Annotated in this window: 152 protein-coding genes and 1 pseudogene (2 of these 153 only partly in view); 89 read left to right on the plus strand and 64 right to left on the minus strand. The window is 39.7% G+C overall.

Going from position 1 to position 230,686, the window contains the following annotated elements; translation table 11 throughout:
* Window positions 1-578, minus strand: the beginning of a protein-coding gene (locus QZL88_RS18625; RefSeq protein ID WP_296943821.1) for a TonB-dependent receptor. The gene continues 1,744 nt to the left of window position 1, outside the view; only the first 578 of its 2,322 coding nucleotides appear in the window; its start codon is at window positions 576-578; the stop codon falls past the left edge of the window.
* Between the two features lie 242 nt (window positions 579-820).
* Here QZL88_RS18625 and rnpA point away from each other — a divergent pair, with 242 nt between their 5' ends.
* Window positions 821-1,240, plus strand: a complete 420-nt coding sequence (gene rnpA, locus QZL88_RS18630) for a ribonuclease P protein component (RefSeq protein WP_296943824.1) — start codon at window positions 821-823, stop codon at window positions 1,238-1,240.
* A complete protein-coding gene (gene yidD, locus QZL88_RS18635) occupies window positions 1,237-1,458 on the plus strand; it encodes a membrane protein insertion efficiency factor YidD (protein ID WP_296943826.1) in 222 nt (73 codons plus the stop codon). The genes rnpA and yidD overlap by 4 nt, the downstream gene beginning before the upstream one ends.
* 77 nt (window positions 1,459-1,535) lie before the next feature.
* Here the strand turns inward: yidD and QZL88_RS18640 are convergent, their stop codons facing one another.
* The 6 genes from QZL88_RS18640 to mutA all read right to left on the minus strand — a co-directional run bounded on the left by QZL88_RS18640 (window position 1,536) and on the right by mutA (window position 9,444).
* Complete coding sequence (locus QZL88_RS18640; RefSeq protein WP_296943829.1) at window positions 1,536-1,964, minus strand: DUF2147 domain-containing protein; 429 nt, start codon at window positions 1,962-1,964, stop codon at window positions 1,536-1,538.
* 138 nt (window positions 1,965-2,102) lie between these two features.
* Complete coding sequence (locus QZL88_RS18645) at window positions 2,103-2,741, minus strand: HAD family phosphatase (protein WP_296943832.1); 639 nt, start codon at window positions 2,739-2,741, stop codon at window positions 2,103-2,105.
* 247 nt (window positions 2,742-2,988) lie between these two features.
* Window positions 2,989-3,849 (minus strand): helix-turn-helix domain-containing protein, encoded by an 861-nt coding sequence (locus tag QZL88_RS18650; RefSeq protein ID WP_296943836.1) that lies wholly within the window; start codon window positions 3,847-3,849, stop codon window positions 2,989-2,991.
* Window positions 3,850-4,065: 216 nt separating this feature from the next.
* Window positions 4,066-5,253: an AbiH family protein gene (locus QZL88_RS18655; protein ID WP_296943838.1), complete on the minus strand. Its 1,188-nt coding sequence runs from the start codon at window positions 5,251-5,253 to the stop codon at window positions 4,066-4,068.
* A 133-nt stretch (window positions 5,254-5,386) separates the two neighbouring features.
* Window positions 5,387-7,534, minus strand: coding sequence for a methylmalonyl-CoA mutase (gene scpA / locus QZL88_RS18660; protein ID WP_296943841.1), 2,148 nt, complete (start codon window positions 7,532-7,534; stop codon window positions 5,387-5,389).
* Window positions 7,535-7,557: 23 nt separating this feature from the next.
* Window positions 7,558-9,444, minus strand: a complete 1,887-nt coding sequence (gene mutA / locus QZL88_RS18665) for a methylmalonyl-CoA mutase small subunit (protein WP_296943845.1) — start codon at window positions 9,442-9,444, stop codon at window positions 7,558-7,560.
* Window positions 9,445-10,666: 1,222 nt separating this feature from the next.
* On the opposite strand from mutA, the gene QZL88_RS18670 reads away from it, so the two are divergent.
* From QZL88_RS18670 to QZL88_RS18680, 3 genes are read left to right on the plus strand one after another with little or no spacing between them, the layout of a single operon-like run.
* Complete coding sequence (locus QZL88_RS18670; RefSeq protein ID WP_296943848.1) at window positions 10,667-11,356, plus strand: hypothetical protein; 690 nt, start codon at window positions 10,667-10,669, stop codon at window positions 11,354-11,356.
* 31 nt (window positions 11,357-11,387) lie between these two features.
* Window positions 11,388-11,933: a hypothetical protein gene (locus QZL88_RS18675; RefSeq protein WP_296943850.1), complete on the plus strand. Its 546-nt coding sequence runs from the start codon at window positions 11,388-11,390 to the stop codon at window positions 11,931-11,933.
* Window positions 11,930-14,839 carry a hypothetical protein gene (locus QZL88_RS18680; protein ID WP_296943853.1) on the plus strand — a complete coding sequence of 970 codons (2,910 nt, stop codon included), beginning with the start codon at window positions 11,930-11,932 and terminating at the stop codon, window positions 14,837-14,839. Before QZL88_RS18675 ends, QZL88_RS18680 begins: the two co-directional genes overlap by 4 nt.
* A 91-nt stretch (window positions 14,840-14,930) precedes the next feature.
* Here QZL88_RS18680 and QZL88_RS18685 read toward each other — a convergent pair whose 3' ends face one another.
* Window positions 14,931-15,155 (minus strand): winged helix-turn-helix domain-containing protein, encoded by a 225-nt coding sequence (locus QZL88_RS18685; RefSeq protein ID WP_296943854.1) that lies wholly within the window; start codon window positions 15,153-15,155, stop codon window positions 14,931-14,933.
* A gap of 444 nt (window positions 15,156-15,599) precedes the next feature.
* Between QZL88_RS18685 and QZL88_RS18690 the strand changes: the two genes are divergently transcribed.
* Both QZL88_RS18690 and QZL88_RS18695 read left to right on the plus strand, forming a co-directional pair.
* The gene (locus QZL88_RS18690; RefSeq protein WP_296943856.1) at window positions 15,600-16,769 is read left to right on the plus strand and encodes a terminase large subunit; all 1,170 of its coding nucleotides are present in this window, start codon (window positions 15,600-15,602) and stop codon (window positions 16,767-16,769) included.
* Between the two features lie 153 nt (window positions 16,770-16,922).
* Entirely contained in the window at window positions 16,923-19,595 is a 2,673-nt protein-coding gene (locus tag QZL88_RS18695) for a hypothetical protein (protein WP_296943858.1), read from the plus strand.
* Window positions 19,596-19,649: 54 nt separating this feature from the next.
* Here QZL88_RS18695 and QZL88_RS18700 read toward each other — a convergent pair whose 3' ends face one another.
* Window positions 19,650-20,084: a hypothetical protein gene (locus QZL88_RS18700; protein ID WP_296943860.1), complete on the minus strand. Its 435-nt coding sequence runs from the start codon at window positions 20,082-20,084 to the stop codon at window positions 19,650-19,652.
* 486 nt (window positions 20,085-20,570) lie between these two features.
* Here QZL88_RS18700 and QZL88_RS18705 point away from each other — a divergent pair, with 486 nt between their 5' ends.
* Both QZL88_RS18705 and QZL88_RS18710 read left to right on the plus strand, forming a co-directional pair.
* Window positions 20,571-21,536 carry a hypothetical protein gene (locus QZL88_RS18705; protein WP_296943863.1) on the plus strand — a complete coding sequence of 322 codons (966 nt, stop codon included), beginning with the start codon at window positions 20,571-20,573 and terminating at the stop codon, window positions 21,534-21,536.
* Between the two features lie 75 nt (window positions 21,537-21,611).
* A complete protein-coding gene (locus tag QZL88_RS18710) occupies window positions 21,612-22,085 on the plus strand; it encodes a hypothetical protein (protein ID WP_296943866.1) in 474 nt (157 codons plus the stop codon).
* Between the two features lie 723 nt (window positions 22,086-22,808).
* On the opposite strand, the gene QZL88_RS18715 is transcribed toward QZL88_RS18710, so the two are convergent.
* On the minus strand, window positions 22,809-23,324 hold the full coding sequence (locus QZL88_RS18715; RefSeq protein WP_296943869.1) for a hypothetical protein: 516 nt from the start codon (window positions 23,322-23,324) through the stop codon (window positions 22,809-22,811).
* Window positions 23,325-23,485: 161 nt separating this feature from the next.
* Here QZL88_RS18715 and QZL88_RS18720 point away from each other — a divergent pair, with 161 nt between their 5' ends.
* Complete coding sequence (locus tag QZL88_RS18720; RefSeq protein ID WP_296943871.1) at window positions 23,486-24,358, plus strand: pyridoxamine kinase; 873 nt, start codon at window positions 23,486-23,488, stop codon at window positions 24,356-24,358.
* Window positions 24,359-24,370: 12 nt separating this feature from the next.
* Window positions 24,371-25,114, plus strand: coding sequence for a CPBP family intramembrane glutamic endopeptidase (locus tag QZL88_RS18725; RefSeq protein WP_296943873.1), 744 nt, complete (start codon window positions 24,371-24,373; stop codon window positions 25,112-25,114).
* Between the two features lies 1 nt (window position 25,115).
* Here QZL88_RS18725 and QZL88_RS18730 read toward each other — a convergent pair whose 3' ends face one another.
* Together QZL88_RS18730 and QZL88_RS18735 are read right to left on the minus strand one after the other, a co-directional pair.
* Window positions 25,116-25,697: a DNA-3-methyladenine glycosylase I gene (locus QZL88_RS18730; RefSeq protein WP_296943875.1), complete on the minus strand. Its 582-nt coding sequence runs from the start codon at window positions 25,695-25,697 to the stop codon at window positions 25,116-25,118.
* 13 nt (window positions 25,698-25,710) lie between these two features.
* Window positions 25,711-26,241 carry a GNAT family N-acetyltransferase gene (locus QZL88_RS18735; RefSeq protein ID WP_296943877.1) on the minus strand — a complete coding sequence of 177 codons (531 nt, stop codon included), beginning with the start codon at window positions 26,239-26,241 and terminating at the stop codon, window positions 25,711-25,713.
* Between the two features lie 108 nt (window positions 26,242-26,349).
* Here QZL88_RS18735 and QZL88_RS18740 point away from each other — a divergent pair, with 108 nt between their 5' ends.
* Window positions 26,350-26,865, plus strand: coding sequence for a DUF2867 domain-containing protein (locus QZL88_RS18740; protein ID WP_296943879.1), 516 nt, complete (start codon window positions 26,350-26,352; stop codon window positions 26,863-26,865).
* 707 nt (window positions 26,866-27,572) lie between these two features.
* Here the strand turns inward: QZL88_RS18740 and QZL88_RS18745 are convergent.
* The 5 genes from QZL88_RS18745 to lpdA all read right to left on the minus strand — a co-directional run bounded on the left by QZL88_RS18745 (window position 27,573) and on the right by lpdA (window position 33,910).
* On the minus strand, window positions 27,573-28,079 hold the full coding sequence (locus tag QZL88_RS18745; protein ID WP_296943882.1) for a flavodoxin: 507 nt from the start codon (window positions 28,077-28,079) through the stop codon (window positions 27,573-27,575).
* A gap of 122 nt (window positions 28,080-28,201) precedes the next feature.
* A complete protein-coding gene (locus tag QZL88_RS18750) occupies window positions 28,202-30,235 on the minus strand; it encodes an alpha-ketoacid dehydrogenase subunit alpha/beta (protein WP_296943885.1) in 2,034 nt (677 codons plus the stop codon).
* 89 nt (window positions 30,236-30,324) lie between these two features.
* Window positions 30,325-31,680 (minus strand): dihydrolipoamide acetyltransferase family protein, encoded by a 1,356-nt coding sequence (locus tag QZL88_RS18755; protein ID WP_296943888.1) that lies wholly within the window; start codon window positions 31,678-31,680, stop codon window positions 30,325-30,327.
* Between the two features lie 26 nt (window positions 31,681-31,706).
* Entirely contained in the window at window positions 31,707-32,468 is a 762-nt protein-coding gene (locus QZL88_RS18760; protein WP_296943891.1) for a lipoate--protein ligase family protein, read from the minus strand.
* A 92-nt stretch (window positions 32,469-32,560) separates the two neighbouring features.
* A complete protein-coding gene (lpdA, locus tag QZL88_RS18765) occupies window positions 32,561-33,910 on the minus strand; it encodes a dihydrolipoyl dehydrogenase (RefSeq protein ID WP_296943894.1) in 1,350 nt (449 codons plus the stop codon).
* Window positions 33,911-34,197: 287 nt separating this feature from the next.
* On the opposite strand from lpdA, the gene QZL88_RS18770 reads away from it, so the two are divergent.
* The 11 genes from QZL88_RS18770 (at window position 34,198) to QZL88_RS18820 (ending at window position 46,684) form a co-directional block, all read left to right on the plus strand.
* Entirely contained in the window at window positions 34,198-35,289 is a 1,092-nt protein-coding gene (locus QZL88_RS18770) for an isochorismate synthase (protein ID WP_296943897.1), read from the plus strand.
* A gap of 73 nt (window positions 35,290-35,362) precedes the next feature.
* Window positions 35,363-37,039: a 2-succinyl-5-enolpyruvyl-6-hydroxy-3-cyclohexene-1-carboxylic-acid synthase gene (gene menD / locus QZL88_RS18775; RefSeq protein WP_296943900.1), complete on the plus strand. Its 1,677-nt coding sequence runs from the start codon at window positions 35,363-35,365 to the stop codon at window positions 37,037-37,039.
* A gap of 68 nt (window positions 37,040-37,107) precedes the next feature.
* A complete protein-coding gene (menB, locus tag QZL88_RS18780) occupies window positions 37,108-37,929 on the plus strand; it encodes a 1,4-dihydroxy-2-naphthoyl-CoA synthase (RefSeq protein ID WP_296943902.1) in 822 nt (273 codons plus the stop codon).
* A 101-nt stretch (window positions 37,930-38,030) separates the two neighbouring features.
* On the plus strand, window positions 38,031-39,095 hold the full coding sequence (locus QZL88_RS18785; RefSeq protein WP_296943904.1) for an o-succinylbenzoate synthase: 1,065 nt from the start codon (window positions 38,031-38,033) through the stop codon (window positions 39,093-39,095).
* A 26-nt stretch (window positions 39,096-39,121) separates the two neighbouring features.
* A complete protein-coding gene (locus QZL88_RS18790; RefSeq protein ID WP_296943907.1) occupies window positions 39,122-40,195 on the plus strand; it encodes an AMP-binding protein in 1,074 nt (357 codons plus the stop codon).
* Window positions 40,196-40,331: 136 nt separating this feature from the next.
* A complete protein-coding gene (locus QZL88_RS18795) occupies window positions 40,332-41,096 on the plus strand; it encodes an amidohydrolase (protein WP_296943910.1) in 765 nt (254 codons plus the stop codon).
* Window positions 41,097-42,686 (plus strand): thiamine pyrophosphate-dependent enzyme, encoded by a 1,590-nt coding sequence (locus QZL88_RS18800; protein WP_296943913.1) that lies wholly within the window; start codon window positions 41,097-41,099, stop codon window positions 42,684-42,686.
* A gap of 51 nt (window positions 42,687-42,737) precedes the next feature.
* Window positions 42,738-43,382 carry an indolepyruvate oxidoreductase subunit beta gene (locus QZL88_RS18805; protein WP_296943916.1) on the plus strand — a complete coding sequence of 215 codons (645 nt, stop codon included), beginning with the start codon at window positions 42,738-42,740 and terminating at the stop codon, window positions 43,380-43,382.
* Between the two features lie 225 nt (window positions 43,383-43,607).
* Window positions 43,608-44,918 (plus strand): pyridoxal phosphate-dependent aminotransferase, encoded by a 1,311-nt coding sequence (locus QZL88_RS18810; RefSeq protein ID WP_296943919.1) that lies wholly within the window; start codon window positions 43,608-43,610, stop codon window positions 44,916-44,918.
* 31 nt (window positions 44,919-44,949) lie between these two features.
* Complete coding sequence (locus tag QZL88_RS18815) at window positions 44,950-46,251, plus strand: phenylacetate--CoA ligase (protein ID WP_296943921.1); 1,302 nt, start codon at window positions 44,950-44,952, stop codon at window positions 46,249-46,251.
* A gap of 7 nt (window positions 46,252-46,258) precedes the next feature.
* Window positions 46,259-46,684 (plus strand): amino acid-binding protein, encoded by a 426-nt coding sequence (locus tag QZL88_RS18820; RefSeq protein ID WP_296943924.1) that lies wholly within the window; start codon window positions 46,259-46,261, stop codon window positions 46,682-46,684.
* Window positions 46,685-46,747: 63 nt separating this feature from the next.
* On the opposite strand, the gene QZL88_RS18825 is transcribed toward QZL88_RS18820, so the two are convergent.
* From QZL88_RS18825 to QZL88_RS18870, 10 genes are all read right to left on the minus strand, one after another.
* Window positions 46,748-47,572, minus strand: coding sequence for an ROK family protein (locus QZL88_RS18825; RefSeq protein ID WP_296943926.1), 825 nt, complete (start codon window positions 47,570-47,572; stop codon window positions 46,748-46,750).
* A complete protein-coding gene (locus QZL88_RS18830) occupies window positions 47,569-49,188 on the minus strand; it encodes a trehalase family glycosidase (RefSeq protein WP_296943928.1) in 1,620 nt (539 codons plus the stop codon). Before QZL88_RS18830 ends, QZL88_RS18825 begins: the two co-directional genes overlap by 4 nt.
* Window positions 49,189-49,196: 8 nt before the next feature.
* Complete coding sequence (locus QZL88_RS18835) at window positions 49,197-50,654, minus strand: metallophosphoesterase (RefSeq protein WP_296943930.1); 1,458 nt, start codon at window positions 50,652-50,654, stop codon at window positions 49,197-49,199.
* A 32-nt stretch (window positions 50,655-50,686) separates the two neighbouring features.
* A complete protein-coding gene (locus tag QZL88_RS18840) occupies window positions 50,687-52,651 on the minus strand; it encodes an alkaline phosphatase (RefSeq protein ID WP_296943932.1) in 1,965 nt (654 codons plus the stop codon).
* A 21-nt stretch (window positions 52,652-52,672) separates the two neighbouring features.
* On the minus strand, window positions 52,673-53,530 hold the full coding sequence (locus QZL88_RS18845) for an endonuclease/exonuclease/phosphatase family protein (RefSeq protein ID WP_296943935.1): 858 nt from the start codon (window positions 53,528-53,530) through the stop codon (window positions 52,673-52,675).
* Between the two features lie 14 nt (window positions 53,531-53,544).
* Window positions 53,545-56,472, minus strand: a complete 2,928-nt coding sequence (locus tag QZL88_RS18850) for a GH92 family glycosyl hydrolase (protein WP_296943937.1) — start codon at window positions 56,470-56,472, stop codon at window positions 53,545-53,547.
* A 100-nt stretch (window positions 56,473-56,572) separates the two neighbouring features.
* On the minus strand, window positions 56,573-58,180 hold the full coding sequence (locus QZL88_RS18855) for a RagB/SusD family nutrient uptake outer membrane protein (protein WP_296943939.1): 1,608 nt from the start codon (window positions 58,178-58,180) through the stop codon (window positions 56,573-56,575).
* A gap of 19 nt (window positions 58,181-58,199) precedes the next feature.
* The gene (locus QZL88_RS18860; RefSeq protein ID WP_296943941.1) at window positions 58,200-61,613 is read right to left on the minus strand and encodes a TonB-dependent receptor; all 3,414 of its coding nucleotides are present in this window, start codon (window positions 61,611-61,613) and stop codon (window positions 58,200-58,202) included.
* A gap of 182 nt (window positions 61,614-61,795) precedes the next feature.
* The gene (locus QZL88_RS18865; RefSeq protein WP_296943943.1) at window positions 61,796-62,812 is read right to left on the minus strand and encodes a FecR family protein; all 1,017 of its coding nucleotides are present in this window, start codon (window positions 62,810-62,812) and stop codon (window positions 61,796-61,798) included.
* 77 nt (window positions 62,813-62,889) lie between these two features.
* A complete protein-coding gene (locus QZL88_RS18870) occupies window positions 62,890-63,480 on the minus strand; it encodes an RNA polymerase sigma-70 factor (protein ID WP_296943947.1) in 591 nt (196 codons plus the stop codon).
* Window positions 63,481-64,462: 982 nt separating this feature from the next.
* On the opposite strand from QZL88_RS18870, the gene QZL88_RS18875 reads away from it, so the two are divergent.
* From QZL88_RS18875 to QZL88_RS18890, 4 genes are all read left to right on the plus strand, one after another.
* Window positions 64,463-64,897: a MarR family transcriptional regulator gene (locus QZL88_RS18875; protein ID WP_296943950.1), complete on the plus strand. Its 435-nt coding sequence runs from the start codon at window positions 64,463-64,465 to the stop codon at window positions 64,895-64,897.
* 26 nt (window positions 64,898-64,923) lie between these two features.
* Window positions 64,924-65,559: an NAD(P)H-dependent oxidoreductase gene (locus tag QZL88_RS18880; protein WP_296943952.1), complete on the plus strand. Its 636-nt coding sequence runs from the start codon at window positions 64,924-64,926 to the stop codon at window positions 65,557-65,559.
* Between the two features lie 71 nt (window positions 65,560-65,630).
* Window positions 65,631-66,134 (plus strand): thiol peroxidase, encoded by a 504-nt coding sequence (gene tpx / locus QZL88_RS18885; protein ID WP_296943954.1) that lies wholly within the window; start codon window positions 65,631-65,633, stop codon window positions 66,132-66,134.
* Between the two features lie 168 nt (window positions 66,135-66,302).
* Complete coding sequence (locus tag QZL88_RS18890) at window positions 66,303-66,530, plus strand: hypothetical protein (protein WP_296943957.1); 228 nt, start codon at window positions 66,303-66,305, stop codon at window positions 66,528-66,530.
* Window positions 66,531-66,744: 214 nt separating this feature from the next.
* Here QZL88_RS18890 and QZL88_RS18895 read toward each other — a convergent pair whose 3' ends face one another.
* Window positions 66,745-67,956: an ROK family transcriptional regulator gene (locus QZL88_RS18895; protein WP_296943960.1), complete on the minus strand. Its 1,212-nt coding sequence runs from the start codon at window positions 67,954-67,956 to the stop codon at window positions 66,745-66,747.
* Between the two features lie 1,060 nt (window positions 67,957-69,016).
* On the opposite strand from QZL88_RS18895, the gene QZL88_RS18900 reads away from it, so the two are divergent.
* The 15 genes from QZL88_RS18900 to QZL88_RS18970 all read left to right on the plus strand — a co-directional run bounded on the left by QZL88_RS18900 (window position 69,017) and on the right by QZL88_RS18970 (window position 92,153).
* On the plus strand, window positions 69,017-70,120 hold the full coding sequence (locus QZL88_RS18900; RefSeq protein ID WP_296943962.1) for a DUF4434 domain-containing protein: 1,104 nt from the start codon (window positions 69,017-69,019) through the stop codon (window positions 70,118-70,120).
* Between the two features lie 10 nt (window positions 70,121-70,130).
* Window positions 70,131-71,531, plus strand: coding sequence for a sugar porter family MFS transporter (locus QZL88_RS18905; protein ID WP_296943964.1), 1,401 nt, complete (start codon window positions 70,131-70,133; stop codon window positions 71,529-71,531).
* Between the two features lie 32 nt (window positions 71,532-71,563).
* A complete protein-coding gene (locus QZL88_RS18910; protein WP_296943966.1) occupies window positions 71,564-72,778 on the plus strand; it encodes an AGE family epimerase/isomerase in 1,215 nt (404 codons plus the stop codon).
* A gap of 164 nt (window positions 72,779-72,942) precedes the next feature.
* Window positions 72,943-76,065: a TonB-dependent receptor gene (locus tag QZL88_RS18915; protein WP_296945139.1), complete on the plus strand. Its 3,123-nt coding sequence runs from the start codon at window positions 72,943-72,945 to the stop codon at window positions 76,063-76,065.
* Between the two features lie 18 nt (window positions 76,066-76,083).
* The gene (locus QZL88_RS18920) at window positions 76,084-77,715 is read left to right on the plus strand and encodes a RagB/SusD family nutrient uptake outer membrane protein (RefSeq protein WP_296943969.1); all 1,632 of its coding nucleotides are present in this window, start codon (window positions 76,084-76,086) and stop codon (window positions 77,713-77,715) included.
* A gap of 20 nt (window positions 77,716-77,735) precedes the next feature.
* Window positions 77,736-79,418, plus strand: a complete 1,683-nt coding sequence (locus QZL88_RS18925) for a DUF5018 domain-containing protein (RefSeq protein WP_296943971.1) — start codon at window positions 77,736-77,738, stop codon at window positions 79,416-79,418.
* A 63-nt stretch (window positions 79,419-79,481) separates the two neighbouring features.
* Window positions 79,482-80,615, plus strand: coding sequence for a cellulase family glycosylhydrolase (locus QZL88_RS18930; protein WP_296943972.1), 1,134 nt, complete (start codon window positions 79,482-79,484; stop codon window positions 80,613-80,615).
* Window positions 80,616-80,679: 64 nt separating this feature from the next.
* Window positions 80,680-82,071, plus strand: coding sequence for an alpha amylase family protein (locus QZL88_RS18935; protein WP_296943975.1), 1,392 nt, complete (start codon window positions 80,680-80,682; stop codon window positions 82,069-82,071).
* Window positions 82,072-82,076: 5 nt separating this feature from the next.
* Window positions 82,077-83,516: a calcineurin-like phosphoesterase family protein gene (locus QZL88_RS18940; RefSeq protein ID WP_296943977.1), complete on the plus strand. Its 1,440-nt coding sequence runs from the start codon at window positions 82,077-82,079 to the stop codon at window positions 83,514-83,516.
* A gap of 11 nt (window positions 83,517-83,527) precedes the next feature.
* On the plus strand, window positions 83,528-84,589 hold the full coding sequence (locus QZL88_RS18945) for a DUF4434 domain-containing protein (protein WP_296943979.1): 1,062 nt from the start codon (window positions 83,528-83,530) through the stop codon (window positions 84,587-84,589).
* An 11-nt stretch (window positions 84,590-84,600) separates the two neighbouring features.
* Window positions 84,601-85,530 (plus strand): two-component regulator propeller domain-containing protein, encoded by a 930-nt coding sequence (locus QZL88_RS18950; RefSeq protein ID WP_296943982.1) that lies wholly within the window; start codon window positions 84,601-84,603, stop codon window positions 85,528-85,530.
* Window positions 85,531-85,624: 94 nt separating this feature from the next.
* Window positions 85,625-87,943, plus strand: coding sequence for a family 20 glycosylhydrolase (locus QZL88_RS18955; protein WP_296943984.1), 2,319 nt, complete (start codon window positions 85,625-85,627; stop codon window positions 87,941-87,943).
* Window positions 87,944-87,958: 15 nt separating this feature from the next.
* Window positions 87,959-89,374 carry a sialate O-acetylesterase gene (locus QZL88_RS18960; protein WP_296943986.1) on the plus strand — a complete coding sequence of 472 codons (1,416 nt, stop codon included), beginning with the start codon at window positions 87,959-87,961 and terminating at the stop codon, window positions 89,372-89,374.
* A gap of 7 nt (window positions 89,375-89,381) precedes the next feature.
* Window positions 89,382-90,731, plus strand: coding sequence for an alpha amylase family protein (locus QZL88_RS18965; RefSeq protein WP_296943989.1), 1,350 nt, complete (start codon window positions 89,382-89,384; stop codon window positions 90,729-90,731).
* A 12-nt stretch (window positions 90,732-90,743) separates the two neighbouring features.
* Window positions 90,744-92,153 (plus strand): DUF5009 domain-containing protein, encoded by a 1,410-nt coding sequence (locus QZL88_RS18970; RefSeq protein ID WP_296943992.1) that lies wholly within the window; start codon window positions 90,744-90,746, stop codon window positions 92,151-92,153.
* 95 nt (window positions 92,154-92,248) lie between these two features.
* Here the strand turns inward: QZL88_RS18970 and QZL88_RS18975 are convergent, their stop codons facing one another.
* The 6 genes from QZL88_RS18975 to QZL88_RS19000 all read right to left on the minus strand — a co-directional run bounded on the left by QZL88_RS18975 (window position 92,249) and on the right by QZL88_RS19000 (window position 105,979).
* The gene (locus QZL88_RS18975) at window positions 92,249-94,750 is read right to left on the minus strand and encodes a glycoside hydrolase family 2 TIM barrel-domain containing protein (RefSeq protein ID WP_296943995.1); all 2,502 of its coding nucleotides are present in this window, start codon (window positions 94,748-94,750) and stop codon (window positions 92,249-92,251) included.
* Window positions 94,751-94,885: 135 nt separating this feature from the next.
* Complete coding sequence (locus QZL88_RS18980) at window positions 94,886-96,358, minus strand: cellulase family glycosylhydrolase (RefSeq protein ID WP_296943997.1); 1,473 nt, start codon at window positions 96,356-96,358, stop codon at window positions 94,886-94,888.
* Between the two features lie 87 nt (window positions 96,359-96,445).
* A complete protein-coding gene (locus QZL88_RS18985) occupies window positions 96,446-98,257 on the minus strand; it encodes a hypothetical protein (protein ID WP_296944000.1) in 1,812 nt (603 codons plus the stop codon).
* A gap of 56 nt (window positions 98,258-98,313) precedes the next feature.
* Entirely contained in the window at window positions 98,314-99,957 is a 1,644-nt protein-coding gene (locus QZL88_RS18990) for a RagB/SusD family nutrient uptake outer membrane protein (protein ID WP_296944003.1), read from the minus strand.
* A 12-nt stretch (window positions 99,958-99,969) separates the two neighbouring features.
* The gene (locus QZL88_RS18995; RefSeq protein ID WP_296944006.1) at window positions 99,970-103,089 is read right to left on the minus strand and encodes a TonB-dependent receptor; all 3,120 of its coding nucleotides are present in this window, start codon (window positions 103,087-103,089) and stop codon (window positions 99,970-99,972) included.
* Between the two features lie 55 nt (window positions 103,090-103,144).
* Window positions 103,145-105,979, minus strand: a complete 2,835-nt coding sequence (locus QZL88_RS19000) for a TIM-barrel domain-containing protein (protein ID WP_296944009.1) — start codon at window positions 105,977-105,979, stop codon at window positions 103,145-103,147.
* Between the two features lie 210 nt (window positions 105,980-106,189).
* On the opposite strand from QZL88_RS19000, the gene QZL88_RS19005 reads away from it, so the two are divergent.
* From QZL88_RS19005 to QZL88_RS19020, 4 genes are all read left to right on the plus strand, one after another.
* Window positions 106,190-110,305 (plus strand): two-component regulator propeller domain-containing protein, encoded by a 4,116-nt coding sequence (locus QZL88_RS19005; protein ID WP_296944012.1) that lies wholly within the window; start codon window positions 106,190-106,192, stop codon window positions 110,303-110,305.
* A gap of 148 nt (window positions 110,306-110,453) precedes the next feature.
* Complete coding sequence (locus tag QZL88_RS19010; protein ID WP_296944014.1) at window positions 110,454-112,814, plus strand: glycoside hydrolase family 95 protein; 2,361 nt, start codon at window positions 110,454-110,456, stop codon at window positions 112,812-112,814.
* A gap of 694 nt (window positions 112,815-113,508) precedes the next feature.
* Window positions 113,509-115,713 (plus strand): glycoside hydrolase family 3 C-terminal domain-containing protein, encoded by a 2,205-nt coding sequence (locus QZL88_RS19015; protein WP_296944017.1) that lies wholly within the window; start codon window positions 113,509-113,511, stop codon window positions 115,711-115,713.
* Window positions 115,714-115,861: 148 nt separating this feature from the next.
* Complete coding sequence (locus QZL88_RS19020) at window positions 115,862-117,454, plus strand: glycoside hydrolase family 43 protein (protein ID WP_296945141.1); 1,593 nt, start codon at window positions 115,862-115,864, stop codon at window positions 117,452-117,454.
* Window positions 117,455-117,568: 114 nt separating this feature from the next.
* On the opposite strand, the gene QZL88_RS19025 is transcribed toward QZL88_RS19020, so the two are convergent.
* The gene (locus tag QZL88_RS19025; protein ID WP_296944018.1) at window positions 117,569-118,330 is read right to left on the minus strand and encodes a GDSL-type esterase/lipase family protein; all 762 of its coding nucleotides are present in this window, start codon (window positions 118,328-118,330) and stop codon (window positions 117,569-117,571) included.
* Between the two features lie 166 nt (window positions 118,331-118,496).
* Window positions 118,497-118,772: a hypothetical protein gene (locus QZL88_RS19030; protein WP_296944021.1), complete on the minus strand. Its 276-nt coding sequence runs from the start codon at window positions 118,770-118,772 to the stop codon at window positions 118,497-118,499.
* A gap of 543 nt (window positions 118,773-119,315) precedes the next feature.
* Between QZL88_RS19030 and ilvD the strand changes: the two genes are divergently transcribed.
* From ilvD to ilvC, 7 genes are all read left to right on the plus strand, one after another.
* Window positions 119,316-121,148, plus strand: coding sequence for a dihydroxy-acid dehydratase (ilvD, locus tag QZL88_RS19035; protein WP_296944023.1), 1,833 nt, complete (start codon window positions 119,316-119,318; stop codon window positions 121,146-121,148).
* A gap of 16 nt (window positions 121,149-121,164) precedes the next feature.
* Entirely contained in the window at window positions 121,165-121,692 is a 528-nt protein-coding gene (locus QZL88_RS19040; protein ID WP_296944026.1) for a DUF2628 domain-containing protein, read from the plus strand.
* 11 nt (window positions 121,693-121,703) lie between these two features.
* On the plus strand, window positions 121,704-122,693 hold the full coding sequence (locus QZL88_RS19045) for a zinc-binding dehydrogenase (protein WP_296944029.1): 990 nt from the start codon (window positions 121,704-121,706) through the stop codon (window positions 122,691-122,693).
* A 15-nt stretch (window positions 122,694-122,708) separates the two neighbouring features.
* A complete protein-coding gene (ilvB, locus tag QZL88_RS19050; RefSeq protein WP_296944030.1) occupies window positions 122,709-124,409 on the plus strand; it encodes a biosynthetic-type acetolactate synthase large subunit in 1,701 nt (566 codons plus the stop codon).
* Between the two features lie 61 nt (window positions 124,410-124,470).
* Window positions 124,471-125,022: an acetolactate synthase small subunit gene (gene ilvN, locus QZL88_RS19055; RefSeq protein ID WP_006797813.1), complete on the plus strand. Its 552-nt coding sequence runs from the start codon at window positions 124,471-124,473 to the stop codon at window positions 125,020-125,022.
* 70 nt (window positions 125,023-125,092) lie between these two features.
* Window positions 125,093-125,827 (plus strand): acyl-ACP thioesterase domain-containing protein, encoded by a 735-nt coding sequence (locus tag QZL88_RS19060; RefSeq protein ID WP_296944034.1) that lies wholly within the window; start codon window positions 125,093-125,095, stop codon window positions 125,825-125,827.
* Between the two features lie 56 nt (window positions 125,828-125,883).
* Entirely contained in the window at window positions 125,884-126,930 is a 1,047-nt protein-coding gene (gene ilvC / locus QZL88_RS19065) for a ketol-acid reductoisomerase (protein WP_296944037.1), read from the plus strand.
* Between the two features lie 73 nt (window positions 126,931-127,003).
* Here the strand turns inward: ilvC and QZL88_RS19070 are convergent, their stop codons facing one another.
* Both QZL88_RS19070 and mdh read right to left on the minus strand, forming a co-directional pair.
* Window positions 127,004-127,576 carry a hypothetical protein gene (locus QZL88_RS19070; RefSeq protein WP_296944040.1) on the minus strand — a complete coding sequence of 191 codons (573 nt, stop codon included), beginning with the start codon at window positions 127,574-127,576 and terminating at the stop codon, window positions 127,004-127,006.
* A 395-nt stretch (window positions 127,577-127,971) separates the two neighbouring features.
* On the minus strand, window positions 127,972-128,913 hold the full coding sequence (gene mdh, locus QZL88_RS19075) for a malate dehydrogenase (RefSeq protein ID WP_296944042.1): 942 nt from the start codon (window positions 128,911-128,913) through the stop codon (window positions 127,972-127,974).
* A gap of 242 nt (window positions 128,914-129,155) precedes the next feature.
* On the opposite strand from mdh, the gene QZL88_RS19080 reads away from it, so the two are divergent.
* The 3 genes from QZL88_RS19080 (at window position 129,156) to QZL88_RS19090 (ending at window position 133,293) form a co-directional block, all read left to right on the plus strand.
* A complete protein-coding gene (locus QZL88_RS19080; RefSeq protein ID WP_296944044.1) occupies window positions 129,156-130,046 on the plus strand; it encodes a hypothetical protein in 891 nt (296 codons plus the stop codon).
* Window positions 130,046-130,540: a GNAT family N-acetyltransferase gene (locus QZL88_RS19085; protein ID WP_296944047.1), complete on the plus strand. Its 495-nt coding sequence runs from the start codon at window positions 130,046-130,048 to the stop codon at window positions 130,538-130,540. The genes QZL88_RS19080 and QZL88_RS19085 overlap by 1 nt, the downstream gene beginning before the upstream one ends.
* A 398-nt stretch (window positions 130,541-130,938) precedes the next feature.
* Window positions 130,939-133,293: a sodium-translocating pyrophosphatase gene (locus QZL88_RS19090; protein ID WP_296944049.1), complete on the plus strand. Its 2,355-nt coding sequence runs from the start codon at window positions 130,939-130,941 to the stop codon at window positions 133,291-133,293.
* Window positions 133,294-133,433: 140 nt separating this feature from the next.
* Here the strand turns inward: QZL88_RS19090 and QZL88_RS19095 are convergent, their stop codons facing one another.
* The 14 genes and pseudogenes from QZL88_RS19095 to QZL88_RS19160 all read right to left on the minus strand — a co-directional run bounded on the left by QZL88_RS19095 (window position 133,434) and on the right by QZL88_RS19160 (window position 158,405).
* On the minus strand, window positions 133,434-135,809 hold the full coding sequence (locus QZL88_RS19095) for a glycoside hydrolase family 127 protein (protein ID WP_296944051.1): 2,376 nt from the start codon (window positions 135,807-135,809) through the stop codon (window positions 133,434-133,436).
* A 22-nt stretch (window positions 135,810-135,831) separates the two neighbouring features.
* Entirely contained in the window at window positions 135,832-136,686 is an 855-nt protein-coding gene (locus QZL88_RS19100) for an alpha/beta hydrolase family protein (RefSeq protein ID WP_296944053.1), read from the minus strand.
* 529 nt (window positions 136,687-137,215) lie between these two features.
* On the minus strand, window positions 137,216-139,798 hold the full coding sequence (locus QZL88_RS19105) for an alpha-L-arabinofuranosidase C-terminal domain-containing protein (RefSeq protein ID WP_296944055.1): 2,583 nt from the start codon (window positions 139,796-139,798) through the stop codon (window positions 137,216-137,218).
* Window positions 139,799-139,956: 158 nt separating this feature from the next.
* The gene (locus QZL88_RS19110) at window positions 139,957-141,345 is read right to left on the minus strand and encodes a family 43 glycosylhydrolase (protein WP_296944058.1); all 1,389 of its coding nucleotides are present in this window, start codon (window positions 141,343-141,345) and stop codon (window positions 139,957-139,959) included.
* Between the two features lie 81 nt (window positions 141,346-141,426).
* A pseudogene (locus QZL88_RS19115) lies at window positions 141,427-142,404 on the minus strand (glycoside hydrolase family 43 protein); the annotation flags it as partial.
* 74 nt (window positions 142,405-142,478) lie between these two features.
* Window positions 142,479-144,893, minus strand: a complete 2,415-nt coding sequence (locus QZL88_RS19120) for a TIM-barrel domain-containing protein (protein WP_296944061.1) — start codon at window positions 144,891-144,893, stop codon at window positions 142,479-142,481.
* Between the two features lie 37 nt (window positions 144,894-144,930).
* Window positions 144,931-145,491: a hypothetical protein gene (locus QZL88_RS19125; RefSeq protein WP_296944064.1), complete on the minus strand. Its 561-nt coding sequence runs from the start codon at window positions 145,489-145,491 to the stop codon at window positions 144,931-144,933.
* A gap of 7 nt (window positions 145,492-145,498) precedes the next feature.
* On the minus strand, window positions 145,499-147,040 hold the full coding sequence (locus QZL88_RS19130; RefSeq protein ID WP_296944067.1) for an alpha-L-arabinofuranosidase C-terminal domain-containing protein: 1,542 nt from the start codon (window positions 147,038-147,040) through the stop codon (window positions 145,499-145,501).
* Between the two features lie 161 nt (window positions 147,041-147,201).
* Window positions 147,202-148,839: a RagB/SusD family nutrient uptake outer membrane protein gene (locus QZL88_RS19135; RefSeq protein ID WP_296944069.1), complete on the minus strand. Its 1,638-nt coding sequence runs from the start codon at window positions 148,837-148,839 to the stop codon at window positions 147,202-147,204.
* 19 nt (window positions 148,840-148,858) lie between these two features.
* Window positions 148,859-152,128, minus strand: coding sequence for a TonB-dependent receptor (locus tag QZL88_RS19140; protein ID WP_296944072.1), 3,270 nt, complete (start codon window positions 152,126-152,128; stop codon window positions 148,859-148,861).
* A gap of 190 nt (window positions 152,129-152,318) precedes the next feature.
* Window positions 152,319-153,329, minus strand: coding sequence for a FecR family protein (locus QZL88_RS19145; RefSeq protein WP_296944074.1), 1,011 nt, complete (start codon window positions 153,327-153,329; stop codon window positions 152,319-152,321).
* An 87-nt stretch (window positions 153,330-153,416) separates the two neighbouring features.
* Window positions 153,417-154,013, minus strand: a complete 597-nt coding sequence (locus QZL88_RS19150; RefSeq protein ID WP_296944076.1) for an RNA polymerase sigma-70 factor — start codon at window positions 154,011-154,013, stop codon at window positions 153,417-153,419.
* 172 nt (window positions 154,014-154,185) lie between these two features.
* Window positions 154,186-155,040 carry a neutral zinc metallopeptidase gene (locus QZL88_RS19155; RefSeq protein ID WP_296944078.1) on the minus strand — a complete coding sequence of 285 codons (855 nt, stop codon included), beginning with the start codon at window positions 155,038-155,040 and terminating at the stop codon, window positions 154,186-154,188.
* Between the two features lie 179 nt (window positions 155,041-155,219).
* A complete protein-coding gene (locus tag QZL88_RS19160) occupies window positions 155,220-158,405 on the minus strand; it encodes a GH92 family glycosyl hydrolase (RefSeq protein ID WP_296944079.1) in 3,186 nt (1,061 codons plus the stop codon).
* 876 nt (window positions 158,406-159,281) lie between these two features.
* On the opposite strand from QZL88_RS19160, the gene QZL88_RS19165 reads away from it, so the two are divergent.
* From QZL88_RS19165 to QZL88_RS19185, 5 genes are all read left to right on the plus strand, one after another.
* Complete coding sequence (locus QZL88_RS19165; RefSeq protein ID WP_296944081.1) at window positions 159,282-162,767, plus strand: glycoside hydrolase family 38 C-terminal domain-containing protein; 3,486 nt, start codon at window positions 159,282-159,284, stop codon at window positions 162,765-162,767.
* 21 nt (window positions 162,768-162,788) lie between these two features.
* Window positions 162,789-165,137, plus strand: a complete 2,349-nt coding sequence (locus QZL88_RS19170) for a GH92 family glycosyl hydrolase (protein WP_296944083.1) — start codon at window positions 162,789-162,791, stop codon at window positions 165,135-165,137.
* A 131-nt stretch (window positions 165,138-165,268) separates the two neighbouring features.
* A complete protein-coding gene (locus QZL88_RS19175; RefSeq protein ID WP_296944085.1) occupies window positions 165,269-168,439 on the plus strand; it encodes a TonB-dependent receptor in 3,171 nt (1,056 codons plus the stop codon).
* Between the two features lie 11 nt (window positions 168,440-168,450).
* Window positions 168,451-170,418, plus strand: a complete 1,968-nt coding sequence (locus QZL88_RS19180) for a RagB/SusD family nutrient uptake outer membrane protein (RefSeq protein ID WP_296944087.1) — start codon at window positions 168,451-168,453, stop codon at window positions 170,416-170,418.
* 19 nt (window positions 170,419-170,437) lie between these two features.
* Window positions 170,438-171,199 carry a DUF3823 domain-containing protein gene (locus QZL88_RS19185; RefSeq protein WP_296944090.1) on the plus strand — a complete coding sequence of 254 codons (762 nt, stop codon included), beginning with the start codon at window positions 170,438-170,440 and terminating at the stop codon, window positions 171,197-171,199.
* A 73-nt stretch (window positions 171,200-171,272) separates the two neighbouring features.
* On the opposite strand, the gene QZL88_RS19190 is transcribed toward QZL88_RS19185, so the two are convergent.
* Both QZL88_RS19190 and QZL88_RS19195 read right to left on the minus strand, forming a co-directional pair.
* Complete coding sequence (locus QZL88_RS19190) at window positions 171,273-172,844, minus strand: sulfatase (protein ID WP_296944092.1); 1,572 nt, start codon at window positions 172,842-172,844, stop codon at window positions 171,273-171,275.
* Between the two features lie 149 nt (window positions 172,845-172,993).
* The gene (locus QZL88_RS19195; protein WP_006797843.1) at window positions 172,994-173,722 is read right to left on the minus strand and encodes a GntR family transcriptional regulator; all 729 of its coding nucleotides are present in this window, start codon (window positions 173,720-173,722) and stop codon (window positions 172,994-172,996) included.
* Window positions 173,723-173,869: 147 nt separating this feature from the next.
* On the opposite strand from QZL88_RS19195, the gene QZL88_RS19200 reads away from it, so the two are divergent.
* From QZL88_RS19200 to QZL88_RS19230, 7 genes are all read left to right on the plus strand, one after another.
* Window positions 173,870-175,600 (plus strand): class I mannose-6-phosphate isomerase, encoded by a 1,731-nt coding sequence (locus QZL88_RS19200; RefSeq protein WP_296944096.1) that lies wholly within the window; start codon window positions 173,870-173,872, stop codon window positions 175,598-175,600.
* Window positions 175,601-175,618: 18 nt separating this feature from the next.
* Window positions 175,619-176,779, plus strand: a complete 1,161-nt coding sequence (locus QZL88_RS19205; RefSeq protein ID WP_296944099.1) for an MFS transporter — start codon at window positions 175,619-175,621, stop codon at window positions 176,777-176,779.
* Between the two features lie 2 nt (window positions 176,780-176,781).
* Window positions 176,782-177,879: an ROK family protein gene (locus QZL88_RS19210; RefSeq protein WP_296944101.1), complete on the plus strand. Its 1,098-nt coding sequence runs from the start codon at window positions 176,782-176,784 to the stop codon at window positions 177,877-177,879.
* Window positions 177,880-178,273: 394 nt separating this feature from the next.
* Window positions 178,274-178,981 carry a helix-turn-helix domain-containing protein gene (locus tag QZL88_RS19215; RefSeq protein ID WP_296944104.1) on the plus strand — a complete coding sequence of 236 codons (708 nt, stop codon included), beginning with the start codon at window positions 178,274-178,276 and terminating at the stop codon, window positions 178,979-178,981.
* Window positions 178,982-179,184: 203 nt separating this feature from the next.
* Window positions 179,185-181,533, plus strand: a complete 2,349-nt coding sequence (locus QZL88_RS19220) for a TonB-dependent receptor (RefSeq protein WP_296944106.1) — start codon at window positions 179,185-179,187, stop codon at window positions 181,531-181,533.
* Window positions 181,534-181,552: 19 nt separating this feature from the next.
* A complete protein-coding gene (locus tag QZL88_RS19225; protein WP_296944109.1) occupies window positions 181,553-182,362 on the plus strand; it encodes a DUF4249 domain-containing protein in 810 nt (269 codons plus the stop codon).
* A 98-nt stretch (window positions 182,363-182,460) separates the two neighbouring features.
* Window positions 182,461-183,057 (plus strand): nitroreductase family protein, encoded by a 597-nt coding sequence (locus tag QZL88_RS19230; protein ID WP_296944111.1) that lies wholly within the window; start codon window positions 182,461-182,463, stop codon window positions 183,055-183,057.
* Window positions 183,058-183,134: 77 nt separating this feature from the next.
* Here the strand turns inward: QZL88_RS19230 and QZL88_RS19235 are convergent, their stop codons facing one another.
* From QZL88_RS19235 to QZL88_RS19275, 9 genes are all read right to left on the minus strand, one after another.
* Window positions 183,135-185,414: a hypothetical protein gene (locus QZL88_RS19235; protein ID WP_296944114.1), complete on the minus strand. Its 2,280-nt coding sequence runs from the start codon at window positions 185,412-185,414 to the stop codon at window positions 183,135-183,137.
* A gap of 12 nt (window positions 185,415-185,426) precedes the next feature.
* Window positions 185,427-186,002 carry a DUF3575 domain-containing protein gene (locus QZL88_RS19240; protein WP_296944117.1) on the minus strand — a complete coding sequence of 192 codons (576 nt, stop codon included), beginning with the start codon at window positions 186,000-186,002 and terminating at the stop codon, window positions 185,427-185,429.
* Window positions 186,003-186,059: 57 nt separating this feature from the next.
* Complete coding sequence (locus tag QZL88_RS19245; RefSeq protein ID WP_296944119.1) at window positions 186,060-187,184, minus strand: clostripain-related cysteine peptidase; 1,125 nt, start codon at window positions 187,182-187,184, stop codon at window positions 186,060-186,062.
* 155 nt (window positions 187,185-187,339) lie between these two features.
* Window positions 187,340-188,263 (minus strand): thioredoxin family protein, encoded by a 924-nt coding sequence (locus tag QZL88_RS19250; RefSeq protein ID WP_296944122.1) that lies wholly within the window; start codon window positions 188,261-188,263, stop codon window positions 187,340-187,342.
* 9 nt (window positions 188,264-188,272) lie between these two features.
* Window positions 188,273-190,429, minus strand: coding sequence for a hypothetical protein (locus QZL88_RS19255; protein ID WP_296944124.1), 2,157 nt, complete (start codon window positions 190,427-190,429; stop codon window positions 188,273-188,275).
* Between the two features lie 42 nt (window positions 190,430-190,471).
* On the minus strand, window positions 190,472-192,385 hold the full coding sequence (locus tag QZL88_RS19260; RefSeq protein ID WP_296944127.1) for an FISUMP domain-containing protein: 1,914 nt from the start codon (window positions 192,383-192,385) through the stop codon (window positions 190,472-190,474).
* Between the two features lie 12 nt (window positions 192,386-192,397).
* Window positions 192,398-193,288: a FimB/Mfa2 family fimbrial subunit gene (locus QZL88_RS19265; protein WP_296944129.1), complete on the minus strand. Its 891-nt coding sequence runs from the start codon at window positions 193,286-193,288 to the stop codon at window positions 192,398-192,400.
* 101 nt (window positions 193,289-193,389) lie between these two features.
* Complete coding sequence (locus tag QZL88_RS19270) at window positions 193,390-194,499, minus strand: hypothetical protein (protein ID WP_296944132.1); 1,110 nt, start codon at window positions 194,497-194,499, stop codon at window positions 193,390-193,392.
* A 234-nt stretch (window positions 194,500-194,733) separates the two neighbouring features.
* Window positions 194,734-195,090 (minus strand): DUF3868 domain-containing protein, encoded by a 357-nt coding sequence (locus tag QZL88_RS19275; protein ID WP_296944135.1) that lies wholly within the window; start codon window positions 195,088-195,090, stop codon window positions 194,734-194,736.
* A gap of 869 nt (window positions 195,091-195,959) precedes the next feature.
* On the opposite strand from QZL88_RS19275, the gene QZL88_RS19280 reads away from it, so the two are divergent.
* The 18 genes from QZL88_RS19280 (at window position 195,960) to QZL88_RS19365 (ending at window position 224,124) form a co-directional block, all read left to right on the plus strand.
* Window positions 195,960-196,667, plus strand: coding sequence for a helix-turn-helix domain-containing protein (locus QZL88_RS19280; RefSeq protein WP_296944138.1), 708 nt, complete (start codon window positions 195,960-195,962; stop codon window positions 196,665-196,667).
* A gap of 477 nt (window positions 196,668-197,144) precedes the next feature.
* Window positions 197,145-198,392 (plus strand): FimB/Mfa2 family fimbrial subunit, encoded by a 1,248-nt coding sequence (locus tag QZL88_RS19285; protein WP_296944141.1) that lies wholly within the window; start codon window positions 197,145-197,147, stop codon window positions 198,390-198,392.
* Between the two features lie 137 nt (window positions 198,393-198,529).
* Window positions 198,530-199,537 carry a hypothetical protein gene (locus tag QZL88_RS19290; protein ID WP_296944144.1) on the plus strand — a complete coding sequence of 336 codons (1,008 nt, stop codon included), beginning with the start codon at window positions 198,530-198,532 and terminating at the stop codon, window positions 199,535-199,537.
* 37 nt (window positions 199,538-199,574) lie between these two features.
* Window positions 199,575-200,174 carry a DUF3575 domain-containing protein gene (locus QZL88_RS19295; RefSeq protein ID WP_296944146.1) on the plus strand — a complete coding sequence of 200 codons (600 nt, stop codon included), beginning with the start codon at window positions 199,575-199,577 and terminating at the stop codon, window positions 200,172-200,174.
* Window positions 200,175-200,205: 31 nt separating this feature from the next.
* Window positions 200,206-202,065 (plus strand): OmpA family protein, encoded by a 1,860-nt coding sequence (locus QZL88_RS19300; RefSeq protein ID WP_296944148.1) that lies wholly within the window; start codon window positions 200,206-200,208, stop codon window positions 202,063-202,065.
* A 16-nt stretch (window positions 202,066-202,081) separates the two neighbouring features.
* On the plus strand, window positions 202,082-204,544 hold the full coding sequence (locus QZL88_RS19305) for a Calx-beta domain-containing protein (protein ID WP_296944150.1): 2,463 nt from the start codon (window positions 202,082-202,084) through the stop codon (window positions 204,542-204,544).
* 75 nt (window positions 204,545-204,619) lie between these two features.
* Window positions 204,620-205,120 carry a hypothetical protein gene (locus QZL88_RS19310; protein WP_296944153.1) on the plus strand — a complete coding sequence of 167 codons (501 nt, stop codon included), beginning with the start codon at window positions 204,620-204,622 and terminating at the stop codon, window positions 205,118-205,120.
* 80 nt (window positions 205,121-205,200) lie between these two features.
* Window positions 205,201-206,589 (plus strand): fimbrial protein, encoded by a 1,389-nt coding sequence (locus tag QZL88_RS19315; RefSeq protein ID WP_296944156.1) that lies wholly within the window; start codon window positions 205,201-205,203, stop codon window positions 206,587-206,589.
* Between the two features lie 15 nt (window positions 206,590-206,604).
* Complete coding sequence (locus QZL88_RS19320) at window positions 206,605-207,636, plus strand: FimB/Mfa2 family fimbrial subunit (protein WP_296944158.1); 1,032 nt, start codon at window positions 206,605-206,607, stop codon at window positions 207,634-207,636.
* Between the two features lie 219 nt (window positions 207,637-207,855).
* Window positions 207,856-212,982: a choice-of-anchor L domain-containing protein gene (locus QZL88_RS19325; RefSeq protein ID WP_296944160.1), complete on the plus strand. Its 5,127-nt coding sequence runs from the start codon at window positions 207,856-207,858 to the stop codon at window positions 212,980-212,982.
* Window positions 212,983-213,010: 28 nt separating this feature from the next.
* Window positions 213,011-213,400, plus strand: a complete 390-nt coding sequence (locus QZL88_RS19330) for a hypothetical protein (RefSeq protein ID WP_296944162.1) — start codon at window positions 213,011-213,013, stop codon at window positions 213,398-213,400.
* A gap of 79 nt (window positions 213,401-213,479) precedes the next feature.
* Window positions 213,480-213,902, plus strand: coding sequence for a polymer-forming cytoskeletal protein (locus tag QZL88_RS19335; RefSeq protein WP_296944165.1), 423 nt, complete (start codon window positions 213,480-213,482; stop codon window positions 213,900-213,902).
* 300 nt (window positions 213,903-214,202) lie between these two features.
* Complete coding sequence (locus QZL88_RS19340; protein WP_296944168.1) at window positions 214,203-216,503, plus strand: TonB-dependent receptor; 2,301 nt, start codon at window positions 214,203-214,205, stop codon at window positions 216,501-216,503.
* A gap of 20 nt (window positions 216,504-216,523) precedes the next feature.
* Window positions 216,524-217,924 (plus strand): HmuY family protein, encoded by a 1,401-nt coding sequence (locus QZL88_RS19345; protein WP_296944170.1) that lies wholly within the window; start codon window positions 216,524-216,526, stop codon window positions 217,922-217,924.
* A 105-nt stretch (window positions 217,925-218,029) separates the two neighbouring features.
* Window positions 218,030-222,247: a cobaltochelatase subunit CobN gene (locus tag QZL88_RS19350; protein ID WP_296944172.1), complete on the plus strand. Its 4,218-nt coding sequence runs from the start codon at window positions 218,030-218,032 to the stop codon at window positions 222,245-222,247.
* Window positions 222,248-222,460: 213 nt separating this feature from the next.
* Complete coding sequence (locus QZL88_RS19355; RefSeq protein WP_296944174.1) at window positions 222,461-223,177, plus strand: hypothetical protein; 717 nt, start codon at window positions 222,461-222,463, stop codon at window positions 223,175-223,177.
* A 9-nt stretch (window positions 223,178-223,186) separates the two neighbouring features.
* Window positions 223,187-223,789 (plus strand): MotA/TolQ/ExbB proton channel family protein, encoded by a 603-nt coding sequence (locus QZL88_RS19360; RefSeq protein ID WP_296944176.1) that lies wholly within the window; start codon window positions 223,187-223,189, stop codon window positions 223,787-223,789.
* Window positions 223,786-224,124 carry a DUF2149 domain-containing protein gene (locus QZL88_RS19365; RefSeq protein ID WP_296944179.1) on the plus strand — a complete coding sequence of 113 codons (339 nt, stop codon included), beginning with the start codon at window positions 223,786-223,788 and terminating at the stop codon, window positions 224,122-224,124. Before QZL88_RS19360 ends, QZL88_RS19365 begins: the two co-directional genes overlap by 4 nt.
* A gap of 204 nt (window positions 224,125-224,328) precedes the next feature.
* Here QZL88_RS19365 and QZL88_RS19370 read toward each other — a convergent pair whose 3' ends face one another.
* On the minus strand, window positions 224,329-226,485 hold the full coding sequence (locus QZL88_RS19370) for an FISUMP domain-containing protein (RefSeq protein WP_296944181.1): 2,157 nt from the start codon (window positions 226,483-226,485) through the stop codon (window positions 224,329-224,331).
* Window positions 226,486-227,159: 674 nt separating this feature from the next.
* Here QZL88_RS19370 and QZL88_RS19375 point away from each other — a divergent pair.
* The 3 genes from QZL88_RS19375 to QZL88_RS19385 form a co-directional block, all read left to right on the plus strand.
* Window positions 227,160-227,348 (plus strand): hypothetical protein, encoded by a 189-nt coding sequence (locus QZL88_RS19375; protein WP_296944185.1) that lies wholly within the window; start codon window positions 227,160-227,162, stop codon window positions 227,346-227,348.
* 25 nt (window positions 227,349-227,373) lie between these two features.
* Window positions 227,374-229,719 (plus strand): carboxypeptidase-like regulatory domain-containing protein, encoded by a 2,346-nt coding sequence (locus tag QZL88_RS19380; RefSeq protein ID WP_296944189.1) that lies wholly within the window; start codon window positions 227,374-227,376, stop codon window positions 229,717-229,719.
* Window positions 229,720-230,184: 465 nt separating this feature from the next.
* Window positions 230,185-230,686, plus strand: partial view of a histidine kinase gene (locus QZL88_RS19385; RefSeq protein WP_296944191.1) — the 5' portion only. It continues 182 nt past the right edge of the window; only the first 502 of its 684 coding nucleotides appear in the window; it begins with the start codon at window positions 230,185-230,187; its stop codon lies off the right edge, out of view.

Consider the following 230,686-nt stretch of genomic DNA (forward strand, 5'->3'; position numbering starts at 1 on the left):
ATATCTGCGGGCTGAAGCGCAACCACTTCGGCAATAGTAACCTCAACGCCATTGATTCGTAGTTGTACGGCGTCTCCTCCGGGTACGGTTACTGTATTATTTATCGGGTTGATGATGATACGTGATAGTTGCAGGTTGCGGAGAAGAGTGACACCACTGTTGGATGCCCTTATCTGAGCATCGGAAGGTACGATGATTTTCCTGTCAGCCTTTTGAATAACGGCATTTGCGGTAACAGTCACATCTTTGAGTGCTATATCCGAGGCCTCTAACGGAATGCTGCCTATATCTGTATTTTTATTGACGTCGTTAACGGGGATATATGCTTTTCTATAACCTACAAATGCTGCGGATAGTATATAATTTCCGGTTGGTATATTATTGAAGGCAAAAAGTCCTTTTGTATCAGATGATGCTCCGGCTACAAACGTTGAATCCTGATTGAGCAAGGCGATATTTACAAACTCCAAAGCATCGTGAGTATCAGTGTCTACTATCGTACCCGATATTTTGATTTGTGCTGTTGATATGGATGTTATGATAGCAAAAAGAGTGAGAAGGGTTAATAAACGTTTCATAATATCATTGTTTTACTTATTTTACTAATATTGATTTTGTTTATTGATATGACGGATATGGATGGGAAAAGGTTACAGATAAAAATGAATTAATTTGAAATTAATTTGTAAGATTTTATATATGAAATGTTTATGTGCTCGTTAAAAGAGGGACGGATACCAACATGTTTAAATAAGTCTGTTAAAAATCCGGATTAAGAGGGAAATCTTCATACCTTTGTGTTCTGATTTTAGATATATAAATGAATACGGAAGTCTCTCCTAAGAAGAATACTTTGGCTAAAGAAGAAAGATTGTGCAGTACAAAATCCATAGACAAGCTTTTTTCTTCGGGAGAGTCGTTTGTTGCTTATCCTCTGCGGGTAGTGTATCTGATAGAAGATGATACAGAAAGTGAAAAGCAAATTGCTTCTATTCTGGTCAGTGTATCTAAGAAGAAATTTAAAAGAGCTGTAAAACGTAATCGGGTAAAACGTTTGGTGAAAGAGGCTTTCAGATTGAATAAAGGAGCATATCAGGATTTATTACGCTCTGGAGATAAGCGGATGGACATTGCCTTTCTATATCTTAAAAATGAACTGCCTGTGTATACTGAAATAGAGAAAGCGATATTGAAGACAATAACTGTATTATCTGAAAGGTTGAAAGGAGGTAAGCAATGAAAAAAATGCTATCATGGATTCTCCTGTTTCCGGTCTATTTCTACAAATACAGCATATCCCCGATGCTTCCACCGTCGTGCCGTTATACGCCTACCTGCTCAGAGTATGCTATACAGGCTATAAAGAAATACGGGCCCCTCAAAGGGTTTTGGTTGGCTGTAAAGCGAATTGCACGATGCAATCCCTGGGGTGGTCATGGTTATGACCCTGTACCCTAAATATGAGAAGAGAACGAATAAACATCCGTCCTCTTTCTAATATTTGTTTATGATAATGATTTATTTCTTACGGCTTACTACTTTACCCTTACCCAGTTTTGTGTACGTCCGAAAGCCGAAATACCCACATAGCCACGAACTTTTAGCTTATCGTTTCCATCAAGAGAGACAATACATTTATAAAGCTTTCCATTCGACGGATCAAGAATCTTTCCATCACTGTATTCCTTTCCGTCTTTCGATAAACCTTTCAGGATTTCCAGACCTAAAACGGGCTTATCCTTATCGGTTCCGGAGCAGTTTGTACATTTTATATTCTTCTTTGCAGGGTTGAGTATTTCAATTACTTTACCGTATATTTTACCGTCCCGCTCAGTTATTTCAACTATCGATTTTGCTTCTTTGGTTTCGTCATCGAATGTTTTCCATTTGCCTGTAACACTTTGTGCGTTGGCTGATAGTATGGAGATAAATAGCCCGGCTAATAATATAAATTTCAATTTCATCTTTTTATTTATTTAAAGTTGTTATTCGGTCACGAAAGTAATGAAAATAATATAAATAGTTTCTTTTGAAACTATTAAAATTCAAATTCTTTATAGAATATAAGAATTCAAAATTTATTATTGTTGATAGCCAGTTGTTTATAGCTTCCTTAGTTCTTCTAAGGAGATTTCAGTGAAATCAGAGATAATCTTTATCGTAGTATGTAATAATGCCTCTTTAGGGAGAGTACCTTTCAGGGCTATCACTTTCATGCCATTCAGATGAGCTGTCTCTATAGCACTTAATGAACTCTCAAATACGAAACAATCTTTTGGCTCAAAACCTAATTCCTTGGCGGCCAACTCAAAGCCGGATATTGAAGATTTGAATTTGGATAGGTTTTCGATAGAAACAATTGTATCCATTGTACTATTCAGATCGGTTTGCTTAAATACATTATCTAATTTAGTCTGGCTGGAGTTCGTTACCAGCCCCATTTTAATGCCATTCTTTTTCAGGTCTTCAATGAAGTGTTTGAGACCTTTTATCTCGTGAACTCTCAAATTGGCTTCGTGTGCTTTCAGTTCATTTACCAACTTGTGCTTCTCTTCTTCGGAAAGGTGAGAGAAGTATTTAGAAAGAATATCATGCAGGCTTTTCCCATTTACCGCTTGTTCCATATTTGCCGTTTCCGAGCCGTATTTATCGGCGATGTATTTCCATATGATTTTATTTTGGGATTCGCTGTCTATCAGTACTCCATCAAGTCCGAATAATACACAAAATTGATCTTTCATCTGGTTATGATTTATGGGTAAATACTATTATAATAGAACAGATTACTGATTCAGTAAGTTTATTGACTGATTTAATATTTTCAGACGATTGGTTTGAAACCTATTGATGGATATAAGAAAAACCCTGCGAATCTCACGACTCACAGGATCTATTTTTACACAAACTTTACAAAACTACACTTCCAACCTGATCTGGTTGTATATATTGGGATGTTTTCTCAACTATCTTATCAGCATAAATAATCTTTTATAATTCCTGCCTGCCTGCCCGGTATGCGGAAGGGGTCATTCCGGTATGCTGTTTGAAGAATCTGCCCAGCGAAGCCTGATTGGAAAATCTGGTTTCGGATGCTATCTGCTGGATATTTAGTGTTGAATTTTTTAAATATGACTTTATATCCAATACCACGTATTCCGAGATCCAATCCTTAGCCGGCCTGCCACTTACATCTTTTATTACCGATGTGAGATATTTGGGTGTAATACAAAGCTTTTCGGCATAGAATGCCACATCTTTATATTCTTTATAATGTTTCATTACCAGCATGAAATAGTCGTACGCCAGTTCTTCTTTTCTGGCATCCATCTTTGAAATACCCGACAGTAAATCTGTCTTATAATTATTGTATAAGTCGAGATAAAGCAGCCTCAACAGACTAATTATGTATTCCCTGCGAAATAGAAAATCTTTTGACTCGGCTCTTTTATAAAGTACATTGAAATACTCCATAAATTTATCTATTTCTGCTCCCTTTAGTTCATAATGAAGTTTATTTCTCATATAAATGAAAAATAGGGGAGAGAAGCGGCAGATTCCACTTAATGTGTCATTGAAAAGCGCCTGTGAAATAATGAAATAATTTACTGTAAAATCTTTGCTTATTTCATTAATAGCCACTAACTGACAAGGTAAGAGTATAACAAGCTCATTCTCTGCCAGACGATACTTCTTTGTATATACTGTTATCTCCGCACTTCCTTTAGTACAAAAAGCAACAATTCCAAACTGAATGGAAGATTGATGAGAAGTGACAGGCATATGCCCGGCATCTCTGAATATTTTAAAATCTGCTTCTAAAGACGGAATATTCTCTATTACATCCTTCATTGTCTATGTCTATTGTCTTTTCTGCGTGCAAATATATAATATCATTTTTTATATTACCGGATTTGTGGATATTTGGTGTAATATTGCGGAAATCTGGTATCATAATGAGTAAACACAGATGAAAGCCAACTTGTTTAGAGGAAGATGGAAGGATGGTGGTTTTGATTTTAATTATTTGTAAATGAGTATATTATTCTTCTTTGGGTAGAAGGGTATTTAGGTTAGTGGTTCACAATAGGTTTTGTTTACTACACGTTCGCGCATAGCGGCTTTGTTGGTGAAGTTGCGGGAGATGTTTTGGACTATTTCATTGTAATTATCTGTGCCGTCTTCACGAAGATGATAAAAAGGTTTTATTGATACGCAGTTTTCATGCTCGAATAAGGTATTTAATAATGTCCTGTCTGAATTTCCGCACGAATGTCCCATAACAAATATCTGATATGGTTCAGATTCTATAAAACTTAGCATCTTTCTGTAATTATCTGTTTCGAGGTAACGGATAGACTTTACGTTTTTGAGATATTCGTTATCATTCAGGTTTTCTATTTGCTTATAGTCTTCGGCGAGCTCGTCTCCGTAGCCGAAGATTATGGGGTTTTTAGGGTTGTTGAGTTCGCCGTGAATGTGGATATGATTTTCAAACATTGGTGCGTGATATAGATTGGGCGTTTGTGTGTAATTGAAATTTAAAAATAGAGTTTTTTTGATTTTTATATTATTTAAGTACTTATTATTTTCTTTCACATATCTTTTCACCAGTATATTTGGATGATTAGTGCTTAGCAATGATGCCGCATAAATCTCCCTAATTAACATCTCTTTCTTTGAAAATGCTATTTCATTATTTATCGGAGGTTGCATAATGGCATCCTTGATAGATTGATTCATTTTAACGTCCTGTTTACAGACCTTTGTTAAATATTCCTCAAGTAATCTCTCTATTTGCTTTAGTTCTTTATTTAAAACCTCAGCCTCTTTATGATTTTTGCATTTTCTTAGTCTTTCATAATATTCATGTTCAATACCCGCCCAATTTATATCAGCCACATGCTCGGATATTTGTTCAAAGAATTTATTTATACAAGATATGCTAATATCTAAACTATAATAATCATCGGTCATATCATAGAATTCAGCAATTAGTGATTTGATATCCTGATATGAATCTAGTTTCTCTCCTTCTTCTAAATAAATAACAGGTTCTTTGTCTCCTGTTCCAGTATTATATTGATAACCTTTAGCATCAAATTTGACTAATCCATCTTCATATGATTCGAAAATCGCATCATTATATACTTTCGATATAAAGTCTCTCCAATAATCATCAATAAAATCCCTATAACTTGTCTTCAATCCATGAGCCAAGTCAAATCCATTACCAATAAGAATTATTCTATTCATAACGTGTTCTTCTGTTTTAACAAAAATACCTCTTTCTTTTTCTTATTATCAGTTCTAATACAAAAAGTTATAAACAAAAAACTCCCGCTCAAATATGAGCAGGAGTTTTTGATACTATCTTTTCCGACTGGAATTACTCAGCCAGCAATATCTCCATTATCTGCACAGCAGCCTTAGTTACCGAAGTACCAGGGCCAAAGATGGCAGCAACACCCGATTTGTATAAAAAGTCATAATCTTGAGCTGGTATTACACCACCTGCAATGACGATGATATCCTCACGGCCAAGTTTTTTCAACTCAGCTATAACCTGAGGCACAAGTGTTTTGTGACCGGCAGCAAGAGAAGAAACTCCAAGTACGTTCACGTCGTTTTCCACAGCCTGACGGGCAGCTTCTTCCGGAGTCTGGAACAATGGCCCCATATCCACATCGAATCCACAGTCGGCATAACCTGTTGCTACAACTTTAGCACCACGGTCGTGTCCGTCCTGTCCCATCTTGGCAACCATAATACGAGGTTGACGACCTTCTTTCTTAGAAAACTCTTCCACAAGCTTCTGAGCTTCGTGGAAAGTAGGGTCTTTTTTACTTTCTGATGAATACACGCCTGAAATTGTTCTGATTATTGCTTTATAGCGGCCTACCACTTCTTCACAAGCATCGGATATTTCTCCCAATGTTGCACGAAGACGAGCAGCTTCAACTGCAAGTTCCAATAGGTTGCCTTTCTTTGTTTTTACACATTCAGTGATTGCAGCAAGAGCTTTCTTAACCGCTTCATTGTCTCGTTTCGCTTTCAGATCGTTCAAACGCTCGATTTGCTGACGGCGAACCTCTGTATTGTCCACATCAAGAATATCGATTGGGTCTTCTTTCTCCAAACGGTATTTATTGATACCGATGATAGTCTGGCTACCTGAGTCGATTCTTGCCTGAGTACGGGCTGCAGCTTCTTCGATACGCATTTTAGGAAGGCCTGTTTCGATAGCTTTAGCCATACCTCCAAGTTTTTGTACTTCCTGAATCAGATCCCAAGCTTTGTGTACAAGTTCGTTAGTAAGTGTTTCCACATAATAAGAACCAGCCCAAGGGTCGATTTCCTTAGTGATATATGTTTCTTCCTGAATATATATCTGAGTATTACGCGCGATACGTGCAGAGAAGTCAGTTGGTAATGCAATGGCTTCATCCAGCGCATTGGTATGTAATGACTGAGTGTGACCAAGAGCAGAAGCCATAGCCTCGATACATGTACGGCCTACGTTGTTGAAAGGGTCTTGTTCTGTCAGCGACCATCCCGATGTTTGGGAGTGGGTACGAAGTGCAAGTGATTTCGGGTTCTTAGCACCGAAGCTCTTCACTATTTTTGCCCACAACAGACGTCCGGCACGCATCTTAGCTATTTCCATGAAGTGATTCATTCCGATAGCCCAGAAGAATGATAAACGTGGAGCAAATGCGTCTACATCGATACCTGCTTCGATACCTGCTTTCAGGTATTCCATACCGTCGGCCAGTGTATAAGCCAACTCGATATCTGCTGTTGCCCCGGCTTCCTGCATGTGGTAACCCGAGATTGAGATTGAGTTGAACTTAGGCATCTTCTGTGATGTATATTCGAAGATATCAGCAATGATTTTCATTGAGAATTCAGGTGGATAGATATATGTATTACGCACCATAAATTCTTTTAGGATATCATTCTGGATTGTTCCGGCCATTTCTTCCAGTTTAGCGCCTTGTTCAAGACCTGCATTGATATAGAATGCAAGTACAGGAAGCACGGCACCGTTCATTGTCATCGAAACGGACATCTGGTTCAATGGAATACCATCGAACAGTACTTTCATATCTTCTACCGAACAGATAGATACACCGGCTTTACCCACGTCACCAACTACACGAGGGTGGTCGGCATCGTATCCACGGTGAGTAGCAAGGTCAAATGCTACGGACAGACCTTTCTGGCCTGATGCAAGGTTACGACGGTAAAATGCATTCGATTCGGCAGCAGTAGAGAATCCTGCGTACTGACGGATTGTCCAGGGACGCATAGCGTACATACCGGAGTATGGTCCACGTAGGAATGGAGGAAGTCCCGAAGCATAGTTGAGATGCTCCATGCCTTCAAGGTCTTCTTTTGTATAAACAGGCTTAACCGGGATTAACTCAGGAGTCATCCAGTTAGCTTCTATACCATTATCTGCAGCCCATTTTGTAGCATCTGTAGCTGCAAAACCTGCTTTGTTAATGTTTATATCTTTAAAATTTGGTTTCATTTTTTTTAATTTTAGCTACTTACTTAATTGATTCCCAGTTTAGCATTGAACATTCTTAGTGTTTCAAGGACGTTGCTCTTCACGTTAACGAAGTGTTCTATTCCCTGAGCTTTCAGTTCATCCATGCAAGCAGGAGCTCCTGCTACTACGAAATGCTCTTTACCTGCAATTAGCTTATGAGCTTCAGGTGCAAGTGTTGCATATTCGTCATCACTGGAACAAAGTACGATAATGTCGGCTTTCTTTTCGCGAGCGGCTTTTACTCCGGCTTCAACAGTTTCGAAACCTAAGTTGTCAATTACCTTGTAACCGGCACAAGCGAAGAAGTTACTGGAGAACTGAGCACGTGCAAGGCGCATACCCAGATTACCGATAGTAAGCATAAACACAGTAGGTGCGCCATGTTTTTCGGTAGCTAAACGCATACTTTCAAAAGCAGTTGCCAGACGATCGGTAGGCAATGCCAGATATGGAGCGTCTTTAGAGCAACCGCAGTCGTGGCTTTCTTTTTCCACAATTTTGCTCTCTGCTTTTTCTGTGAAATTAGGGAACTGGTTGGTTCCCAATAGTATCTCACGACGGGTAGCCAAACCTTTGAAGCGAGCATCGGCTGATGCTTTCACCGCAGTTTGTACTGTTCCGGCCTTCAATGCTTCATAGAATCCTTTTTCGTCTGTTTCAAGGAATAGTTTCCAAGCCTGTTCTGCGATAGACTTAGTAAGGTTTTCTATATAATATGAACCTGAAGACGGATCAGTGATTTTATCAAAGTGGCATTCTTCTTTCAATAATAACTGTTGATTGCGGGCAATTCTTTCAGAGAAATCATCCGATGTTTTATATGTTTCATCGAATGGACGTACTGTGAGTGAATTAACCCCTGCAATAGTCGCAGACATAGCTTCTGTTTGCGTACGAAGCAGGTTTACATGCGCATCATATACTGTCTTGTTGAAAGTAGATGTTTGTGCATGTGCATATATTTTTGCAGCACAGCGACAAGTACCATCTTCCGCTTTGTTAGGGCAGTCATGGTTGCATATAGGTTTGTAAGCATCAACTATTTCTGCCCACAACCAGCGTGCAGCACGGAATTTTGCTATTTCCATGAAATAGTTTCCTCCGATACCGAAGTTGAATTTAATCTTCTTCGCTACTAATGTAGCATCCAAGCCAGCCTCAACAAGAGCGCTTAAGATTTGGTTACCATTAGCCAATGCATATCCGAGTTCCTGATAGATGTATGCACCACCATCATTTGTAGCATGTGCATTTACGGCTAATACACGGAAACGAGGGAGTGAGGCAGCAACTTTTACTATTTCAGCAGCTTTTTCGACCCATCCTTCAGCATCACGACCTTTTTTCAAAAGTGGTTTGAATGGATCGTAATTTACCGAACCAAAACATTTCAGTAGATCTGCGCCCGATTCTTTGTAGTATTCTACAAGAATTTTAGTCAATTCGAGCGATTTACGATAACATGTACTGAAATTAAGTTCTACAGCTTCGGGTAAGATGTCTTTCAAAAGAGTCTTGATGTTTTCAGCACTTACATCATCCCCATCGATAGAGAAGCCTAGTGATGTAATACCTTTGTTTAATACGTCAAGAGCTTTTGCATTGGCAGCCTTGAAATCATTAACGCAGATATCCTGACGTGTATACCAGTCATTGTCTTTCTTGGTACCACGTACATATGGAAACTCACCCGGAAGAGAATCGGTTGTTTCCAAGCCTACTGTATTCTCACTTCTGTAGAACGGGTTTACGTTGAACCCTTCATTTGTTCTCCAAACAAGTTTTTTCTCAAAGTCGGCCCCTTTCAGGTCAGCCGTAATCTTAGCCATCCACTCTTCGGTAGATACCGGTGGAAAGTCTGAGAAAAGCTTTTCTTTTTGATTAGCCATGATTAATTTTTATTGTTTAAATGTATATAGGTTTTATTGTAATCGTGTTGATTCTTAGTTGATTATATGTTGCTTATCTATGTTCGTATAAATAATATTTATATGTGCTTACATTCAAATAGTTATACTTTTTAAAAATGCAGTACAAAAGTAAAGTATTTTGTTTGGTTAGTAAAGTTTTAAAGGCTAAAAAATCTAACGAGCAATGTATAAATTGGTGTAATTGGTTAAAAGAGGTGTTAAAGTGTCAATGCTAGATTAGATTGGCTTCGTTTCAGGATGCAATAAATGAGAAAGTTAAACGAGTATGTAGTGAACTTTATTATAGAATAATCAAAGAAATGTGATACTAATAGATTGCTTTGGGAAAAATATGATCTTGTCCTGATTTAAATACTTTAGCCTGTATGAGAATGTCATAAAAAGTTTTATTTATGCAGTGTTGGATATTTATCGTTGTCTTTTTTTTATGATTGGTAAAAAGTGTGTCATATTTTGTATATACCATTGGGCTTTGTGATATTAGTGCTGCCAATAATATTTTGCTTATGACACAAATGTATACATTAGTTTTGCTATAGAGCACATATCTTTGCTAAGAGATAAATAAGATAAATAGACAAATTCATTTTACGACCCTTTGGGTATGTTCAAACTTCATTTAGCACACATTAGCTTTATAAATAAACTCAGTTTATTTAGTATTTTTTCTTCTAATAATTTGGGAGTTACACCTATTTTATTAGAGAGAGAGAGAGAGAGAGAGAGAGAGAGAGAGAGAGAGAGAGAGAGAGAGAGAGAGAGAGAGAGAGAGAGATGAAACACGCATATCTTTAAACTTCCTCAATTCATTTTATATTACTTACCAATTATTACAATCTGGCAGGTATTATACGTCTTCTTATGCGCATTTATCCCGTCTCAATATAACCAACAAAATTTATATTTACAAATCCGTCCTACTTTTAATGACAAGTTTTTATTTTTCAAAAATATATCAATTAATCCGGTGTGGAAAGAGATTTTTTGTAGATGCATTTTATAGCATTTACTATCAATGGTCTATGTCTTTAAATATATTGTCTTCGCTGCATTCCACGTTGCTTGTGAAAGTAGCTGGTGCAAGGTCTTTACCACTTGATATTCTTACTGCACCGGGTTTTTTTACAAATAAATATTTATAAGAGATACATTAGATACTATATCGTAAACATAACACAAAATGAAACAAATAACTATTTTTATGAAGAAAGGTACAACTTTAAACAGACTGCTATTACTGTGTCTAGTAATATGTTTTTGCCAAATTACACAAGCTCAGGTTACAATTGGTTCGGGAGAAATACCTAATGCAGACGCTTTATTGGATCTTACAGAAACCAGCACAGGAACATCCAGTAAGGGACTTTTATTGCCTCGTGTATCGCTGTCCTCAACAGCATTGGCTAGCCCATTATCTGCTCATGTGGCTGGTATGACTGTTTATAATACTGCTACAGCTGGCGATGTGACCCCCGGCCATTATTATAATGACGGAAATAAATGGGTAAAACTCTTTCCGGAAGTATCATCCGTGACACCTAAGTTTTTTTATATGCCTTCGATTGTCCTGCCTACAGATACGGCAGATCCCTCTTATAACTCAGGAACACAGGAATTCACTGTTAATTTGCATGAACTTTATATAGAGCAGTTTGGACTGACAAAGTCGACATCCTCTGTCAAAGGCGTAGGAGCAACTACTTTGCCTGTATTGACGAGCGATGCTTTGGAATACTTCATTACCTATTATGATAATACGGTTTTTCAAAATGTTACATTGAGCAATGTCGGAGTTTTGAAATATAAATTGTTCACACAATTTACTTATTCCGAAAAAACGTTTATGAACATTGTTTTTAAAGTTAAATGACAACTGTTTGTAATAATAAAGATTAGTAATTATGAGAATATTTTATATCGCAATATTTTGTTTGTGTACAATTTCTGCATATACACAAACCACTGTGGCTAAGAATGCTAAGCAGGAAACAAACGGAAGCTATTCTTTCCGTAGTGCCGCAATAAGTGTTCGCAACCATGAAACAAAAGCAGAGGTGTTTACCCGTGCTTTTAATGATACTGTTTCCCTGAGGGATATGAATGGATTATCATACCCTGTTCAGCCTGTATTTTTGTCGGCATATATACAATCGGGACAATTGACTGCTTGCACTTTATGGAACAATCTTAAAGAATATAATGTAATAGATGAGGGCAGATTGCTATTGCCAGCCAAAGAATCTGACGGAGATGTGAATGGGAAGCCCGAAGAAGATATATTCTCGATGTCATATTCTTTGTCTCCCCAGTACACTTTGACTATAGAAGGTAATACTGCCACATTTATTTTCCCTGAAATATATGGTAATAGTCGGTATAATTTCACACTGGAGGGTACATTCACTATTATTTTAGTTAGAGACGAACCTTATAAAGACACATTATGACGAAACAAACTATTTATATATTCTCCTGTTTGTGTATAAGTTTACTCTTATCTCTGCAAACCGGAGCACAGACTTGCAATACTAATTTCACAGTAAGCACCCAGATCAAGAATTCCACATGTCTGTCCAATGGAGAAATTACGGTGACATTAGGAGGAGATCTTACCAATATATTTAATGTACAATACGGACTAAGTTCCGAAGGGGGATTCTCTATCAATCCCCAAAGTGACAATGTATTAAGGAATATACCTCCTGGCACATATGAATTGACAGTACGGGCTTTCTGTACAGTAGACAGCGAATACAGTACCGTTAAGAGTATTTCCAATCTGGTTGTCGGAGGTACTTATAAGGTGCCGGAAGTATCACTGAACTCTGATGTTTCCCGAAAATCATATCAGGAATGTAATACCGGTATTATAGCCCTGAATGTTACTAATGGTAGCGGGACTTTTACATTTACTGTTACCTCTGCGCCGGCAGGTGTAACAACGCCTTTGGTCGTTACCCCGACAAAGAGTGGAAATGTTTACACTTTTCCTAATCAAAACTATCCAGCAGGGGATTATACCGTACAGGTAAGTGACGGATGTTATACATCGGTTAGGGATTTTACGCTGGGAGCTATTTCCGGATTTCCTGCTTTTACCAACCAAACTCAGACTTCTTTTCGTCCGGATCTAGATAATACTCAAGGTTCATGTGGTTATGTAAAATGGACTGCATCTTCAACTGAAGTTTCTACCAACCCGGACTATAAAAGATATTACAACGATGCGATGTATGAAATAGGTGCTGCTCCTGCCGGACAGACACCAACTTCCTGGACGAACTGGAACAGTACCAATGCCGGAGGAACATTATTAAATATATCTCCTAATACTATAGCTAATTTTTATGCATCAAACAGTCTTGCAATTTATATACGTTTGAAAGGTTGTGATGACGTTATCAAGAGTTTTACTACTAATATAAAAAAACCAACCTATTTTACTTCTACTATGCGTGATCGCAATTGCGATAATTATACATATACCGTGAGAGCATGGACTGATTATGATGGCTTGTTTTGTTATCCATTAAATTTTGTAGTGAAAAAAACAACAGGGGGAGACGTAGTTTATAGTAATCCCAACTGGTTATATAATGTCAACTCTAATGACATAATGACTTTGGAATACGATACTCAGTATACTGTAACATGTACAGACCAGAATGGTACCGTAGTTACTAGTTCCATTTCTGCTTTAACCCGAAATATTACATTTACCACCAATAGGCTTAATTGCGACAATTATCAGTTGGCTTATTATTTGCCAAGCGGAACCCATAAATGTATACCAGTCGAGGTGACTATTACCGACCCTAATAATGCAGTAGTGTGTACGCAGACTCTGACCAATACTACAACTACTTATTCCTGTCCTTTGGAATATGGCAAGACGTATACATTCACCGCAGTATATGCCGATGGTTTCACTTATACTACAACCCGTAATGTAGCATCCACATTACCGACAACCTATACCTTGACCACATCTAGCTCGTATGACGATAAATGTTCCGTTGATAGAGGCGGCCTATATATATCGGCAAATGCGAGTTGGCCGATAGGAACAACTTTGACTGTAACGGGACCTGCAGGATATGTTTCCCAAACGGTAACAACAACATCAACTTCTTCCTCTTATTATATGGGTACAACTAATTTACCTCCGGGTGTTTATACCCTTACAGCTAATCACGGTTGTGGAAATCCTGTTATTGCGACCCTCAATAACCCGGGTATATATAGCTACAAAGATCTTGGTTATAATGAGCAATTGACTTGTTCCGGAATGAAGATAACTCCGACCGGTAGTATAACATATAAAGGCAATCCAACCACTACGTATTACCGCTTGACCAGTGGTCCTACCGGATATGATAAGACTGTAATTGCCCCGGGAGGATCTTTTACTTTCTCCGGACCGGGAACGTATGTGTTAGGTATATTGACAGACAATAGTTCTACGGCTTGTGTCATTGGCAGTACTACAATTGTATATACAGCTCCTCCTTTAGACCTCGATCCTAATGCCACTTCAGCATATGTCTGTGTAGGAGGTACAACCGGTAATATTTCGGTAAAAGCTATGAACGGAGTTGCACCATATACATATCAGTTGTGGAATGCAGATAATACAGTGAAAATACCGGGTGTCACAGATATTACGACCAGCGGTATTGCTCATTTCACCTATGGACTTGCAGATGAAACTTATACTGTTCGTATCAGCGACCAGTGTGGAAATGCATTTAAGCAGGAGATAACTATATCTAATCTTGAAACGGCAAAAATAGTATATGCGAGTACTAACCCTGTTTGTACTGGTGGTACAATACAACTCAAATGTATAACTCTGGGAAATACTGATTATTTTTGGACAGGACCCGCCGGGTTTACATCCGATGTACAAAATCCGACTATAAGTAATGTACAGACTACTATGACGGGCTGGTACAAAGTATCGGTTACACCGGAGTTTTGTGGTACAGCAAAACTTGATAGTGTATATGTTACAGTAACGCCTCCTTTGGTGCCGACTCCGAATACAGAAAACCAGACGGTAGAGGTATGTGTACGTGAGCAAACAACCTTAACGGCAGATGTGACAGGTGGGGATGGTTTTTATACTTACCAATGGCAGTCAAGTACCAACGGTACATCGTGGTCTAATATCGCGGGGGCGACGAGTTCTTCTTATGTGCCTACTGTTCAGATAAGATCGGGGACGTATTATTATAGGCGAATGACCTCGGATACTACCTGCGGTACAACTTACAATTTGGTGACCTTAAATGTAAAGGCCTGTTATATCCTTGTGAATCCGAATATCAGGGCAAGGGCGGCGAAAAAGTAATGAATATATGCCTCTATGATAAAGAGGAAAGAGGAGTGCTTTTGTAAAAGCACTCCTCTTTTGTTATTTATCGACAGGGTACAACGTACTATTAATAATAATTTTCAGGATATACAGCACTAAGTTCAATATATATAGATCCGTTTCTGTCACTGATGTGAACCTTGTTTTCCCTGGATAGCCATCCGATAGCAAGGAGTATCAACGAATCTTTGTAATGAGTATAATCTCCGATTTGTCTTACAGAAAGACTACCTTTTGTGGACAGGAGACGCCAGATGTTGCCGGCGTTTGCTCCAATAGCATTATCCGTCATAGCTATAATTTTTAAATGGTTAAAAAAGAAATCGAAAAAGCTCTATATTGAAATAGAGTAGTGAGTAATATTCCGGACAACAATCCGTCACAGGGCCTTTTAATACAAATTTAAGAATTTATCCACTACCGGTTAATCGGCATTCTGGACATGCGCATTTCTTCTAACGCTAAAGTTAAGAACAATTTTCAATAATTCAAATAAAGCTAATTGAATTTTATAGATAATTTATTGAATTTTATGCCATTCCATATTTTTTAGTACAGTGAATAGCGATAAATGGAACTATTTTGTCATATACCGTTATTAAATTCCAAAAACTTTATCTATAAGTAAAAACCAATTTTGCTTATATGAAAACGAGCATGAATCACAATTCACCAAAGTACATGATAATTTTGCCATGCGAGTTTCCATACATTCATTAAAAATAAAATTACCCGTATGAAAACGACTTCCGTATTTAAGCGTAACCTTCAGGGAATAAATGAAAGGAACCGCTATATCGTAAACAAAGGCTCTACCCGCTCGTCGAAGACTTACAGTATCCTGCAATTGCTACATGCGATAGCTTCGCATTCCGAAGTGCCGAGGGTTATCTCGGTGGTTTCCGAATCTATGCCTCATCTGAAAAGAGGATGTATCCGTGATTTTATGGATATGCTTCAGCGGGAAGGTATGTGGGAACAGAAAAACTGGAATGCTACTGATAAAATTTACCGTGTGAATAATTCGATAATCGAATTTTTTTCTGCTGATAATCCCGGAAAGGTACATGGTCCTTCTCGCAATATCCTTTACATCAACGAGTGTATCAATATTGACTATGAGGTATACCGCCAACTGGCAATTCGTACGACTGAATATATAATTCTCGACTGCAATCCTTGTTTCGAGTTCTGGCTCGATGAAAAAGTGTTGGTCATGCCCGAAGCCAAGCTGATACATTCTACTTACCGCGACAACGAGTTCCTGTCGGGTGCTCAGGTCAGGGAAATAGAATCGAACCGCGGCGACGAAGACTGGTGGCAGGTCTACGGTGAAGGGTTGACGGGTACGAGACAGGGCGTGATTGTCCGCAACTGGGACATTGTGCAGGCTATGCCCGAAGTGTATAAAAAGCGTTGGCTGGGTATTGATTTCGGTTTCACCAATGATCCTACGGCGATAGTGGATATACGCCTTGCGAACGGAGAGCTCTGGATAGATGAACTATTGTATGCCAAAGGCTACGATAACCTGATGATTGCCGAATCTATGCGCGTATCGGGTATCCCCCGCGATACACCCGTTATTGCCGATAGTGCCGAGCCTAAAAGCATCAAGGAGATAAGTGCGAAAGGCTGGAAAGTGGAAGCAGCACAAAAGGGGAAAGACAGTATCAATTCGGGTATTTCCGTCCTGAACAGGTACAGGAAGCATGTATCTGCCCGAAGTGCGAATATCATTAACGAATACCGCAACTATTGCTGGAAAACAGACGAATTCGGCAATGTGACGAATACACCTATAGACAAGTATAACCATTCTATCGATGCTCAGCGTTATGTATGCCTGAATAAGCTATGGGAGAAGGGTGGGGAATTGAGTTATTCGGTGATAAGGGGGAAATAGTTTTAATGTGCCAATGTGATAATGTGCCGATGTGCCAATAGAATTCACAAATAAGATGATTTTCAAATTATTCCATTGGCATATTAAATAGTCGACATATTAAAGAATTGGCACATTGGCTCATTAATTTATTAGCACATTAAATAAAACATTATGGCAAGTTTAGAACTTTACATCAACAATCAATTATGTGAGATAGAAGATCCGGAGAATTTCTCGGTTTATCTCAAGCGTCAATTACTGAATCCGGCGGAACTGAGCACAAAAGACGCACAACGCTCATACGACATCAGCCTACCCGCCACAGCAACCAACAACGCCATCTTCGGTTATACGAACACAGAGGAGGTGAAAGGCAAATTCTCGCAATTGTACAATGCACAGTTGCTGGTGAATGGGATAAAGATTTTCGACGGAAAGTTTAAGGTCAGTGAGATAGGAAAGGATTATTATAAGGGTAATCTGGGTATTCCGGCAGCGAAGACGGTGAAGGATATTTTCGGGGAGATGAAGATGAATCAGGCGGGGAAGTGGCTGATACCATTTAAAGGAACAGAGGATATCACCAATTATAATACAGGGCAGTATGATGAAAATCTATTTAAGGAGGGAGCGCCTTGCATATTTCCTCTTGTGTTATATGGCTTATTTCCCAGAGATGAAAATATTGATAAGTCTCCAGACAGGCTTCAGTTTGATAAAAATGTAAAACTAACCAAAGATGATATTCCGCCATCTGTCAACTGTCTGCAAATGCTAAAACGTATATTCGCCAATGCAAACTACAAGCTGACAGGAACAGCTATGAATGATGAACGACTAAAGAATTTATATGTAAGCTATAAAAATAAGGAAGATTATAAGATGCCTTGGAGTGTGTCTCCAATGAGTATAAAGGGGCAGTGGAACAATTATATTTCAAGTGCAAGTGACCTAGATTGGGACATTCATGGTGAGTTTCCATTAAATGAAAGTCTATTCACAGCAAAAGTAAATCTTTTTGGTTGTTACAATATCTCTATATTAGAATATATGGACGAAGAAGGTAATATAAACGTTATAAAACCCGAAAATAGCAATTCTAAAAGAACAAATGTAAAATTCAAGATTCCACGCAATGGCTTATATAAAGTAGAATTTGATGCTACACTAACTATGGGAAATGGATATTTCAGAGATACTAACAGTTGGTTAGGTATAAATAGTGGTTCTTTATTTGATGGAAAATATGAATTAAAACTTGTACGAAATTATATGTCTGATGATGATTATAAATATGATAAATTTGATAATGTATTTTATAAGGATAATATAGAGCAAGAACGAGGTAAAGGCAATTCTACTGATTTTATTTTTCCTCAAGGAGAGAACGTAAACTTTATCGACCCAAAACAAAATCCTAAATTTATCTGTGGTTTTTCGTGGGGGAAATATGATAAAGATGCTATGGCCGATTATTATAATCCTTATAATCTTAATGGAATTCGCGCCAATTCAATGGCTATTAGTGGGGGAGAATCCTGGGAAAAAGAAACTAGAAATCGTTTTTATTCAGCAGCTAAAAGCCCAGGATATAGAAATGCAAATGGAACTGTCTCAAGATTTAAGGTAGATATAGATAATATACCATATCCTAAAATGGAATATTTTCCTTCAAGTTCTGATCTTACTACAGATAAGGCAACAGGAAAGATATCACAAATAATATGGCTTGAAGAAGGGGATAGTCTCTCTATTGTAGATTTATCACATGCGTACAAAAGTAGCTACGATGGCCGACCAGTCTTTATATGGCCTAACCATTACATTGATTTTTCACTTTCTGTAACTCCGTTTCAGGAAAGTTGGCAATGGCTTACCATAGATGAATCAGGTGCAAGTGATCCGGGCAAGTCAATAATGGATTGGAATGCCAATTCAACTATTTCTGAAAACGAAATAGACCTGATGAAATACCTGCCTGCTGATGTAAAAGTGAATGACTGGGTAGATAACTTTTGTAAAGCATTTAACTTGAAAATGATAAATGCTGGAGACAATAATTTTGAATTGAACGTGAAGCCAAATGAGATAGTCCGAAATACCCTAAATGTAATAGACCTAGACAAGCGGGCTAATGTTAGGCAAGGAGCAAATGAATCGTTAAAACTGCCCAATACCTACGAACTCGGATTTACGGTAGAAACCAGTGAGGAAGGTTATTATGATTCTATTACGGAATATGTAGTAAATGAATTCGGTTATCTTACAGATGAAAAAGTGCTTACAGCAGGAGATAACGGTGGTGGAAGACATTCTACCGGCAGTTATGAAACTACAATAATAAATCAAATATCTAATTTTTCATATAACTGGTTTAAGGAAATAAAAAATGAAGAAAGTAAAACAATATTATTATTACCCGTTATCACAAACAAAGAAGTATGGGAAAGGGGATATAATTATTATGAGATGGCAAACAAGAATTATACTAACCTCGCTCAACGTTTTTGGTTTCAATCAGGTTCATTTGTCACCGATACGTTGGAAAGTAAAGGCAGTGTAGCACTGGCCACTGTATCGGAAAAGTATGATGGTGAGAAGAAACTAATATTGAACTATAAAGATGAACCGGAATCTATTGCACATAACTATTTCCTTCTGATGACAAATAATGAAAATAATTATACTGTAGCTAATTGTCATCTTACCCCATCTGAATATGCCAATATAGATAAATGCTTAGTAAAGCTTAACGGAGACCTATATAATGTCGCTGAAGTAGATGGATATGACCCTTTAGAGAAGAAACAATGCAAATTGAAACTTATAAGGGTAATATATTAAAAAAGAAAAAAGGAGTATAAAAATACTCCTTTACCTTTATTCTATTTTTACAATTTATTTATTAAATCTTGTATATCCTCTCCATTTTTGCTCATCCCCTTCTTTGAATACTAATTTAATTGATAATACGTTATTTTCAATTTTATATAGTTGAGTCATGAAGCCTTCCGGTCCATATCTAAATGCTTTATTATTTATCTCATATTTTCCTAAGTGCATTGCAGTTTCGTAGTTGCCATTTGGTTTAAGTGTCAGGCTGTACATCATCCTATCACTTGAAAATCTTAAGATATCTGATGCATCATCAATATTTTTCCAATCCCCCTCTATCGGATTATATTTTCCCTGATATTTTTCATAATGCGAGTCATTGGGGTCGTTCCAATCCCCGCCCCAAACAAAATTTTCTGGGTTATCATCATCCCCACCGCAAGCAGCAAAGCCCACACATAAACTGCAAATAAATATGAAGTACAGGAATTTTTTCATCGCCTTTTGGGTTATAGTTTTGTTAAAAACAAAGATAGGGGAAATAATTAAGATTTAACAATTAAAAATGAAGAATTAGAGAATATGGTTGCTTTATTTTATCTATACATTGAAAGAAATACATCTTTCTTTGAAGAGGATAGGCGATATAAGAAACTGAAAAAATGACAGATGAAATAAAAGTGTAAAAAGTGTCAATTTTGTCAAGTTTTGGAATTACGGGGTGTTGCTACGAATGAGTATGCAACCTGTAACATTTGTTCCTTTTACTGAGTGGTAAATCCTAGTATATCAGTTATGCTTTAGTGAATAAAAGTGTTACTTTATTCTAAAATTGGTTCGGTAAAAGAACATTTTATTAGTTATTTTTTGCACTGTGGTTAACAGTTGCTATATTCATAAACTTTTAAATACATGATTAACACTAAATCGAATCTGGACTTAAATGTTTAGATCTTAAGACAACAAACGGAATTGCACCAGATCATGAAAAAAAATACAATACACGACAATTTACTCGAGGCAATTAAGAATAAGGTTCCACAGGGTACTAATATAGCAAAATTGTTAATGGATATTTTGCTTATCGGCAAGGAAGCCGTGTATCGCCGTTTGCGGGGAGAAGTGCCATTTACGATGGAAGAATCTGCTATGATATCCAAAGTTTTAGGTATATCCTTAGATATTGTGGTAAATGAGAATACACCAAAGAGCCGGTCATTTCAACTGAAGCTGACTGATTTTGTTAATCCGGCAGAAGAGGATTATGGGCAGATGGAGGAATTCTTAGGAGTCTTAAATGCATCGCGTAACCACCCTTATACAGAAGTAGGCTCGGCAGCCAATGCATTTCCTCAGGCACTTTTCTTGAGATATAAGTCTTTGTCTAAGTTTTATATGTTTAAGTGGCTGTATCAGTGGGATGGGGTAGGAGATGTGAAGTCGTTGGATGATATAAAAATATCGCAGCGTCAGGAGGATATACAAAAACGTTATCTGGAGGAATCTATGTGTATATCACATACTTATTATGTGTGGGATAATCTTATATTTCACTATCTGGTGAATGAAATTAAATATTTTGCTAACATTCGTTTTATTACGCATGAAGATGTGTTGGCTATAAAAGAAGATTTACATTGTTTTGTGAATGATCTGGAATCATTGGCAACAAAAGGAAGGTATGAAACCGGGAATAAAATCCAGTTTTATTTGTCCGGTATCAATTTTGAGTCTACATACAGCTATCTACATACCGAGGATATTAATCTCAGTCATATAAAACTTTTTACCCTTAGCGCTGTAGTATCACTGGATATAAAGACTTTCGAGAAGGTCAAAAACTGGGTTCAGTCGGTTAAGAGGTTGTCAACTCTTATTTCGGAGAGTGGCGAAATGCAGCGTGTACAGTTCTTTAAAAAGCAGCGGACATTGATTAACTCACTTGTATAATATTGAAAGGGTGCACCTGATTACTAAACGAAAATTTGTAACTTGCATCTCTAAATTTCAAATCAACACATAAGTATGGGACTATTTGATTTCTTCAGAAAGAAAAAACAAGTGATAGAAGTGACAGATGAAGATCGCAGACAGTTTGCTGAGGATATGCAGGCAAATGCAAATGCTCTGGTGGGTCAATTTAAGAATGTTGCTCAACTCGATTTTAGTGTGGATAGCCTTCAGTTACTCGATGAGATAATGGAAGAGAATACTCCGTTTTATAAACAGGGTAATGATGAGACGAAGCGAATAATGATAATAAAGATAGGTGCTTATATATTTGAAGTTGCCCGTCAGAATTTCGGGGGCCAGTATTATTGGTACGATAAACTGGATCAGCCTGTATTAGTTACCGGACAGCCCGAATTTGAGATGTCATTGCTTGCATATGAGAAAGTGAAAGGTCGTTTCGAGAATGGCCCTGAAGACAATATTCCGTTTTTCTTTGCCGGATATGTTGAGGGAGTGAAGAACAGAAAGAACGCTATGATAGTGTAGGATTTTGACAAGTGTATAAATATAACTCTTATTCACAGGTTATGAGTATTTTAACTTAAGATAAAAACACAAATACCTACTTAGATTTACTATGAAAATCCTCTTAAAAAGAAACTGAAATTATCTTGTTTTTCTTCTGTTTTTTCTCACTTTAGAGAGAATAATTTGATTTTCGAAATTATTTTGTTGTTTATTAGTATGTTATGTTGATTACCGATACTCGTGGATTCGTTAACATTGTACTAATTGAAATCTTTCTATTTTTCCGATTATCAAAACTTATTTTGATTTGTTTATCTAAAAACGATAAATTAACACTTTCAAATTTTTAATATTCCAAGATTCGAAATGAATAATGGTTTCATCTGTTAAATAAGAAACAACCGAATCTTAAAATACTCACAAATAGAACTACTTTTCCCATCGGGTTATACTACTTTTACCTATGTAAAATGAACGATGTTTATAACAGGTTGAAATAACGGTCTGAATATAGAGTCCATTTTATATAGAACAAATATACTGATTTATACGAGTATATCTTTTTGATGGAGTCTAAATGCCCAATATAAAAATAGTTTTATAAATTATTTAATAGCACTAGTTTAGATTTTTTTTAATAGTTAAGGAAGAACCGCAAGTTTTGTGTAGTTTGTGAAGTGTGAAGCCATGTGAGCTGTGAAGTTCGCATGGTTTTGTTTTGTATCAAACTTCGTAGATTAATCAGTCATTTTGCAATATAATCTTTTTTTGTTGGGCAAAAGTAATTACATCGGGGGGAATACTATATGCGGTAAGATCGATTAATATCGAATCTTTACCTTCCACAGAGATATCACAATTGTCGATAGTGGCATATTCTTTCATTACCATTTCCATATTCTTATTGTAGAATGCTGTAACCGAACTGAATAGACTGTCACTACCCATAGCAACCTTTACCTGAAAGGCAAAAGTATATTCATTCTCATCAAAATAATAGACAAACGTAGTATCGCTGCTTGTATTATTCCGCGTATAGGTTTCCGATACTTTCATCAGGCTTTTAGACTTATCTTGATACAACTGGTAATAGCAATTTATATCCTGATTCTGATTCAGTACAGCCACCGAGTGAGAAGCGCATGTGCCATTCGCTATATTACTGTCTATTGTTTGTTTTCTGTTTTTTAGCCTGGAGGCTATTTCAGGGTCGGAGAATGAACATGATGAAAAGGTGCTTGTTATAAAAACAGCCATTAAAAAAAGGATATTAGTAACTCTCATTCTTGTAAGTTTTCTTGTATGTGTTTGTAACAAAGGTATGATTCTTTTTACAAATAAAGAAGTAATTCCCCGACTCAATGAGTTATATTTGTACTTTCCTTATCATGTTACTAACAGAGTTAATCATATGATTTATGTATTTCAGTAAAACAAAAGAAATAGTCGCCATACATGACCTTTCGGGCATAGGGAGGGTATCACTCACTGTAGTCATCCCTATACTTACATCTATGGGATTTCATGTCAGTCCCTTGCCTACAGCAATTCTTTCCAGCCATACACAGTATCCTCATTTTTCATTTCTCGATCTGACAGACGAGATGCGTAAGATTATAGCCGAATGGAAGACGCTGAATGTAGGATTTGATACATTCTATTCCGGATATCTGGGGTCTCCCGAACAGGTGCAGATAGTCAAAGATTTTATTCAGGAGTTTCGCAAAGAGAATAACCTAGTTGTTGTCGATCCTGTGCTGGGAGACAATGGAAGGTTATATGCAGGTTTCGATCTCACTATTGTAGAGGAGATGAGGAGATTGATAACCGTGGCCGATATAGTAACACCTAATCTGACCGAACTCTTTTATCTGCTGGATATACCTTACGAAAAAGAATATACCGACGAGAAATTGAAGCAATACTTATTGGCTCTCTCCGATAAAGGCCCTTCCATAGTTATCATTACCAGTGTACCTGTGGCAGATGACCCGCATCAGACATCCGTATATGCTTATAACCGCAATGGCGGCCGTTTCTGGAAAGTGACTTGTCCATATTTGCCGGCGCATTATCCCGGTGTGGGTGATACATTCACCAGCGTTATCACCGGAGCGATGATGCAGGGCGATAGTCTGCCGATGGCTTTGGATAGGGCTACTCAGTTTTGTTATCAGGGTATACGGGCTACATTCGGCTATGAATACGATTCGCGCGAAGGTATCCTGCTCGAGAAGGTCTTGCATAACTTGCACATTCCGATTCAGGTAAGCACATATGAATTAATATAATACTTTTAAAAAATGGAATCATTACGTAAACTATGGCTACGCTTTTTCAGGTATAATTGGAAATTTGGTCTTTTCCTGATTTTACTATTTGGTATTCCCCGTTTTATATTAGTGCTTCAGGCGAATGTATCAGGAGGATATAGCACTGCCTTTATTATTTTTATGCTGATGTGGTTTACACCATTTATATTCCTTACAAAGCAGGGGCGAAAAGATATGGGGATGAAGCGTCCGAACCATTATCTGCGTTTGCTGTATTCATTTGTTTTAGGAGTACTTTCCTGTGCCATTGTATTTGGTGTATTTCTCCTTATATTCGAAAAAACGGATGGAAATGCATTCGTATATATTTCAAAGGCAGGAGCAATGCCTGCCGATATTCCGCCCTCCGACAAATTGATTTACTTCATTATAGCTGCCATCCCAAGTATGATATTCAGCCCTATCGGCGAGGAATTTCTTTACAGGGGAGTTATTCACGGGAGTTTTGTGAGTAAATTTGGAGAAATCAAGGCTTCTGTATTCGATAGTCTGGCTTTTGCCTTTACTCACCTCGCGCATTTCGGTATTATTTATATTGCCGGAAACTGGAGCTTTCTGCCAGTCCCGGCATTACTATGGATTGTAAGTATGTTTTTCGTCAGTCAGATCTTTTTTCGTTGTAAGCTGATGTGCGATTCTATTTTCGGGGCTGTCTTTTCACATGCTGGCTTCAATTTTGCCATGATGTATTTTACTTTCTATCACCTTCTATAATTTATTTCTTGCCTGTCCTGCATATACAGTTTGTCAAGTGGTCGTTGATGTAGCCTACGGCTTGCAGATGTGCATAACAAATTGTAGTGCCGAAAAACTTAAATCCCCGTTTTTTCATATCCTTACTGATGGCATCGGACAGTGGCGTTGACGCAGGTACTTCAGCTAATGTTTTCCAATGATTGATAATTGGTTTACCTTCAGGTAGGAATGATTTCATATAGTTACAGAAACTACCGAATTCTTTTTGTACATCAAGGAAAAGTTGGGCATTGGATATTGTAGCTTTTACTTTCAGCTTGTTACGGACAATACCCTCATCCTTTATCAGTCGTTCCACATCTTTGTCTGTAAACTTCGCAACCTTTTCTGCATCGAATCCGGCAAAGGCCTTTTTGTAACCCTCCCGTTTTCTGAGGATGGTTATCCAGCTTAGCCCGGCTTGAGCACTTTCGAGAACAAGGAATTCAAACATTGTTTTGTCATCAGTCACTTCTGTACCCCATTCGTCGTCGTGGTACTTTATATATAAAGGATCATTTCCAACCCACCCGCAGCGGATTACTTCAGCATTGTTACTCATAGAATTTACTGTTTTATTGTATATCTTTTAATTGCAATTTCATCATAATATCTGTCTGTTCGTCATCACCTAGTCTGAAAATATGTTTATCAAACTCGACAAAACCATTCTTCTTATAAAAACTTATCGCTCTCGGATTCTCTTCCCATACACCTAGCCATACGGAATCGACACCTGTCTCCTGTGCTCTTTGTATAGCTTTCCGATAGAGCAATTGTCCCACACTTTTTCCGTGAAATTCTTTCAATACATAAATTCGCTCTATTTCAAGTGATTTAATATCATTGAGTTCTGTCTGCGATTGCCCTGAATTAAGTTTCAGGTAACCAATTACCTCTCCTCCGGATATAGCAAAATAAAACTCTGAATCTTTATTGTTTAGCTCAATAGACAGGGTTTCAACTGAGAATTTCTCTGCCAGGTATTTAGACATGTTGTCTTCAGTATTCACTTCCGAAAATGTTTCATAGAAAGTTTGCCTGCTGATTTTTTGTAATTGATCAATTTCATCGAATGTCACTCTTTTTGTTTCTATTTCTTTCATACAATATTAAATACGCTATTATAGTTTAAAAATACAACATAAATTATGATTAAGAACTAATTTGAAAATTAAAATCTTTAACTTTATCGTGAAATAGTAAAGAACAAAATGATCGTAACACAAAAAAAGAATATTCCTCAAAAGGCATTAGTAAACAAATATCTTCCGGTCAACTACAAAGACATTTTCGAATGCATCATAGAGAATACTCCTATGATCACTGCCGACGATATTCAGGTTGCCTTCTGGACTATAAATCCTAAGTGGCTCGAAAATCTTTTCCGCATTCGCAACACGTTGGTTAAGCCATTCGGACTCAAAGGAGATGAAAACCGGAATACAGAAGAAATTGAACGTTGTATACGTCAGGGTGGTAATTATGGGCTTATGTCTGTTCCTGACAAATCAGAAAATGAAACGGTGCTCTGCCTCAGCGACAAGCATTTGTCAGCGCATTTGTCTGTCTGTATAGAATATGAGGGAAACAAACAGACTATAAGTGTTATTACATTGGTCGAGTTTCATAACTGGCTTGGATATGCTTATTTCTATGCTATTTGCCCTTTTCATCATATTGTGGTAAGGAAAATGCTGAAGCATGCTATTAGGACTTGCACAGACTAGGCCAAACTTGGAATTGACAACTATAATTGCCAACTGTTTTATACATTAATTAACTATATATTGTTAAAACTTGACATATCTGACATATATTCAGCTTTTAGCTGATAGCTTTGGCTGTCGTATAAGTGAGTTTTTCAGTGAACAGTTAACAATGTCTTTCTCGTAACAGTCCAGAGGACGCAATAATTCGCAACTATTTCAAAAAGGTAACAAAGGTTACACATATTTCAGCTTTTAGCTGATAGCTCTTTGAGAATTCTTATATCCTGTCATGCTAAGAAGAGCGAAGCATCTCGTCAGTTAACAGTCATCAGTTTATAATTTGTAACTGAAAAAAGTAACAAAAGTAACAACATTCTCAGTCATCAGTCAACACTTATCAGTTTAACAATTAAAACCCGTTCAACTTATTACTCAATACTTACTTCTTACTAAAAGGTAACAAAGGTAACACTTTTTCTACCTATTACTTTTACCCTCTTTGTAGCCTTCCCTTGGGGAGGTTGGAGGGGCCGATCAATATTTCAAAGATCTACAAATCAATAGTTAAAGGCTGTGGGCTCTAATTGTATAGATAAACTTTTTCAAAAAAAGTAAATTTGTAACTCGATTTATAATATCAATAGAATATCAACAACTATTTCAGATAAACAGAAACGGGACCTTTCAGTTGAAAGATCCCGGTCCTATATACCTCTGTGGGCAAATCAATCAAATTCCTTCTTTAATTGCTCCACCCATTCTTTAACTCTTTTGTCTGTCTTGCTATGCTGGTTTTCGAAATCGATAGCCAGTCCTGTAAACTTTCCATCTCGTATGGCACGTGAGTGTTCGAATGTATAGCCCTCTGTAGAAGTAAGCCCAACAAGAGTAGCTCCGATAGCCTCGAATGTTTCAGCAAGGATACCTATCCCGTCCACGAAGTTTTCGGGATACTTCACCTGATCGCCCAGTCCGAAGATAGCAATCTTTTTCCCTTTCATCTTCAATGTTTCCAGTTCAGGTTTTACTTCGTCCCAATAAGTAGGCAGTTCTCCATCGAACCAAGTGGAAACACCGATGATAATGTTGGTATAGCTTTCAAAATCTTTAGTCCATGCATCTTCTACGGGAATGAGATCAATCTTGTCCTCACCGAATGCAGCCTTTACTTTTTTTGCTATTGCCGCGGTTTTGGTTGTGCTTGTTCCGTAAAACAATCCTATTTTTTTCATATCTGTTAAGTTATAGTCCCCCTGACCTCCCTCGAGGGGGAGGGACTCTGAGAGTCAAAGGGTGTATCAATATTTTTATTTCTGGGTTTACAAAAGTCCCCCGTGGGGGATTTAGGGGGCTGCTAATATTCTAATAACTTCTTAGCTGCCTCATATATCCGATCTTCTCCCGGCAATACAGCCTTTTCCAATATAGGATTGAAACCTACCGGAGTAAATGTAGAGCCTACACGCTGCACAGGAGCATCCAGATAGCGGAACATTTCAGTTCCTATCATGGCTGCTATTTCTGCACCAAATCCGGAGAATACTTTATCTTCATGTACAACAAGTACTTTGCTGGTTTTCTTCACCGATTCGAAAATTGCGTCTTTGTCGAGAGGTACAAGCGAGCGGATATCGATTACTTCCACATCCCAACCGCCTTCTTTGGCTAGACGTTCCGCTGCATTGAGGCTGAATAGGGTTGTGTTGCCGTATGTGATAAGGCTCAAATCTTTACCCGGACGGCGGATACGTGCCTTTCCGAAAGGTACTTCAAAGTCGTCAGGGATGACGGTTGAGGCTTCTACTGAGTTGTATAATGCTTTCGGTTCAAGGAATACGGTAAATCCTTCGGAACGCATACTAGTACGTAGCAATCCCGCAGCATCATCTGCAAATGACGGGTAAACAATGCGTGCACCCGGAAGCGTTGTTAATGTTCCTTCCAGATTTTGCGAGTGATACATACCGCCACCGATAAATCCGCCCGAAGCCAACCTTAAGGTAATATTCGGTGAAAATTTACCATTGCTGCGCCAGTAGTCGTGCGTGCATTCCACATATTGTTCCATGGCTGGCCAGAAGTAATCGGCAAACTCGGCACCTTCGACTACGATACGGATTTTTTTGTCAAATCGGCTCATACCATTGGCTGTGGCCACGATGTAGTCTTCGGCAATAGGTGCATTAAAAACACGTTCTTCGCCAAATTCCTGCTGCATACCTTTCGATACGTTAAACACACCTCCTTTGTCCTTATTGGCTACGTCCTGTCCCCAAAGGAAAGTATCCGGATTGTGCCGGAATTCAGCTTTTAATGTTTCGTTCAATGCAGTAACGAGATTTTTCTTTTCTCCTTCTTCCTTATGCGTACCGTCAACATATTTCTGAGGGTGATATGGTTCAGGGTTTACAAAGTCAAATATCGAAGCAGGATCAGGATCGGGTGCAGCTAAAGCTTTTTTGTTAGCGGCACTCAATTCTTTCTTTGCATTGGCTTCTATTTCTTTCAACTCCTCTTCTGTGAGGCGTTTGTAGCGCAACAGCATACGGCGAAACTTCATCAGAGGATCGGCTTCTTTTACATATTTCAATTCGTTTTCGTCACGATAAAGCGTATGTTTATCCGAGTTGGAGTGCGAGCCTATACGTACGCAATTGGCGTGTACAATTACCGGAGTGCGATTTTCGATAGCGAATTCGCGGGCTTCGGTCATAGCGTTCATCGAATCGAATACATCTTTACCATTACAATGTATGATGCGCAGGTTTTTAATTCCACTGAAATTTTCAGAGGCCTTACGGTTAGCTGTCTGGTCTTTTTTAGGAACGGATATACCATAACCATTGTCCTGAACAACAAGGATAAATGGCAGGCGTTCTTTCGATGCTCCATTGATTGCTTCGTATACATAACCTTCCGATGTAGATGAATCTCCGTGCGAAGCTATTGCCACCCCTTTGTGCTTATAGTAAACCATAGCGCGGGCAGTACCTACAGCCTGAGAGTCGTGATTGGCAGTTGCCGACGATACATTCTGTATTCCCCATTCAGGCTTGGCAAAGTGATTCGACATATGGCGTCCGCCACTGGCAGGGTCGGTAGCTTTTGATATACCGTTCAGAATAAGCTCTTCGGCGGTTAGTCCTGCCGATAGTACGGTGAGCATATCTCTGTAGTAGGGAAACATAAAATCTTCGCCCCTTTTAAATACTTGTCCCATTGCCAGTTGTATGCCGTCATGCCCCGCATAAGGTGCATGATACGACCAACCCAGCGATTGCAGGAGATAAGCAGGAGCTTTCTCGTCGATAGCACGCCCCAATGTCATCAGGTGATACCATTTTTTGAGCGTTTCTTTGTCTGTGGTTTTTATATCGTATTTTTTCATTCTTATTTTTTGTTAGTTGACAAGTAGACGAGATACGAGATACAAGTTAGAGGCTCGTTTACTTGTACCTTGTCTACTTATATCTGAGTTTATTCATTCCAGTTTTCCAGATACTCTGCTATGCGGTGCAAGAAGTTACCTCCCAGCATACCGTCTATCACACGGTGATCATACGACAATGACAGATACATCTTGTGACGGATAGCTATTACATCTCCTTCAGGAGTTTCTACTATAGAAGGTTTCTTTTCGATAATACCTACACCCAGAATTGCAACTTCCGGCTGATTGATGATCGGAGTACCGAACAAGCTCTTGAATGATCCGAAATTGGTGATAGTAAATGTACCGCCTTGTATCTCGTCCGGCATCAGTTTGTTTGCGCGTGCCTTGTTAGCAAGTGAGTTTACAGATGCGGCTATTCCGCTAATACTTAGTTTGTCGGCATCTTTTACTACAGGTACAATCAGGTTACCATCGTTCAGCGATACGGCAACACCCACATTGATACGTTTCTTCTCTATAATATTATATCCATCTACCGATGAATTTACACGAGGGAAATCTTTCAAAGCCTTAGCTGTCGCCTCTACGATTGGAGACATATATGTAAGACTGATACCTTCGCGTTTCTTGAATGTATCTTTGTTCTCTTCACGCCATTTCACCAGTTTGGTTACATCTACTTCGATCACGTTGGTTACATGCGGAGAAATCTTCTTGGATGAAGTCATCCGGTCAGCAATGATCTTGCGTATAGGATCCATTGCAATGACTGTATCGCCATCGGCTACAGCCACAGGAACGGCAGGCTTCGGCGCATCGTTGGTTTGTGAATGTGAAGCCGTTGCAGCAGCAGGCTTTTCTGCAGCTACTGGTTTTGGTTTTGTTTCCGCAGTAGTAATTCCTTTTTTCTTATTGTCTATATATTTTTCTATATCGCGTTTACTCAAACGGCCTTCGTATCCGGAGCCGGGAATAGCATCGAGTTCTTCTTTATCGATTTTAGCATCGCGGGCTTTGCCTAGAACAACAGGCGAATACCATCTGTCGCCACTGTTTTTTGTAGCGGGTGCACTTACTGTCGGTTCGGCAGGTGTAGCAGCCGGAGCGGCTTTTTCTTCTGCTCTTGCCGGAGTCGTAGGTTCTTCTTTCTTTTCAGCAGCCGGGGCCGGAGCAGCTTCTTCGCTCTCGCCTTCTTCATCTTCGAGTTGTACGACAGCGACCACTGTGCCCACCGCAACAGTATCTCCTTCCTTAAACAGTATTTCAAGTACCTTACCAGCAACAGGCGACGGGATTTCCGCACTTACCTTTGCTGTATTCACTTCGAACAATACATCATCTTCGTTGATGGTGTCACCTACTTTTATCGACCACGAAATGATTGTCCCTTCTGTAATACTTTCGCCCAGTTTGGGCATTTTTATTTCAAATTTTGACATGGTTAATTATATATTTTGGTTTATTCTTATACATATAAATAATTATTGCTTACTGGCCTGTTGCCATGAAAGTTCCACTCTTCGGTAGTATATTTCAATGCCGATAGTGTTTCTACAGCGGAAATATCTTCTTTCGAAAATTTATACATCTTGTTTTCCTTGTCCTTATTGAGAAAATAATCGAGTATGTATTTCTTGAAAAACTTTATATCCAAAGGCTTATCCAGGTGTTGCAGAATATTGGTAACAGGGCTTTTTACCGATTTTACATAAATACGGTTGTCTGTCTTGTTTTCCAGTTGCTTAGGGTCGCTCTCCAATGTGGAGACAAGGCTGCTGAGGTCAGACGAAAAAAGCAGGGTAGCATGATACATTACCCTGTCTTTGTGTACACATTGCGCACTTCCCGATATCTTCAGTCCGTCAATATTTATCGCCCTGCGTTCGTCCGATTGGGCATGTATACCGATTTCGGAGAGTAGGGCGATAATCTGTTTTGTGAACTTGTCGAAGTTTACATTATTATTTTTCTCGATGAATGTGAGGTTGAGGTTGCCGAGGTCGTGAAACACTGTACCTCCGCCCGAAAAGCGCCTGACGACTTTTATCCGGTTACGTTTGACGAAGTCGAGATTTATCTCAGCCAGTACATTCTGATATTTGCCAACAATGACCGACGGTTCGTTTTGCCATAGCATAAAAATATCTTCACTGAAATTTTTCAGAAGATATTCTTCGCTTGCCAGATTGAAATAAGCGTCGGTATGAGTATTGTTGATACAAAGCATAATTATTAGTTTTATTTCAAGATTTCAAGATTCGGAATTTATTTTTCTTTTTAATTTTGAAATCTGATATTTTTTAATCTTGAAATTATAATTCATGAGAATAACGTTTCGTGTATAATTTCGCTCACGGTAGGGTGAGGGTATACATGTTTGCGGAATTCTTCCACAGTATCGCCGTTTTCAATTGCTATTCCAGCAATAACAATGAGTTCCGATGCCGGATTACCGAGCATATGACAACCGATGATGCGGTCGTCGTCAGCCACAATTATCTTACATAGACCGTTGCCCACCTCATTTTCGGCGACGAAACGGCCCGAGTAAGCCATCGGGAGTTTCAGTACGCGGAATGATTCGCCGTTTGCATTCAGTTCTTCTTCTGTTTTACCTACACCCGCTAGTTCAGGGTTAGTATAAACTACTCCCGGGATGGCTTTGTAGCTCATTTTATCATCCTCGCCTACAATATGGCTAATAGCAACCTCGCCTTCACGGATCGCAGTGTGAGCCAGTAATGAGAATCCGGTAACATCACCTGCGGCATATACACGAGGATTGCTGGTTTGCATGTATTCATTCACTTTAATGCCGTTTTTCAGCATTTCGATGTTCAGATTTTCGAGTCCGAAGTCTTTTACTATCGGCCTGCGGCCTACGCTTACGAGGATACGGTCGGCCTCGATGGTTTCTGTTTTACCGTCTTTTTCTACTACAACACCGTTCTTCGTAATCTCTACCACTTTTGTATTCAGGCGGAAAGTAACACCTTTCTTTGTATAGTCGGTGCGCAGCATGGCTGAGGTTTCTTTATCCATTGCACCGAGTATTTCGGGCATCATCTCTATTACATTTACTTTTACTCCCATACTGTTAAAGAATGAAGCAAATTCGATGCCGATAACACCGCCGCCGATAATGGCCAGGGATTTGGGTAATTCTTTCGATTCCAGAGCCTCTTTCGATGTCCAGTAGTCTACATCGGACAGTCCCTTGATGGGGGGAATAATCGTTTCGGAGCCGGTACACAATAGTATATATTTTACGGAGTATGTGTTATCACCGCTTTTAATGTAAAACAGACCATTGTCTTCATTCACAATATTGGCTGCACCCTGCACAACTGTAACCCCGTTGAAGTTCAGTTTAGCACTTACCCCAGCAGTCAGTTTTTTTACAACCTTATCTTTTCGGGATATAATTTTAGGCAGGTCGAAGGTTGGTTCACCTTCTACAGATATTCCATATTTTGATGCACCTTTTATACTGTCCAGAGTTTTAGCTGAATAGAGTAATGTCTTGGTCGGGATACACCCTTCGTTCAGACAAACACCCCCGATTGCATTTTTCTCGAAGAGTATTGTTCTCAAACCGTTCAAGGCAGCCTTTTCAGCAGCATTGTATCCTGCCGGGCCACCTCCGATAATTGCTATATCATGTTCCATAGTTGTTATTATTTAATATCTTATTTAGTGCTTGATTAACAATGCTGTTTAACATTTTGTTTTATAGAAATTGATTATATCCATTAGATAGATTCTATCTATAATGTAAACTCAATGTTACAAATTCATGCATGTGAAACGGTTGTAGCTTTGACTGAAAAAAAATGTAGGCTTGTAAATATGTTGTACAACATGTTTTGAAGTAAAAAAGTCAACTGAATATAGCAGTATGATGTCCTATTTAGTGTACTTTTGTAAATTAGATTTTAATCAACGTTATGTTTTAAATGGAATTTAATCAAGATTTCGATTATAGTATTTTTGATTCCCTGATTGAAAAAAATGTATCCTTTGCCGTATACAGGCAGGCAAGGCAACAAGATATACATCTGGTATTACAAACATCACAGGCTACTTTATGTCTGGCTTCTTTGTCCGATCTGAATGGGAAGACAGGCTTTGTTATCGCTCCTTTTCGTATATCGGAAGATACACCTCTTATTGTCATTCACCCTGATATCTGCCTGAAAGGAGATGTGGTAATATTCAGCTATTTATCGGATTGTCATTTCGAAGGAGGGGCGCCCCACATTGATATTCATAATCAAACATCTGTAAATTCGTTCACTCAATATAGCTCCGACTACACTGCTTTCTATTCAGCGTTGTCTGAAAATAAATTGCAAAAACTGGTGCTTTCCCGCACATTCGATGTGGAAAAAAAACGTAGTTTTTCAGCAGGCACGGCTTTCCATGAGGCATGTGCGAAATATCATTCCAACTTTGTATTTCTATGTAATACTCCACAAACCGGGGCGTGGATGGGTATTTCTCCCGAATTGCTGGTATCGGAGCAAGATGGAGTGTACAAAACAGTAGCACTGGCAGGTACAAAAAAAGTATCGTCCGAAGATTGGGATGATAAAAACCGGAAGGAGCAGCAGATTGTTGTTGATTATATGCAGCAGCAGCTTGATCAACTGTGTGGAGATGTAATACAAAGTGGTCCATTTACTGCACAGGCAGGAAATATAGAGCATTTGAAAACCAAATTCTCGTTTAAACTGAAAGATGGATACAAGATAGGGGATTTGCTCGCGTTGTTGCATCCCAGCCCCGCAGTATGCGGATTTCCGAAAGAATCGGCTTTCGATTTTATTCTTAAGAATGAATCGTATGATCGTCGCTATTATTCGGGGTTTGTAGGTCCATTGGATATTGAGGGAAGCAGCCGCCTGTATGTAAACCTGAGGTGTATGCAAATAGGGGATGATTTACTCCGGCTTTATGCGGGAGGAGGTATGCTTCTTTCTTCGGAACTGAAATCGGAATGGGAAGAAACAGAAAATAAATTGCAAACGATATTGTCGGTAATTTAAAAGTGAAAAATGAAAAACGAAGAATTAAAAGTATTTTTCACTTTTCGTTTTTTACTTACAAATTGTAACTAAAATGTTCTCAGTAAAGAAAAATGTATTACAAACGGTAGCGATGCTCAAGGCGTACGGGATACGGCATGTAGTAATGTCTCCCGGTTCACGCAACGCACCATTGATGCAGACATTTTCGCAGGAGTCGTCTTTCGATTGTCATGTGATAGTGGATGAGCGTAATGCGGCGTTCTATGCACTGGGTATTATCCAGTGTACGCGTAAGCCTATTGTTATCTGTTGTACATCGGGTACCGCCCTGCTCAATTATGCCCCGGCTGTAGCGGAGGCATATTATCAGCAATTACCTCTGATAGTGGTTTCGGCGGACCGTTCGCAGGAATGGATAGGACAAATGGACGGGCAGACATTGCCGCAGGCAGGAGTTTTCGGTTCGTTGGTAAAGAAATCTGTGAATCTGCCGGAAATAGAAACAGAACGGGATACATGGTTTTGCAACCGTCTTATAAATGAGGCCTTGATTGATTGTATGACTGATGCTCAGGGGCCTGTACATATCAATGTACCTATATCGGAACCCTTATTCGATTATTCGGTGGAGAAACTTCCCGAGGTAAGAAAAATAAATCTTGCCTCTATTGAAAAATCGGTTGATACAACACCTTTTTCGGATAAGTGGAACCATTTGCCCAAACGTATGATTATAGTTGGGCAGTTACCAAAATCGCCCGGATTAGTAAAGGTTTTGGAGAAATTAGTGGGACGGAATGATTGCATTGTATTGGTAGAGCATCCGTCCAATTGTGTTTCACCTTTGTTCATATCCAATTTCGATGCTTTATTATATGCTATCCCCGACGAAAAGAAGACTGATCTTGTACCCGATTTGGTTGTTACTATCGGTGGGCATATCGTTTCAAAGCGATTGAAGCAATTTCTAAGAGGGAATAAGCCTGTAAGTCACTGGCATATTACACCGTCGGGCGAAGTGGTAGACCTTTTCCAATCCCTCACAGATTTGGTTGAGACTGATAACGAGAAATTTCTCAAAGCTTTGTATAATGCCATTTCGACAGATGAACAAAGGCCATATTCCGGCTTATGGAAAGAGGCTTCGGAGAAGATAACGGAACCGTCTTCTGAGACACCGTTTTCCGATATCCAGGCTATGGGTGATTTTCTGAAACGCTTACCCGGAAATTCTGTTTTGCATTTGGCAAATAGCTCTACCGTGCGCAATGCACAGCTTTACTTATTGGATAAATCGGTAAATGTATTTTGTAATCGCGGGACGAACGGGATAGAAAGTTCATTGTCTTCGGCTATTGGTTTTGCATCCGTTTACGAGGGCATAACCTATTTGGTTATAGGCGATCTGAGTTTCTTTTACGGACTGAATTCATTGTGGAATATTTCACATATAAAAAATCTCCGGATACTGCTCGTCAATAATGGCGGTGGCGGTATTTTCCACCTGCTACCGGGATTGAATAAGGCTCCATCGCTGAAGCAATATGTTGCTGCAACGCATAATACCGGAGCTGGGGAATGGGTGCGTGCTTCGGGCATGAAATATCTTTCGGCAACCAGCGAAGAAGAACTGAGTAAGGCTTTCGAGACATTTATGAATGAGACGATCCGGGAATCTATGGTGCTTGAAGTAATTACGGATATGGAAGTAAGCAAAGCGACTTTCAAGGATTATTATCATAAACTAATTAGTAAATTAGCAAATTAGCAGATTTGAAAATGAAAAGATCATTTGCTAATTTCCGAATTTTCAAATTTTCAAATTAATAAAATATTATGGCAACAAGAGAATGGCAAACCATTAAAGAATATGAGGAAATTCTGTTCGATTACTTTGAAGGAATAGGCCGCATAACAATCAACCGTCCGCGTTACCGCAACGCTTTTACTCCTACCACGACTATGGAGATCAGTGATGCCCTTCGTATATGTCACGAAAATCAGGATATCTATGTCGTAGTGCTTACAGGCGCAGGAGATAAAGCTTTCTGTGCCGGTGGAGACCAGAATGTAAAAGGTAAAGGCGGATATATAGGTAAAGATGGTGTTCCTCGCTTACAGGTGCTTGAAGTGCAGAAGCAAATACGCTCGATGCCTAAGCCCGTTATTGCGATGGTAAACGGTTATGCGATCGGTGGTGGACATGTATTGCAAGTCGTTTGTGACTTGTCTATTGCGTCTGCAAATGCGATCTTCGGACAGACCGGCCCACGTGTAGGCAGCTTTGATGCCGGATTCGGGTCATCCTATCTGGCACGTATCGTAGGTCAAAAAAAGGCTCGTGAAATATGGTTCCTTTGCCGCCAGTATTCAGCGCAGGAGGCTTTGGATATGGGACTGGTAAATACTGTTGTGCCTTTCGATCAGTTGGAAGACGAAACCGTGAAATGGGCGCACGAAATGATGCAACACAGCCCTATGGCGCTGCGTATGATAAAAATGGGACTCAATGCTGAACTTGACGGGCAATCCGGTATTCAGGAACTGGCCGGAAATGCGACTTTACTTTATTATCTGACAGATGAGGCGCAGGAAGGAAAGCATGCATTCCTCGAAAAGCGTAAGCCGGACTTCAAAAAGTTTCCTAAGTTTCCGTAATTAGTAAACAAGTAGACAAGATACAAGATACTAGATACTAGTAAGAACAAACTTGTATCTCGTGTCTTGTTAACTCGTATCTTGTTAACTCGTATCTTAGTATGTTTAAAACCCGGATCATACCCTATACGCTCCATTTCAAGCGTCCCGCAGGGACATCGCGCGGAGTTTATCACGACCATAAAATATGGTATGTGGTGATAACTGATACATCCCGGCCTGAGCGATGGGGGATAGGGGAGTGTGCCCCGCTTTTTGATCTTAGCTGCGACTATGACGAAAATTATGAGGATAGGCTATCTTATTTCTGCCAAAAACTAGAGCAGGACGGAAAATTGGGTATAGAAGCATTGCGTCCGTATCCATCCATTCTCTTTGGTCTGGAGACGGCGATGAGGCAGTTGGAACAAGGTAGTTTCCGCTTATGGGATACTCCGTTTGTCCGGGGAGAGAAAGGGATTCCTATCAATGGGCTTATCTGGATGGGCGATTATGATTACATGCTCGAACAGATAGAATCTAAATTGGAACAGGGTTTTCGCTGTGTGAAACTCAAGATAGGAGCCATCAATTTTGACAAAGAACTAGACCTGCTTCGCTATATCCGTAAACATTATGGGCCAGATAAAATAACGTTGCGTGTGGATGCAAACGGTGCATTTTCGCCGGACGATGCGCTGGATAAATTGAAACGGCTGGCCGAACTGGATTTGCATTCTATCGAACAACCTATTCGCGCCGGACAATGGAACGATATGGCACGATTGACGGAGATAACACCTTTGTCGATAGCGCTCGATGAAGAACTGATCGGAGTTAACCAGCCTGAAGAAAAGGAACACTTGCTGGAAACCATAAAACCACAATACATAATTCTGAAACCTACCTTACATGGAGGAATCATCGGTGCAACCGAATGGATAGAATTGGCCCGATCAATGAATATCGGCTGGTGGATAACTTCGGCTTTGGAATCGAATATCGGGCTGAACGCGATAGCCCAATGGTGTTCTACTTACAATAATCCGCTTCCTCAAGGGCTTGGTACGGGCGCATTATATACGAACAATATAGAGATGCCATTGTTTATACAGGGTGACTGCCTTTGGTACGAAATAAAAACGAAAAATGAAAAACGAAAAGTGAAAAATATTCTACATTTTTAGTTCTTCACTTTTCACTTATAAAATATATGTATCAACTTTACATAAAAAGACAAATAATAACAATAGACGGAGGTTCCTATACCCCTGATATTTTCCGAAGCAAAGGAATGCCGGCCTTTGCCCTAAAATCGGATTTCCATTATAGTCTTTATTTATTTCTGAAAGAGTGGTTTTCCCGTTCACCATTGATTAGGGTGCAAACATCAGGTTCTACAGGCGCACCTAAAGAAATGATGGTGGAAAAAGAGCGGATGATGCGCAGTGCGGAACTTACCTGTTCTTTTCTCGGATTAAAAGAAGGAAACAAAGCCCTGCTGTGTATGTCGCTAGACTATATTGCAGGTAAAATGATGGTGGTACGTGCATTGATCGCAGGCCTGGACTTATATCCTGTCACCCCGTCCGGCAACCCGCTGAAAGATGCAAAAGTTACGTTCGGTTTTGCCGCGATGATCCCTATGCAGGTGTATAATAGCTTGGAGTCTGATAAAGAGCGGAAGAAACTGGAAAAAATAAAAAATCTGATAATAGGAGGAGGGGCGATTGACTCCCGTCTGGAAGAAAAAATGAAATTTTTTCCTAATAATGTATATTCTACATATGGAATGACCGAGACCCTTTCGCACATTGCTTTGCGCAGGCTGAACGGAGAGAGTGCTTCCGGATCATATATCCCATTTCCATCTGTTGCGCTATCATTATCGGATGATAATACACTGATAATAGATGCGCCGTTGGTAACAAGCGAAAAACTTTATACGAACGATATTGCGGAGATAGATAAAGACGGAAGCTTCCGTATCACAGGACGCAAAGATAATGTAATTAACAGCGGAGGAATAAAGATTCAGATAGAAGAAGTTGAAAAGATACTGAAGCCCCTTATCAATAGCTCTTTTGCTGTTACATCCCTTCCCGATCCTAAATTTGGAGAAGTACTAATTCTTGCAGTGGAAGAAGATATTGATCCGGCTATATTTAAAGATATCCAACCTGCATATTATACTCCTAAGAAGATTATTAAGGTAGATAAAATCCCTTTAACAGAGACAGGGAAGATAAGCCGTGTAGAATTGAAGAAGTTGGTACGTGAACTTTAATGAGATATTTTATCATCTTGTTCAAACTCTTTTCATATAATTATTAAAATAATACCCTTAAATCATTTAAAATTGCAAATTGTCATTTCGACTTTTCGCTAAAAATCTTTATCTTCGGTGCATATATCTAATGCACATGAACATTATACTATTACAAACCGACATACAGTGGCAAAAGCCAAATGAAAACAGGACGCACGCAGAGACGATAATCGACACGTTGCCACAGGTAGATTTGGTTATCTTACCTGAAATGTTTACATCAGGTTTTTGCATGACTCCTTCCGATATAGCAGAAAAAGCGGATACCGATACCCTTCATTGGATGCAAACAATTGCCGAGAAAAAGAACGTGGCGATTGCAGGAAGTGTGTCAGTTGAAGACGGAGGAAAGTATTACAACCGTTTCTATTTCGTAAAACCCGACGGCAGTTATGCCACCTATAATAAGAAACATTTGTTCACATTCTCAGGTGAAGACAAAGAATATGCTGCAGGAGACGAAAGGGTAATAGTGGAATATAAAGGTGTAAGGGTCTTACTGCAAATCTGTTATGATCTGCGCTTTCCCGTATTTTCCAGAAACAGGGGTGATTATGATATGATTATTTATGTCGCCAACTGGCCGACAGTCCGTATCGATGCTTGGAATACACTGCTCAAAGCACGTGCTATCGAGAACCTTTGTTATGTAGCGGGAGTGAACAGGGTAGGGAATGACCCCGGCAACAGCTATAATGGAGGTACCGTATTGCTCGATTATATGGGCAAAACAATTGTAGCGGCGGAAGATGGCTTGGAAAATGCGGCTTGTGGTAATATAGATATACAGATATTAAAAGACTTTCGTGAAAAATTTCCGGCACTCAATGATGCCGATAAATACAGAATAATCAACTAAATGAGAGAAAAATTATTGATGCTGGGTGACCAGGCGATCGCCTTGGGTGCTATCCATGCTGGCATTACGGGTGTGTATGCATATCCGGGAACGCCTTCGACCGAAATAACGGAATATATTCAGGATTCACCATTAGCAAAGGAGCGGAATATTCACAGTCAATGGTGTACCAATGAAAAAACTGCTATGGAAACGGCTCTAGGTGTATCCTATATTGGAAAGCGGGCATTGGTGTGTATGAAGCATGTGGGACTGAATGTAGCAGCCGATGCCTTTGTAAATTCGGCTATGACGGGAACAAATGGTGGGCTGGTAGTTCTAGTGGCTGACGACCCCTCGATGCACTCTTCCCAGAATGAGCAGGATTCGCGTTTTTATGGTAAGTTTGCGTTTACACCTATATTCGAACCATCGTCGCAACAGGAAGCGTATGATATGGTGCGTTATGCTTTCGATGTTTCTGAAAAATATGAATTGCCTGTACTGATACGGCTTACTACCCGTATGGCACATTCGCGTGCTGTGGTCGAAATATCAGAGAGCAAAGAGCAGAATGAAATAAAATTCCCCGAAGATAAATCCCGTTGGGTGCTACTTCCTGTAAATGCAAGAAGAAGATATAACGAACTCTTGGCTGTCCAGACCGAATTGGAAAAAATATCTTCGCAGTCGCCATATAATTTTTATAAAGAAGGCAATCGACAAGGAGTTATTGCTTGCGGAATCGGTTATAATTACCTGATGGAGAATTATCCTGACAGTTGTGATCGCACAGTGTTGAAAATCTCACAATATCCTTTGCCGAAAGAACTTATACGGAAAGTATGGAATGAATGTGATGAGGTCTTGATTCTTGAGGACGGGCAACCTTTTGTTGAAGAGCAGCTTCGCGGATTGCTGGATGAAACAGGAAAGGTTAAAGGACGCCTGACGGGAGAGTTGCCGCGGGTAGGAGAACTTACACCCGACAATGTTCGCGCAGCATTGGGCTTCTCGGTTAAAGTGTACCAGGGAGCAAGTGAAAATGTCGTAGCCCGTCCACCTGCATTATGTACAGGGTGCGGACATAGGGATGTATATGATGCGTTGAATGAAGTGTTCCACGAATATGAGAATGCAAAAGTGTTCAGTGATATAGGTTGTTATACGCTTGGCGCATTGCCACCTTTCCGGGCCATAGATACCTGTGTGGATATGGGGGCGTCCATAACGATGGCTAAAGGTGCTGCTGATGGAGGTTTGTTCCCATCGGTAGCGGTTATTGGCGATTCCACTTTCACTCATTCAGGAATAACAGGATTGTTAGATGCCGTAAATTCGAATGCCAGTGTGACCATTGTTATTTCAGATAATCTGACTACGGCTATGACCGGAGGGCAGGATTCGGCAGGATACGAAAAATTGGAAGATATATGTCTTGGTGTGGGTGTGGAGAAAGAACACCTGCGCATCGTGATTCCATTACCGAAGAATATAGAAGAAATAAAGAATATTATTCGTGAAGAAATTGAATATAATGGTGTTTCGGTTATTATTCCTCGCAGAGAATGCATACAGACAATTAAACGAAAAGTAAAAAACGAAAAGTGAAAAATATCCTTCATTTTTCATTTTACACTTACAACTTGTAACTAATTAATTATGAAACTCGATATAATACTTTCAGGTGTAGGCGGACAAGGAATACTTTCCATTGCTGCCATTATTGGAGAAGCTTCTCTTCGGGAGGGATTACATATAAAACAGGCTGAAGTACATGGCATGAGCCAACGGGGAGGGGATGTTCAATCTAATCTTCGTATATCGTCAAATCCGATACATTCCGACCTGATTGCAAAAGGAACCGCTGATGCTATTCTATCACTGGAACCGATGGAGGCTTTGCGTTATATTCCATACTTATCAGATGAGGGCTGGGTGGTGACGAATATTTCACCTTTTGTCAATATTCCGAATTATCCCGAATTAGATAATATCCTTGAAGAATTATCTTCATTGCCTAATGTCATACTTCTGGATGTAGATGCTATTGCTAAAGAAGCTAAAGTGTCTCGGGCTGCAAATATGGTGCTGCTGGGTGCTGCTTCTGTGATTTTGGGTATAGAAGCTTCCAAACTGGAAGGAGCTATTGCACAGGTATTTGGTCGCAAAGGAGAATCTGTAGTGGATATGAATATAAAAGCTTTCAGAGAAGGACAAAGTGCAGGCAGAAAACAAGTGGAAAATAAGAGGAATGATTCTTGTTTATCATGCCTGAGAAACGAAATATCCGGGAGTACAGGCTAAATATATAAAGACTATATTTTTGAGGTAAAAGTTTATCTATGTATATGGCTGTTAGCCGATAGCTCTTTGAATAGTTTTAAGTAATAAGTAACACGAATGAAGAAAGCGTAAATAGTGTTACCTCTGTTACCTTTTAACTATATATGGTTAATAAAAGTGAAACTGTCAGGTGTGGATAGTGAAAAAAGTGTCAGATATGTCAGATTTTAACAAGTAGTTTATAATATGCAAAACAGAGTATTTAGTCAGGAACTCATAAATCAGGTTGTCGACGAATTAAAAATAACAAACCTCGAGAAAGCTACCATCGGTGAAGTGCTACTTTTGGCATCGCGGCTTGAACAGGTTACAGGCATTCCTTTTATCCGTATGGATCAGGGTGTGCCAGGCCTTAAACCTTGCCAGATAGGTATAAATGCGGAAAAGAAAGCGTTGGACGAAGGTGTGGCTTCGATGTATCCTGCTGCCGCAGGTGTTCCTGTGTTGAAGAAAGAAGCATCCCGTTTTGTTAAAGCGTTTCTCGATGTTGATATATCATCAGGCTCATGCATACCGGTCACAGGTTCGGTTGCCGGTTCTTTCAGTTCCTTTATCGCCTGCAACCAACGGGATAAAGATAAGGATACTGTATTATTTATCGATCCCGGCTTTCCTATACAGAAATCCCAATTGAAAATACTTGATATTAAATATATAGAATTTGATGTCTACAATTACAGGGGGGGAGGCTTAAAAGCTAAACTTGAAGGATTATTGGAAAAGGGCAATATATCTTCTATTGTATATTCCAATCCGAATAATCCGGCCTGGATATGTCTGACGGAGGATGAATTGCAGATAATAGGAGAATTGGCTACAAAATATGATGCGGTTGTTATTGAAGATTTAGCCTATTTCGCTATGGATTTTCGTACCGATTTAGGTAAGCCTTTCCAACCGCCTTTTGTTCCTACTGTAGCCAGATATACAGATAATTATATTTTGATGCTTTCCTCGTCTAAGATATTCAGTTATGCCGGACAACGTGCCGCAGTGCTTTGTATTTCGGACCAATTATTTTTTCGTAAATTTGAAGCATTGGCCGAGAAATATTCTGGTTCAGGTATTTTCGGTCCTACATTTATAGGAGAAATATTGTATATGATAACCTCCGGCATAACTCATTCTACGCAGTATGGTTATGCGGCAATGTTAAAGGCGTCATCGGACGGAGAATTAGACTTTGTAAAAGAGACAAGTGAATATGGCAGGCGTGCCTACCGGATGAAGGAATTATTCAATAAATACGGTTTTCATGTGGTATATGATAAGGATATAAACAGGGCGATTTCCGACGGATTCTTTTTCACAATCGGTTACAAAGATATGTCTTGTGCCCAACTGATGCGCGAGTTATTGTATTATGGAATAAGTTCGATTGCTTTGTCTACTACAGGAAGCGAGCAACAAGGTATAAGAGCATGCTGCTCGCGTATGAGTGAGGACTTATATACTGTGTTAGATGAACGATTAAGATTTTTCAAATTAGACCATTGATAACATAAACGACTAAAAAAACTAACATATTATGATTTGGAATGAACCGAAAGAGTGCATGAGCCTCGAGGATAAACGAAACCTGCAAGGCAAGCGTTTAAGAAAACTCGTGGACAGAGTGTATCACAACACGCCATTTTATCGCCGCAAAATGCAGGAAATGGATATAATGCCTGACGATATAAAGACGGTGGACGATATTGTAAAACTGCCATTTACTACCAAGCAGGATTTACGGGATAATTATCCTTACGGACTATTTGCTTTACCAATGTCTGATATAGTGAGGCTACATGCTTCATCGGGGACCACGGGAAAACCTACAGTTGTTGGCTACACCCGGCGTGATTTATCCATCTGGTCGGAAATGATAGCTCGTAGCCTGAGTGCATACGGCGCTGATCGTAATGATATTATATCAGTGGCATACGGTTATGGCCTGTTTACCGGAGGACTTGGATTGCATTACGGAGTGGAGCATCTGGGCGCGACGGTGATTCCCATGTCGAGCGGGAATACATCCAAGCAAATTCAGTTTATGCACGATTTTGGAGCTACAGCCATCGCCTGTACTCCATCTTATGCTCTATACCTGGCAGAAGCCATGGAGAAAGCAGGTATACCACGTGAAGACTTTAAGCTGCGCATGGGTATTTTCGGTGCAGAGCCATGGACGGAAAACATGAGAAAAGAAGTAGAAGCTAAACTTGGAATAAATGCTTATAATATATATGGATTGAGCGAAGTGATGGGGCCGGGTGTGTCACACGAATGCCGGTACAAAGATGGTTCGCATATTATAGATGATCATTTTCTACCGGAAATTGTATCACCTGATACATTAGAGCAACTGCCATACGGAGAACAGGGAGAATTAGTATTTACCACTCTTACAAAGGAGGGCTTACCTCTATTGCGTTACCGTACCAAAGACCTTTGTTCATTGACGGAAGAACCTTGTAAATGTGGACGCACCAGTGTGCGCATGAGCCGTATAGTAGGACGTAGCGACGATATGCTGATTATTCGTGGGGTAAATGTATTCCCATCGCAGATAGAAAGCGTAATACTGGAAATGGAAGAATTTGAACCGCACTATCTGCTGATAGTAGACCGTGTAAACAATCTGGATATACTGGAAGTACAGGTTGAAGTCCGGGACGGATATTTTTCCGATGAAATCTCAAAGATTATGGCATTGAAAAAGAAGATAGCCCATCGTCTGCAAAGTGTGCTGGGAATCAGTGCCGATATAAAACTGGTTGAGCCGTACAGCATCAAACGAAGTGAGGGTAAGGCGCAGCGTGTAATTGATAAACGTATCTTTAATTGATTAGCTTATGACAATAAAACAACTATCTATTTTTGTAGAAAATAAGACCGGACGACTAAATGAGGTAGCGCATATACTGGGCAGGAATGGAGTGAATATGAAAGCGTTCAGCCTGGCCGAAAGTGCAGACTTTGGTATTTTACGTCTGATAGTATCCGATGTGGATTTGGCTGTGAAAGTCCTAAAAGAGGCTCATTTAGGGGTAAGTGTAAATGATGTACTTTGTCTATCGTGTCCCAATACACCGGGCTCATTAGCTACTATATTGGAATATTTGGCGAAGGAAGATGTATTTATTGAATATATGTATGCTTTTTCGAATGGTGAAAGGGCCAATGTGGTTATAAGGCCAACAGATATAAAAAAATGCATCGAGATATTGACTGCAAATAATTGCGAACTATTGAATCAGGATAAGATAAAAGGATGCTGATATCCTTTCCCTAATAAAGCGACCTTTGGTATAATCTTCTACCAAAGGTCGTTTATCATAAATTTAGTATAAGACAGAAGCCCCTAATATACTGATATCCTCCTTTTTTGATATTCTGATTTCTAATTTCTTTACAGTTTCAGGATAAGGAAACGTATTTAATGTTTCTATCATTGCAGGAGCAAAAAAATTGTAAGCATTGGATATGCTGCCACCCATTATTATGACAGATGGATCATACGCAAAAAGGATCACTTTCATCAGGTTACCGATGTGGTGTCCGGCTTCTTTCCATATCATTAAGGCTTCGTTATCTCCTTCAGATGCTTTATCGAAAGCTTCTTTTCCGGTAATTCCGTGCTCTCTCACAAAATAGGAACTGCTGCAATAGGACTCATAATCATATTCCAGATAAGGCAGGCACCCGATTTCTCCGGCACCGGTATTATCTCCGTTATATAATTTACCATCGATAATTATTCCCGCGCCTACTCCTGTGCCTAAAGCAACTGCGACAATGTTGTTGAAACCATTACCTTCTCCGTAATAATGTTCGCCGAGAGCAAAACAGTTGCAATCGTTATTTACAGAAACCGGGATTTTGAATTCTTCTTCCAGGATATCTTTCAGGTGTACTTCTTTCCACGAAGGTATATTCGCCACATTGTAGACGATACCTCTTTCGGCATCGACTACCGATGGAACACCTATACCTATGCTTTCTATATCCTGATTTATTAATTGGTGTATCATTCCTTTTAGTTGACCGATAACAGCCTCTTCCGGTTCGTTAGCCTTGCATGGTTCGGCTACCCTGCCGATTATTTTACCATTCGATACAATGCTCATCCGGACATTTGTACCACCTAAATCTATACCTATTTTCATACAGTCTGATTCCCTTCTTTTATGCTCACTTTCTTACTCTTATCTTTCCCCCAGTATAATGTCAGTTCGAAAGGAACGTTCGTTTCTATTATTACTGATGGCGTATCTTCCTGCGAATTGCGTTTGTTTACTTTCAGAGTAACCAGCCCGTCGGGGCCGAAAGGATAGCGTTCTATTCCGTGTGCTTCTGTCTGGGTAATATCCCATACAAGCGAATGATTGGCATAGTCGGAACGTATGCCCAGAATATATTCGATAAATATGGCAATAGGGGGTAAACCTGTCCAGCCCACAAAATCTTTGCGGGCCATAAATCCGGGTTCGGTGGCTTCCGGAGCATAATATTCCCAGAATGTGCCGGTGTTTTTATATACTTCGAATACATTGTTATAATGGTTTTTTGCAATTTCCTTAGCCTGTCTGGTATATCCTTTTTTATCAAGTCCGGTAATAACCATATAATTTGTTCCCGGCCATACACCTCCTTGCCAGTAGCGTCCTTTAGGATTATATTTCGGGTTATCCGCCGAAAGGGACGGTACTCTGTGCGGGCGGTTGAATGTTTTAGTGTTTCCCAGTTCAGTAACCATTCTATCCAGTTGTGTTTTATCCAGAACATCGGTATGTAAAGCCCAGAATGCACCGATTCCCTTAGTCGTATTCAAACTGCCGTCTGCGTACTGGTCGTATAAAAAGCCGGTTTTTTCATCCCACAGATTGTCGTGAACGTACTTTGTGAGTGCTTTTATTTCATCTTCAAATTCTTCAATTTCCTGCCAGCGTTCGAGATAGAATCCTATTTCGAGCAGGATATTTGCCATCAGTATTTGTTGCAGGCATGCATCCAGCCATACCATATGCCCGTGACTGTATATCATACTGTATTGTGGCTGTACACGTGGCATGTTGTCCATGCCGGTACCCCAGCCGCTCGACCAATATGTACCATTAGGCCATGTGCGGTTTAGTCTCAGCCATTTATAGTACGCGCAAAGAGCCGGGAAAATCTTATTGAGTCGTTCATTATCCCCATATTGCCTGTAATATAATATCTCGCTCCACGGAAGCAGATTCGGACCTGTACTTACCGGATCGTATCGTTCGAAGCAGTCGGCACCATCTGCTTTTATTTCACGGCAGATAAATCCGTCGGGGTGCTGTTTGGCGTAAAAATTATCCAATGTGTGTTGGAACGGGAAGAAGCGGTATCCATAGCGGGCAAACATCATCATAAAGGATGAATCCCACATGAAAATGTTTCCGTTATATGCGGTATCCAGATAACTGGATACAAAACCTGAGCCTTTTTGCGGCTGGCGGATATTACTGATAGCTATCTGCCAGGCTTTCCAGTACATCTCCAATTCTTTCTCATGACCTGTCCAGATAGGATTGGGTAATATGTTCTTCGCTTCTTCAAAACTTTTAGGAACAATCTCCTCCGGCTTGGCTATACGGTACTCGTTTTCTGTAACCAGAGCCTCTTTCACATAAGTATTCTTATATGGCAGGTTATACTTCTGCGGGGTTTCATCTGCTTCCTGCGAATAGATGGGGAAAGTCCCGAATAACAGGCTTGAAGCAATAATTGAAATACTTAATATCTTTTTTCTCATATTCTAATTTATTCAGCAATAAATAATATATTATCGGGGAGTATGTCTTCTCTGATATTGCGGCTCGAATACCCGACTTCGAGCATCTCACCCATATAATCTTCGAAATAAAGTACAGTCAGTTCATGGAATCCTTTATCAAGAGCGACTTTCCCATCTGCCCGCCTCATGCTGTGAGAGCCGTCATTGTCAACGACTAATTGACCATCTATAAACAGCTTTGATCCATCATCGGAATAGGTATAGAAGCGGTAGACACTTTTTTCCGGTATTTTGATCCATGTTTTGAAAACAAATGCCATCGAATCCTTTGCTGTTGCCGGATCAATAGATATGTTTTTCAATATTCCATTCCTGACAGGCTTTTCCAGTGCTATCTCGCCCGTATTTTTGAATCGTTTTCCTTCATAATAAGAGTACGATACTCCCTGTTGTTTTACGTTAATGCTCTTAGCGGCGAGGTAAGTCATAGATTCTTCATCAACAGAAGATAAACCCGACGGGTAATAATATTTAAATTCTGTCCCCTCCTTGGTTCTTATCCATGTATCAAACTGGGACTTTCCTTCATACATGAGGATAATACGTGAGCCCCGTTCTAATTTTCCGTATGCATCTACTCCCGAAGTCCGGCCGAATGCCAGGGCAATTCCCTGATCAATCCCGATATAATCGTTATCGTGGTCATGTCCAACAAATATTCCCATCACATCTTTTTTCTCTATCATGGAGCAGAACATCCCGGAATTGATTTCGGGTGATGCTATCCCTTCCTCTTTGTATCCGATTGTATTTTCATTGCCGACAATATTGTTGAATTCAAGAATTGGAATATGGAAGAAAGCTAATGCAGGTAGCGGAGTATTATTATTGCGGACGGTAAATTTATCACTGGTGTTACGGTACCATTCTATCTGATCGAAATGTATCCAGTCATAATGCCCGTATTTATGTGCCGGTGGTTTATTATTTGTATCGATACAATATAGCAGAGCTGCCGTTCTTACTCCTTTAGAACTGTTTACAGGTAATGCATAATTTCCACTACCTGTTATTTGCGGTCCTTTTTCACCTATAAAATAAGGTAGATTTTCTATGATATCGAAGATTTCATTGCGGGAGACACCTGTCTCGGCATCATGATTTCCTAGGGTTACAGCCCACGGGATCTGTGCGTCTTCGAATATTCTGGCTATTGCCAGCCATCCTTCGCGGGCCGGTGCATCGGTAACAACATCGCCTGTAAGTACGGCTAAATCCGGTTTTTCTGTAGCTAGTACATGTTTGATTACATCGGTGGTTTCAATACAATTAGGTGATTTATTACTCCAGTGAATATCTGTGAATTGGGCAATTTTAAATTGTCCGTTATCCCTGAATTGTAGCTGTATATCTTTTTTGGGAATGGCCTTAAGCGTACCAAAACAGGATAGAACAGCTATTATAAAGAACATATATTTCTTCATAGAAAGCATTTTATGAATTTATAGTAGCTTTTTTACAAGCCTAATAAGGTTTTTATCTTATGGAATATCTGTGTGTTTTTATATACACCTCCGAATTTATCAGCACCCGGACCGTACGCATATACCGGCAGCATGATAGGAGTATGGTCGTCAGTCATATATCGGGCGGTTATATGCCCTTTATCGAGTTCTCCGTCTACGAGGGTCAATCCTCCGGTTTCGTGGTCGCCTGTGATAATAATAAGAGTTTCCCCGTTGCTGTCCGCAAATTTCAGGGCTTCGGCAACAGCCATATCAAAACTGAATGTTTCTAATATCGAACCCGGCAAAGAATTTGCGTGACCTGCATAATCAATTTTTGCTCCTTCCACCATAAGAAAGAATCCTTTATCACTTGCTCCTGACAATTTCTTTATCGCTTCTTTTGTTGCCTCGGCAAGCAGAGTTAGAGTTTCTTCGGTCGCGGCTTTTTCCATCCGTTCGTCTATACAGACTACTTTATCATTGGCTGTGTTTATTTCATCAATGGATGTTGTTACACGATATTTACCTTTTAGTTCTTCTGCCATATTCCGTCCGTCTTTTCTTTTTGTAAATACCTCCATTCCACTACCATTCAGCAGCGTGAGTTTTCCATCCAGCAGCCAGTTTGTAATTTCGTCAGAATTATCACGTTCCACAGAATGTCCGTAGAAGGCGGCAGGAGTGGCATCGGCAATATTGCCGAGTGTGACCACACCACATGCATATCCTTCAGGGAAAAGAACATCAGTCATGGACGGGTAAGGGGTACCATCGTCTGCTGCACTGATGTGCCGGTTGCTATTTGACTGGCCTGTGGCAAGTGCACTGCCTGCCGCAGCGGAGTCTGTTGTATATGCATCTTTTGAACTGGTTTTCTGAAGACCTATATGTTTAAGCAAAAGCATGGAAAGTCCACGGTTTACTGTTTCGGCAGCACATACTTGCGACAGCCCCATGCCATCGCCAATAAGCAAGATTACATTCTTGATGGGCTTATCAGCCCCGTCGTTCAGATAGGTGGGCTGATAAATATCTATGCCTTTTGTCAGTTGCAGTCTTTTGTTATTGAAACCCTGAAATCCAACAGTTGTTTTATCCAATCTTTTGGCACGGGCTACGTCATCGGATACTTCCGCACTATTTCCTGCAATGTGATAATTCTTGTTGTCGAAATGATAAAAGTAATCGGTACATGCTTCTACCCGGTCAGTATTAATATAATCTACACCTATATTGTGAAATGTATTCCAAGCTGTAACCCCGTCCGGTGTTCCCCAGAAACGAATAGATTTATTCAGTGCATGAACAGCTTCTATAGCCTTTGTCACCTTGTTATATTCATCTCTGATCATAGTTCCCTTTCCATTCCACTGCGAATAATCTTTGAATGGAAGACTTATCATGGCTATGTGTTTCAGTTGCTCGGGAGTATAGTCAAGTCCATTTCCGTCGAAAGATATAAAAGAAGGATATTTGGTAAAATCAACCGGAGCCGGTCTGTCGCCCGATATGACGACGCGTACGGCATAAGGATTTACAGACGGATCAAATACTTCAGGGTAGGTCTTCAATTTTTTCACGAGTATATCCAAAGTCGGATTTGCGGGTGTTTTCAGATCGATAAGTAATATGAAAGTCTTATCCGAATTTTCCCATGCCTTCCCGTTATTTTTCTTATACAGGGCTACTATCGGTTTAATATACGATTCGTCCAGGGTAGGAGCTGTGCCCAGATCCTCTTTATTGTGGGCTACCAGCAATTCATCCTTTCTGTTCGTCGCATATACGTCTGCCTCTATAGATGCTACTTGTTGGGCATAAGCCTGATAAAAAGGCACTCGTTGTTCATAATCGTTATGTGAGTGAATCAGTATTTGCTGTTGAGCAAATGTAATAGACGGACATACGATTAGCAATCCTGCAATTAGAAATAGTTTTAATGCAGAAAAACTTCTGTTCAAAATGTAAGTCATAAAATTTTGATTATAACAGGTTTATTCAATTTCTATCTGTGCTGTCACTGCAGAATGGTCGGAAATGAATTTACCATCCAATTCTTCCTGTATAACAGTGTGTTTTAATACTTTGGTATCTGGTTTTACGAAAATATAATCTATAAACTCGCGTTTTTCGAGAGGTACTTGTCCGAAACCGTGAAATGTCCAGTCTGTTCCACTTTTTACAACAGCTATATCTTTGGTATGCATCAGATAGTTTGGATTTGCCGGATCTGTGACATGCTTGATAACATCCGAATCAGGTGTTGCATTAAAATCTCCGGTCAATATTACAGGCAGGCCTTTGCTTAACTCTCCTATACGTTGTAGAAGTAGAGTCACCCCTTCCTGACGTGCCATTTTACCTACGTGGTCAAGATGTGTATTAATAAAGAATATTTGTTTTTTACTACCGATTTCTTCCAATACAATCCAGGTGGCAATGCGTTCACACGCACCATCCCAGCCTTTAGAACCGATAACTTCAGGTGTTTCACTTAACCAGAAATGCCCGGATTTAATTTCTTTAAATCTATCTTTTTTGTATAGGATGGCACAATATTCACCTTTTTCAACCCCATCTATGCGGCCAATACCAATAGCATTGTATTCTGGCAGAGAGGTTTTCAGGTCGTTCAATTGATTGACCAATACTTCCTGTGCACCAACGATATCGGCATTTTGAGCTTTGATGGTTTGTGCTGCAATATCTTTTCTGTATTGCCAGCTGTTGAGGCTATCGCCCGGATTGTCGTAACGAATATTGAAACTCATTACATTTAAATCGATTGGTTTACTTTTTGTACAAGATACTAATAGTGATACTACAGCAAATAAATAGAAAAATCTTTTCATGTCAGTAAGGTTTATTATTTTGTAAATAGATTCGATTCCGGGATCTTTTCAAACTCTGAGGTGTTTGGCTTTTTCCAGCCCCAGCTCAGGTGCTCGCCTTCATAGTCCTCAAAATATAATAGCTTATATGAATGATAACCTTTTTTCAGGGCAATCCGTCCTGTGGCTATTATGGCAGCATGCGATCCGTCGTTATCGACGATTTTAAGATTGTCGATGTACAAGACACTGCCATCATCGGACTTGGTCATAAATTCATATATACCATCTTCTGCTACAAAGATAACACCACTAAATATAAAAGCAAAATGATCAGCTTGTTTTACTCCGTTAATTGTAGGTTCGGGAAGAATACCTATATCAATTGGTTTAGAGCTCTCTATCTGACTTACCGAGTGATAATATCCTTCATAGTAACTGAAATTTGCACCTCTTTCCTTACCCTGTGCCGTAACCGGCTCTCTGAAGACAGCCTTTTTGGCCTCAATTGTAAATGTTTTGCTTGGAATATAGCCGTCTTTAAATGCTTTGGCTTTTATCTCTGTTGATCCGGATATTTTTATAGGTGCGGAATATACGGAGGATGATTTGTCGGGTTCTTTTCCATCCAATGTATAATAAACTTTTGCATCCATAGTTGTAGTGGCCAGGTCTACATCAATGCTATTAACGAATAAGTCCAGATCTTTGGTTGTAAAAGGAATGGAAACTGTTTTATCTGTTGTCATGGAATATGGATAAGCAGATTCGGCAACTCCTCTGTTCAAATTCGGAACAGAAGAAAGGTTAAAAATCAGATCGCCTCCTTCCATCAAATCCTTATAAGTAATATAGTTGGAAAGTATTTCCCTATTGTTTAAAGTAATCTTATCTATATAGAGATTTTTTTCCGGTTGATTAGCTCTGATTGTCAATGTTTTTCCATTAGCCAGTTTTATACAGGCTTCATCAAACAGCGGTGTTGTCAACGAGAATTCATTTGCTCCCGGACATACAGGATAAATGCCAAGGCTACTCAGTATATACCATGCCGACATCTGGCCACAATCTTCGTTCCCGCTGATACCCTCCGGCGTTGGCTGATACATTTCGGACAGGATACGACGGGTCATAGACTGTGTCTTCCATGGCTGGCTTACATAATTGTATAGATAAGCCATATGATGGCTGGGCTCATTGCCATGGGCATATTGTCCGATAAGACCTGTTATATCCGACATGTGTCCATCCACTTTCGATTCGGTGGTAAATAAACTATCCAATTGTGCTACAAAACAGTTTCGGCCGCCAAATAATTGAATGAGTCCGTTTACATCATGCGGAACAAAAAAACGATATTGCCATGCTGTGGCTTCTGTATATGCCCTTCCGGGTTCGAACGGATTAAAAGGATAGTCCCAGTTTCCATCCATACGTTTTCCCCGGAAAAATTTTGAATGTCCGTCAAATACATGAATATAAGACAATGCACGTTCGCTGTACTTTTCAAAATCTTCGGTTTTACCGAGTTCTTTCGCCATTTGGGCTATACACCAGTCGTCGTAGGCATATTCGAGCAAGCAGGATACTGATTCTCTTTTAATATTAGAGGGTATAAACCCGTATTTGATGTAATAGTCAGAGCCTTTTTTGTTATTATCAGAAGAAATTTTCATGGCTTCATAGGCTTTGTCTACCTCGAAGCCTCTTATCCCTTTCATATATGCATCTGCAATCACAGACACTGAATGGTAACCGATCATGGTTCCGGTTTCCCCTGCCGATAATGGCCAGATGGGTAATTCTCCCGATATATCATACATTTTCAGATATGAATTGATTATATCGTTTACCAGAGTTGTGTCGGTAAGTGTGATGAGAGGATTCCATGCACGGAATGTATCCCAAATGGAGAACGTCGAATAATATTTGCGCCCTGCCGGTATTGTATCTTTAGTCATATCGTGCCGGCGAAATTGTCCGTTTACATCACTCATAATGTTGGGGACAACTTTCGTATGGTACATCGCGGTATAGAAGTTTTTAAGATCGTGTTCATTATCTCCTTTTACCGTAATATCAGAGAGAGCTTTGCCCCAGAGATTACGGGCCTGTTTGTGTACTGAGTCGAAATCAAATCCTGTTACATCATGATCCAGATTCAGCCGTGCATTCTCTTCGCTTACAACTGAAAAGGCAACTTTTGCAACAACAGGTTTTCCTGTAGATACTCCGAATTTCAGTACAGCTTGTTGATTATTACTTTTTGCTGTATCGCCGTATTTCAGAATTTTACCGTCATTGATAAAATCGACAGACTGAAAGTCTTTGGAAAACTGTGCAACGAAAAATACATACTGATTTGTTACCCATCCTTGTGTACGGCGCATTCCTGTTATCTCATTACTTGCAGTTTGCTTTATAATGAGAGAGTCTATTGTTTCTTCTGCTAACAGGTGGGACATGTCTATGATAATGGTTTCATTCTTGCCTTCGGCGAATGTATAGCGGTGTACCCCTGTATATGTAGTAGCTGTCATTTCAGCCTTGATGCCTTCTTGGTCAAAGTCCACGGAATAATATCCGGGAGATGCTTTTTCGTTTGTATGTGAAAAAGCCAATGGTTCGAAAATATAACCTTTTTGAACCTGTATTATATCTCTGGTTGTAGGGTGAAAAAGTACATCACCCAGATCGGCACAACCTGTACCGCTAAGATGTGTATGTGAAAACCCGATAATGGTGGAATCACTATAGTGATAACCTGAACATGCGTCCCAGTCTCCGGTTCGGGTATCCGGGCTTAATTGTACCGCTCCATATGGTACGGTGGCTCCGGGATAGGTATGTCCGTGAAATCCCGTTCCTATAAAAGGGTCAACGTAATCGACCGGACTTTTAAGGATAGGGGAGCAAGCTGCTAATAATCCGATAATAGATAGAAAGAATAATTGTTTTTTCATATAGGATATTGCATTAACTGCAAATTTTAATAATAATGGGCATTAAACAAGTAATGCCCATTACCTCGTAGTTGATTACTTTAGTGTCAGTGCCTTGTATTTAATCCATCGGATTTTGTTTTAACTTCCCGTTGGCTTTTACCACTTCGTCCGGATTGTATGGGAATACAATATCGGTAGAGGGATTGAATGTTCTAGCACTCCATACTTCTATGACTGTATACGGGGAGTCGGGTTTGCTTCTGTCGGCATGTTTTCGTCCTTGTTTTGGCGCATTTAGTTTGTCCCATTCTTTCCAACGTTTCAGGTCCATAAAGCGGTCTGTAAATTCTCCCGCCAGTTCGCAACGGCGCTCATGCTTAAGGTCGGTTAATGTGGCATCTGTATATACGTCTCCCAGACCAGCCCGCCTTGTCAATCTGTTTAATTCTTTAGCTGCATCAGTACCTTTACCTTGCATGATCAAGGCCTCGGCTTTGAATAATACCATTTCGGCATGTCGTATGATAGGGAGATCCAAATCTGTGGTTGGACGGTCACCGTTAGTGGACACAGTGGATGCTTCACCCGAACCTTTACTATTTACTGCTCCGTATGAGAAAGGCTCCATATATTTAGCCAGCATAAAGCCACATTCAAGGTCTGCTGTGGAATAGAATTTTCTTTTTTCGCCGAAAAATGTAAATTCGTCATTGTATTCCAGTATTGTAACACCTCTTCTCTTATCGTTAGGGGCAAATTCTTCATACAGACCAAGTGTAGGTTTGAAATAACCCCAGCCGTTGTAGCGTCCCCAAGCTTTATTCTCAAGCACTACACCCGGAAATATAGAGCCTGCATAATTATATCCTGATGAATTTACAGACCAGATATATTCGGAAGACCAGTTGTTCGCTATTTTAAATACGTCTTCGTAATTACCTAACAGGGCTCTCTTTCCTTCTGTTTCTATTTTATCAACCAATGGCGGTATCAAAGCCCATTTCGATTCATCGTATTGTGCCCAGTATGCATATGTCTTAACCATAAGTGCCCAAGCCGCTGCTTTATGTGCACGACCTTTATCGGTGTCATTATATGTTTCGAAGAAAGGAAGTAGTCCGGCAGCACTTTCCAGGTCTTTGACAATGAGGTCATAGTTTTCCATAACAGTTGCCCGTTGAACAGGAATAGAGTAGATAAATTCTTCATAAGTTTTGTAAGAAGTATCCTCATATTTGTCGAACGGTACACCCTGATCGGCACGTCCGTGGCGGTATGCAATGTAGAAATGACAGAATGCCCGCATAAAGTATGCCTCACCTAACCTGATCTTTTCAACATCTGTAAGGTTATCTTTTCGTACCAGATTGAATACAACCCAGTTGGCGCGGGAAAGATACTGTGTGAATGTTTCCCAGTTTTCTCTCAGGGAGGATTCGCGTCCGGTAAAGGTAAAGTTGGCCAGGTTATTCTGGTCGGTACCTCTATTTCTTCCGTAAATCATATCGTCGCCACCTCCGGCTTGCTCCCAAAACAGGTTGCGTCCGAACGTTTCTTCGCGGTTTAGTACCCAGTAACATGCATCAATCGCATTCGTTGCATCCCTCTCATTTTTGAAAAAGTTACCAACACTTGGTTCTCTTTCAGCTGTGACATCCAGGAAGTCGCTACAAGAGATAAATCCTACCGATAAGAATAGTATTATTAAAGATTTATAGAATTTCATATATTCAAATTTTAGGATATTAATAAGTTAATTTTACACCTACGGAGAATACGCGAGGAACCGGATATTTACCTCCGTCCAGACCTTTTCCACCTACTTCAGGGTTGGTACCCGAATAGTTGGTAAATGTATGTACATTATCTACACTGGCAGATACAGAAAGTGAACTTTTTCTTTCATCCAGTCGCGGAGAAATACTGCGGAATATTTTATCGAAATTATAAGATACTGTAATGTTTTTTATCCGCATGTATGATGCATCCTCGATATAGAAATCCGAGATGTTAGAGAAATTACCGTTGTCGTCAGATGATGTTAACCTTGGAACTTCATTGCTGTTAGGCCATGCTTTTAATATTTCGGTAGATCTGTTAAAGTTTACCATCGATTCGTTCAGTGTAACATATTTCATGGCATTGAAAGCTTTCAAACCACCTACTCCTTGCAACATAATGCTGGCACTAAGGTTTTTCCATGTAAGTCCGGCTGTGAGGGCATATGTGATTTTAGGAGTATAGCTACCGACGTATTCTCTGTCATCATCATTGATAATTCCATCACCATTTGTGTCTACAAATTTTATATCTCCGGCTTTAGCTTTAGCTTGCATGCGTTTTCCTTCTTTGTTGACATAGGCTTCAGCTTCTGCATCCGACTGGAACAGGCCATCTGTTTTATATACCCAGAATGAGTAAAGAGGGTCGTTCTCCCGTGTACGGAACGGATTCAGGCCGCGGAATTCATCATCTTCTATCCATACCGGTTTGTTTCCTGTTTGCGGATCTGCCGGGCCTATATCGGATACCCAGTTTTTCAATGTTGCAAAATTGGCATTGATGTAATAATTTACATCGCCTACCTTGTCATTCCATCCAGCCGAGAATTCCCAGCCTCTGTTTTTTACTTCTCCCTGATTGATATACATTGGTTCAGGTCCGATATATGAAGGCCATCCTGTATCTTGTCGTTTTATTAGATCTTTAGTTGTTTTATTGAAGAAGTCGACAGACAGGTTTAGCCTGTTTTTTAATAGTTCCATGTCGATACCGAAGTCTAGCTGTTCCGAAGTTTCCCATGTCAGATATCTGTTGAAGGCTTCTCCGTTGTATACCATAGATGGAACCAGCGGTGTGTTGGAGCCTACTTGTCCGCCCACATCATTAGAACTTTCAACTACAAATGTAGGGTCGCCATAGTGGAATGGTACAGAACCGATATTGCCGATACGTCCCCAACTTGCACGTAATTTTATCAGGTTGAAGATGTCCGATTTAGGCATATATGGTTCGGAAGTTAGCTTCCATGCTGCTGTAACAGCAGGGAAATCTCCATGTTTTTTGTCTTTAGGCAAACGTCCGGCGTTGTCGCGACGTAGAGATGCTGTTGCAAAATAGCGGTCGTTGAAACTATAAGATGCACGTCCTACAATAGAAACGTTGTTGTCTGGTTCGGTATATGCATCACCTACAAATACTTTCTGGCTGTCGCCCCAGTTCAAATACAGGAATGCTGTGGTTTCGTTATTGAAGCCTTGTGCACTCACTTTAAAATCTCTGCGTCGTTGCTGGTTCGCTGTAGTAGAAAGCATTGCCCCGATATTATGTCCGCCTACCGATTTGCTGTAATTCAATGTATTCTCTACTTCCCATCTGTAATAACGATAGGTTTCATAATCCAGACGATTGGTCATATTCGGTTTGCCCGGCTCAGGTCTCATCGGATTGAAATTTTTATAGAAATAATTGGTTAGGCGATAAGTCAGACGTCCAGTATACTTTAGCCCGGGAACAAAAATATCGTCTATGTCAAGGAAAGTCGATGAGGATATTGTAGTCGGCCTGCTGTATGTATTATTCGATTCTAAAGTACGCAGAGGGTTGACTACATCTCCGTGAATATCGGCGAAGTTACTTCCATGTTCAGCAATATATGCCGGGTCTTTAGGTGCTGTACCTCCAAAGGTTCCATCCGAATAGTATGCTTCGGCATTGCGAGGCATCATCAGTGCCGAGAGTATGACACCTGTATATCCGCTATCGGTATTGGTTCCTCTGCTCCTTAGGTTTTCCCAATAGAAATCTTCTCTTATCTTGATTTTGTTACTGATTTTGAAGAACGCATTATAACGCATTGTAATATTCTTGTTGTATGTATTCAACAAGACTCCCTGATCATCGTTATATTGCAGTGATAACCTGTTTGCGAAATCCTCAGTACCGCCGCTTATAACAAAACTGTGCCTTTGGGATAACGAATTTCTGAATATTTCATCTATCCAATCGGTACGGGTTTGGGCTATATATGGGTTTTTTACAGGATCCCATCCGTCAGGCAGACTGTTTCCTGTTGCTGCCAGAGCTTGTTTTCTCACCTCTCTTTGCTGTTCGATAGTCAGAGACTGAGGCAGGTTGGTAGCCTGACTGACACTGTATGTGCCTTCATAGGATATCCTGGGCCTTCCGGCTACAGCTTGTTTCGTTGTAACGAGGATAACTCCTGCTGAACCAGAATAGGCACCATAAATAGCGGCTGATGCTGCATCCTTCAGCACGACCATCGATTCTATATCATTGAAGTTTACCGGAGCTCCCGGAACGCCATCTACTACCCATAATGGGGACTCTCCGGACCGGGATCCTTTACCACGGATAACAACACTTGATGCTTCTGTAGGGTCTCCTCCGTTTTTGGAGACAGTAACACCCGGAATCTGGCCTTGCAACAGATCTTCGGCTTTTGATACCGGACGATTTTTTAACTGATCTATATTTTCCAGTGTACCTATAGATGCAGACAGGTCAGCTTTACGTGCCGCCATACCGAAACCTAGTATAACTACTTCATCCAGTATCTTGGCATCCTCTTTTAATACGATATTGATAGAAGTCTGATTAGTGATCCGGATTGTCTGTGTTACAAATCCGACATATCTTATTTCTATAGTTGCATTTTCCGGTACATTGATGCTGAACTTACCCTCCAGGTCTGTTGTAGTCCCGTTTGTGGTTCCCTTAACCAATATACTTACTCCGGGCAATTCCAGACCTGCTTCGTCTTTAATAAGACCTGTCAGTTTTTTTATATTGCCATCTTGTTGGACTGTATTTGAGAACTGTGATGTTAAGCCTTTATCAGATAACACAATTTGTTTGTTGTCTTTTATATGATAAGTAATGTTTGTATTTGAAAAAAGCTTATCTAATGTATTTTCTATAGAAGAATTAGAAACTTGTATATTTACATTATTATTCAACTCAGATAATTCATTGTTGTAAAAGAAGCTATATCCTTCGGCTTTCTCTATTTGCTGGATAACCTGTCGGATTTTCTGGTTCTTGACATTTAAAGTGATTTGAGCAGAAATTGTTCCGCTGAAAAATAGCATTAAATAAATTAAGGTAATGCGAAGTGCAAATTTTTTGAATCTTTTCATGTGTTTTTGTGTTTGAAATCTGCATAATGTATAAACTTCAGGCATTCAAATCTGACCACAATATACCTTCCTGATTTCTATTCCTGATATCAGATTTAAGGTGTAAGGGTTGTGTTTTGAATGTGTTTGTCCGGATTTATTCCGAACGTTTCTTTCTAGGTTTTTTTCATAATCAATTAAATTTAAAGTTTCTCGACTTTTTTACTCTCACTTATTTCGACTGTATTGTTGTATATCTTGTATTGTATCGGAGCAGTCAGGCTTATAATTTCAAAAACATTTCCCAGGCTGTTATTCTTTATTACTCCGGAGAATCTGTAATGTTTCGCTGATTCTGACGTAAATACAATATCAATGTTATATATGCGGGATAATATTGTACCGATTTCTTCCAGCGATTCACCATAGAATGCCAATTCATTGTTTCTCCAGATAGCTACATTTGCAACATCGTAAGTGTCTGTCATAGTGAATGCCTCGTTTTCCTTATTATAAGTAAGGCGTTCGTTAGGGTTGAGAAGCATATCCTTTTTGTTGTCACTTACCTTCAGTTTACCCTCCACTAAGGTTACAATAACCGTTTTATCTGTTTGGTACGACTTTATATTAAAACTTGTACCCAATGCTTCTACATCTATATTGTTGGCTGTAACGATGAATCTTTTTTCTTTATCTTTAGCTACTTCGAAATATGCTTCGCCTTCTAAAATGATTCTCCTGTCATTGGTGTTATATGCATTATCATATTTGATTCTGGAATCAGAGTTCAACCAAACTGATGTACCATCAGGTAATAACAGATTTGCTTTTTGTCCTTTATCTACGGATACTATAAACTCTTTCATAGAGTATAGGCTCATGCGGGCTATATAGTACGAGCCTAGTCCAGCAATTACTAATAAACAAGCTATAGCAGCATAGCGTTTTAAGAGAAGCCATTTATTTCTCTTGTGCGGTTTGGTGGATGAAGGCCGAAGTTGAGATTCATAGATCTTCGTTTGTATTTCTTCAAACATTCTTATCTGAATATCTTCTTCCAGATCATCTGAAACATTTTCCCATTGCATTGAATAGGTTAAGAATATCTCATCTTTTGCTTCCGGCGATTTGAACCATGCCAGCAGAACCTGTTCGTCTTCAATCGAGGTTTTGCCCCTCATAAAAGAATCTAATAGTTCTATGTAATTTCTTTTTTCCATCTATTCAAATTTATATATCTGTATCTATCCCCAATCCCTTACAGGTGGAATAAATAAATTCTTCATTTTAACATTAATTAAATATTATGGGCTAAAAATAATAATGCAAGGAGCGTGAATTGTCCTTTCATTTTTTCTTTAAGAAACAGTAATGACCGGTAGATCTGGGTTTCTACCGTTTTCTCGGAAATAGCTAATTTCGACGCTATTTCTTTATTTGTCAATCCTTCTTTGCGGCTAAGAATGAAAATCTCTCTGCGTGAGGGCGGGAGTTGGTCTATAATATTATTTATATATGATTCGAAAAAGGCTGCATCGAGTTTCTTTTCAGTTTCATGGTCTGTATCATTGTTGTTTATTTGAGATACTGCCTGAAACTTACTCATTTGCAATAAACGTTCGGTTTCTTTATAAACCAGATTGCGGGCTATTGTGTACAGATAAGAAGCAAAGCCCTTATCAGGGTCTATTTCTTTATGCAATTCCCATATTTTCAGAAAACATGTTTGAGTTATATCTTCTGCAAGGGATTTGTCATATAAGATTGAGTATACGAAATTGTATAGCTTGGGATTATATTTCCAATATAACAGTTCAAAAGCTGCTTTTTGTCCATCTTTCAGTCGAAGCAGTGTTGTTTTATCTATATCGTTTTTAGGACTACTCATTGGCCTCTTGATAATATGATGCAATGTTAGTAATTTTTAAGATACAAGCATTGAATTTGAATAAAAAGGTTTTTATGATTTCATATTTTAAGATAAAGTAGGGCAATATCTGGCTTGTATACTTGGTTTTAGGTTATTCTGTAATAATTTGTCAATTTTACACTTAGTTTTAACTAAATTGTTCTTGTTTATATTGCAAATGCTGTTTATTTTTGTGTCGAATAAACCTTGAATTTTCAAAAAAATAATATAGAAAGCCCTATTGCATCTTTCCAAAGTGGAATAATGACAGTGAAGACAAGATTTTAGACAAACTATTTGTAAGTACATGGAAGTGTCCGGCGACTATTTTGCCGGACATATGTTTTATAGTTAGAATGATATTTTTGATATTAAATTATACAATGTGTGAAGCCCTATGGTAAACTGTTACACTAGCCTATAGGTTTTCATCGCCTATTTTCTCAAACAAGCCGATGAAGTGTGGAGACAATATATAATATTGAGCTATTAACAGTTGATGTATATCTGTATGAAAACACCACCATGGGGCTTCGTCACATTGTTTTATTTTAATGTTGGTATATTCTTCTTTAGAAGTTATTTGTTAGATTTATTTAAAAATATTAAAGCTTGCAAAGTTATTCGTTTTGTAAAGATGGATTTATTCTATTGCTCATTAACGAAATCAGACTTATTGATATTCAAAACAGCCGAATAAATCTAAGGTTTACTTATATTAATGTTATAATTTATGTTTCTTCTTCTTCCGTCTTTAATTTCAAGCAAAATAAGTAATTATTTTTGATCTGGCAAAGAAGGTTTTAGGATAATTGCACTATTGCGTTTTAAAAGATTCTGTATTTGCTATACAGAAGCATCAATTTCGACATTTCACTCCCATTTATTATCTTTTAACATGAAAAATAGTGTTTTTTATTTTGTGATATTTAATTTTGCACAATATAATTGTGTAATATTTATGTCAGAGGATTTAAAATTAGATAATCAGTTGTGCTTTCCGATATATGCTTTGTCGAGACAGATAACAGCACTCTATCGTCCTTATCTGGAAGAATTGGGGCTTACTTATCCTCAATACCTTGTGTTAATGGTGTTGTGGGAGCGGGGGACGGCAACCGTAAAGCAGTTAGGAGAGCTTTTGTGGCTCGATAGCGGCACGCTTACACCATTGTTGAAGCGCATGGAAGCAAATGAACTTCTAAATAGAGAGCGTTCGACAGAAGATGAGAGGATTGTGGATATAATAATCACGGATAAAGGGAAAGAATTGGAGAAGTGCGCCGAGTTGATCCCTCCTGCAATGAAAAAACAGTTAAAGCTCACAGATGAGCAGCTTGTTCAGCTTCGCACTCAGTTGAATAAGATTTTATTGATAACATGTAGTGAAAAATAAGCAGTATTTTTAACATAATAACAACAATGAGTTTATTAGATACATTTAAATGGCGTTATGCCACAAAGAAGTTCGATTCTACTAAGAAGGTAGATCAAAAACTTGTAAACGAAATCGTCGAAGCTGCCTGGCTTGCACCCACATCTTCAGGGTTGCAACCTTTTCAGGTAATAGAGATAACCAATCAGGAACTGAAAGAGAAGATAGTTCCTATTGCTTACAATCAGCAACAGGTTGCCGATGCTTCTCATGTACTTGTCTTTGCCGCTTGGGATAATTACACATCTCAGCGTATAGATAATATATATAAGCATACCACAGAGGGGAGAGGGCAGGAGCCTGGTCGTTATAACGACTACACAGACAGATTGAAGAAAGCATATCTGAATCGTCCGTCAGAAGCAAACTTTGAGCATGCCGCCCGCCAATCTTATATAGCCTTTGGCTTTGCTATTGCTATGGCTGCAGAGTTGAATGTGGATTCGACACCGATGGAAGGATTTGATAATGATGCTCTGGATAATCTTCTTGGTTTGAAAGAACTGGGATTGAGGAGTGTAACGGTATTGCCCTTGGGATATCGAGACGAAGTAAATGACTGGTTGGTGAATATGAATAAGGTTCGTCATCCGAAAAATGAATTTCTTATTGAACTAAAATAACAATTTCGAGGTTTATATTATAATAACGCATCGAAAATCAGAATACTAACTTATATAAATTAAAAAAAATTATGGCAACAGTTACATTTAAAAATGACATCACAGTAAACACTAGCGGGCAGTTACCAGCAGTAGGTTCAGCAGCTCCGGAATTTGCACTAGTAAAGAACGATCTTTCAGAAGTGTCGTTGAAAGACCTTAAAGGTAAAACAGTAATATTAAATATCTTCCCAAGTCTTGATACAGGCACATGTGCTGCATCGGTTCGCAGATTCAATAAAGAGGCGGCTGCGCTCCCTGATACTGTAATTCTTGCGGTTTCGGCTGACCTTCCGTTTGCTGCAGGCCGTTTTTGTTCGGCAGAAGGTATTGACAATGTTGTTCCGGCTTCTGTTTTCAGAAATGCGTCTTTTGCAAAAGATTATGGTGTGTTGATGCTTGATGGTCCGTTGAAAGGCTTATTGGCCAGATCGGTTGTTGTCATCGATGCTAATGGTAAAGTCGTATATACAGAATTGGTTTCTGAGATAACAAACGAACCAAATTATCAGCCGGCTTTAGCTGCTGCTAAATAATAATCAGAACCGGATAGTATCACAGGGTTTTTATCGTCAAGGTAAAAGCCCTGTTCTGTTAATTTTCAGGATGAACATTAAGAATTGGATATTATCTATATAGTGAGGATTAAAATAAGACTATCTTTGTCCTCTGAAAATAGGTTCGTAACCTTAAAACAGATTGAAGTGAAGAGATTATTTCGTATAATATATAGTAAGCAATTCGTGATTGGTGTCGGTATTATAGGTTTTGCCCTACTTTTGAACCGTTATTCCCTTTTGTTTGATTTTTTCTTTGGGCTGCTTTTGTCGGCAGGAACGATGCTTGTGCTGGCAGGATTATTATCAAAATTCCGGGTGGTGGATAAGTTAAGAGTGATTAAAGGGAAGTATCTGAACCGGTTTGCACGATAAGCTTAAAAATAAAACCTCCGAAATGTATACGGAGGTTTCAGAATATTAGCCAAAGTTTGTTTAGAGTCAGAAAATCTGATTATTAATCAGGACTTTATAAGTCTATTGTTGATAGTTTCAGGCACAAGGTATAAAACTTTCTTAATATTTGCAATATAATAAGATAATTTATACATTTTTAATTAGTTAGACGTCGATAGTTCTTTATATGATACTAATATATTTCGAATAAGCGTGTTCTGGCCAATAAGCAAGCGCCTATCACCCCCGCTTTATCCTTCAATTTTGATATTGCAATTGTCGAATCTTTATTCACCAGATTAAGTGAATACTTGCGGATCGCTGTTTTTACGGGTTGCATAATATAGTCCTCGGTCATAGATACTGTTCCTCCTATAATGACCATTTCGGGGTTAAAGATGTTGATCAGGCTGGCAATCTGCTCTCCGATTTTTTGCCCTATCTCTTCTACCAGATCTATACAAAGTACATCCTCTTTATTAACTGCGGCGATGATTTCATCTAATGTTACCGACTCGTCTTTCAATATTTTTTTCGATAATAAGGAGGAGGCTCCATCATGAACCAACTCGAAAAGGCGCCGATGCATTGCTAATCCTGAGGCTTCGGTTTCGAGACAACCTTTTTTACCGCAATGACACAATATTTCATTGTCATATATCTTCATGTGGCCAAACTCTCCGGCAAATCCAGATTTTCCTGTATACACTTTTCCGTCTATGATGATCCCTATAGCCAACCCCCAGCTTATATTTACGAATATGATGTTTTTTTCACTGTTTACGCAACCCGACAGGTATTCCCCATAGGTCATGGCCCGGGTATCGTTGTCGATGGTAACCTTGTAGCCGTTCAGTTTCTCGCTAAGAATCTCAGCTAATGGCCTCTCTTCAAAATAGAAAATACTGTAACTATATCCCGATTCAGGATTTACCCTCCCCGATATATTTACATTTACATTCAGTATTTTATTCTTATCTACAGTTTGCTTATCTATGAATGCAAGAATGAGTTCGCACAACTTACTCATGGCCTCAGGGGTATTCTGCATCTGATAAGGAATGCCCATTGTCAGATCGACCATGTCCCCCTTAAAATTAATCAGCCCTATATTTATAGCCGATTGTTTCATGTCGACGCCTATGAAATAACCGGATTCGGGATTTAGACCATATAGATTAGGATATCGCCCCCCTGTGGTTTCCAGTTTACCATAGTCGTTTATGTATCCATCTTCACACATCTCACCAATAAACTTAGTCACAGTGGGTATGCTTAGATCCAGTTCTTTCGACAGTTCAGTAATAGTTGAACTTCCGTTTTGGATATAATAATTAATAATATTCTTCTTGATCAAAGCACTTTTTGTACCTCGCTCAATTTCTTGAAGCAACTGTATATTCATGTTTCCTGATTTATTGATATTCCCCTTTCAAATAAAATTTGAACATTAATACAAATATAAATAAAAAATATTATTAAATACCCTTTGACTTACGTTTATTATTAAAAAGGTGTTTCGGTTTAGTAAATATTTGTGAGTATAAAATTTGTATTAGTAAATCAAAAGGTCTTTTGTTATATTTAATAGGCGGTTTAATGCTATTCCTCTAACTGAAACGATATTTACGTTCATTAACTATATATAGTTAAAAAGTAACAAAGGTAACAGGGAAAGCAATTAATAATTAAGAATGAATAATTAATAATGAATAATTAATAATTATTTTGCCATGCTAAGTGGTGCGAATCTCCTTTATTAAAAAGTAACAAAAGTAACACATATACCAGTTATCAGTGAATAGTCATCTGTTAGCAACTTGTATATCGTGTCTTGTCAACTTGTATCTCATATAATTTTCAACTTATTACTTGCTGAAAGGTAACAAAAGTTACACCTTCCCCACTATTTTTTATCTGTCTTTTATTCTTTATGTAAATCCCCTCTAAAGAGCGATTTAAGGGGCTGACAATATTTCAAAGAACTCTTCTTTGTTATGCTTGATGCGATAATCATTGTATAGATAAAATAAATAATAATATATGTGGATTAATGATTGAAATCCTTTGATCAAATTCTACCCTTATTTATATAATTCATTAAAAGTTTCGATATATTGTTAAATATATTTCGAACTTTTTTTTATATAATACTGTATGCTTCATTAATAAATATTTTTTACGATCATATGGGTTTGTATTTAATTTTAATGTTAAAAATGATCTTATATAATTAATTATTTTATTAAATGCTTTGTTTATAAAAAATATTTTATCATATTTGTCGTAGAAATGCATACTTAACGTAACTCCTTAATAAACCTGACGCTCTGATACTCGAATTATATATCTGATAATTAATGTATTATTGTCAAAATAGAAAATTGATTGTTTTATTTTATTATCATAATATAGCATATAAGCGGAATAAATTGTAATTGTAAGCAAATAATAACCAATACTATATGGAAACAAATAATCGCAGGGATTTCCTCAAAAAAGCGGCGATAGCCGGAGCTTCAGCTGTAGCAATACCAGCTGTGGCAGCCTGCGGGGGGAAAACCTCGGATAGCAACAAGACCTTGAAAACAGACGACTCTATTCAGAGTAGTCTGATAGTACCAAAAGCAAACGGACTTCACATTTCGGGTACGTTTCTGGATGAAATATCACATGATATACCACATCAGAACTGGGGCGAAAAAGAATGGGATCTCGATTTTCGTCATATGAAGAATATTGGTATCGATACAGTCATAATGATCCGTTCCGGATACCGTAAGTTTATTACATATCCATCCCAATATTTATTGAAAAAAGGCTGTTACATGCCTTCGGTCGATTTGGTTGATATGTACTTGCGCCTTGCACAGAAATATAATATGAAGTTTTATTTCGGGCTTTATGATTCCGGTGAATATTGGGATACGGGTGATCTGTCTTCCGAAATAGAGCATAATAAATATGTAATAGACGAAGTCTGGAAAAAATACGGAGAAAAATATAAAAGTTTCGGCGGATGGTATATCAGTGGAGAAATCAGCCGCAAAACCAAAGGGGCTATAAACGCTTTTTATTCCATGGGGAAACAATGTAAAGACGTATCGAACGGGCTACCTACGTTTATATCACCCTGGATCGATGGTAAAAAAGCTGTAATGGCGGCATCGAGCCTGTTGTCGAAAACTGAATCGGTTTCTGTTCAGGAGCACGAAAAAGAATGGGGCGAAATATTTGATGGTATAAAAGGAGCAGTAGATGCATGTGCCTTTCAGGATGGGCACATAGATTATGACGAACTGGATGCTTTCTTCGAAGTGAATAAAAAACTTGCAGATAAATACGGCCTTCAATGCTGGACAAATGCCGAGACTTTCGACCGTGATATGCCTATAAAATTTTTACCTATCAAGTTTGATAAACTGCGGATGAAGCTCGAAGCTGCTAAACGGGCGGGATACGATAAGGCTATAACATTTGAGTTCTCACACTTTATGAGCCCTCAGTCGGCCTATTTGCAAGCAGGGCATTTGTACGACAGATATAAAGAATATTTCGAAATAAAATAAAAGTACATATATGAATTCTTCTATAAATATAAGATATATAAGCTTTTTGTCTGTTGTTGCAGCTTTAGGTGGATTTCTTTTCGGATATGATACCGCTGTGATTTCGGGGACTATAGCACAGGTTTCCGCTCAATTCTCTCTCGATGCCTTGTCTCAGGGATGGTATGTGGGATGTGCCCTTGTAGGTTCCATATTCGGCGTTATGTGTGCCGGAGTGCTTAGCGATAATTTTGGACGGAAAAAGACATTACTGGTAGCAGCCATACTCTTTTCTATATCTGCTGTCGGTTGTGCCATATCCTCTGATTTCAATCACTTGGTGATGGCACGCGTTGTCGGAGGTATTGGAATCGGTGTTGTGTCTATAATATCGCCGCTTTATATTTCAGAGATATCAGTTGCCGAATACCGTGGACGTTTGGTTTCTCTTTATCAACTTGCTGTTACGGTAGGTTTCTTGGGGGCTTACCTTGTAAATTATGCTTTGTTGAATTATTCTATAAACGGCGCGGAACAATTATCGAATCCTACATTATATCATATTTTCCATAGCGAGGTATGGCGAAGTATGCTGGGAATGGCGGTAATACCGGCCTTGCTGTTCTTTGTTGTTATATTCTTCATCCCCGAAAGCCCCAGATGGCTGATATTGAAGAATCGTGATGTAAGAGCCGAATCTATTCTGAAACATATATATGGTTCGGTAGAGTCTGCTGCATATGAGATGAACGAAACTAAAAAAGTAATAGGAAGTGAAACCAAGTCAAACTGGCGCATCCTGCTAAAACCGGGTATAACGAAAGCCGTTATTATCGGTGTGGCGATAGCTATGCTGGGACAGTTTATGGGGGTGAATGCCGTGCTTTATTACGGACCTTCCATTTTCGAAAGCAGTGGCCTGTCGGGCGACGACTCACTTTTCTATCAGGTGATTGTGGGCTTGGTAAATATGCTGACCACCATTCTGGCAATCTTTATTATCGATAAGATAGGACGAAAGAAACTTGTATACTATGGCGTTTCGGGTATGATAGTTTCACTCCTTCTCATTGCATTCTATTTTGTAAAAGGAAATGATTTAGGTATACCTAATGTGTTGTTACTCATATTCTTTCTTGCCTACATCTTTTTCTGCGCGGTATCTATCTGTGCTGTTATCTGGGTTTTGTTGTCGGAAATGTATCCGATCAAGGTGCGTGGGTTGGCTATGTCTATTGCCGGATTCTCACTTTGGATAGGAACATACCTGATCGGACAGCTTACCCCGTGGTTGTTACAGAACCTGCGGCCCGAAGGCACATTTATTCTCTTTGCGGTTATGTGTGTGCCATACATGCTGATTGTGTGGAAATTAGTTCCTGAAACAACAGGCAAATCGTTAGAAGAAATAGAAAAATTCTGGGAAACATAAATCAGGAAAATACTATATAAAAATACAATCTTATGGATTTTAAAAAATTAGAGAAGCAGTACAAATCGGAGCTGCTAGACAATGTATTGCCTTTTTGGCTCAAAAACTCTCAGGATAAAGAGTCTGGCGGATATTTTTCTTGCCTCGACAGGGATGGGACAGTATTCGATACTGATAAGTTTATATGGCTGCAAGGGCGCGAGGTATGGATGTTTTCCATGATGTACAATAATGTGGAAAAACGTCAGGATTGGTTGGATTGTGCCGTTCAGGGCGGGGAGTTCCTCAAGAAGTACGGACACGATGGTAATTACAACTGGTATTTCTCTCTCGACAGGGAGGGCAAACCCTTGATAGAGCCTTACAATATATTTTCATATACGTTTGCCACGATGGCGTTCGGGCAATTGAACAAGGCTACAGGGAACGAGGAATATGCAGAAATAGCACGTAAGACTTTTGATATTATTTTATCTAAGGTTGATAATCCGAAAGGAAAGTGGAATAAGGCATATCCGGGAACACGGAACCTGAAAAATTTCGCATTGCCGATGATTCTTTGCAATCTGGCTTTGGAGATAGAGCATCTGTTACCCGAAGAATTCTTGAATAAAGTAATGGATGACTGCATTCATGAAGTGATGGAAGTATTTCTACGGCCCGAATTAGGAGGATTGATAGTAGAGAACGTGACTGTGAACGGTGAATTGTCAGATACCTTCGACGGCCGCTTGATGAATCCCGGACATGCTATAGAAGCTATGTGGTTTATTATGGATCTCGGACATCGTCTCAACAGGCCCGAATTGATAAGCAAGGCTGTAGAAACAACTTTAAAAATGATTGATTACGGCTGGGACAAGGAATACGGAGGTATTTTCTACTATATGGATCGTCTGGGACGCCCGCCGCAACAATTGGAATGGGACCAGAAATTGTGGTGGGTGCATATCGAGACTCTGATCTCGTTGCTGAAAGGATACAATCTTACCGGTTCGCAGGAGTGTTTGAAATGGTTCGAGAAGATACATGACTATACTTGGTCGCACTTCAAAGATCAGAAATACCCTGAATGGTATGGTTATCTGAATAGGAGAGGAGAGGTATTACTAACTCTAAAAGGAGGGAAATGGAAAGGATGTTTCCATGTGCCACGCGGATTATATCAGTGTTGGAAGGTATTGGAGGATATAAACAGTAAAGATCCGGTTATTGTACCCGGCACTAAATCCGAAATGAAGCTTTAGTGGCCGGTAAATTAAGATTCTTACGATTTATGTTGTACAAAGAACTTAAATAAATTGAATATACATTCATTGATTAAATTAACTCAAAAAAGTTTGCTATGAAAAAACCAACTGCTCAAAAGAGTATGAGACTGCTATTCTCATTATTACTCTCATTAATTTTTATGAGTATGCAGGCGCAGGTGACTGTCACAGGGTTTGTACGTGACGCAAAAAACGAGCCTTTGATAGGGACTACGGTTGCGGTAAAAGGTACGACAAATGCGACAATTACCGATGTGGATGGAAAGTACCAGATCCGGGTGCCTGATACCAATGTGATATTGGAATTCTCTTATGTAGGGTATATTACCCAGACACAAAATCTGAACGGACGCACTACACTCGATGTGGTGATGCAGGAAGACTCTAAGTTGATAGACGAGGTGATAGTAGTCGGTTACGGCGTACAGAAGAAAACCTCTCTTACCAGTGCGGTTTCGGCTATTAAAGGTGATGATTTGTTGAAAGCCCCGTCTACTAATATATCCAGTTTGCTGGGAGGACGTCTGCCGGGTGTTTCATCTGTTCAGACATCAGGTGAACCGGGACTCGATCAGGCTTCATTAACTATTCGTGGTGCCAGATATGGTGCAGTCTATATCGTAGACGGTATGCCCCGTTCTATTAACGAGATAGACCCGAACGACATAGAGAGTGTATCTGTACTTAAAGATGCGGCAGCCGCTTCTGTATATGGACTACAGGCCTCAGGAGGTGTAATCATCGTTACCACTAAAAAAGGAAAAGAAGGTAAATCGAAGATTACTTACAATGGTTCCGTAGGGGTGTCTATGAACGCTAACTTCCCTAAATTCATGAATGGTCCACAGTTTGCCCATTACTACAATATGGCCGACATGATGGATAAACTTGCCAGCGGTACCATCACAGACCGTAGCCAGTATGTGCCTATATTCACTCAGGACGATATTGCAAAGATGACCAATGGCGACCCTACCGATGGATGGGATAATGTAGACTATATTGATAAAGTATTCGGTACAGGAACTAATCAGAAACATAACGTAACTGTGCAGGGAGGAAATGAGAGTGCCCGTTATCTGGCATCTATAGGTTATCTAGGTCAAAATGGTAATATAGATGAATTTACATACCGCCGTTACAATCTTCGTACGAATATTGATGCCGATATAGCAAAACATTTCAAAGTAAGCCTTGGTTTGGCTGGTAATATCGGACGCCGTCAGACACCGGGTTTTGCTTCAGGTGGTACAGATTCAGACTCTTACCTAGGAGAACAAGGCTGGTTGTCTATTTCGCGTCAGGCTATAGCTATGCACCCTTATCTGCCTGAAAAGTATGAAGGATTATATACAGCTACTCCAGCACGTAATACGAGCTTGCCGCAAAGCCCTCTGGCTGCTATATATGAATCGGGATATAAGAAAACGAGGAGTACCGATTTACAGACAAACCTGTCTATTCAGTTCGATGCGCCATGGGTTAAAGGTTTAAGTGCAAAACTTACAGGAGCCTACGACTATAGTACATCACATAACAAAAATTTGAGTACACCATATACATTAAATGCGATCAAACTCCCCGATTCCAGTGGAAAACTGGGATATAAGGAAGTGCAAGACCCGCGTTCGGTGAATTATCTCAGACTGGGTGAAGGCCAGTATACTTCCGAACAGATGGTGGGACAGGCTAGCGTTAGTTATGTAAATTCGTTTGATAAACACAATCTTGACTTCATGGTATTGGCAGAAATCAGGGATAATAAAAGTAACTCCCTTTCTGCATATGCAAAGAATCTGAGCTTTGCTGAATTACCGGAACTGGGATTGGGTGTAGCAGATGACACTCCTATCGGTGGATATAGTAATGCTTCCCGCACTATGGGCTATGTATTCCGTATGAAATATGATTATGCGAGCAAATATCTGGCTGAGTTTACGGGGCGTTACGACGGTTCATACAAATTTGCAGGAAATGTAAGTGGAAAACGATGGGGGTTTTTCCCATCAGGATCAGTGGCCTGGCGTATGTCTGAAGAAAGTTTCATGTCGGACCTATCCTTCCTCGATGACCTGAAGATTCGTGCATCTGTCGGTCTTCTGGGTAATGATGCCGGTTCTAACCCATATGCTTTTCTCAGCACGTATGCTTATGCGAGCAAACTGGCACTGAATGGATCATTGGCTGACGCTTTATATACCAGTGTATTTGCAAATCCGAATCTGACATGGGAGAAAACGTTGTCATATAATGTCGGTTATGATTTCACCATGTGGGGTGGATTACTAAGTATGGAATTTGATATGTTTTATAATTATACTTATGATATTCTTGCACAAAGAACGACAGGCTACCCGCCTTCAATGGGAGGTTACTATCCTGCTTTTGAAAACTACAATAAGATAGAATCTAAAGGCTTGGAATTCTTACTTAAACACCAGAATAAATTCACTGTAGCCGGAAAACCGTTTACATATACCGTGGCGGGTAATATGACATATGCTAAAAGCCGTTATCTACGATATCCTGACGATGTGAATATTCCTGAAATACAGAAGGTGACCGGATCGAATGTGTATGCTACTTATGGATGGACTGCAGAAGGTTTGTTCCGTTCGGAAGAAGAAATTGACAACTCAGCATGGTATGGCAGTCGCCCGAATGTAGGAGATATAAAATACAAGGATGTGAATGGTGACGGTAAGATTGATAATCAGGACCGTGGTCGTATTGGGCGTAGCAATCGTCCGGAACTAATGTTCGGCCTTAATCTGGGAGCAGAGTGGAACGGTTTCGATTTCAATGCCCAGTTTACGGGTGGTGCGTTGTTCGATGTATCACTTACGGGTACTTACTACAACGGCTATGATGATAATACAATATGGACACAGACATTCAAAGAAGGCGCAAACTCTCCGCTTTTCCTTGTAGAGAATGCGTACAGTGTGGATAATCCTAATGGTACATTCCCTCGTATAACGCTTGCTTCACCAGGTCATGGAGGGGACAATGGGCTAGCATCTACGTTTTGGTTCCGCGATGGAAAATACATCCGCTTAAAATCAGCACAATTCGGATATACCATTCCTCGTAAAATTTTGGCTAAAGTCGGAATTGAGAATCTGAGGCTTTTTGTAGAAGGTTCTAATATATTCACCATTTCAGGACTTCCTGATGGTATCGACCCGGAATCACCGGGCGTGAATAACGGATACTATCCTCAGCAGAAAACCTTTATGGGTGGTATTACGCTTACATTCTAACTATAAAAGATTAAATATATGAAAACCAAAATATTAAGTTCATTATTATTGGGAGTCCTGCTTGGTCTTACCGCCTGTAGCGACTATCTGGATATGACCCCGACCGATAAGATTTCGGATAAACTGACATGGAGTAAGGTTGAATATGCAGAACTGGCAGTAAACAATTTTTACCATGATATCAATTACTATGGTAATTTCAGTAGTGGACAGTGCAATGCTGGTATTACCGAGGGGCTTACGGATATATTTAAGTATGGAGCAATGACATTCAATGCCCATATGTATATTCCAAACGAAATAGCCTATGGAGGAAGTGTACTTACAACGACTTATGTTGCATATTATCTGGGAAACTGGGGCACGGCTTATGAAAAAGTACGCCGTATAAATGAAGGAATGTTCAATCTCAAAAAGTTTGGTACTATAGGAGAAGACGATTCCAGAAGACTGGAAGCCGAGATGCGTTTCTTCAGGGCACAAGCTTACTTCGATTTGGTAAAGCGTTACAAGCAAGTTATTATCTACGATGAAGATCTTTCAAAAATACAGAAAGATACCCCGGTTAGCACAGAAGCTCAAGGATGGGATTTTGTTCAGGCAGATCTTGAATTTGCAGGCCAATATCTCCCCGTAAGTAATGTTTCTAACGGACGTGTAACAAGTGGAGCGGCTTATGCTTTACTTTCCCGTGCAATGCTATATGCCGAAAGATGGCAGGCAGCAAAAGATGCGGCAGCAAAAGTTACCGGTTACGAATTGGAAACAAACTTTGCCGACGCCTTTAAGAATAACAGTAAAGAAGCCATATTGCAGTATTCATACGATAAGAGCGGTGTAACTCACAGCTTCGACAATCTGTTTGCCCCGGCGGGTGACGCTGGCAATAATATGACCGGAGGATATGGTACACCGACACAGGAAATGGTAGAATCATTCGAATTGAAAACCGGAGGATTTCCCGATTGGTCGAAATGGCATACAGCGGACGGTATAAGCGAGGAACCTCCTTATGAGGATCTTGAACCCCGTTTCCAGGCTACAGTCTTGTATAATGGCGCTGAATGGAAAGGACGTAAAGTAGAACCTTTTGTTGGCGGTATAGATGGTTGGTGTAACTGGAAAGATGATCCAGTACCCAATGGACGTACTACTACAGGTTATTACCTGCGTAAACTTGTAGATGAAAATCATGATTTCACTGTTCTTAGTTCCAGTACACAACCTTGGATTGCTATCCGTTATGCTGAAGTATTACTAAATAAGGCAGAGGCATGTTATCGTTTGAATGATAGCGAGGGGGCGAATAATGCTATCCGTGCTATCCGTACACGTGCAGGGCTACCTTACGTAAATAAAAGTGGTACCGACCTGATGGCTGCAATCCGTCAGGAGCGTAAAGTGGAACTGGCTTACGAAGGTCTTTACTATTGGGATATGAGACGTTGGAAACTGGCTGAGTCTGCATTTACAGGAAGTAGAGTGCATGGTTTGAAGATCGAAAAAAATGCAAACGAAACTTTTAAATATACCTATGTAGACTGTGATAAGCAAAACCGAAACTTCCCTGCTAAGATGTATCAGATCCCTTTACCGGTGAACGAACTGAACAATAATAGCGCAATACAACAATATGCAGAGTGGAGATAAATATTAAATAGAAGATGATTATGAAAAATAATTTATTATATATTATAGCTATATCTCTGGTGGTTCTATCAGGATGCCAGAGTCCTGACGACATTATACCGCCGGCAGATAATCAGGGGCTCACTCGCTTGACTGTCAAATTTACTACTGGTGAATATGCAGAGGTAGAGGCCGCATCATATACCATCAGCGACCCTAATGCTGATACTTATGTAATTCCTGTTCCTTGGTTCTATCCTGCAGATAGTTACAACGAAACTACTCCATACATGTCTGCGATGAAGGTAGAAGCTAATCTGGATAATAATTTCACGATTGCTCCGGGCCTGAGTGTTCTGGATCTGACAAAAGACAATCATTTCACATTAACAGATTCTTATGGAAATAAACGGTCGATAACAATCAGAGGTGAAAGGGTAAAATCCAGCGCTTGCAATATTATAACATTCTCACTGAAAGATAAAGATGTTACCGGTATAATAGACGATGCTGCAGGGACTATATCCCTGATAAGTATAGACGATCTGTCGAATAGTTTGGCTGACTATGAATTATCTCCGCATGCACTCTCTATTTCACCGGATCCTGCAGTTACTCCTTTAGACTTCAATAACAATGTAGAATTGACCATAACAGCACATAATGGTACATCTACAAAGAAATATACAGTGAAGAAAGAAATACCTAGTAAGATTGGAGCCGGATACCGCAAGGGTAGTGAAGAAAATGTATATGAGCTTAACCTGAGTGCGTATGGTTTCTCTATGACCAAATCAAGTAATCCGTCATTAGCCGTACTTGGCAGTTATTTAGTTTTAAACTTAGGTGATGGAACTACTCCTGTATATATCAACAGGGCTACAGGAGCTAAACTTGGCTCTATCAACATCGGTTCGGCCAATGCCGGAGGTAGCATTACAGGTGATATCTACGGTAATATGTTGATTGCAAACAATGCTGCTGCCGGAGGTACATTAAATGTCTACAAAACCAAGTCGGTAACAGCTGCTCCTACATTATTCTTCTCCATGTCTAATACTACAGGTTTCACTATCGGATCTAAAATGGCGGTACAAGGAAATCTTGATGGGGATGCTATTATTGTAGCTACATGTGAAAACTCCAGCAGCTTCGTTCGCTGGATTGTAAGCGGAGGTGTAGCTGGTACTCCACAGGTGATTTCCGTGTCTGGTATAGGTACATGGGGTGGAGCTGATAATGCGCCGCGTTTCACATATGCTTCTACTAATCTGGCCGATGGCTATTACATAGGTCACTATGCCGGTGGAGGCGGAAATGTATACTATGTAGATGGAACAGCAAATACTGTGGTCAGGCAACTGGCGGGAACAGGGGACTGGGCCAGAGGTATAGGTATGTTTGATATAAAAGTATTCAATAATACCCGTTACATGATGACCTATAATATGGGATTCTTCCCTCAATGGGCTTTGGGTGGTCAGATATATATGTATGATGTAACTAATCCGGCTCTGGTTACGGGATCTGTTACAGACAGTCCTGCATTGACTTTCAAACAGGAAAGTATAACTGCTTACAATAATGGAGCAACTCCGTTAGAGCCTCGTACTGCTGATATTTTATTGTACCCTTCTGCTGATGGATTTATGATGCATATGTACTATATAGACAATGCATCCAGTGTGTTGGGCTGCTATAAATTTGATTGTATAGATAAATAATAAAAAACCTTAACAGACCGGTATTCATATAATGGGTGCCGGTCTGATAATAGTAATTGAAATATGAGAATCGTACAGAATACTTTCATAACAATATTCCTTTTTTCCATATTTTTATCATGTAGTGCCTGTAGTAGTGAATCTAAGGAAACAGGATGGGAGTGGGAAGAGGAAGAAGAGGTACCTGCCGGATTTGAGCTGAAGAAAGGAGTGAATATTGCTTCATGGATATCTACGCCTAAATTTAGTGGGGAAGAACGCGTTGCATTTTTTACAAATGAAAATGTAAAGCAATTGAAGGAACTGGGCTTTGACCATATACGTCTTCCTATAGATGAGACTGTACTGTGGACCGAGAACGGAGAAAAAATACGACCTTATGCTTTCGATCTTTTGCATAATGCTATCGGCTGGTGCCAGAGCAATGGCCTGAAAATAATTGTGGATATGCACATCACGCGTAATCACCGTTTTACGAATACGGAAAACGATTTGTTCACGAAGCCGGAGGAACCTGCAAAGTTTGTTCGCTTATGGGAAGATCTTTCTTCAGAGCTTTCAAAATACTCGAACGACTTACTGGCCTATGAGATACTGAACGAGCCTGTTTCTGAAAACCCTGAAAACTGGAACAGTGTGTTGAATCTGGTAATACCTGCCATACAGGCAAAAGAACCGGAAAGGACTCTTATTGTAGGAGTTTGTACAAGCAATTTTGCTGTGATGTATAATAGTCTGAAATTACCTGCAACTAAAAATATTATGATGACGTATCACGTCTATGCCCCTTACCTACTTACTGCCTACGGACAGAATGATACTACAGGTGGCCGGACGGATATTCCAATTTCATATCCGGGGCAACTGGTGCCTGATGGATATATTTCTCAATTGCCTGAAAAATGGCAATCTACCGGTAAACAGGTATTCAATAAGGAAGCTTTGCGTCCGTTTGTAAAAGAAGGTATCGACAGGGCTAAACAACTGAGCGTTCCTGTATTTGTCGGAGAATTCGGCACACTATACACTGTGCCTGAGCAAAGCCGGGCTAACTGGTATCGGGATATTGTTTCTTTACTCGGTGAGTACGGAATAGGATATACCTCATGGGATTACAAAGGAGCAGGTTATAGCATTGTAGATGAAAATAATACAGTTGCTTATCCTGAAATTGTAAAAATACTTACCGGAAAGTAGCTCTGCTTTGGCTTTTAATTAAATAACTAATTAACGGAATTTTAATCATTACCTGTATTGTAATATGAAAACTGTACGAATTATAACCCTGCTATTTACTCTCATCGGCTTTTCTCTATTTGCAAATGCCTGCAGCGACAACCCTAAGGAACCGGGTTGGGAATGGGGTGGCGAAGAAGAACCCGGTGGTGAGACTACTGCAAAACCACGTTATCTGTGGATAGATGCGGCAGCTAACTTCCCCGACTATGCCAATAGTAAAGAAAATATAAAGCGAGATCTTACTTTGGCTAAAAATACCGGTTTCACTGATATTGTAGTAGATGTACGCCCGACAATGGGAGATGTATTATTCAATACAAGTGCTGTAGAACAGGTCAGAAAACTGGATTACTGGTCAAGCACAGGTTACCAGTTTTACGAACGTACAGCTACCTGGGATTATCTTCAGGCTTTTATAGATATGGGGCATGAACTGGATCTGAAGATACATGCGGCTATTAATACATTTACAGCCGGCAATGATTATCCTTATGGCTTGGGACATCAGGGGATGTTATTCCGTGACGATACTAAAAAGAACTGGGCTACATCGGTCAATACGGCTACGGGTATTACCAATGTAATGGATTTGGGTAGTGATACGTATGGAACGAAATTTCTGAACCCTGTAAATCAGGATGTGCAGAATTATCTGCTTACTATACTTGGCGATCTGGCGAAATATAATGTAGATGGTATTTTTCTCGACCGCTGTCGTTTCGATGATATTGCAAGTGATTTCTCGGATTATACACGCGAGAAGTTTGAAGCATACATCGGTTCGAAGGTATCTAAATTTCCTGACGATATCATGGCTCCGGGAGCCGGAGTAACTCCTATACCATCTCCACTCCCTACCCATTATAAGAAATGGCTTGAATTCAGGGCTAAAACAATACATGATTTTGTCGTGAAAGCCCGCGAGAAAGTGAAATCACAGAATCAGAATATACAGTTCGGCGTGTATGTGGGAGCGTGGTATTCGTCTTATTACGGAGTTGGTGTAAACTGGGCTAGTCCTAAATATAACACCGCTGCTGCATATCCTGCATGGGCCAGCCAGAATTATAAGGATTATGGGTATGCCGACCATCTCGATTTTATGCTACTGGGCGCATATGCTTCGGCTAATAGAGTATATGGAAGCGGAGAATGGTCTGTGGAAGGATTTTGTAAGCAAGCAAAGAACTTGCTGCTCGACGATGTAAAATATGCGGGAGGGCCTGATGTTGGTAACTGGGATGTACCTGCAGGAACGAATGTGAATACTGCTGTAACCAATACGGTTGATGCAGCAATAAACGCAGGAAACGGATATTTTCTGTTCGATATTATTCACCTGAAGATGTATAATTACTGGCCGGATGTAAAGAAAGGTATCGATAAATATCTGGAATCGGTAGATAAAAAATAAAAAAAATGCGAAATTCAATATTCAGTGTGCTGTTTGTCTTATTATTAACCGCTTATTGCAATAACCTCAACGGGCAATGTGTAATCAGAGGTAAAGTGGCATGTGACGGCAAAGGAGTGAAAGGTGTTGTAGTTACGGATGGCGTCCATTGTGTACAGACCAATGACAATGGAGAATATACTATTCCATCCTTAAAATCTTCCCGTTTTGTATATATATCCACTCCGGCAGGATACATAACTAAATGCAAGGATAAGACGATACCTCAGTTCTATAAGATAATAGAGAATGGCGTCGACGCATATGATTTTGAAATATACAAGAATCCGAAAGACGACAAGAATCATGTATTCATTGCACAGGCTGATGTACAGCTGGTTGATGGAGATAATCTGAGAAGTTACACTAAAATATTGCAAGATTGTAAAACGTTAATTAAAAAGTATGATGACAGAGATATTTTTGCTGTCGATTGTGGGGATATAGTAGGCGATACGCCGTCACTTTATCCGGGTTATATAGAAGCTTCTTCCGTATTGAATTTCCCTGTTTACAGGGCTATCGGCAACCACGATATGGATTATTTTGGCCGTAGCCACGAAACATCATACAAAACGTTCGAAAGCTACTTTGGCCCCGTTTATTATTCATTCAATAAGGGGAATGCCCATTATATCATCATTGATAATGCATTCTTTATCGGACGTGATTATTTCTATATGGGATATATAGATGAAAGGACGTATGCATGGCTCGAACAGGATTTGGCGTATGTGAAAAAAGATTCACCTGTTTTCATTGTCATGCATATTCCTTCGCGTCTCGATGAGAAACAAAAGCCTTTTGAATATAAAAGCAATGGCATCGCCGACCAGACGATAAACACGGCTGCGTTATATGAAATGCTGAGGCCTTATAATGCTCATATCATATCGGGGCATATGCACTACAATCATAATATTGTCCATAATTCAAGACTAATGGAACACAATACAGGCGCAGTGTGCGGAACATGGTGGCGAGGCGATATCTGCCTCGATGGTACCCCGCAGGGTTATGGCGTGTATGAGGTGACTGGCAATGATGTGAAATGGTATTTCAAGAGTTCCGGTTTTTCTGAAAAGCATCAGTTCAGAGCATACCCGCCAGGGCGTTCATCCGAATATCCTCAGGATGTGGTAGTAAATGTTTGGAATTGGGATAAAGAATGGAAAGTGGAATGGCTCGAAAATGATGAGATACAAGGAGAAATGACTCATTTTAGAGGGTTTGACCCTGATGCTGAAATCCTTTGCTCCGACAAAGAAAAGATAAAATATGACTGGATATCGGTGATTGAGACACAACATTTATTTCGTGCCTCACCAAAGAACCCGACGGCAAAAATCAGTATAAAAGTGACAGACCGGTTTGGAAATATATATCTGGAAGATATTAAACAATAAAATAACAGAAGATGGACAGACGAAAGTTTTTACAGCTCTGCGGATTAACCTCTGCCTCTCTGCTGGCAGGCAATAATACGTTTGCCGGAGAGATAAGGCGCAATCCTAATATTAAGCCTATCATGGGCTCATGGTTCGAATTCAAGCATCACAACGATAGTGAAGGCAAGTATTGGAATCCTGCCCTGACTAAGTTTACCGAGGCACAGTGGCGGGCAAAGATAAAGGAAATCAGCGAAACGGGTATGCAATACCTGGTACTGATGTCGGTTGCAGAAAACGGAAAAACATTTTATCCATCCACCCTTCAATCAAGATACGATTACGAATGTGCCGATCCGTTAGAAGCCGTTCTCTCGGCTGCGGATGAATATGGTATCAAGTTTTTTGTGAGCAACGATTTCTGGTCAGATTATCGCAATGTGGATAAAATGATGACCGACAAGGACATTTCCATCCTTCGCGAAAAAGGGATGGAAGAAGTGGCGGAGAAATATTCGCATCACAAAAGTTTTTATGGTTGGTACTATCCTAATGAGACGGGACTATATAATACAATAGACGAAACCACCATCAATTATGTCAACAAGTGTAGTAAGAAAGCGCGCGAACTAACTCCCGGCTGCGTAAACCTGATTGCACCCTATGGAACAAAATCTATTCGTCTCGATGATAAATATGTTCGTCAACTGGAACGTCTCGATATAGATATTATGGCCTATCAGGATGAAATAGGAGTGAAGAAGACCAAAGCCGGCACAGCAGGCAAATATTATGAAGCCTTGTACAAAGTGCATGCCAAAGCCGGTCGGGCTCGTCTGTGGGCTGATCTTGAAGTATTCGAATTCGAAGGAGAAGTTTATGACAGTGCTTTGATTCCTGCCCGATTCAATAGAATTCTTACACAGCTTGAAGATATTTCACCCTTTGTAGAAAACATACTGATATACCAGTACATGGGTCTGATGAGCAAGCCTGGCTCGGTTGCTCCTGCCGGACACAAGGATGCGGAAAGACTTTATAAGGAATATATGGATTGGCTGAAAGTACAACAGGGTTTAACCATAAAATAAACAGATACGACATGAAGAAACTATTTATAATATCATGCCTGCTCTTTATTTGTGCTTATATACAGGCCCAATGGACAAATATACAGATAGAGCCCGGTATGTCGCCAAAGAATGATATCATATCCATCTGTTTTGACAAACAGGGGACTATGTGGGTTGCTACTTCATACGGAGTATATAAAGAAGAGAACGGACAATGGAAACCTCAAGGAGTTGAGGATATTTACGCGCAGACGCTTTATATCGGCAGAGACGAAACTGTATGGGCCGGAGTATGGGGTGGAGGAGTTTTCAGAAATAAGCAAGGTGAAACATGGGAGAATGTAAAAGAAGCATCAGTTTCCATATCTACGAATGCTATTGTAGAAACGGGTAAGGATCACTTGTGGATTGGAACATGGGACAAAGGTTTGCTTATGTACGACGGCAAAAAATGGATAAATTATAAGGCTGTAGAAGTTCCGATAGGGGATAACAGTATATTATCCTTAGCAGCTGATGACAATAAAATATGGATTGGAACATATCATGGCCTCTCCTCATTCGATGGAAAGAACTGGAAATTGTACAATAGAGACAACAGCCCTCTTCCCGACAATGATATTTATTCGCTCCATGCTGGCAAAAACGGATTATGGATAGGTACATGCAATGGTTTGGCCTTTCTGCAAAAAGGAAATTGGACTGCATATCCTAAAGGTAAAAACGGCATATCTGGAGATGTTATCCTATCTGTAAAGGAAGATATAAAAGGAAATGTATGGGTAGGTACAAACAAAGGTCTGACCGTATTTAACGATACTAAATGGAAAACCTATACAATGGAGAATAGTAATTTATTAGAAAACCGTATTCAGACTATAACCATTCACGATAATAAAATATACATAGGTACAAGCTTAGGTATCTCGATGCTTAATCTGTCGGAATTTGCATATTGATAGACATTTACTTAATGTGTTTAATTCAAATTTGTGACTCTTTCTATAAGAGGCATTCCCCTAACTTATTTGTAAATGAAAGAAATATAGAAAAATGAGATTGAAAAAATACACTTATCTGACAGCATTATTATTCCTGATTGCATCCTTTTCTTTTGCACAGAAGAATGAATATAATATTATCCCTGCACCATTGAATCTGAAGCCGTCTAAAGGAATTTTTATATTTAATGAGGCAACTTCTTTACAGCTAGGTAAAGGAGTAAGTCCGGAAGTGGAGAATGCTTTCTTCATACTGAAAGATCGCTTGAATACCGCAGCAGGATTAATGATTACGGCAAATAATACTGCTCGGAGCAAAAATGTTATCATTTGCAGGCAGAACAACTCTTTAGAGAAAAAAGAATCTTACATACTGAATATCACTCCCGCCAAGATTGAAATTGAAGCCCGTGAGCCGGCAGGATTTTTTTATGCCGCCCAAACTTTAAGGCAATTGCTGCCCGTGACTATCGAAAGCAAAGATCTGGTTTCGAATATAAAATGGTCAGTTCCTTGTTGCAGGATAGAAGATTCACCTGTGTTTTCCTACAGAGGACTACATCTGGATGTTTGCCGCAATTTCGCATCACTCGATGAAGTGAAGACGTATATCGACCAGATAGCACTGTTGAAATTGAATATATTTCATTGGCATCTTACCGACGATCAGGGTTGGAGGATCGAGATCAGGAAATACCCGAAGCTGACCGAAATGGGAGCTTTCCGCGATCGTACGATGAAAGGTCATCACAACGATTATCCCCGCCAATGGGATAATACCCGCACAGGTGGATATTATACTCAGGAGGAGATTAAAGAGGTTATCGCTTATGCCGCAGAACGTTTTGTTACCATTATTCCTGAGATAGAAATGCCCGGCCATGCCACAGCGGCTCTGGCTTCCTATCCCGAATATTCATGTTCGGGAGGCCCCTTCGAAGTAGAAGGACGCTGGGGCGTATTTAACGATGTTTTTTGCACAAGGGAAGAAACCTTCGATTTTCTCGAAGATGTATTGGATGAGGTTGCCGGTCTTTTCCCAAGTGAATATATTCATATAGGAGGCGATGAGTGCCCTAAAGTACGATGGAAAAGATGCCATGCTTGTCAGGAGCGGATGAAAGAGGAAGGCTTAAAAGATGAGCATGAACTGCAATCGTATTTTGTAAGACGGATGGAAAAATACCTTAAAGGAAAAGGTAAAAAGATTATAGGCTGGGACGAAATACTCGAAGGTGGACTTGCGCCTGATGCCACTGTTATGTCGTGGCGGGGAATTGCGGGCGGAATCGCTGCTGCCCGTCAGGGGAATGATGTAATAATGACTCCCTCCGAAGCCATGTATTTCGATTTCTATCAGTCCCGGTTGCCGTCACAACCACTTGCAATAGGGGGCTATGTCCCCTTGGAAAAAGTATATGCATACAAAGCTATGCCGGACGAACTCACAGAAGATCAGTACAAACATATTCTAGGCATACAGGCCAATGTATGGACAGAGTACATGCCTACCCGCGCTCAACGAGAGTATATGATATTTCCGCGCGTGGCAGCACTTGCAGAAGTGGCATGGTTGCCCGAAGCTAAAAAGAATTATAAGCGTTTTTCTTCGGATATCCCCTCTTTGATGCAACGATACAGTTATATGGGGTTGAATTATTCCGATGCGTTTTATAGTATTATAGGCAATACTGTACCTGATAAAGAAACCGGATTGAAACTGGAGCTGAGTACCAGTGCACCCGGTATGCAAATCCGCTATACGGTCGACGGAACAGAGCCTACAATCGAAAGTCCTTTATATACGGGAGGAATTCCTGTTTCGGATAAGGAGATAGTCGTAAAGGCTATTTCGCTGAAGGATGGTAAGATTATGTCACCTCCTTACAATCAGACTTTTATTGTAAACAAGGCTGCAGGCCAACAAATAATATTCGAAGATGCGCAAGGAAATATTTCCGGACAAAATGGAGGCGGGAATCTTACCGATTGCATTATGGGTAAATTTCCTTTAGGACGATTCGATTGGTTCAGCTATGCAGGAAGCGATGCTACGGTAACAATTGTATTTGATAAACCTAAAACGATAAGCGAATTGATATTCAGTTCGGCAAATCAGAATAATGTATATGTGTATTCGCCTCGAAATATTGAATTCTTCATCTCAGAAGACGGAGGCACATTTCGTAGTATAGGAAATGTAAAGCATGAGCAGATGGCAGCCGCTGACGGAAAAGCCGAGGTCACTACATCACCGCTGACGGTAAAGAAAGTGAAAATGGCGATAAGTATGTATGGGGTAGTTCCCAAAGATAAGATTGGTGCGGGCAATCCCTCAGCTCTCTTTGTGGATGAAATCATTGTGAGATAATAAATTGATATATCTATGAAAATGAAAATAGGAATTCTGGCTGTCTTTATATGGGTCTCATTGGCTATTAGTGCTAAGGTGACTTTACCTGCAATTTTTACCGATCATATGGTGTTGCAGCAACAGGCAGTAAATAAAATATGGGGGAAAGCTGAGTCTAACAGATCGATTGAATTATTAACCTCATGGGATAATAAAACGTATACCGTGAAGAGTAATACTCAGGGGTATTTCCAATTCGAGATAACTACTCCTTCCGCCGGAGGCCCTTATACGCTGACAGTCTCGGATGGCGAACCTCTGATAATAAATGATATACTGATCGGCGAAGTCTGGTTCTGTTCGGGGCAGTCGAATATGGAAATGCCTGTAAAAGGGTATCGCGGGCAGCCAGTTGTCGGCTCGCATCCTTATATTGTGTCAGCCGACGAAAAGCGTCCTTTACGCTTATTCACAGTAAAGAATGCATGGAGCAAGGAACCGAAAGACGATGTAGAAGGGCATTGGAGCCTGAGTTCATCGAAAGAGGTAGCCGACTTTAGTGCAGCAGCTTATTTTTTTGGCAATCTGCTACAGGAAAAACTCGGCGTTCCCGTGGGGTTGATAAACTGTTCGTGGAGCGCATCGAAGATAGAGGCATGGATGAGCCGTGAAACACTGAAAAATATTCCTGAAGTAGATTTATCTGTCCTTAAAAATACAGAATTCGGCTATCCCAATGGTACACCTACATTGCTGCACAATGGGATGGTAAAACCACTCGAGGGTATTGCCGTAAAAGGTATATTGTGGTATCAGGGCGAAGCTAATAGTAACGATCCGGCTTTATACAAAAAACTCTTTCCGGCTTTAGTCAGTCAGTGGCGTAGCTTTTTCCGTTCGCCTGATATGCCATTTTATTATGTGCAGATTGCTCCGTGGCAATCGGGTAATAAGGATGAATTGGATTGGGCTTTGTTCCGCGAATGCCAACTGCAATTGATGTCGGAAGTTCCCAATGTCGGTATGGCGATAACCACTGATGCAGGCAGTGAAAAGTTTATCCATCCTCCACACAAGATTAAGGTGGGAGAACGGCTTGCATACTGGGCACTGGCAAAGACATACGGCATAGAAGGCATTACATACAGCGGGCCCATATACAAGAGTTACAAATTGGATGGAAATGTAGCGGAACTGACTTTCGACTATGGAAGCGATGGGCTCAATCCTGAAAAAGAACAACTCGAAGGATTTGAGATAGCTGGCAGCAACGGTGTGTTTATTCCGGCGAAAGCCGAGATTATAGAGGGTTCAGACAGGGTTAAGGTATGGAGTGAATCGGTGGACAAGCCTGTCGAAATTCGTTATTGTTTCCGTAATTATAAGATGGGAAACCTCACAAATAATGCTGGACTGCCGGCTTCTCCTTTCAGGGTGATAATAAAATGATTCATAAATGAAAAACAATAATAAAATGAAAAACTATTCTTTACTCGTATTATTCAGTATTTTCTGGCTGATGGTTTCATGCAAGGCAGAGCAAAAAACATCGGAAAGCAAATCCGGGAAAGTGGCTCTGATGTGGATCGATGCAACGGCTAATTTCGAACGTTTCAGTAGCCCTGACACAATTGATTTTTATCTCGAAAAAATAAAGTCGCTTGGCTTCACTCATGCCGTAGTAGACATACGTCCTATTACGGGAGAAGTGCTTTACGACAGTAAAGTGGCTCCTTATATGGAAGAATGGAACGGTGTGAATCGTCCTGTTAGTTTCGATTTCCTCGGACATTTTATTAAGAAGGCACACAGTCTGGGTATGGAGGTTCACGCCTCGCTTAATGTATTTGTAGCAGGGCACAATTATGTTGATCGCGGACTGATTTATGACAATCACCCCGAGTGGGCCTCGATAGTCTACAATCCCGAAAAAGGGCTAATTCCCATCACTCAGGAAAAAGAGAAGTATTCGGCAATGGTAAATCCTATTAATAAAGAATTTCAGTCTCATATTTTAAGTGTATTAAAAGAAGTGGTGGGCAAGTACCCCGAGCTTGACGGGCTTATTCTCGACCGAGTAAGATATGATGGTATTACAGCTGATTTTTCTGACTATTCAAAAGCGGAATTTGAAAAATATATCAATGAGAAAGTAGAGAAATTCCCGGAGGATATTTTCAAATGGGAAAAGGATAAAGAAGGCAAGTTTCATCGGATAAATGGTAAGCACTTCCTGAAGTGGATAGAATGGCGCACAAAGAATATATACGACTTTATGGCACTTGCCCGCAAAGAAGTAAAATCGGTAAATCCAAACGTGTCTTTCGGTACATACACAGGCGCATGGTATCCGTCGTACTACGAGGTAGGAGTAAACTTTGCAAGCAAGAATTACGACCCGAGTAAAGACTTTGATTGGGCTACCCCCGATTATAAGAATTATGGTTATGCCGAACTTCTCGACCTTTATACAACAGGCAATTACTATACGGATATCACTAAGGAAGAAGCTCTGGCAAATAATAAGAGCGTATGGAACGAAACCGATAGCAAGGCACATAGCGGTGTATGGTATTGCGTAGAAGGCTCGTGTGAAAATCTACGTGATATACTGAAAGATAATAAATTCAGCGGAGGTATTCTGGTCGACCAATTCTATGATAAACCGCAGGATTTTGCACGTTCGATAGAGATGGACTTGAAGATGTCGGACGGAGTAATGATATTCGATATAGTACACATTATCAATAAAAATATGTGGAAAGAAGTTGAAACAGGCATGCGTAACGGTGGTATGATAAAATAAATTCCCTGAAGGATGGATAACAGGTCATACGCACTGGATGCACTTAGAGGATACGCCATTGTGACAATGGTACTGTCAGGAGCCGTAGTCTACGGTCTCCTGCCCGGATGGATGTATCATGCACAGATACCTCCTCCCACCCATGCTTTTAATCCCGCAGCACCGGGAATAACATGGGTCGATTTAGTCTTCCCCTTTTTCTTGTTTGCTATGGGTTCAGCATTTCCTTTTTCTATCAGAAAGAGACTGGAAAGAGGGGAGTCTAAATTGAAGCTTATTTACGATGCTCTGAAGAGAAGTATCCAGTTGACATTCTTTGCTATCTTTATACAACATTTCTACCCTTATGTGTTGAGTAATCCGCAGGATGCCAGGGCGTGGGGCTTATCCCTGTTATGTTTTGCACTCTTGTTTCCTATGTTTATGCAGATACCTGTAAAGATGCCCACTTGGGCGCATAATGTAGTGAAACTGCTGGTATATGCAATCGCTCTTGTCTTGCTACTTACGGTAGATTATGCCGATGGGCGCAAGTTCGACCCGTATTTCAGCAATATCATCATTCTTATACTGGCTAATATGGCTTTGTTCGGTTCGCTGATCTACATTTTTACGATAAAAAGTAAAGTGTGGCGCATAGCCGTATTGCCTTTCCTAATGGCTATTCTTTTGGGAAAAGATATACAAGGCAGTTTTGTAAGTGAGGTATATAATTTTACGCCATTGGCTTGGATGTATAAGTTTGAATATCTGAAATATCTGTTCATTGTATTGCCGGGCAGTATTGCCGGAGAATACCTGATGGAGTGGATGAATAACAGAAAGAGTATGGAGCAGAAGTCCGGTGTAAAGGAGCGGAATATATCGTATCAGATATTGCTTATTTCTGTAGCACTTATTGTAGTCAATCTATGTTGTTTATATAATCGCTGGCTACAGGTAAACCTGGTCATAAATGCCGCGCTGATTGCTTATGGCTATTTCATTCTGAGAAAAAACACGACAGTGAATGAGCAGCTATGGAAGAATCTGTTTACGACAGGCAGCTATCTCATATTGCTCGGACTGTTTTTTGAGGCTTATCAGGATGGGATAAAGAAAGATCCTTCTACATACAGTTATTATTTCCTAACCTCAGGACTGGCTTTTATGGCGATGATAGTATTCCATGTCATTTGCGATTATTATAAATGCCGCTGTAGTACAAGTTTTCTCGTCATGTCGGGGCAGAATCCGATGATAGCCTATGTGGCTACAGGCTTGTTTACTGTGCCATTGCTGAGCCTGACAGGTATATATTCTGTTTTCGACTATTTTCAACATAACTCATGGCTGGGATTTCTGCAAGGAATAATATTGACAGCTATAGCGGTGCTGGTGACAATGTTCTTTACTAAGATAAAGTGGTTTTGGCGGACGTAGTTTTACCGTATTTTATATAAAGATTATCCCTGTTTATCATCAGATGTTTATTTCTGTAGATAAGCAGGGATATCTATTTTATCAATTTACCGCTTTTATTTAGACGTTTTTATCTCGATAGATGTATCTTTAAATCCATCTGACTTAGCTTTCAATATTATCTTTCCACTATTTTTGTTTGATTGGACAACAACGAGTGCTTTTCCACTGAATAGCTTTCGCGAAGGCTTTTTCAGAGAATTAGAGTCTGTTGGGTCTCCATTATCCGTTCCGGCTATAAATCCATTGCCTTCAACGCTGAAATCTATCAGATTATCGGCTACAGGTATTGTATTCCCCTCTGCATCCAGAACTTCGACTGTTACAAATGAAAGGTCTTTGCCATCGGCCTTGATTGTTTGCCTGTCGGCGGTGAGTCTGATGCTGACAGCATCTCCTGTTGTCTTTACTTCTTTTGTCGTAACTTCCTTGCCATTCTTATAGGAAATAGCTTTCAGAGTCCCTTTTTGGTATGGTACGCGCCAGAATATATGGAATTGGTCATCCGTCTTTGACTTTTTGCCAAGCGATTCACCATTCAGGAATAACTCTACTTCGTCGGCATTGTTGTAGTATGCCCATACGTCCACGTCTTGCCCTTCCTGCCAGTTCCAGTGCGGGAATATGTGCAACACATCCTTATCTGTCCATTCGCTCTGATACATATAGTATATATCTTTTGGGAAGCCAGCCAGATCCATGATACCGAAATAAGAACTACGCGAGGGCCACCAGAATGGAGTAGGCTCACCCAGATAATCGAACCCTGTCCATAGATATACACCCGATATGTGGTCATATTTCTTTACTAGACGCCATGTATCTTCGTGTGTCGTTCCCCATGGCACATGGCAATTGTCGTATGACGAGCAGTGGTGTACAGGCCTGTTGAAAGGTTTATCCCATCGTTCGGGCCAAATACTCATGCTGTCGGAAGGCATTTGGTAGTAGCCGCGTGACATCAGTGCCGAGGTTGATTCTGTGATAATTAAATTTTGGTTAGGAAACTTTTCATGAAAATTAATCCAATTATATTCATGGTAATTGAATCCAATAACGTCTATTACTCCTGAACGAAGTACATGATTAGACGGTTCAGTTTCATTGTTGCCGGTAGTTATCGGTCGGGTAGGGTCTAGTTTCCTTACTATATCGGCTAACTTAACAGTCAATAATGAGTTTATGTGTAATTCTTTAGGCTTTACATCTTTCTTGTCTAATGTGTTTGCAAAGTTTAGCACCATATTTGCTTGTTGAAGATCCAATGTATCGGCATCTATGTGTGACCATTGTTCCAGTACCTCATTGCCTATGCACCACATGAATATAGAAGGATGATTTCTATCTCGAAGAATAAGATCGGTTAAATCTTTTTCGTGCCATTCGGGAAAGTATTGAGAATAGTCATAAGGCGATTTTTTCTTTCGCCACATATCAAACGTTTCATCCATTACAATAAATCCCATTTTGTCGCATAGGTCAAGCAACTCGGGTGCGGGGGGATTATGTGCAGTGCGAATACCATTGCACCCCATTTCTTTCAGCATCTCCAGTTGCCGTTCTATGGCGCGAGTATTCACTGCTGCTCCCAAACAACCGAGATCGTGATGATTACATACACCTTTTATTTTAACGGATTTTCCATTCAGAAAGAAACCTTTCTCTGCGTCGAATGAAAAATAGCGTATTCCTACAGGAGTTTCGTATTCATCTACAATTTTGTCATTTTGTTTTATTTGTGTGATGATTTTATATAAATATGGATTTTCTACCGACCATAGTACGGGTTTGTCAATGCTTATAGACTGTTCTATTTCACCATTGGTCTGTGCATTTATTTTCAGCTTCCCATTTGTTTGGGTAATTTCTCTTCCTTTGGCATCGACCAGTATAGAATAGATCTCTGCATTTTGCGATGTTGTTTCTGTGTTACGGATATTGGAGACAATCTTTATTTCTGCTTTTTCCTCAGAAACGACAGGCGTTGTAACATAAGTACCCCAATGATCTATATGCACAGGATTGACCGTTACCAGCCATACGTTACGATATATACCCGAACCCGAGTACCAGCGCGAATTAGGTTGTTGAGAATTGTCTACCCGAACGGCGATAACATTCTTTTCTCCGGGTTTTATATATGGGGTCAGGTCGTAGCGGAACGATATATAGCCATTAGGCCGTTCACCTAGTAAGTGCCCGTTTATCCATACTTTACTATTCCAGTAAATACCGTCAAAATCGATATAAAAGTTTTTATTTTCGTTCGATTTGTTGACTATAAATTCTTTTCTGTACCATCCTATACCTCCGGGCAAAGCGCCGCCACCGGGAGTTGCCGGGTTGTCCGAAGAAAAATCAGCTTCTATACTCCAGTCGTGAGGGAGATTCAATGTTCTCCACTTTGAGTCGTCATATTGGATGTTGTATGCCAGAGAATCGTCTCCCAAACAGAACTTCCAATTTTCGGTGAAATCGGCATTATCCCTCACTTTATTCTGTGTAGTACATGAGAGTAAGATTGTACTTATAATAAGGAGTATGTAATATCTTTTCATAATTTGTATAATTCAATCCCGATAATAGAAAGAATAGAGAATAAAGGCCGGATTGAATTCCGGCCTTTACCTTTTTTGACCTTTTACAGTTCAAAAAAGCCCTAAAAACCTTTGCCCTAAAAACCTATAATGTATTTAATTACCTGCATCTATAATAGCACTGATGGCATCAGTATGCACTTGCTCCCCGGTAGCCCTGTCGAAAAGTCCCGATGCTTTGTCTCCGGTTACACCATTGTCCCAATAAACTGGTACCATCCCGTTTTTTAGTGCTGCTTTTGTTATATAATTCAAATAATAATTGCGTGCTTTGATATGATTGGCATAATCTGCTGCCGGAAGAGATGTTCTTAACGAAGCTGCGTATTCACCCAGTATTACAGGAAAACCCTTATCCACAAAATTTGCTTTCATTTTAGCAAACTGAGCATCGGCCCAGTCTTCCTGTCCCCATGAAGCTGTACCTGCACCAGTGAAATCTTTTCCCCACAAGAATACTGAATTATTTTCTTGCAGACAGAATTCATAAGGGTCGTAGTAATGTACTTCAGCCATCATACGGTTTGCTGTGGCATCTGTCGACATTTTCAGGGAACTTACAGCCAGGTCTATATTGGTGTTGTATGCTTGTACAATCAGATTTCGCCAGGCATTTCGTCCGCCTGTGGCGCGTACTGCATCTACAAAGGTTTGATTGTAAGACAACTGCACTTCAATGTTTTCGGCTGATGGTGTCCCATAATCTACATGTACTTCATTGGTTCCTGCAAACAATAGGTGTTCATCATAGTCGCGGAAGTATATGGCTATCTGTTTCCACAACGCTTTCTGTTTCTTGTTCACTTCCTCCTGCTTATCGTAAGTCGGATTTTCTTCGAGCCATCCGCCGTCCCAGTGTATATTGATGATGGCGTACATATCGTTGTCCACACAGTAATCTACTACTTCCTTTACACGTGCCAGCCACGAATCTTTTATTTTATACGTAGTTTGGTCTTCGATGTAAGCGTTCCATGCACACGGTATGCGCACGGTATTGAACCCCGCTGCTTTCACTCCGTCTATCAGCTTTTTCGATGTTTTGGCATTTCCCCAGGTGGTTTCTCCAGCAGAAGTACCGTCTGTTGCTTCAAGCGAGTTGCCCAGATTCCATCCTATCTTCATCTTTGCAGCTAATACAAGTGCGTCACTACTCATTCCTGTTTTATCTGGATCTATATAATCCGGTATCACAGGATCAGGCGTTTTTGCGGCCTGTGTTAGCGTAATTGTAATACTTTCTGCACCTGTAGCAGAGAGTGTGAATGTAGCAGAACGTGACTCTTCTATATCATTTGCATCTGCTGTAATTGTCACAGATGCATTTCCTTTGGCCGTTTGAATCGAAGGTTTTACCCACGAATCGGAGGGGAAATCTATCCGCCAGGTTGTATTCGATGTTATCTCCATTTTGGAAGTGCCGCCATCAGCCTCGAAAGAAAAGGATGCCGGTATTGCCGAAATGGAAGCCTCTATGGATGGCTCCGTTATCGGATCATCATCGTCGCCGCAGGCCCAGAAGGGTAGCAGTAAGCATAGTAGGGTTAATGTATATTTGAATATTCTCATGTTGTCAGAAATTTCGTTTTATGTTTAATTGAAAAAGACGGTTATCCCGGAATATCTCAAATAAATATCCCGGGATAGCCATGACTGTTATTTTAGAATATAATGATATGCTGTATATTCATCCTCTTTTGACATCACTCCCAGCCAGAAGCCATCGGTATCCACATTGGTGAAGGTTCCTCTTACCCATTTGTATGTAGGGCCTGTTACAGGTAGCCATGAGCCAGCTCCTTCGAAGGCAGGCAGACCTGTATCTGATATGGTTACTGTCATTTTTTCGGCATCCAGTACACATGGTGAGGTAGTTGTGATACCACCCTGCGTTTTGGAGAAAGTCACGCTGCCATCAGTGTTTTGTGTAAATGTTATTGAGGCGTTTTGTGCAGAAGCAATTGTCGCAGCATCCCAATACCATCCGTCCTGAGTACCTGCAACAGTGCATCCGTTCTCTCCTTTGAGGTTTGTCCAGTCTACAGGCCAGTTTGTATCTATTTTAAATGTTTTTGAGCCAGTGCCACACAGTGCTTTTTTCATAGCCTTGTTCACATCTACTTCATTACCAGTATTACCTACTATAAAGTGATATACCATATACTGAGGTTCATTAGCATCTCTGTTACCAAACCATATACCGCTTACACTGCCCATTACATCATGTTCTATTTTCACTATCTTCCACTGGTTGGCTGCAGTAGTAGAAATATTAACCCAGCCTGCAACAGGGAAATTTGGTATTGCATCTTTGAATGTAATCGTATTCGTACTTTGCTTGTTGGTATATGTACCTTCTGTTTCCGTACCATCATTTTCTCTGATTGTTACCTTTCCATCTTTTGTAAATGTGATGGCACATCCGGCAATGTTAGCCGATGCTGCTGCATTGTAGCCTGTCCAGTCCGGATAGTCCTCTATACTGTTCCAGTCGTTCATCAGATTACCGTTAAGGTCAGACCAGTTGAAAGGTGTGTTTGTATCCACAACCCATGTCTTAGAAGACGTAACAGATAGTATTTCCGATTGGTCTCCAAAGTTGAAATTAGGATCAGGAACATCTTCCGGCACATAATTGTCTGCATATGTTTTAGACACATAGTTGAAAATATAATACCACGGACCTTCAGAGTTTGTACGCATAATAGCCAGTCTCATCTGGTTTTCATTCAGGCGCAGTATTTTAATGTTTGAAGTCCAGTTCGATGCATTATCGATAAATGAAGCCAGACGGATTATTGAAGCATTAGACGTTGTCAGGGTATGGGTAGATGCATTCAGGAAGTAGGTGCCACTTTCGTTACCACCCGATTCGTTTGGTTTCACGGTAGTAAGGTATGGCCCGCCTTTGAGGCTGAAAGTCATTGTTGCAGCTAAATCTTCAGCCGTTTGCCCCACATCGCCCGGTTCCCAGTTTGGTGTGAAGTTCTCATATTCCTGAGTGGCTGATGGGTCTGCATAGCCCATAGGCCCCGAAGCCAAACCATATTTACCGGTATCCAGTATCCATGTTTTTTCATTATCCACACCTCCGCAAAGGGCTGTCCACAACGGGTCGTCCACATAGCTGAGGTTGGTGGTCGTAATAGTAATATTTATGGCATCAGCCTCTACAATACCTCCACCACTCAGTACTCCATATTGGAATGTGTATGTTCCCGGAAAAGCAATATATAGCGTATCCTTCACCCGTATCGACTGCCCGTATGGGGTAGCCCATGTCGGGGTAAATCCCGGATTTAGACTTTCCATGATGATCATATTCGGATCTTCAGGATTCTGCAGTATTGAGTATTTCAGTTCGTCTTTAGAGATGCTTGCACCCATCTCGTATTTGTCGGGAGTACAGTATGCAAAGAGGAATACCAACCCTAACAATGTGTATAATAATTTCAGATTATTTTTCATAATATACTTATTATTTTTTGTGTATTAACAAGGTAATAAATAGGTCTATGACCTTATTACCATCCTGTATTTTGTATCAGTACTCCATTCGACAGGTCTATTTCGCTCTGAGGTATTTGTTGTAATCCTTTAGTGGTTCTGATTTTATCGGCAGCGATACTTTTAGTCGTTTTTACTCCTCCGTTTTGTACTTCGGTTGTAGTCGCTATTGTCTGGGCAGCTACGTCGATGCCTTGGCGAAGCAGATCCCAGTAACGGATACCTTCACCCACAAATTCCAGGCGGCGTTGTTCCAGTATATTCGCTTTTGTAGCATATACCTGTGTAAATGAATCGCCGAATGCACGCTCCATAATCATATCCATATAATCCTGAGCATTAGGGCTGCCCAGTTCGGCTGCCATAAGCAGTACATCGGCATAGCGGATAGATACATAATCCTGATACTGCCCTAACATGTTATTAACTGCCCCATTTATAATAGAGGCATCTTGCAGTTCCCCTTTATCATTGTACATCGACATCGGCATATATTTTTTCGAATAGTATCCGGTGTATTCACGTTGATCCTGTATTTGTTTTGCAGAAAGTTTCAGCCCTTCATCTTTGATCGAAGCTATCGAAACTGCCTGACGTGTATCGCCCGATTTGAAAGCGTTCCACAGTTTAGGATCTACAGGACATGCGCCCCAGCCTTGTGCATAAGGATATACATCGAATGAACGGATTCCGGTCATAATCATCCAGTGGTTACCATCGGTATTGCCGTTGTAGTCGCTTGTCCATGTATACTTGATGGCAAAAACGGTTTCCTTGTTATCTTCTCCTACATAATTGATTTTGCCATTTACATTGTCTTCTTCTTCATTTTTTACAACAGAAGATACTGGCCACAAATTGGCAAAGTTTTCAACCAATCCATAATTTCCGTTTGTAATAATATCTTCAAGGTATGCAAGTACAGTAGATTGCTGAACACCGGCTAAATCTGTTTTTCCATAATAGCCTGTATAATACAGGAACACTCTTGCCATCAGCGCTTCGGCAGCATATTTGGTTACACGCCCTCCATTAGTGGTAACATCGGAAGCACTCCACGGTTTTGCAGGCATATTTTCGCAGGCATAAGTAAGGTCTTCCGCTATCAGTTTATATACATCATCGGCTGCAGCCTGTGGTACGTTGTCGGTAGTCGGGATTATCACCAAAGGAATATTCCCCCAAAGGCGTACCATATCGAAATAAAGGTATGCACGGATGAAACGGGCTTCGGACATATATGTCTTTCTCAATGTTTCGTTGCTGCCCCATTCTATCTGGTCTTCTTTGCTGATAAGCATATTACATCTCAACATGGCAGCGTAGTATGCTTTCCAGTTGGCATCGAATACTTGGGACGTAGATGGTGAACGAGACTTATCAAATTCGTCGAGCATCTGATATTTCAAATCATCGGAAGAGCCTGTTCCACCGAATGCATTGTCAGAAAATACTTCTGAAGCAACAGGGAAACTGACTCCGTCTGACCATACGGTTTGTAAGCCGTCGTAACAGCCAACTAAGGCTTTCCATGCATCATCGGTTGTTTTGTAGAAGTTTTCCTCTGTCTGTTTGTTCGGTTCTACATCGAGGAAGCCATCGCCACAAGCACTGAATAGAATGGCGATACTCGCTAATAAATATATTTTTACTTTTTTCATTGTTTTCCAGTTTTAGAATTTGATATTAACACCAAACAAATAGGTACGGGGACGAGGGTAATATCCCAGGTCGATACCCGACGAGAAACTGTCTACACCATATCCTATTTCCGGATCCATACCATCGTAATTGGTAAATGTGTAGAGGTTCTGTATTTGTCCGTAAAGTCTCAGGGAACTGATATATTTCGATTTTATCAGTTTGGCAAAATCATAGCCCAATGTAATATTGCTTATTCTAAGGAAGCTGCCATCATGTACATACAAGTCAGAGAAATTTGCCCAGTTTTTATTATCTTCTGTTACACGTGGCATCGAATTAGATGTGCCTTCCCCATGCCAGCGGTCGAATACAGATGTTGTATAGTTAGAGAAACGATTTGCTATATTCCTGTATGATTGTACGATGTCATTTCCTGCCATGCCGCTTGCATTAAGCGCAAAATCGAAATTTTTATAGGCAAGATTAATGTTGAATCCGAATGTGAAATCAGGATTAGGATCTCCTACATTTCCTTTATCATTGGTATCGATAACGCCATCGCCGTTAACATCGACATACTTCACGTCACCCGGTTGAGCATCGGGTTGAAGTACTTTTCCATTCGATTTATAGTTTTGTACATCTGCTTCATTTTGGAAGATTCCGGCTGTTTTGTATCCCCAGAAGAATCCGATAGGCTCACCATTTTGTGCACGATAGAATTCGGTAGCATTGTCGTAAAGCATATTTGTAAGACCATGAATAACTCCTCCTTCGGTCGGAATCTGGCCTACGGTATTTTTATTGTATGCACCGTTAGCACCGATTGTATATTCCAGTCCTCCGATATTATCGCTGAATGATACACCTAATTCCACACCTTTGTTGGTAACATCCCCTCCATTTATATATTTAGAGCTTACACCTGCTGTTGCTAATACAGGAACACTGATGATCCAATCTTTGGTCTTTTTATTGTACCAGTCGAAGTTTACATTCATTTTCCCGTTAATAAAACGTGCGTCGAATCCGACATTGAATTGCTCCGATGTTTCCCAGCTCAAATCAGGATTGGAAAGGTTGTCAAGATTTGCTCCCGGAGTAAGTACGCCTTCAGTATTACCAAAAATATAGTTTACATTCTGCTGATTGATCAGAGCCAGATATTGGAATGCCGATACATTCTGGTTACCTACCTGTCCCCAACTCGCTCTTAGTTTGAAATAGTCCATCCAGTTTTTGGTTGGTTCCATGAATGATTCATTGCTCATAATCCATCCTGTGGATATAGAAGGGAAATATCCGAAACGATTGCCGCTGGCAAAGTTCGATGAACCGTCGGCACGGAATGTGGCGTTTATTAGATAAGTTTCTTTATAGTTGTAGTTTAAGCGGCCAAAGTATGAGAGTTTTTTGATGTCGGCATCTTTATTACCTCCAAGGCTCAACAGATTACTTAAAGTATTTGTTGCATTCGACAGATAAGCATGGTTCAGGCTGTTGAAAATCAGGTCTGCGTTACTACCGTTTAGCCATGTACCCGAATATTGGCTCATAGATGAACCTAACATGGCACCGAAATCATGGTCTTCATTCACTTTGAAGTTATAACTTAACAAGTTGTCCCAGTTGTATGTGCGGCCTTTACTCATAGACTGAAACGCTTCAGAATGGTCGTTGTATGCATATATAGACAGTTTATAAATAGGCTTGTATGAATTATTTTCGGATGCAAAGTAGTCGATACCCAATGTTGTCCTGAATTTCAGATTCTTGATAGGCTCCAGTTCAAGATATACATCTCCTACGAGTTTCTGAGTATTACTCTTGTTCTGATTGTTATATACCATCTGTGCATAAGGATTGGCTTCACCGTTGTACCAGTCGGAATTACTGTTGTTCCAGAAATTTCCCTCTTCGTCATACATTGGTACAAACGGGCTGGTATTAAAGGCTGCTCTCAGTGTATTGTTGTATTGATTACCTACTTGTATACCATTCTTTTTACTGTATGAGAAAGTGAGATGTTGACCAAGTCTTACCTTATTGTCATACAGATTGTGTTCTGTATTGATGCGAAAGTTATATCGTTCATAGTTGGACAAGTCTTTACCGCCGACTATACCTTCTTGTCCGGTATAAGACAGCGACATCGACCATACAGATGCGGCTGAGCCTCCTGATGCTCCAAGGGAATAGTTTTGAGTAATGGCATCATCTACCAGCATTTCATCCATCCAGTTGCTACCTGTTCCCATATTAGCGATTTCATCATTAGTAAAATATGCGCCTTTACCTGAGTTTATAGCAGCTTCATTCATAATTGTTGCATACTGTTGAGAGTTGAGCAGCTTTGCTTTTCTGGCAGCTTGCTGAACACCATAGTATGCATCGAAGGTGATTTGCGCTTTAGCTCCCGTCTTACCGGTTTTGGTTGTAATCAGTACCACACCATTTGCAGCCTGCGAACCGTAAATAGCAGCCGAAGCAGCATCTTTAAGTACATCTATAGACTCTATGTCGCTGTTGTTTAGATAAGTAATGTCGTTAGTCAATATTCCGTCAACAACAAATAGCGGTGATGCGTCCGCAACAGTTCCCAATCCGCGGATGCGTACCTTCAGGCTCTCTCCGGGTTGCCCTGATGTAGAAGTGATCTGTACACCTGGGGTCTTTCCCTGTAAGGCTTGAAGTGCATTTGTCGTATTCATTTTTGCCAGTTCATCGCCTTTTACCTGTATGGTGGCTCCGGTGTTCAATTTCTTTTTCTGTACACCATAACCGATTGCTACGACTTCATTTAGTAAGTTGATTTCTTCTTCCAGTTCGATATTGAATACTGTTTCGGTACCAACTGTGACTGTTTTGGGTTTGAACCCGATGAAAGATATTTCAATCTTTGCGTTATCTTTAACGGTAAGGGAAAACTTACCATCCAAATCGGTCATTGTACCGTTTGTAGTCCCTACCTCGATTACCGAAGCCCCGGGAAGGGGTTCGCCAAGAGATGTGACCGTTCCGGTTATTTCATGCGCCGATTGAGCATAAATTCCGGTTACTGAGAATAAGCTGATAATTAGTATCAGGCATATTCTCTGCAAGTCAAGGAGACTTGCTTTTTTAGGTGAGGTTTTCATTCTAGGATTCATTGTATTAGTGGTTTAGTAAACATTTAATATTGTTTTGTATCTCATGTCTGAATATTTATTGTGCCATTTTTATCTCATTTGCTTTTCCTGTATATTTTATTTCCGAAACAGATGTTTTACCATCTTTAGTAATCCATTCTACACGGAACATCCGTTCCTTAGGCATGCCTTCATATTCGCCTTTTGCATCGCCTATAGAAAGTGTTTTGGCCGCTTCGTCATATGTGAATTTGATGGTCGAGTATGCGTCTTTTTCGTAGTTATAATTTACGCCTTCATCTTCATATAAGGTAAATTCTCCGTTTGCACCCGTATAAACTTTCAGGGTAAGATCTTTCTGTATTTCCTTCGTGGTTTGTATATCTTTACCCATAGGTAGAATAGTTCCTTCTTTTATATATAGAGGGATGCGTTCGTATGGAGCGGAAACATTCAGAGTTTGTCCTCCTGCTATATACTTGTTTGATTCGAAGTCGTACCAATTAGTATTAGCTGGGAAGTATACATTACGCGATGTAGTTTTATAAGTATATACCGGGCATACCATTATATCGGGGCCAAACATATACTGATCGCTTATATTATGGGTTTTGATATCTTTGCCAAAGTCCATAACCAAAGCTCTCATAATTGTGTAGTCGTTGAAGTATGTCATCCCAGCCAATGAATAGATGTATGGCATCATTTGGTAACGCAGTTTAGTATAGTAAACCATACTCTTGTATGCAGGATGGTTTTCCGGTGCGAGGTTGTATATTTCGCGGGTAGGGAACTGTCCATGACTGCGGAATAATGGGCAGAATGCTCCGAACTGAAACCAGCGGGTATTCAGTTCCCTCCATTCTTTGAGGTCTTCAGAGCCTTCTTTAGCCTCTTCGTAACGTTTCTCAACACAGAATCCGCCTATATCCATCGTCCAGTACGGAATACCCGACATGGCAAAATTAAGTCCCGCAGATATCTGCGCCTTCATATCTTCCCAGCGTGTACCTATATCACCGCTCCATGTTGCCGTAGAATAGCGTTGTGTGCCTGCAAAGCCTGAGCGGGTAAGTAAGAATACACGATCGTTTGGTTTTACCGAGCGCTGACCGTCGTATATAGCCATGGCATTTGCCAATGCGTATGCATTAAAATATTCAGTAGATGAACCCAATGCTGTAGGTGTCATCAGATCTTTTCGGTATTGCATGCTTGCATTGGATAGAATATCCGGTTCGGAAGCATCCATCCACCAGGCATCTATACCTTTCGAATATAGTTTTTCATTCATCTGATCCCAGAACATTTTGCGTGCCCCTTCGCTGTATGCATCATAGAATCCGGCAATATAACCTGTGCCTATCCAGTCGCGGATACTATCTTTCACAGCGCGATTGAACATCCATCCTTTTTCGTCGAAAGCTTTATAATTGTCTGTAGTATAATAGAATTTAGGCCACACTGATATCATAATGCGGGCATCCATAGCGTGTACACTGTCTATCATGCCTTTAGGGTCAGGAAAACGTGCCGGATCAAAATCGTGGCTTCCCCATGCATCCTGTGGCCAATAAGACCAGTCCAGTACAATATTATCCAGTGGTATATTTCTTTTGCGGTATTCGTTTACGGCAGTCAGTAATTCATCAGCAGTCTTATAACGTTCACGGCTTTGCCAATAACCCATAGCCCATTTAGGCATTACCTGCGACTTGCCTGTGATGGTACGGTATCCTTTTATAACATCGTCTGCATCGTTTCCGCGGATGAAATAATAGTCTATCTGATCCCCCATTTCCGACCATAGAGACAATTTGTTCTGTTCTTCTTCCGTTCTAGGACTTAATGCTTTCAGTCCTATATATGATATACCGCCATCAGGTTTCCAGTCCAGCTTCAATTTACGTTTTTCACCTGCTTTCATATCCACTGTGAATTTGTAACTATTGGGATTCCATGCTGTACGCCATCTTTCGGGTACGAGTACTTCTTCGTCCATATATATAGTAGTGTAACCTGCATAATAGAGTATGAAATGGTATTTACCTGTTTCTTTGGCTTCAATTTCGCCTTCCCATGTGATACGGGAATTATAGAAAGGAAAGTCTTGAGGGAATTTCTTTATTGTTTCCAGATTTTCATAATCAATCTGTGACTCGCTTCTTTCTGTAAATATTTGTCTTGTATCCCCGTTTACCATATATGTGGCAGTGAGTCCGCCTTCTTTACCGGTTTTATCATATAATTTAAACTGGTCTAAATCTGCATAGTCGCGCGGGTCGCCAAACTTTGTAAGAGAGTAATTGTCCCATAGTATGCCGTAATTTTTGCTTGATAAAACAAAAGGTACCGATACCTTTGTATTGTATTGGAAAAGAACTTCATTCTTTCCCTTATAATTGTATTCATCAGCCTGATGTTGTCCTAGTCCGTAGAAAGCTTCATCGGCCGGCGATTCGAATACCTGCTGCATGGTATAGGCTTTTTTGCCTTCTACCTCGATATCAGAGAAAGTTTTACCTCCACCTTTATTCTCGGTAAGGATTAGGTTGCCATTTATATCGGAAAATGATACTTCACCTGTAGCCAGCGATACGGATGCAATAGTAGTAGCGGTTTTTAGAATAACATTTCCATCTTGTTCCGAAACATCCCAACCTTCAGTTTTTGTTTTATCATATATTGTAACAAGGCTCTTATTCTCCGGGAAATTGTTAGCCGGTGTCGCCGATACACGAATGATATCGTCGTTGATAATTTGTAACCTGACATGTTTTGTAGAGTTAGCGTCTTCCGTCTTTAATGTTACTATTACCCCATCGTTTGTTTTCTTGTAAGGTCCGCTCTGGCAGTTAGTAAGTAATAATACTGACAAAAGGCTCGCAAGTACGAGTTGAATTTTTCTCATGGTAATTATTTTATGATTAGATTTCTTATAGACAAAATTAGATTAAGTGCTTAAAACGGCTTTTCTTAAATGTTCTTAAAGGAAGTGTCTAAAAAAATATGTAGGGGGTTAAATGTTTCCAAAATGGTATTTAAATGGTAACACAGTACGCTGTGTCATATAATTTTATGTAAGTTTGTAAGAGAAGAACCTACCTGATCTTAATTACTTATGAAGAAATCTATATTATTATCTATACTTATTTATTTTATATCTATATATAGTATCCTCGCTCAGCAATTCGAGTTTTCTCACCTTAATAATACAAATGGCTTATCTAATAACCAAGCCGAATCTCTATTCAGAGATAGTCGCGGATTCATGTGGTTTGGTACCAATATGGGACTGAATAGGTATGATGGTGTAAATTTTAAAGTTTATACAAATATAAAAAACGACCCCAATAGCCCCTTGTATGATAGGATTATAGATATACAGGAAGATATCGATGGCAATCTGTGGCTTAAAGAAAGCAGCTATATTGTTTACAATTGGAAAACAGAATCGTTTATCAATAATGTTGATTCTTTATTAGGTAAGATGGGGTTAGAGGCGGGACCTTCTATAATAGAACTGGATGATAAGAAAGATTTTTATATCGCTTATCCTGATAAAGGAATATTCAAATATGATATTGCTACGCATCAGGTGACGGCTTTTCCTCAATCATCAGATGTTAATGCTCTGGATCAGTCTCGAATAGCAGACATTAAGATTAAAGGAAATTTCATCTGGGTATTACACGCTAATGGGCTTGTAGAACGACTGAACATACAAACGGGTAAAGTGGATATCCGGAATACATTCTTCAAAGAGAATTATCAGAATTCTACGATACTGAAATCCATTTATATAGATTCTGACAACGATCTGTGGATATATCCCAGTATAGACGACAGAGGTGTGGCCTATTTCAGCCCGAAAGAAAATCAATGGACACTACTTGATACTAAAAGTAAAGTTGCCCTGTCGAGCAGTTTTATAAGATGTGTAGGACAGGATGCCGGCGGTTCTATATGGATAGGTACTGATCATGGCGGGGTTAATATTTATGATAAGAAGAAAAAAGAAATAACAGTAGTAAAGAATGATATATACAATAACAACTCCATTAGCCAGAATTCGATAATAAGCATTTTTTGCGAGGCGGATGGTACTGTCTGGGTGGGGACATACAAGAACGGGATATCATACTATCACCCTAACTTGTTTAAATTCAAGAAATCACCTTTATTCTATACATTTAATAAGAATGCCGAAACCTTCGATTGCAACAGTTTGTATAAGAATAAAAATGGGGATTTGTGGATAGGGACAAATGGCCGGGGACTTGTTAAATATAATGATGCTACAGGAAGTATACAAACCTTCCGCTATAATCCCAATGATGCCGGCAGCATATCGTCTGATATAATTACTTCGGTATTCGAAGATCATGCTCAGATTCTTTGGATAGGTACATTCTTAGGTGGGTTGAATGCATATAACGGTAGAGAATTTAAGAGATATCAGGTAGATGAAGATAATCCAAATTCATTATCAAGCAAGAGTGTATTTGGTTTGGCCGAAGATGATGAGAATAATCTGTGGATAGCGACTTTAGGTGGTGGAACTGACAAATTGGACGTTAATCGACGTACTTTCACACATCATAATTTAAGTAACAGTAAAATGCTTTCGGACTATGTTTTGTCCATGTTTGCAGACCCGGTGAAAAATATTTATCTAGGTACCGACAGGGGGCTTAATTTTATAGACAAAGATAAGAAAGAGATTACTGCATACTTTTCTCAAAACAAGCTTTTGGATTCCCTGACTAATATAACAATCAATTATCAATTTGTCGATTCAAAAGGATTGGTTTGGATAGCTACCGATAAAGGTATAAATATTTATGATCCTCACAGGCATCAATTTTATTATATAATGGCGAGTAATGGTTTGCCAAGTGATGAGGTGGTATCGCTTATAGAGGATAATGACGGGAATGTATGGGCTGGTACACGTAATGGATTGGCTTGTATCTATTGTAATTTTTCGGATCAGATACTTAATTATACAATTACTTATTTTGATGTAAAAGACGGCTTGCCAAGTTCTGTTTGTAATCGTAATGCTATATTCAAGGACAAAGACGGTACCATATATATAGGAAGTACAAATGGTTATGTTGCTTTTAACCCCCGAGAAATCGTTTTTAACAAGAATGTTCCTAAAGCCCGCTTTACGGATTTGCTGATTACCAATCAGGTGATAAAACCCAACGTGAAATATGACGGACGTGTTATTATTGAAAAATCTATCATAGATATTAATGAGATAACCCTGCATCACGGAGAAACGAATTTTACAATCCTGTTTTCAGCGCTTAATTTTATTCATCCCGAAAAAAATAAATATAAATACATGCTTGAGGGGCTTGATAATAAGTGGACGGAAATAACAAACGGTATAGGAGCTGCCTCATATTCCAACCTGAATGCAGGTACTTATAAACTTATAGTATATGCGAGCAACGATGATAATGTATGGTCTGCAGAACCTATTGTATTGAAGATAGAGGTACAGCCTCCCTTTTGGCTATCGTGGTGGGCGTATATCATTTACATTATTGTGGCTGCGGCTATAATTCGTTTTTTCCTTAAATATAAGCTCAATAAGCAAAGGGAAGAGTACGAGCAGGCACAGAAGATTCTCGAAGCCAATAAAATACATGAAGTGGATGAACTGAAATTTAAATTCTTCACCAATATAAGCCATGAGTTTAAAACCCCGTTGACACTCATTCTCACCCCACTGGAGAAACTAATGAAATCTCCTGCATCGGATGAGCAAAAAGCGACGATGAATATTATGCACAAAAATGCACAGAACTTATTGCAAATGGTGAATGAGATTCTCGATTTCAGAAAGTTCGACCTGAATAAAATGAACCTCAATATATCGCGTGGCAATATTATTGAATTCACAAAAGATATTTGCCAGTCTTTTTCTTCCCTTGCTGCAGAGAAGTCTATAAAATTGACTTTCACAACTTATTTGCAGGAGTTACAGATGGAGTTTGACAAAGAAAAGATGAATAAGATAATTACGAACCTCATATCCAATGCTTTTAAATATACAGAAGAAGGACATATAGATGTCAGTATAGGTGTATCAGAATTGATGCAGAGTAATGAAACCTCTGCTACAAAACAATTGACAATCAGGGTGTCAGATACAGGGGTTGGGATGGAACCAGAATATCTTGATAGAATATTTGACCGTTTTTTCAGAATTGAAAAAGCCGATAAGAATACCCCGTCTGGAACAGGTGTCGGTTTGCATCTGGTGAGTGAATATGTGAAATTGCATGGAGGAGAAATAGAAGTGGAAAGTACAGTGGATAAAGGCTCTGTTTTTATAATCCTGTTACCTATCAATAATTCTACTTATAAAGAACTGAGTAGTCAGGATGTTATACATTCAGGCGATCCCGGAGAAGCGGAAAGAGGTAAGAATGAAACGAAATCTGTTCAGAGGGCAAATTTACCATTATTACTGATTGTAGATGATAATGAAGATTTTTGTGAGTTTATAACTGGTTTGTTCATTGATAACTACAATATAGTTACTGCCAATGATGGAGAAGAAGGCCTACGTATCGTCCTCGACCAGCTACCTGATATTATACTCTGCGATGTAATGATGCCAAAAATGGATGGTTACGAATTTTGCAGGCAGGTAAAGGGGGATATACGCACATCCCATATTCCGATTATATTGCTTACAGCCAAGTCGTCGGAAGAGAATCGCTATTCGGGTATAGAAGCCGGAGCTGACGATTATATAGCCAAGCCTTTCAATATAGATATGCTGACTCTGAAAATAGCTAAGATAATAGAGAAACAAAAGAAGCAACAAAGCAGCTTCAAGAAAAAAAACGATGTAGCACCGAGCGATATCGAGATAACCTCTATGGATGAGAAATTCGTACAAAAGGCGATAGCTATAGTGGAACAGAATATAGGTAATGCCGATTTTCTGGTTGAAGATCTGTGTAAGGAGATGGGGATGAGCCGTGTATATTTCTATAAAAAGACTCTTGCTCTGACGGACAAAACTCCATCTGAATTTATTCGTTTTATCCGTTTGAAACGAGCGGCTGATTTGCTCGAAAAGAGTCAGATGTTTGTAAACGAGATTGCATTTCAGGTGGGATTTAATGATCCGAAGTATTTCCGTAAATATTTTAAGGAAGAATTCGGGGTAACACCTAATGAGTATAAGAAGAATGAATCCAAGTGATTTAAATAACCTTGTAAACATTTCACCCCCTTTTAGGAGACATTTTGCCCCCTTCGGGGAATGAAGGTATTCCTACAATAGAAACATTGGGAATGGGATAAAATGCAATAAAGCAATAAATTTGTGATATTGTAAAAACACTGATCCCATGAAAAAAGTATTATTGGCTTTAGTCTGTATTTTCTGTTCCTGCATCACTCTTCTTTCGCAAAATAAATGGCAATATTATTTTAACGAGCCGGCTTCTGCATGGGAGGAGTCTATTCCGTTGGGTAATGGGCGTATAGGGATGATGCCTTGGGGAGGAGTAGACAAGGAACGTATCGTATTGAACGAAATATCCCTTTGGTCTGGAAATAAACAGGATGCCGATAATCCGGATGCCTATAGACATCTTGGCGAAATAAGAAAGCTCCTTTTCGAAAAGAAAAACCGTGAGGCGCAGGAGTTAATGTACAAAACCTTTACATGTAAAGGTGAAGGAGGGAGTGGCGCGGGTTATGGTAAATATGAAAATTTTGGGAATCTCTACATAGATCTTACTTATCCAGATGCATCTGCAACAGTTTTTGATTACAGACGGACGTTGGATATGAATAATGCCTTATCGGATGTTACTTATACAAAAGGGGGGATTAAATATACTAGGGAATATTTTACCTCTTTTATAGATGATATAGGAATAGCCAGATATAGTGCCGACAAATCGAAGGCTCTGAATATGCGTATCTCTCTCGGCCGTGACGAAAATTATGAAACATATGCCAGTGGTCCGGTTCTTTACATATTTGGTCAATTGTCAGCAGGCGAAGGCAAAGAGGGTATGAAATATCTGGGAATGGTAAAAGTAGAGCATAAGGGAGGAAAACTCTTTACCAATGCCAGGGATATAGAAATTAAAAATGCCGATGAGGTAACTCTTTCCATTTCTCTGGCAACCAACTACAATGGAGTAGAACGTGAAAAACTTGCAGCTAATCTATTAAATAAATTAAAAGGTAACTATAAAACCCGGAAACAAAAACACATCGAAAAATATCAAAACCTGTTTAAACGAGTAGACTTTACATTAAGTAAAAATAAAAATTCAGACCTGCCTATAAACAGAAGATTGGAAGCTTTTGTAAATGATCGCACCGATTACGATTTAGCAGCCTTGTATATGCAATACGGACGCTATCTGCTTATCTCATCTACACGTGAAGGCGGATTGCCTCCGAACCTGCAAGGACTATGGGCACCACAAATACATACACCCTGGAATGGAGACTACCATTTGAATATAAATCTGCAAATGAATCTTTGGCCTGCTGAAGTTTGTAATCTCTCCGAATTACATCTACCCACTATCGAATATGTAAAATCATTAACAGAACTCGGGCATAAAACTGCAAAAATATATTATAACAGCGATGGTTGGGTAACTCATATACTAGGTAATGTGTGGGGCTTCACTTCTCCGGGCGAGAGTCCGTCCTGGGGGGCGACCAATACTTCGGGGGCCTGGATGTGCCAGCATTTGTGGGAGCATTACCTCTATTCGCAGGATGTGGAATATCTGAAATCCGTATATCCTACAATGAAAGGTGCTGCTCTATTTTTCGAAAATATGTTGGTCGAAGACCCGAATAACGGCTATTTGGTAACCGCTCCGACCACTTCTCCCGAAAACTCTTATATAACTGAATCCGGCGATATACTGAGCGTTTGCGCAGGTTCTACAATGGATAATCAGATTGTGCGTGAACTGTTTACGAATGTATCCCAAGCCGCAAAGATACTGAATACGGATGCACAATGGATAGAATCCATAGAAACAAAAAAACAAAGGCTCGCGCCTACCACTATTGGCAAATACGGGCAGATAATGGAGTGGCTCGAAGATTATGAAGAAGCTGAGATACATCACCGCCATGTATCGCAACTCTATGGCTTGCATCCCGGTTATGAACTTACATACGAAAAAACACCTGAATTGATGGAAGCTGCAAAGACGACGCTCGAACGCCGTGGCGACGAATCTACGGGCTGGTCTATGGCATGGAAGATAAATTTTTGGGCGCGGCTCAAAGATGGAGATCGAACTTATAAGCTGATTGGTGATCTGCTGAAACCCGCAGGTAAAGGGCATGGTACATATCCAAACCTTTTCAGTGCACATCCGCCAATGCAGATAGATGGCAATTTTGGAGGTTGTGCGGGTATAGCCGAGATGCTGGTACAGAGCCATGCCGGATATATTGAGCTGTTGCCTTCCGTTCCTGACGGTTGGAAAGACGGTAGTGTGAAAGGCTTGAAAGTAAGGGGTGGGGGAGAAGTATCTTTTGCATGGAAAGATGGAAAAGTTATTAATGTTGATTTCGTTGCCCGGGCTGCAAATACATTTGCTTTTAAACTTGCAGACGATAAGATGGATGTATCAGGGACAAAAGACTATAAAACAGAGAACGGTAAATTAATTCTTCATCTGAAAAAAGGGGAAATAGTCAGAATATCGAAATTACCATAATAAATGGGAATCAACAGCTGAAAGGATTGTGACTTTTCTATATAATTTTATCTATACATGGCAGATAACAAGCGTGTTATCGGGGCTAAAAGTTGCAAAAAGAAAAACTAAGGAAAGGTGTTACTTTTGTTACCTTTTTAACAGTTACAAGTAAACAAGATACCAGATACAAGTTGCTGACTGATGGCTGTTCATTGCTAACTGGTATATGTGTAACCTTTGTTACCTTTTCAAAGTAGTAAGTATTGAGTAATAAGTATAAAGGAGTTCTAATTGTTGACTGTTTACTGCTAACTGTTTACTGAAAAAGGTGTTCTTTGTGTAACTCTTTGTGTTCCTTGTGGTAAAGAGATTTAACCACTAAGTACACGAAGGAAATCACAAAAGGTATAAAGGCTAAAAAACTGTTACATGTGTTACTTTTTGCATTTTATACAGGATAGTTACCCGTATAGCAGCTAGCCGGAAGACACAAGGACATACCTAACAAGAACGGAAAAGGTAACAGGTAGAAAAGATTGTAAAATGTGTAACTTTTACATACGCTGCGCTCCTGTGACTGTTGGTTGTAACTTTGTGGAAAAGCTACAACTAAATGAGGTATTACTGTTGACCGTTATCTATTGACTAAAAACTGTTTTAATCATTAACTGGCATAATTAAAAAACATAATTAATAAAAATTATAAGATAACATGAAAAAAACATTTATTTGCGGCTTGCTCAGCCTTTTCTTAATGAATAATGTGCAGGCACAAACAAACACTACTCCGGTTTATCTGGATGATAGTAAACCTATAGAGACCCGAATAGAGGATGCCTTATCGCGCATGACTCTTGAAGAAAAAGTGGCTTTCATCCATGCACAGTCTAAGTTCAGTACACCCGGAGTTCCCCGTCTGGGCATTCCCGAATTGTGGATGAGCGACGGCCCTCATGGTGTACGTATGGAAATAGATTGGGATACATGGGCACATGCCGGATGGACAAACGATTCGTGCACGGCTTTCCCTGCACTGACATGCCTTGCCGCAACTTTCAATCCGGAATTGTCATCATTATATGGGAATGCTATAGGCGAAGAAGCCCGCTACAGAAAAAAAGATATATTATTGGGCCCGGGGGTAAATATTTACCGCACACCGATGAACGGACGCAACTTCGAATACTTGGGTGAAGATCCCTATCTGGCATCTAAAATGGTCGTACCCTATATTAAAGGTGTACAGCAGAATGGAGTGTCGGCATGTCTGAAACATTTTGCGCTGAATAATCAGGAAGTATGGCGTAATGTAATTGATGTAGAAGTAAGTGACAGGGCATTATACGAAATTTATTTACCTGCATTTAAAGCCGGAGTTCAGGAAGGTGGGGTATGGTCTGTAATGGGCTCGTACAACAAATTCAGAGGACAGTATTGTAGTCACCACGAGATATTAGTTAATAAGATATTAAAAGGTGAGTGGGGCTATGATGGCATTGTCGTAACAGACTGGGGTAGTGCCCATGATACAAAAGAAGCCGCTCTTTACGGACTGGACGTGGAAATGGGAACATGGACAAATGGCTTGACTTGGGGCGAGAGCTTCGCATACGATAATTACTATCTGGCTCAGCCTTATCTGAAAATGTTGAAAAGCGGAGAATTGCCGATGTCTACTCTCGATGATAAAGTGCGCCGTGTGCTTCGCCTGACATTCCGTACTAATATGGACAGGGAACGACCATTCGGAAGCTTTGCTACAAAGGAACACGCCGAAGTAAGCCGTAAAGTAGCCGAAGAAGGCATTGTTTTGATGAAAAACACCAATAACTTTTTCCCTATTGCAAAAGGCAGATATAATAAAATTGTGGTGATTGGCGAAAACGCTACACGTTCGCTTACCGTGGGAGGTGGTTCGTCGGAACTGAAAGTGAAAAAAGAAGTTTCGCCACTCGAAGGGTTGATAAATAAATATGGTGCAGATAAAGTATTCTATACAATGGGCTACGGTTCCGGCCCAACGGTATATGATAATTTTGTACCGTCACCATATAATGTCGATTCATTGAAGCGTGAGGCTCTGGCATTAGTTAAGGATGCTGATGTCGTTCTTTTCTTCGGCGGGCTGAACAAAAATTATCAGCAGGATTGTGAAGGGGCCGACCGCATCACTTATGATCTTCCTTTCGGACAAAATGAATTGATAGAAGACTTGCTGAAAGTGAATAAGAATACGGGGGTAGTTATTGTTAGCGGTAATGCCGTGGCAATGCCATGGTTGGATAAAGTACCCGCATTGATGCAGTCTTGGTATCTTGGTTCTGAAGCGGGTAATGCGACAGCGAATATAATAGCAGGTGACATAAATCCGTCGGGTAAACTACCTTTCAGTATTCCTAGAAAACTGGAAGACAACGGAGCGATGTCATTCGGTACTATTTCTTATCCGGGCGACAGTATCACACAGATATATAAAGAAGATATACTAGTAGGTTATCGCTGGCACGATACAAAGAAGATACCGGCATTGTTTCCGTTCGGATACGGCTTGTCATATACTACATTCGAATATGGGAAAGTATCCGCCGACAAGAAAGAATATGGGAAAGATGATGTTATAAAAGTTATTTTTACGCTTTCCAATAAAGGAAATGTAGCCGGTGCGGAATCTGTACAGATATATGCATCGCAGGCAAAACCATCACTGGAACGTCCCGCTAAAGAACTGAAAGCATTCAAAAAAGTATTTCTTAATGCAGGTGAAAGTAAAACTGTAGAACTATCTGTACCTGTGAAAGATCTGGCTTTCTTCGATGATAAAGCTCACAACTGGGTAGTAGAGTCGGATAAATTTACACTGCATTGTGCGGCATCGTCTGCCGATGTGAAAAGTTCAGTAACTGTTCAGATTAAATAAGTGATATTCTTCTTGTCATTCTGAACGAAGTGAAGAATCCCTTGTGGTCATATAAAGAAAAGGGAATATGGAGATTCTCCACTTCGTTCAGAATGACAAAGGGAGCGCAAAAACAACCCCAAAATAGTAATATATGAAAAAGCATAAAATGAAAAATAACCTATTTCGATTATTTATTATTATGGTTTTGGTGACTATATTCACTGTGAATGTATTTTCTCAGTCCGGCTATAAAAATCCTATCCTAAGGGGATTTAATCCCGATCCCAGTATTTGCCGGGTGAACGATGATTTTTATATGGTTACCTCTTCTTTCGAGTATTTTCCGGGTTTGCCCATTTATCATAGCAAAGACCTTGTTAACTGGCGGCAGATAGGGCATTGCCTTACCCGCGATTCACAGCTCCCGTTACACAAGGCTCCGGCTTCGGGAGGGCTGTTTGCGCCGTCTCTGCGTTATCACGATGGGCTGTTCTATGTGATATGTACAAACGTGTCGGGTGGAGGTAATTTCTTTTGCACGGCGACAGATCCTGCCGGCCCGTGGAGCGAGCCTACATGGGTAGATATAAAAAGTATCGATCCCGATATCTTCTGGGACGAAGATGGTAAAACTTATTTCGTTACACAAGGTGATGAAGGTATCAGAGTGACAGAAGTAGACCTTAAAACAGGAAAAGTGATCGGTCCCGAGCATCTTGTGTGGGGAGGTATCGGAGGACGTTTCCCAGAAGCTCCTCATATTTATAAGAAAGATGGGTTTTACTACCTGCTACTGGGTGAAGGCGGTACGGAATATATGCATAGTGCAACGATAGGACGCAGTAAAAATCTTCTTGGCCCTTACGAATCATGCCCACTAAATCCTATACTTACACATGCAAACAGGATAGGGCAGGGGAATCCGATACAGGGCGTAGGACATGCCGACCTGGTGCAAGCCAATGATGGCTCGTGGTGGATGGTATTCCTCGGATTCAGGGTTACGCAGGTATATTCCTATTATCATATACTCGGGCGGGAAACATTCCTTGCTCCTGTAGACTGGCCGAAAGGCGGGTGGCCACAGGTGAACGGGAATGGGACTATTTCGCTGGGAATGAACGTACCTACATTGCCGTTGCATCCTTTCAAGAAAGCTCCGTTACGAACCAACTTTGATGAGGAAAAATTAGGTTTTGACTGGCAGTATCTGCGCAATCCCATAAGGGAAAACTATTCTCTTACTGAAAGAAAAGGTCACTTAAGAGTCAGTGCATCACCATATACATTGAATGAAACCGAGGCTGTATCTTTCGTGGCGCGCAGGCAAACAGAACATGACTTCAGAGCAGAGACGCTTCTTGAATTTGAATCTTCTGCCGAAAATGAAGAGGCCGGAATCATACTTATTCAGAACAATACACACCATTATGATTTATTCCTTAAAAAAGTAAAAGGACAGCATATCGTTCAATTGCGTGTACAGGTAGGTTCACTTTCTTATATAGCAGCCGAAAAAGAGCTTAAAGGCAATAAAGTGAGATTTAAAATTGAAGGTGCTCCGCAGCAATATTCATTCTTTTGTTCCGAAACAGAGAATGGAGATTATAATGAATTGGGAAAACTGGATACCCGTTATCTTAGTACCGAGGTTGCAGGAGGTTTCACTGGTGTAATGATAGGGCTATATGCTTCGTCGAATGGAAAGACAAGTAAGGCGAAAGCATATTACGACTGGTTCGACTATGAGGTGAAATGACATTTATATAAGATTATTCTCATGTCATGTTGAACGCAGGGAAACATCTCCTCTATAATTAAAAGAGATTCTTCCCTGCGTTCAGAATGACAAAGATATAGTAAACGTTATTTCTCAAAATAAGACTGCCGTTTTCTCTATCCACATATCAGCCATTCGTTTATGAGCTGCGGCAGTGGGATGAATACCGTCCCAAAGCCAATAAGTTGTCGGAACATCTGGGTATCTGCCTAATAGATTGTCGTATAATTTATCGAATGGAACAAGGACTGCATTATAGTCCGATGCGATCTTTTCTATAATTTTGCTGCATTCACCAAGCAGTCGATGACGTAAAGTCCATGGTCCCTGCTTGTTCAGATTTTCAGTTTCATAAGCAAAAGGTGTACACAATACGATTTTGAGATTCGGATTCTTTTCTAAAGATAAATCCAGAAGGTTACGGTATTTCGTATCCCAAGCAACCAGATCAAATTCTTTATCTGTTCCGCTTCCTAAATATCGGGCTATGTCATTGGTACCTATAAGAATGGATAATATATCGGGATTTATTTCCAGAACATCGTCCTTCCATCGTTTTTCGAGGTCATCTAATGCGTTTCCACTAATTCCTCTGTTATAAAATACATATCCTTGTTCCGGAAATATTCTCATAAAGTGAGCTGCACATAAATACATATAGCCACTACCGAAAATATGGTTTTGATCCCAATGATTACGTTCCGATGATGGCTTTGCACCACCTTCGCCCCAGTTGCCATCGGTGATGGAGTCACCTATATACAGGAATCTTTTGCCTTTCCTTGCTATATCTTGGGCGGAAGTAGCATTTATTATTGTAAGGATTATAAGGATGGATAGTATAGTCTTTTTCATAGCTGAATCTTACGGATCTTGTATATCTGTTTATTTACTATGTAAATATAGTGATTTGTATAAAAAAGTTTGATACGGAATGCCCGAAATATACTATGAATTTTGTGCAGATATCCTTCAGATGGTAAAACAAAAGAGATTACTTTGTAGGTAATCTCTTTATAAATTAAATATTAGATAATGTCGGTATCCCTTTTCTGTTATATCTCAACTCTTTCTCTTTCTTTTTATCCAAATGTTTTTTTGCCCTTGCTTTTCTGATAAGAATATTGACAGAGATGGCTATCGTACAATATATCAGGAATGGAACAACAATAAAATATGGTATATAACTTGTATATTCTCCAAAATCAAAATCGCCCACAGCCAGAATCAGTAAATAAGAAAAGAAAACGATGTATGAAATCCTGTGTATTACCTTGTATTTCTCATATTTTTGCATAATAATCAAATTTTAATCTGTTATAAACTATAAGAAATTAGATTCTTAAAATAATTAGCAGTGAAGTCTTTTCATACGCACCCTTTCTTCTAAAAATATCTATATAATCTGTTTGGATAAACATAGACCTTAAAAAGCAGATCTCCAAATATTTTACATAATCTTTACAATTTCTGGGAGCTTTATTGGATATTTTGATATAAATTGCAGTCGGTTTTTCATTCTATTTAAAACAACTTCTTCTCCAAGAAGTAAAAAAACGATGATAAAATTTGTATTTAAAAAAAAGTTTATAACTTTGTGTTCACTTTTTGATATAAAATTATGACAAATTGCTTTTTACATGTCCTCATTCTTGATATTCTCCTCGTCGGCCAGAATAAATGAGAAAGGTGTGTATATTAGCTCGATAATATAAGGAATAAATAAATATAGCCTTTCTCATTCTTGGGAAAGGCTTTTTTATAATATTCCGGATAATAAATAAACTAAAAGACAACTATAAGCCTGTGGCGATGAGCTAACGGCTAAATTAAGAAAGTTATGGGATTTGAATTAAGAAGTTCGACAAGTACACAAGGTAGACGCATGGCAGGAGCCAGGGCTCTATGGCGGGCAAACGGTATGAAGGAAGAACAGATGGGGAAACCATTGATCGCCATTGTAAATTCATTTACGCAGTTTGTACCGGGGCATGTTCATCTACATGAAATAGGACAAAAGGTTAAAGCCGAAATAGAAGCGTTAGGTTGCTTCGCTGCCGAATTTAATACTATTGCTATCGATGATGGTATTGCGATGGGACACGATGGCATGCTTTATTCTCTTCCTTCGCGTGACCTGATAGCCGATAGTGTAGAATATATGGTAAACGCACATAAGGCCGATGCTATGATTTGTATCAGTAACTGCGACAAGATTACTCCAGGAATGCTAATGGCCGCTATGAGACTGAATATTCCTACTATTTTTGTTTCAGGCGGACCTATGGAAGCTGGCAAGCTCGATGGCCAACAGCTCGACCTGATAGATGCTATGATAAAGTCTGCAGATGATTCTGTTTCCGATAGAGAAGTAAGTTTAATAGAAAAAGCTGCTTGTCCTACTTGTGGTTCCTGTTCGGGTATGTTTACAGCGAATTCGATGAACTGCCTGAACGAAGCTATCGGATTAGCATTGCCCGGCAACGGCACTATTGTAGCCACACATGCCAATCGCATGCAATTGTTCAAAAATGCTGCAAAACAAATCGTTACCAACGCCTATCGTTATTATAGAGATGGGGACGAATCGGTTCTCCCTCGCAAAATAGCAACAAAAACAGCTTTCCTCAATGCTATGACACTCGACATAGCTATGGGAGGTTCTACAAATACCATTCTTCACCTTTTAGCCATTGCACAGGAAGCCGAAGTGGATTTTACGATGGACGATATAGATAAATTGTCCCGTAAAACACCTTGCCTCTGCAAAGTCGCTCCCAATACACAAAAATATCATATACAGGACGTAAACCGTGCAGGAGGTATTTTGGGTATAATGAAAGAATTGGATAGAGCTAAACTAATAGATACTTCTGTGTCCAGGGCTGATGGTCTTACTCTTGCTCAGGCCATAAGTAAATATGATATTACAAAAAATACAATTATAACAAGAGAGGCGGAGCTTACATACAAATCGGCTCCGGGAAACCGTTTTAATTTGGTAATGGGTTCTCAGGACAATTATTTCCCAACGCTCGACATAGACAGGGAAGAGGGGTGTATCCGCAATGCAGAACATGCTTACACCAAAGATGGAGGTCTTGCTATACTAAAAGGCAATATTGCCCTGAACGGATGTGTAGTGAAAACAGCAGGGGTTGACGAAAGTATTTTTAAATTTACGGGAACTGCAAAAGTATTTCATTCGCAGGATGCGGCATGTGAAGGTATTCTGAAGGGTGAAGTTGTCGCCGGAGATGTAGTCATCATTACATACGAAGGGCCAAAAGGTGGACCTGGTATGCAGGAAATGTTATACCCGACTTCCTATATTAAATCTAAGCATTTGGGTAAAGAATGTGCTTTGATTACAGACGGACGGTTCTCCGGAGGTACATCCGGCTTGTCTATTGGTCACGTTTCACCCGAAGCCGCATCAGGCGGAGCCATAGGGCTGGTTCGTAGTGGCGACACCATAGAAATAGATATCCCTAAACGTTCCATTAATGTGAAGCTGTCTGATGCAGAACTGGAAGCACGACGTCAGGAAGAATTGGCAAAAGGGAAGGATGCTTTTAAGCCAAATCGTGAGCGTTATGTATCCAAAGCACTAAAAGCCTATGCAAGCATGGTAAGTTCGGCTGATTTGGGAGCAATAAGAATTATCGAATAAATTAATATATACTGATATGCTAAACGACCGGCAGGAAAATTCATTATTGGACGATATTATCGATGATAAGTTGTATTACAGAACTTTTTTTGGTAAGGATCCCGATTATTATGAAGAGCGCTATGAAAAAATGTTAGCGGGAAGAGCTACAGTGTTTAATGCATATGCTTTCTTTTTGGGATTTTTCTGGTTGGCATATCGAAAGATGTATGTAGAAATAGCTGCACTGGTAGGTATTATGGTCGTTATAGAATGCATTATGATATTCGCTCTTGGAATAGATGATCCTTCAATAGACAGGGTTACAAACTTTATATGGGCGATAATTATAGGTTTATATGCTAATACCTTTTACTTCAAAAAGGCAGAGCGAACAGTAAGGCAGGCCAAAGAGATGTATGCTAATACAGGAGATCAGTTAGATTATGTGGAAAAGGAGGGTGGTGTGTCTGCTATAGGCCCGTGGATTGTAGGTGCAGTCTTCATTGCTATAGTGATAGGAACGATGTTTCTGTATGACTATCTGGCTGTTTATGACTATTAAGAATATACAATATGGATATTATAGCAAAATCGTGGTGCTGGCAACAGCAGGGTAAACCTACAGATCTTATTCTTAAAGAAAAAAGAATAGGGGAGTTAGGTGATGATGAGGTTCTGGTTCGGAATACTGTCATCGGTCTCAACCCTGTGGATTGGAAACTCATAGAGTATGGGTATCCTCAGTGGTCGGCAGGGTTCGTTCCCGGAGTAGACGCGGCAGGTATAGTTCTTGCAGTGGGTGGTCGTATGACTCATATACGAGTTGGAGCACGGGTTTGCTATCATACCGATTTATCAAAGGATGGCAGTTTTAGCACACATACAATTGTACCCGGTTATGCACTTATGCATATCCCCGATAAAGTCAGCGATTTTGCAGCAGCTTCTTTCCCATGTCCATCATTAACGGCTTGGCAGGCCTTTCGTAAAGTGCCGGATATGAAAAACCGTAATGTATTGGTAAGTGGAGCAGGTGGCTCTGTGGGATATTTTCTTACACAATTATTACTCCATACAGGAGCCCGTGTATATGTGACAGCAGGAACAAAGCATCATACCGAATTTCAGGAAATGGGAGTGAGAGAAGCTATAGATTATAAAGATACCGACTGGAAAGATAAAATGATAAGTACTCTACAAGGCAATTTATTCGATGCGGTTTTCGATACCGTAAATGGGAGTCATGCAGCTAGTCTTTCCCCGCTACTCGGATATTATGGGCATCTGATTGCTATACAAGACCGAGTCGAAAAGGCTCCGCTATCAGCATTTACAACATGCATATCGTTGCACGAGATAGCGCTGGGAGCCATTCACAGACACGGTTCGCGCAAGCAGATTGCCGAACTTATGCAAGATGGAGAGATATTGCTGGATAAGATAGGGAACGGAACGTTGAAGCTAAGACAACAATCTGTCGATAATTTTGATAATCTTCCCCTACATCTGGCCGAAATGAAGAAAAATAATACTGAAGTAAAATATATTATAAAAGTTCTATAAGCATTATATATAATCATGAATAAGCAAATAACAGGAAGTGAAGCCCTTATCCGTTCCTTGATAAATGAAGGGGTAGATACTATATTCGGATATCCGGGAGGTGCTATTATGCCCGTATTCGATTGTTTATACGATTTCAAAAAAGAGATTAATCATATCCTTGTTCGTCACGAACAGGGCGCAACGCACGCAGCGCAAGGCTATGCACGCACGTCGGGCAAAGTTGGAGTGGCTCTTGTGACATCCGGTCCCGGTGCCACGAACGCAGTTACAGGTATAGCCGATGCTATGCTCGACAGTACGCCTATGATTGTGATATCCGGTCAGGTTGTTTCTTCCCTTTTGGGTAGTGATGCCTTTCAGGAAGCCGATGTTGTGGGCATTACCCAGCCTATTTCGAAATGGTCGTATCAGATACGCCGTCCCGAAGATATGGCATGGGCGGTTGCCAGGGCGTTTTATATAGCTTCTACCGGTCGGCCCGGCCCGGTTGTACTTGATATAACCAAAGATGCCCAGTTTGGAAAGGTGGATAATTACACATATGAAGAAGAAGCATTTATACGCAGCTATCAGCCAAAGCCTGATGTTAAAGACGCTGAAATAGAAGCAGCAGCGCAAATAATAAATGATGCAAAAAAACCTTTGGCTCTGGTTGGACAAGGCGTTATTTTGGGAAATGCAGAAAAAGAATTACTTGCTTTTCTTGAAAAATCAGGTGTTCCGGCAGCATCCACTGTATTAGGCCTTTCGGCCATACCATCCGATCATCCGCAACATGTAGGAATGTTGGGTATGCATGGCAACATTGGGCCTAACCGCAAGACGAATGAGTGTGATGTGTTGATTGCCATTGGTATGCGTTTTGACGACCGTGTAACCGGAGATTTGAAGACATATGCCAAACAGGCAAAGATTATACATTTCGATATAGATAAGGCAGAAATAAATAAAAATGTGACTGTAACTGCGCGTGTATTAGGCGATGTAAAAGACTCTTTACCCAAAGTTACAGAGAAACTTAAAGGAAATCAATTTCCTGAATGGCTGGCTGAATTCCGGGCTTGCGACGATGAGGAATATAACTTTGTTATCAAAGATGAACTACATCCCGAATCAGGAAAACTGAAGATGGGAGAAGTTATAAATAAAGTATCGGAAGCTACGAATAACGATGCTGTGCTTGTTACAGATGTAGGGCAACACCAGATGATGGGTGTTCGCTATTTCAAATACAACCGTAGCCGTAGCGTGGTTACTTCCGGCGGACTGGGAACAATGGGATTTGGGCTTCCGGCAGCTATCGGAGCTAAATACGGTGCACCTGACCGTACAGTATGTTTATTCGTGGGCGATGGAGGTATACAAATGACTATCCAGGAACTAGGTACTATTATGCAAACTGGCATTGACGTCAAAATCGTAATTTTGAATAATCACTTTTTGGGAATGGTACGCCAATGGCAGGAACTTTTCTTTGACGAACGGTATTCCGAAACAGTAATGAAAAATCCTGATTTTGTGAAAATAGCTGAGGCATATAATATTCCGGCTAAAAAGGTGGATACAAGAGAAGAGTTGGATAAAGCTATAGCGGACATGCTGAGCAGCAAAGGTTCTTATTTGCTGGATGTGCAGGTAGAGGCAAAAGGAATGGTATATCCGATGGTTCCGGCCGGTACATGTGTAACAAATATATTATTGGGAAATGAATAATTAATTAGCAAATTTGAATGTTTGCAAATATGTTAATTCTAAAATTTTCAAATTAAAAATTATGCAAGATAAAACATTATATACAGTAACCATTTTTTCGGAAAATACAGTCGGGCTGCTCAGTCAGGTAACCAGTGTATTTACCCGTCGCCAGCTGAATATAGAAACTCTTTCTGTATCGCCTTCAGCATTGAAAGGGATACACAAGTTTACGATCACTGTTTTTTGCGACGAGGAGATGATAAAGAAGGTCGTTCTGCAAGTCGATAAACGTGTCGATGTTCTGAAATCGTATTATAATACGAATGATGAGCTGATACATCAGGAGATCGCTCTTTACAAACTTTCCACTCCCGATTTTTTGAAAATAGAGTCGGTAGAAGGTCTTATCAGGAGATACAATGCGCGTATTCTCGATATCAATGAAAATAGTGTGGTTTTGGAGAAAACCGGACATTATCAGGAAACGCAGGATTTGTTTGAAGAATTGAGCAAGACAATAGGAGTATTACAGTTTATTCGTTCAGGACGAGTGGCGATCACCAAATCCAAAATAGAGCGGCTTAGTGATATGTTGGCCGAACTGGATAAAAAATACGAAGTAGATAAGTAATGAGTTGTTAACAGATTTGAGTATTTTTACAAATCGTTATTAACTTAATACTAACTCATATACTTATAACATGATGACTCCTATTGGCCGATACGAATTCGGTATTGATGCGTACTTAACAGATTTCAGAGGAAAAGCTACATTGCCGATGATCGGCGGATTTATGCTTCAAGCAGCCACAAAGCATGCAGAAGAACGTGGATTCGGCTATTCAGCAATGACATCCCAGCAACGGGTTTGGGTGCTTTCCCGTATAGCAATTGAAGTATTTGAATATCCGAAAAACGATACGGTAATGGTGCTCAAAACATGGGTGGCCAGTGTTAACAGACTATTTACCGAACGGCATTTCTCATTTGAGGATGAACAAGGAAGGGAGATCGGCTTTGCAAAATCGCTTTGGGCATCTATTGATCTGGTGACTCGCAAACCGACGAATGTTTTGGAATTGGAGGGATTGTCCGATTATATTACCGAAAAGGAAAATCCGATAGAGGGAATGACTAAAATACCAGCATTGAAAGATGATTATGAGGTTGCCACTAACTTTGTCGTTAAATATAGCGATGTAGATATCAATAAGCATCTTAATAGCATGAAATATATTGAGCATTTTGTAGATGTATTTGATATTGACATGTTCAGAGAAAAAGAAATTCGCCGTATAGAGATAAACTATATTTCGGAAGGCCGTTATGGAACAAAACTCGATATTCTTAAGCGAACTGAGAAAGATAATATATTTGTACTTGAAATGAAAGACGGAGATATGACGGTCTGTTCAACGAGAATCACTTGGGATTAATAACATAATAATTATAATAAATAATAAGTTCTTTAATTAATTAAACAAAAACAAAAATGGCAGAAATGAATTTTGGCGGCGTTGTAGAGCAAGTAGCCACCCGCGATGAATTTCCATTGGAAAAAGCAAGAGAAGTATTAAAAAATGAAACCATCGCAGTTATCGGTTACGGTGTACAAGGTCCGGGGCAAGCATTGAATCTTCGCGACAATGGGTTCAATGTAATCATTGGTCAACGCAAAGGCGGTAAAACTTGGGATAAAGCAGTAGCTGACGGTTGGGTTCCGGGCGAAACTTTATTCGATATAGAAGAAGCTGCTGAAAAAGGCACGATAATCCAATATCTGTTGTCAGATGCTGCACAGATAGAAGTATGGCCTCGCCTGAAACCATATCTGACAGCGGGTAAGGCTTTGTATTTCTCTCACGGATTTGGTATCACATACAAAGAGCGTACTGGCATTATTCCTCCTGCCGATGTGGATGTTATTCTTGTAGCTCCTAAAGGTTCGGGAACAAGCCTTCGCCGCATGTTCCTTGAAGGCCGTGGATTGAACTCAAGCTATGCAATATTCCAGGATGCAACAGGCCGTGCTAAAGAACGCGTAATCGCTCTTGGTATCGGAGTTGGTTCGGGATATTTGTTCGAGACAGATTTCAAGCGTGAAGTATATTCTGACCTTACTGGCGAGCGTGGAACATTGATGGGTGCTATTCAAGGTATTTTGCTTGCTCAATATGAAGTCTTGCGCGAAAACGGACACTCTCCGTCTGAAGCATTTAACGAAACTGTAGAAGAACTTACTCAATCATTGATGCCTCTATTTGCCGAAAAAGGTATGGACTGGATGTATGCAAACTGTTCTACTACAGCTCAGCGCGGTGCACTGGACTGGATGGGACCATTCCACGATGCGTCAAAACCTGTCTTTGAAAAATTATACAGAGAAGTGGCTTGCGGAAATGAAGCTCAACGCTCAATCGATACTAACTCGAAACCTGATTACCGCGAAAAACTGGAAGAAGAACTGAAAGCTCTTCGCGAAAGTGAAATGTGGCGTACAGGTGCAGTAGTAAGAAAGCTGAGACCTGAGAATAACTAAGGATAGTTAATCTAAATAAAAAGGCTGAATTTTTTTAAATTCAGCCTTTTTATTTTATGGATAGAGTTACAATTTAATTCGAGAACTGGTGTAACGGCACCTGACGATAATATTGCATCGCTTTTTTCCTTATCACAACTTCTTTTGCAACAATATCTTTGTTTATGTAATCAGTCCATAGAGTACTGATTTCATCACTTTGGATGTTTACAGTATAATTTCCGTAGTTATTTAAAGTATCTACTATTTTCCTAAACCGTTTGCGTTGATCCGTACATTCTATGCTAAATGTTGCTTGCTGATTGTTTGTTGCAAAAAACAGTAAAGTATCAGTATTTTCTTTCCGGACGTATTTAAACATCACGATCTCATTTAAGAGGGTAGAATAAACCACTTTATCTTCATGAATGACAGACAGGTTCGCATTGGAAATATTAACCGTAAATGTTTTAACGAAAGCTTTTTTCAATAAAAGGATAACCGATAATATAAAAACCGGAATCGCAATTATGAGGAGCGAGTCAATACCATTATCAATCAGAGTATTAGAAAAGTAGATAATGGCTGATAAAAAAACTGAAAGTATCAATAGTGTACTGATCGTTAAAGCTTTTTTATTAAACGTTTTAAGTTTAAATGATTTCATTAATGTGGTGTTGTATTCCATTATGTTACTAAGGATATATTCCTATTCAACATTCTATATTGCACTGCCCCAATATATACTACCTATATCCATATAGGTTTCCAATACCATTTTCTAAATCTAGAAAATCACTTTTACCCAAATCCTTCTGTGTTAAAATATAATCTGGGCTTATATTTTATTTGTCTTTAAGTAATTCATTTTATTCAAAATAAAAAGACTGTAACATATACAATTTCTCTTAAAATGACTAAAAATCGTTTACAAAAGTATGAAAGTTATTTATAAATAAAAAATATTTCTAATCAAAAAACCTTTATGTGTATCATATATAAAAAGAAAGCATGTACCCAAGCCGGATACATGCCCTCTACAATTTTAATTTATATGATTTGTTAAATCGCGTTGATTTCTTTCAAAACAACATTTGTTTTGTGAACAGCGGCAGCTGAAGCTTCGAATTTCTCTTTTTCATCAGCAGTCAGTTTCAGATCAATAATTTTCTCCCAACCGTTCTTTCCTAAAACTACCGGAACACCTATGCATATATCATTTTGACCATATTCACCTTCTAATGTAACACAACAAGGGATTACTTTCTTTTGGTCGTGAATGATAGATTCCACAACATATGCTCCTGCTGCTCCCGGTGCATACCATGCAGAAGTACCTAACAAACCGGTTAATGTTGCACCACCGACCATTGTATCAGCCACTACTTTATCCAGAACTTCCTTAGACAGGAATTCTGAAACCGGAATGCCTTTGTATGTGGCCAGACGCGTAACAGGAATCATTGTAGTGTCACCATGACCTCCGATTACCATACCTTCCACTTCATTAGGATTACAGCCCAAGGCTTCGCTCAGGTAGAATTTGAAACGGGAACTGTCTAATGCGCCACCCATACCGATAACACGGTTTTTAGGCAGGCCTGTAACTTTAGAAGCCAGATATGTCATTGTATCCATTGGGTTGGAAATGATAACAAGGATGGCATTTGGTGAATATTTCAGGATGTTTTCAGCAACACTTTTTACAATACCGGCATTTACTCCAATAAGTTCTTCTCTGGTCATACCCGGTTTACGTGGTATACCCGAAGTTATAACTACAACATCTGAATTGGCTGTAGCTGCATAATCATTAGTTACGCCCTTGATACGAGTGTCGAAGCCCAAAAGTTGGGCTGTCTGGTTCATATCTATTGCTTTACCTTCCGAAACGCCTTCTTTTACATCCAGCATTATTACTTCATCTGCCACTTCGTTAAATGCAAGTACATTTGCACATGTAGCACCCACATTTCCGGCACCTACAACTGTTACTTTAGACATAATATTTCTTTTATAATAAATTAATAAATTGATTCCAAGATTTCAAATAGTCAAGCATATCCTATATATTATAGGTGTCATGTCATAAAAGACTAACAAATGTACATGCTTATTCTGATATAAAGAAGATTTTGGTCGTCAAAAATATTGGGAATTATTAAAAAAAGCGAAAGCCATTTATCCTTTTGCTCAATATGCTGAAAACATCTATATTTGTAGTCGCTTAATATTTTAACATAATTATGAGCACAGAACAAAAGAACAATTCTAAGATACTATTAATTGTAATAATCCTGCTACTTGTAGCAATGGGTATAGCTGGTTATTATATATTCAGTCAGAAGACTCAGATAAGTGAGTTGCAGGAGGAGAGTAGTCTAAATAAACAGCAACTGGAAGATGAGTATGAGAATCTTACCATGCAATATGAAGGCTTTAAGCTGAATATCAAAAACGATTCTTTACTACAGAAATTGACTAACGAGCAGGCTAAAGTACAGCGCTTGCTGGAAGAGTTGAAGACTGTAAAAGCCGATAATAAGGCTGAAATATCAAGATTGAACAATGAATTGGCCAGTTTGCGCAAAATACTGAAGTCATATATTGTTCAGATCGACTCTTTGAATCAGGCTAACGAGCGTTTAAGAAAAGAGAAAAGCGAAATAACCAATAAATATCAGGAAGCTACACGTACATTGAATGAAGTGTCGCAACAAAAGCAAAATCTGACTGAAAAAGTTACTTTGGCGGCCAAACTTGATGCTACAGGTATCAGTGTGCAAGCAACTAATAGTAAAGGTAAGGTGCAGAAAAAGATTAATAAAGTAGAACAACTGATAATAAACTTTACTGTTACCAAGAATATAACCGCCGAACCAGGTGAACGGACAATTTACCTGCGGATAATGAAACCGGATAATGATGTCCTGACTAAAAGTCGAACAAATGTTTTTCCATACGAAAACAGGGATATTAATTACTCGATAAAGAAGATCATTGAATATGGCGGCGAAGAAGTTGGAGTAACCATGTATTGGAATGTCGAAGAATACCTGATGCCGGGTACCTATCGGGTTGATATATTTGCAGATGGAAGTCGTATCGGGATGAAATCCTTTACATTGGAAGATTAATGAAAATCATAGAAGCGTCGAAAGATCATTTTTTTATTATCCAGTCGCTTGCCGACAGGATATGGCCTCCTACATTCGCAAATATTCTTACATCCGACCAGATCAGATACATGATGGATATGATGTACAGTACTTCAGCATTGGAAGAACAAATAGAGATGTTGGGACATCACTATCTTTTGGCTGAAGAGAATGGAGAGTATCTAGGCTATGTTTCTTATGAATTCGATTATAAGGATGCTGATATAACAAAAATTCATAAGATATACGTCCTTCCTTCTTTGCAAGGAAAAGGGGTAGGACGTTTCTTTATTGATGCTGTCGTGAGGATAGCAAAGGAATATGGCAATGCTGAATTGTCATTGAATGTAAACCGCTTTAATAAAGCCATTGATTTCTACAAGCGTTTGGGTTTTGAAGTGATTAAAAGCGAAGATATAGACATTGGTAATGGTTTCCTTATGGAAGATTACGTGATGAATAAAAAGCTTTGATCAGAACAATTTTTCCTCTCTATCTGTTTTTAATTCAACAAATAATATATACTTGCAGAAGTAGATGCCGGGATTCCCTCGTCTGGCGGAGTACATTGTATTTATATATTTATTGAACTAATAAAGATATCATAATAATCATTCCATATCAGTTATTTCATTTTTTTACGAAACCAGCGAATTATGTTTCGAACTATTTCGATAAAAATATGCCCGGATATAATATTTGTTAATAATTATACTATATTTGCTACGTTAACTTTAATCACAAGAGCGATAAAATCATAAAACAAAGTAAGTATATCACTATATATAGTCGATAGTATCTGTTTTATCATAATTTTGTTGCAATTGTTAACAATCTGATAATACTGAACATTAATCAAAAATTAATACGCATGAAGAAACTTTTAATCCTATCACTCATTTTATTTCCGGTGAGCCTGATGGCTAGTGAAGCAGACTTAAAAGTCCCTGATTTAGGAAGTGGTTATAACCTCCTGCTTTGGGGCCTTTTAATTCTGTTACTCGGCATTGCATTTGGCTTGGTGCAGTATTTCAACATTAAGAAGTTACCTGCACATCAATCGATGCTCAATGTATCGAAGACTATCTTTGAAACTTGCAAAACCTACCTGTTGCAGCAGGGTAAGTTTCTCTTCTATCTATTGCTGATTATCTCGGCAGTAATGCTTATCTACTTCGGATTTTTGTCTAATCCCGAAATCGTAGCAAAGGGAGAAGTCGGCAGAGCTACATTCCTTGCTTTTGTCCTCTTTTGGACAATATTGGGTATTCTCGGCTCGTATGGTGTAGCATGGTATGGCATCCGCATCAATACGTTGGCTAATTCCCGCACAGCATTCGCATCATTACGCAAACGTCCCTGGGATGTAGTGAATATCCCCCTGAAAGCAGGAATGAGTGTAGGAGTGATGCTTATTACCGTAGAGTTGATAATGATGCTTGTTATCCTCTTGTTTGTTCCCGGAGATATGGCCGGAGCCTGTTTACTCGGATTCGCTATCGGTGAATCCTTGGGTGCATCGGCACTCCGCATAGCAGGAGGAATCTTTACCAAGATAGCCGATATCGGAGCCGACCTGATGAAGATCGTATTCAATATAAAGGAAGACGATCCCCGTAATCCCGGTGTAATAGCGGATTGTACAGGAGATAATGCCGGCGATAGTGTAGGCCCTACAGCCGATGGTTTCGAAACATACGGTGTGACAGGAGTTGCTCTGATCTCATTTATCATATTGGCAGTATTGAATGTCGAATATCAGGCGGCCTTTATAGTTTGGATATTCGTTATGCGTCTGATGATGTTATTTACGTCCATCCTGTCTTACTATATCAATCAGGGGATTGCTACTGCTAAATATAAGAACTTAACCAAGTTCGACTTCGAAATACCTCTTACCGCCCTTATATGGATTACATCTGTCGTATCTATTGCGGCAACATATATTGCCAGCTACTTCTTACTGAAAGAAATGCCTGATGGCTTGTGGTGGAAACTAGCTTCTATTATCAGTTGCGGTACATTTGCCGCTGCTGTGATCCCTGAACTTACAAAGGCTTTTACCAGTTCATCGTCCCGCCATGTAAAAGAGGTGGTTACCGCTTCACGCGAAGGAGGAGCATCTTTGAATATCCTTTCGGGTATGGTAGCCGGTAATTTCAGCGCATTCTGGAAAGGGCTTACAATAGCATTGCTGATGGCTGTCGCTTACTTTATCTCTACTCAGGAACTGGGAAGTATAATGTCTCACCCTTCTATCTTTGCCTTCGGTCTGGTAGCTTTCGGCTTGCTGGGAATGGGGCCGGTTACTATTGCTGTAGATAGCTATGGACCTGTAACGGATAATGCACAGTCAGTATTCGAACTCTCCCGTATAGAACATTTACCCAACATATCGGCAGAAGTAAAGAAAGACTTTGGCTTCGAACCTGATTTCGAAAAGGGGAAAGAGTATCTGGAAGAGAATGATTCGGCTGGTAATACATTTAAGGCTACGGCTAAACCTGTACTTATCGGTACTGCCGTGATAGGTGCTACTACCATGATATTCTCAATTATTCTGGTACTGGAAAAACTCGGATTGCTCAACATTGATCTTATAGCTGCTCCTGTACTGCTGGGGTTCATCTGCGGAGGTTCCGTTGTTTACTGGTTCTCCGGCGCTTCTATGCAGGCTGTTACTACGGGTGCATACCGTGCAGTAGAGTATATCAAGAAGCATATCAATCTGAATAAGGAAGAGGCTGATATAGAGGATTCTAAGGCAGTGGTAAAGATCTGTACCCAGTATGCTCAGGTGGGAATGTGGAATATCTTCCTAGCCCTGCTATTCATCACGATGGCATTTGCCTTTATCGACCCTAACTTCTTTGTAGCATACCTTATCTCCATTGCTGTATTCGGCTTATTTCAGGCCATCTATATGGCAAATGCAGGCGGTGCATGGGATAATGCCAAGAAAATTGTAGAAGTAGAATTAAAAGAGCGTAATACCGACCTGCATGCTGCTACAGTAGTTGGCGACACTGTCGGTGACCCGTATAAAGATACATCGTCTGTTGCGTTGAATCCTATTATAAAATTCTCAACATTATTCGGATTGCTGGCAGTTGAGATTGCGATTGAGATTCCCGACTATTGCAAATGGGTTGGATTGGTATTCCTTGCCGTGGCATTAGTCTTTATTTACCGTTCGTTCTATTCCATGCGAATTGTAAAGCAATAAGGATAAATGATGAGGCTGTGTATAGAGTAATTTTTATTATCTCTTTGTCATGTTGAACGGAGTGAAACATCTCGTTTTTCGGTGGTCGGGATTCTTCATTACATTCAGAATGACTCTATATACAGCCTCATCGTTTATTTTCAGTGTTTATAATCCTCCGATAATATCCTCACTTCTGCTATCTTGGTTGTCACACTATTTGGTACAGCCACTATTTTCACTTCGAGTATTTCTTTACCTTTTTCGCTTTCGGGAACAGGGTATGTAGAAGTAAATAAGCTATCTCCTCCATCACCTTTCAGGCTCATTGAAGCTACTTTCTGATCATTAATCAAGACATCGAAATTACGGTTCTGGTCACGGTCAAAATATTTCAGATACAGGTGATTGGCATTCTTACCCGCATTCTTCAACTGATAACTGAACCAGCCCTTTGCTTCGCGCCAGTGTATATCATCGATAAAGCCTGTATTCGACTTGTCTGATTGTATAAAATGATCTGATTCAGGTTGTTGTTCTCCGCAGACTACCTTGTCGGCTGTGATACCATCCAACTTGATTCTTTCCCTCTCCTCGTCTTCTATTTTCTGCTGTATCTCTTTCACGCCTTCAGCTGTTGCCTGTGGCCAGTAGATGATATAGCGCGACTCATGCAAGCGGAAGAACGGTATAAGTTCCAGCCCTGCCGCATATTTCTCAGGATATAGTCCCGATAGATGGAATGTCAAAGGCTTTCCCTGTACGGGTTTTACTAATGAGGCTATTCTTTCCGGATCACTTACGATAATCGGCATATCTTTCATCGGTATTTGTTTGCCGTGGGCAATGTGTCCGCCTCGGCTGTCGTCGGCATATAATCCTGTCATATCCTCTGTTCCTGTTTTTGCGGCAAGGGTTATCGGGCCGTAGAAGATAGAGTAATAGTTCGATTTGTCAGGCAATTGCTCTACTGTTATCCGCATAGGCATTTCCATTACTACCTTATCTCCCTTTTTCCATTTGCGGTCGATAGATATATAACTTGCCGGATCTTGCGATACAGGATAATCTTTACCATTGACAGTCACTCTCACAGCACCCTTTTCTACCCATGCCGGATAGCGTAGCTTTAAGGTGAAAGCAGTTGTCTTTTCAGAGTTGATGGTCAGTTGGGTCTTAGCTTCATCGGGAAATGCATTTTCCTGTATCACTTCAACCTTTTTCTCTTTCCAATTTAATCTCGAAGGAATGAATAGATTCACATACAATTCATTGTCTGTATGGGCATAAATCATTTCTCCGTACTTGGCATGGTTTTCTATCCCCGAACCCACACAGCACCAGAAACTTGTCTGGGGCTGGGAATATACCCGGTAGTGCCCCGGACGCATCTGGGTGAAGTAAACAAATCCGCCCTGTTCGGGATTCTGGGTAGAAAGGATATGGTTGTATAATGCCCTTTCGTAATAGTCCATATACTTCTCATCCTGCGACGTTTGATAAAGCATTTTCGACAGGCGCAACATATTGTATGTATTACATGTTTCAGGACCTTCGATACTCTTTATCACTCTCGAAAAATCATTCGTAGGGTTGAAATGTTCTCCCACGCTGTTGCCTCCGATACTTACCGAACGACGTTCTACAACTGTTTCCCAGAAAAAACGCGAAGCTTCCGACCATGATTCGTTACCTTCTACATCGGCTATGCGTTTAAATCCAAGTACCTTCGGTATCTGTGTATTGGCATGCATCCCGGTCAGTTTGTCTTCGTGGTTGAGCAGAGGATTAAGCACCAGTTGATGTGAAAACTGATGTGCCAGTTTCAGGTATTTCTTATCGCCTGTTATCGCGGCTACATCGGCAAATGTCTCATTCAGTCCGCCATGTTCACTGCGAAGCATATCCTGTATTTGTTCTTCCGATAGTTTCGAGACCAGATTGATAGCCCAGTCGGTCATTTTTATCAGCATCTCCTTTGCCATATCGTTATTTGCATAGAGGTAAGCATCACGCAGCCCGGCATAGGTCTTATGGATATTGTACAATGGAACCCATTTGCCGTTAAGGTCAAAACCTCCGGCTCTGATATTTCCGTTTGCTACTTCTTCCCAGATTGCTTTTCCTCCCGGAACGCCTCCTATATAGCCGTTGCCGTTTGCATCCTGACAGTGTTTAAGTTCGCTAACCATATAGTCGAGTCGCTTTTTTATCTGTTTGTCGCCCGTCGATGCATACATCAATGATAATGCCGAGAGATAATGACCTCCGATATGCCCGTCCAGTCCGGTATTTTCCCAGTTGGTATAGCTTTCGGCTTTCGGTGTCAGTCCCGATTCGCGCAGGAAGGGGGAGAGGAGCCTGTCAGCTTTCAGCTCCTGCAGGTATTGTTTATCCAGGTCTTCCGCATGCTTGAATGGACTATCCAGTAATCTTACATCACTCAAATCGAAACATTCAATTTTCGTTGAGATTTGCGCAATTGTATGGCTGGTACACAAAAATGCAATAAATAAACTAAGTACTATTTTTTTCATTTCTTATCGTATGTTTCAAATTTCAATTTCTCAAAAAATTAATAGAGCAGAATAATAAAACAGCCGGAAGGGAGTCTTGCCAGTAACTCCATGTGTGTCCGCCGTCCTTCATTCTATACTCCAGTGGAATCCCTTTTTCCCGCATTGCTTTGTATAGTGCGATATTACCGTCATAGAGATAATCATCGTCTCCGCAGTCTACATACCATTTAATGGTTTTCAATTCAGCTGTTTGTTCATCTGTAATATTCTGTACGAAAAGCGTAGGATCGGTTTCTCCCAGAGACTTATCAAAGTCAATATCTATTTTACGGGCATTCTCGCTGGAGCAGTATCCGACGCACCCGCTTAACGAAACGGCCGAAGAAAAGAACGAAGGATGTCGTTGCGCATAGGCAATGGCGCCTCCGCCTCCCATCGAAAGGCCAGCGACAGCCCTATTGTTTTTATTGGCAATCGTTCTGTAATTCTCGTCGATATAGGGTATCAGTTCCTCAAAAAAATAATCTTCGTATCTCCAGTCGGGGACATTGAAATATCCCATATTCTTGCCTCCGAAGTCTTCGTCTATTCCCCGCGCATCAGGCATTACAATGATCATTGCAAGTGCTTCGCTTGCCCCGGTACTTTTGTTTGTAATCTCTTCTATATTGCCCTTTTCTACCCAAGAGTGACTATTTCCCCATGCTCCGTGCAAAAGGTACAATACCGGATACTTTTTATCTGAATTATCATAATCGTGGGGTAAATAAATAGTATACTCCTTTTCTGTACCCAGAATTTCACTCTTCATAGTTTTAGTCATCACCACACTCTTTTGTGCTGATGCAAAAGCCGAGATAGAAAATAGGCCGAGATAGATCAGAATACTTTTCATATGTTCAATTTTTTTACCATTTATACTTTAGCTAAATATTTCTGGGAATCCGTATTGAATTAACTTTTGTTTGCTGTATATTGTTAAAAAGTAACAGATGTAACACAAATGCAATTAATAATTAAGAATGAACAATTAATAATTCTTTTAGCTTTTCCCGATTCATTATCAACGATCAATTCAAAAAAGTAACACCTCTATTTTTTCATCTCCCTCTTGTTTTAACAATATGTGTCCTGTAACCTTTATTTATTTAACCTCTGTTTATATTGTGTTGTTAAAAGGTAACAGATGTAACACAATTTGCATATTTCTCGTTGTTACTTTTTTATCATGTAGGGGCAGGTCTTGTGCCTGCCCGTTTTTCATCATTTTCTCAAAAAGGTAACAACCAACGGTCACAGGAGCGTAGCGTATGTAAAAGTAACGCCTCTGCATACTTTTTATATTGTTACCTTTTTTATTTTCTATACCCTCTTTGTAGCCTCCCAGACGGGGAGGTTGGACGGGTTCTATATAGATAAACTTTTTAATTTGTCTTAAACCTTAATACAGTAAATGAATAAGCCGGTAATTTGCAGCTATCACCCACATTGAAACTATCCGATACAGGCTTTGCCGATTTGTCGTCAGGAGTGCCTGTAAGCAAAGTTCTTGAAGCCACCGGATTTGTAATACTGATGCCTGTCAAGTCTAATTTTGTATTTACTTCTACAGGCAGCATATTCACCAGTTTGACTATCACATCTCCGGTCTTGCTATCGCGCACGATCGATTTTGCAATGCGTTTTTGCACGTCATCCCGATTGTCTGAAAGTTCCATCTTACTGGTCAGGTATTCATCTCCGGCATGCTGTCCGTAGAGTTTCTGTACATAATAACCCACAGTCGGTTTCACTTCTGTATTGTTGAAATATATCAGATCGGGATTCCATTGTGTATGTCCTTCTTTTGCCAGCAATGGCGCATAAGAAGTCATTGTTACTACGTCTCCGTTACGTTCCACGTTAGCCAGATGAAGGGCTTCCGCCAAAGCTGTTTCCACATTATTCGGCCTGCCCGGAAGGTGAGCGGCATATTCGCCCAGATATACTTTCGACTTCGAACGGTCATATTTGTCATAAAAATCCTGATTGTGGATATACCATCCCGGTGGATTGTAATAATGCTCGTCTACCATCGGTACCTGTAACTTATCGGCGATACCCCAGCCTTCCACATAATCTGTTCCCTCATAGAAAGGCCCCACTGTGCCTATCACCGTTATTTCCGGATATTTTTCTTTTACAGCATTGAATATCATCGTGAAACGTTCCTCGAAAATGTCAGAAATAATGTCTTCGTTTCCTATCCCGATATATTTCAGGTTGAATGGTTTGGGATGACCCGCTTCGGCGCGTTTTTTACCCCATGTGGTGTTAACATCGCCATTAGCCCATTCTATCAGGTCTAGCACATCCTGTATATAACTTCCCATTTCGCTCATCGGTATTCCGCCTTGTTGCCCACCCAGAGAGCAACCATGATGCGCCGAATTCTGGCACGGTACGCCTGCCGCAACTACAGGAACAGGCTCTGCACCCAAATCCTCACAGAACTGGAAGTATTCGAAATATCCCAATCCAGCTGTCTGATGGTATCCCCACAGATTCCGTTGAGGTTTTCGGCTTTCGAGCGTACCTATTGTATTCTTCCAATGGTATATATTGCCCAATCCGTCGCCATGTGCCACACAACCACCGGGAAAGCGCACAAAACGAGGATTCATATCGGCAATAACTTGAGCGAGGTCTTCGCGCAATCCGTTTTTATGTCCTCTGAATGTTTTCTGAGGGAAAAGGGAAATCATGTCCAGTTGCACTTTACCCGTCATTTGCGGTACAACCTCCAGTCTTGCGTCTGCTATAGTTCGGCTGACGGTTATTACAGCATCGTATTTTTTCCAGTCGCCGGAAATAGCTTTTGTGGTAGCTTCTCCATAAACTTTTCCGTTCTTATCTGTCAGACGTACAGTTAGTTTTCCTTTTTTTGCTTCTGCTGTGCGTGCAAATACCGAGAAATTATATTTTTCTCCGGCTTTTACCGCGATACCATCGAATCCTTCATTTGCCAGTCCGGCTCCGATCTGGTTAACCTGAAGCACTGCATAATACTTGTTATTGGGATGGATAGGGGATACAGAATCGATTGTAAATACAGCCTGATCACCGGTTACGCTCCATGCTTTGTAGCTGTTCCAGTTTTTGTCGCGTCCTTCCTTATCGCTCAATGCGTATTCGAAACCCCTGTTCTGAACAAGCTCTGCATAAAGGCCTCCGTCGGCAGCATAGTTTATATCTTCAAAAAACATACCTAACAACAGGTCGCTTATCTTTTTCGTTTTAGAAGCGTCTACAGTAATGGTTGCATCCACCGATTTAAGCGAAGCAAAACGCTCTTTGTCAGTGCTTGAATTTTCGGCATTCAATATACCTTTATAGGCGGCTAATTGCTGCGCTTTTATCAGTCCGTCAATCACCTTCCACGACACTTGGTGTAATGTCCCTGTTTCAGTTTTTCCGGATATAATTGCAGTTTCACGCAGATTGGCAATGCCTGTAACTTTTTTTGTAGAACCGTAATCTTTAAAGTCTTTCGTGGTAACGGCATAGGCTTGCTTGCCTGAGCTTAACCAAGTGACTGTATAAAGCTTACTCGCATTGTCGTAAGTGATTTCAGGTGAAAGGCAATTCCCGTTTTCCATAACCAGAGGGTAGGATTGCCGCCCCCAATATACAAGGTCGGGAGATGAAACGCCGGCAAATGCCCCGTCTCTTTCGTTCATACTCCATACGCAGTGCCACATGCCATCTGGAGACTGAATGAGGAACGGAGAGAACATCTTTTTCTCAGAGCCCCAGCGTCCGTAGTCACATTTTACATAACTGTGTTCGGGGCCTATCGGAAACCAGTTTTCCTTGTCTACACTCCATGCGAAGTGCAGTCCGTTGTGATTGGAATTTTTATCTGTAGCATATGCGAACAGATAAGCCGATGTAGGTTCACTGGCAATTGTTTTAAATACAGGAATAAAGAGTAAAATAATTAAGAGATAGATACTTGCTTTTTTCATTCTAAAGTACGTTTATATTTGATTTGGATATATTGTAAAAGTAGCCCATGATTTACTATCGCATGTCATCCTGACCGGGGGGAAGGATCTCGATTTTTCTCTCAGAGATGCTTCTTATTGGCAGTATGACAAAAAACAAAAAGTATTTTAATCAAACTTTAATAAAAGAACAGATCCCAGATAGCCGGAACAGGCTCTTTGTCGGAAGTCGTAAATACGATCCGTATAAATGAAGCCTTTTTGTTGATATCTATATTTACCGGCGAACCTGATATTCCTTTCTCTGTATGGTCGGCAATGGTCTCCCATGTATTTCCGTCCGCAGAACTTTCTACTTTTATGAAATAGTCTTTCCAAGGATATTCGAAACGTATCTCCATTGTTTTGATGAAAGTATCAGGGTTGAAATCTGCTTTTACCCATGCGCTTTCATCTGTTTCCGAAGCTTTCCACAAGGTGCTGAAATCGTTATCCGTCAAATTCTTTACAGCAGTATATCCTTCTTTCTCTGAACTTGCCGATACTGATGCAGGCTGGATATAGGCAACTTCCTTCTGCGAAAGTTTAGGAAAAGACTGTACGCTATATGGCGTGATATTCTTTATCTGTCCGTTCTGTCCGTCAAACTCAAGCTCATTGATGCAGATTTGCCGGAGGGCAGTTCCCGTATTGAATGGAAGGCTATGGCGATGATATACGATATAATTCTTTCCTTCGAATGACATGATGGTATGATGCCCCGGGCCATATACACTGAGGCTGTCCGCTGTTTTCAGAACAGGGCTGTTCTTTGCTTCGGTGAAAGGGCCTAGTGGCGTGTCGCCCACTGCATACCTTACTTCATAAGTTTCATCGATGGTTTTCCCTTCCGAGTAGGTGAGATAATATTTCGAATCGTGCTTTATCATTAGCGGTCCTTCGAAATAATGGGAAGGGGTAACCTCTTTCGGCTCTGTTTTGAACGTATGCATATCATCATTCAGTTCGGCAGCATAGCAATGCCCGTTTATCCAATCCCAGCCCGAACCCCAGTAAAGATAGGCTTTTCCGTCATCGTCGATGAAGGCTTCGGCATCTATTACATGGTAAAAACGGGTGGTGTCGAACGATAGCATCGGTTGGTCGCCCATCATATTCTCCCACGGCCCCAGAGGATGTTTAGCCTTGCCACACCATACTTCCGAGCCTACCGATGTGTACATGTAGAACGTATCTCCTTTCTTTACGACCGATGGCGCCCATACATTATTTTCATTCGATGTAGGGGATGTGCACAGTGCCTTGGTAGGCCAGTTTAGCTGATGAAATGTCCAATTCTGAAAATCATCCGATACCCAACACGAAAGGAATTCTGCTCCCCAAGGGTCAGCCGTAGCATACATATAAAATTTGCCTTCATGTTGAACAATAGAAGGGTCGGCAAAATAGCCGGGAATAACCGGACTGCGAAGTTCTGTCGTTTCCCGGGGATCTGTTGATTTACTTCCTCCGCATGCAGTGAGCAAAGCGGTGAACAATAATGACAGGTAAATAAAATTTTTCTTCATGTAATGTTATATTTATCAATATGTATTAATCGGGTAGGGGGGATCGGGATAAACAGCTGTATCCTCAATTATCTTTTTTTCTCAAAATTCCATCTTCAAATCCCAGTGTTTGGCCAGTTCTTCGGCCTCTTTTTGGGTAAGGTGTATCACCGCACCGTGCTTGGGAGAGGAGAAGTTTGTCGATTTCATCACTCCTTCATTGAAATGCCCCAGATTGGTAAAGTTCTTAAAATCGGATGTTTCGCTGAACCCGAAATTGTGAATATCTATTCCATATACATCGTACATCAGCACCCATTTGTCTTCGCCGATACGCTTCCATACATTCGGAGCTTCGCAAGCCTTTGGTTCAGGGTCGTACCATTCGGGGTCGTAAGCATATCCCGAATTTACATTGTCCGATACGGCCTGTTTTATACCCGGTGTGCCATCGTGGGCAACGTAAAACAGATGATATTTATCGCCTACTCTGGTAATATCGCCATCTATACAGGTAATGTCTTTATATTCGAACAATACCTCGGGGCGGGTTTCCATGCCTGTAAATGCATCATTCATATATGTATAATAGAGCTTATTTACATCCGTTCCGAAGCGCATGGTGAAATACATCATAATCTTGCCTTTCGCCTCGTCATATATCAGTTCGGGAGCCCATGCACAGCCAATATTTTCCAATCCGGCGAATGCTGTATCTACCCGCAGATTTGCCCGTGACCAGTTTATCAGGTCTTTCGATTTCATCAGTACGAATCCCCGGTTGTTTCCCCATCCGTATTCTTTGCCGTCGCGTTCCCATTCGGTATCGCGGAAGCCTTCTTTTTGAGCAAAGATGTGGAGGTCGGTCATTGCCAGATAAAACCATCCGTCGGGGCCGCGCATAATGTAGGGATCGCGGATACCTTTTTGCGTGGCAATGGTATCGCCCGCCATGATCGGCTTTCCGTTATTTACATCGGTAAATGAGTATCCGTCTTTGCTCAGAGCCATATACAGGCCATGAGTAGGGTCTTTGAAGTATATCATCAGATATGCTTTCATATCTTTTTCGGACGGTACTTCTTTTTGTTTTTGAGCTTGTATTGCACCTAGAGGGCACAATACAAGCATTATGTAGATTAAAAATCGCATGTTCAGAGTTTTATTGAAACTTCTTTTCCTTTATAGTTAACTACTTTATCTATCTTCAGGGAGTTTTCAACTCCAATCCCTTTCAGTTGGTCGACAAGTACAATCTGGAATTTGCGATTCTTCAGCATACCGGGAAATTCTCCGTTCCTGTTTTCGATGCTAAGAGTTCGGTTCTGGTCATTCCATTTGAATTTGATGGTAGAGTAGATTCCTTTTTCGTAGTTATAATTGTCATTTTCGTCTTCGTACAGAACGAACTCTCCGTCTGCCCCTGTATAAATCCTTATTTCGAGATTATCCCATTTCTTTTCGGTGGCATATTGTACTTTCGGCCCCCAAGGAATAATCGATCCGGCTTTTATATACAAAGGTATTATATCTATTGGTACTTCTTTATTGATTGTTTGCCCTCCGTTTAATTTTTCGCCTGTCCAGAAATCGAACCAGTCCGCACCCTGAGGTAAATAGACAGCCTGCGTCTTTATTTTGCTGAAATTCTCAACAGGATTCTTCCATTTATCTTTTTCTTCTGCCGAAACATACATCGGGTCGGTAACAGGCGTAACGAGGAACGATTTCCCGAACATATACTGATTGCTGATGTCATGCACTTTCTGGTCTTCATTGAAGTCCATAAACAAGGCGCGCAGGAACGAACCCGAATTGCTGGTTACATCCCAGGCCGTAGAATACAAGTAAGGAATCAAGCTATAGCGCAGGTTGATATACTTTTCTTCCGAGTCATATACCCAGTCACCTTTTTTTCCAAAGTTGTAAATCTCTTTTTTGACACCGCTACCGTGCGAACGTTGCATCGGCGTGAATGTACCATACTGAAACCAGCGTGTATATAGTTCGTGATACGCTTTGTTGCTTACTTCCCCGTCGTATTCCCAAATGAAGAAACCGCCTATGTCGGTATTCCAATACGGGATGCCGCTAAGAGAGAAATTGAGTCCTGTAGGTATTTGTCTTTTCAGAACGTCCCATTTTGCTACAACATCTCCCGACCATGTGTTAGCCGCATATCGTTGCTGTCCGGCGAAAGCGCATCGAGTGAGCAAATAGACACGTTTGTCTGATGTGGTAGCCCTCTGATGTTCGTACACGCCTTTGTTTGATTCTAACGGGAATGCATTGCGCACGCTGCGGAAAGTGCCGAGATGGGTAGGCACATCGAAGTCTGATTCTTTAACATCCAGATGGTCGGGTTCGGTAGAGTCGAGCCACCATGCATCTATACCCTTCGAAAACAGTCCTTTATTCATGTAATCCCAATAGATGTCGCGCGCTTCAGGATTATAAGCGTCATATACTCTTACACCGGAAGGCTTGTTAGGATCGGGCGGCCATACATCTTCACTGGAAGCAGGCCATGTTTTGAAATTGAACAACATGTTTTTTTCCTTCATCACCTTGAATGGCTTCGTATCGGGGCCGAATGAAGCCCAAACGGAAATCATGATATGCGCGTTTTGTTTGTGAACATGGTCGATCATGCCTTGCGGGTCGGGAAATTCGGGATTGTCAAAGTTCATAGAATTCCAATTTGTATTCGGCCCCCAGTATTGCCAGTCCTGTATAATGCCATCGAGTGGAATACCCAGTTGCCTGTATTTGTCTACCACTTCCATCGTCTCTGTTTGGCTCTTATATCTTTCTCTCGATTGCCAGAATCCGAATGTCCACAACGGATACATCGGAGCCTGACCTGTGAGGTCGCGCATTTGGGCGATTACTCCGTCCCCGCTTTTGCCGTACATGAAATAATAGTCGGAACATTCGCCTACTTCCGAGTCGAAAGACATCTCCTGCGGATTGTCATTGAATGTAGTGGGAGAGTAGTTGTCCCAGAATATACCATATCCCTTCACCGATTGAACGAAAGGAATACTTGCATATAAGGCGCGTTGACGCATAAATATTTTCTCTCCGCGCTGGTTCAGTTTATCGGTTTGTTGCTGGCCCAGTCCGTAAATGGCTTCTCCCTTATCGAGCAGAAAGGCCTGACGTACACTGAAAGTTTTATTTCCGGCATCATTGAAGTTGGAGAATTGTGTGCCATAGTCTTTTTCTGTAAAGAGAGGGTTTCCGCTTTTGTCGGAGTAAGCTACTTTTCCTGTATTCAGGTTGATGCTAACTTGCATCAAATCACTGTTTAAGGATACTGTATTTCCATTTTGGCTGATATCTAAAGCGGTCGTTTGCGGTGTTTTTATCACCGAAAGGCTTTCCTTTTTGAAGTTTTTGCTTTCCGGCGATTTTATCACGCGTACGATTCCCGGACTGTAGAATTGTATTTCTACATCCATCGACTGTACATTTGTTTTTATTCCCTTGTCAGTCTTTTGGTATGTTTGAGCAAATAATTGCCCGGCTATAATGGATAGAATAAGTAATATACAATTTTTTTTCATTTTAAACAGATTTTTTTTCGGTTTAAATTGTAGATATTCATTTATTTAGCGTTATGCGATAAACACACTTTTCATTTCCGCGTTGTATCGAAGAGATGACAGTTGCCTTTACCGGACTTTCGTTCACTTTCGAAAACATCATTTCTGCAAAACCTTCGGAACAAAAGCATAATGCAGGATATTTAATGCCTTCACTTTTATTGATCAGAGGGCATACACAGGCTGATTTATTTTCATCGGCCAGTATAACTTTTCCGTTGTCTTCGTAACTAAATATCCAACCCCATTCTTTTTCTATGAATCGAATGAAATCATTCATTTTTCCGATATAAGGGGCCAGCGATGTATCCATGTTCAAATTTTGATAATGGGCCAAAGATGCTGATTTTACTAATTTTCGGATCTCTGTTTCAGGCAGACTGTCGTCCAGATTAGTTAGTATTTCCGATATCCATTTTTGGAACATGGCAGTACTCCGGTCATCATCGAGCGCTTCAGTATTGTTGGTGCTGTTAACACCGGATATTGTATTGAATCCGCATATACATGCGCTACTCAAACATGCCTTTTTTATAAAATTTCGTCTGGATAAAGTCATGCTTGTACTACTTTATTTCGAGGACAACGATCGATTTGGCAGGTAGTTTTATATTCAGCTTGCCATTTTCTATTTTAGCACCTGTGAAGGTTTGAGGTTTTACTAAGTCAGGATTTTCGAAAGTATTGTGATCGTCAATGTTTTTCGAAGTCAGAATTCTTCCTTTTACACTGTTTATCTTCGTGTTGGAGAAATCTATATTTACGTTCTGCTCAGCATTCAGGTCTATATTTGCCAGCGTAATATGCGTCAATCCGTCTTTCTGAGAAGCTGAAGCATTTACCAAGGCTACATTGCGGCCTCTTATCTCTTTCGTTTCCGAGATAATATCCATCGGCAGATAAGTGGCATCCTGATGCACACGATACATATCGAAGACATGGTAGGTCGGTGTCAGTGTCATCTTATCGTCTTTGGTCAATATCATAGATTGAAGTACATTGACCACCTGTGCTATATTGGCCATCTGAATGCGGTCGCCGTACTTGTTGAAGACGTTCAATGACAGGGCGGCAACAAATGCATCGCGCATGGTATTTTGTTGGTACAGGAATCCCGGATTAGTCTCCGGCTCCACATCCCACCATGTACCCCATTCGTCTACCATAAGGCCTACTTTCTTGTCCTTGTCGTATTTATCCATAATGGTCATATGCTTTTGAATCACTTCTTCTATTTCAAGGCATTTTCCCATTGTCCAATAATAATCGTCCGGCGTGAATTTCGTTGCTGAACCTTTGCTGCCACTCCATCCTGTAACGGTGTAGTAATGAAGCGAAAGTCCGTGCATTTTCTTTCCGGCTTTTTTCATCAGCACGTCTGTCCAGTTGTAGTCGTAATCGCTTGCTCCACTGGCTATTTTGAAGAGTTTGTTTTCGTCAAAATTACGGCAGTAAACGGCATAACGACGATAGAGGTCTGCATAATAGTCGGGCAGCATGTCGCCTCCGCAACCCCAGCTTTCATTACCCACTCCCAGATATTTCACTTTCCATGCCTTGTCGCGTCCATTCTTGCGGCGTAGGTTTGCCATCGGGCTATCTCCGTCCGAGGTCATGTATTCTACCCATTTTGCAAGTTCTTCTACGGTGCCGCTTCCTACATTTCCACTGATATACGGTTCGCATTCGAGTAATTCACACAGATTGAGAAATTCGTGTGTTCCAAAGCTGTTGTCTTCTACCACTCCGCCCCAGTTGTTATTAACCATCTTCGGACGGTTCTCTTTTGGGCCTATGCCATCCATCCAGTGATATTCATCGGCAAAGCATCCGCCCGGCCAACGCAGGTTTGGTATCTGGAGATTTTTCAGTGCATTGAGTACATCGGTACGATAACCCTTTGTGTTGGGTATTTTTGAATCTTCTCCCACCCATAAGCCGCCATAGATGCATGTGCCGAGATGTTCGGCAAAATGTCCGTATATGTGCTTACTGATAGTTTGCTTACCTCTTTCGGGATAAATGCGGATAGATACATCCTTTTGCTGCGAGAAAGCTGAAAAGGAGCTAACTAAAACTAAAGCAGTAAGTAAAAGTCTTTTTTTCATTGATTTTATGGTTATAGATTTAATAATTCTAAGGTAGGCATTATTTTACACCTCTTACGACCAGAGATTAGTCATAATGGATGAATAATCGGTCAAATACGTTCTTGTTTCGGAATTATTACCGGCAGCATATTTTGATACTACCGGTAATGAATTTTATTTTAATATCCCGGATTCTGTTTTAAATTACTGTTGGTGAGTAATATAGAATTTGGTATCGGGTACAAGTCCCGATTCTTATTATTTGTTGCATCGTGCGAAAACCATGATTTGGTAGAGAAGACCCCGAATCTGATCATATCCTGACGACGGCGACCTTCCTGTGCAAACTCCCATCCTAATTCGTCGAGGAAACGGCCATATTGGATATCGCTTCCTCCTTCGCTGGTAGTGCTGTACACATCGCGGCGACCATAGTCATAAACGCTTCCCAGTTTCAGTTCTGCATCGGTAACAGTCGCTTTTGCCGGATCGGTATTCCTGAATGCTCTTTCTCTTACTTGCGTTACAAGTGCGCCTGCTCCCGACTGATTTGATCTCATCAGAGCTTCTGCTTTCATCATCAGTATATCTGCATACCGGAACTGAGGCCAATCATTGCTTAAGCGGTTGGTAGACCCCTCTGCATACTCAAATTTTCCCCATCTGTATCCATCGGCCATATCCGAGTTGTCGATCGAAGGAACCGATTTTATATAAACAAGTTGCCCTTTGCCATCACTACGTTCCAGTGGTTCGGTACCTGCCAGTGATGTATATTGAGGACCTGAAATGTAATTTTCAGTCAACCGTATATCATCAGGATCGAAAGAATCTATAAATTGAGGAGCCGCACAAACACCACCCCAAGGTCTGGCTGTGAAACCGTAAGTGGTTTGATTTTCAGGAGCTAACGTATACAGGTGGAAGTCGAAAGCATTCCAGTCTGTCACATAAATTTCATCGAAAGGAAGTCCGAATATGATCTCTTTGGAGTTCTCATTTTTTGTTACAAAGATATTTTTCTGCTCGCTTTCCAAGGCATATTCTTTTGATTTATTTGCATACTCAATCACCTTATCACATGCATCGATACAGTTTTGCCATTCGGCTGTACCGCTCCATACCTCTGCATTCAGATACATTTTTGCCAATATGGTATAACCTACCCACTTATTCATACGTCCGTAAAGAGCCCCTCTGGGTGTTTCGGAAAGCAGGTCGACATTGTCAGTCAATTCATCTATAATGAAATTATATACCTGCAACCGTGTTGATTGCTGAGGAAGCGATACATCTTTATAGTCGGTAACGATAGGAATATTTCCAAACAAATCGACCAGAATGTAGTAGTATGAAGCACGTAAGACTTTGAGTTCGGCAATAAGAGCATCTTTTGTTTCTCCCGATACTGCGATTGCTCCATCATCGATCTGAGACAACAGGCGGTTACAGGTATTGATACCCGTATATGTACGCGCCCATCCTTGATAGGGGCCATCGTCTTCGGATGTCCAGGTATGCTGGTGCCATCTTTTATAAATGTATCCGTCGACCCAACCTATACCGTCACGTCCCGGTAAAACATCCTGATCGGCACTAAGTTCCTGTGAACGGACAACGCCATTCCAAAGCAGCATCGTTTCGCGCCACGACACATAAGCAGCATTGACCAGATAACCTATTTCTTCTTCTGTGGTAGGTTTATACCTGTCGGATGGGATCGAGCCGTAGCTATCATCCTTCAGGTCGGTACAAGAAGTGATATTAAGCAATATAAAAATGGCACAAAGTCCGAATGATAATATTTTTGTTTTCATCTTATATTCAATTTATTAATTAGAATTTAACACCTACACCAAGTGTGAATGAGCGAACTGTAGGATACCTGTCCCTGCTGTCATAGCCCGGAGATAATCCATTGATTTCCAATTCTGGGTCTATCCCTTTGTATCCGGTTATAGTAAGTGCGTTCAGTACAGAACCATAGACACGGAGCGACTTGATATATTTGCCTACATTGTTGAAGGTGTAGCCTAGTGTAATATTATCTATTTTCCAATAATCCCCATCTTCTACATAGTAGCTATTGAATTCCGGTTCAACGGCTGTACTTAGTTGTGTTTTTCCAAATACTTTATCCGTTACAGATTTTAATCTGTTCTCCATCCTACTGTTTTTCGTATTTTCATAGTTCATACGGGCGGCATTTATTATTTGGAAACCGAAAGCGCCACGCATTGTAATATTCAGATCGAAATCTTTGTAACGGAAACTATTATTCCATCCGCCATACCATGTTGGAACACCATTTCCTATCATATGCTTATCTTCCGGAGCATGTGTAAAATCATCGTAAGGCACTCTGTTGCCGTCTCTATCCAGATAAATCCATTTACCTTCATCGTCCACATCCACCACTTTGAAGCCGTAGAAATTGCCTATTTTTTCTCCTACCTGTACTCTGTGCGATATAGTCCATTGGCCTGAATATTCGGCAGAACCGGTATCAAAATAATCATATTCTGTTTTGAATACGCTTCCTGAAAGGCTTTTCAACTTATTAGAGTTGGTGGAAAAGGTTACTGTTGTATTCCATTCAAAGTCTTTGCTCGTAACAGGGATTCCCGATAAAAGAAGTTCCAGTCCCCTATTTTGCAGTTTACCTCCGTTTGCCCAGGTTCTTGGGTATAAGTTGGGAGGAGTAGGCACAGCATATTCGTACAATAAACCATCCACTTCGCGGTTATAATAATCGATTGCTCCAGACAGACGTCCTTTGAGGGCGGTGAAGTCAATACCGATATTGGTTTCTTTCTTTTCTTCCCATTTCAGGTCAGGATTGGCATTTGATGCCGGAACAACTGTACTTACCCATTTTCCGTTCACATACGCATAGCCACCGTATTTAACCATTGCTGTTCCTAAGAATCCGGCACTAATTTGAGAGCCTGTAACACCATATCCTACACGAAGTTTTAAATCATCAAATATATTCTGATCTTTCATAAAGGCTTCTTGTGTGATTCTCCATCCTAAAGATACGGAAGGGAAAGCTCCCCATTCATTATCCGTTCCCCATAGCTGGCTTGCTCCTTCGTAGCGCAAACTTGCCATAAGTAGATATTTGTCCATGTAAGAATAAGTAGCGCGACCAAAGAAACCGATGAGATTGGAGGTTCTTTTTGTAGATGATGCGCCTGCTAACCCGTCTTTAAGTGCTGATCCGGCACCTATATTGTGCCATCCGCCCATATAGTCGTCCTGAAATCCGTAGTTGGAAAAATACATGTCCTCAAAGTCAGTCTCATTGTAGCTATAACCTCCTAATATGCTGAATTTGTGAACATTTATCTGTTTATTATATTGAGCTGTTAGCTCAACTAATTTCTCCATTTGAGTATAGGCTCCCACCGAAGACCATCCGGCAAGGCCATCACGAAGTGCTGAAATATGGTTTCTGGTCTCAGAATATCCATGATTCCTGTTTTGGCGGTTATAAGACATAACGGCGCTTAAAGTCAAATCCTTGATAGGGTTATATATAATGCTTCCATTGAAGCGTATATCTGTATTTTTTACATTTCCATAGCACTCATACAGTCTTGCTAAAGGATTTTCGTATTCGAATTTATTTACATTTTCATACCAGCTTCCATCAGCATTCCTTACGGGATCGGTCGGGTTGTGCAGTGTTGCCTGACGGTATGTATAGCCGTTCCAGCTTCCTGCATTGTTGGTAGATGCAAATTGATTTTTCTTACCCAGGATTCCGAATCTTAATTGCAATTTATCATCGAACATACGGTGAGAAATCTGGATACGCCCCTGAAAAGTTTCAGAATCCGACTTCTTCATAATCCCCTCTCGTGAAGAATAGTTTATATTCGCAATATAGTTTGTAGTTGCAGTTCCACCCTGGAGAGAAAGGTTATGAACATGGCTTACCGGAGTGCGTGTGATTTCGTCCAGCCAGTTTGTATTTCCTCCATGATCTTCAGTAGGATATAATTCGCGGAATTCGCTCGCGCTAAGCATATCCAGTTTATTGGATATCTTAGATGTACTGATATAACCGTTGTACTCTACTGTATTTATCTGTGCGCCTTGTGCTCTTTTGGTTGTTATCAGGATTACTCCGTTTGTACCTCGTGTACCGTAGATAGCGGCAGCCGATCCGTCTTTCAGTACGTCAACCGACTCAACATCTTCCGGGGCAACAGTGCTAAGGCTTCCGGGTATACCATCGATCAGAATGAGTGGATCGGTATTTGCTCCACCGATTGAATTGTTGCCGCGCAATTGTATCTGTGTACCTCCTGTAGGGTCTCCATTCGGGTTGGAAATGGCCAATCCGGCCACCTTGCCCTGAATCAGTTGTCCTACGTCTTTTACCGCACCCTTTGTAAAGTTTTCAGGTTTTACACTGGCTACCGAACTCGTGATATCTCCTTTGCGCTGTGTACCGTAACCGATAACTACAACTTCGTTGAGGTCGTTAAGATTTTCAATCAATGTGAGATTGATCACAGATTTACCTCTTACGGCAATTTCTTGTGTTTCATAACCGATATATGAGAATACAAGGATATCATTTTCAGGTACATCCAATTGGAAATTACCATTCTCATCTGTAATTGTTCCTTTGGTAGTTCCTTTTATTGTGACTGATACACCGATAAGGGGCTCCTTACTGATATCCAGTATTGTTCCTGATATTTTTCCTGATTGCCGGCTGGCTACTTGTGCAGTTTGCGCCTGTACAGTACCCATACTTACGGCGATGGTATTGTCGCTTTGTCTGAATACCAATCCTGTTTGTTTCGATATTTCATCTAAAACGCCATTCAGTGTACTGTTTTTGATATCTATGGATATATTTTTTACTTTTTCCAGTACAGATTCTTCAAATATAAATTTTAAACCGGATTGACTTGTAATCGACGCAAAAACACTTTTGATAGGAGTATTTGCGTGTTTCAATGTGATTCTTTTATCCTGATATTTTTCATAAATAATATTATTCGCATACGCTGGACTAGAGAATAACGGAAACAGCATAATTGCTGATATTACAATTATTATCTGTTTTTTTGAAATTAAATTCATAATTTTGTGATGTTTAAGAGTTAACTTTTCTTTTAAACTAAACTTTTCCAGGTAATCATTTTTGGTAGACTTGATGTTCCTTAGGAGAAAGTGTGAGCAGTGATGTAATAGTTGCTGCTCATTCATTTTTTTTGAGGTATTTTCATTCTTTCATAGGCTGTAATATATTTGTTAAAATTTATGGTGGTTATTAAAAAAGAATTATATTATTTCCATTCTTTTTTTGTTTTAGTTTCGTTATAAAACAGATAGATTCCAAGACTGATTGCAGACTTTTATTATCGTGTTCACCAGTTATAGTATATTCCTCTCCGGGTCTTTCCAGTACAATATTTACCGCATACTTTCTGTTGAGTGTATTAATTACATCTTTGATAGGAGCTCTGTCAAAGTATAGGTATCCGTCTCTCCACGAAGAGGCATGCAATACATCTTTTTTGCTTTTCTGAAAATAATGGTTTTTCTTATTTATCCATAATTCTTCGCTCGGAGTCAATTGTATAGAACTGTTTTCATCAAAAATACTGACTGATACGATTCCTGTAGATACTGTAACGCCTATCCATTCGTCCTCGTCGTAGCTTCTTACATTGAAGGATGTCCCAAGAACTTTTATGGAAATCTGGCCTGTATTTATGATAAAAGGCCTCTCTTTATCTGGTGTAATCTTAAAAAAGGCCTCTCCGGCAAGTTCCACAAGACGTTGTTCCTTTCCAAAAGTTTCGGGATATTTAAGAGTGCTGGCAGAATTAATGTATATATCAGACTCATCAGGTAATTTTATCTCTTTTTTTTCTCCGGCCGGTATGGAGATATTGCACATTTTGGTGTCTGCCTGTTCTCTGTCTTTATTTATAAAAAGGTACATTGAAACTGAGACTGCTATGATTACCGCAAGTGAAGCTGCGTAGCGAATATAGCCTATTTTAATTCTGAAGCGGGAGGAAATGGGAGTTTCGTGCCTTTTCGAGCTTACTATAATATTTGAAGCTTCATTATATAATTTCGATCTTTCCTGTACATCAGCTTCATCGTTTTGCTCCATACTTTTTTCCCATTCTTCGCCAAACTTACGTTGAAACTCCGACATTCCCTTCTCATGGGATATACTTACCATTAAATCGATAAAGTCCTGTCTCGAAAACTTGTTAGTCAGGTAACGATCTATAATTTTTTCTATATCCAGGTCTTTCTCGCGCATTTTTAATGGTATTTATATATGTAATACAATTAACTTTTACACAACTGGGGGTGTAAACTAATTTTTTTTATAAAAACTTAATTTTTTTTATTGGTAGAGGAAAAACAGGAATAAGGGAAGGCAGAAATGAATGTCTGTATGTGTCGACAGGTATCCTTTAATACACTTCAGCGATTCCGAAATATGTTCCTGAACTGTATAAACTGAAATATTCAGTGTCGCAGCAATCTCTTTATGCGACATATGTTCTATTCTGCTCAATACAAATACCTTTTTTCTGGCCGGAGGTAACCTATTTATTGCAGCTTTAAAAAGACTTTTATATTCTGAATCTATAATTTCATTATCAGTAGATGCTTGTTCGAGCAGACTTTTGCTCATAATAAGGTTCATTACATTTTCCTCTGTATTATATCTTTTCAATGTGTTCAATATCCTGTTTTTGGTAATAGTAAAAAGATAGGAAGAGAAATTATAATTGGAATCAATAAAAAGACGACTTTCCCACAAATGAGTAAATATATCTTGTATAGTATCCTCTGTAAGATCGCTATCCTTTAAAAACTTTAGAGTGAACAAGAACAGACGTTTCTTATAACGTATATACAATTCACAAAAAGCATTTTCATCGCCTTTTGAAAGTAATTCCGCAAGATGTTTATCTGTCTTTTCTTTATAAAGCATCCGTATTAGATTCGAAGTTATATGGCAAAAATATACATATTAAGTGTATAATGAACATTTAATAGTATGTTCTAAAACATATCTGTACGAAGTGATAAAATATAAATGGCTGCCCTGAAAAGAGCAACCATTATATGTATAAATGAATTATTAGAATTTATAACTTGTTTAGCTACAGATCTGAATAACGGACTGAAAATGTGTCGCCATCGGCTATATTTCCTCTTTGAAGTCCTTTCTTCAGCCAACGGGAACGCTGAGCGGATGTTCCGTGGTTGAAAGCATCGGGTACCGTGTATCCTTGCGATTGCATTTGCAGGCGGTCGTCTCCGATTTGAGACGCAGCATTCAGGCCTTCTTCTATATCACCATCTTCTATCGAATTGAAATTCTTATTGTCATGGTATGCCCATACTCCCGCATAGAAATCAGCTTGTAGTTCTAGTCTGACATTAAGTTGATTACTTTCTTTTTGGTTCATACGTTGTTGTTGCTGGTGTACTTTGTCAAGTGTTCCCAGCAAATATTGTATATGATGTCCTACTTCATGCGCAATTACATATGCATATGCAAAATCTCCTCCGGCATTCAGTTGATTCTGCATTTCATTGAAGAATGACAGGTCAATATAGACCGTCTGATCTGCCGGACAATAGAATGGTCCGGTGGATGAAGACGCGTTTCCGCATCCCGAACGGGTAGCTCCGCTAAATAATACCATCTTTGGGGGGACATACTTCATGCCGTTCTGATTAAAAACTTCAGTCCATACATCTTCTGTTCCAGCCAGAATTGTTTTAGCAAAGGTTGCAGCCTGTTCTTCTTCTGCGGTTGGCGTATAGTCTTTTTCAGCTGACATACCTTCGACTGCTTGTTGTGTAACGAAATTCATAGGGTTACCGCCCATTAGCCATATGATAATTCCTATAACGATCGTTCCCCCTATGCCGAGAGATATTTTCCCACCCGATCCTTTACCGCGGCGGTCATCTATATTGTCACTTGTTCTTCTACCGTCAAGTCTCATATTATTAATTGTAAAGTCAATGGATATCTTTTGATTTTAAACATCTGTCGGCACTATTTGTTTTGTCTTAATAGAAAAAGAATAATCCCTCAACAGTTTTTCTGTTGAGGGATTATTCTTTAAACCAGAAAGTTATTTTATACCAAAATACTTTCTTATTTGTATTAATCAGAAAATATTTATTCTCCGATGCCCCAATTCATATTTGGAATATTGCCCATTTCAAGGACAAGGCTACCGCCTTTCAGCAACTCCGATGCAGGGAAATGGAATGTGTTCAACTCCTTGCCGTTCAATGTTGCTTTCTGTACATACATATTCTTTTTGGAAGCATTCTTCGCTTCAATTGTGAATTTTTGTCCCCGTCCGTATTTTCCATCCAGATTGATCTCTACTTTTTCGAAGAGAGGACTGGCTATCTCATAGATTGGATTTACACGTGTTCCTCCATCTACCTGAAAAAGCCCGATAGTAGTCATCACAGCCCATGCGCTCATTTGTCCCTGGTCTTCGTCGCCCAGATATGCATTTGCCGGTTCATAGCCATAATAACGGTCTAGTATGGAGCGGCTCCATTTTTGAGTAAGCCAAGGTTTACCTGCCCAACTGAATAGGAATGCAAAATGCATCGATTGCTGATTACCTTGCACAATAGGGTGATCCCAGTATTGGTCGTTAGGGGCATTGTAGCGCCAAGCTTCATCCTGATTGAAACCCCATTCGAGGCGATCAAGGAAGCGTTCCTTTCCAATCTTTTCTACCAATGCCGGAACATCCTGTGGAACGAAGAACGTTAACTGCCAGGCATTTCCTTCCACATAGTGATGATTGGCCCCGCTACGGAACGGATCGAAATTTTCCATCCATTTGCCCGTGCTGTCTTTCATATGGCAGTATCCTTCGTCGCTTATCACATTTTTCCACCAATAGCCACGGTCATTGAAAGTATTATATACCTCTGTATTGTCCAAGGCTTTGGCAAATTGTCCGACAGTCCAGTCGTCGTATGAATACTCCATCGTATTGGAGAAGCGTCCCAGATTCGACGGTACGTATTTATATTTCATATAATGGACAAGGTCACGGTTTCCGGCAAATCCTTTAAATACTTTCTGAGCCGGAGTCGTCTGCATTTTTATCGCTGCTTCTAGGGCCTTGTTCGCATCGAAGTCACGGATTCCCATTTGGTAAGCTCCTACAATCAACGGAATTTCATGTTCGCCCACCATAACCGGTATATAGTTTAATCCGGCCGGGCCTTTGGCAAGCCATCCGTTAGCATCATACATAGCCAATTGCGAGTTTACCCATTTATTACTCCATTCGGGAGTGACCAGATTCCAGAACTGGTTGAGGTTCCAGAATGTATTCCAGAACGCATCACAACCCAGCATCGCGTTCTTAGACGGGTCTGCAACCTTTTGTAGTTTTCCGTCAGTAGATATCCATTCTCCGTTTACGTCGCTCCATGTATTACGACTGCATGCACGGTACATATTATTATAGAAGCGCACTTTTTCCAGTCTGTCGTTGGTTGTGATTTGCACCCGGTTGAAGATATCATTCCATGTGTCTACCTGATTTTGGCGGATTGCATCAAAATCCCATCCAAACTGAGAGCTGACCTCGGCTCTGAGGTTTTCGGCCGCATTAGCGACACTAACGAATGAAATACCTGACCGCACTTGTACCACAGGATGCTTCGACTGGTCGAATTCGACAAAAACACCTGCATCTTTACATTCTCCTGTAATTAGCTCGCTTACATTATGCGATACATCTTTGTCAATCCAGCGTCCCATGTTTTTGATTGGCTGATCAAACTCTATAACAAAATGTACATTGTAATCCTGATCGGCATCGTAACTCCATACATTTGGCGAAAACTGATGTGTAGAGCCTTCTATACGATAATCGCTTACCTTGCGAAGTTTCACTTCTTTTAGTTGAAAGTTTTGCTCTGTAGGTGGATGCAGGTCTATCATAATCTTCGCCCCGTCACGGTCAGTTGGAAATGTAAATCGTTCAAACCCGCAGCGTGTAGTTGCTGTAACTTCCGCTTTAATGTTATAATCTGTAAGGTTCACAGTATAGTAGCCTATATCGGCGACTTCGGTGCGTTTGTCTATGCGCGAGCGGTAGCCCTCATCCGGCTTTTGCTCGTCTCCTATCTGGGTTTTCAGTTCTCCGTTTGTAGCCATGACACCAAGTCCGCCCAGTGTCCACTCATGTATATGACTGAAGCAGCCTACACTTTCGAAAGAGGGTTGGTAACCTGCCTGCCAGCCATTATTCTGGTTGTCAGGACTCATTTTTACCATGCTGAACGGCATCCAGGGGCCGGGTGCTATCATCCAGCGCGAATGAGCTGTACCTATACGGGTATCTACATAGTCGGCAGGGGTTTGTAGCTTTTGTGGAGAACGTTCTATTGTGCCTCGCTCTATTTCAACACCGTCTCTTAAGATACGGTAGTTGCTTTTTCTAGTTTTTTTTACTTGAGGCATAGGTGCTTCCAGTTGATATCTTCCGGCCTCAATCACTTGGCTTAGGATTTCTTTTCCATCAAGCTGAACACTGATTTTAGATGAACCATCGAGCCATTCAGTATCTACAATCAGCGGCTGATATCGGTTCTTTCCGGTATTCAGTTCATAAGCTGCCGGATAAATATCCCTGATGAAAAACTTATCAGCATTTGTAACTTTTACATTTTCGGGACCTTCCAGATGTACTTCATCGAATAATATCCAGGAACCTTCCAGAACTGTTATTGAGACTAGGTTACCGCCTTTTTTGAGGGTACTTGTATTTATAGGTATTTCGATCGTTTTCTTTGTTGCATTCTGTAGCTTATCTGTGATGGATAATGTATCCGTTATTGCTTCCTGAGTATGTGCTTTACGCTGTTTAGCCAGAGCTTCTTTATCTCCCAACTGGAATTTTTCGTCTTGTGTGTTTATACTTACTTTAACTAGTGGAAGAAATGTTTTGGCATAGTCGAGGAGGTTTATAACAAGTTTCCATTCCCCGTTTGCCGGAATATTATCAAGGCCGAACAATATATTCACCTGATGCGTACGCCAACCGGAGGTCGGCCATGTGCCGCCCCATGTATCAGTAGGACCGGGGAGTACATATGGAAAATCTTTTTTTATATCAGAATGGCCTATCAAATAGAATTTGTCCTCATATCCGAAATCATTGGCTAGGAATTGCCTGAAATTGTCCGGCCCTAAGGCAAATTCAGCTGATGAATTGTTTAAAGTCCCTATCGACCAGACTTTGTTTTCTGATATCCGCTCCGCAAAGGCCGAGATTGCGAATGCACATATCGCGATTGTCAATAAAATGCTTTTTTTCATATTAATATTATGTGTTTATTGGGTTAGATCTTTTATCTGGTTAGCTTATTAATAGCTTTCTGTTATGTATGTTCATACATTTATGGAGTGTAAAGTAAATTAGTTTTTTCTAATATTCAAAATATTAAGCTTCTTTTTTTGTGTTTTATATTTAACGGTTCATTATTGTTTTGTTCTTTATTTTTTTACTATGTTCATACATTTTAGTAATATAGGTGATGGTGTGTAGGTGTTATTTGGGGATTCTTGTTTGTTATTTTATGATAGATGTGTATTGGTGAATATTAGTGAGAGGTTTTTGTCGTTGCTGTGCGGATAATTGGTGATTTTGGTTTGTTTTTAGACTCTGGTTGTATTAAGGTGTGATTGGTGTCTCATTAGTCTTAGATGAAAATGAAGGGGTGAGAGAGTGAATTGCTTCAGTAGCGTCATCTTTTTTCACTTTTTATATAATTGTATGAACAATATATTATTATGTATTTACAGGTTTTATGGGGTTCGATTAATATTTAACATAGTTAAAAATGTTCTTGTTGTTGTTTGTAAAATATTTATAATTAGTTAATTGTATGCTATTTATTATTTTGACAAATTCTATTTATTGAAAAAAAAAATCAAAAATAATGTTTAAGATAAAAACATTTTATATATTAGCTGCCTGAAAGTATGTTCATACATATTGTAATGGGTGAGCAAAAGTGGAATAGGATATGCTAACTTGGGGAATAGGGGGCTTTTCAATTTTAGAAACAATCTAAAATGCTCTAAAATACTCATTGTATCGTAATTCAAATTAGGTGAAATTTTTCTCTTTATAAAATGGGTTACCTATAACTAACGTGATTAACCATTAATACTAACAAAAAGTCTAAAAATATGAGGATGATAAGAAAAGGTATCTTTTCTCTTCTGATCTTAGTGAATACCATCGGAATATATGCGCAAAGTACCAAAGTATATACTCAGATTCCATCCGATCAGATTCAGGCAACGGCAAGTAGTGAATTGCCGGGGGCGACAGCTATGATGGCTGTTAATGGCGAAGGAATGAACGGAGATATGCATATAGCGCATAATCTTGGACACACAATGTGGACATCTCAGGCTTCTACGAAAAAGGTACGGGCGAATGAATTTACCAGAGAAGGTATTGTCTGGTTTATGTGCGAGGTCGGTAGTACTTCAACTCCCGCACAGATTGATTTGATCAGAATATGGAATGACAATCAAAGCCAACATACACGCAGGGGGTTGAAGAAAGTATATATAGAATACTCTGCTGATGGGAAGATATGGAAACTCTTGAAAAATAATGGACTGGATTATCATATTATAAATGAATCGAAAGGACAGAATCCCGAGCCTGCGAATTTCACATTTGATACAGGCGGGATTAAGGCGAAATATATATGTTTTACAGCCGATGCTGATGGAAACGGTAACTATTATGATCCTAAAGATAAATATATAATCAGGGAAGCTGCTGACATGCAGCAGAATGTAAATTATTACGGACTGAGTGAGATAAGATTCTACAGGAAGGAAAACAAACAGATTTCGAAACTTACTCCATTAAATAAGATGTCTTTCGTTGCTTCACAAGGATATTTGAAGACTGATAAAGGGCCGAGCCGTGAATATACATTGAAATTTGATGTACCCCTGTTTTGTGGAGGAGAACTCGAATTCGATATAAATGGACGTAAATGGAGGGAGGCTGTCAAGCCATCCGCGATAGGAATATCTGTGATCGAAGGGCGGTTCCCGGCAGGTTATATGGAAGAGAGCGCCGAAGTATCGGTGAACTTTCGCAGCAAGCAAGGTAATCTAACTGATAGCTATACTGTTTTGGGAGCTCGCCAATGGAAACTGTATTTCTTACCCCATTCACATTTGGATATAGGTTATACACATGTGCAGGATGATGTAATGAAGCTACAGTGGCGCAATTTTGAGCGGGCGCTGGAACTGGCAGAGCGTACAGCGGATAATCCCGAAGGCTCACGATTCAAATGGAATTCGGAGGCTACATGGGCTCTGATGGGATATCTCGATCATTACAAAGGGACGGAGAAAGGCGATAAAATGATTCATGCTATTAAAGACGGTATGATTGGCGTCGATGCATCTTTGGGTAGCATACTCACCGGAATTTGCAAACAGGAGGAACTTATGCACATGTTCGATGATGCGCACCGCATTTCCGAACTTACTGGTGTGGAATTCAATACGGCAATGATGAGCGATGTTCCCGGACAATCGTGGGGCATGGTTACGGCAATGGCTCAGAATGGTGTGAAGTATTATTCATCGGGACCCAATTATGTACCTTTCTACGGAAAGGTAGGTAATGACCGAGCCGCACATCTGCATGTGAAGTGGGGCGATAAACCGTTTTACTGGCTATCTCAGTCAGGTAAGGAAAAAGTATTATTCTGGCAGACCGGCAGGGGGTATTCATGGTTTCATGGCTGGTTGATAAACAGGCTTTCTGCTTGTGGTGTAACTCCTATATGGGAATACCTTACCGATTTGGAATCGAAGGAATATCCGTATGCTACTACTTATCTGCGTTATACGGTGAACGGAGATAACGGGCCGCCCGATCAGTGGATGCCGGATGTAATAAAGGAGTGGAACGAAAAATACGATTCTCCTAAGTTTTATATAGGTACTACCAAAGAACTTTTCACAGAGTTTGAAAAACAATATGGTGATGATATTCCGGTTTATGGCGGCGATATAACTCCTACATGGGAAGACGGAGCAGCTTCTACAGCCCGCGAACTGGCGATGAATCGCGAAAGTTCGGAACGTCTCAACCAGACCGAGATACTATGGAGTATGCTTCATCCGAAGCAGTTTCCTGCAAATGATTTTCTGGAGGCTTGGAAAAATGTTGTCCTGTTTTCGGAACATACCTGGGGGGCTTCGGCCAGCGGGACTGAACCTGAATCGGAGTTTACAAAGAAACTGTGGGCTGGAAAGAAATTGTACGCGGATAATGCAGATTCGCAGTCGAGAAAACTTTATGCCGATGTCTTTTCAGGAATGCAATCCGATAAAGGCAGCTATATACATGTATTCAATACCAATCTGTGGAAAAGAACTGATATAGTGGTCATTGAAAAGGGTAGTGACCTGACAGGTAAAGTATTGGAAAGCCCATCAGGAGAGATCATTCCTTTGCAGAAGTTGCATGACGGCAGATGGATATTTATGGCAAAAGATATTCCCGCACTTTCGTCTGTTGTATATAAAGTTTCGGATGACAAGAGAAATATGGTAGGCATAGCTTCAATGATAAACGACAATATACTCGATAATGGTATTGTAAAGGTTGAAATAGACAAGATAAAAGGTACAATTTCTTCATTTACAAAGGCTGGTGAAGACTATAATTATTCATCCGAGCGAGGTTTGAATGATTATATCTATACAGGGCGTTTTGCTTCAGATCCGCAATGGGTAGAAAATATCAAACAAATTATTGTACTGGATGATGGCGAAGTTGCAGCGACCTTGCGTGTAGAGTCGGATGCGCCGGGCTGCCGTTCGTTATGGAGAGACATTACGGTATATAAAGAGTTAGGACGCGTAGATATTCTGAATACGATAGATAAAGAGAATATTTATAAGCCTGAAAACGTCCGTTTTATTTTCCCATTCAATATAGCCCATGCAGATATCAAAATGGATTTGGCAATGGGAGATATGCATCCCGAGCGTGACCAGCTGGCAGGAGTGAATAAAAATTACTATTCGATACAGAACGGTATCAGTGCAAGCAATCTTAGCCATGGAGTCTACCTGACAACGATAGATGCTCCTTTCGTAGAACTGGGAGAGATGAGCAGCGATGTATGGCGTAAGGAAGGAGGCGGACTTGGCTGGTGGTCTTCAGCTTTGATTTCTCCGAAGATATATTCGTGGGTAATGAATAATTCATGGAGGACAAACTATAAGGCATCTCAGGAAGGTATTGCAGCATTTCGTTACTCGTTGGAGCTATTCGATCCGTTCGATCAGCAGCTTAAGAAACAAGGCACAGAGCAGGCTCAGAAAATGATTGCGGTTGTTTCCGAAAAACCTGTCGGAATAGATAATCTATTCAGGCTTAAAGGTAAGAATCAGATTTCGGTATCTACCATAAAACCTTCCGACGATGGCAAAGGTTATATTATACGCTTGTTGAATCTCAATGATCAGAGTGTACATTCTTCATTTATCTGGAATAGAATGCAGGCAGACGATGTGTACTTCTGCGACCATAACCAGCAAAGGACAGGTGATTTCGACGATTCTTCTTTCTGGCTAAAACCTCATGAATGCATAACCTTGAAAGTTATCAGTAAAAAATAAACCGAAAAACAATTTTATAATATGATAAAACGAATTATTCCAATTACAGTCCTTGCAATTTCTTGTATAATGGCATCTTGCGAGAAAAAGCCTCTCTTGTCGGACTATGTTGATCCGGGTATCGGAACAGCCCATTCTCGCTGGTTCTTTTATACTCCGGCTGCCGTTCCGTTTGGTATGGCAAAGCTTGCCCCCTCTACAGACGGGCACTTAGGAAATTCGGGCGGATGGCAGGCTGTAGGCTACGATGCTCGGCATACATCTATCGAGGGTTTTGCTAATTTTCACGAATTTCAGGTGGGTGGTGTTGTTATAGCACCTACAGTCGGTAAGCTACAAACTGTTCCGGGAGCATTAGACAGCGTTCAGAACGGCTATCGTTCTACCTTCGACAAAAAAGATGAATTCGCCTCTCCGGGATACTACTCCGTATTGCTCAAAGATTACAATGTGAAAGCCGAACTCACAGCAACAAAGCGTGTAGGGTTTCACCGTTATACATTCCCCGCATCGGAAGAAGCCAACCTGATATTCGATATCGGCAACCGTCAGGGAGAAAGCGGATATGTGAAAGATGCATCGGTGACATATACCGACGACGGACGTATAGAAGGATGGGTTACCACCATACCGGTCTATGTGAATATATATCAAAAAGGTGCTACCGTGTCTATGTATTTCAGCGCCGAACTGGATAAGAAACCAACGGCGTTCGGTTCGTTTGTAAAAGATACCGTATATCCCGATTCGAAGACTCAGACAGGAGTCGGAGCCGGACTTTATTTCAAATTCAAGACTAAAGACCAGGAGGCTGTAAATATAAAGATAGGACTATCCTATACTTCCATAGAAAATGCACGCCTGAATATGGAAACCGAAGCTAAAAATATGAGTTTCGACAAAGCTCATAAAAATGCGACCGACACATGGGAAGAATATCTTGGGCGCATAGAAGTGGAAGGTGGGGAATACAACGACCGTGTGAAATTCTATACAGGCTTGTATCATGCGTTGCTTGGCCGTGGATTGGCTAGTGATGTGAACGGGGCTTATCCCAAAAACGATGGTGGAGTAGGGCAGATAGCTCTGAATGAAAAGGGAAAACCAAGTCATAACCATTATAATACAGATGCTATCTGGGGAGGCTTCTGGAATCTTACCCAATTGTGGGCTGTGGCTTATCCCGAATATTATTCAGACTGGATACAGAGCCAGCTTCTTGTCTACAAGGATGCCGGATGGTTAGGCGATGGCATTGCCTGTAGTAAGTATGTATCGGGTGTAGGAACTAATTTTACGAGTTTGGCTATAGCAGCAGCATACAATTGTGGTATCCGCGATTTCGATGTGAATACTGCATACGAGGCGGCCCTGAAGAATGAAATAGATGGAAAAGATCGTTTGGCAGGAGCCGGTAAGCTTGATGTGGAGCAGTTTGTCAACAGAGGCTACTCACCTTATACAACCAATCTGTCTATGCGTACGACTTCCGAAGGTTCCGGTTTCGGGGCTTCGCATACAATGGAATATTCATTCAGTAGTTTTGCTGTAGCTCAGATGGCAAAGCATTTGAACAAGGAGGACGATTATAAACTTTTATCGAAGCTATCGGAGGGTTGGAAGACTCTTTTCGATCCTGAGACAAAACTGATACGTCCGCGTGACGACAAAGGCGAATTTATAAAAGATTTTGATCCCTTTGCTCCTTGGATCGGGTTTCAGGAAGGGAATGCGATACAGTACACATATTATGTGCCTCATCAGATAGATGAACTTATCAATCTGATAGGTGCAGATGATTTCAATGTACGTCTCGATAGCACATTCCAGATATCACAAAAGAATATATTCGGCGGAGGGCAGACTATAGATGCATTTGCAGGCTTGCACACATATTACAATCATGGTAATCAGCCCAATCTGCATATCTCCTGGTTATTCAACTTTTCGGGAAAACCTTATCTATCACAAAAATGGGTGAGAGCCATCTGTAACGAATTCTACGGAGTAGAAGGCATTCACGGATACGGATACGGACAGGATGAAGATCAGGGACAATTAGGCGCATGGTATGTAATGGCCGCAATGGGACTTTTCGATGTGAAAGGTCTGACAGAGATAGATCCTATGTTCCAGATCGGTAGCCCGCTGTTCGACAAGATTACTATCAGGCTCAACAAGGATTATTATCCGGGTAAGGAGTTTGTGATAGAAACACTGAATAACTCGAAAGATAATATGTATATCCAATCAATAGATGTGAATGGAAAACCCCATAATACGGTTCAACTACCTTTCTCGGAAGTAGTCAAAGGTGGTCGTATGTCAATCAGCCTATCAGATAAACCTAACACAGAACTGAATAAATGATTTTAAAATAATAACTAAAAATTCAATCCATGAAAATGAAAGATTCGTTTGATACTGCTACCTAGAGACATAGGCGTAAAATGAGACTTAAATTATTATTGATTTATCAAACACATTAAAAACTATGAAGTATGAAATTTAAAGTTAACTTCTTAAATCTATTTAGCCTGTTTAAAGTTTGCATGTGCGCCACATTACTGCTGGCCTCTGCAAATCTTTATTCGCAGCAAAGCAAGACGGAGGTTTCAGGTGTTGTAAAAGACGCAATGAATGAAGCCATTATAGGAGCCAGTGTAGTAGAAAAAGGAACTACCAATGGTATAGCGACTGATGTAGACGGGAGTTTTTCAATAAAAGTAAATCCAAATTCTACATTGGTAATATCTTCTATCGGATACGTAACGCAGGAAATAAAAGTAGGGAATAAAACTTCGCTCAAAGACCTTAATATAGTACTGGTAGACGATAGCAAGCTGATGGACGAGGTAGTGGTTGTTGGATACGGTGTGCAAAAGAAAGCTACACTGACAGGTGCAGTTTCTGCCATTAAGAATGAAGAGATCATTACAACCAAGAACGAAAGTGTGCAGAATATGCTTACCGGAAAAGTGGCAGGTTTGCGTGTCGTTCAAAACTCATCCGAACCCGGACAATTTAGCGGATCGATGGATATACGCGGTTTAGGAAGTCCGCTGATTGTTATAGATGGAGTTCCACGTGGTAATATGGCGCGTTTGGATGCAGAAGATATAGAGAGCATTTCGGTACTTAAAGATGCTTCGGCAGCTATCTATGGTGTTAACTCGGCAAATGGTGTTATTTTGGTAACAACTAAGCGAGGCGAAAAGGGAAAGGTTAGCCTTAGCTATTCGGGGAATGTGTCTTGGCAGATGCCTACTAACTTCCCTGATCTGGCAAATGCAGTAGACTGGATGACTCTATTCAACGAACGCACAATGCATAATGTAGACGGGCCTAACCGTCCTTATACAGATGAGCAAATCGAAGCTTATCGCAATGGTACAATACAGAGTACCGATTGGAAGAAAGAGGTTCTTCGGAGCAGTGCACCTCAGACTATGCATACATTAAGTGCTACCGGAGGTACAGAGGCGTTGAGTTATTATGCGAGTATCGGTTACCAGACTCAGGAGAGTTTCTTAAAGACAAATGCCATTAACTATGAGAAATATACTATTCGTAGTAATATTTCTTCTCAGATAACTAAAAATCTCCGATTTGATTTAAATCTGGCTGGATTACTCGATGAGCGGCAATCATCAGTTTATAGTTCTAATGATATTGTACGGGGTATGTGGCTTATGCAACCGATGGATAAGGTTTACTATAATGAAGAAGAAGGTCAGTACTGGCAACCTACCAATGGCGGATTACAAAATCCTGTCACTATGATGAATAAAGGTGTAACCGGCGCTAACTCATATAAAAGTAAATGGTTTCAATCGAATGCCTCTTTGAGATATGATATGCCATTCGTTAAAGGCTTGTATGCGAAAGGTATGTATAGTTACGACTATACGTTGAATGATAACAAAGAGTTTATGAAAGCTTATAAACTTTACGACTCGGGTGGTGCAGCAAAAACATGGAATGGACAAAGTGATGCCCCAAATAAGGTATCCCGGTATTTTTACGGAAAGGATGCAACCTTATGGAATATCCAGATTGGTTTCGACAGGCAATTCGGTAAACATAATGTGTCGGCGATGGCACTCTATGAGAATACGCATAAAGAAGGAGATAACTTTTATGGTAACAGACAGCTTCTATTGCCTTTAGATCAGTTGTTTACAGGTATAACGGATAAGATGCAGATCAATCAGTCCACAGCTGCATCTTCTCTTTACGATTATGCATACAATGCTTATGTAGGACGTGTTAAATATGATTTCACAGGTAAATATCTGGCTGAGTTTACGTTAAGGCATGAGTCTTCATCAAGATTCCCGGATAATTCCCGTTGGGCAACAACTCCCGGAGTCATGGCAGCCTGGCGTGTATCAGAAGAGGGATTCTTTAAGAAATCACCACTTAAATTCATCGATAATCTGAAACTACGCGGATCTTACGGACGGATGCTCGATGATGCGTCAACAAACGATTATAATTTCTTGACGGGATATTACTATCCGGCTTCTGGCGGTAATAGTGCAGGACTTCCTTCTGGTTATATTTTTGATGGATCATTCGTCAATAGTTCCAGCAATAAGGGGCTGGCAAATACAGCTATTACCTGGTATAAATCCGATATGTTGAATATAGGCTTGGATATGGACGCATGGAATGGATTCTTGGGCGTAACTGCCGAGTATTTTCAGAGAAAACGTACAGGCTTGTTAGCGACTCGTTCCCAGTCGATTCCGGGGATTGTAGGTGCTTCCCAACCGCAGGAAAATCTGAATAGCGATCTGACGAGAGGTTTCGAATTGGAACTTAGTCATCGCAACAGAATAGGTGATTTTGATTATCAGGTGAAAGGTAATATGTCATTTACTCGTGTAAAGACAATATATTATGAACAATCGAAGAGAGGCAATTCATACCTGAACTGGAGGGAGAATAACAATGAACGCTATAATAATATATGGTGGGGATATGGAGGAGACGGACGTATAACCAGTTGGGATCAGATATATCATAATCCTGTTTATATCGGGCGTGGTACTACTCTGGGGGATTATCAATATCAAGACTGGAATGGTGATGGGCAAATAAATGACCTGGATGTACATCCGCTCGCAATGAACGGTATGACACCTCTGATTTATTATGGAATCACTATATCTGCATCATGGAAAGGGATAGATCTTACTATGCTATGGCAAGGTGGAGGTAAACGCTATGTTGCTCCAAGACAATTTTTATATCAGCCTTTGTGGGCAGATACGAATGCTCTTACACAGTTCTTGGATCGCTGGCGTCCGTCGGACCCTACCGCAAGCCCTTACGATCCAGCTACAGAATGGATAAGCGGACATTATGCTTATACCGGAACCAGCCCGAATTATAATTCTGAATTTAATATTCAAAATGGTGCATACTTAAGGCTCAAGAATATAGAATTGGGATATACACTTCCAAAGAAATGGCTTTCGGCTTTGAATATACAGAATGTTAGGGTATATGTAAGTTCATATAATCTATTGACATTTACTAAATTAAAATATATGGATCCTGAATTTTTTACAAATCCTGACGATAGTAAAGGTGGATTAGGTGATTACGGATATAGTTACCCGCTCAATAAAACTGTTACAGTAGGAATGAATATAAAATTCTAAATATTAATATTATGAAACATCTAAAATATATATTATTACTTTGTCTGGGTTTGTTCATGGCATGTACAGATTTGGATATTCCGCCAAAGAATATAATCGGTGACCCCGAAATATTCGGTACTACAGAAGGTACTATGAGTTATATAGCGCGGATGTACAGCAGGCTTCCAATGGAAGATTTCAGGTACAATTATGAAAAAAGTGGCTTGTTCAATAATGCAGATACAAAATATAAGCAACAATCCGGTTTGACAGGAGAGGCCTTGGGTCGTGATACCAAAGGAGCTGAAGCTGAAAGTGCAAGTTATTGGGATGTAGCTTATTCTGCGATCCGCGATGCCAATTTATTTATAGAAACACTCCCGAAATATGCGTCAGCTCATAGTCAGGCCGACTATAATACTTATTTGGCCGAAGCCTATTTTGTGAGGGCATTCCTTTATTATTCGCTGGTTAAACGTTATGGTGGTGTACCTAAAGTGGATTATGTAATTGATTATCCGGCGAGTGTCGATGTAGAGGGTACAAGGCTTTTCCGTGATTCGGAAGAGGCTATATGGGATCTCATAGCTTCTGATTTGGATTATGCAATAACTAACCTGCCAAAAACGAATCAAAAAGGGCGTGCCAACAGATATGTTGCTGCTGCGTTTAAATCACGCACCATGCTTCATGCAGGATCGATCGCTAGGTACAATACAATCAGTGAGGAATACAACGGAGTAAGGATATGCGGAATTCCGTCTACCCGAGCAAACGATTATTTCAAAGCGGCTTACGAAGCCAGTAAAATTTTAGATGAAACTACAACGTATGGCCTTTATGAAGCTGAATGGGTTGACGGGGATAAGACCGCTCAAACAACTAATTTTGTTAATATCTTCCTTAAGGATACAAAGGAGAATATATTTGTGAGGTATTTTAAGGATCCGGAGTCAGTACATAATTTTGATGATTCGGCACAACCAATGCAGACATCTACAGGAGGTAATAACTCGGAAATCTGTCCGACCCTGGATTTTGTAGAAATGTTTGACGGTATAGATAAAGATTCCAATGGGAAATTTAAAAATCTGGATTCCAATGGAAAATATATATTGTATAATTCTCCACTTGATGCTTTTGCAAACTGTGAACCTCGTTTGAGAGCAACGGTAATACTCCCTATGGATGAGTTTAAAGGTAAGACTATAGACTTGCGTCGTGGAATATGGACAGGGACCGTGGGGACAGGTATCAGCCGGCTGATGCCTGAAGGTAGTGTTACCGATTATAATGTAGTATATGGAGAATCAAGTAATTTGAAGCTTTCAAGCGATTTTTCTTTCAACAATCAGGCAGCTAATGCTATCTTGTTGAAGGATGGCGTTAGTAAGATGAAAAGAGCCGGAGAAAGTGGTGTTGTTTCGGGATGGGATTTCGGAAATATCAGTGGCTTCTATCTTCGCAAATATTTGGATCCCAATCTGGCGGATAATAATGGTAATAAATCGAGTCAGAATTGGATTGAAATCCGCTATGCAGAAGTGTTGCTCAATCGTGCCGAAGCTGCAAATGAACTATTTCTTGCTGGTGTAAGTACGGCATCTACAGGAGAAAGCTATCGCGAAGAAGCATTTCGTTGTATCAATCTTATAAGAAGACGGGCAGGAGCTACATTATTGACAAGTTCAGCTCCTTTGAGTGATATTAATGTGGTCCGGACTGAAAGGAGAAAAGAGCTTGCTTTCGAACATAAGACTTATTGGGATTTGAAACGTTGGAGAGTCATCTATGATGAACAAACTAACAGACGCTACAGAGTTCTATATGCTTTTTATTCCACCGATGCTGAAAAATATTTTCTGGACTCAAGGTTTATGGAATCAAAAGCCGGAAATAACTATATTTTTAATTTCGATACTAAGAATTATTATCAGCAAATACCTACAGGTGAGATAACTAAGAATCCGAACTGTAAGCAAAATCCGGGTTATTAATAACAAAAATATTGACGATATGAGAAATACTATATTATATATTGCTTTGTCTCTATTGATGTTCTTGGGAATGGCATCGTGCGCTGATGACAATTATCCTGAGCCTAAAGAGACATTCAGAGGTAAGTTTGTAGAAAAAGGAACAAATAAGCCTTTTCAGACAGCTATTGGGAATACAGGTGTACGCATCCGTATGATGGAGTATAGCTGGAGTGATACGCCTCAACCATACGATTTTAATTGTAAAATGGATGGAACATTCAATAATACAAAGATATTCAAAGGTGAATATGGAATTATACCGTCCGGTGCATTCGTACCGCTACCTGAAGAGAAAATGACCATTAGCGGTACAGTGGAAAAAACGTATGAGGTAGAACCTATCCTCAAGATAGAATGGGATGGAGAACCGGTTGTAAATACAGACAGAACGGTAACAGTAAAGGTGAAAGTTACATATGGATCTGATAATGCAACATATCAGAAACCTCTGGTCGAAGGTTGGTTATTTATAAGCGAAACCGATTATGTAGGTGATTTTAGTTATAGCCCTAATTACTCAGTTAAATGTGACCCTGCCAAAATGGGAGTGGGAGCTTCTGAAATTTTAGGACCTAACGGAACTACTTTTACAATAAATACTTCGTCGGCATCAAAGTCTTTCCCGGACTATGCCCGAAAGTATTTTATCAGATTCGGGGTACGCACCTCTGTTACGTTTGATGCAACAAATCGTTATAATTATACCGAGGTAAAAGAAGTTTCTATTCCAGCTAGTTAAAACAACAAATGAGAGTATAAAAAGAAAACGGTAAGATTAATCTTACCGTTTTCTTTTTATATGGCCTCAGATACTATTCTGTAACTTTCAATTCTTTTCTTTTCTCTTCGAGAAGTATATGAAGCCGTTCTCTTACCTTCGAATATTTCTTATCATTATACACATTATTAACTTCTGTCGGGTCTTTTTTCAGGTCATATAATTCCCAGCTATCAATATCCTTGTCGTTGATTTCCCCTTTGCCGTACCAATGTATAAGTTTATACCTTTTGTCCCGTATTCCGTAATGCTTGCGTGTCATTCCTACAGCGGGATAATCATAGAATTGATAATAGAGATTATCTCTCCATTTATCAGAAGTTCCGGTCAATAATGGGATCAGTGATTCTCCGGCCATGTCATCGGGTTTATTAACTCCGGCGGCATCCAGAAGGGTTGGTGCATAATCTATATTTTGAACAAGTTCTGTACATTTTGTCCCTTTTTTTGCTCCCGGTAAAGCGATAATAAGCGGTGTTCTGAAAGCTTCTTCGTACATGAAGCGTTTGTCATAGAGCCCATGCTCTCCCAGATAGAAACCCTGATCGGAAGTATATACAATAATCGTGTTTTCCATAAGGTTATTATTTTCCAGGTAGTCAAGTAATCTGCCCACCTGGACATCCACACTTTTTATTGTGCGGCAATAGTCTTTGATATATCGTTGGTATTTCCATTGGGTGAGTTTCTTTCCTTCCGGCCTGTTAGCAAGGAAGTCCTTATTTTTTTTATCATACGATTCGTTCCATACTCTGAGTTGCTCAGGTGTTAATGTACTTATAGCCATGTCAAAGCTCGCTTTGATATAATCCAGTGTCGGTTCGTTTTGCAGTTGGGAAATTTTCAGGTCGAAGGCATATCCGAGATGCTTGGCAACAGAAAGTTCGTGTGTTTTCATCTGTTCGCCTCTGGTACTATAATTATCGAATAAAGTAGCCGGTTCGGGAAATTCAACGTCTTCATACAACTCGAGATATTGGAGGTCGGGCATCCAGTTTCGGTGAGGAGCTTTGTGATGAACCAATACACAGAACGGTTTGTTTTTGTCGCGGAATATAAGCCAGTTCAAAGCATCATCAGTTACAAGATCGGTTGCATAACCCTCTTCTTGTATATATTTTCCGTCCGATTCCGGTGTTCTGAACTTTGGATTGTAATATTCGCCCTGATCATCAAATATCTTATATGTATCAAATCCTTTCGGTTGAGCGCTCAAGTGCCATTTGCCGAACAATGCGGTCTGATAGCCTGCATTTTGCAAATACTCTACAAAGAATTTTTTGTTGGGCTTTAATCCGTAACCAAGGTGTGTTTGCCCATGTTGGTGGCTATACATTCCTGTCAACAGCGTTGCTCTACTGGGAGTAGAAATTGAGTTTTCTACAAATGCATTATTAAAGAGCATTCCGTTTTGCGCTATCCGGTCCAGATTGGGAGTAGGAGCAAGCTTCGAAATAGGATGGCCATATGCGCTTAATGCCTGAAAGGCATGATCATCGGTCATGATGAACAAGATATTCATCGGTTTTTTTATGTCTTGGGCTATGATTCCGTTGCTGATGCATGCGGAGATACCAAGTAAAGCATATAAAGGTGAATTTTTCATGATATATTAAATAAAATCGAAGTATATTCTATATGTATATACATATGCAAATATATTAAATAAATATCTAATAGATGAAGAAAAATAAAAGAAACTATATAGAAAAAGCCTTCTGAAGAGAAGGCTTTTATTTTGTATTAAGAAGGCTTTTATCTTTGGGCTTCCAGTGTATATGTAAAGCTGTCAGCTCTGTAGTAACCGATGTTGTATTCTATCGGTACATCGTTGATATCATATACAAAACGTTTTCGAATCAGTATAGGGTCGTTGGGTGATATTTCCAGTTTATCGGCTATAAAGTCTCCGGCTAATCTGGCACATATCTCTTCTTTAGATGTTTTAACGACTATATCATAATTATGTTCTAACAATTCGTACAGAGGAATGTTGAAGTTTTCTTCTCCCGTAAGAGGTATGCTGGGATTGAAATAAGATATGAAATATACGAAGGGATATTCTTCGCTACCACGAACCCGTTCTAGTTTCAGGCAACGTGTATCCACTTCCACATTGAAAAAATCAGCTACTTCCTTATATACCTTTTGAGTTCCGATAAAAAGCTCAAAGTTCTTAATCTTTATCCCCAGCATTTTCATCTCCTGTGAGAAACTCAGCCAGTTTTTCACGCCACCGACAAAGCCTTTCCGGGCGACTTTGGTGCCATAGCCTTTTCTGCGTACAAGAAGTCCTTCGAATACAAGTTTGTTAATCGCCTGCCTTAATGTGTTCCTGGATATATTAAATTGTTTGGACAATTCAATCTCTTTGGGCAGCAACTTCCCGTTTTTGTATTCTTCTTCGTCTATCAACCTCCGAAGGAATTCCTCTGCTTGCAGATGAAGAGGCTTTGAGCTTTCACGATTAACTTCTATTTTCATAGCTTCTTGTTTATATGAATTGTTCAACAGTTTTACAAAATAACATAAAAAAATATTGGTAAACAAAAAAAGATGTATATATTTGCACAATGATATATATGTATGAACATATATTGTTTTTTGAATAATATTTATAAATGATATACTATGAGGAAGCCCAATTATGACAAATATCCCGCAACAAAGATCAAAGGTGCTATAATAGAGGGATGGAGAGATATTTTGCAGTCATTAAAAGGTACGTTGAATACATGTTCTGTTATTGGTATAGATATGTATGTAGGTGTTCATGAAGATGAAGTAATATCACATGTCAATGCTATAGAACCTGACTTGATATTTAATACAAGGGATTTGTTTAAATCGGAAGATGAAATCCGAAAAATGACAGAGCGGTTTATGACAGATGATGTCTTGTTCGGTTATATGACTAACCTGTCGATGGTAGACTATTTCGATACGGAGAAATTAACGAAAGCCCGAAATCAGATTAAAAACTGTATAGGTACTGTGATTGTCGTCGGTAGCGGAGCGTCACTTGTTGTTCCGGATTCAGCCTGTATTGTATATATTGATATGGCACGATGGGAGATACAGCAGCGATTCCGTTCACGCAGTATTATGGCTCTGGGGCTGGACGACAGAAATGAAGCCACTTCTTTGCAGCATAAGCGGGGATACTTTAACGATTGGAAAATATGTGATGCACATAAGAACACCTTATATAACAGGGTTTCGTATTGGGTAGACACTCATGTGAAGGAACATCCAAAAATGATAGACAAGGAAACTTTCTTCAGTGGTATCGAAGCAACCATAAAGAAACCTTTCCGGGTAGTTCCGTTTTTTGATCCGGCGCCATGGGGTGGCCAGTGGATGAGAGAGACATTCGATTTGGATAAGGATAATGTGAATTATGGGTGGTGTTTCGATTGTGTCCCTGAAGAAAATAGTCTATTCTTGAATGTCAGTGGAACCCTGTTTGAGATGCCCGCAGTAAATGTGGTGTTCCTGAAAAGCCGTGAATTATTAGGAGAGCCTGTCGAATCCCGCTTTGGAAAGGAGTTTCCTATCCGCTTCGATTTTCTGGATACAGTACAGGGTGGAAGCCTGAGCCTTCAGGTACATCCGACAACACAGTTCGTGCACGAATCTTTTGGTATACATTATACACAGGACGAGAGTTACTACATGGTTGATGCCAAAGAAGATGCTGTTGTATATCTTGGACTGAAAACAGGGATAGACAAAGACGAAATGATTCGTGACCTGGAAAAGGCGGAAAGAGGTGAGATCGTATTCGACGCAGACAAATATGCTAATAAGATCCCTGCTAAAAAACACGATCATTTTCTGATACCGAGTGGAACTGTTCATTGTTCCGGACCACAAGGGGTTGTGCTCGAAATAAGTTCTACACCCAACCTATTTACATTTAAACTCTGGGACTGGGAGCGATTGGGCCTTGATGGAAAACCCCGCCCCATAAATGTAGAAAGAGGTAAAAAAGTAATTGACTGGACAAGGGATACGGAATACACACATAAGAATCTGGTGAATATATGTTCTACTGTATCTGAAGGCGATGGGTGGTTGGAAGAAAAAACCGGATTGCACCCCAACGAATTTATTGAGACAAGAAGATTCCGTTTTTCGAAAAAGACATCTCATAAAACCAATAATAGCGTAAATGTATTGAACCTGGTAGAAGGTGAGGAAGTTATAATAGAAGACCCTAAAGGGGTGTTCGAACCTTTTGTTGTGCATTATGCAGAAACATTTATAATACCGGCGGCATTGGGTGAATATACGATTACCCCGACAGGAAAATCGGTGGGGCAGGAGTGTATTGTAATAAAAGCGTATGTACGGTTTTAACAATATAGAGCTAAGCTTATGACTGAAAATAAATCAAATAGCATCAAAATACTTATACCTATCCTGTTCAGTTTCTTTGTAATGGGAATGGTGGATATAGTTGGCCTCTCGACCAATTATCTGAAAAAGGACTTTTCCCTTGATGAACTGACTTCCAGCATTATACCGATGATGGTATTTTTCTGGTTTGCGATATTTTCCATACCTACCGGATTATTGATGAACCGCATAGGACGGAAGAAAACCGTACTACTGGCTATTCTTATTGAATGTATTTCATTGATATTACCTTTTCTCTTCTACGATTTCTATGTGGTGATTTTCTCATTCGCCCTGCTGGGTATTGGGAATACTATCTTGCAGGTCTCACTGAACCCTTTGGTCGCTAGTATTGTGCATGATAGTAAGCTGGCCGGGACTTTGACTTTCGGACAGTTCATAAAGGCTGTGTCTTCCTTCGTAGGGCCTATTATAGCCAGCATGGCCGTGAAGAATTACGGGGATTGGAAACTTATTCTGCTTGTGTTTGCTATTACATCGCTTGTTTCGTTTATCTGGTTGTACTTGGTGCCTATCAAGAGGGAAGAAAACGTGGATACTAAGCAGGCTTCTTTTGGCAATACATTAGGATTACTGAAAGACAGCCTTATATTACAGATGTTCCTTGGTATTTTGTTAATAGTGGGTATCGACGTCTGCATGAATGTAAATACACCCCAATTATTGGAGCAAAGATTAGGCTTTACTACCGACGATGCCACATTAGGTTCCAGCCTTTATTTCGGGGCAAGAACGTTTGGTGCTTTTTTAGGTTCGATTCTTCTTCTGAAGATTAATCCATCGAAGTTTATGAAAATCAATATGCTGATTGCGGTTCCTGCATTTCTTATGCTCATGTTTTTATCAGATAAATGGTTATTGTTTGCTGCCGTATTTATAATCGGTCTGACATGTGCCAATGTGTTTTCCATCATATTTTCAGTTGCTATGCAATATCGTCCGCAAAAAGCAAACGAAATATCATCATTGATGATAATGGGGGTTGCCGGAGGTGCTGTAGTAACACCATTGGTGGGCGTTGTGGCAAAACATTTCGGACTCGGCATCAGTTTCGGCGTTTTATTGCTAAGTGCAGCTTATATCTACATATTATCACTTAAATTTGAGAAAAAATCATAGTTATGTATATTAACGATCAACGGATAGTATTAACACTCGATGCAGGAGGAACAAACTTTGTATTCTCAGCTGTTCAGGCATATAAGGAAGTTGGAGAGCATCTGGTTCTGCCTGCTGTTTCTGACGATTTGGATAAATGTTTGGAAGTGTTGGTGCATGGATTTGAAACGATAAAGGCAGGACTGGCAGCCGAACCTGTGGCTATAAGCTTTGCATTTCCGGGGCCTGCCGACTATAAGAATGGAATAATCGGAGACTTACCCAACTTTAACGCTTTTCGTAACGGTGTCGCATTAGGCCCGTATCTTCACAATAAATTTAAAATACCGGTATATATCAATAACGATGGAAATTTATTTGCATATGGTGAAGCGTTGCATGGAGCATTACCGATGGTTAATTACTGGCTGGGAAATGCCGGAAATCCAAAACGTTATTCAAACTTGTTAGGGGTAACATTAGGAACAGGGTTTGGCGCAGGAGTAGTTATAAATAAGACACTTCTTACCGGAGATAACGGATGTGGTGGCGATGTATGGATAATGAAAAACAAGAAATACCCGGAATATATAGTCGAAGAAAGTGTAAGTATACGTGCTGTCAAAAGGGTTTATCAGGAATTATCGGGGAAGGATAGCATGCATCTCAGTCCCAAAGATATATATGATATAGCAGAAGGAAATATCCCAGGCAATCGCGAAGCTGCTATCAGGAGTTTCGAGGAGATGGGTGAAATGATAGGTGATGTGATGACCTATGCTCTTACTATTGTAGATGGTATTCTTGTTATCGGCGGTGGACTCACAGGGGCTTCGAAATATATACTTAATGGTATAATAAAAGAATTGCAGGGAAACGTAAGGATGTTCGGTGGAGCTTCTTTCTCAAAAACTCAGATGGATATATATAATCTGATGGATGAAGAGGACAGATGTAAGTTTTTACAAAATGAAGATATACAGGTGAAAGTTCCCGGAAGTGATGAACTGGTTTATTATAATAAATCGAAAAAGACAGGTGTAATTATATCACATATAGGGACCAGTGAAGCAGTTATGTATGGCGCTTATGCGTATGCTTTACAACAATTGGATAATTAAAATTTAAGTAAAAAGAGATAGGTTTAGGTTTCCGTTTTTTTTTAAGTATACCATGATATGTTTATTGTCATGGTATATTTTATTTTGTCTGTATGTGTTAAATTTTTATTAAGATTTATTGTGAGTTACTTATTTGCAGTCGCGTTAGTAGCTACCGACCGGGATTTCTTATATTCATGTAATATTAGTTTATAACAGATATTTCTTTCATCGGATTAATTATTCATACCTTTGGTCTTGTAAAATAAGTGATCCACCGCTCCTGCGCGATTGCATTGAGTGGAAGCAGAGAGAGGAGGGTGCTGAGGAATCTTCCTGAAATCTGCTAATTACTTTTAAAGTGTTAAAATTCTGCATAAATAAAAACTCTATTTATCTATACTGCAAAAACATTATGGCGAAGTATGGAGCAGAACTGACCGAAAAGATTGTAACCCTGATTGAAGATGAGTTTTTTACCGTATCGCAGGTATGCAAAGCGGTAAACATCAGCAGGGAGACTTTTTATAGTTGGATGAATACCAAAGACGATTTTCGTCACGAAGTGGAACAAGCGGTAGTGCGCCGTGAAGCCGAACTGATGACGATGGTTCATGCATCGTTGAAAAAGAAGCTCGAAGGTTATTACACAACGGTGGAAAAAGACATTTATGTCCCCGGTGAACATGCAGGTGAACTTGTCTTTAAGCAAAAGATAATTACCAAAAAAGAGTGTCCACCAGATCTGAGAACAATAAAGATGTTGCTGAACAGACAGGATAAGAAGAATGTCCTCTCCCGGTCTTCGCAAGGGGAGGAGAACCCTGCTAAAGAATGCACAATGAAGTATGAAGCCGGGACTTTGGAAAAAACAGAAGCAGCAGATAATGGTATGGAACAAAAAACAGTAGAAGAAATATTGGAAACTTGTGTCGCGGCAATCACGGAGTACCCTCCGAAAAACGAACATATGGAAAGGAATATGAAAGTACTGACTTCTTCACAAAAAAGAAAAGCCGAACATAAAAAGAAGAAAAATATGACAACCGAAAAAATTAAAAAAAAGTGTCAGATGTGTCAGGTTTTAACAAAAACAGATACAAGTGGACAAGCAAACCAGTAGACAAGTTTTAATCTTGTATCTCGTTTACTTGTCAACTGATCGCTGTTTTCTGCTTCCTGCTAAAAATGAAAATTTAACAGATAATTCTAAATTGTTCGTCGGGAAATAAAATTAATTCATCGATTTATCGTTGTGTATAGGTGATTGAAGAGGTAATTTTGACCTATGAGTAATTTAGGTACTAATATTAAACTAATTAACGTATGACATTACATTTTAACTCAACCCAAAGAGGGCGGTTTGTTTTTTTCTTTGGGCTGATTTTCTTCTTTTTATTTTCAAATTTTACAAATGCCCAGACTTATAAAATAAAAGGAGTAGTTTACGATTCGCAGACAAAAGAATCGTTGATCGGAGTTCCCATAATAGTGAAGGATAATCAGGGCAGGGGTGTTGCTTCCGACGAAAAAGGAGATTATATCTTAACACTACCTAAAGGGAATTATACTCTACAAATAGAGTACATAGGTTACGAAAAAAAGGAAATTGAGATTTCTCTCTCTAAAGATATGCGTCAGGAAATAGAACTTAAGCAATCTGCTATCGGATTAAAAGAGATAGTTGTTTCGGGTGAACGTGCCGACGCCAATGTTTCATCACCGCAGACAGGGGTAGAGCGGCTCGAGATAGAGAAAATAAATAAATTGCCTGTACTATTGGGGGAACGCGACATTATTAAAACGATCCAGCTTACACCCGGTGTACAGGGTGCAGGAGAAGGAAGCTCAGGCTTTTATGTACGGGGAGGTAGCGCCGACCAGAATATGATACTGTTGGATAATGTACCTTTATATAATGCATCGCATTTGATGGGGTTCTTTTCTACCTTCAATTCAGATGTGCTTCGTGATGTAACCTTATACAAAGGTTCTATGCCATCTCCTTATGGGGAGCGTTTGGCTTCGGTACTCGATGTGCAGCAACGTAACGGCGACAATCAGGATTACCATGTATCCGGAGGCATCGGGCTTATTTCATCCAAGCTGAATGTTGAAGGCCCCATTCAAAAAGGTAAGTCGTCGTTCCTCATTGGAGCCAGACGTACCTATGCCGATGCTATGGCACGTTTGTCAGGTGCTAAAGACGCACAAAACGCTTATCTCTATTTTTATGACCTGAATGCCAAAGTGCATTTTAGTTTATCGGACAAAGACCAGCTCACTTTTTCCGGATATCTGGGGAGGGATAAAATGGTGTTGAAAGATGCTGCTGAAATCAATTGGGGCAATATGTTCGGTAATCTGAAATGGAACAGGGTTATCAATAACAAATGGAACTCCAGTACATCCGTGTTTTACAACCAGTATAACTACTATTTCGGAATGGAAATAGGAATGGATATGAATGGTAGAGCTAAGATAAAAGATTACGGAGTAAGGCAAGAGTTTATTTTTCAGCCAAATAAAAATAGTCTGTGGAAAATGGGGTTAAGTTCAACCTATCATGATATAGGTCCCGGCGATTATGAACTGAATGCCGAGCAAGATAATTCATTGAACCTGCTTCACCGTTATTCTTCCGAAAATGCAATATATGCCTCTAATGAAATAAAACTCTCAGATAAACTGGAGGTTATCTATGGTCTGCGTTTATCTGCATTTATGGCGTTGGGTAAAGGTGAATTTTATAATCTGGATGAAGAGAATAATGTGACCGACAGTGTGTGGTATAAAGGAGGTAAAGTAGTGAAAACTTACGTGAATCTCGAACCTCGCTTATCAGCAGCTTATAAACTCAATAAAGTATCTTCTGTTAAGGCTGCTTATGCACGTACAGTGCAGAATATGCATTTGTTGACATATGCCGCACAAGGTACACCGTTCGACCGTTGGACATCGAGTTCGAATAATATTAAACCTCAGATTGCCGACCAGGTTTCTATTGGTTATTTCCGAAATTTTTCCAATAATATGTTTGAATTCAGCGTAGAGACTTATTATAAAGATATGCGGAATCAGATAGATTATAAGGATAACGCTAACTTTCAGACATACAATGCAGTGGAAACTGAATTGCTGTATGGGAAAGGCCGTGCCTATGGCCTCGAACTGATGTTTAAGAAAAGGTTGGGACGACTTACCGGATGGGTTGGTTATACGCTATCCAAATCGGAAAAAAAGATCGACGGAATAAATGATGGCGAATGGTATAATGCTTATCAGGACAGAACGCATGACCTCTCTATTGTGGGAGTTTACGAGCTGAACCGCAAGTGGACGTTGTCTGCCGCGTGGGTATATTATACAGGTAATGCTATTACTTACCCGAGTGGTAAATATCAGATAAATGGGAAAGATGTAATGTATTACGCCGAACGAAACGGTTACCGTATGCCGGATTATCACCGTCTGGACCTGGGTGCTACCTGCCTGCTGAAAAAGACTTCGAAATTCGAATCTGAGTTGGCGTTCAGCCTTTATAACGCTTATGGTAGAGAAAATGCTTATATGATTCGTTTCCGTACTAATAATGATGATACAAGCAAGACATCGGCTTATCAGTATTCGTTATTCAGGTTCGTTCCTTCAATTACATGGAATTTTAAGTTTTAACTCCAATTAATAAGATATTATGACCAATATATTCAAAATATGTAAATTGACGGCTGCAATAGTATTATTAATCTTTACAGCCTATTCCTGCGAGAAAGAAATTGATGTAGATCTCCGTACGGTTCCTCCGCGTATAGTAATTGAAGGGATGGTTCCGCAAAATACCTTGGCAATGGTACGTGTAAGCCAAACATTGGATTTTAGCGATAATAGCGGTTATCCGTTTCTGAAAGGCGCCATTGTCAAAATATCGGACGATGCCGGAAATTCCGAAGTACTGGAGCAGGATAATACCGGATGGTATGTAGCTCAAGAACTGAAAGGTGAAGAGGGGCGGACATACAGTTTATCTGTAAACTATGAAGGGAAGGAATATACGGCTACATCGAGGATGCCGAAACAGGTGAAAATCGATTCGCTTACGATAACTAAGATTTTAGCTATGGACTATGGCTTACCGGTGGTGCATTTTACAGATCCTGTTGGCAAAGAGAACGAGTATTATCGTTGCTTGGTTTACATAAATGGTAAACAACGGGCAGATGTAGGGGAGATTGTGATAGACACTGAAAATTCCGATGGTAGCGATATGCACATGCCGCTTACAGTACTTTCGTCGAATGACGATGTTGATCCTATCCAACAGAATGACGAGTTGTTGATCGAATTTCAGAGTGTAGATAAACCGTCGCATACTTTTTACGAAAATCTGAGCCAGGCTGAGAATTCTCTGAACAATCCGACAACGAATATCAAAGGAGGCGCTTTAGGTATCTTCAGCGCATACTCTTATGATCGGATGTCTATCATTGCAAAATGGGAAGAATAATAAATCAGACATGATCTGATAAGAGAACAGTTTTAAAAAATATATATTGCCGGTGGTTTTAGAGGATCACTGGCAATATTAATTCAATATAAATAAATATGAAAAGTAAATTTATATTACTCGGTACATTTATTACAATTATGCTATTTTCAGGTTGTAACGGATCGGATAATGGCACAATATCAAAGAAGGAAACGGTGCTTTCGGTTATACATGGAAGAAAGAGTGTCCGAAGTTTTATAAAGGACAGGCCTGTATCGGATGAAGATGCTAAAGCTCTGGTAAGGGCCGGAATGGCTGCCCCTTCGGGTAAAGATACCCGTCCGTGGGAGTTTATCATTATAAACAACAGAGATATTTTGGACAAGTTGGCAGAGGAGCTACCTACAGCTAAAATGCTTTCTCAGGTTCCTATGGCTATTGTAGTTTGTGGCGATACTACAAAATCCTCTTACTGGTATCTGGATTGTTCTGCAGCTACTCAAAATATCTTATTAACGGCCGAAGCATTAGACTTAGGTGCAGTGTGGACTGCTGCTTATCCTTACCCGGACCGCATGGGGACAGTAAGCAAAAATATAAGCTTGCCTTCTCATATATTACCATTAGTGGTCATCCCGGTAGGTTATCCGATGGGACCACAAAGTGTGAAGGACAAGTATGATGATAAAAAGATACATATGAATAAATGGTAATTATATAAAAAACTCTCTAAGTGTTTAACTTAGAGAGTTTTTATTTTTGGATTTTCTGTCGTCTTCAACAACCAGACCTAAATAGCAGCGTCAGCTTCTATCTTATCCAACTTAGGTTTTAATTTATATATATTTATCAGGCTTTTGGTTTCCATATCCCGTGGTGCTCTGTATATTTTAGAATTATCCAGTTCACAGGCTTTTAATAAGTATTCTACAGCTAGTTCTTTTTTATTCAAACGGAAACAAACGATAGCTAAAAGGTAGTTTACATTGGCTGTCTGTTCCAACTGTATCAGCAGATTATAGGCCCGGTCGTTATATCCCATGCTGGTAAAACACAATGCTGTATTGTAATCCGGATAATTGGCTAATATTTCCAGAGCGTCCCAGTATTGACGGTTTTTCAGTAAGCGTAAGCCTTCATAATATTCGCTTCGGAATTCACTTTGTATAGAATCAGTTGCTTCCATTCCCGGACGGCTCATATTGAATGCCAGTTCTATTTTATGCAGTTTCGGATAAATGGAATCGCGTATGATTCTATAATCTTCTTTATACAGTTTTTTGATTTCCTCTTCACAGGCATCCGGGAATGTCGCATTCGAGATCATATGCAATATTTCGCCTTTGTGTTCAATATCATCTCTTTTCTGGAGCAGTCTTACCAGCCCGTTCCAATCTTCGCCTATATACCGTATTTTGAAAATATTTTCCACATCTATGCTGCCTCCATATGTTTTGTTCAGATGGTCTTTGATTGCTTCCACACGTTGTTTACTCAGGTATGCATTGTTGTCGAAAGATCCGTCAAGAGCAGTAGAGGCGGTCATTACCACACTATCCATGTCCAACCCTTTCTCCTTTGTGAAAACATTATAAGTACTCATAAGTGTATCAATTTGCATCCTGTTATTTTCATGGCGTACATTGAATACAGCTTTGCCCGTTGCGAATTTTGGATAAATAGTCAAAAGACTATACATATTACGATACAATTTGGTCTTCTTTATCGTTAGTGTCGTATCTATTAGTTGGTCTATAGATGATATCAGGTATGTGAGCGTATCCATTCTCGGGAAAGTATATCCACTCTCGTCTATTGCCCTGGCATGTCCTTTCATTGTAATACGGATCTTCTTCAATCCGGCAGTGACAGGATATTCGTGATTATAGAGATATATAAAATCTGAACCGGTATCAGCTATACTATCCAATTTGACATCCTTGCGGATTTCATATGGTACCAGTTCTCTGAATTTATAGTTCTTGAGACTGTCTTTCATCTCGTTCTCTATAATTTTGTTATAGAAATAACGGTGCTTTGATATATCGACAGAATCTCTTTCGCTCACCGAATGACTTTTGATATCTTCCACTGTATGACCTTCTGCATGCACTTCTTTAAATTTCCGGGGTACTGATTTTTCTTTGATTTCCCGTTTTAATCTGTATTGAGGCAATAATCCGGCCCGTTTTTCAAATTTTTTATTGTAGTTCGCACTTATACCTGTCGTATCTTTATCTGTAGCCAGATTTTTTACTTTAAGGAATTCTGCTTCTCTCTGATATTTGTGCCATAGGGCAAGACGGTTAGCTTCTTGCTTGACATTGAATGTCATATAACGGCTTTCCAGCATCTTTTTCCATTTCTGATAATCCATCATGTCGTTCCATTCAGATTTATATAGGCCGAGATAGAGGCTCTGGCGGTCATATATATCTTTGGCTATGCCTTGCTTGTCAAGAAATACACTGTCATAATCTTTTTTGTCGACTATAGATGCCAGATATTCGTCATAGGCATCATAGCCACTCTGTTGTTTATTATAAAAATCCTCACCTTTTATTATTAAATCCTTTAATGGTACTACAGAATCGTTGTGTAATAGTTGGGGGCTAAGGGTTATGCTCCAGTTCGATGAAATTAATTCTTTAGGTACCCGTACCAGGAAATTGACCGATACCCGTCCATCGCGTTCGGGTGTGAAGCTTGAACGCGAAGTTACTACTACCTCATTTAACCGGTAGACAGTATTTGCATCTAACTTGTTAGCAGTGTTATACGTTGCTTCATTGCTCGCCTTATCTTCCTTATTTGTATAATTAACTACCTCGGAGAGCATGCCACCTGAAGAGAAAGAGTCACCTATTTCGTCTCCCGGCGGTAATTCCAACTTCACATTTTTATATTGCATGTAAAGTGCTTCTGTCATTATTTTATCCGAACGGCACGACATTACAGCCAGCGAAATCGAACTTATAGTCAATATGCTGTAAGCTAAAGATTTTAGTGGTTTTATAACATTTGTCGCGTTCTTTTTTCCTTCAATGTTTTTATAATCTTCTCTTTTCATAAATCCTTTATATCAGAATAAATAAACCAAACTTATCGCAGCCTTATTCGGGGACAGAAAGAATCCTGACCCTTCGTCTATTTTCTCCCCGCATTTTATACAAGGATATTTATCGTAATTGGAATATACACCCCCTATACCTAATTCGAACTCCAGATTCCATTGCCTTCGTATGGGTTTTGAAAAACCAAATGAGACTCCTCCTCCGTAGCCCATCCCGTCGTAGCGGTAATCGCTTCCGAATAATCCGCCGACATTATACCTGCTGATGATTGCGTTGAATCCTATAAAATAACTGTAACTGTAAGTTTCATTGAACCAGTAGCGTGTACCCGGCAGGAATGTCAGGTTTTTCATCTTTTTATTGTCTGGAAATGTCCATGGATTATATTGTACATGTAAATGTAGAGTCCATTGGTTACTCACAACGGCCGAACCTTCAATATTCAGTGTCGTGGTAGCTAGGCCCAGCATATCTGTTTTAACCGAATAAAATTGGGCACTTGCTTTGTTTATTGTGCCGAGTAACAATATCGACCCAAACAACACGATCTTTAAACTTCGTGTATTTAACAACCTCTTTATCATTTTTATCTCTTATATTTTTGGTTTTCCTTACATTTACGGATATTTACCTTTAGTCAATCAATTGCCCGATATCTTTCGATACCATTTCAACTTCTGATATTCAGTATTTAGATACGGAAATTGTTCTTGTTCGATATATGTAGTTAATCCCGAGTGTCTTTTTATTTCAAAACCATTATATCCATCCATGAATAGAGGGGTAGCCGCCTTATAAATAATGCAGGAATTAATAGCCTCTGATAGTTCCAGTCTTTGTATCTCAGTTTCAAGATATGATGAGAAATAGTCTTCGAAATCAAAGAAGAGGTGGTATGTATATCTGTCGAAATGCTGAATTGTACCTATATCGAAAGTTTTGTCGGTATTGTAGCTCTTTTTTACAATATTGCCTAAAGCGTCTAACTCGGATGTTTTTATTATACTCAGTGTAGCAGAATTGAGAAATCCTGATTGCGAGCTGAAATAATTAAATGCTGACTGGGCAAATCCTTTCAGGTTAGCAGAAGACTCAAACAAATAATCTATAGCAGACTGTTTGTAAATCTCAGTAAAACCAGGGGAAACTATTTCGGCAGAAGAAGCCAGTATATAATCTGTTTTATCCTTAAGCTCGTATGCTACTTCAATACCAGCCATAAAGCAGGCCTCGAAGATTATAAAATCGAAGCAACTGTCAGGTATAGCATTGGCAAAATCGGTGATATCCATTTCCTGTTTATTATCGTTTAATACTGATTTGGGATTTTTCAATGTTTCCTGAGGCAGCCATCCTGAAGCATGAGAAAATAGGATGAGGCCATATGATGGTGCCGGATACATTACTTTTACTTCATTGATGATATGGCCGAAAACCTTACTGTCTGCAGAATTCTCTTCTTCATATGTATGGATAATTTCTATTATAGGATTTCCTTTATGACATGTGCATATTTCTATCAGTTGTGGAGATGCATCGGACGGGTCGCTATAAATCAAAAGTTTACCCTCATTGTCTTTGTTCCAGCCAAGACGGATAGCTTCTATCTTTTCATAAACTTCGTCAGACAAACTATTATCTCCCCCCAGATATACGAGTATTATCCTGTTTGCAGGAGGCATATCTTCATCATATATACAGGATACTGATAGTATTGCTGTTAATATAATTATCGCTGATTTGAATATTTTACTGCCAATTGTCATTGATATTATTGTTTTAGAAGAGATTAATTTCCTTTTTTTAATAAATCCTGCGAATCTCCCGACTCACAGGATTTCAGACTTTACAAAACTACACATATCTTCAACTTCGGTGTTTCCAATATGTGGATGAAGACAAATTTTTATGAATCATAGTATTAGCGAAGGGCTTTCTTTTCATCGTTTATTATTTTTATATCAGATTCTTTATGAAGCAGATCGGTTTCCTCTAATGTATCGAACCTGTCTACAACTAGTCCGTCAGAATCGATCAAATACATTATGGGAACTGCCGCTACTCCGTAATTCTTAAAATTCCCGCTACTGAATGATTGATAATCACACAGTTTATTTTTCCACGGGAAATTTTCGGCATATTTCGTATATAGTGTTTTGTCGGTGTCTGCCGACAAACTGATTATATCTATTCCTTTCTCCGATAATTCTTCATACCTGTCGGTTATATTTGACAATAATGATTTACAGTCGGGGCAATTACTATCATAGAAAATGACGAGTTTCTCCTTATTTCCGATCCATTCCAATCCTATAAGGGCGGGGGCTTTTGTTCCACGCAGCATCATTGCAGTGAGTAGACGCATGGCTATCTCGCTGTCGTCGTTCGCGCTTATATTTATCCCATTGGAATATGCTACGATACAAGCAGCTATTTTCTCTTGATTTATACCGATTAAGACTTCTGCTGATTTGCGGACTAAGGATTCGATAATTTCAGGGTTTTCTATAGCAGTGCGCTCTATTATCCTCTTGGATATATATGTAAATTCATCGGTCGGAAACGCTTGAGCCGGATTTTTACTGAACAGGCTTATCCAGTCTTCAATAAACTTATCCCATACTGGTGAATCATACAGTTCTGCGAAGTTTAAAGTATCACATACATATGCCTTCAGTACTTCCTTTTCGGTATCTGTATTTACAGATTTCAACTGGTAGTATCTGTCTTCTATATCAGAGTAATTCTCATGTGATTGGGATTGGTTATGGGAACACGATATAGCAAATAGTAATACTATTATGCATGTATACGCTAATATTGGATATGATATGTTTCTTTTCATCTATTATATTTATTGTCCTGTTTTTTTCTGTATCAACTGACCTACATACGACTCATGTGATACGCCATTAGTATCGGCATATTTAATGTAAAAATTAATAACACGGGCTGTAGATTCGAGATTCTCTCGTACTGCAACGTTTGAAAAACCGGAATTCTTCGGAGTAGCGGGAACAGTTGTGGAACCGGTAGATGCAAGCATACTGTTGTCTGCATATCTTGCTATTCCGCTCCATGCTACGTTCGCTGTGGCTGTAATCTTTACTACAGAACCGGCAGATGGTAAGTCTATATCATTTGGTTCCATACTGAACAGGCCGACATATGCAGGAACCGTCCTTTTGAATGTGAGTGTTCTCACAACATCGTTCCCTGAATCACCGGTATAGTTTGTCGAGAATGTCAGTGTCGTGGAGAACTTTGTACCTGCAACAGGAGTATCGTCTATCGATGGCATAAAATGAAATGTAATGTCTGCTATCTTAGCTGAAGTTCCCCCGATATTATAAGGAGCTTCTAATGGATGCGACATACTTAAAATTGTGTTTGGAAAGGCATTGTTATTTGTATTATCCGATGCAGAATACTTCCAGCGTGCATTCGTTCTGAACTTAACATTGTAAATCATGCTTTGATCTGCTGCGCCGAAATCGATAGTTTCACCGTCTGTGAGATCCTTAAACTCGAAAAGAGGATCAACACTATAATAAGTTATTCTTTTTGTCAGATTTCCGGCCAAGATATCCAGATATCCAATTTCTGCCTTGTCTGCTGCCATGGTATTTATAATCAAACCTATCTGGGTAGTACCTGAGTTTCCTTGTTTGTTGGTCACTCTCAGCCAATCGGGATTTGTTTTACCATTTTTATCAGTGATTTTTATTTTCCAACCTTCCGGTTCATTGGTATTGACTACCAGTTTTGAGGCTTCTTCTGTCCCATTGAGATTTCTCCCTGAGTAAGATAAAAATTCACTTATATCTACACCAAGCATATATCGTCCGTTGAAAACAATATCCTTAATGAGGCCCTCATCATATACTATAGGTGTAATATCCAGGTTAGAATGAGCCATATATGATGCCAGTGCATCTTCGAGAGACGGCAACCCGGCACCTGTAACGCTATTTATTTCTACTTCGTATCTGTAATTACGCAGTAGAGGCATGTAGTCTCCCTTTTCGATTCCTGTAGCAGCTTCAGGATAAGTGAAATCGACCCGGTAGAAAGAAGGTTCATTTGCTCCATTATATTTTCCTTCGATAATCAGACAGGTTGCCTCTTTACGGTCGATGTGGTCATATCCATTACCGTCACTGGCAGCATTTGCCTCGAATGTATATATTTCACCACTGAATACAGTTACTCCGTTCGCTTCATACTTTATTGCATTTTCTACACCCGTTTTTTTCTCGGTGGAAGCAGGAAGATTTGGGTTGGTTGCGGCTGCGGAAGCTAATTCGCCCAGAGTATTCCAAGTGGATGCAATTCGCCCATTGGTATTATAATTGCATAGATAGATGTTAGATAGTTCGAATGTAGCCGGAGTAACAGCAGCATTTACCTTTACATCTATACGGGCCAGCATTCTGGTTAAGGATACATTTGTTATATGCATTCCTATTGTTATATCTATCTTGCCTGTTTCGGCCGTCATCGGTATATTTCTATAAATACCATTGACATCGGATTCCCATTTGTTTTCATAGGAGTATTCCAATAGATTTAGGACATCGACTTTTGTAGATATATCGGTTGTGAGCGACCCTAAAATATTACCAACTTGTGTCCGCGCATTTGCCACCAATAGTATATTACAATCGGTATCTTCCTCTATAACAGTGTGAAATCTAGCTGTGCCACTTGTGTTTTTAATATTTGTTGCCTCTTTATGATAGATGAAAGTCTGCTCTCCCGAATTATTTACTTTAAATATAAATACATCGACTTCAGTTACTTCATTTTCTTTAGTACCATCCATAGAATATGTAGATGGTAGATTCAATCCCGGAATGTTTAATGTAAAGTTTATGGCATGCTTTGACGTATCATCCGGCTCAATATTGGCCTCTTCGTTGCGGCAAGAGAAAATCAGAGGCAACGTAGAGATTAAGAGCAGGTAGATTAGCTTGCTTTTATTCCTTATTTTATATGCTTTATTTTTCATTTTCTATGTGAATGTAAATCGTCATTATAATAGAATTGAATCTTAATCTTTTACACAACGTACCGAGAGCCAGTTATTTTCGCTAGTCAGTACAGGTCCACTTATATTATTGGAGTTGCCACTATAATAGTAAGAATTGTTGTCAATTGAAGAGCACCACCAATATCCTCTAATACTCCAGTCGTGCCATTCATTATCGGCTTTAATATAGTAACCGGACATGCTGTTATTATAATTGGATCCGATCCAGAACCTACCCAAAGTGGAAGGTTGTGCTGTAACCACACTGATTAGTGCATTGAATTCTACTTGTGTAGGCAGATGCCATCCTTGTGGACACGCGTTGTCTGCAAGAGTTGACTGCTCCCATGTATAGTAGTGTTGATGGTTGTCTGTTCCAGGTATAGGGCCTACGATTGTACCTCCCTCTCCATATTTATCAGAAGCATAGCCGGGTTCGTTCCCGCTTAACAGTTTTTCTTCTCTCGAATTTTCAACCATCCAGCATTTTCCGTTATACAAATGGGTATAGTAAGCACTGTTTTCTGTTATTTCCATCAATTCGGCTGTTCCGTTATCCCCACAGCCTTTCTGGGCCACTTTTACCACATAGTTCATATTACCGGCAGTTACTGTTATTTGTGCCTGTCTCTTTGCCTGATAGTTGTCGTCATTCGTAGATACTTTCCATTTGTTGGCACTTAGCTGTGCTATTTCGAGCCATCCGGTCACGTTTTCATCAGTGTATGCAATAGGGCTTATACTAATTCCCGACGGATGAGTTGTGCTTATTTCTATTTCCTGATCTTCAATATGATTTTTGAAATCGATAGTGGCTTTGTCCAGTGTCAGATTATACTGGCCTTCGAACATAATATTTTGCTTTGCGAGATTCCAAGGAGTGATTGTCGCGCTTATTTTTATTTCTCCATCAAAGGCGTTTTCTGGTGTCTCCGCTCCTTCATCGTCTACAGATTGTATCTCAATATCATAAAGATGGTTTCGAAGAATATCCCCACTAAAATCTCTGATAGATGTTGTTGGAATGTCTATGCGGTAATATGTCACCTTTGACGAATTAGCCGGATAATCAAAATAGCCGCCAACAATGATGGCTGTAGCTTCACCCCGGGTTTCTACTCCTTTAGCCTCGAATGTATATATACTTTGTGTGATTTGATGAGAAGCATCTGTACTATATAGGATATCATTCAACTTTGTTGTTGTGGCATCTTCTGGTACGTCTGCCATCACTACTTTTGTTCCGTCCCAATAGTAATCTTTGTAAGCTATGTATCCTTTGTTTTTACGATTGAATATACATGCATTTACCAACTGAAAATTAGCGATGCCCGTCTTTGTTCTAATATCCAGTCTGGCTAGCATTCTTGTTAAGTCGAAAGTGCCTAAAGTCGAGGTTGTATTGTTGATAACGGTAGGCTCTGTTTTACAATACATCGGAATATTGCGTAATGTACCAGAATTGTTATTGTTTGCATCCCATTCCGTATCGCTGCCGGCTACCAGAAAGGGAAGGACAGAATTTATATTGTCGTCCAACGCAATATTAACGGTGCTTAATTCATCAGATGCATTTGCTAATATGATTAAAACCTGTGACTTATAATATTCGGCAAGAGTTACTTTGAATGTGCCTTCTCCGTCGTTCAGGGATATATTTTCTCCTTTCGATTTGTATGCGTATAGATAATTTCCACTACCATCGTTCATAAAAGCAAGGACATCGATTGTTGTTACTTCTTGTTCTTGTGCCTCCGTCATCGACTTGGTGGCTGAAGACGTATTCTTGCGCATATCTCCGGGTAGTTTCAATGAGAGCGTAACAGTCTTCATATTTCCCTTATTTACAATGTCATTTGATTTGTCATTGTCTTGACAGGAAAATCCCAGAATAAAGAGAATTAATATGATATAGGGTGATATTTTTTTCATCATTAATCTATTATGTTAAATTTCTGGTTCAACAGGTACTTCTTCCCATTTAAGAAGTTCTATCGTTACATTTCCATTTTTGAACAGAATCAGTATAGGAATAGTCAGTTCTTCGCCTTCCTGAACAGTAATAGAATTATCTTCCATAAATTTACGGAGTCCCACTGTACATAATATGTTGTTTCCGATAGCATTGTCCAAAAGTTCTATCGTTATAGGGTTGTCATTTTCAAATCGCAACGTGTTGCATCGTGCGATAGCTATTTTTTTTGCATTATCTATTTTTATATCAGGGTAATAGGTCGTTCCTGTCCCTGCCGTTTGCATATCGAAATTGCAGGTAGGGTTGAGATTGTTTATCCTTACTACCGGATAGTGTGCAGGTAAGAGGTCTGTAGATAATGCTGCCAGACCTTTTACATATACATATATTTTGATGTGTGAAGGTTTGAAATAAACAATATGTTCAACTCTGTTTCTGGATGTGATCGTGAAATCATGTTTTCCGTAATATAATGAATCATGTGTCGGTATTTGCAGAGCTGTACCATAGTTGGGATGTGAAATTATCCCATCGTGTATGAATGAATTAGGATTGAAACAGGTAATACGCGTATCTTCAAAAGCATTGCCCCAACAAATAGCAGTGTATTCTCCTGTATTGAGCGTTAGATATGTTCCTTGAAACGAATTAAGATTTTCTTTGTCAATCTGTTGATCGAGAACGTGTGCTCCATCTTTATCAAAAATACCAACATTTACCCGATTAATACGATCCGGAAAACTGGGATAGTCGAAATGTAAAATGACATTATTCAGAGGAGGACAGTCGTCCATGTTGTCGCCTATACATCCAAATAAGAATATCGAAAGAATGAGTACAGGCAGAGCTTTCAACAGTTTCATTTATTTTCTATTTAAATTTCCTCGTTTTGAAAAATCCATGCAAGCGGGCAGAAAAGCCTGCCTGCATGAATTATAATTAAGTCTAGTGCGCCTATTATAGATTATAGAGCCGGTTCAACATCTACGCCTACCCATGCTTGTACCTGAACGGTTACAGTAACATTTCTAGCTCCGGTTTCTGGTTTCGGACTCAGATCTTTTCCATCTATATCGATAGATGTGATCTTATATACTTTTCCGGCTTCGAGATGAGTCAGTTCAAGAGTAGTATTACTATCTATCAATTTTGTTATTGTCAGAAAAGCAGGAGAGAACCCGAGATTACCACTGGTTGTTGTTACATCTTCTAATTTTGCAACAATGTGAGGTACAGATGTCTGAACTTTGGTGTCGATAGTAGTACCATTACCTGCTGCAGGCGGCATAATAAAGTATGCCCATTTGTGTAGGGGATTAAGCGGCTTGAAAGATGCATCGGCAGTTACGCTGGCATTCGTCCATTCATCTTTGAAACGTACAGGATATGATCCGTCTGTAAATTCTATAGCGTCAGCCCCGTATTGAAGAATATCTGTTGCTAGAGTAGGGACATCAGCATAGTTTATACTAACTTTAGTATAAGCATTATTAATATAGATACCTGTTAATTTGAAATCTACCAAAGGCAATTCGGCACCGGTCGTTTTAGCTTTTATTTCTCCAATCTCGATGCGAGAAATAGCTGCGCGTACAGGAACATTTACAGCTGCATCTCCAGTTCCGGTAATGGTACCGGATCCTAAAAGGTTGACTGCAGTTTCCGCATGTGTTTGTACACCATGTTCAAACATTACAGCTTCTAGCTGGGCTTTGGTCGTAATAGTAGTTGGTAATGCCGGAGAAGTTAAAGATGTACTATTGCCAACTATGATGATTTCTGTAGCAGCCGCAGGGACGTCTGTAAATTGTTTAACAGGGAAGCCTGCTTCACTATTGTCCATAGAGCCTCTTTTCAGTATATTGCCGCCACCTATAAAGAATACTTCAGCATCATAAATATCCGGGGCCACATCAATGGCAGTTTCTTCCTCTGCATACGTTGTTGGTTTCACAATTTTGACTGTTACATTCTTCGGTTCCCCTGTGTCTGCAGGAATAGCCTCATCGCTACCACAACTCGCAAAGCCAAATAGGAGAGTAGCAGCTGTAATCATTACATACTTAAATTTCATTTTCAATTGTTTTTAATGAATAATAAATTAATTGTGTTATCAGAATATTTTTATATGACATAGAGCCCAATCATAGAATAACATCTATGCTGATTTTTCTTTTCGTGTGAGAGATTTTTAGTTCAAGAGTATATTGCAACTATTCTTCTGCAATTCTCAAATACTCTTTATTCTGATTATAAATGCATTCTGGGCTATGCAATTATATTTGTTGAATTCTAACCTGGAAATTTGTTATTGTACTATCATTTGTATTTGAGCTTCGTTCATCCAGTTTTCATAATTGATCTGCACAGAATATGTGCAACTGAACGATTTGCTTCCATTGATTGCCTTATATATGTTATAAACAGAACTTACTGTTTTTTTTCCGACCGACCGCACCATTTGTTTATAGCCTTTATGCCGGCTTTTTCCATTAATCAGAAAATAGGGAAGTTCTTTTTTATATTCACCTACAGCCAACAGAGGTGTTAGTGTTATATATTCATTCTCTGCTATATGAAAAGGTGGCATTTTTATTTGTAGGTCAATATGCAGATATTCTCCTTTTTTTATACACTTATCTTTCTTGATAATCTGTGAAATCATAATTGTTTTTCTTTATAATTGCAGTTCGAATCTACTATTAACAAATCTGGAAGTATAGGCATTGCTATAATGTCTCTCATTCAACGATTACAAAAGTAACTGGACTTTTCATCTGTCTTGTTATTCAAACTTGCCTAGAATTACATAGAAATTACCTTTTTAAGACTTGAGTTAAAATTAATTAATGTAGATTAAAATTTTTAAAAATACATTTTTGTTTCAATTTGTTACTTTATTAAATTACTTATTGTTTGTAATCGATCTAGATAATCTTATCTAGGATGTGGAATGGTTGTGTAGCTTACTAATAGTCATTTTTAGACTGTATTTCAAATAAATAAAAAAGTATGAATACTCTTGGCCAGAGATGAATTTGTTTCGAAATATGTAACCTGTGTTTTTTCATTAATGAAAACAGGTATCAAGTTTATATTAAAAAAATTAATATATTTGCGAACACTAATATAAAAAATATAGGAGCAGGCTTCTTCTATAAATAAGGGGGGATAATATTTCGCAAATGTCATAAACTATATTGTATTGATAAAGCAGAGGGATCTTAACTGAATAAGCCGAGAATAAAATAATTTACCTGAAACGAAGTGTATATTGTGAGTGATGGAATTTACTATCTCTTAGATGGTTTCTTTTTCTTATATATGTACTTCCGCTTGGGGATTTGTTAACACGTCAAAACAACATATATATTGATTATGGGTATCATTACGGACTTCCATGAGCATAAAACATGTGTCAATTATGAAGATGTTAACACTAACTCAAATAAAAAACCAATTATTGAAATTACTGAATTCTTGAAAGGGAAAATCAAGGAGAAAACTCTCTCCGAATCTAAAATCATGTTAGTTATGAAAGGCGAATTTCGTATATCGTATGAGAGACATATCGATAAAAAAGTAAAAGAAGGAAAGATGCTCTTGCTTCCGTCCAGCAGTAAATATATTGCGAGAGCTGAGGAGGATGCTTCTGTTTTTATTTTTAGACTTCGGGATAAAATTGAATTATGCGACCGTGTCGGTTTAGAACAATTATTTCATAAGTTTAAAGAACCGGATAATAGTTTTAACTTATTGGATATAAAGGAAGAGGTATCTTATTATCTAAAGGGACTGAAAGCTTGTTTGACAGACGGGTTACGTTGTCGCTACTATTTCGAATTGAAAATGAAGGAATTCTTTTATCTTATAAGGGCTTATTATACAAGAGAAGAATTAGCACGGTTCTTTTACCCATTACTGAGTAACGATACAAGTTTCTCTGAATTTGTATACAATAATTACAATAAAGTAAAAACAGTACAGGAATTAGCCTCATTGTCTAACTATAGTCATTCGGGCTTCATCAAGCGCTTTAAAAAGACATTTGGAGTACCGGCGTATCAATGGATTAAGCAACAGAAAGCCAGCCGTATATTACATGAGATTAACTGTACGGATAAAACACTGAAAGAGATATGTGATGAACATGATTTTAGTTCATTATCGCAGTTTAATGACTTTTGCAAATCAAATTTTGGATATCCTCCTAGTTATATAAGGAAGAATAAAGTATTCTGAAAAATAGATTGTAAATAAGTATAAGCGTTAAAATAATAATGTCGGCGCAACTGAATTTTTCGGTTGCGCCAATTTTTTTATGTATCGCAAACATATTATAAATCAAGCTGGTTTCGGCAGTATTAAAACTTGCAAAGAAAGAGTGATACGTAATGTTTTTATCGGATCAGCTAAAATATATGTCAGAATTATGAAATAAGGGGTAAATATTAATAAGTGCACAAAACGTTTATTAGCCTAAGTTTGCAAAGGTTTTTCCAGTTAGTGTTCATCAATCACTGTTTTGTGATACAAAGGTAAATTTTAGTTTTTAATTGTAACAAATTACAAAAAAATTAATCACTTAAAATCAAATGTTGAAGCTGCACCTCTTTTATGAAAAGGTAAGCCAAACAGTTATAATGATAAAATATTACGAGGCCAATGTTAACGGTATTTTATTATTAATAACAGAATATAATTTAATTTATTTAACAAATGAAGAAAGTTTTTATTAGTTTAATTACTGCTACACTATTGTTCTCTGCATGTAGTAACGATGACGGGCAAAAGCCTGATGGAGACGAAAACAAGACGGGTTCATTATCATTCAATCTTGCGTTTGAGGAAGCAGGTTCGGGTATCAAAGCCACAGCTCTATCAAAAGCTATACCGATCACAAATTGGAGTAATATTGAGCGTGCACAGATGTTTTTATATGAACAGGGAACCGGTAAGGTTGCTTTTTCTTACGAAATACTACCATCTGATGGGAATACGACTTTTCCCTGGTCTAATATTCCTGTAGGTGATTATGACCTGGCATTAGTTGCGAATATGAAAAATAGTGCAAAAAATAATATCACTACTTATGTCGCCGGAGGTACAACCAGCGAGGCAATTACAGACTTTAATGTAAGGGGTAGACTTTTAAATTCTCAGATCTTTATGGACCTTAAGAAAATCACTTTTCCTACAGGACATGTTTTTGAAACAGGAGATGAAGCATATGCACCTGCTTCGGAAGTATTCACAGCTTATGCAGAAGATGTTCATATCGTAGAAGGAACTCCAGCTAATCTGGGTACTTTAAAGCTCAAGCGCGATGTCTCTCTTATGCGTGTAAGGATCAATAAGAATGCCGCTTTCCTTAATGAAACAGGGAAAAAAGTAAACTTTGCCGATGCTTCTAACTTTATTGTTGTTCATAGGTTACCTGTTGGTTTTGGAGTTAAGACCCCACATACATCACCGGTATTTTTGGGCGGTATCTTAAATCAGAATTCAAACGAGAATCGGATAATGATAGGTGCTACGGGTAATGCTACATTCAATACAGCTAATCCTGGTGCGGATAAATATAAAAATCCGGAGATCATAGATGCAGATTTCACATTGTGGCAGGATATAATAGTATTACCTAACGTTCTGACAACTGCTAGTATGGATATTAGCGGAGATGCACAGGACAGTAGAAAATACTATGTAGTAATCAGCGCTTTGGCTCCAGCCGGATATAAACTTGATGATGGAACGGAAATAACAACTCCAACACCTTTATATTGGTCAGGAACCATAAAAGGAGGATTTACTCCGAATGTAATCCGTGAAGTAAACCTTACAATCAGGTCACGCGGTTCGATAATAAATCCTCCCGGTCCGGAAGAAGAAGGTGATTTGATAATCACAGTAGAACCGCCTCAGGACTGGAATGATAACATACAAAGAACAGATCAGGAAGTTTAATTAAATACAGCATTCAGACACATCAATCTATTACTTGATCTACTCCTTTAGGTGCAATGATCCGGAGTTAAATTCGGATTATTGCATGGGAAGGAGTAACCCAAACAGAAGCTTTTCTTCACAAAGCAAAAGAACAAATGACAAATAGAATATATAGCGGTCTACTTTATTTTATATTATCGGTATGCATCTGTTTTACGCCATCTTGTACATATGATTATTTCGAAGATGAATCGAATTATGTAATATATGTCCCTAAGGTTGACGTAAATACGCGGACGGATACTTATAAGATAGATGATATCAGCATCTTTATATATAACAGTAATCTGGAAAAAGAGCGTTACTCATCCTATCCATTCGAGGATAATGCCCGTACAAGAGTTGGCAATTTTAATTTTAAGCTTTTTCCCGGAGAGCATTCTGTATATTGTTTCACAAATATTTCCGGAGTCAATTTTTCAGAGACCGATGACTTCAGCACAGCTCGCTTTGGTTTGAAACAAAATGAAGAAGGATATTATGAAGAACCGTCAGTAATTTTTTTGGAAAGCATGAAGCCCTTCATCCATTTTCCGGGGCCTGTGGTGACAGATACTGCATGGTTTGAAAAGAAATATATAGGGCGCATATGTGTTGCTTTCAAAAATATGACCAACCTGAATTCTTCACTCACTTTTAATAATATCAAGAAAGTTGAAATATTAGCAAAAGGAGTGGGAGTAACACAATACTTATCTCAAATAGAAATAACAGACCCACTTGATACAAGGTCTTCACGTAACAGTATCGATGACAAAATTTTACTTATCTCACAGTTATCCGAAAATCCATACCCGGATTTTGACTTTGGATTTGATAATTACTATTTTCCTTCTCTAGGCGCAGTCGATGGCGTAACGGAGCCCATAAGCCTTCAACTGAGCTTCCTGGATGAAAATAACAATATAATAAGTACGCTTGCCATAGACCTGATTGACAGACTTACCGGGGAAGCGACTATCCTTCATATGGATGAAACTCTCCTTGTGACAGTAGATGGAAATAATATACAGATACTTCGTCTGGAAGATCCGTCAGACTGGAACTCTGATATCGAATCGGGGGGGAATAATACTCCCGGGGGTGGAGGAACAGAGATATGATAAGACGAATAACTAATAAATAAACACGATTGAATAAATGAAACGTCCTTTGCGGTACATATTTAGCAGCTTACTTTTATTCATAGTCTGTTGTCCCGGAGCCGACGCTCAGGCTATAAAAACAAACATACCCCTGATTGTTACAGGAAATCCCAATATAGGTATTGAATGGTCGGTCGGAAAACAGCTTACTGTTAATGGCGATGTTCTTTGGGCGCCTTATCTGTTCAAAAAGAACGAAGAGGTATTCAGAACACTTATAGGAAGCGTCGATCTACGATATTATATCAAGCCAAAGTATTATTATACCAATGATCTTTGGGATGGATTGTACATCGGTCCTTATGCTATGGTCGGAAATTTTAATATTGGCCTCAAAAACAGCGATGATACTAAAACCAGTTATCGAAGAAAAGGATGGGGACTTTCCACTGGTGCTACCATTGGCTATAAATTTTACCTATCCAGCAGATTTCGGTTAGATATCAATGCCGGTGTCGGATATGCCCATTTACAATACGATAAATTCGAACTGGGAGGAGAATACGCCGATTTTCCTCTGGAAAGTAAAAAAACGAAGAGTTATTGGGGACCGACCAAATTTGGAATTCACTTAGTGTATAATATATTCAGATAATATATAACTAATGGTAAACAGAAAAATAAGAATGCGATTTTTATCCTTGTGCTGTTTGGTTGCATTATCCTATAATGCATATACACAGGATGTACGGCAGGATAGGCAGGATAATAAAGCCCGTAAAATAGAGGTAAAGGCTGACCGCAAGTTTGTTGAACAGGATTTCGATAAAGCGATGAAACTTTACGAATCAGCATTAAAAGAAGTAAAGACAGACGCTTATATAGCCACCCTTCATCTGAAAACTGCAAGGCTGTATCTGACATTACTGGATTACGTTTCGGCGATACCTCATTACGATGCAGCAATATCATCAAACGAAAACCTATTTACATCAGTAGATATCTGCAATTATTTGGATGCATTGAGGTATTCGGGTGAAAAACTGAAAGCAATCAGAATTGCAAGGGAATACGCCTATAGAGATGTATACAAAAAGGATCAACGTTATTTGAATATATTACATGCTCTAAATTATGAAGATGGTTTCTTACCTGTAGGTACACCTGAATTTAATATTCAAAAACTTGATAAGTTTAATACGCCATATTCTGAATTTTGGGTAGGTAAAATGAAAAATGAATACTTCTATGCTACAAGTAGCAGCCAGTTTCATGACCCTAATAAAAAGTTTTATCACAGAACCAGATATTATTCTTTGGATGAGAATTCCGAGTATTCGATCAACTCAACGAAAAAAGGAAAATCCAAACCGTTGTTGCATATGATTCCTGTCGATTTGCAAAATGGTCCTTTATCATTCTCCGATGATATGTCGAAAATGATAGTGACTGAAGTTGCGTATGACAAAGGCGAATCTGTTGAGATGTCTTCCGGAGGCGTGAATACATATAAAACAAAATTATGTTATTCAGAATATAATAAGAATCGTAAAGGCTGGTCTGCATTCAGGGCTGCTTTTCCTCAGAAGGAAGGGGCATCTTATGCTCATCCTTTTATATTCAACAGGAATCGTTCTGTCCTTTTCTCATCCGATATGGATGGTGGCTATGGTGGCTATGATATCTATATTGTTCATTGGGATGAAAAGCTACAAAGCTGGGGTGATCCTATTAATCTGGGTGCACAGGTGAATACAGAAGGCGATGAGATATCTCCTGCTATATTTAATGATATGCTGGTTTTCTCATCAAATGGGCATGTCGGCTTTGGAGGATATGATATCTACGGAATAAGCTACGAAAATGGTAAGATAATAGATGGAAGCCTTACTCATTTCGATTACCCGATAAATACTGTTCTCAACGACTTCAGTATGCTGAGAATAGACAAGGATAGGGGATACGTGGTATCAGACAGGCAGCGTTTCAATAAAGATGATATCTTTTATTTCGAACGGAATAAGAACTTCGGCAGTGAAAATCTTATATATGGAATGTCGGAAGTTGATGCCATAACAAATGGAGCTATAGTTTTAGTCAATAACGAAGGTAGCTTCAATAGACCTCGCCGTGAGTCTGTGCCTAAATTCAGCCTCGAATCCGAGTCCTTACTGAGTGTGTATTTCGATTTCGACAAAGCGGTTTTACTTCCTTCTGCAATTCAGGAATTAAAGATATGGCTTGCAGAAACAGACCTCCATAATATAGAGTCTTTGATTATTGATGGATATGCTGATGAAATGGGAACGGAAGCCTACAACTACGACTTATCGAAAAGGAGGGCTGAAGTTGTTGCCCAATGGTTATCACAACAAGGTATTAAAGCACGGGCAAGGGTAACAGGTAAAGGTCAGATATTCATCAATAATGATTCTCCGCTAGAAGTCCCATTTTATAATGATAACCGGAATACTTCTATTTGGAACCATAGAATATGGATGAATAGAAAAGCCAGAAGGGTAGATATAAAAGCAGTAATTAAATAACATAACAAATATATACATGAAGTACAGAAGAAAAATATTCGAAAGTTTACTGATTTGTGCTCTATTGATTGGGTTTTCAGTACAAAAGGCTAATGCCCAGTATATGCCGGTAGTCTATGACAGAACGTATGATGGCGAAGGTATTCAATACCAGCATATTTATCCGGCTTCGGATGGTCAGGTTGTTTTGGTTGGGTCAGTAGGAGAGAAGACCACAATAACATGGGTGAAGCGTGGAGGGGATATCTATTTCTCTCATTCGTTGCCATCGGGTTTCACGTCAGTGAACAGTGTTTCTTACATAGACAAAGATAAAATATTGATTTTGGGACAATCCAATTACCTTATTCTGAAAAAGAAGACCAATAAAGTATGTGGACGTGCCATCATTGTAGATAACACAGGCAAAATTCTGACAGATGTATATCTGGGGGAAGACGGTAGCGAATTATTCTGTGGAAAAGTTTTAAAAGACGGCAACCTTGTACTTGGGGGATATGAGCCGAAGACCGGAGATGTAAGAGCCGGATTGTTAGGGAAAGTAGATGCAACAGGGAAAGTCATATATAAATACCTTTCCAGTGAAAGCGGGACTTGTATCGGGTTCGATGTTTTAGGCAGTACTACAGAATATATACATGCCGCATTTACCGGAGAAGAGGGGACCACTGCTTCTGTAGTTCGTTTAGATAGTAAGGGTAAGCCTTTTTTTGTCACTAATCTGCCCGATCAAGGTTTCCATATACACAAAATGATAACAGCGCCTGACGATCATATTTTTCTTATTGGAAGCAGTGCATCTACAGGTGGACGTGTTATAAAAATAAGGACAGAAGGAGATATTGTCTTTAATAAGGAAATTGTTCCTGCATCGGAGTTCTCTACCTTAGAGCATCTCTATCTGGCAAACAATGGAAACATATTGGTTGGAGGCAATGGTGGCGATAAATGTTATTACTCGCTTTTGCGTAACGATGGTACCGACCTTTTGAAGTATATCTTGAGAGGAAGTATATCGGGCATGGGGCTGAATCCTGTTTCGGGAGAATCCGTTGTCGTAGGCTTCGATGCAGACCGCAGTCGCGGAACAATTGTAGGATTGGCTAAAGACGGGCGGCAGATATATCAGAAATCTACCGATGGTAATTTCGATAAAACCCAATTGACTCAAAATGGTATTTTTCTAGCCAGTACGGCAACAGGACGTATTTGCATGCTTTCAAATATGGGCGATATGCTCTTTGACCGGTATGCTATCGAAAATGAGAGGAATATTTTTGAAGAAATAAACTTCACCTCCAACGGTGACATACTATTCAAAGGAAGAAATAACCGCGTGGTTAAGCTCGGTCATGGAGTATATGTATCTGATGTGAGGATAAATAAACCGGTTAATGGTTATACAACAGCACTGTTTACAGTGACACTGACAGGATATTCGACCACAGAGCAGGGTGTACCTGTACCTGTAACAGTTGAATACGGAACTAAAGCAGGAACGGCGACCGAAGCCGACAATTACTCTCCGATAAAAGGAAGCCTCTCTTTTGTTCCTGCAAATGACGGTGCTACCCGTTATATGATAAAACAAGATGTGGAAGTCCCTATCAAAGCTAATAACCTAATGGAAGGGCGCAAAGTGTTCGAAATGCATCTGGCTAATGTAAATCACAGTTACCTGGTGAAGCCTGTAGGTATTGGTACGGTTGAGGATCAGGAAGTTTTGGTAAAATTAGTAAATACCGAAGATGGTGTAGAAGACCAGAAAGATGTTACATACGAATTGGGAATATTCAAAACAAACGGTGAGATGCTGGTGAATTCAACCGGATCGGACATTATTATAGATGGTGTATATGGTAAAGGAACAGCTGACGCTTTGGATTTTGATATGGGAGTAATACCGCGCGTTGTTATAAGCAAAGGCCAAAAAACAGGTTCATTTAATGTAAAAACCCTGAATGATACACGCTATGAGTTACCTAAGTCAGTGGTGGTGGATTTCAATAAAATACATGCTATAAATGATGCGAATATCAATTTTGAAAGCTCGCTGTTGAGTTGTGCCGGTAATATTATCGACCAGCAGGCTATGATTGCAATTACTTCTTTGGGTGACCATGGAAGAATGAATAATATTGTCTCAGGATTTTATCGCATATCACTGTTGAGAGCATCTGATGGAGCATTACTGACAAATGCTACAGGAGGAGATGTAAATGTAACTTGTTCAATTGGAACTGAAACTACGGCTACAGAGGGGAAAGACTTTGTACTGACTAACCTTCACGACCTCCGTATCTGGGGCGATGGTAATCGTAGTACAGTAAATCTGAATGGTATCGTTCTCTTCGATAAAGATAAGGCCGGGCCTAAAAAATTAGTTATGGAAATTAATTCTGTAACCACACCGGAGTATAGCCCACAAATATCCATTTCAACCGAAGGCAAATCAGCAAGCTTTGTGATTAATGATTAAGAATTAGAAAAGTATCTGTTTTGTTTTTTATTTGCTGACCCTGTTTTTGAATAACTAATTTAAAGAATGAGAAATATGGAATATTTAAACGTCCCTTCTATTCTGTCTTTTAGACATTCTGTAATTAAAGAGTTTAAGGTATATACCGGTTCCCGTAAAGGTGCTGTAGAGTTGGATTCTTCCGAGTTTGACCCGATGGCCATTTGGAAACAATATATTGTACAGAAAGAAAATCTTTGTCAGGAATTAATGCTGGCGTTTATAGATGATACAACACTAGCTTTCTTCCCTGAAAAATATACTTATACCTATAGATTCGAAAACGGGGTTTTGCAAATATATAATACTATGCATAATTCCTGGAATAATTTTGCTTATGGCGATAGGAATAAACTGGTGATAAAACAGGGTCTTACCGGTGTGGGAAAAGAATTGTCTTTTATGCAGCACAGGGCGAAAAATAGGGATGAAACCTGTTTTGGTGCATTAAATTATGCAGGTGTAAATTCATTATCCTATCTGAAAGATAAAAAAGCTACTATAGCTTGGTGTAATGTACATTATACCTTTCAATAACATCCTGAAAATAATATGCCTGGTTCCTGAACATTAAAGAATGGGGATCAATATAATCGTAAGGATAAATGGTACAAGCAATGAAAAAAATGAATATAAAAGAACATATAAATATGACCATTATACTCCTGTGGATAATGGGATTTGTATGTTCCTGTTCCGGAGATAGTGTCTTTATTGATGAGGGTGGCAATACTGATGGTGACAAGAAGATTTTTCTTTCCATGTTGCTGAACCCGAATGAGGATACAAAAGAAAAGTCGGTAGGCAATATTGATGATTCTGATTTTGAAAGTCAGATTTACAGACTCGACGTTCTAATATTTAAATCAACAGGAGAATATGAAGCGGGGAAAGTTGACGGACATGATTCTGTACCGCGTAAAATAATCAATGGAAATGAGTATCAAACCATAGATGAAATAAAAGGAATCAGCCTGACTGCCGGAAAACGTGACATATATGTTATTGCCAATGCACCGGACGGATATTTTGCCTCTGTAAAAAATATAACACAATTTCTACAGAAATATGAAAATTTGAATACGCAAGGTTTATTTCCTCATCCAGGGACGGTGATTCCCAATCCGGGTGATAATCCTCCAATCGGAGGAATTAATCCTTCGGATTTAAAGACTAATCTTACCATGTGCCATTGTGAAAAGAATGTAAATTTTAAAAATACAGAAGAACAACATTATTTGGGATATACATCAAACAATGGTCGTCCCGGAGATGTTGCATCCGATTATGGGCATGCTTTGTTTGGTATTAATCCGTTTGTGCTGGAACGGCTGGTGGCAAGGGTCGCGATTCAAAAGATTGAATTTGACCTGGCACCTGCTATAGAATTTGAGAAGGATTACCCTACGAATAATTATACCTATCATATCGATTCAGTATTTATGATGAATGTGAAAACTGCATCATGGTTTTCTTCCGAATCGGCAAATGTGCTGTCCGGAAAATTTGGTCATGGATGTAATACAGGATATCAGTTTCTGTGCGATCCCACATTATTAAACAATCTTAACCCTGCAAGCGAATTGACAAGCTATTTAACAGAGCCAATCTTCACACAAAAATATGATATAACATCTGACGTAACAGCTAATGATACCCCTTTATGGTATTATGTTTTCGAAAACGATGAAAGTACCCTTTATCCTACCTATTTTGTGATAGGAGTAAGATACAATTTTGAGAGTACAAAGGATGCAGGGGTTATCAAAACGGTCAAATGCTATTATCCGGTAATAGTGAATGCCCCGGCTCCGGGAAAAACAACACATGATTACATAAAGCGCAATTACCAATATGGTATCAAAGCTACAATAAGAGGTCTGGGAACTGTATATGGAAATAATGCTACCCTCTTGAAAAGTGCACAGAGTCCGAATATGGCGATCGAGATAGATGAAACAATAGGTAGGAATCTCTTTCCTTGGGAAGGAAATACTTATAAGTAAGAAAACAGAAAAATTATGAGAATAAAAACTATTATATATACATCTTTCCCTCGTTTTGTTTTCTTTTTGAAAACATGTATGACTTTATTTCTTTTGACCTTTATTACATTAGCATTAATGCTTCTTTTTCAAGGTTGTACGGATAGTAATGTCATGCAAATAAGTCAGAAACAAGAGGACGGGCAATCAATACTGTCCATGCATACAAAATCTGTACCCGTTGAGTTAATAAATAATTCGCACTTGTATGTATTTGATGAGGACCGGAAATTTGTCAAAGAACAATTTAATGTTGATAAATCAGGAGATAAGCTTTCTATCACTATGACAGTTGGGGAATGGAATCTGGTACTCATCAGTTGTAATACAGATGTTTCAGGTCAATTGAATATTCCGTACGGAGGCAATATTGATACATCTCCCATGTGGGAGACCAAATTGATAGCTCCTGCGAATCAGTTTCTCTCACAGACTCCCGCAGAATTAAGCTATGCACCTATCTTCAATACAGAGATCCAACAAGGCATAACAACTTACAAGGATGCCTCTCTAAACAGAAATGTGGCAAAAATACAGGTGATATTAGAAGAATATACCGGTTTTGGAAATATCGTAGAGGGTACGAATCCTCTTGCTTTTGTGGAGCTACTTGATGTACCTACCACTTTGGCTTGGAGTGGAAAGTATCTTCCTACCAGAGATGCACCTTATCAGTCAGATAAGCCAATAAGAGAATATTTCAATTTTAATAATCAACTGAAAGCAGATACAGTCGATTTTATTGTGCCGGCACACAGAGGTGATGACTCATTTGCTGTTACACATAGCGATACTACGCATCACAAATTACGCCTGCGTGCAAGTATGCCGTTAAATAATGCAAGTTATTATGGAAAAACTCCTATCGAAATACCTTTTGTTCCTAAGATTAACCGTATTGTTCAGGTAGTACTGAAATTCAGAGGTGAACCTGATACTGACCTTGATGTAAAGGTGACGGTGAAAGACTGGGAGGATTTCATAGGTCAGGATATAACATTCGATTAGCGAATAATGATGTAGCCCAAAGTGGGTTATCGAAGTTTTGTAAAGTTTGTGTTAAGGTGAATCCTGTGAGTCGGGAGATTCGCAGGTTTCTTTTAATGGAAGTGTTTGATAAGTAAAAGGTAATATTTAATGCAACATTATTTAATCGTAACCTACTATTGTTGTTGCAGATACAAAAGTAATAAATAGGTCAGAGACCTTAATTAGATTTTAAATGAGATGAGAATCAATAAAATACATAGTAGTTTAAAAGTAATACTCTTTTCTGTATTTCTTTTGCCTTATCTTGGAGCTAATGCTCAGCATATCACTACCGAGGATAGCATTGCAATAGCTAAAGAGAGGGCCAGAGGTTCTATAATGCCACGAACGTCTAATCGTCCGGCATCACCTAATGCAAATAGTATTTCTGTAAACAGGGATGCAGCCATCGTAACATATACCCCGGCTGAACTTGTAGAAAAAATATTCCTCAAAAGCCAGGGAGGTGATTGTGCTACGGAAGGAGTAATTGAAGATGTTACACTTCATGCATTAAACTGGACAGGTACAGCATGGTCAGCAACGAGTCCGGAATACAACAGATCTATGTCGTACTTTAGTGGAGGACAAACGGCGGGAACCCGTGTATTGGGTATAGAAAGTGGGATTTTACTTACCACCGGACCGGGGCTGTATGCAGAAGGTCCCAATAGTAGTGGAAGCGGATCTCAAAGTACGTTGAATGGAGGTAAAGCGCTTAGTGATGCAGATTTGCAGGCTTTAACCACTAATAGTGTAAATTGTGGTACGGTATTGGAATTTACTTTTACACCACAATCATCTCAAATCAGTTTTGAATATGTATTCGGATCGGAAGAATATCCCAATTATTCTAATAATCCGACTTATAATGACGTATTTGGTTTTTTTATATCTGATGAGGATGGTATTTCCAACAAAAAAAATATTGCGATAGTACCCGGCACTACTGATTTACCGGTTGCAATCTATAATGTAAACCAACTAAGAAACACCGAGTATTTTGTAAATTGTTATACTACAGCCGGACAACAAGTAGAATATAACGGACATACAACAGTTTTGACAGCAAAAGCTACCGTAGAGCCGGGGAAAAAGTACAGATTAAAACTAGCTATAGCTAATGTTGGGGATAACAGTTATGGGTCGGGAGTATTCCTTAAAGCTGGTAGTTTCGACTTAGGGCTTGGTATTACTAATCATGGAAATGAGATTCAGGGCATGGATAATGTCTTTCAGGCTTGCGAAAGTAATAAATTCACATTGAAGATAAACAAAAGTTCTGTGGCAAGGACAATCGGAATGACTTATTCCGGAGCTGCTGTGAATTTTATAAAACAGCCGGATGGCAGCAATATGCCTGCGACAATTAATGTACCTGCATATTCGACGGAAGTAAGTGTGCCTTACAAAGTATTGAGTACTGTGTCTACAAACGGTGGAGACTTTAATATTAAGGCAACGATTCCGGGATGTGGTGAAATAACAAAAACAATATATGTATATCAACAGTTTTTATCTGCTACGGTAAAGACTACACCGTCATGTAATGGTAATGACGGTAGTTTATATGTTGAGGCCACCGGCGGTTCTCCACGTGTGGAAATGAGTCGGAATGGAGGAGTCGACTGGCAAAAGATAGCTGTACCTTTTACCGGATTGGCACCGGGTTCATATACAGTTATGGTACGTGACTCTATTGGTTGTAATACAGAAACACTTACTGCAGTTATAACAGGTAAACCCGTTATAAATAATACCTTTACCGAAACCACTGTCTGTGCCGGAACTATTGTGCCTAAAGTAACACTTACAAGCACAGTTGCCGGAACTACTTATGCATGGACATGCAGCAATCCTGCTATCGGTCTAACTTCGGGTACAGGGGATATTCCTCAATTTACCGCGAAGAATACGACCACAGGGCAGTTGGAAGCTACGGTAACAGTTACTCCTACGGCATTTGGTTGTGTTGGTGTTTCAAAAAGTTATAAGATAATAGTCAATCCGGTTGCCGATGTAAAACCTATTTCTAATCTGACAGTCTGTAATAACAGCTTGGTATCGTCTATCCCATTCGAAACTACGGCCATACCAACTAATAAAGTAACGTATACATGGAAAAATAGTAATGCTACTATCGGTCTTGTTGCCAGCGGTTCGGGTTCAAATCTGCCGTCTTTTACTGCAGTAAATTCAGGTATTGCACCTCTAACAGCCACAATAGAAGTAACACCCAAATATGAAGATTGTATCGGCACGCCGTTGACATTTACTATTACAGTCAACCCGACAGTTATCGTGAAGCCTATTACTAATTTGACAGTATGTAATAACACTCAGGTACCATCTATCCCATTTGAAACTACAGCCACTCCATCCGGCAAAGTGACATATACATGGAAAAATAGTAATACGGATATTGGTCTTGTTATCAGTGGTTTTAGTTCAAGTCTGCCTTCTTTTACTGCTGTAAATCCGAGTACTGCACCCATAACAGCCACAATTGAGGTAACACCCAAATATGAAGATTGTATTGGCACGCCATTGACATTCACTATTACAGTCAATCCGACAGCCATCGTGAAGCCTATTGCTAATCTAACGGTATGTAATAATAATTTAGTTCCGTCCATATCATTTGAAACTACAGCTACTCCGACAGAAAAAGTGACATATACATGGAAAAACAATAATACCGCTATAGGGCTTGTCACTAGTGGTTCGGGTTCGAGTCTGCCGTCTTTTACTGCAGTAAATTCAGGTACTACAGCTCTAACAGCCACAATAGAAGTAACACCCAAATATGAAGATTGTATTGGCACGCCGTTGACATTCACTATTACAGTCAATCCGACAGCCATCGTGAAACCTATTACTAATTTGACAGTATGTAATAACACTCAGGTACCATCTATCCCATTTGAAACTACAGCCACTCCATCCGGCAAAGTGACATATACATGGAAAAATAATAATGCTGCTATCGGTCTTGTTGCTATCGGTTCGGGTTCAAGTCTGCCGTCTTTTACCGCGACCAATCCAGGTACTGCACCTCTAACAGCTACAATAGAAGTAACACCCAAATATGAAAATTGTGAAGGTACAAAACTTACATTTATTATTACGGTAAATGCTCCTGTTGTAGCAGGAACTATAAAGGGTAATTCATTTGTATGTGAAAATCAGCACCCATTGGAAATAAAAGAAATTACAGTAGCTTCAGGTGGGAGTAATTCATTCACATATCAGTGGCAGTCTAGCACAGATGACGTAATATGGACAGATATACAAGGTGCAAAAAATGTAAGTTATACGCCCGGCATTCTTGCTACTGATACACATTTCAAAAGGATAACTATCGATGGATTCTGTGGTCAGCAATTTGAAAGCAATACATTTACCATTAAGGTAGTGGCGCAGCCAACAGCTTTATATTGGAAATCAACAGCCGCAGATAGTAATTGGAATAACCCGGACAACTGGATGGATAAAGATGGCAATCAGCTAGGGATGGTGCCATTGGCATGTACAGATGTGCAGATAACGGGAGGTTCGGATAATTATCCTTCACTGGACTTAGGTAGTACACCTGTAAATATATATGGAACTCCGCAATGTAGGAATATTACTTTCCAGTATGGAGCAGAAGTTGCATACCAGTATAAGTTAGCCTATGAAAAAGCATTTGTCCAGTATAATTGGGGGTATTACAGTAATACAAGCGGACTGGCGGAAGGTGCTCAGCCCGACAAGAACGGGGCTGGCTCCCCATGTCTGGTACAAGAACGGGATACCTGGTATGCGTTAGCCGCTCCATTAAAAAATATGGCATCCGGAGACTTTTCATTTGGCGGTTTTCCTCTAACATGGCAAGGTGGTTTTAATATACAAGATCCTGTAACCGGGCAGTCTGTAGAGGTAGAAGCCGGGGATTTCAGTAAAGCATATGCGAGAAATGATATCAATTTGGCAACGACTAATAATGCAATTGCGATCAGAATTCCTTCGTATAAAAATGAGATAGGATACAATGATCATTGCCACATGAATGGCCTTGAGGGAGTTCTGGAATTTCCATACTTTGAAAATGAGACAAAAGCTCCGTTTTATCCGGCTCATACCTACGATAAATTTACGCACGAAAGCAAGTTCTTCTATTTTGATACTAAAACACTTCAGTTGATATATTCTCCGGTAGGACGAATGACACGTGGAACAGACTCTTATAGGTTTATATACGAATCACCTACGAATGCGGTTAAGAATATAACTGTAGGAGGAAGCAGTGTCCCCGGATATGCCCAGGAAGTATCTAAGCAAATAGCTACATCACCGAAAATAATGGTTGGGAATCCGTTTATGGCCTCTATTAACTCTAAACGCTTCCTCGATGCCAATAACATAGATCCGGGTGCGCCGAAGCTATTGGCCAGTGATGGATATTATATATTCAATAGCACATTACAGACATGGCAGAACTTTCCATTTTCGGCAACAAACAATATTAAACCTCAACAGGCATTTATCGTGACATTGGCCGAAGGGGTGAATCATACAGAGTTATTGTATCCATTCGAGGGGACATATGCTCTGACTGGATCTACCTTCAGAGGATTATCTCAAGTATTGCCGGAAGGTAGTTCTCTCTATCTGAAAACGAGTGATAATAATGATATGGCTGGAGACTATGCCATTTTGAATGCATCTCAGGCAGAGGATAATCAGAATAATGTAAAGAAAATGATATATACAGAGGGATATGTTGTCCCCGAAACGTTTTTCATCACGCCTGACGGCAAGGACTATAATCTTGTTCAAGCAATTGAGGATGGTGTCAAAGAAATAGGTATAGGTGTCAAATGCTCCGATACTCAAAAACCTCTGAAGTTTACATTCGAAAATGTGTCTGAATTTTATTCGACCTATGGCGTACGCCCTGTATTAGTAGACAAATTTATGTCTATAGAGCAGGATCTGACCGATAATTATATTTATCATTTTAATCAGCGAAAGACAACTATAGAAAACAGATATATAGATGCAGAAAGGTTTGTCTTGCGTATGGCATCTTCCGGAGATATTGTTGGAAATGTAGATAAAGACATTCATATAGTTTACCAAAATGATGTTTTAGATGTAAAATCTGACCGGATAATTAAAGTTGTTCGCGTATACGACTTGTATGGAAGGCTGATACATTTGAATAGGCAGATAAACTCAACTGTTTATACCAAACCTCTATCGTTAGCCCAAGGCTTGTATATCGTAAAAGTACAAACAGAAGATGGCAAAACTAAAGTGGAAAAAATAATGGCTTTGTAATGTAATAATTTATAAAATAAATGAGCTCATGGATAATATGCAACAAATATTGATGAAAGAAAGTAAAAATGGTTCTGATAATAACCAGATATACCTGTATAAAATTAATGATTATTGGTTTGCATACGAATATTCGGCATTTTATCTATACTCTATTTGTTGTGTTGATGCCGTTTTTAAATATACAGAGCCTGAAAATAAGAAAACAATACTGATATCAGTATTGAAGAATGGATATGAAAAGGCTGGTAATCCTCAACTAAGGGTTGTAGAAAGAACAGAACATCAGATGGTTCTCAATTGCGGGATTAAATGTAAAGGTTTTCAACAATGGAAAGATGGGTGGATAACCTTGTTCAAAGACCGGTATTTTGTCCAGATTATTCAGGAGTTTTATCGCTCATTGTGTAAATTATGAACGAAGGATAGTAAGATAGTTTTCTTTGAGTTTCATTTATTTAAATATCAGAAGTCAAAAATCTTATAAAAAGTTGAATATGTTTAATAAGAAAAATAATATATCAGGTATTATATCAACAGCCTCTTTAGATAAGGCGCATAGCGTTCTGTCTCAATCAACAATGTTTTCGGGTGAGATAAATTCAAAAGGAGATCTTCGGATTGACGGCAGTATCGAGGGTAATATTAATTGCGAAGGAAAAGTTATAATTGGCCCCGATGGCAGAGTAAATGGTAATATCAAAAGTAGCAGTATCGAGTTGATGGGTAAGATTAACGGCGATGTTATTGCCTATGATATTGTTCGGCTTAAATCATCATCTTATTTCAAAGGAGAGATAACAGCTTTAAACTTAGAGATTGAGGCTGGTGCAAATTTCTTTGGTACCTGTAAGATGGTTACAGAACAAGATACGATTGAGAATGCAACTATTATACCTGAAGTACTAGCACTTGAATAACTGTTTTGTAAAAACGAGGAATAACTGAAATTTTTATAAGTACACTTTTCTTGCTTTAAATTAGCCTGTTACATATTGTTGTGACGGGCTTGTTTAATTTTGATAATATGGCTCCATGATTATATCTATACTCATTAATAGGTACAGTTAATTTTAATTTTCATTATTTTTAGGGATTGTACAGGCTATACCTTACCCGTACATTTGTAATCGTAAAATTGGCACTATTATACTGAATTTTATGAAAAAACAATAATCCCGGATATTAATTTAAAATATCTAATATAATTCTATAAACATATGTTAAAGTATATATTTATAGTGATTGCTCTCTTTGCAGTCACCTTGAATACTATTGCGCAAAAAACGACAAAAGAAAGAGTCTCAGGAATAGTGAAAACTACTGATGGACAGCCGGCTGAGTGTATCTCAGTCTCTTTGAAAAATACAACTTACGGTTGTATAACAGATGAAAATGGTCACTTCGAATTTGATGCTCCTGCCGGGGAATATATCTTAGTTGTATATTCTATTGCAGCTCATCGTAAAGAAACTCCTGTTATTATTAAAACTAGTGATTCAAACTTCTTTCCAGACCTTACTATTATAGAAAATAAAAACCAGTTGGAAGAGGTGGTTGTAACCGGACAGTTTACCCCACAGTCGCTTCGTAACTCTCTTTACAAAGTAAGGGTGATTAATAATCAGGCCATACAGCAAAAAGCAGCGACTGATATGCAATCGTTGTTGAATACCGAGATCGGGGTACGGATTACCAATGATATAGCTTTGGGAGAGAATAAGTTTGAACTGATGGGAATGGGAGGCAATAATATAAAAATACTCGTCGACGGTGTACCCCTTGTAGATAGAGGGGCAACCAAGCAAAGCCTGAGCCAGATAGATATAAATACGATAGAACAGATCGAAATTATAGAAGGTCCCATGTCTGTCATATATGGTACCGATGCCTTGGCCGGAGTGGTGAATGTGATAACCAAAAAGGCTAGAGTGGTACCCGACAGGAATACATACTCCGTATCTGCACGTGTGCAGGAAGAGACGATAGGAGATGAATATGAAGCATTTTCGGGAGAAGGTATCCACAACGAAAGCCTGAATCTGAACTGGGGGTCAAAAACAGGCATCTATCTCGATGGTGCATACTCGCGTAACGTCACAGGAGGATGGAGAGGCGACGAAGTGGGACGAGCCAGAACATGGGCACCCAAGGATCAGTTCTACTACGACGTAACTGCCGGATATAAGAAAAAAAACTTGAATGTATGGTATCGCCTTAGTTATCTCGATGAGACGACATTTAAACCGGAAAATCCCAAAACAGAAACTTCAAACGAAATTGTAGACGTAGATTACCTTGTCGACAGATATACCCACAATATGCAAGCAGATTGGAAAGTAAACAATAGGCTGGGTTTCAATGTGGTTTCGTCCTATCAGGATTACAAACGGCGTACACGTACGATTGTTTCTGATTTGGAAAGCGGTGAGAAATGGTTATCGACAGATGAATCGGCTCAGGATGTATCCAAATTTCAGGGCATCTTTACACGAGCAACAGCTACGTGGAAAGCAACATCCAATATCGACTTGCAACCCGGAATCGAATACAACTGGGACAAAGGCTCTGGTGGGCGTATATTCGGAGAACCTGATATTTCTACGTTTGCCGCTTTTCTGTCAGCCGAATGGCGTGCTACCGAATGGTTCAGTATTCGCCCGGGAGTGCGGTCCATTATAGCTGCCGACTACGATGCTCCGGTGGCCATTCCGTCGGTAAGTACAAAGTTTTCGCTAAATCCTGATATGGATCTGCGCCTGTCGTATGCATACGGCTTCAGAGCGCCTACATTACAGGAGTTGTACTTCTCTTTTCACAATGCCAATCACGACATAGAGGGCAATCCGGATCTGAAAGCCGAATACTCCAACAATTTCACAGGCTCTTATACATGGCGTATATTTCACAACGAAACTATAAGACTTACCTCCACACTGTCTGCTTTCTATAACGATTTTCAAGACCGTATAGAGACAGCTTATGAATCGGAGAATTCGACCAAAACAACATATAAGAATATATCTAAGTATAAAACAACCGGCGGAACGTTCGAGAATGCTTTGATGTGGAAAAATCTACAGGCAAATATCGGCTTCTCTCTGGTTGGGCGTTACAACAATCTGCAAGACAACGAAGATGTAGCAGCCGAAAATAAAGATATGCCCGATTTTCGTTTCTCTCCCGAACTGAGTGCGAGTATCACTTATCATATAACAAAGAGTAAAACTAACCTTAATCTGTTTTACAAATTTACAGGTAGCCGAGACGAGTATCAGTACGATAGCACGACCAAAGAATTGTATCTCGGAGGCGTAGGTAGTTTCCACTGGGCTGATTTTACAATTAGCCAGCGCGCAGGTAAATATCTGAATATAAATGCCGGAATTAAAAATATATTTGATATAACAACCGTAAGAAACACCGCTGGAGGCAGCGGGCACGACGTAAGCGGGCCTTCTACACTGAAAGGTTGTGGACGTTCCTACTTCGTCGGTTTGAGTTTTCTTTTTAATAAATAATTAATCAATAAATAGACAAAATGAAAAAATTATTCTACTTATTTCTTTTTACGGCCTTGATGGTCTTCAACTCGTGTAGCGATAGTGAAGACGATGTGAAATTGCCGGATATTACGGTCAACTTTACATCTACTGAATTGGGTCTCGACGAAGATAATCAATCTATAGACGTTACTATAAACCTGAGTCGTAAAGCCGAATCGGCAATTGATGTCACACTGGGAGTTACAGCTACAGGAGCAGTCTATGGGACACAATTTACTACAACACCAGCCGTTGGAAGTGATAAACTTGTAGTGAATATTCCGGCAGGAAGTACATCTGCTTCATTTAAAGTATCTAAAGTTAGTAACGCTTTATTTGAAGGTACAGAAACTCTGGCTTTTACTATATCTTCAATATCTGTAAATGATGGTATCGTTATTGGTGATAAAAAAGAGGCCACACTGAAATTCGGAGCAATAGTATCGGAAGGTCAGAAGCTGACTCTTGAAGGAAAAGTAGGTGACATAGCTTATGCTAATTCTGTATATGTGGATTTAAGTAGTAATACGCAAACTCCAGTTGACCGTAAGAGTTGGAATTTAGGATTTTATGGTGGAAATGATTTCAAGGTCGTATTGAATGGAGCTTATGCCACTACCGCAACAGCTTCTACCAAGACAGATATTACAGCAATAACTCTTGCTGATGCCGAAGCCGCAAAAGACATTGCAGCAAGTCCGATGACTACAGAAGGATTATCTACAGAAGTAATAGACAGTTTTGACGGAGATCTTACTAAAACCGTATTTGCGACAATATCGGCTACCGATAGTGAGAATAAGGTTTATTTTGTTGCATCGGAAGGAAATAAAACTAGCCGTGATCAATGGTATAAAGTAAAAGTTAGCCGTAACGGTGAGGGGTACAAAGTACAGTATGCCAAAGTTAGTGAGACCACAATCAAGACTGTAGAGATAGCTAAAAATACAGCTTATAATTTCACATTCTTGTCTCTGGAGACAGGCACAACGGTTAATGTAGAACCGGAGGCTAAGAAATGGGATATAGTATGGGGATATAACATCGGTTCTACGATGGGTATGCCATACTTTATGCAAGACTTGGTACTTATCAATAATGTAGCCGGAACAGAAGCTGTGCAGGTGATGGTGGCAGATACCAAATACGAAGATTTCAACGAATCTAAATTAACAAGTCTTACATTTTCTAAAGCCCGCAACGTGATCGGTAGCAATTGGCGTGTAACATCTAATATGGGTGGTTCTACAGCTCCTCTTGGCATACAGTTCGACCGCTACTATGTAATAAAAGACGCCAACGGATTCTATTACAAATTGCGTTTCCTTACTATGGGATTGGCTAATGACAAGGGCGATAGAGGACGTCCGCAAATAGAATACGCATTAATTAAATAAAAGCATATCCAGATAGAATAAATACAAGTATGGCAGATCGATTCTTTCGGTTTGCCAACTTGCATTAAAGTATCTGGCAAATAAATTAAGTAACTATTACTAAGTATGTCTAAGTCAAAAGTTATAATTATAATATGCGCTGTATTGCTAATTATTGTCGGATGGATCGCTTGGGCTAAATTTGCTTCCACCACCAAGATCGGTCTTGTCAATTTTCAGCAGTTTCAGGTTACCAGCCTTATAAAGTCAAATACAGACGATTTTATAAGCTTTGAAGAAGTATCTCTCGACGATCTCGATAAACTGAAAAAGTATGATTTCGTTTTGGGATTTGGTATGGGAATGAATGTTTCGGCAGAACAGCGTAATAAAATACAAGGTGCTGCCGATAACGGAACACCGATTTATATCTATGCTGCTACTAATCCCGATAATAATATATGCAGCCTCGACAGTATACAGAAAGAGAGCGTTTCTTCATATATCAGTAATGGTAACAGGAAAAATTATCAAAGTCTGGCAAGGTATATCCGTCAGCATATTGATAAAAAGTCATTCTTTGTTACTCCAGCCGATTCGGTAGTGGAGAGCGCATCCGATGTGCTTTACCATTTAGACGACAATGTATCGTTCAACACAGCAGCCGAATACGAAAAGTATATCAAAGAGCATAACTTCTATAAAGAAGGCGGGGCTAAGATCGCCATAGTAGGCGGACTTAACGATCCCTTTAGCGGAAACAGGGCCAATATAGACAGCATGATTGTTTCGTTCCAAAATGCAGGGATGAACGTTTACCCTGTTTCATCGGCCATGAAACGTCTCGATTTTCTGAAACAAATACAACCCGATGCCGTAGTTTATTATGCACATGGCCGTTTGGCTATGGGGCAGGCCGATGCCGCAGTGGAGTGGCTCAAAGAAAGGAATATACCTATATTCTCACCTCTTACTATCCTGCAAACGAAGGAAGATTGGATGAAAGACCCGATGGGAATGTTCGGTGGATTCATGTCTCAAAGCATCGTTATGCCCGAATTGGACGGGGCTATCTATCCGTATGTAGTCAATGCTCAGGAAGTTGATAAAGACGGCTTATATCTCTTCAAGGCTATACCCGATAGGTTGAAGAATCTGACACAGATCGTCAATAATTTCATCAGCCTGAAGAGAAAAAGTAATGCAGATAAGAAAGTTGCTATCTATTACTTCAAAGGAGCAGGACAGGAAACGCTCACAGCCCAGGGACTGGAAACAGTGCCATCTCTTTACAACCTGCTAAAACGACTAAAAGCCGAAGGATATAAAGTAGACAATCTGCCTGCAACAGAGTTGGAGTTCGAAAAACTGCTCATGGCTCAGGGTGCAATCCTAAGCACCTATGCCGAAGGAGCATTCGACAACTATCTGAAAAACGGAAAACCGGCATTGGTCGAAAAATCAGAATACGAATCGTGGATACATCAATCGCTTTCGGATGAACTATATGCCGATGTAGTAAATACATACGGAGAAGCTCCCGGAGCATACATGAGCGTTCACAAGGACAACAAATACTATCTGGCAGTTGCCCGTATCCAACTCGGAAATATTGCACTTCTGCCTCAGCCTATGGCTGCACTCGGGGGTGATGCCTTTGCCATTGTCCACGGAGCTAAATCAGCACCTCCGCACACATACATCGGAGCATATCTGTGGTCGCAGTATGCTTTCAAAGCCGATGCTATGCTGCATTTTGGTACACATGGCAGTCTCGAATTTACTCCTCAAAAGCAAGTAGCCTTGAGCAGCAATGACTGGCCAGACCGTTTGGTAGGGACTATTCCGCACTTCTACTATTATACCATTGGCAATATCGGAGAAAGTATGATGGCCAAACGCCGTTCGTATGCTACCACACTATCGTATCTGACACCGCCGTTTATGGAAAGCAATACCCGTTCGCAGTTCAAAGTTTTACAGGATAAGATCCGCGATTATTACAAGACGGATGAGGCTCATCAGTCAAAAGCTTCGCTGGCAGTGAAGAAAATTGCCGTGCAGATGGGATTACACCGCGAATTGCGATTAGACAGTGTTCTTAGCTCTCCCTACACTACGGCAGATATAGAACGCATCGAAAATTTCTCGGAAGAGATTGCCAACGAGAAGATGACAGGACAATTGTACACCACAGGGATACGATACGATGCTGAAAAGATAAAATCGTCTGTATTAGCTATGAGTGCCGACCCTATTGCTTACAGTCTGGCAGCACTCGACAAGCAGCGAGGTAAGGTTACCGAACAGCAATTGAAAAACAAAGTTGTATTCACCCAGCGTTATTTAGAACCAGCCAAAGTATTGGTAAATCAAGTATTGAATGGCAAGACTGTAGACAGTACATTTATTTGCCAAGTGGCGGGTATTCAGACAAAAGACCTCAGCGAAGCAAAAAAAATACTCACACCGCCACGTCGCGGTATGATGGCAATGGCAGCATCGTCGGGTGCTAATGGAAAACCTGCCGCCAAATCGGGTGGGGGACATCCTTCGTGGATACCCAAAATAGGAGAAAGACCGGAGGAAACAAAAACCAAAAAAGAGGAAGCTCCTAAGCCGGCCGAAAAGCCTAAGAAACCCGAATTTACGAAAGAGCAAAAAGACCGTGCCCGTGCTATTACGGAAGTAGAACGCACGATCAATAATATCGTCAACTATAAGAATGCATTGGTACAGAGCCCCGAATTGGAACTAAAATCTATCCTAAATGCACTTTCGGGCGGCTATATCGCTCCATCATCGGGTGGCGACGCCGTGGCAAATCCGAATGCTGTGCCTACCGGACGTAACCTCTATTCTATAAATGCAGAGGCTACCCCATCGGAAGTAGCTTGGGACAAAGGAATCACCCTTGTAAATGCAACGCTGGATCGGTACAAGAAGCAGCATGGAGAATATCCGAAGAAAGTGAGCTATACATTCTGGAGCAGCGAGTTTATCGAAAGCGAAGGAACTACTATTGCGCAGGCTCTTTACATGCTCGGTATAGAGCCGGTGCGTGATGCTTTTGGCAGGGTATCGGACATTCAGTTGATTTCGTCCGAGACCTTAGGTCGTCCTCGTATCGATGTTGTAGTACAGACTTCGGGTCAGTTCCGTGATCTGGCTGCATCCCGCCTGTCTCTGATTACGCGCGCTGTGGAAATGGCAGCTTCGGCCAAGGATGATAAGAATGGCAACTATGTATCTACCAGTACAACCGAGATCGAGCGTCAGCTTGTAGAACAGGGCATACCGCCAAAGAATGCGCGTGAAATGTCTACCCAGCGTGTGTTTGGAGGTATCAACGGTATGTATGGTACAGGCATTCAAGGTATGGTTACCAGTGGCGATAAATGGGAGAGCGAGAAAGAAATAGCCGATACCTATATCAATAACATGGGTGCAGTGTACGGTAGCGATAAAGAATGGGGCGAATACAAAGCGGGACTTCTTCGTGCAGTGCTACATAATACGGACGTTGTAGTACAGCCTCGCCAAAGCAATACATGGGGAGCATTGAGCCTCGACCATGTATATGAATTTATGGGAGGAATGAATCTGGCTGTTCGTGAAGTGACGGGTAAAGACCCGGATGCTTACTTTGCCGATTATCGCAACCGCAACAATGCCAAGATGCAAGAACTTAAAGAAGCTATCGGAGTGGAGTCTCGCTCTACGGTTTTCAATCCGGCTTATATCAAGGAAGTAATGAAAGGCAAGGCTTCGAGTGCCGCACAAATAACTGAAGTGGTGACCAATACCTATGCATGGAACGTAATGAAGCCCGACGTTGTCGACAACGAGATGTGGGACGAACTGTATGATGTATATGTAAAGGACTCGCACAATCTGGGTGTTCAGGGTTTCTTTAAGCAGGAAAATCCGGCAGCAATGCAGGAGATTACCGCCGTAATGTTGGAAACCGCCCGCAAAGGAATGTGGAAAGCATCGGAACAGCAATTAGCCGATGTAGCCAAACTACATACCGACTTGGTAAATGAATTCGGCGCAACAGGATCAGGCTTTTCGGGTTCGAATGCGAAGTTACAGAATTTCATTGCACAGAAATCTACTCCTGAGAATGCATCAGGCTATAAGCAACAGCTTCAGAAGATGAAGACCGCAGATGCATCGTCCGACATCAACAAGAGTGGAACCGTACTGAAGAAAGACTCGATGAGCCAGTCTGACAATGGCGAAGAAAACCCATTGAACGGTATCATTGTCGTTGCAGTCGTTTTGGTTGCATTCCTTGCACTATTGTTCGTACTGCGCAAAAAACGTAAGAGTAATAACTAAGAAACTGTTTAAATTTTAGTAAATGAAGCATTTTGAATCTAAAACGGCTCTTATCTTGTCAGAAATTTTATTGTTTAGCCCGCTAAACTCAAAAATTTTGACTTCGAAACAGCTCGTTTTATCCTTCAAAATCATATTCTTGAAAAATTTAAACAGATTCTAAATATAGAGGTCGGAGACGTTGTCTGTACGATTTCTCCGACCTATTATTTTATGGAATTAATTATACAGATATTAATGCTTTTTATTGTTATAAATTGCATTGTAAAACTAAGTTTCTGGAAGCCTTGGCAGGCAGCTATATTTGGTCTGGTTTGTGCTGTTTTCGTCTTGTGGACGTGTCAGTATGCCACCATGCAGTCGAAGACCCAATTGGCCGACTATCTCAAAAACATAAAGGTGATGCAGGATGCCGCCGTACTCATAACCATAGAGTCGGCCATTTGCTTTGCCTTCTGCTTTGCCGCCTTGCGGGATATGTTCGGCAAGAAAGTGAAACGCTGGATACAACCTCTCTATTGGTATCCTAGTTTACTGATATTCCCCGTATTATTCTATCTCCTCACTCAGCTGATATTCAGTTTTCCGGGAACGGATTTCGATACCATATCCTATATTTTGGCCGTGGCCACTCTCCTTATTCTTCCGGCTTTGAGCTATTTGGTAAGATATGTATATCCCGAAAAGGAACTAAGGCTGGAGGTGTATTTCCTTGTCAGCCTTTTTGTATGCATTATAGGTCTGATAACTACCGTGAATGGAAATGTGACTTATGCCGCAGTAGAGGAACAACTGAATATAAAAGCCTTATTGCTGTCTTTGGGATTGTTCGGTACAGCTTTTGTACTGGGCTTTTTCTGGAATAAGGTAAAATGGATAATCAGACAAAAGAAAGAATCAAAGAACAAATTATCACAATCAACTAAATAAGAATTATTAATGGAAGCAATTTCAAAAGTATTATTCTGGGTAGCCAATAGTTTACTTATACCCGACATTATTATCCTGTTATTCCTTTTTGCACGCTCACTACTGCTAATCGGTAGTTTCTACAATCAGTTTATGGTAAAAAGGAAAAACGACAAAGAATTGAACAATAGAATTAAAAATCTAAATATAGCAAATCTGGATACGCTGAAAAGCTCGTTGCCCGAAAAGGACAACTCTCTGTTTGTCAGATGTCTTCGCGATTTGCTTACCACTCCCGCCAGCGATGCCTATTCCGACTATCTGATCTCCAACTTTGAGAATGAAGCGGAGAAAGATGCATCTCTATCGAAACTACTAGCCAAGATGGGACCTGTACTGGGGCTTATCGGTACATTGATAGCCATGAGTCCGGCTTTGGTTGGACTATCTACCGGCGATATATCAGGGATGGCTTACAATATGCAGGTTGTATTTGCGACCACCGTTGTAGGGCTTGTTGTTAGCGCTGTCGGTCTGGTTACGCTTCAGTTCAAGCAACGCTGGTATGCCAAGGATGTGAATAATCTGGATTATGTGTCTAGAATACTAACCGAAAAACGAGAACAGGTATGAGACGAGGACAAAGAAGAATCAGTAAATTCTCGAAAGAAGAGGATACCGATCCGCTAAGTGTGATCGTAAACCTTTTCGACGTGGCAATGGTTTTTGCTGTGGCTCTGATGGTGGCCATGGTGATGCATATGAATATGACAGAGGTTTTTACACAAGAGGACTATACAATTGTAAAAAATCCGGGCAAAGATAACATGGAGATCATCACCAAAGAGGGGAATAAAATAAACAAATACACCCCGTCTCAAGACCAGTCTTCGACTCAGCAAAAGGGCAAGAAAGTGGGTATAGCCTACGAATTGGAAAACGGCGAAATAATCTATGTGCCCGAATGATATAGATAAAGAGTACGCTCTTCATTAAATACTATTTAATCGATAAGGAACTACAGGCGATATGGCTTGTAGTTCCTTTTTTACTAATCAAATATCAATTGGCAGGCTGCTTTCTCATTGGTCGCTTCTTTTATTGACTAATGATTTATAATAATATATTTGATAAACAGTGGTTTATTTGTTATCTTTTATGACAAATTCTTATTACAATGAACTCTTTTTGCAGCGGACTGATTGTAAGCGCGTTTTATATATACTTCTTCTGGATACGCCTCCATTCCGAATCGCCAGGGCCCGTTCCCATGCATCATCTGCCGAAAATTGCGAAGAACTCCAAAAATTTGTATCCCATCCACGATGTTGCTGGTACATGATATCTGGGCTGATTCCATCCTCTTTACCTGTTATTCTGCCAACCATTATAGCGCTGAATCCTCCCGATTTAGGTTCTTTACTATAATTTAGAGAGCCTATTTGATAAGCAAAAAAATTACCATCTAAAATAGGGCATATTTCTTTCATGGCAGCTCCATGTCCCAAATGATTATCCCCAATGGGATTGCCTCTGAACCATATATCTGTGTTCCAGGAGGGATTCCACCCCACAGGAGTGGTAGAGGAAATATGTGTATTCCATACTGTAATATCTGTCATATCATACATGCCATATTTGTCGATATTTTCATAAATTTCTTTCTCCAGCTCATGCCATTCCTCATCTGAGGGCAAATGCCATCCATTCGGACAAATACCCTGTATTGGCTGGTTGGGAGTGGTATTTGCTTCATCTGTATTATCCGTTGCGTTGTAATTGCGTCCGCTCGCAGCGTACCAATTGTAGAGAAGTCCTTCTTCCCAGCGCCAATCAGTAGGAGTGGCACCCCAATCCAAAACTGTTCCCGGATCAAAATTAACTGCTCCTTTTTGAGGGTAGGCGTACTTAGGATTTCCCGAATCCTGTAATTCTGTCGATATATCAACATAGGGTTTTAATTCTTTTGTCCCATTGCTCCCTGCAGAATAGGCAGTAGTTGCAAGATTTGTTGTCATCCAACGTCCTGCGCTCCCAAAATAAGCCGAATAAAAAGGCTTTCCCTGCTCGTCGGTATGCCTCAATGCCCTGTCACTCCACATAGAGGGGTCGTTTGGTGCATTTTCAGGAGCATCGAAATCCCCAGACCGGCACTGTACCAGATGTACCTCCACTGGGTACATACGGGCTGTCGAAGCGGCATCTGTAAAATTAATCACCCCGATTTCCTTTCCTCTCGTTCCATCTATATTGACATTATAAGTAGGAAAATATGTTTTTGCAAAAGGATAAGTACCGTCGATGGTGTTCTTTCCATCCGATACCGGAATATTGATTTCATCTACGATTCCTGTAGTAGTTGTACTATAAGTTCTGTTCCATACCAGATTACTATAAACTTCTATCTCATTATTTGGAGTTGATAAAAAACGATAGTAATCCGCACCCGAAGGATTCAATGATGTGCTGTTGCGAAAGCGATAGCCAAACTCTTGCAGTTCGCCGCTATATCTGCTAACTACCAACCGATAATTTGTCTGGTTCATTCTCACCTGAACTGCTTTTTCAGAATAACACTCATTTCCCGGAAGCTCAAATGTCAGGATCGTTTCCCGGCTTTTGAACGGATCGCTGATATTCGCATTTCGGCTGGTAATAATATCCGACATGTCATTTAGATGGAAATTAAAGGTTACGGGGCTGATGGTTGCCGGATTAGGAGTCCACGAGGTGGGATGATCATCTGGGTTAACAAAATTCAGACCACCAAAAGCTGAGGCTGCAACAGCCGTTCTGTTCATGCTACCTTTTGTGGCGTCTGACCAGTTAATAGGCAAACTGAATTTTTTGTCGGAAGGAAAAGTTCGTATATCCAATCCACTTGGAAGATGAACCAATAGAGTATTGTCGTCTATCTTTTCTGTCGCCGGGTAAGTAGACGTTAAATCAGGAGGAGAAATCCCAGCCTTTACACCAAGTAAAGGTACCCAACTCTTTCCTTCCCATTGATATACACCTTTACCGAAGCCATCGCATTGGTTTAAGTTATATACAAGAAGCCCTATGTGTAATGCATCTTGTTCATCCTTTACTATACTTGTATAGTTTGGATCCTCCTTGAACATAGGAAACAATTCATTCTTTGCTGTCAATTTAACTCTGGGGAGAACCAACCCTCTCGTAGAATTTGCACCATAATTAGAATTTTCTTTAAGATCTAATATTGCCCCTGGAGAGGGGTTTAATGCTGATCCAATCGTCACCTGAGCACATATTGTCATTGGCGAAGTTAATGCTATCAGTGTAGCTAGTATTAAGATCTTTTTCATATAAAATTATGCGGAATAAAACATTACAGCCTCTCCATCTATGGAAAAAATGGACAAATAAGGACACATATCTCCAATAACTGTTATGTAATAGTTATTACTTATGATTTGTACAATCTAGGGATCCTATCAAATGCATAACGTAAATTAAATTTTAAAACATTGTTTGTAACCGTTCATTAGAACAAAATAAGCTATTTTATATGTATTATCCAAACCATTTATTTGATTTTATATATGTTTAATCAGATTTTCGACTTTCCACGTCCAAAAGCTATTTTCAGCTGAAAAAATATTTACTTCTACCATATCTTGGGGCTCGGCTATTGGGTATTCCCATTTACTACATATTTTAAAGTGTGGGTAAGAATAGGAGGTAACCTTTTTAGCGAAATCTTTTTTAAGTATTGATCAGATAATGTTTGATGAAGTGTCGGTGAGTTAAAAGCTACTAATCTCGACTACTGATTCGCATTGATAAGAAGTGGTTGATGATTTATTATAGGCTGTTTTGTTCAATAAAGATTATGTGAAGTGTGCTTTCAAGGAAAGTATAAATGTCTTGGTATACTTAATTCTTCAGTTCGTATACAAGAAGGACTCTTTCATCTACCATTCAAATTCCGCCTTATATCAAACCCTACTTTCGTATCAGAATCAAAAACAAAACCATTATGAATAAGAAAGAAACAATAATCAAAATCTCAGAGATGTCCGGAGTTAACTTAACTGAGTGCGAAAAGGTACAGGACTCCTTTGAGGTGATTTTCAGTAATGAACTATCTCAGTCAGGCGGGGCAATAAATGCTTTTGATAAGATATACAAAGTGATGAGTTTCATCAAAAGTAAAAAAGATAACTAATAATAACTATATAAATCTAAGAGCTATGCATCTCAATTCAAAATCAATTATTACTATACTTATTTGTCTATTATATTCAGTTGGCATATCAGCCCAGACTAACGGGGTGCCAACCCAGACGATACGCGGTATTGTAACCGACAGGGCCTCGGGTGCCCCCCTGTCTTATGTTTCCATCGGGCTTCTTGACAAACCTGAAATTGGAGTTACAGCAGATGAAGATGGTAAGTTTGTCCTGAATAATGTACCTGTGGGCAGGCATACGGTGCAAGCTACATTTGTAGGGTATGAGCCGGGTATTTATCGTGAAATATTGATTACTTCGGCAAAAGAGGTTTATCTGGAGATACAAATGAAAGAGAATATAAAGGAACTGGATGAAGTTGTGGTTTATTCCCCCACCAATAAAACACTACCGCTTAACGAAATGGCTACTACAGGAGCCCGGATGCTTAGCGTAGAAGAAGCAAGTCGTTATGCCGGAGGAATGGATGATCCGGCACGTTTGGTTGGTTCTTTTGCCGGAGTGTCGCCGAGTGTATCGAACAATGGTATATCCATTCATGGGAATGCCCCGCATCTTTTGCAATGGCGTTTGGAAGAAGTCGAGATACCTAATCCAAATCATTTCGCAGATATTTCCACATTAGGAGGAGGTATATTATCCTCCTTGAGCAGTAATGTACTAGGCAACTCGGATTTCTTCACTGGTGCATTTCCTTCCGAATATAATAATGCCGTGTCGGGAGTATTTGATATGAAGCTGAGAAACGGAAATAACCGGAAATATGAAAATACATTCCAACTCGGGATATTGGGGATCGATTTTGCTTCAGAAGGTCCATTAAGTAAGAGGCATAATGCATCATATATTTTCAATTATCGCTATTCAACAACATCTCTTTTGGATTTAGGTGGAGATTTGGACTATCAGGATTTGAACTTTAAAGTAAATCTTCCAACAAAGAAAGTGGGTATATTTTCCGTCTGGGGAACAGGTTTAATTGATAAAATCGTAACAGATTTTGAGGAAGATCCTGGTAAATGGGAAAAAAATGATGATGCAAAAAAATCTACAGCGAAACAAAATATGGTCTCTGTCGGTATAAGCCATCGTTATTTCTTTGATAATAGTACCCAGTGGAAAACAACTTTAGCAGCGACTTACTTTAACCATGATGCATGGGAGGATATTTTTGATACAGGAATGAACCATACTCCATATATGAAAATGAAAAGAAGCAATACTAACCTTATTTTTACGACATCATTTAACCGTAAATTCAATAAGAAATTTACGAATAAGACTGGATTTACATTCACTAAAATGTTCTATGATATGAGTATGGATCTATCCCCTTTTATAGATAGGCCGATGGAGAATATCACAAAAGGGGAAGGCAATACTGAACTTATATCCGGATACAACAGCTCATCGCTGGCATTAAACGATAAGATTTTACTAAATTTGGGGGTGGATGCGCAGATACTTACTTTAAACAATAGCTGGACTATAGAGCCTCGTATCGGAATGAAATGGCAGACAGGTTTTAAATCGTCTTTTGCTCTAGCCTATGGGTTACATAGCCGTATGGAGAAGATGGATGTCTATTTTGCAAAAACAAATAAGACTGGAGATGAATTGGTTAATAAAAATCTGGATTTTACAAAATCTCACCATATCATGCTCACCTATAATTATAAAATATCTAATGACATGAACCTAAGAATAGAGCCTTATTTTCAACACCTATATGATGTCCCGGTTATGACCGACAGTTCATATTCTGTACTGAACAGAAATGAGTTTTATGTAAAAAATGCATTAGTGAACAAAGGTAAGGGGCGTAATGTCGGCGTAGATATCACATTGGAAAAGTACCTTATAAATGGGTTGTACTACATGATCACAGGTTCGGTCTTTAATTCTAAATATTGCGGTGGAGACGGAGTTTGGCACAATACGAAGTTTAACAGAGGTTTTATACTAAATACACTGATTGGTAAAGAATGGATGTTGGGAGGCAATAAACAAAATATACTAAGTGTTAATCTTAAATTTACACTTCAAGGTGGAGACCGTTATTCTCCTATTAATGAAGAAGCTACAATGAATCATCCGGATAAAGAAGTGCAATATGATGAAAATAAGGCCTTTTCTAAGCAATATTCTCCTATGTTTATTGCTAATGCGACAATTAGTTATAAAATCAATAAGAAAAAAATATCACACGAATTTGCCATAAAAACGATAAATCTGACAGAAGCCAAAGAGTATTATGGACATGAATATAACTATAAGACAGATGTAATAGAGAAAAAAAGTGGTTCTACTTCAATACCGAATATAAGTTATAAAATAAATTTTTAACTTCCGGTTTTAACAATGTGAGTGCTTGATTTTTTTAACTTAGCAGTATAGATGATCTTTTTTAATATGATGTTATATACAAATAGGAACAAATCTTCAGCTTTGTACAGATTTCTCATCGATCCTAAATTTCGGATATGGAGACACTTCATATTGATATTGAGCATTTCAATTATATCAATGAACCAAGCATTTAGTGTATTCGATTTCGGTGTAGTTAAAAACAGATCAGGTATATTTTTTCTTTGTATCATTTACATGATATCTTATTGTGCAGTTGGATACTTCAATTTATTTGTTTTAATTCCAAAATATTTTTTAAAGAAAAAGTATATTTCGTTCTTGACCTTTATGTTATTATCAATGGCTTCGTTGCTGATGGTCCAGTATAGTTTTGAATATCTCGCTTTATTATATTTAAGAACAGCCCCTGCACCGACTTCAATCTTCAACCCTGAGAATACAATGTTAATAGACATCTTGTCTACATTCATAACAATTACATTGTGTATTGCAGGGGCGTCTGTCAGTGTATTAATTAAACATTGGGTGATAGATAATCAACGCATTTCCCGTCTCGAAAAAGAACATATACAGTCGGAATTGGAACAACTGAAAGATCAGATAACACCTGATTTTTTATTTAAGATACTCAATCGTACAAGTGTTTTAGTAAAATCTGAACCGAAGAAAGCCAATGAAATGCTGATGAAATTGAGTATGATACTCCGTTATCAATTATACGACTGCGATAGAGATAAGGTTTTGTTGAATTCGGAAATAAATTTTATCCAGAATTATTTGAATTTACGACACTTGTTTTGTGATGACTTCATGTTCGAAGTTGTAATAGACGGAAATGTTAACAGGACATTCCTTCCCCCGCTTTTATTTATACCTTTTGTTCAAGATAGCATTAGTAATATATCAAAGGGGACAATTAATAATCTATTACAGGTTCGTTTTG

Origin of the sequence: uncultured Dysgonomonas sp. (assembly GCF_900079725.1) — a bacterium.
GTDB lineage: Bacteria > Bacteroidota > Bacteroidia > Bacteroidales > Dysgonomonadaceae > Dysgonomonas.

What these genes read in the sequence shown, in the direction of transcription:
- rnpA (WP_296943824.1), top strand. Translation starts at nt 821, where the DNA reads ATGAATACGGAAGTCTCTCCTAAGAAGAATACTTTGGCTAAAGAAGAA.
- yidD (WP_296943826.1), top strand. Translation starts at nt 1,237, where the DNA reads ATGAAAAAAATGCTATCATGGATTCTCCTGTTTCCGGTCTATTTCTAC.
- QZL88_RS18640 (WP_296943829.1), bottom strand. Translation starts at nt 1,964, where the DNA reads ATGAAATTGAAATTTATATTATTAGCCGGGCTATTTATCTCCATACTA.
- QZL88_RS18645 (WP_296943832.1), bottom strand. Translation starts at nt 2,741, where the DNA reads ATGAAAGATCAATTTTGTGTATTATTCGGACTTGATGGAGTACTGATA.
- QZL88_RS18650 (WP_296943836.1), bottom strand. Translation starts at nt 3,849, where the DNA reads ATGAAGGATGTAATAGAGAATATTCCGTCTTTAGAAGCAGATTTTAAA.
- QZL88_RS18655 (WP_296943838.1), bottom strand. Translation starts at nt 5,253, where the DNA reads ATGAATAGAATAATTCTTATTGGTAATGGATTTGACTTGGCTCATGGA.
- scpA (WP_296943841.1), bottom strand. Translation starts at nt 7,534, where the DNA reads ATGAAACCAAATTTTAAAGATATAAACATTAACAAAGCAGGTTTTGCA.
- mutA (WP_296943845.1), bottom strand. Translation starts at nt 9,444, where the DNA reads ATGGCTAATCAAAAAGAAAAGCTTTTCTCAGACTTTCCACCGGTATCT.
- QZL88_RS18670 (WP_296943848.1), top strand. Translation starts at nt 10,667, where the DNA reads ATGAAACAAATAACTATTTTTATGAAGAAAGGTACAACTTTAAACAGA.
- QZL88_RS18675 (WP_296943850.1), top strand. Translation starts at nt 11,388, where the DNA reads ATGAGAATATTTTATATCGCAATATTTTGTTTGTGTACAATTTCTGCA.
- QZL88_RS18680 (WP_296943853.1), top strand. Translation starts at nt 11,930, where the DNA reads ATGACGAAACAAACTATTTATATATTCTCCTGTTTGTGTATAAGTTTA.
- QZL88_RS18685 (WP_296943854.1), bottom strand. Translation starts at nt 15,155, where the DNA reads ATGACGGATAATGCTATTGGAGCAAACGCCGGCAACATCTGGCGTCTC.
- QZL88_RS18690 (WP_296943856.1), top strand. Translation starts at nt 15,600, where the DNA reads ATGAAAACGACTTCCGTATTTAAGCGTAACCTTCAGGGAATAAATGAA.
- QZL88_RS18695 (WP_296943858.1), top strand. Translation starts at nt 16,923, where the DNA reads ATGGCAAGTTTAGAACTTTACATCAACAATCAATTATGTGAGATAGAA.
- QZL88_RS18700 (WP_296943860.1), bottom strand. Translation starts at nt 20,084, where the DNA reads ATGAAAAAATTCCTGTACTTCATATTTATTTGCAGTTTATGTGTGGGC.
- QZL88_RS18705 (WP_296943863.1), top strand. Translation starts at nt 20,571, where the DNA reads ATGAAAAAAAATACAATACACGACAATTTACTCGAGGCAATTAAGAAT.
- QZL88_RS18710 (WP_296943866.1), top strand. Translation starts at nt 21,612, where the DNA reads ATGGGACTATTTGATTTCTTCAGAAAGAAAAAACAAGTGATAGAAGTG.
- QZL88_RS18715 (WP_296943869.1), bottom strand. Translation starts at nt 23,324, where the DNA reads ATGGCTGTTTTTATAACAAGCACCTTTTCATCATGTTCATTCTCCGAC.
- QZL88_RS18720 (WP_296943871.1), top strand. Translation starts at nt 23,486, where the DNA reads ATGTATTTCAGTAAAACAAAAGAAATAGTCGCCATACATGACCTTTCG.
- QZL88_RS18725 (WP_296943873.1), top strand. Translation starts at nt 24,371, where the DNA reads ATGGAATCATTACGTAAACTATGGCTACGCTTTTTCAGGTATAATTGG.
- QZL88_RS18730 (WP_296943875.1), bottom strand. Translation starts at nt 25,697, where the DNA reads ATGAGTAACAATGCTGAAGTAATCCGCTGCGGGTGGGTTGGAAATGAT.
- QZL88_RS18735 (WP_296943877.1), bottom strand. Translation starts at nt 26,241, where the DNA reads ATGAAAGAAATAGAAACAAAAAGAGTGACATTCGATGAAATTGATCAA.
- QZL88_RS18740 (WP_296943879.1), top strand. Translation starts at nt 26,350, where the DNA reads ATGATCGTAACACAAAAAAAGAATATTCCTCAAAAGGCATTAGTAAAC.
- QZL88_RS18745 (WP_296943882.1), bottom strand. Translation starts at nt 28,079, where the DNA reads ATGAAAAAAATAGGATTGTTTTACGGAACAAGCACAACCAAAACCGCG.
- QZL88_RS18750 (WP_296943885.1), bottom strand. Translation starts at nt 30,235, where the DNA reads ATGAAAAAATACGATATAAAAACCACAGACAAAGAAACGCTCAAAAAA.
- QZL88_RS18755 (WP_296943888.1), bottom strand. Translation starts at nt 31,680, where the DNA reads ATGTCAAAATTTGAAATAAAAATGCCCAAACTGGGCGAAAGTATTACA.
- QZL88_RS18760 (WP_296943891.1), bottom strand. Translation starts at nt 32,468, where the DNA reads ATGCTTTGTATCAACAATACTCATACCGACGCTTATTTCAATCTGGCA.
- lpdA (WP_296943894.1), bottom strand. Translation starts at nt 33,910, where the DNA reads ATGGAACATGATATAGCAATTATCGGAGGTGGCCCGGCAGGATACAAT.
- QZL88_RS18770 (WP_296943897.1), top strand. Translation starts at nt 34,198, where the DNA reads ATGGAATTTAATCAAGATTTCGATTATAGTATTTTTGATTCCCTGATT.
- menD (WP_296943900.1), top strand. Translation starts at nt 35,363, where the DNA reads ATGTTCTCAGTAAAGAAAAATGTATTACAAACGGTAGCGATGCTCAAG.
- menB (WP_296943902.1), top strand. Translation starts at nt 37,108, where the DNA reads ATGGCAACAAGAGAATGGCAAACCATTAAAGAATATGAGGAAATTCTG.
- QZL88_RS18785 (WP_296943904.1), top strand. Translation starts at nt 38,031, where the DNA reads ATGTTTAAAACCCGGATCATACCCTATACGCTCCATTTCAAGCGTCCC.
- QZL88_RS18790 (WP_296943907.1), top strand. Translation starts at nt 39,122, where the DNA reads ATGTATCAACTTTACATAAAAAGACAAATAATAACAATAGACGGAGGT.
- QZL88_RS18795 (WP_296943910.1), top strand. Translation starts at nt 40,332, where the DNA reads ATGAACATTATACTATTACAAACCGACATACAGTGGCAAAAGCCAAAT.
- QZL88_RS18800 (WP_296943913.1), top strand. Translation starts at nt 41,097, where the DNA reads ATGAGAGAAAAATTATTGATGCTGGGTGACCAGGCGATCGCCTTGGGT.
- QZL88_RS18805 (WP_296943916.1), top strand. Translation starts at nt 42,738, where the DNA reads ATGAAACTCGATATAATACTTTCAGGTGTAGGCGGACAAGGAATACTT.
- QZL88_RS18810 (WP_296943919.1), top strand. Translation starts at nt 43,608, where the DNA reads ATGCAAAACAGAGTATTTAGTCAGGAACTCATAAATCAGGTTGTCGAC.
- QZL88_RS18815 (WP_296943921.1), top strand. Translation starts at nt 44,950, where the DNA reads ATGATTTGGAATGAACCGAAAGAGTGCATGAGCCTCGAGGATAAACGA.
- QZL88_RS18820 (WP_296943924.1), top strand. Translation starts at nt 46,259, where the DNA reads ATGACAATAAAACAACTATCTATTTTTGTAGAAAATAAGACCGGACGA.
- QZL88_RS18825 (WP_296943926.1), bottom strand. Translation starts at nt 47,572, where the DNA reads ATGAAAATAGGTATAGATTTAGGTGGTACAAATGTCCGGATGAGCATT.
- QZL88_RS18830 (WP_296943928.1), bottom strand. Translation starts at nt 49,188, where the DNA reads ATGAGAAAAAAGATATTAAGTATTTCAATTATTGCTTCAAGCCTGTTA.
- QZL88_RS18835 (WP_296943930.1), bottom strand. Translation starts at nt 50,654, where the DNA reads ATGAAGAAATATATGTTCTTTATAATAGCTGTTCTATCCTGTTTTGGT.
- QZL88_RS18840 (WP_296943932.1), bottom strand. Translation starts at nt 52,651, where the DNA reads ATGACTTACATTTTGAACAGAAGTTTTTCTGCATTAAAACTATTTCTA.
- QZL88_RS18845 (WP_296943935.1), bottom strand. Translation starts at nt 53,530, where the DNA reads ATGAAAAGATTTTTCTATTTATTTGCTGTAGTATCACTATTAGTATCT.
- QZL88_RS18850 (WP_296943937.1), bottom strand. Translation starts at nt 56,472, where the DNA reads ATGAAAAAACAATTATTCTTTCTATCTATTATCGGATTATTAGCAGCT.
- QZL88_RS18855 (WP_296943939.1), bottom strand. Translation starts at nt 58,180, where the DNA reads ATGAAATTCTATAAATCTTTAATAATACTATTCTTATCGGTAGGATTT.
- QZL88_RS18860 (WP_296943941.1), bottom strand. Translation starts at nt 61,613, where the DNA reads ATGAAAAGATTCAAAAAATTTGCACTTCGCATTACCTTAATTTATTTA.
- QZL88_RS18865 (WP_296943943.1), bottom strand. Translation starts at nt 62,812, where the DNA reads ATGGAAAAAAGAAATTACATAGAACTATTAGATTCTTTTATGAGGGGC.
- QZL88_RS18870 (WP_296943947.1), bottom strand. Translation starts at nt 63,480, where the DNA reads ATGAGTAGTCCTAAAAACGATATAGATAAAACAACACTGCTTCGACTG.
- QZL88_RS18875 (WP_296943950.1), top strand. Translation starts at nt 64,463, where the DNA reads ATGTCAGAGGATTTAAAATTAGATAATCAGTTGTGCTTTCCGATATAT.
- QZL88_RS18880 (WP_296943952.1), top strand. Translation starts at nt 64,924, where the DNA reads ATGAGTTTATTAGATACATTTAAATGGCGTTATGCCACAAAGAAGTTC.
- tpx (WP_296943954.1), top strand. Translation starts at nt 65,631, where the DNA reads ATGGCAACAGTTACATTTAAAAATGACATCACAGTAAACACTAGCGGG.
- QZL88_RS18895 (WP_296943960.1), bottom strand. Translation starts at nt 67,956, where the DNA reads ATGAATATACAGTTGCTTCAAGAAATTGAGCGAGGTACAAAAAGTGCT.
- QZL88_RS18900 (WP_296943962.1), top strand. Translation starts at nt 69,017, where the DNA reads ATGGAAACAAATAATCGCAGGGATTTCCTCAAAAAAGCGGCGATAGCC.
- QZL88_RS18905 (WP_296943964.1), top strand. Translation starts at nt 70,131, where the DNA reads ATGAATTCTTCTATAAATATAAGATATATAAGCTTTTTGTCTGTTGTT.
- QZL88_RS18910 (WP_296943966.1), top strand. Translation starts at nt 71,564, where the DNA reads ATGGATTTTAAAAAATTAGAGAAGCAGTACAAATCGGAGCTGCTAGAC.
- QZL88_RS18915 (WP_296945139.1), top strand. Translation starts at nt 72,943, where the DNA reads ATGAGTATGCAGGCGCAGGTGACTGTCACAGGGTTTGTACGTGACGCA.
- QZL88_RS18920 (WP_296943969.1), top strand. Translation starts at nt 76,084, where the DNA reads ATGAAAACCAAAATATTAAGTTCATTATTATTGGGAGTCCTGCTTGGT.
- QZL88_RS18925 (WP_296943971.1), top strand. Translation starts at nt 77,736, where the DNA reads ATGAAAAATAATTTATTATATATTATAGCTATATCTCTGGTGGTTCTA.
- QZL88_RS18930 (WP_296943972.1), top strand. Translation starts at nt 79,482, where the DNA reads ATGAGAATCGTACAGAATACTTTCATAACAATATTCCTTTTTTCCATA.
- QZL88_RS18935 (WP_296943975.1), top strand. Translation starts at nt 80,680, where the DNA reads ATGAAAACTGTACGAATTATAACCCTGCTATTTACTCTCATCGGCTTT.
- QZL88_RS18940 (WP_296943977.1), top strand. Translation starts at nt 82,077, where the DNA reads ATGCGAAATTCAATATTCAGTGTGCTGTTTGTCTTATTATTAACCGCT.
- QZL88_RS18945 (WP_296943979.1), top strand. Translation starts at nt 83,528, where the DNA reads ATGGACAGACGAAAGTTTTTACAGCTCTGCGGATTAACCTCTGCCTCT.
- QZL88_RS18950 (WP_296943982.1), top strand. Translation starts at nt 84,601, where the DNA reads ATGAAGAAACTATTTATAATATCATGCCTGCTCTTTATTTGTGCTTAT.
- QZL88_RS18955 (WP_296943984.1), top strand. Translation starts at nt 85,625, where the DNA reads ATGAGATTGAAAAAATACACTTATCTGACAGCATTATTATTCCTGATT.
- QZL88_RS18960 (WP_296943986.1), top strand. Translation starts at nt 87,959, where the DNA reads ATGAAAATGAAAATAGGAATTCTGGCTGTCTTTATATGGGTCTCATTG.
- QZL88_RS18965 (WP_296943989.1), top strand. Translation starts at nt 89,382, where the DNA reads ATGAAAAACAATAATAAAATGAAAAACTATTCTTTACTCGTATTATTC.
- QZL88_RS18970 (WP_296943992.1), top strand. Translation starts at nt 90,744, where the DNA reads ATGGATAACAGGTCATACGCACTGGATGCACTTAGAGGATACGCCATT.
- QZL88_RS18975 (WP_296943995.1), bottom strand. Translation starts at nt 94,750, where the DNA reads ATGAAAAGATATTACATACTCCTTATTATAAGTACAATCTTACTCTCA.
- QZL88_RS18980 (WP_296943997.1), bottom strand. Translation starts at nt 96,358, where the DNA reads ATGAGAATATTCAAATATACATTAACCCTACTATGCTTACTGCTACCC.
- QZL88_RS18985 (WP_296944000.1), bottom strand. Translation starts at nt 98,257, where the DNA reads ATGAAAAATAATCTGAAATTATTATACACATTGTTAGGGTTGGTATTC.
- QZL88_RS18990 (WP_296944003.1), bottom strand. Translation starts at nt 99,957, where the DNA reads ATGAAAAAAGTAAAAATATATTTATTAGCGAGTATCGCCATTCTATTC.
- QZL88_RS18995 (WP_296944006.1), bottom strand. Translation starts at nt 103,089, where the DNA reads ATGAATCCTAGAATGAAAACCTCACCTAAAAAAGCAAGTCTCCTTGAC.
- QZL88_RS19000 (WP_296944009.1), bottom strand. Translation starts at nt 105,979, where the DNA reads ATGAGAAAAATTCAACTCGTACTTGCGAGCCTTTTGTCAGTATTATTA.
- QZL88_RS19005 (WP_296944012.1), top strand. Translation starts at nt 106,190, where the DNA reads ATGAAGAAATCTATATTATTATCTATACTTATTTATTTTATATCTATA.
- QZL88_RS19010 (WP_296944014.1), top strand. Translation starts at nt 110,454, where the DNA reads ATGAAAAAAGTATTATTGGCTTTAGTCTGTATTTTCTGTTCCTGCATC.
- QZL88_RS19015 (WP_296944017.1), top strand. Translation starts at nt 113,509, where the DNA reads ATGAAAAAAACATTTATTTGCGGCTTGCTCAGCCTTTTCTTAATGAAT.
- QZL88_RS19020 (WP_296945141.1), top strand. Translation starts at nt 115,862, where the DNA reads ATGAAAAATAACCTATTTCGATTATTTATTATTATGGTTTTGGTGACT.
- QZL88_RS19025 (WP_296944018.1), bottom strand. Translation starts at nt 118,330, where the DNA reads ATGAAAAAGACTATACTATCCATCCTTATAATCCTTACAATAATAAAT.
- QZL88_RS19030 (WP_296944021.1), bottom strand. Translation starts at nt 118,772, where the DNA reads ATGCAAAAATATGAGAAATACAAGGTAATACACAGGATTTCATACATC.
- ilvD (WP_296944023.1), top strand. Translation starts at nt 119,316, where the DNA reads ATGGGATTTGAATTAAGAAGTTCGACAAGTACACAAGGTAGACGCATG.
- QZL88_RS19040 (WP_296944026.1), top strand. Translation starts at nt 121,165, where the DNA reads ATGCTAAACGACCGGCAGGAAAATTCATTATTGGACGATATTATCGAT.
- QZL88_RS19045 (WP_296944029.1), top strand. Translation starts at nt 121,704, where the DNA reads ATGGATATTATAGCAAAATCGTGGTGCTGGCAACAGCAGGGTAAACCT.
- ilvB (WP_296944030.1), top strand. Translation starts at nt 122,709, where the DNA reads ATGAATAAGCAAATAACAGGAAGTGAAGCCCTTATCCGTTCCTTGATA.
- ilvN (WP_006797813.1), top strand. Translation starts at nt 124,471, where the DNA reads ATGCAAGATAAAACATTATATACAGTAACCATTTTTTCGGAAAATACA.
- QZL88_RS19060 (WP_296944034.1), top strand. Translation starts at nt 125,093, where the DNA reads ATGATGACTCCTATTGGCCGATACGAATTCGGTATTGATGCGTACTTA.
- ilvC (WP_296944037.1), top strand. Translation starts at nt 125,884, where the DNA reads ATGGCAGAAATGAATTTTGGCGGCGTTGTAGAGCAAGTAGCCACCCGC.
- QZL88_RS19070 (WP_296944040.1), bottom strand. Translation starts at nt 127,576, where the DNA reads ATGAAATCATTTAAACTTAAAACGTTTAATAAAAAAGCTTTAACGATC.
- mdh (WP_296944042.1), bottom strand. Translation starts at nt 128,913, where the DNA reads ATGTCTAAAGTAACAGTTGTAGGTGCCGGAAATGTGGGTGCTACATGT.
- QZL88_RS19080 (WP_296944044.1), top strand. Translation starts at nt 129,156, where the DNA reads ATGAGCACAGAACAAAAGAACAATTCTAAGATACTATTAATTGTAATA.
- QZL88_RS19085 (WP_296944047.1), top strand. Translation starts at nt 130,046, where the DNA reads ATGAAAATCATAGAAGCGTCGAAAGATCATTTTTTTATTATCCAGTCG.
- QZL88_RS19090 (WP_296944049.1), top strand. Translation starts at nt 130,939, where the DNA reads ATGAAGAAACTTTTAATCCTATCACTCATTTTATTTCCGGTGAGCCTG.
- QZL88_RS19095 (WP_296944051.1), bottom strand. Translation starts at nt 135,809, where the DNA reads ATGAAAAAAATAGTACTTAGTTTATTTATTGCATTTTTGTGTACCAGC.
- QZL88_RS19100 (WP_296944053.1), bottom strand. Translation starts at nt 136,686, where the DNA reads ATGAAAAGTATTCTGATCTATCTCGGCCTATTTTCTATCTCGGCTTTT.
- QZL88_RS19105 (WP_296944055.1), bottom strand. Translation starts at nt 139,798, where the DNA reads ATGAAAAAAGCAAGTATCTATCTCTTAATTATTTTACTCTTTATTCCT.
- QZL88_RS19110 (WP_296944058.1), bottom strand. Translation starts at nt 141,345, where the DNA reads ATGAAGAAAAATTTTATTTACCTGTCATTATTGTTCACCGCTTTGCTC.
- QZL88_RS19120 (WP_296944061.1), bottom strand. Translation starts at nt 144,893, where the DNA reads ATGAAAAAAAATTGTATATTACTTATTCTATCCATTATAGCCGGGCAA.
- QZL88_RS19125 (WP_296944064.1), bottom strand. Translation starts at nt 145,491, where the DNA reads ATGACTTTATCCAGACGAAATTTTATAAAAAAGGCATGTTTGAGTAGC.
- QZL88_RS19130 (WP_296944067.1), bottom strand. Translation starts at nt 147,040, where the DNA reads ATGAAAAAAAGACTTTTACTTACTGCTTTAGTTTTAGTTAGCTCCTTT.
- QZL88_RS19135 (WP_296944069.1), bottom strand. Translation starts at nt 148,839, where the DNA reads ATGAAAACAAAAATATTATCATTCGGACTTTGTGCCATTTTTATATTG.
- QZL88_RS19140 (WP_296944072.1), bottom strand. Translation starts at nt 152,128, where the DNA reads ATGAATTTAATTTCAAAAAAACAGATAATAATTGTAATATCAGCAATT.
- QZL88_RS19145 (WP_296944074.1), bottom strand. Translation starts at nt 153,329, where the DNA reads ATGCGCGAGAAAGACCTGGATATAGAAAAAATTATAGATCGTTACCTG.
- QZL88_RS19150 (WP_296944076.1), bottom strand. Translation starts at nt 154,013, where the DNA reads ATGCTTTATAAAGAAAAGACAGATAAACATCTTGCGGAATTACTTTCA.
- QZL88_RS19155 (WP_296944078.1), bottom strand. Translation starts at nt 155,040, where the DNA reads ATGAGACTTGACGGTAGAAGAACAAGTGACAATATAGATGACCGCCGC.
- QZL88_RS19160 (WP_296944079.1), bottom strand. Translation starts at nt 158,405, where the DNA reads ATGAAAAAAAGCATTTTATTGACAATCGCGATATGTGCATTCGCAATC.
- QZL88_RS19165 (WP_296944081.1), top strand. Translation starts at nt 159,282, where the DNA reads ATGAGGATGATAAGAAAAGGTATCTTTTCTCTTCTGATCTTAGTGAAT.
- QZL88_RS19170 (WP_296944083.1), top strand. Translation starts at nt 162,789, where the DNA reads ATGATAAAACGAATTATTCCAATTACAGTCCTTGCAATTTCTTGTATA.
- QZL88_RS19175 (WP_296944085.1), top strand. Translation starts at nt 165,269, where the DNA reads ATGAAATTTAAAGTTAACTTCTTAAATCTATTTAGCCTGTTTAAAGTT.
- QZL88_RS19180 (WP_296944087.1), top strand. Translation starts at nt 168,451, where the DNA reads ATGAAACATCTAAAATATATATTATTACTTTGTCTGGGTTTGTTCATG.
- QZL88_RS19185 (WP_296944090.1), top strand. Translation starts at nt 170,438, where the DNA reads ATGAGAAATACTATATTATATATTGCTTTGTCTCTATTGATGTTCTTG.
- QZL88_RS19190 (WP_296944092.1), bottom strand. Translation starts at nt 172,844, where the DNA reads ATGAAAAATTCACCTTTATATGCTTTACTTGGTATCTCCGCATGCATC.
- QZL88_RS19195 (WP_006797843.1), bottom strand. Translation starts at nt 173,722, where the DNA reads ATGAAAATAGAAGTTAATCGTGAAAGCTCAAAGCCTCTTCATCTGCAA.
- QZL88_RS19200 (WP_296944096.1), top strand. Translation starts at nt 173,870, where the DNA reads ATGAGGAAGCCCAATTATGACAAATATCCCGCAACAAAGATCAAAGGT.
- QZL88_RS19205 (WP_296944099.1), top strand. Translation starts at nt 175,619, where the DNA reads ATGACTGAAAATAAATCAAATAGCATCAAAATACTTATACCTATCCTG.
- QZL88_RS19210 (WP_296944101.1), top strand. Translation starts at nt 176,782, where the DNA reads ATGTATATTAACGATCAACGGATAGTATTAACACTCGATGCAGGAGGA.
- QZL88_RS19215 (WP_296944104.1), top strand. Translation starts at nt 178,274, where the DNA reads ATGGCGAAGTATGGAGCAGAACTGACCGAAAAGATTGTAACCCTGATT.
- QZL88_RS19220 (WP_296944106.1), top strand. Translation starts at nt 179,185, where the DNA reads ATGACATTACATTTTAACTCAACCCAAAGAGGGCGGTTTGTTTTTTTC.
- QZL88_RS19225 (WP_296944109.1), top strand. Translation starts at nt 181,553, where the DNA reads ATGACCAATATATTCAAAATATGTAAATTGACGGCTGCAATAGTATTA.
- QZL88_RS19230 (WP_296944111.1), top strand. Translation starts at nt 182,461, where the DNA reads ATGAAAAGTAAATTTATATTACTCGGTACATTTATTACAATTATGCTA.
- QZL88_RS19235 (WP_296944114.1), bottom strand. Translation starts at nt 185,414, where the DNA reads ATGAAAAGAGAAGATTATAAAAACATTGAAGGAAAAAAGAACGCGACA.
- QZL88_RS19240 (WP_296944117.1), bottom strand. Translation starts at nt 186,002, where the DNA reads ATGATAAAGAGGTTGTTAAATACACGAAGTTTAAAGATCGTGTTGTTT.
- QZL88_RS19245 (WP_296944119.1), bottom strand. Translation starts at nt 187,184, where the DNA reads ATGACAATTGGCAGTAAAATATTCAAATCAGCGATAATTATATTAACA.
- QZL88_RS19250 (WP_296944122.1), bottom strand. Translation starts at nt 188,263, where the DNA reads ATGAAAAGAAACATATCATATCCAATATTAGCGTATACATGCATAATA.
- QZL88_RS19255 (WP_296944124.1), bottom strand. Translation starts at nt 190,429, where the DNA reads ATGAAAAATAAAGCATATAAAATAAGGAATAAAAGCAAGCTAATCTAC.
- QZL88_RS19260 (WP_296944127.1), bottom strand. Translation starts at nt 192,385, where the DNA reads ATGATGAAAAAAATATCACCCTATATCATATTAATTCTCTTTATTCTG.
- QZL88_RS19265 (WP_296944129.1), bottom strand. Translation starts at nt 193,288, where the DNA reads ATGAAACTGTTGAAAGCTCTGCCTGTACTCATTCTTTCGATATTCTTA.
- QZL88_RS19270 (WP_296944132.1), bottom strand. Translation starts at nt 194,499, where the DNA reads ATGAAATTTAAGTATGTAATGATTACAGCTGCTACTCTCCTATTTGGC.
- QZL88_RS19275 (WP_296944135.1), bottom strand. Translation starts at nt 195,090, where the DNA reads ATGATTTCACAGATTATCAAGAAAGATAAGTGTATAAAAAAAGGAGAA.
- QZL88_RS19280 (WP_296944138.1), top strand. Translation starts at nt 195,960, where the DNA reads ATGAAAGGCGAATTTCGTATATCGTATGAGAGACATATCGATAAAAAA.
- QZL88_RS19285 (WP_296944141.1), top strand. Translation starts at nt 197,145, where the DNA reads ATGAAGAAAGTTTTTATTAGTTTAATTACTGCTACACTATTGTTCTCT.
- QZL88_RS19290 (WP_296944144.1), top strand. Translation starts at nt 198,530, where the DNA reads ATGACAAATAGAATATATAGCGGTCTACTTTATTTTATATTATCGGTA.
- QZL88_RS19295 (WP_296944146.1), top strand. Translation starts at nt 199,575, where the DNA reads ATGAAACGTCCTTTGCGGTACATATTTAGCAGCTTACTTTTATTCATA.
- QZL88_RS19300 (WP_296944148.1), top strand. Translation starts at nt 200,206, where the DNA reads ATGCGATTTTTATCCTTGTGCTGTTTGGTTGCATTATCCTATAATGCA.
- QZL88_RS19305 (WP_296944150.1), top strand. Translation starts at nt 202,082, where the DNA reads ATGAAGTACAGAAGAAAAATATTCGAAAGTTTACTGATTTGTGCTCTA.
- QZL88_RS19310 (WP_296944153.1), top strand. Translation starts at nt 204,620, where the DNA reads ATGGAATATTTAAACGTCCCTTCTATTCTGTCTTTTAGACATTCTGTA.
- QZL88_RS19315 (WP_296944156.1), top strand. Translation starts at nt 205,201, where the DNA reads ATGAAAAAAATGAATATAAAAGAACATATAAATATGACCATTATACTC.
- QZL88_RS19320 (WP_296944158.1), top strand. Translation starts at nt 206,605, where the DNA reads ATGAGAATAAAAACTATTATATATACATCTTTCCCTCGTTTTGTTTTC.
- QZL88_RS19325 (WP_296944160.1), top strand. Translation starts at nt 207,856, where the DNA reads ATGAGAATCAATAAAATACATAGTAGTTTAAAAGTAATACTCTTTTCT.
- QZL88_RS19330 (WP_296944162.1), top strand. Translation starts at nt 213,011, where the DNA reads ATGGATAATATGCAACAAATATTGATGAAAGAAAGTAAAAATGGTTCT.
- QZL88_RS19335 (WP_296944165.1), top strand. Translation starts at nt 213,480, where the DNA reads ATGTTTAATAAGAAAAATAATATATCAGGTATTATATCAACAGCCTCT.
- QZL88_RS19340 (WP_296944168.1), top strand. Translation starts at nt 214,203, where the DNA reads ATGTTAAAGTATATATTTATAGTGATTGCTCTCTTTGCAGTCACCTTG.
- QZL88_RS19345 (WP_296944170.1), top strand. Translation starts at nt 216,524, where the DNA reads ATGAAAAAATTATTCTACTTATTTCTTTTTACGGCCTTGATGGTCTTC.
- QZL88_RS19350 (WP_296944172.1), top strand. Translation starts at nt 218,030, where the DNA reads ATGTCTAAGTCAAAAGTTATAATTATAATATGCGCTGTATTGCTAATT.
- QZL88_RS19355 (WP_296944174.1), top strand. Translation starts at nt 222,461, where the DNA reads ATGGAATTAATTATACAGATATTAATGCTTTTTATTGTTATAAATTGC.
- QZL88_RS19360 (WP_296944176.1), top strand. Translation starts at nt 223,187, where the DNA reads ATGGAAGCAATTTCAAAAGTATTATTCTGGGTAGCCAATAGTTTACTT.
- QZL88_RS19365 (WP_296944179.1), top strand. Translation starts at nt 223,786, where the DNA reads ATGAGACGAGGACAAAGAAGAATCAGTAAATTCTCGAAAGAAGAGGAT.
- QZL88_RS19370 (WP_296944181.1), bottom strand. Translation starts at nt 226,485, where the DNA reads ATGAAAAAGATCTTAATACTAGCTACACTGATAGCATTAACTTCGCCA.
- QZL88_RS19375 (WP_296944185.1), top strand. Translation starts at nt 227,160, where the DNA reads ATGAATAAGAAAGAAACAATAATCAAAATCTCAGAGATGTCCGGAGTT.
- QZL88_RS19380 (WP_296944189.1), top strand. Translation starts at nt 227,374, where the DNA reads ATGCATCTCAATTCAAAATCAATTATTACTATACTTATTTGTCTATTA.